The organism is Pseudomonas laurylsulfativorans, assembly GCF_002906155.1.
GTDB classification, from domain to species: Bacteria; Pseudomonadota; Gammaproteobacteria; order Pseudomonadales; family Pseudomonadaceae; genus Aquipseudomonas; species Aquipseudomonas laurylsulfativorans.
Map to the genome: position 1 here is coordinate 1 of NZ_MUJK01000002.1, position 230686 is coordinate 230686.

At 59.5% G+C, this 230686-nt stretch carries 195 protein-coding genes, 3 tRNA genes, 1 rRNA gene, 1 other RNA gene and 6 pseudogenes (1 of these 206 cut by a window edge); 119 read left to right on the plus strand and 87 right to left on the minus strand.

The features are described 5' to 3' along the window. Positions 1-4 precede the first annotated feature (4 nt). The 4 genes from rrf to recD all read left to right on the plus strand — a co-directional run bounded on the left by rrf (position 5) and on the right by recD (position 9519). Positions 5-120 (plus strand): 5S ribosomal RNA (gene rrf / locus B0D71_RS06315). A gap of 155 nt (positions 121-275) precedes the next feature. Next, the gene (gene recC, locus B0D71_RS06320; RefSeq protein ID WP_103394038.1) at positions 276-3725 is read left to right on the plus strand and encodes an exodeoxyribonuclease V subunit gamma; all 3450 of its coding nucleotides are present in this window, start codon (positions 276-278) and stop codon (positions 3723-3725) included. Beyond that, complete coding sequence (gene recB / locus B0D71_RS06325; RefSeq protein WP_103394039.1) at positions 3725-7414, plus strand: exodeoxyribonuclease V subunit beta; 3690 nt, start codon at positions 3725-3727, stop codon at positions 7412-7414. The genes recC and recB overlap by 1 nt, the downstream gene beginning before the upstream one ends. Next, positions 7411-9519 carry an exodeoxyribonuclease V subunit alpha gene (recD, locus tag B0D71_RS06330; protein ID WP_103394040.1) on the plus strand — a complete coding sequence of 703 codons (2109 nt, stop codon included), beginning with the start codon at positions 7411-7413 and terminating at the stop codon, positions 9517-9519. Before recB ends, recD begins: the two co-directional genes overlap by 4 nt. Positions 9520-9523: 4 nt before the next feature. On the opposite strand, the gene B0D71_RS06335 is transcribed toward recD, so the two are convergent. After that, the gene (locus tag B0D71_RS06335; RefSeq protein WP_103394041.1) at positions 9524-10474 is read right to left on the minus strand and encodes a LysR family transcriptional regulator; all 951 of its coding nucleotides are present in this window, start codon (positions 10472-10474) and stop codon (positions 9524-9526) included. Between the two features lie 163 nt (positions 10475-10637). On the opposite strand from B0D71_RS06335, the gene B0D71_RS06340 reads away from it, so the two are divergent. Both B0D71_RS06340 and mmsB read left to right on the plus strand, forming a co-directional pair. After that, positions 10638-12164 (plus strand): CoA-acylating methylmalonate-semialdehyde dehydrogenase, encoded by a 1527-nt coding sequence (locus tag B0D71_RS06340; RefSeq protein ID WP_103394042.1) that lies wholly within the window; start codon positions 10638-10640, stop codon positions 12162-12164. 10 nt (positions 12165-12174) lie between these two features. Further along, the gene (gene mmsB, locus B0D71_RS06345) at positions 12175-13062 is read left to right on the plus strand and encodes a 3-hydroxyisobutyrate dehydrogenase (protein ID WP_103394043.1); all 888 of its coding nucleotides are present in this window, start codon (positions 12175-12177) and stop codon (positions 13060-13062) included. A 240-nt stretch (positions 13063-13302) separates the two neighbouring features. Here the strand turns inward: mmsB and B0D71_RS06350 are convergent, their stop codons facing one another. The 4 genes from B0D71_RS06350 to B0D71_RS06365 all read right to left on the minus strand — a co-directional run bounded on the left by B0D71_RS06350 (position 13303) and on the right by B0D71_RS06365 (position 15680). Beyond that, positions 13303-13647 carry a cupin domain-containing protein gene (locus B0D71_RS06350; protein ID WP_007900627.1) on the minus strand — a complete coding sequence of 115 codons (345 nt, stop codon included), beginning with the start codon at positions 13645-13647 and terminating at the stop codon, positions 13303-13305. A gap of 106 nt (positions 13648-13753) precedes the next feature. Continuing rightward, the gene (locus B0D71_RS06355; protein ID WP_103394044.1) at positions 13754-14125 is read right to left on the minus strand and encodes a MerR family transcriptional regulator; all 372 of its coding nucleotides are present in this window, start codon (positions 14123-14125) and stop codon (positions 13754-13756) included. 49 nt (positions 14126-14174) lie between these two features. After that, positions 14175-14753: an NAD(P)H-dependent oxidoreductase gene (locus B0D71_RS06360; protein WP_103394045.1), complete on the minus strand. Its 579-nt coding sequence runs from the start codon at positions 14751-14753 to the stop codon at positions 14175-14177. A 42-nt stretch (positions 14754-14795) separates the two neighbouring features. Then, entirely contained in the window at positions 14796-15680 is an 885-nt protein-coding gene (locus B0D71_RS06365; protein ID WP_103394046.1) for a LysR substrate-binding domain-containing protein, read from the minus strand. Positions 15681-15897: 217 nt separating this feature from the next. Here B0D71_RS06365 and B0D71_RS06370 point away from each other — a divergent pair, with 217 nt between their 5' ends. Further along, positions 15898-16662, plus strand: coding sequence for a sulfite exporter TauE/SafE family protein (locus tag B0D71_RS06370; protein ID WP_103394047.1), 765 nt, complete (start codon positions 15898-15900; stop codon positions 16660-16662). On the opposite strand, the gene B0D71_RS06375 is transcribed toward B0D71_RS06370, so the two are convergent. Next, on the minus strand, positions 16652-16966 hold the full coding sequence (locus B0D71_RS06375) for a putative quinol monooxygenase (protein ID WP_103394048.1): 315 nt from the start codon (positions 16964-16966) through the stop codon (positions 16652-16654). The two genes, B0D71_RS06370 and B0D71_RS06375, sit on opposite strands and share 11 nt — an antisense overlap. Before the next feature lie 163 nt (positions 16967-17129). Here B0D71_RS06375 and mdaB point away from each other — a divergent pair, with 163 nt between their 5' ends. The 5 genes from mdaB (at position 17130) to B0D71_RS06400 (ending at position 23082) form a co-directional block, all read left to right on the plus strand. Continuing rightward, the gene (mdaB, locus tag B0D71_RS06380; protein ID WP_103394049.1) at positions 17130-17720 is read left to right on the plus strand and encodes an NADPH:quinone oxidoreductase MdaB; all 591 of its coding nucleotides are present in this window, start codon (positions 17130-17132) and stop codon (positions 17718-17720) included. A 228-nt stretch (positions 17721-17948) separates the two neighbouring features. Continuing rightward, positions 17949-18860, plus strand: coding sequence for a LysR family transcriptional regulator (locus B0D71_RS06385; RefSeq protein WP_103394050.1), 912 nt, complete (start codon positions 17949-17951; stop codon positions 18858-18860). 103 nt (positions 18861-18963) lie between these two features. Next, positions 18964-19857: an NAD-dependent epimerase/dehydratase family protein gene (locus B0D71_RS06390; protein WP_103394051.1), complete on the plus strand. Its 894-nt coding sequence runs from the start codon at positions 18964-18966 to the stop codon at positions 19855-19857. A 211-nt stretch (positions 19858-20068) separates the two neighbouring features. Next, a complete protein-coding gene (locus tag B0D71_RS06395; RefSeq protein WP_103394052.1) occupies positions 20069-21514 on the plus strand; it encodes a SulP family inorganic anion transporter in 1446 nt (481 codons plus the stop codon). Positions 21515-21624: 110 nt separating this feature from the next. After that, the gene (locus tag B0D71_RS06400; protein WP_103394053.1) at positions 21625-23082 is read left to right on the plus strand and encodes an N-acyl-D-amino-acid deacylase family protein; all 1458 of its coding nucleotides are present in this window, start codon (positions 21625-21627) and stop codon (positions 23080-23082) included. Between the two features lie 173 nt (positions 23083-23255). On the opposite strand, the gene gliR is transcribed toward B0D71_RS06400, so the two are convergent. Beyond that, positions 23256-24278, minus strand: coding sequence for an AraC family transcriptional regulator GliR (gene gliR / locus B0D71_RS06410; protein ID WP_103394054.1), 1023 nt, complete (start codon positions 24276-24278; stop codon positions 23256-23258). A gap of 209 nt (positions 24279-24487) precedes the next feature. On the opposite strand from gliR, the gene B0D71_RS06415 reads away from it, so the two are divergent. From B0D71_RS06415 to B0D71_RS06440, 6 genes are all read left to right on the plus strand, one after another. After that, positions 24488-26083, plus strand: coding sequence for an FAD-binding oxidoreductase (locus B0D71_RS06415; protein WP_103394055.1), 1596 nt, complete (start codon positions 24488-24490; stop codon positions 26081-26083). A 5-nt stretch (positions 26084-26088) separates the two neighbouring features. After that, a complete protein-coding gene (locus tag B0D71_RS06420; RefSeq protein ID WP_103394056.1) occupies positions 26089-27678 on the plus strand; it encodes a glycerol-3-phosphate dehydrogenase/oxidase in 1590 nt (529 codons plus the stop codon). A 20-nt stretch (positions 27679-27698) separates the two neighbouring features. After that, positions 27699-29267 carry an FGGY-family carbohydrate kinase gene (locus tag B0D71_RS06425; protein ID WP_103394654.1) on the plus strand — a complete coding sequence of 523 codons (1569 nt, stop codon included), beginning with the start codon at positions 27699-27701 and terminating at the stop codon, positions 29265-29267. A 240-nt stretch (positions 29268-29507) separates the two neighbouring features. Next, positions 29508-30797, plus strand: coding sequence for a phospholipase C/P1 nuclease family protein (locus B0D71_RS06430; protein ID WP_103394057.1), 1290 nt, complete (start codon positions 29508-29510; stop codon positions 30795-30797). 60 nt (positions 30798-30857) lie between these two features. Beyond that, positions 30858-32813 (plus strand): DUF1302 domain-containing protein, encoded by a 1956-nt coding sequence (locus tag B0D71_RS06435; RefSeq protein WP_205885985.1) that lies wholly within the window; start codon positions 30858-30860, stop codon positions 32811-32813. A 146-nt stretch (positions 32814-32959) separates the two neighbouring features. Then, the gene (locus B0D71_RS06440; RefSeq protein WP_103394059.1) at positions 32960-34333 is read left to right on the plus strand and encodes a DUF1329 domain-containing protein; all 1374 of its coding nucleotides are present in this window, start codon (positions 32960-32962) and stop codon (positions 34331-34333) included. Positions 34334-34507: 174 nt separating this feature from the next. On the opposite strand, the gene B0D71_RS32305 is transcribed toward B0D71_RS06440, so the two are convergent. Both B0D71_RS32305 and B0D71_RS32310 read right to left on the minus strand, forming a co-directional pair. Beyond that, positions 34508-35371: a methyl-accepting chemotaxis protein gene (locus B0D71_RS32305; RefSeq protein WP_420825131.1), complete on the minus strand. Its 864-nt coding sequence runs from the start codon at positions 35369-35371 to the stop codon at positions 34508-34510. 42 nt (positions 35372-35413) lie between these two features. After that, positions 35414-36427: pseudogene (locus B0D71_RS32310) on the minus strand (methyl-accepting chemotaxis protein); the annotation flags it as partial. A 260-nt stretch (positions 36428-36687) separates the two neighbouring features. On the opposite strand from B0D71_RS32310, the gene pmrG reads away from it, so the two are divergent. Together pmrG and B0D71_RS06455 are read left to right on the plus strand one after the other, a co-directional pair. Further along, positions 36688-37359, plus strand: a complete 672-nt coding sequence (gene pmrG, locus B0D71_RS06450; protein WP_103394655.1) for a lipopolysaccharide core heptose(II)-phosphate phosphatase PmrG — start codon at positions 36688-36690, stop codon at positions 37357-37359. A 31-nt stretch (positions 37360-37390) separates the two neighbouring features. Beyond that, positions 37391-38224, plus strand: a complete 834-nt coding sequence (locus tag B0D71_RS06455) for a phosphatase PAP2 family protein (RefSeq protein ID WP_103394061.1) — start codon at positions 37391-37393, stop codon at positions 38222-38224. A 246-nt stretch (positions 38225-38470) separates the two neighbouring features. Here the strand turns inward: B0D71_RS06455 and B0D71_RS06460 are convergent, their stop codons facing one another. Then, positions 38471-39877, minus strand: coding sequence for a DUF2252 domain-containing protein (locus tag B0D71_RS06460; RefSeq protein ID WP_103394062.1), 1407 nt, complete (start codon positions 39875-39877; stop codon positions 38471-38473). Positions 39878-39951: 74 nt separating this feature from the next. Here B0D71_RS06460 and B0D71_RS32315 point away from each other — a divergent pair. After that, positions 39952-40164 (plus strand): annotated as a pseudogene (locus B0D71_RS32315) (group II intron reverse transcriptase/maturase); the annotation flags it as partial. Between the two features lie 66 nt (positions 40165-40230). Here the strand turns inward: B0D71_RS32315 and B0D71_RS06470 are convergent. The 6 genes from B0D71_RS06470 to B0D71_RS06495 form a co-directional block, all read right to left on the minus strand. Continuing rightward, complete coding sequence (locus B0D71_RS06470; RefSeq protein WP_103394063.1) at positions 40231-41223, minus strand: LacI family DNA-binding transcriptional regulator; 993 nt, start codon at positions 41221-41223, stop codon at positions 40231-40233. Between the two features lie 75 nt (positions 41224-41298). Beyond that, positions 41299-42798, minus strand: a complete 1500-nt coding sequence (locus tag B0D71_RS06475) for a glycoside hydrolase family 32 protein (RefSeq protein ID WP_103394064.1) — start codon at positions 42796-42798, stop codon at positions 41299-41301. Beyond that, a complete protein-coding gene (locus B0D71_RS06480; protein ID WP_103394065.1) occupies positions 42795-43940 on the minus strand; it encodes an ABC transporter ATP-binding protein in 1146 nt (381 codons plus the stop codon). Before B0D71_RS06480 ends, B0D71_RS06475 begins: the two co-directional genes overlap by 4 nt. 27 nt (positions 43941-43967) lie before the next feature. Next, positions 43968-44810 (minus strand): carbohydrate ABC transporter permease, encoded by an 843-nt coding sequence (locus B0D71_RS06485; protein WP_103394066.1) that lies wholly within the window; start codon positions 44808-44810, stop codon positions 43968-43970. Beyond that, positions 44807-45769, minus strand: coding sequence for a carbohydrate ABC transporter permease (locus B0D71_RS06490; RefSeq protein WP_027619324.1), 963 nt, complete (start codon positions 45767-45769; stop codon positions 44807-44809). Before B0D71_RS06490 ends, B0D71_RS06485 begins: the two co-directional genes overlap by 4 nt. Before the next feature lie 20 nt (positions 45770-45789). Beyond that, positions 45790-47064: an ABC transporter substrate-binding protein gene (locus B0D71_RS06495; protein ID WP_103394067.1), complete on the minus strand. Its 1275-nt coding sequence runs from the start codon at positions 47062-47064 to the stop codon at positions 45790-45792. A gap of 167 nt (positions 47065-47231) precedes the next feature. Between B0D71_RS06495 and B0D71_RS06500 the strand changes: the two genes are divergently transcribed. Next, positions 47232-48797 (plus strand): carbohydrate porin, encoded by a 1566-nt coding sequence (locus B0D71_RS06500; RefSeq protein ID WP_103394068.1) that lies wholly within the window; start codon positions 47232-47234, stop codon positions 48795-48797. A gap of 112 nt (positions 48798-48909) precedes the next feature. Continuing rightward, a complete protein-coding gene (locus tag B0D71_RS06505) occupies positions 48910-49818 on the plus strand; it encodes a carbohydrate kinase family protein (RefSeq protein ID WP_103394069.1) in 909 nt (302 codons plus the stop codon). A gap of 49 nt (positions 49819-49867) precedes the next feature. Here B0D71_RS06505 and B0D71_RS06510 read toward each other — a convergent pair. Next, positions 49868-50359: pseudogene (locus B0D71_RS06510) on the minus strand (integrase arm-type DNA-binding domain-containing protein); the annotation flags it as partial. A 423-nt stretch (positions 50360-50782) separates the two neighbouring features. On the opposite strand from B0D71_RS06510, the gene B0D71_RS06515 reads away from it, so the two are divergent. From B0D71_RS06515 to B0D71_RS06535, 5 genes are all read left to right on the plus strand, one after another. After that, positions 50783-51811 (plus strand): helix-turn-helix transcriptional regulator, encoded by a 1029-nt coding sequence (locus B0D71_RS06515; protein ID WP_103394070.1) that lies wholly within the window; start codon positions 50783-50785, stop codon positions 51809-51811. Between the two features lie 169 nt (positions 51812-51980). After that, positions 51981-53441 carry an APC family permease gene (locus B0D71_RS06520; RefSeq protein ID WP_165798703.1) on the plus strand — a complete coding sequence of 487 codons (1461 nt, stop codon included), beginning with the start codon at positions 51981-51983 and terminating at the stop codon, positions 53439-53441. Positions 53442-53457: 16 nt separating this feature from the next. Beyond that, the gene (locus B0D71_RS06525; RefSeq protein ID WP_103394072.1) at positions 53458-54360 is read left to right on the plus strand and encodes a polyprenyl synthetase family protein; all 903 of its coding nucleotides are present in this window, start codon (positions 53458-53460) and stop codon (positions 54358-54360) included. Positions 54361-54525: 165 nt separating this feature from the next. Further along, on the plus strand, positions 54526-55743 hold the full coding sequence (locus B0D71_RS06530) for a M24 family metallopeptidase (RefSeq protein WP_103394073.1): 1218 nt from the start codon (positions 54526-54528) through the stop codon (positions 55741-55743). A 77-nt stretch (positions 55744-55820) separates the two neighbouring features. Further along, a complete protein-coding gene (locus B0D71_RS06535; protein ID WP_103394074.1) occupies positions 55821-56648 on the plus strand; it encodes a nitrilase-related carbon-nitrogen hydrolase in 828 nt (275 codons plus the stop codon). A 303-nt stretch (positions 56649-56951) separates the two neighbouring features. Here B0D71_RS06535 and B0D71_RS06540 read toward each other — a convergent pair whose 3' ends face one another. The 11 genes and pseudogenes from B0D71_RS06540 to B0D71_RS06590 form a co-directional block, all read right to left on the minus strand. Then, positions 56952-57377 carry a GNAT family N-acetyltransferase gene (locus B0D71_RS06540; RefSeq protein WP_103394075.1) on the minus strand — a complete coding sequence of 142 codons (426 nt, stop codon included), beginning with the start codon at positions 57375-57377 and terminating at the stop codon, positions 56952-56954. 450 nt (positions 57378-57827) lie between these two features. Then, positions 57828-57944: pseudogene (locus B0D71_RS31730) on the minus strand (bifunctional methylenetetrahydrofolate dehydrogenase/methenyltetrahydrofolate cyclohydrolase); the annotation flags it as partial. Next, positions 57938-58153, minus strand: a pseudogene (locus tag B0D71_RS31735) (integrase arm-type DNA-binding domain-containing protein); the annotation flags it as partial. The pseudogenes B0D71_RS31735 and B0D71_RS31730, both read right to left, overlap by 7 nt. 187 nt (positions 58154-58340) lie before the next feature. Beyond that, positions 58341-58734: a transfer-messenger RNA gene (gene ssrA / locus B0D71_RS06555) on the minus strand. Between the two features lie 94 nt (positions 58735-58828). After that, the gene (locus B0D71_RS06560; protein ID WP_103394076.1) at positions 58829-59107 is read right to left on the minus strand and encodes a hypothetical protein; all 279 of its coding nucleotides are present in this window, start codon (positions 59105-59107) and stop codon (positions 58829-58831) included. A 252-nt stretch (positions 59108-59359) separates the two neighbouring features. After that, entirely contained in the window at positions 59360-59632 is a 273-nt protein-coding gene (locus B0D71_RS06565; protein WP_103394077.1) for a hypothetical protein, read from the minus strand. Between the two features lie 204 nt (positions 59633-59836). Further along, positions 59837-62647, minus strand: a complete 2811-nt coding sequence (locus B0D71_RS06570; protein ID WP_103394078.1) for an FAD-binding and (Fe-S)-binding domain-containing protein — start codon at positions 62645-62647, stop codon at positions 59837-59839. Continuing rightward, complete coding sequence (locus tag B0D71_RS06575) at positions 62644-63315, minus strand: LutC/YkgG family protein (protein ID WP_103394079.1); 672 nt, start codon at positions 63313-63315, stop codon at positions 62644-62646. The genes B0D71_RS06570 and B0D71_RS06575 overlap by 4 nt, the downstream gene beginning before the upstream one ends. Next, positions 63315-64769, minus strand: a complete 1455-nt coding sequence (locus B0D71_RS06580) for a LutB/LldF family L-lactate oxidation iron-sulfur protein (protein WP_103394080.1) — start codon at positions 64767-64769, stop codon at positions 63315-63317. The genes B0D71_RS06575 and B0D71_RS06580 overlap by 1 nt, the downstream gene beginning before the upstream one ends. Beyond that, positions 64766-65590, minus strand: a complete 825-nt coding sequence (locus B0D71_RS06585; protein ID WP_103394081.1) for a (Fe-S)-binding protein — start codon at positions 65588-65590, stop codon at positions 64766-64768. Before B0D71_RS06585 ends, B0D71_RS06580 begins: the two co-directional genes overlap by 4 nt. A gap of 151 nt (positions 65591-65741) precedes the next feature. Continuing rightward, positions 65742-67436: a lactate permease LctP family transporter gene (locus B0D71_RS06590; protein WP_103394082.1), complete on the minus strand. Its 1695-nt coding sequence runs from the start codon at positions 67434-67436 to the stop codon at positions 65742-65744. 262 nt (positions 67437-67698) lie between these two features. Between B0D71_RS06590 and B0D71_RS06595 the strand changes: the two genes are divergently transcribed. Beyond that, complete coding sequence (locus B0D71_RS06595; RefSeq protein WP_103394083.1) at positions 67699-68466, plus strand: GntR family transcriptional regulator; 768 nt, start codon at positions 67699-67701, stop codon at positions 68464-68466. Positions 68467-68637: 171 nt separating this feature from the next. Here the strand turns inward: B0D71_RS06595 and smpB are convergent, their stop codons facing one another. Continuing rightward, on the minus strand, positions 68638-69120 hold the full coding sequence (gene smpB / locus B0D71_RS06600) for an SsrA-binding protein SmpB (protein ID WP_007988707.1): 483 nt from the start codon (positions 69118-69120) through the stop codon (positions 68638-68640). 118 nt (positions 69121-69238) lie between these two features. Between smpB and B0D71_RS06605 the strand changes: the two genes are divergently transcribed. Genes B0D71_RS06605 through B0D71_RS06615 form a run of 3 tightly spaced genes read left to right on the plus strand, consistent with a single transcriptional unit; the run spans position 69239 to position 71391 of the window. Beyond that, a complete protein-coding gene (locus B0D71_RS06605; protein WP_103394084.1) occupies positions 69239-70642 on the plus strand; it encodes a sodium-dependent transporter in 1404 nt (467 codons plus the stop codon). 7 nt (positions 70643-70649) lie between these two features. Further along, positions 70650-71084, plus strand: coding sequence for a type II toxin-antitoxin system RatA family toxin (locus B0D71_RS06610; protein WP_103394085.1), 435 nt, complete (start codon positions 70650-70652; stop codon positions 71082-71084). Further along, entirely contained in the window at positions 71077-71391 is a 315-nt protein-coding gene (locus B0D71_RS06615) for an RnfH family protein (RefSeq protein WP_103394086.1), read from the plus strand. Before B0D71_RS06610 ends, B0D71_RS06615 begins: the two co-directional genes overlap by 8 nt. A gap of 61 nt (positions 71392-71452) precedes the next feature. Here B0D71_RS06615 and B0D71_RS06620 read toward each other — a convergent pair whose 3' ends face one another. Beyond that, positions 71453-71980 carry an outer membrane protein assembly factor BamE gene (locus B0D71_RS06620; RefSeq protein WP_007973139.1) on the minus strand — a complete coding sequence of 176 codons (528 nt, stop codon included), beginning with the start codon at positions 71978-71980 and terminating at the stop codon, positions 71453-71455. A gap of 97 nt (positions 71981-72077) precedes the next feature. Here B0D71_RS06620 and fur point away from each other — a divergent pair, with 97 nt between their 5' ends. After that, complete coding sequence (fur, locus tag B0D71_RS06625) at positions 72078-72482, plus strand: ferric iron uptake transcriptional regulator (protein ID WP_003197684.1); 405 nt, start codon at positions 72078-72080, stop codon at positions 72480-72482. A gap of 75 nt (positions 72483-72557) precedes the next feature. On the opposite strand, the gene recN is transcribed toward fur, so the two are convergent. Continuing rightward, the gene (recN, locus tag B0D71_RS06630) at positions 72558-74231 is read right to left on the minus strand and encodes a DNA repair protein RecN (RefSeq protein WP_103394087.1); all 1674 of its coding nucleotides are present in this window, start codon (positions 74229-74231) and stop codon (positions 72558-72560) included. Between the two features lie 240 nt (positions 74232-74471). On the opposite strand from recN, the gene grpE reads away from it, so the two are divergent. The 8 genes from grpE to B0D71_RS06670 all read left to right on the plus strand — a co-directional run bounded on the left by grpE (position 74472) and on the right by B0D71_RS06670 (position 84936). Beyond that, on the plus strand, positions 74472-75038 hold the full coding sequence (grpE, locus tag B0D71_RS06635; protein WP_007993584.1) for a nucleotide exchange factor GrpE: 567 nt from the start codon (positions 74472-74474) through the stop codon (positions 75036-75038). 102 nt (positions 75039-75140) lie between these two features. After that, positions 75141-77057 carry a molecular chaperone DnaK gene (dnaK, locus tag B0D71_RS06640; RefSeq protein WP_103394088.1) on the plus strand — a complete coding sequence of 639 codons (1917 nt, stop codon included), beginning with the start codon at positions 75141-75143 and terminating at the stop codon, positions 77055-77057. A 295-nt stretch (positions 77058-77352) separates the two neighbouring features. Further along, entirely contained in the window at positions 77353-78477 is a 1125-nt protein-coding gene (gene dnaJ / locus B0D71_RS06645) for a molecular chaperone DnaJ (protein ID WP_103394089.1), read from the plus strand. Positions 78478-78487: 10 nt separating this feature from the next. Further along, positions 78488-79291 (plus strand): 4-hydroxy-tetrahydrodipicolinate reductase, encoded by an 804-nt coding sequence (gene dapB, locus B0D71_RS06650; RefSeq protein ID WP_057716481.1) that lies wholly within the window; start codon positions 78488-78490, stop codon positions 79289-79291. Between the two features lie 259 nt (positions 79292-79550). Continuing rightward, the gene (carA, locus tag B0D71_RS06655) at positions 79551-80687 is read left to right on the plus strand and encodes a glutamine-hydrolyzing carbamoyl-phosphate synthase small subunit (protein ID WP_007988689.1); all 1137 of its coding nucleotides are present in this window, start codon (positions 79551-79553) and stop codon (positions 80685-80687) included. Positions 80688-80802: 115 nt separating this feature from the next. Continuing rightward, complete coding sequence (gene carB / locus B0D71_RS06660; RefSeq protein WP_103394090.1) at positions 80803-84024, plus strand: carbamoyl-phosphate synthase large subunit; 3222 nt, start codon at positions 80803-80805, stop codon at positions 84022-84024. A gap of 2 nt (positions 84025-84026) precedes the next feature. Beyond that, positions 84027-84503: a transcription elongation factor GreA gene (gene greA / locus B0D71_RS06665; protein ID WP_034148383.1), complete on the plus strand. Its 477-nt coding sequence runs from the start codon at positions 84027-84029 to the stop codon at positions 84501-84503. A 28-nt stretch (positions 84504-84531) separates the two neighbouring features. Next, the gene (locus B0D71_RS06670; protein WP_103394091.1) at positions 84532-84936 is read left to right on the plus strand and encodes an MFS transporter; all 405 of its coding nucleotides are present in this window, start codon (positions 84532-84534) and stop codon (positions 84934-84936) included. A 9-nt stretch (positions 84937-84945) separates the two neighbouring features. On the opposite strand, the gene B0D71_RS06675 is transcribed toward B0D71_RS06670, so the two are convergent. Further along, on the minus strand, positions 84946-85254 hold the full coding sequence (locus tag B0D71_RS06675) for a YhbY family RNA-binding protein (RefSeq protein ID WP_007942889.1): 309 nt from the start codon (positions 85252-85254) through the stop codon (positions 84946-84948). 105 nt (positions 85255-85359) lie between these two features. Here B0D71_RS06675 and rlmE point away from each other — a divergent pair, with 105 nt between their 5' ends. The 16 genes from rlmE to B0D71_RS06755 all read left to right on the plus strand — a co-directional run bounded on the left by rlmE (position 85360) and on the right by B0D71_RS06755 (position 100898). Then, complete coding sequence (gene rlmE / locus B0D71_RS06680) at positions 85360-85992, plus strand: 23S rRNA (uridine(2552)-2'-O)-methyltransferase RlmE (RefSeq protein ID WP_103394092.1); 633 nt, start codon at positions 85360-85362, stop codon at positions 85990-85992. 199 nt (positions 85993-86191) lie between these two features. Further along, positions 86192-88102 (plus strand): ATP-dependent zinc metalloprotease FtsH, encoded by a 1911-nt coding sequence (gene ftsH / locus B0D71_RS06685; protein ID WP_015093436.1) that lies wholly within the window; start codon positions 86192-86194, stop codon positions 88100-88102. An 8-nt stretch (positions 88103-88110) separates the two neighbouring features. Continuing rightward, the gene (gene folP, locus B0D71_RS06690; RefSeq protein ID WP_103394093.1) at positions 88111-88962 is read left to right on the plus strand and encodes a dihydropteroate synthase; all 852 of its coding nucleotides are present in this window, start codon (positions 88111-88113) and stop codon (positions 88960-88962) included. Positions 88963-88978: 16 nt separating this feature from the next. Then, the gene (gene glmM, locus B0D71_RS06695; RefSeq protein ID WP_103394094.1) at positions 88979-90316 is read left to right on the plus strand and encodes a phosphoglucosamine mutase; all 1338 of its coding nucleotides are present in this window, start codon (positions 88979-88981) and stop codon (positions 90314-90316) included. 66 nt (positions 90317-90382) lie between these two features. Next, the gene (tpiA, locus tag B0D71_RS06700) at positions 90383-91138 is read left to right on the plus strand and encodes a triose-phosphate isomerase (RefSeq protein ID WP_103394095.1); all 756 of its coding nucleotides are present in this window, start codon (positions 90383-90385) and stop codon (positions 91136-91138) included. A gap of 4 nt (positions 91139-91142) precedes the next feature. Then, the gene (gene secG / locus B0D71_RS06705) at positions 91143-91526 is read left to right on the plus strand and encodes a preprotein translocase subunit SecG (RefSeq protein ID WP_017336473.1); all 384 of its coding nucleotides are present in this window, start codon (positions 91143-91145) and stop codon (positions 91524-91526) included. Positions 91527-91548: 22 nt separating this feature from the next. Beyond that, a tRNA-Leu gene (locus B0D71_RS06710) sits at positions 91549-91634 on the plus strand. 97 nt (positions 91635-91731) lie between these two features. Then, a tRNA-Met gene (locus tag B0D71_RS06715) sits at positions 91732-91808 on the plus strand. A 138-nt stretch (positions 91809-91946) separates the two neighbouring features. After that, a complete protein-coding gene (rimP, locus tag B0D71_RS06720) occupies positions 91947-92405 on the plus strand; it encodes a ribosome maturation factor RimP (protein ID WP_007973115.1) in 459 nt (152 codons plus the stop codon). 59 nt (positions 92406-92464) lie between these two features. Further along, complete coding sequence (gene nusA / locus B0D71_RS06725) at positions 92465-93946, plus strand: transcription termination factor NusA (protein WP_008057419.1); 1482 nt, start codon at positions 92465-92467, stop codon at positions 93944-93946. A gap of 27 nt (positions 93947-93973) precedes the next feature. Beyond that, complete coding sequence (gene infB, locus B0D71_RS06730; RefSeq protein ID WP_103394096.1) at positions 93974-96502, plus strand: translation initiation factor IF-2; 2529 nt, start codon at positions 93974-93976, stop codon at positions 96500-96502. A 159-nt stretch (positions 96503-96661) separates the two neighbouring features. After that, positions 96662-97063, plus strand: a complete 402-nt coding sequence (gene rbfA, locus B0D71_RS06735; protein WP_103394097.1) for a 30S ribosome-binding factor RbfA — start codon at positions 96662-96664, stop codon at positions 97061-97063. A gap of 3 nt (positions 97064-97066) precedes the next feature. Continuing rightward, on the plus strand, positions 97067-97984 hold the full coding sequence (truB, locus tag B0D71_RS06740) for a tRNA pseudouridine(55) synthase TruB (protein WP_103394098.1): 918 nt from the start codon (positions 97067-97069) through the stop codon (positions 97982-97984). 117 nt (positions 97985-98101) lie between these two features. Continuing rightward, positions 98102-98371, plus strand: a complete 270-nt coding sequence (gene rpsO, locus B0D71_RS06745) for a 30S ribosomal protein S15 (RefSeq protein WP_011332409.1) — start codon at positions 98102-98104, stop codon at positions 98369-98371. Positions 98372-98577: 206 nt separating this feature from the next. After that, a complete protein-coding gene (gene pnp / locus B0D71_RS06750; protein WP_103394099.1) occupies positions 98578-100683 on the plus strand; it encodes a polyribonucleotide nucleotidyltransferase in 2106 nt (701 codons plus the stop codon). Between the two features lie 139 nt (positions 100684-100822). Further along, positions 100823-100898: transfer RNA gene (locus B0D71_RS06755), tRNA-Thr, on the plus strand. Positions 100899-101261: 363 nt separating this feature from the next. On the opposite strand, the gene B0D71_RS06760 is transcribed toward B0D71_RS06755, so the two are convergent. Then, positions 101262-102362, minus strand: coding sequence for an acyltransferase family protein (locus B0D71_RS06760; protein WP_103394100.1), 1101 nt, complete (start codon positions 102360-102362; stop codon positions 101262-101264). Between the two features lie 552 nt (positions 102363-102914). On the opposite strand from B0D71_RS06760, the gene B0D71_RS06765 reads away from it, so the two are divergent. After that, positions 102915-103220: a DUF6388 family protein gene (locus tag B0D71_RS06765; protein WP_103394101.1), complete on the plus strand. Its 306-nt coding sequence runs from the start codon at positions 102915-102917 to the stop codon at positions 103218-103220. A 130-nt stretch (positions 103221-103350) separates the two neighbouring features. Here B0D71_RS06765 and nadC read toward each other — a convergent pair whose 3' ends face one another. Then, entirely contained in the window at positions 103351-104199 is an 849-nt protein-coding gene (gene nadC, locus B0D71_RS06770) for a carboxylating nicotinate-nucleotide diphosphorylase (RefSeq protein WP_103394102.1), read from the minus strand. 209 nt (positions 104200-104408) lie between these two features. On the opposite strand from nadC, the gene ampD reads away from it, so the two are divergent. The 5 genes and pseudogenes from ampD to B0D71_RS06790 all read left to right on the plus strand — a co-directional run bounded on the left by ampD (position 104409) and on the right by B0D71_RS06790 (position 108780). Further along, entirely contained in the window at positions 104409-104969 is a 561-nt protein-coding gene (gene ampD, locus B0D71_RS06775) for a 1,6-anhydro-N-acetylmuramyl-L-alanine amidase AmpD (protein WP_103394103.1), read from the plus strand. Beyond that, positions 104966-105802 carry a regulatory signaling modulator protein AmpE gene (gene ampE, locus B0D71_RS06780; RefSeq protein ID WP_103394104.1) on the plus strand — a complete coding sequence of 279 codons (837 nt, stop codon included), beginning with the start codon at positions 104966-104968 and terminating at the stop codon, positions 105800-105802. The genes ampD and ampE overlap by 4 nt, the downstream gene beginning before the upstream one ends. Before the next feature lie 1280 nt (positions 105803-107082). Continuing rightward, a pseudogene (locus tag B0D71_RS32320) lies at positions 107083-107286 on the plus strand (HAMP domain-containing protein); the annotation flags it as partial. Positions 107287-107439: 153 nt separating this feature from the next. Next, positions 107440-108144 (plus strand): methyl-accepting chemotaxis protein, encoded by a 705-nt coding sequence (locus tag B0D71_RS32325; protein WP_420825132.1) that lies wholly within the window; start codon positions 107440-107442, stop codon positions 108142-108144. 246 nt (positions 108145-108390) lie between these two features. Then, positions 108391-108780: a hypothetical protein gene (locus B0D71_RS06790; RefSeq protein ID WP_103394106.1), complete on the plus strand. Its 390-nt coding sequence runs from the start codon at positions 108391-108393 to the stop codon at positions 108778-108780. Here B0D71_RS06790 and B0D71_RS06795 read toward each other — a convergent pair whose 3' ends face one another. Both B0D71_RS06795 and cra read right to left on the minus strand, forming a co-directional pair. Further along, positions 108781-109557 (minus strand): TatD family hydrolase, encoded by a 777-nt coding sequence (locus B0D71_RS06795; RefSeq protein ID WP_103394107.1) that lies wholly within the window; start codon positions 109555-109557, stop codon positions 108781-108783. It lies immediately after the preceding gene. A 3-nt stretch (positions 109558-109560) separates the two neighbouring features. Beyond that, positions 109561-110556: a catabolite repressor/activator gene (gene cra / locus B0D71_RS06800; RefSeq protein WP_103394108.1), complete on the minus strand. Its 996-nt coding sequence runs from the start codon at positions 110554-110556 to the stop codon at positions 109561-109563. A gap of 290 nt (positions 110557-110846) precedes the next feature. Between cra and ptsP the strand changes: the two genes are divergently transcribed. The 4 genes from ptsP to B0D71_RS06820 all read left to right on the plus strand — a co-directional run bounded on the left by ptsP (position 110847) and on the right by B0D71_RS06820 (position 118118). Continuing rightward, positions 110847-113708 carry a phosphoenolpyruvate--protein phosphotransferase gene (gene ptsP / locus B0D71_RS06805; protein ID WP_103394109.1) on the plus strand — a complete coding sequence of 954 codons (2862 nt, stop codon included), beginning with the start codon at positions 110847-110849 and terminating at the stop codon, positions 113706-113708. Beyond that, positions 113708-114649, plus strand: a complete 942-nt coding sequence (pfkB, locus tag B0D71_RS06810) for a 1-phosphofructokinase (RefSeq protein WP_103394110.1) — start codon at positions 113708-113710, stop codon at positions 114647-114649. Before ptsP ends, pfkB begins: the two co-directional genes overlap by 1 nt. A gap of 11 nt (positions 114650-114660) precedes the next feature. After that, positions 114661-116400 (plus strand): PTS fructose-like transporter subunit IIB, encoded by a 1740-nt coding sequence (locus tag B0D71_RS06815; protein WP_103394111.1) that lies wholly within the window; start codon positions 114661-114663, stop codon positions 116398-116400. A 176-nt stretch (positions 116401-116576) separates the two neighbouring features. Next, positions 116577-118118 (plus strand): alkaline phosphatase D family protein, encoded by a 1542-nt coding sequence (locus B0D71_RS06820; RefSeq protein WP_103394112.1) that lies wholly within the window; start codon positions 116577-116579, stop codon positions 118116-118118. 143 nt (positions 118119-118261) lie between these two features. On the opposite strand, the gene B0D71_RS06825 is transcribed toward B0D71_RS06820, so the two are convergent. Continuing rightward, the gene (locus tag B0D71_RS06825) at positions 118262-120790 is read right to left on the minus strand and encodes a PepSY domain-containing protein (RefSeq protein WP_103394113.1); all 2529 of its coding nucleotides are present in this window, start codon (positions 120788-120790) and stop codon (positions 118262-118264) included. Positions 120791-121046: 256 nt separating this feature from the next. Beyond that, entirely contained in the window at positions 121047-123371 is a 2325-nt protein-coding gene (locus B0D71_RS06835; protein WP_103394114.1) for a TonB-dependent receptor, read from the minus strand. 206 nt (positions 123372-123577) lie between these two features. On the opposite strand from B0D71_RS06835, the gene B0D71_RS06840 reads away from it, so the two are divergent. Beyond that, positions 123578-124258: a Fe2+-dependent dioxygenase gene (locus B0D71_RS06840; protein WP_103394115.1), complete on the plus strand. Its 681-nt coding sequence runs from the start codon at positions 123578-123580 to the stop codon at positions 124256-124258. Further along, on the plus strand, positions 124259-125029 hold the full coding sequence (locus tag B0D71_RS06845; protein ID WP_205885986.1) for a tetratricopeptide repeat protein: 771 nt from the start codon (positions 124259-124261) through the stop codon (positions 125027-125029). 108 nt (positions 125030-125137) lie between these two features. Here the strand turns inward: B0D71_RS06845 and B0D71_RS06850 are convergent, their stop codons facing one another. From B0D71_RS06850 to B0D71_RS06880, 7 genes are all read right to left on the minus strand, one after another. Then, on the minus strand, positions 125138-126151 hold the full coding sequence (locus B0D71_RS06850) for an alpha-xenorhabdolysin family binary toxin subunit B (RefSeq protein ID WP_103394117.1): 1014 nt from the start codon (positions 126149-126151) through the stop codon (positions 125138-125140). A gap of 60 nt (positions 126152-126211) precedes the next feature. After that, complete coding sequence (locus B0D71_RS06855; RefSeq protein ID WP_103394118.1) at positions 126212-127393, minus strand: alpha-xenorhabdolysin family binary toxin subunit A; 1182 nt, start codon at positions 127391-127393, stop codon at positions 126212-126214. Positions 127394-127613: 220 nt separating this feature from the next. Then, positions 127614-128777: a type III PLP-dependent enzyme gene (locus tag B0D71_RS06860; protein ID WP_103394119.1), complete on the minus strand. Its 1164-nt coding sequence runs from the start codon at positions 128775-128777 to the stop codon at positions 127614-127616. A gap of 660 nt (positions 128778-129437) precedes the next feature. Beyond that, the gene (locus B0D71_RS06865; RefSeq protein WP_103394120.1) at positions 129438-130595 is read right to left on the minus strand and encodes an osmoprotectant ABC transporter ATP-binding protein OsmV; all 1158 of its coding nucleotides are present in this window, start codon (positions 130593-130595) and stop codon (positions 129438-129440) included. After that, on the minus strand, positions 130592-131245 hold the full coding sequence (locus B0D71_RS06870; protein WP_103394121.1) for an ABC transporter permease: 654 nt from the start codon (positions 131243-131245) through the stop codon (positions 130592-130594). The genes B0D71_RS06865 and B0D71_RS06870 overlap by 4 nt, the downstream gene beginning before the upstream one ends. Before the next feature lie 12 nt (positions 131246-131257). Continuing rightward, positions 131258-132151, minus strand: coding sequence for a glycine betaine ABC transporter substrate-binding protein (locus B0D71_RS06875; RefSeq protein ID WP_103394122.1), 894 nt, complete (start codon positions 132149-132151; stop codon positions 131258-131260). A gap of 20 nt (positions 132152-132171) precedes the next feature. Next, the gene (locus B0D71_RS06880; RefSeq protein ID WP_103394123.1) at positions 132172-132888 is read right to left on the minus strand and encodes an ABC transporter permease; all 717 of its coding nucleotides are present in this window, start codon (positions 132886-132888) and stop codon (positions 132172-132174) included. Positions 132889-133323: 435 nt separating this feature from the next. Here B0D71_RS06880 and B0D71_RS06890 point away from each other — a divergent pair, with 435 nt between their 5' ends. Beyond that, positions 133324-134907 (plus strand): peptide chain release factor 3, encoded by a 1584-nt coding sequence (locus B0D71_RS06890; protein ID WP_060541686.1) that lies wholly within the window; start codon positions 133324-133326, stop codon positions 134905-134907. A 338-nt stretch (positions 134908-135245) separates the two neighbouring features. After that, on the plus strand, positions 135246-135503 hold the full coding sequence (locus B0D71_RS06895) for a hypothetical protein (protein ID WP_103394125.1): 258 nt from the start codon (positions 135246-135248) through the stop codon (positions 135501-135503). A 171-nt stretch (positions 135504-135674) separates the two neighbouring features. Here the strand turns inward: B0D71_RS06895 and B0D71_RS06900 are convergent, their stop codons facing one another. From B0D71_RS06900 to B0D71_RS06940, 9 genes are all read right to left on the minus strand, one after another. Next, positions 135675-136655 (minus strand): peptide ABC transporter ATP-binding protein, encoded by a 981-nt coding sequence (locus tag B0D71_RS06900; protein ID WP_103394126.1) that lies wholly within the window; start codon positions 136653-136655, stop codon positions 135675-135677. Then, complete coding sequence (locus tag B0D71_RS06905; protein ID WP_103394127.1) at positions 136655-137623, minus strand: ABC transporter ATP-binding protein; 969 nt, start codon at positions 137621-137623, stop codon at positions 136655-136657. Before B0D71_RS06905 ends, B0D71_RS06900 begins: the two co-directional genes overlap by 1 nt. 10 nt (positions 137624-137633) lie before the next feature. Further along, on the minus strand, positions 137634-138545 hold the full coding sequence (locus tag B0D71_RS06910; protein ID WP_103394128.1) for an ABC transporter permease subunit: 912 nt from the start codon (positions 138543-138545) through the stop codon (positions 137634-137636). Positions 138546-138555: 10 nt separating this feature from the next. After that, complete coding sequence (locus B0D71_RS06915; protein ID WP_103394129.1) at positions 138556-139566, minus strand: ABC transporter permease subunit; 1011 nt, start codon at positions 139564-139566, stop codon at positions 138556-138558. A 73-nt stretch (positions 139567-139639) separates the two neighbouring features. After that, positions 139640-141235 carry an ABC transporter substrate-binding protein gene (locus tag B0D71_RS06920; RefSeq protein ID WP_103394130.1) on the minus strand — a complete coding sequence of 532 codons (1596 nt, stop codon included), beginning with the start codon at positions 141233-141235 and terminating at the stop codon, positions 139640-139642. Between the two features lie 78 nt (positions 141236-141313). Then, a complete protein-coding gene (locus B0D71_RS06925) occupies positions 141314-142747 on the minus strand; it encodes an OprD family porin (RefSeq protein WP_103394131.1) in 1434 nt (477 codons plus the stop codon). 174 nt (positions 142748-142921) lie between these two features. Continuing rightward, positions 142922-144523, minus strand: coding sequence for an ABC transporter substrate-binding protein (locus B0D71_RS06930; RefSeq protein ID WP_103394132.1), 1602 nt, complete (start codon positions 144521-144523; stop codon positions 142922-142924). A 303-nt stretch (positions 144524-144826) separates the two neighbouring features. Beyond that, complete coding sequence (locus B0D71_RS06935; RefSeq protein WP_103394133.1) at positions 144827-146452, minus strand: ABC transporter substrate-binding protein; 1626 nt, start codon at positions 146450-146452, stop codon at positions 144827-144829. A 472-nt stretch (positions 146453-146924) separates the two neighbouring features. After that, positions 146925-147641, minus strand: coding sequence for an SIMPL domain-containing protein (locus B0D71_RS06940; protein ID WP_103394134.1), 717 nt, complete (start codon positions 147639-147641; stop codon positions 146925-146927). A gap of 314 nt (positions 147642-147955) precedes the next feature. Here B0D71_RS06940 and B0D71_RS06945 point away from each other — a divergent pair, with 314 nt between their 5' ends. The 9 genes from B0D71_RS06945 to B0D71_RS06985 all read left to right on the plus strand — a co-directional run bounded on the left by B0D71_RS06945 (position 147956) and on the right by B0D71_RS06985 (position 159459). After that, positions 147956-149218 (plus strand): ATP-binding protein, encoded by a 1263-nt coding sequence (locus B0D71_RS06945; RefSeq protein ID WP_103394135.1) that lies wholly within the window; start codon positions 147956-147958, stop codon positions 149216-149218. Further along, a complete protein-coding gene (locus tag B0D71_RS06950; RefSeq protein ID WP_007981466.1) occupies positions 149211-149771 on the plus strand; it encodes a response regulator transcription factor in 561 nt (186 codons plus the stop codon). Before B0D71_RS06945 ends, B0D71_RS06950 begins: the two co-directional genes overlap by 8 nt. A gap of 97 nt (positions 149772-149868) precedes the next feature. Further along, a complete protein-coding gene (locus B0D71_RS06955) occupies positions 149869-151596 on the plus strand; it encodes an ABC transporter ATP-binding protein/permease (RefSeq protein WP_103394136.1) in 1728 nt (575 codons plus the stop codon). Positions 151597-151692: 96 nt separating this feature from the next. Then, positions 151693-152442, plus strand: a complete 750-nt coding sequence (locus B0D71_RS06960) for a FadR/GntR family transcriptional regulator (protein ID WP_178081855.1) — start codon at positions 151693-151695, stop codon at positions 152440-152442. 400 nt (positions 152443-152842) lie between these two features. Then, positions 152843-153754 (plus strand): 5-dehydro-4-deoxyglucarate dehydratase, encoded by a 912-nt coding sequence (kdgD, locus tag B0D71_RS06965; protein WP_007915340.1) that lies wholly within the window; start codon positions 152843-152845, stop codon positions 153752-153754. Between the two features lie 59 nt (positions 153755-153813). Then, positions 153814-155259: an aldehyde dehydrogenase family protein gene (locus B0D71_RS06970; RefSeq protein ID WP_103394137.1), complete on the plus strand. Its 1446-nt coding sequence runs from the start codon at positions 153814-153816 to the stop codon at positions 155257-155259. Positions 155260-155421: 162 nt separating this feature from the next. After that, a complete protein-coding gene (locus tag B0D71_RS06975; RefSeq protein WP_338066717.1) occupies positions 155422-156795 on the plus strand; it encodes an MFS transporter in 1374 nt (457 codons plus the stop codon). Positions 156796-156806: 11 nt separating this feature from the next. After that, positions 156807-158360: a galactarate dehydratase gene (garD, locus tag B0D71_RS06980; protein WP_103394139.1), complete on the plus strand. Its 1554-nt coding sequence runs from the start codon at positions 156807-156809 to the stop codon at positions 158358-158360. 157 nt (positions 158361-158517) lie between these two features. Next, positions 158518-159459 carry an AEC family transporter gene (locus B0D71_RS06985; protein ID WP_103394140.1) on the plus strand — a complete coding sequence of 314 codons (942 nt, stop codon included), beginning with the start codon at positions 158518-158520 and terminating at the stop codon, positions 159457-159459. Positions 159460-159543: 84 nt separating this feature from the next. Here B0D71_RS06985 and B0D71_RS06990 read toward each other — a convergent pair whose 3' ends face one another. From B0D71_RS06990 to gatC, 6 genes are all read right to left on the minus strand, one after another. After that, complete coding sequence (locus B0D71_RS06990; RefSeq protein ID WP_103394141.1) at positions 159544-159924, minus strand: carboxymuconolactone decarboxylase family protein; 381 nt, start codon at positions 159922-159924, stop codon at positions 159544-159546. Next, positions 159921-160982: a calcium/sodium antiporter gene (locus B0D71_RS06995; protein WP_103394142.1), complete on the minus strand. Its 1062-nt coding sequence runs from the start codon at positions 160980-160982 to the stop codon at positions 159921-159923. Before B0D71_RS06995 ends, B0D71_RS06990 begins: the two co-directional genes overlap by 4 nt. A gap of 50 nt (positions 160983-161032) precedes the next feature. Continuing rightward, positions 161033-161407: a septal ring lytic transglycosylase RlpA family protein gene (locus tag B0D71_RS07000; protein ID WP_103394143.1), complete on the minus strand. Its 375-nt coding sequence runs from the start codon at positions 161405-161407 to the stop codon at positions 161033-161035. Positions 161408-161667: 260 nt separating this feature from the next. Next, positions 161668-163113 carry an Asp-tRNA(Asn)/Glu-tRNA(Gln) amidotransferase subunit GatB gene (gatB, locus tag B0D71_RS07005; protein WP_103394144.1) on the minus strand — a complete coding sequence of 482 codons (1446 nt, stop codon included), beginning with the start codon at positions 163111-163113 and terminating at the stop codon, positions 161668-161670. Between the two features lie 10 nt (positions 163114-163123). Beyond that, positions 163124-164575 carry an Asp-tRNA(Asn)/Glu-tRNA(Gln) amidotransferase subunit GatA gene (gatA, locus tag B0D71_RS07010; protein ID WP_103394145.1) on the minus strand — a complete coding sequence of 484 codons (1452 nt, stop codon included), beginning with the start codon at positions 164573-164575 and terminating at the stop codon, positions 163124-163126. Positions 164576-164592: 17 nt separating this feature from the next. After that, a complete protein-coding gene (gatC, locus tag B0D71_RS07015; RefSeq protein ID WP_077045271.1) occupies positions 164593-164880 on the minus strand; it encodes an Asp-tRNA(Asn)/Glu-tRNA(Gln) amidotransferase subunit GatC in 288 nt (95 codons plus the stop codon). Positions 164881-165091: 211 nt separating this feature from the next. Between gatC and mreB the strand changes: the two genes are divergently transcribed. The 8 genes from mreB (at position 165092) to tldD (ending at position 176280) form a co-directional block, all read left to right on the plus strand. Then, the gene (mreB, locus tag B0D71_RS07020; protein WP_002555108.1) at positions 165092-166129 is read left to right on the plus strand and encodes a rod shape-determining protein MreB; all 1038 of its coding nucleotides are present in this window, start codon (positions 165092-165094) and stop codon (positions 166127-166129) included. A gap of 143 nt (positions 166130-166272) precedes the next feature. Then, entirely contained in the window at positions 166273-167382 is a 1110-nt protein-coding gene (gene mreC / locus B0D71_RS07025) for a rod shape-determining protein MreC (RefSeq protein ID WP_103394146.1), read from the plus strand. Further along, positions 167382-167873, plus strand: coding sequence for a rod shape-determining protein MreD (mreD, locus tag B0D71_RS07030; RefSeq protein WP_103394147.1), 492 nt, complete (start codon positions 167382-167384; stop codon positions 167871-167873). The genes mreC and mreD overlap by 1 nt, the downstream gene beginning before the upstream one ends. Positions 167874-167910: 37 nt before the next feature. Then, the gene (locus B0D71_RS07035; RefSeq protein WP_103394148.1) at positions 167911-168507 is read left to right on the plus strand and encodes a Maf family protein; all 597 of its coding nucleotides are present in this window, start codon (positions 167911-167913) and stop codon (positions 168505-168507) included. A gap of 57 nt (positions 168508-168564) precedes the next feature. Then, positions 168565-170022, plus strand: a complete 1458-nt coding sequence (gene rng / locus B0D71_RS07040; RefSeq protein ID WP_103394149.1) for a ribonuclease G — start codon at positions 168565-168567, stop codon at positions 170020-170022. A gap of 75 nt (positions 170023-170097) precedes the next feature. Then, positions 170098-173901, plus strand: a complete 3804-nt coding sequence (locus tag B0D71_RS07045) for a YhdP family protein (RefSeq protein WP_103394150.1) — start codon at positions 170098-170100, stop codon at positions 173899-173901. A gap of 69 nt (positions 173902-173970) precedes the next feature. Then, entirely contained in the window at positions 173971-174825 is an 855-nt protein-coding gene (locus B0D71_RS07050; protein WP_103394151.1) for a carbon-nitrogen hydrolase family protein, read from the plus strand. A 12-nt stretch (positions 174826-174837) separates the two neighbouring features. Further along, the gene (gene tldD, locus B0D71_RS07055; RefSeq protein ID WP_103394152.1) at positions 174838-176280 is read left to right on the plus strand and encodes a metalloprotease TldD; all 1443 of its coding nucleotides are present in this window, start codon (positions 174838-174840) and stop codon (positions 176278-176280) included. Between the two features lie 48 nt (positions 176281-176328). Here tldD and yjgA read toward each other — a convergent pair whose 3' ends face one another. Further along, positions 176329-176853, minus strand: coding sequence for a ribosome biogenesis factor YjgA (gene yjgA / locus B0D71_RS07060; RefSeq protein WP_008046139.1), 525 nt, complete (start codon positions 176851-176853; stop codon positions 176329-176331). Between the two features lie 108 nt (positions 176854-176961). Here yjgA and pmbA point away from each other — a divergent pair, with 108 nt between their 5' ends. The 6 genes from pmbA (at position 176962) to B0D71_RS07090 (ending at position 182272) form a co-directional block, all read left to right on the plus strand. Next, entirely contained in the window at positions 176962-178308 is a 1347-nt protein-coding gene (gene pmbA / locus B0D71_RS07065) for a metalloprotease PmbA (RefSeq protein WP_103394153.1), read from the plus strand. Between the two features lie 204 nt (positions 178309-178512). Next, the gene (locus B0D71_RS07070) at positions 178513-178920 is read left to right on the plus strand and encodes a FagA protein (protein WP_103394154.1); all 408 of its coding nucleotides are present in this window, start codon (positions 178513-178515) and stop codon (positions 178918-178920) included. Beyond that, a complete protein-coding gene (locus B0D71_RS07075) occupies positions 178901-180277 on the plus strand; it encodes a class II fumarate hydratase (protein ID WP_103394155.1) in 1377 nt (458 codons plus the stop codon). Before B0D71_RS07070 ends, B0D71_RS07075 begins: the two co-directional genes overlap by 20 nt. Positions 180278-180304: 27 nt before the next feature. After that, positions 180305-180733, plus strand: a complete 429-nt coding sequence (locus tag B0D71_RS07080) for a hypothetical protein (RefSeq protein ID WP_103394156.1) — start codon at positions 180305-180307, stop codon at positions 180731-180733. A gap of 2 nt (positions 180734-180735) precedes the next feature. Then, positions 180736-181347, plus strand: a complete 612-nt coding sequence (locus tag B0D71_RS07085; protein ID WP_103394157.1) for a superoxide dismutase — start codon at positions 180736-180738, stop codon at positions 181345-181347. Between the two features lie 31 nt (positions 181348-181378). Beyond that, the gene (locus B0D71_RS07090) at positions 181379-182272 is read left to right on the plus strand and encodes a ZIP family metal transporter (RefSeq protein WP_103394158.1); all 894 of its coding nucleotides are present in this window, start codon (positions 181379-181381) and stop codon (positions 182270-182272) included. A 171-nt stretch (positions 182273-182443) separates the two neighbouring features. On the opposite strand, the gene B0D71_RS07095 is transcribed toward B0D71_RS07090, so the two are convergent. From B0D71_RS07095 to B0D71_RS07140, 10 genes are all read right to left on the minus strand, one after another. Further along, positions 182444-182716 carry an HPr family phosphocarrier protein gene (locus B0D71_RS07095; protein WP_007970256.1) on the minus strand — a complete coding sequence of 91 codons (273 nt, stop codon included), beginning with the start codon at positions 182714-182716 and terminating at the stop codon, positions 182444-182446. Positions 182717-182731: 15 nt separating this feature from the next. Next, entirely contained in the window at positions 182732-183589 is an 858-nt protein-coding gene (gene rapZ / locus B0D71_RS07100) for an RNase adapter RapZ (protein ID WP_103394159.1), read from the minus strand. Between the two features lie 2 nt (positions 183590-183591). Beyond that, positions 183592-184056: a PTS IIA-like nitrogen regulatory protein PtsN gene (gene ptsN / locus B0D71_RS07105; RefSeq protein WP_103394160.1), complete on the minus strand. Its 465-nt coding sequence runs from the start codon at positions 184054-184056 to the stop codon at positions 183592-183594. A 12-nt stretch (positions 184057-184068) separates the two neighbouring features. Next, the gene (hpf, locus tag B0D71_RS07110; protein WP_007941242.1) at positions 184069-184377 is read right to left on the minus strand and encodes a ribosome hibernation-promoting factor, HPF/YfiA family; all 309 of its coding nucleotides are present in this window, start codon (positions 184375-184377) and stop codon (positions 184069-184071) included. A 74-nt stretch (positions 184378-184451) separates the two neighbouring features. Further along, complete coding sequence (locus tag B0D71_RS07115) at positions 184452-185945, minus strand: RNA polymerase factor sigma-54 (protein WP_103394161.1); 1494 nt, start codon at positions 185943-185945, stop codon at positions 184452-184454. Between the two features lie 245 nt (positions 185946-186190). Next, positions 186191-186916 carry an LPS export ABC transporter ATP-binding protein gene (gene lptB, locus B0D71_RS07120; RefSeq protein ID WP_103394162.1) on the minus strand — a complete coding sequence of 242 codons (726 nt, stop codon included), beginning with the start codon at positions 186914-186916 and terminating at the stop codon, positions 186191-186193. Then, complete coding sequence (gene lptA, locus B0D71_RS07125; RefSeq protein ID WP_103394163.1) at positions 186916-187464, minus strand: lipopolysaccharide transport periplasmic protein LptA; 549 nt, start codon at positions 187462-187464, stop codon at positions 186916-186918. Before lptA ends, lptB begins: the two co-directional genes overlap by 1 nt. Next, a complete protein-coding gene (gene lptC, locus B0D71_RS07130) occupies positions 187451-188023 on the minus strand; it encodes an LPS export ABC transporter periplasmic protein LptC (RefSeq protein WP_103394164.1) in 573 nt (190 codons plus the stop codon). Before lptC ends, lptA begins: the two co-directional genes overlap by 14 nt. Before the next feature lie 7 nt (positions 188024-188030). Further along, positions 188031-188555 carry a KdsC family phosphatase gene (locus B0D71_RS07135; RefSeq protein ID WP_008018712.1) on the minus strand — a complete coding sequence of 175 codons (525 nt, stop codon included), beginning with the start codon at positions 188553-188555 and terminating at the stop codon, positions 188031-188033. Then, positions 188555-189529, minus strand: a complete 975-nt coding sequence (locus B0D71_RS07140) for a KpsF/GutQ family sugar-phosphate isomerase (RefSeq protein ID WP_103394165.1) — start codon at positions 189527-189529, stop codon at positions 188555-188557. Before B0D71_RS07140 ends, B0D71_RS07135 begins: the two co-directional genes overlap by 1 nt. Positions 189530-189805: 276 nt before the next feature. On the opposite strand from B0D71_RS07140, the gene B0D71_RS07145 reads away from it, so the two are divergent. The 10 genes from B0D71_RS07145 (at position 189806) to hisC (ending at position 197784) form a co-directional block, all read left to right on the plus strand. Continuing rightward, a complete protein-coding gene (locus B0D71_RS07145; RefSeq protein ID WP_103394166.1) occupies positions 189806-190615 on the plus strand; it encodes an ATP-binding cassette domain-containing protein in 810 nt (269 codons plus the stop codon). Continuing rightward, positions 190615-191412 (plus strand): lipid asymmetry maintenance ABC transporter permease subunit MlaE, encoded by a 798-nt coding sequence (gene mlaE / locus B0D71_RS07150; RefSeq protein WP_103394167.1) that lies wholly within the window; start codon positions 190615-190617, stop codon positions 191410-191412. The genes B0D71_RS07145 and mlaE overlap by 1 nt, the downstream gene beginning before the upstream one ends. Continuing rightward, the gene (mlaD, locus tag B0D71_RS07155) at positions 191412-191879 is read left to right on the plus strand and encodes an outer membrane lipid asymmetry maintenance protein MlaD (protein ID WP_103394168.1); all 468 of its coding nucleotides are present in this window, start codon (positions 191412-191414) and stop codon (positions 191877-191879) included. The genes mlaE and mlaD overlap by 1 nt, the downstream gene beginning before the upstream one ends. 11 nt (positions 191880-191890) lie before the next feature. Further along, the gene (locus tag B0D71_RS07160) at positions 191891-192544 is read left to right on the plus strand and encodes an MlaC/ttg2D family ABC transporter substrate-binding protein (protein WP_103394169.1); all 654 of its coding nucleotides are present in this window, start codon (positions 191891-191893) and stop codon (positions 192542-192544) included. Beyond that, positions 192541-192846 carry an STAS domain-containing protein gene (locus B0D71_RS07165; RefSeq protein WP_007970274.1) on the plus strand — a complete coding sequence of 102 codons (306 nt, stop codon included), beginning with the start codon at positions 192541-192543 and terminating at the stop codon, positions 192844-192846. The genes B0D71_RS07160 and B0D71_RS07165 overlap by 4 nt, the downstream gene beginning before the upstream one ends. Positions 192847-192960: 114 nt before the next feature. Next, positions 192961-193212 (plus strand): BolA family protein, encoded by a 252-nt coding sequence (locus B0D71_RS07170; protein ID WP_019691904.1) that lies wholly within the window; start codon positions 192961-192963, stop codon positions 193210-193212. A gap of 22 nt (positions 193213-193234) precedes the next feature. Then, positions 193235-194500, plus strand: a complete 1266-nt coding sequence (gene murA / locus B0D71_RS07175) for a UDP-N-acetylglucosamine 1-carboxyvinyltransferase (RefSeq protein WP_103394170.1) — start codon at positions 193235-193237, stop codon at positions 194498-194500. A 130-nt stretch (positions 194501-194630) separates the two neighbouring features. Continuing rightward, positions 194631-195266 (plus strand): ATP phosphoribosyltransferase, encoded by a 636-nt coding sequence (hisG, locus tag B0D71_RS07180; protein WP_103394171.1) that lies wholly within the window; start codon positions 194631-194633, stop codon positions 195264-195266. Positions 195267-195391: 125 nt separating this feature from the next. Further along, entirely contained in the window at positions 195392-196729 is a 1338-nt protein-coding gene (hisD, locus tag B0D71_RS07185; RefSeq protein WP_103394172.1) for a histidinol dehydrogenase, read from the plus strand. 2 nt (positions 196730-196731) lie between these two features. Beyond that, positions 196732-197784, plus strand: a complete 1053-nt coding sequence (gene hisC, locus B0D71_RS07190; protein WP_103394173.1) for a histidinol-phosphate transaminase — start codon at positions 196732-196734, stop codon at positions 197782-197784. A gap of 115 nt (positions 197785-197899) precedes the next feature. Here the strand turns inward: hisC and algW are convergent, their stop codons facing one another. Further along, on the minus strand, positions 197900-199060 hold the full coding sequence (algW, locus tag B0D71_RS07195; RefSeq protein WP_103394174.1) for a Do family serine endopeptidase AlgW: 1161 nt from the start codon (positions 199058-199060) through the stop codon (positions 197900-197902). 103 nt (positions 199061-199163) lie between these two features. Here algW and B0D71_RS07200 point away from each other — a divergent pair, with 103 nt between their 5' ends. The 3 genes from B0D71_RS07200 (at position 199164) to cysN (ending at position 203008) form a co-directional block, all read left to right on the plus strand. Next, positions 199164-199922 carry a Nif3-like dinuclear metal center hexameric protein gene (locus tag B0D71_RS07200; protein ID WP_103394175.1) on the plus strand — a complete coding sequence of 253 codons (759 nt, stop codon included), beginning with the start codon at positions 199164-199166 and terminating at the stop codon, positions 199920-199922. 260 nt (positions 199923-200182) lie between these two features. Next, positions 200183-201100: a sulfate adenylyltransferase subunit CysD gene (gene cysD / locus B0D71_RS07205; RefSeq protein WP_007970286.1), complete on the plus strand. Its 918-nt coding sequence runs from the start codon at positions 200183-200185 to the stop codon at positions 201098-201100. 9 nt (positions 201101-201109) lie between these two features. Continuing rightward, a complete protein-coding gene (cysN, locus tag B0D71_RS07210) occupies positions 201110-203008 on the plus strand; it encodes a sulfate adenylyltransferase subunit CysN (RefSeq protein WP_103394176.1) in 1899 nt (632 codons plus the stop codon). 111 nt (positions 203009-203119) lie between these two features. Here cysN and B0D71_RS07215 read toward each other — a convergent pair whose 3' ends face one another. From B0D71_RS07215 to B0D71_RS07225, 3 genes are read right to left on the minus strand one after another with little or no spacing between them, the layout of a single operon-like run. Beyond that, the gene (locus tag B0D71_RS07215; protein ID WP_103394177.1) at positions 203120-204022 is read right to left on the minus strand and encodes an acyltransferase; all 903 of its coding nucleotides are present in this window, start codon (positions 204020-204022) and stop codon (positions 203120-203122) included. Further along, positions 204023-206122, minus strand: coding sequence for a phosphate acetyltransferase (pta, locus tag B0D71_RS07220; RefSeq protein ID WP_103394178.1), 2100 nt, complete (start codon positions 206120-206122; stop codon positions 204023-204025). Positions 206123-206182: 60 nt separating this feature from the next. Further along, positions 206183-206509 carry a DUF3565 domain-containing protein gene (locus tag B0D71_RS07225; protein WP_103394179.1) on the minus strand — a complete coding sequence of 109 codons (327 nt, stop codon included), beginning with the start codon at positions 206507-206509 and terminating at the stop codon, positions 206183-206185. On the opposite strand from B0D71_RS07225, the gene B0D71_RS07230 reads away from it, so the two are divergent. The 3 genes from B0D71_RS07230 (at position 206478) to B0D71_RS07240 (ending at position 208890) form a co-directional block, all read left to right on the plus strand. Further along, positions 206478-206963: an FKBP-type peptidyl-prolyl cis-trans isomerase gene (locus B0D71_RS07230; protein ID WP_007942189.1), complete on the plus strand. Its 486-nt coding sequence runs from the start codon at positions 206478-206480 to the stop codon at positions 206961-206963. The two genes, B0D71_RS07225 and B0D71_RS07230, sit on opposite strands and share 32 nt — an antisense overlap. Positions 206964-207085: 122 nt before the next feature. Next, positions 207086-207568 (plus strand): glutathione peroxidase, encoded by a 483-nt coding sequence (locus tag B0D71_RS07235; protein WP_103394180.1) that lies wholly within the window; start codon positions 207086-207088, stop codon positions 207566-207568. A 218-nt stretch (positions 207569-207786) separates the two neighbouring features. Continuing rightward, positions 207787-208890, plus strand: a complete 1104-nt coding sequence (locus tag B0D71_RS07240) for an NADH:flavin oxidoreductase (protein WP_103394181.1) — start codon at positions 207787-207789, stop codon at positions 208888-208890. Positions 208891-208998: 108 nt separating this feature from the next. On the opposite strand, the gene B0D71_RS07245 is transcribed toward B0D71_RS07240, so the two are convergent. Together B0D71_RS07245 and cysZ are read right to left on the minus strand one after the other, a co-directional pair. After that, on the minus strand, positions 208999-210198 hold the full coding sequence (locus B0D71_RS07245; protein WP_103394182.1) for a glycosyltransferase family 4 protein: 1200 nt from the start codon (positions 210196-210198) through the stop codon (positions 208999-209001). Positions 210199-210255: 57 nt separating this feature from the next. Continuing rightward, positions 210256-211008 carry a sulfate transporter CysZ gene (gene cysZ, locus B0D71_RS07250; protein ID WP_103394183.1) on the minus strand — a complete coding sequence of 251 codons (753 nt, stop codon included), beginning with the start codon at positions 211006-211008 and terminating at the stop codon, positions 210256-210258. A gap of 315 nt (positions 211009-211323) precedes the next feature. Here cysZ and trxB point away from each other — a divergent pair, with 315 nt between their 5' ends. Continuing rightward, positions 211324-212280 carry a thioredoxin-disulfide reductase gene (gene trxB / locus B0D71_RS07260; RefSeq protein WP_103394184.1) on the plus strand — a complete coding sequence of 319 codons (957 nt, stop codon included), beginning with the start codon at positions 211324-211326 and terminating at the stop codon, positions 212278-212280. An 83-nt stretch (positions 212281-212363) separates the two neighbouring features. On the opposite strand, the gene B0D71_RS07265 is transcribed toward trxB, so the two are convergent. The 7 genes from B0D71_RS07265 to B0D71_RS07295 form a co-directional block, all read right to left on the minus strand. Continuing rightward, entirely contained in the window at positions 212364-213614 is a 1251-nt protein-coding gene (locus tag B0D71_RS07265) for a 2-aminoadipate transaminase (RefSeq protein WP_103394185.1), read from the minus strand. A gap of 228 nt (positions 213615-213842) precedes the next feature. Beyond that, complete coding sequence (locus B0D71_RS07270; RefSeq protein ID WP_103394186.1) at positions 213843-214181, minus strand: HopJ type III effector protein; 339 nt, start codon at positions 214179-214181, stop codon at positions 213843-213845. After that, the gene (locus tag B0D71_RS07275; RefSeq protein WP_007986756.1) at positions 214174-214470 is read right to left on the minus strand and encodes a DUF1244 domain-containing protein; all 297 of its coding nucleotides are present in this window, start codon (positions 214468-214470) and stop codon (positions 214174-214176) included. Before B0D71_RS07275 ends, B0D71_RS07270 begins: the two co-directional genes overlap by 8 nt. Positions 214471-214566: 96 nt before the next feature. Further along, a complete protein-coding gene (gene folX / locus B0D71_RS07280) occupies positions 214567-214938 on the minus strand; it encodes a dihydroneopterin triphosphate 2'-epimerase (RefSeq protein WP_007970304.1) in 372 nt (123 codons plus the stop codon). A gap of 2 nt (positions 214939-214940) precedes the next feature. Beyond that, positions 214941-215501: a GTP cyclohydrolase I FolE gene (gene folE, locus B0D71_RS07285; protein ID WP_103394187.1), complete on the minus strand. Its 561-nt coding sequence runs from the start codon at positions 215499-215501 to the stop codon at positions 214941-214943. A 20-nt stretch (positions 215502-215521) separates the two neighbouring features. Further along, on the minus strand, positions 215522-216232 hold the full coding sequence (folM, locus tag B0D71_RS07290; RefSeq protein ID WP_103394188.1) for a dihydromonapterin reductase: 711 nt from the start codon (positions 216230-216232) through the stop codon (positions 215522-215524). 170 nt (positions 216233-216402) lie between these two features. Further along, on the minus strand, positions 216403-216972 hold the full coding sequence (locus B0D71_RS07295; RefSeq protein ID WP_103394189.1) for a putative antibiotic biosynthesis monooxygenase: 570 nt from the start codon (positions 216970-216972) through the stop codon (positions 216403-216405). Positions 216973-217185: 213 nt separating this feature from the next. On the opposite strand from B0D71_RS07295, the gene B0D71_RS07300 reads away from it, so the two are divergent. Next, a complete protein-coding gene (locus B0D71_RS07300) occupies positions 217186-218145 on the plus strand; it encodes a MerR family transcriptional regulator (protein WP_103394190.1) in 960 nt (319 codons plus the stop codon). 3 nt (positions 218146-218148) lie between these two features. Here B0D71_RS07300 and B0D71_RS07305 read toward each other — a convergent pair whose 3' ends face one another. Next, complete coding sequence (locus B0D71_RS07305; protein ID WP_103394191.1) at positions 218149-218754, minus strand: hypothetical protein; 606 nt, start codon at positions 218752-218754, stop codon at positions 218149-218151. A gap of 54 nt (positions 218755-218808) precedes the next feature. Continuing rightward, entirely contained in the window at positions 218809-219285 is a 477-nt protein-coding gene (locus B0D71_RS07310; RefSeq protein WP_103394192.1) for a PAS domain-containing protein, read from the minus strand. A 102-nt stretch (positions 219286-219387) separates the two neighbouring features. Here B0D71_RS07310 and B0D71_RS07315 point away from each other — a divergent pair, with 102 nt between their 5' ends. The 4 genes from B0D71_RS07315 to B0D71_RS07330 all read left to right on the plus strand — a co-directional run bounded on the left by B0D71_RS07315 (position 219388) and on the right by B0D71_RS07330 (position 222839). Further along, positions 219388-219843, plus strand: coding sequence for a flavodoxin (locus B0D71_RS07315; RefSeq protein ID WP_103394193.1), 456 nt, complete (start codon positions 219388-219390; stop codon positions 219841-219843). A 226-nt stretch (positions 219844-220069) separates the two neighbouring features. Beyond that, positions 220070-220852: a class II aldolase/adducin family protein gene (locus B0D71_RS07320; protein WP_103394194.1), complete on the plus strand. Its 783-nt coding sequence runs from the start codon at positions 220070-220072 to the stop codon at positions 220850-220852. Next, on the plus strand, positions 220852-221754 hold the full coding sequence (locus B0D71_RS07325) for an alpha/beta fold hydrolase (RefSeq protein ID WP_103394195.1): 903 nt from the start codon (positions 220852-220854) through the stop codon (positions 221752-221754). Before B0D71_RS07320 ends, B0D71_RS07325 begins: the two co-directional genes overlap by 1 nt. A gap of 173 nt (positions 221755-221927) precedes the next feature. Beyond that, complete coding sequence (locus B0D71_RS07330) at positions 221928-222839, plus strand: SDR family oxidoreductase (RefSeq protein WP_103394196.1); 912 nt, start codon at positions 221928-221930, stop codon at positions 222837-222839. A gap of 73 nt (positions 222840-222912) precedes the next feature. Here B0D71_RS07330 and B0D71_RS07335 read toward each other — a convergent pair whose 3' ends face one another. Beyond that, entirely contained in the window at positions 222913-223683 is a 771-nt protein-coding gene (locus tag B0D71_RS07335) for an N-acetylmuramoyl-L-alanine amidase (protein ID WP_103394197.1), read from the minus strand. Between the two features lie 1192 nt (positions 223684-224875). Between B0D71_RS07335 and B0D71_RS07345 the strand changes: the two genes are divergently transcribed. From B0D71_RS07345 to B0D71_RS07355, 3 genes are all read left to right on the plus strand, one after another. Further along, positions 224876-226669, plus strand: a complete 1794-nt coding sequence (locus B0D71_RS07345) for a DUF1302 domain-containing protein (RefSeq protein ID WP_103394199.1) — start codon at positions 224876-224878, stop codon at positions 226667-226669. Between the two features lie 23 nt (positions 226670-226692). Then, the gene (locus B0D71_RS07350) at positions 226693-228060 is read left to right on the plus strand and encodes a DUF1329 domain-containing protein (protein ID WP_103394200.1); all 1368 of its coding nucleotides are present in this window, start codon (positions 226693-226695) and stop codon (positions 228058-228060) included. A 141-nt stretch (positions 228061-228201) separates the two neighbouring features. Next, a protein-coding gene (locus B0D71_RS07355) for a helix-turn-helix transcriptional regulator (RefSeq protein ID WP_103394201.1) crosses the window boundary here: on the plus strand, positions 228202-230686 show its 5' portion. 59 nt of this gene lie beyond the right edge of the window; 2485 of the gene's 2544 nt are visible here — the first part of the coding sequence; the start codon lies at positions 228202-228204; its stop codon lies beyond the right edge, outside the window.

Below are 230686 nucleotides of genomic sequence, written 5' to 3' on the forward strand. Positions count from 1 at the left end.
ATTTCTTGACGACCATAGAGCGTTGGAACCACCTGATCCCATCCCGAACTCAGCAGTGAAACGATGCATCGCCGATGGTAGTGTGGGGTTTCCCCATGTGAGAGTAGGTCATCGTCAAGATTAAATTCCGAAACCCCTATCTGCGTATGCAGGTAGGGGTTTTGTTTTTGGCCGCAAAAAACTCATACAGCAATAGCGGACAGGTCCACGCTGTCACAGTCTCCCGACAATGCTAAGGTTCGCCCCTGGCGTTTGTATTTTCCAAGGAAGCCTTTATGCCGGACGCGACGTACCTCAGTGCTGGTTTTATGGTGGTTCACGGCAACCGCCTGGACGAGTTGCGCAGCCTGGTGGTCAGCTGGATGCGACGCTACCCGCTGGCTCCCCTGGAGAATGAAATTGCGTTGGTGCAAAGCAATGGCATTGCCCAATGGTTGAAGCTGGCACTGGCGGAAGATTCTGAAGAAGACGGCATGGGAGGTTGCGGCATCGCCGCGGCCATTGACGTGCAGTTGCCCGGCAGCTTCATGTGGCAGCTCTATCGTATGGTCCTTGGCCGCGACGAAATTCCGGTCAAGTCCCTGCTGGATAAAGCCCCGCTGACCTGGCGTCTGATGCGCCTGCTGCCGCAATTGATCAACCAACCGTACTTCGAGCCGCTGCAGCGTTTCCTGACCCATGACACCGATCTGCGCAAACGCTATCAATTGGCCGAGCGCCTGGCGGATCTCTTCGACCAATACCAGGTGTACCGAGCTGACTGGCTCGAAGACTGGGCCGAAGGTCGCCATCAAACAAGAAACGCCAGGGGCGAAGCGAAACCCCTGACTCCGGCCAATTGCTGGCAGGCAGAGTTATGGCGCGCACTCTTGCTGGATGTGGGAGAAGAAGGCATGGCGCAAAGCCGTGCCGGTGTCCATCAGCGATTTGTCGAGCGCATCAATAACCTCGAAGCAGCTCCCAAGGGACTGCCCTCACGAGTGATCGTTTTCGGGATTTCTTCGCTGCCTGCCCAAGCCCTGGAAGCACTGGCGGGACTGGCGCGATTCAGCCAGGTCCTGCTGTGCGTACACAACCCGTGTCGTCACCATTGGGCGGACATCGTCGCCGATAAGGACCTATTGCGGCATCAATACAAGCGTCAGGCGCGCAAAAGCGGCATGCCGGTAGTGATCGATCCGCAAACGCTGCACCAGCATGCTCACCCGCTGCTGGCCGCATGGGGCAAGCAGGGGCGGGACTACATCAACCTGCTCGACAGTTATGACGATCCCAACAGCTATCGCTCGGCATTCCGCGACGGTCGCATCGACCTGTTCAGTGACGGTCAGCCGTTGAATGTGCTCAATCAGTTGCAGGATGACATCCTCGAGTTGCGCCCCCTCAACGAGACTCGGGAACGTTGGCCGGCTATCGATTTGCAGAAGGACGAATCGATCCGTTTTCACATTGCCCATAGCGCCCAGCGAGAAGTCGAGATCCTCCACGATCAACTGCTCGCGCGCTTCAGCGCCGACCCGCAATTGCGCCCCCGGGACATCATCGTGATGGTTCCGGACATCGACAGCTACGCCCCGCATATTCGTGCCGTGTTTGGTCAGCTTGATCGCCAGGATCCGCGCTTCATTCCGTTTACCCTGGCTGACCAGGGCCAGCGTGGTCGCGATCCACTGCTGATTGCGGTTGAGCACCTGCTCAAGCTGCCTGACAGCCGATTCCCCGTCAGTGAAATTCTCGATCTGCTGGACGTGCCGGCACTGCGAGCCCGCTTTGGCGTCGAGGAGCGTGACCTGCCGACGCTGCACCGCTGGATCGAAGGTGCCGGTATTCGCTGGGGCATGAATGCCGAACAACGTGCCGGGCTGGGGTTGCCCAATGAACTGGAGCAAAACAGCTGGCGTTTCGGCCTGCGACGGATGTTGCTCGGTTATGCCGTTGGCAGCGCCGATGCTTATGAGGGGATCGAGCCCTACGACGAAATCGGTGGTCTGGACGCTGCGCTCATTGGTCCGCTGGTTGCGTTGCTGGACGCGCTGGAAGTGGCCCATCACGAACTCTCTCGGCCGGCATCGCCGGGGCAATGGGGCCTGCGCTTGCAGGCTTTGGTGCAGTTGTTCTTCCTTGCCGATGACGAACACGATGACTTCTTGCTGGCCCAGCTCGAAGAGCTGCGCGAGACCTGGCTCGAGACCTGTGAATCCGTTGGGTTGCAGGATGAGTTGCCGCTGACCGTTGTCCGTGAAGCCTGGCTTGCAGGTCTGGATCAGGGTCGTTTGTCCCAACGCTTTCTGGCCGGTGCGGTCAACTTCTGCACCTTGATGCCCATGCGCGCTATCCCGTTCAAACTGGTGTGCCTGCTGGGCATGAATGACGGCGATTATCCGCGCGCGCAGCCGCCGCTGGATTTCGATCTTATGGGCAGTGATTACCGTCCAGGTGATCGCTCCCGGCGTGAAGATGACCGCTATCTGCTGCTGGAAGCCTTGTTGTCGGCACGAGACCAGCTCTACATCAGCTGGGTGGGCCGCAGCATCCGCGATAACAGTGAGCGACCGGCGTCGGTGCTGATCGGCCAGTTACGCGACCACTTGGCCAGCGGTTGGCGATTGTCGCAAAGCGACAAGAATCTGCTTGAAGCCATGACCCGGGAGCACCCGTTGCAACCCTTCAGTGCCCGCTACTTTCACGAAGGGGATGAGTCGTTCAGCTACGCCACCGAATGGCAGGTCCTTCATCAGGCGGCAGAGCAACAGGCAAGCGCCGAAGTGCTCGAGGCTCATGTTCAGGACGAACCACTGAGTCTCGGTCAACTGCAGGATTTCCTGCGCAATCCGGTACGGCATTTTTTCAGCCAGCGACTGAAGGTTTTCTTCGAGGCGGCTGAAGTACCGTTGGCCGATGAAGAGCCTTTTGTCCTGGATGCCTTGCAGCGCTACAGCCTCAGCGACCGTTTGCTCGAAGCGGCGCTGGCGGATCCGGGAAACTCCGGACAGGCACTGGAGGATCAGGCGAAACGTTTGCAGAACAGCGGGCTGCTGCCCATGGCCGGATTCGGTGAATGCCTGCAGCGTGAATTGATCGAGCCATTGCCTGATTTGTTGCAGCGTCACCAACAGCTCCTGGCTTTGTGGCCAACACCGCTCAGCAGCGCCCTGCCCGTGAGCCTTGAACTGCAAGGCCTGCACATTGAGGGCTGGCTCAGCGGCCTGCATCAGCGCGCCGATGGTGGATTGCTGTCTATCACTACGATCCCCAACAGCATCGGCTCGATCAAGTCGCGCAAATGGCATCGACTGACACGTCCGTGGCTCACCCATCTGGTGGCTTGTGCCAATGGCATGGCGTTGACCACCGCACTGGTGGCCAGCGACGACAGTCTGTTGCTCGGACCGATGGACGAGTCCACCGCGCAGAAAATTCTTGGCGACCTGTTGATGGCCTGGCAGTCGGGTATGCGCCAGCCTCTGCCGATCGCTGTCAAGACAGCCTTCGCGTGGTTGGGGCAAACCGACCTGGTCAAGGCCGAGGTTGCTGCGCGCAAGGCCTATGAAGGTGATGGGCAGACGACAGACGGAGAGCGTCGCGAAAGCCCGGCACTGGCTCGCCAATTCGCCGATTACGATGCCTTGACCGCCGATGAGACGTTCCCCGATTGGTGTGATGCGCTCTATCGCCCGCTTCTTGAGGCACCCTGGCGATCACTGTCCAGCGAGGAGTCGCGTTGATGAACACGAAGACACCGCTGGCCCTGGCATTCCCGCTGCGCGGCAGCCAGTTGATCGAAGCGAGCGCCGGGACCGGCAAGACCTTCACAATTTCTGCGTTGTACCTGCGTCTGGTACTTGGCAATGGCGGGGAGGACAGTGGCTTCGGACGTGAGCTGTTGCCGCCGCAAATCCTCGTCGTGACCTTCACCGATGCCGCCACCAAAGAGTTGCGCGAACGCATTCGCACACGGCTCGCGGAGGCCGCACGATATTTCCGCGATGAAACACCGGCCCCCGACAGCTTGATTGCCGAGCTGCGCGATCAATACTTGCCCGAGCAATGGCCGGGGTGTGCAAACCGCCTGGATATCGCCGCCCAGTGGATGGACGAGGCGGCTGTGTCGACCATCCACAGTTGGTGCCAGCGCATGTTGCGCGAGCACGCATTCGACAGCGGCAGCCTGTTTACCCAGACCCTGGAAACCGACCACAGCGACTTGCTGGGGGAAGTCCTGCGCGATTACTGGCGGTTGTTCTGTTACCCAATGCAAGGCGACGCCTTGAATTGGGTGCGCAGCAATTGGGGTGGACCGGCAGCCTTGCTGCCGCGAATTCGTGCGCTGTTCGCCAGCGAGCGGGATGTGCTTGAAGGAAAAGAACCCGCTGAGGTGATTTCGCAATGCTTGCAAGAGCGACGGACTGCCCTGATCGAACTCAAGAAGCCCTGGCTGCAGTGGGCGGACGAGTTGCTTGCCATCTGTCACCAGGGCGTTGCCAGCAAGAGTGTCGACGGTCGCAAGATGCAGGCTCGCTATTTCGAGCCTTGGTTCGAAAAGATCAAAGTCTGGGCCGAAGACGAATCCCTTGAGCAACTGGATATCGGCACCGGTTTCACGCGGCTGACCCCGGATGGCATGGCCGAGGCCTGGAAGGGCGAAGCGCCTCGACATCCGGGTCTCGATGCGATGGCCGGCCTCAAGGCCTGTCTCGATGGGTTGCCAACGCCTGATGCGGCCGTACTGCAACATGCTGCCCGCTGGGTCGGGGCACGATTCGAGGAAGAGAAGCGCCGCCGTGCGGAAATGGGCTTCGACGACATGTTGCTGCGCCTTGATGCGGCCTTGCAGTCCGATGGCGGCGAGCGCCTGGCCACCCTGATTCGTGAACAGTTTCCGGTCGCCCTGATCGATGAGTTCCAGGACACCGACCCGGTGCAATACCGGATCTTTGAGAGCATCTACCGGATTGAAGAGAACAGCCCTGATTGCGGCCTGTTCCTGATCGGCGACCCGAAGCAAGCGATCTACGCTTTTCGCGGCGCTGACATCCATACCTACCTGCGCGCCCGTCAGGCCACCACCGGCCGGCTGCACACCCTGGGCACCAACTTCCGTTCAAGCCACGGCATGGTCAACGCAGTGAACCATGTGTTCGAGCGTGCCGAAGCGCGGGAGTCCGGACGTGGCGCATTCCTCTTTCGGGAGAAAGATGGCGACAACCCGGTTCCGTTCACGCCGGTTGCCTCACAAGGCCGTAAAGAAGTCTTGCGCATCAATGATCAGACCGTCCCGGCCTTGAACATCTGGCATTTGCCGGCCGAACAACCGTTGTCCGGCGCGGTGTACCGGCAACAACTCGCGGCTGCCTGTGCCAGTGAAATCACCGCGTTGCTCAATGGCGGGCAGCAGGGGCAAGCGGGGTTCACCCAGGACGGCAAAGACTTCAGAGGTCTGCTACCGGCGGACATCGCCATCCTGGTGCGCGACGGCAAGGAAGCGCAGGCTGTTCGCGCGCAATTGGCCGCCCGTGGCGTGCGCAGTGTTTACCTGTCGGACAAGGACTCAGTGTTCGCCGCGCAGGAGGCTCATGACGTACTGACCTGGCTCAAGGCCTGCGCCGAGCCGGATGTCGAGCGCCCGCTGCGGGCCGCGTTGGCCAGCATTACGTTGAACCTTTCGTTGATTGAGCTGGAACGGCTGAATCAGGACGAATTGGCCTGGGAATCCCGGGTCATGCAGTTCCGTGGCTATCGCGAAGTCTGGCGCAAGCAGGGCGTACTGCCGATGCTGCGGCGCTTGCTGCACGACTTCCGTCTGCCCCAGGCACTGATCGCCCGCAATGACGGCGAGCGCGTTTTGACCAACCTTCTGCACCTTTTTGAACTACTGCAACAAGCCGCTGCGGAACTCGATGGTGAGCAAGCCCTGATCCGGCACTTGTCCGAGCATCTGGCGTTGTCCGGCCAGGCCGGCGAAGAGCAGATCCTGCGCCTGGAAAGTGATGAGCAATTGGTCAAGGTCGTGACCATTCACAAGTCCAAAGGTCTTGAATACCCATTGGTGTTCCTGCCGTTCATTTGTTCCGCGAAACCGGTGGATGGCAGTCGCCTGCCGTTGCACTACCACGATGAATCAGGCCATGCCCAGGTCACGTTGAAGCCGATGGCAGAGTTGATTGCCCTGGCCGACGATGAGCGTCTGGCCGAGGATCTGCGCTTGCTCTATGTCGCCCTGACTCGGGCGCAACACGCCTGCTGGCTGGGGGTGGCCGATCTCAAACGCGGCAACAACAATGGCTCGGTGCTGCATCTATCGGCATTGGGTTATCTGCTGGGCGGTGGGGCTCCATTGGGCGATTCATCGGCACTGCAGCTTTGGTTGCGGGACCTGCAACAGGACTGCCCGGCACTGGCGTATGCGCAGATGCCTGAAGCGACAACAGAGCATTACCAACCACCGCAAAACGATGCGGCGCTACTGGTTCCGCTGATCCCGAAACGCAAGGCCAGCGAAAACTGGTGGATCGCGTCCTACAGCGCGTTGCGTATTGGCGACACCCTGAGTGTCGGCACGGACGAGGCACCGGAGAGCCCACAGGCGCAAAAACTGTTCGATGACGAACGCCTCGACCCGCAGGCGCCCAGAGAAGTGGTTGCCAGTGGCGGTGATATCCATCGTTTCCCGCGCGGCCCCAACCCCGGCACTTTCCTACATGGTTTGCTCGAATGGGCGGGAGACGAGGCCTTCATTGCGACACCGCAAGTTGTGACGGACGCGATTGCCCGTCGTTGCAATCGCCGGGGCTGGGAGGGCTGGATTACTACCTTGAGTGACTGGCTGCAGCATCTGCTCACGTTGCCGTTGCATTTGGGCGCCGGTCAGGCTCCGGTGATATTCGGCCAGTTGACGCAGTACCAGATCGAGATGGAGTTCTGGTTCGCCAGCCACAAGGTCGATGTGCTCAAGCTCGATGCGCTGGTGTGCCAATACACGCATAACGGCGTGGCCCGGGTGGCCGCGGAACCCGTGTTGCTCAACGGCATGTTCAAGGGCTTCATCGACCTGACGTTCGAACATGATGGCCGCTATTACGTTGCCGACTACAAATCCAACTGGCTCGGCGCCGATGATGCGGCCTATACCGCGCAGGCCATGGAACAGTCGATTCTCGACAACCGGTATGACCTGCAATACGTGTTGTACCTGTTGGCCCTGCACCGCCAGCTCAAGGTGCGGCTCGCCGATTACGACTACGACCGGCATGTCGGCGGTGCGGTGTACCTGTTTTTGCGGGGGACACGCTCGGCCAGCCAGGGTGTGTTTTTCGCCAGGCCGCCAAGAGAGCTGATCGAACGTCTGGACAGGTTGTTCCAGGGCAAGCCAGAACCGAAGGCCGAACCCGCCTGGGAGCAGGGAGTACTGTTATGAGTCGCACATTCGCCGATTTGTTGCCCACATCGCTGGCAGCCGAAAGCCTGGCCGATCTGGCACCGCTGAGTCGTGCAGACGACTTGCTCTTGTTGCTTACGCGTTGGGTCGAGCGCGGCTGGTTGCGCGCGCTGGATAAAGCCTTTGTCGCGTTCCTGCATGAGCTGGCTCCGGAGGATGATCCGCTGGTGTTGCTGGCAGCCGCGCTGACCAGCCACCAGTTGGGCCACGGGCATGTCTGCCTTGATCTGTTCGAGACCCTGAAAGAACCGGACTTCGCCCTGTCATTGCCACCCGAAGGTGACGTGCAAGGCGGTGCAATGCTGTTGCCGTCGCAATTACTCGGATCGCTGGAAGGTGCTCATTGGTGCAAGGTACTGGCCGCCAGCAACCTGGTCGCACTGGCCGCTGACAGTCGTGACAACGTACGCGACCGGCCTTTGGTGTTATCGGGAAAACGCCTTTACCTGCGCCGCTATTGGGCCTACGAGCGACGGATCGACCTTTCGTTGCGCGAGCGTCTGACGGAGCAAGAGTCCACACCGAACGACTTGCTCGAGCGCCTCACCGGTTTGTTTGGTCCTGCCCGCCCCGGTGAAGTGATCGACTGGCAGAAGCTCGCCTGTGCCCTGGCGACCCGCAGTGCCTTCAGCATCGTGACGGGGGGGCCGGGAACCGGCAAGACCACCACCGTCGTGCGCTTGCTGGCGTTGCTCCAGGCGCCGGCGGTCGAGGCCGGCATGCCCCTGCGCATTCGCCTCGCCGCGCCTACCGGCAAGGCCGCGGCGCGCCTGACAGAATCCATCAGCCAGCAAGTCCTGACCTTGAAGGTCGCGCAAGACGTTCGGGAAAAGATCCCGTCCGACGTCACCACCGTTCACCGTCTGCTCGGTAGCCGGCCCGGGACTCGCCATTTCCGGCACAACATGGGCAATCGCCTGCCGCTGGATGTGTTGGTGGTGGACGAAGCCTCGATGATCGACCTGGAAATGATGGCCAACCTGCTCGACGCTTTGCCAGCCCATGCGCGCCTCGTGCTGTTGGGTGACAAGGATCAATTGGCTTCGGTCGAAGCCGGTGCGGTGCTGGGGGATCTGTGTCGCGACGCGGAGGCTGGCTGGTACAGCCCGCAGACACGCCAGTGGCTGGAAGTCGTCAGTGGCGAAAACCTGCAGGCCAGCGGATTGCAGGAGGACACGCAGGGTACTCATCCACTGGCCCAACAGGTCGTGATGCTGCGCCATTCCCGGCGATTCGGTGAAGGCAGTGGTATTGGTCAACTGGCTCGTTGGGTCAACCAGCAGCAACCCGAAGAAGCCCGCAAGTTGTTGTCTGCGCGCAGCCATGACGATGTGTATTGCTTGTCCCTCAAGGGAGAGCAGGACCGGGCTCTGGAGCGCTTGCTTCTCGACGGCCATGGTGAGGGCCCGCAAGGTTATCGACATTACCTGAGCGTGCTGCGCAATCAGCGACCGCCACTGGGCAGCCCGCTGGACGATTCGCGCTGGACTGATTGGGCTCGAGAAGTGTTGCAGGCTTTCGACGCGTTCCAGTTGTTATGTGCCGTGCGCAAGGGGCCGTGGGGGGTGGAGGGCTTGAACCAGCGAGTGACGGACGCCTTGCTAAGGGCGCGACTGATCGACAGCGACCAACAGTGGTACGAAGGTCGCCCTGTCTTGATGACCCGCAACGATTACGGGCTGGGTTTGATGAACGGCGATATCGGTATTGCCCTCAAGCTTCCGGAGCAGGAAGGGCTTGAGACTGGAAAGCAGGTTCTGCGTGTGGCGTTCCCACGAAATGATGGCCAGGGTGGTGTGCGATTTGTCCTGCCAAGCCGCCTGAATGATGTCGAAACCGTGTACGCCATGACCGTGCATAAATCCCAGGGCTCGGAGTTTGCGCATACCGCGTTGATTCTTCCTGACGCGTTGAATCCGGTACTGACCAAGGAGCTGATCTACACCGGCATTACCCGGGCCAAGGACTGGTTCACCTTGATCGAGTCGCGTGCGGGCGTGTTTGAAGAGGCGGTGAAACGCCGGGTCAAACGCTTGAGCGGGCTGATGCTGGAGCTAAAGGAAGGCAGCGAGCCGACAGGCTGAAAGGTTAGTCAGCGGCAAACAACATCTCCCGACTTTCCCCCATCAACAGACCCTGATTCTGCTCGGTCACCTGGCGGATGTAATCCCACAACAGGGTGATCCGCTTGAGCTTGCGCAGGTCTTCGCGGCAGTACATCCAGAACTGTCGGGTGATGTTGATTTCCTGCGGCAGCACCGGCAGAAGGCGCGGGTCCTGAGTGGCGAGGAAGCACGGCAGGATCGCCAGTGAGCGTCCTTGCTGCGCGGCCACGAACTGGGCGATCACGCTGGTGCTGCGCAGATTGGCGCTGGCGCCGGGCAGTACGTTGGCCAGGTACAACAGCTCCGAGCTGAACGCCAGGTCGTCGACGTAACTGATAAACGAATGATTTGCCAAATCTGCCGGGCGGCGGATCGGCGGGTGGTTGTCCAGGTATTCCTGGGTCGCGTACAGCTGCAATCGGTAGTCGCACAGTTTGCAGCAGACGTACGGGCCATGCTCCGGGCGTTCCAGGGCGATGACGATGTCGGCTTCGCGTTTGGACAGGCTGATGAAGTGCGGCAGCGGCAGGATGTCCACCGAGATCGCCGGGTAGGTGTCGACGAAGTGGCTCAGTTGCGGCGTGATGAAAAAGCTGCCGAAGCCTTCGGTGCAGCCCATGCGCACATGACCGGACAACGCTACGCCGGAGCCGGAAACCTGCTCGCACGCCATGTGCAAGGTACTTTCAATCGACTCGGCATACCCCATCAACCGCTGGCCTTCGGCAGTCAGGACAAAGCCGTTGGTCCGGGACTTCTCGAACAACAATGTGCCCAACGCCGTTTCCAGGGAGCTGATGCGCCGCGACACCGTGGTGTAGTCCACCGCCAGGCGCTTGGCCGCGGTGCTGGCTTTGCGGGTGCGGGCGACTTCAAGGAAAAACTTGAGGTCATCCCAGTTCAACGAGCCAAGGGAGGTGATATTTTTTTGCATGTTGGACCGGTTTTTATGTGCGTTCTTATCAGAAGTTTGCACATCTATACTCCAAAAACAGTCCGACAACCAATTCGCGACGCACAGCTCATCTCAGGGCGACTATTTCGCCCCGGCTCCCAAGATAGCTCCCAATAAAAAAAGCAAAGATCTGGAGACCCACATGAACGTATCGCTTACGCCAAACGAAACCACCGTGCAGAAGGTCAAGCTGTTGATCGACGGCCAGTGGGTCGAGTCCAAGTCCACCGAGTGGCACGACATCATCAACCCGGCGACCCAGCAAGTGCTGGCCAAAGTGCCGTTTGCCACCGCCGAAGAAGTCGACGCCGCCATCAGTGCCGCGCATCGTGCCTTCCAGACCTGGAAACTGACACCCATCGGTGCGCGCATGCGCATCATGCTCAAGCTGCAGGCGCTGATTCGCGAACACTCCAAGCGCATCGCCGTGGTCCTGAGCGCCGAGCAGGGCAAGACCATTGCCGACGCTGAGGGCGACATTTTCCGTGGCCTGGAAGTGGTCGAGCACGCTTGCTCCATCGGCAGCCTGCAAATGGGCGAGTTCGCTGAAAACGTTGCCGGTGGTGTCGACACCTACACCCTGCGCCAGCCGATCGGTGTGTGCGCGGGCATTACCCCGTTCAACTTCCCGGCGATGATTCCGCTGTGGATGTTCCCGATGGCCATCGCCTGCGGCAACACCTTCGTGCTCAAACCGTCCGAACAGGATCCGATGTCGACCATGTTGCTGGTGGAATTGGCGATTGAGGCCGGCATTCCTGCTGGCGTGCTCAACGTCGTGCACGGCGGCAAGGACGTGGTGGACGGGCTCTGCACCCACAAAGATATCAAGGCGGTTTCCTTCGTCGGCTCGACCGCCGTCGGTACCCACGTTTATGACCTGGCCGGTAAACACGGCAAGCGTGTGCAATCGATGATGGGCGCGAAGAACCACGCCGTGGTGCTGCCGGACGCCAATCGCGAACAAGCGCTGAATGCGCTGGTGGGCGCCGGTTTCGGTGCCGCCGGTCAACGCTGCATGGCCACCTCGGTGGTGGTGCTGGTGGGCGCGGCCAAGCAATGGCTGCCGGATCTGAAAGCGCTGGCGCAGAAGCTCACCGTGAATGCTGGTAGCGAGCCGGGTACCGATGTCGGCCCGGTGATCTCGAAAAAAGCCAAGGCGCGGATTCTCGATCTGATCGAAAGCGGCATCAAGGAGGGCGCCAAGCTGGAACTGGACGGTCGCGAAATCACGGTTCCCGGTTACGAGAAGGGCAACTTTGTCGGCCCGACCCTGTTCTCCGGCGTGACCACCGACATGCAGATCTACACCCAGGAAATCTTCGGTCCGGTGCTGGTGGTGCTGGAAGTCGCCACCCTCGACGAGGCCATCGCCCTGGTCAACGCCAACCCGTTCGGCAACGGTACTGGCCTGTTCACCCAGAGCGGCGCGGCGGCGCGCAAATTCCAGAACGAAATCGATGTCGGCCAGGTCGGTATCAACATCCCGATTCCGGTGCCGGTCCCATTCTTCAGCTTCACCGGTTCGCGCGGCTCCAAGCTCGGCGACCTTGGCCCGTACGGCAAGCAAGTGGTGCAGTTCTACACTCAGACCAAGACCGTCACCAGCCGCTGGTTCGATGACGACAGCGTCAACGACGGTGTGAACACCACCATCAACCTGCGATAAGGAGCCGGACATGAAAATCGCTTTTATCGGTCTGGGCAACATGGGCGCGCCAATGGCGCGCAACCTGATCAAGGCCGGCCATGCGCTGCGCCTGGTTGACCTGAACAAAACCGTGCTGGCGGAGCTGGAGCAATTGGGCGGCAGCATCAGCGCATCGGCCCGAGAAGCGGCAGAGGGCGCCGAGATGGTCATCACCATGCTGCCTGCCGCTGTGCATGTGCGCAGTGTGTGGCTGGGTGAAGACGGCGTGCTCGCCGGTATCGGTCAAGGTGTACCGGCCGTGGATTGCAGCACCATCGATCCGCAGACCGCGCGGGACGTGGCCGCCGCCGCTGCCAAACAGGGCGTGACCATGGCCGATGCGCCGGTCTCTGGTGGCACCGGCGGTGCCGCCGCCGGGACGCTGACCTTCATGGTCGGTGCCACGCCTGAACTATTCGCCACTTTGCAACCGGTACTGGCGCAGATGGGCCGCAACATCGTCCATTGTGGTGAGGTCGGCACCGGGCAAATCGCTAAAATCTGCAACAACCTGCTGTTGGGGATTTCCATGGTCGGCGTCAGCGAAGCCATGGCGCTGGGCGATGCCCTGGGCATCGACACCAAGGTGCTGGCGGGGATCATCAACAGCTCCACCGGGCGTTGCTGGAGTTCGGAGATGTACAACCCTTGGCCGGGCATCGTTGAAACAGCGCCGGCGTCGCGTGGTTACACCGGCGGCTTCGGTGCCGAACTGATGCTCAAGGATCTGGGGCTGGCCACTGAAGCGGCGCGTCAGGCACACCAGCCGGTGGTACTCGGCGCAGTAGCCCAGCAGTTGTATCAGGCGATGAGTTTGCGCGGGGAGGGTGGGCAGGACTTCTCGGCGATCATCAATGGCTATCGCAAGCCGCAATAACGGTTGGTGGCAAGCGGGCTTTTGTGGCGAGGGAGCTTGCTCCCGCTGGTTCGCGAAGCGGACCCAAGTCCGCTCAGTGCGGTGTTTCAGGTGAATCGCGGTTGCTGATGATACGACTGCTTCGCAGCCGAACGGGGGCAAGCCCCCTCGCCACACAAGCTCGCTCCCACAGGGTACGGCGTTTACCTATAGCATTTTTGACCGGGAGATCACGTCGGGTGATCCCCCGGTTTTTTTGCATCAGGCAAACACGAAATACTTGCGCACGGTTTCCACCACTTCCCAGGTGCCTTTCATCCCGGGCTCGATGACGAAAATGTCGCCGGCGCGCAGGTGGATCGGCGCCATGCCTTCCGGGGTGATGATGCAGTAGCCTTCCTGGAAATGGCAGTATTCCCATTTCACGTATTCCACGTACCACTTGCCTGGCGTGCAGATCCAGGTGCCCATGATCTTGCTGCCGTCTTCGCTGGTGTAGGCGTTGAGGTTGACGGTATGCGGATCGCCTTCGAGTTTTTCCCATTTGCAGGCGTCGAGCACAGGCAGCGGGTGGGTGTCGCGAAGAACGGTAATCGGTGCGGTCATGATGACTCCGGGCAGTGGGCTCAAGAACTGAAGTCGCACCCTATAGCGCCTGACCGTGGGACAGTTGTCTGTGCTCGACACTGAGCTGTCCAGAAACGCACTGCTCTCAAAGACTGCTCAGTGGGCAGTCGAGCCTGGATTGTTCGAGGCTGTTTTCGAACTCGACCAATTGCGAGTGTTGTTGCGACAGCGCCGCGATCCGTTCGCCGATTTCCTGTTTTTTGCTGGCGATGACCTGATGTGCCCGCTCCCATGGCAACTGCGGGCCCTGATGTCCGGCGAAGGCGGACTGCAATTCCTTGAGTCTGAAACCCAGCTGCTGTGCACATTTGATGAAAATCAGCAGGTCGACGCTGTGCTGGTCATAGATGCGGTACTTGCCCTGACGTCGAGCGGCAGGCAGCAGGCCAATCGACTCATAGTGACGGATGCTTTTGACGGTTGTTCCGGAACGTTGCGCGGCTTGACCGATGTACATGGGAAGGTCCTTTTCTCCGAGGATAAAGATCAGCGCATTATCGACCGGCTCAAGCGCTGGCGATAGCTTCAGCTTGGCGTAACCAAGCCGCATGCCGGTCTGCGCTGGCGCCGAGAATTGGCCCGAAAGTGAGGGTTCGGGTCGGCTTGATGCCACAGAATTCCAGCGTGGTTTTGCGGACCTGATGCAAACCGGGCATGCGGTAGATCCATCGGTAGTACCAGGGCGGTGTGTCCATGGTCACCAGCAGGTGGGCGGTTCGGCCGCGCAGAAGTTTGTCGGGGAAGGCTTTGCCCTGGCGATACTTGAAGGCAAAACCGGGCAAGAACACCCGGTCGAAAAAGCCCTTGAGCAAGGCCGGAATTCCACCCCACCAGATCGGATAAACCAGCGTCAGCTGTTCGGCCCACAGGATATCGGCCTGGGCGTTACGCAAGTCGGTCTCGAGCGGCTGGACCTGCTGATAGCCTTCACGCAGCACCGGGTCAAAATCCAGGCTGCCGAGAAACAACTGCCGTACCTCATGCCCGGCGCGCACTGCCGACAGTGTGTAACGCTCGGCAAGGGCGGCGCAGAAGCTGTTGCTGGACGGATGCCCGAGGATCACCAGTATTCGTTTGCCCATCATCGCTGTCCTTGAAGATCAAACCTCAAGGATAAAGTCTGCCCCTCAGGGGAGAGTCAAGGCGTGTAGCAGGGCCTTGGCATAGCCGGGTAGTGCGGCGAAGTCCCGTGCGCAGAGCAACAGTTTGCGCTGACCCCAGGGTTCTTGCAGGGCGAGGCGTTTGAAGGACAGTGCACCTGACCCGCGTTCGACTGCGGCCAGCGGTACGATTGCCAATCCCGCCCCTCGGGCGACCATGCGCATCACGCCATCGAAACCGTCGGCGCGGATGCGAATTTGCATGCGCAGGCCGGCGTGCAGCGCCTGTTCCTCCAGGTACACCGCCAAGGCGCTGTTGGCATTCAGGCCGACATAGTCGTGATGCAGCGTGTCGGTGAAGCTCACTGAGGCCGCCTGTGCCAGGGGATGTTCGCGGGGCATGATCAGCACCAACGGATCATCGCGGAACGGCCGGGTCTGCAAGTCATCGGTGTCCACCGCGTCGGAAACGATGCCGAGGTCCGCCGCGCCTTGGCGCAAGGCGTGGGTGATGCGGGTGCTGGGCAGTTCCTGCAGGTCGATGTCGAGGTTGGGCTGGCTGCGCAGGAAGTCTGCGAGCAACTCCGGCAGGTACTCGGTGATCGCCGTGGTATTGCACAGCAGCCGCACCTGGCCTTTGACGCCCTTGGCGTATTCGGCCAGTTCCTGTTGCAGGCGTTCGGCCTGTTGCAGCAGTACTCGGGCGTGACGGGCCAGGGCATTGCCGGCCGGCGTCGGGCTGACCCCACGACGATTGCGCTGAAGAAACTCGACGCCCAGCGACGCCTCCATGGCGCGAATTCGCGCGCTGGCCGCCGCGAGTGACAAATGACTGCGTGCGGCGCCAGCGGTGATGTTGCCGGTGTCGAGGATGTTCAGGTACAGGCGCAGGTCGGTCAGGTCGAAGTGCATTGCAGCAACCTCTGGATGTGTGTTGTCTGGGAGGCCGCCATCGCGAGCAAGCTCGCTCCCACAGTGGTTATGTGTCGTTCACAAGTCCTCTGAGGGAGCGAGCCTGCTCGCGAAGGGGCCAGTCGCTGCAACGAAATACCATGCCTCTGTCAAAGCAAGAGGCAGCCTCAGTATATGGCAGATTTTCAATCAACCCTCGCGGGCTCACCATAGCCCCATGAATACACTCTCGGCGTTCTATCAAAATCTCGGCCTGGCCCTATCATTGCTGGTGATCGGCACCTTTGTGCTGGCCGGCATGATCAAGGGCGTGATCGGTCTCGGCCTGCCAACGGTCGCGATGGGCCTGCTTGGTCTGGCTATGGCACCGACGCAGGCTGCGGCGCTGCTGATCATTCCGGCGACGCTCACCAACGTCTGGCAACTGGCATTCGGCGGGCATTTGCCCGGGCTGGTCAAACGACTGTGGCCAATGCTGTTGGCGATTTTTCTTGGCACCGGGGCGGGCACGTTGTGGATCGGCATGAGCGGTGGTCATTGGGTGGTGCGGGGGTTGGGGGCGGCATTGTTGCTGTATTCGCTCAGCGGTTTGTTCTTGCCGACTTTGCACGTGGGGCGGCGCAGCGAACGCTGGCTCGCGCCACTGTGCGGCATGCTGACCGGTGTCATCACTTCGGCCACCGGCGTGTTCGTGATTCCGGCGGTGCCGTACCTGCAAGCGCTGGGTTTGAGCAAGGACGAACTGGTGCAGGCGCTGGGCCTGTCGTTCACCGTTTCGACCCTGGCCCTGGCCGGTGGCTTGCTATGGGGCGGCGCTCTCGGTGGGGGCGAGTTGAGCGCGTCGCTGCTGGCGCTGATCCCGGCCATGCTCGGCATGTGGCTGGGGCAATCGCTGCGCCAGCGGATCAGCGCCCTGTGGTTCAAGCGTGTGTTTTTCGTTGGCCTGGGTTTGCTCGGCGGCCACCTGTTGATCAGCGGCTAGCGGACGACGGGCTGATCATGTCGATGGCGCGGATCTCGAAGTCCCGCTCCAGGTATTCATCGCGCTGCTCGAGGAACTGCTTCATGTGCGGCAGGTTCGAGTGCACGTCGAGGTGGGCCTGGGATTGCCAGATCTCGTAAAAAGTGAACAGGGTCGGGTCCTGTTTGTCGCGCAACATGTGGTACTCGATGCAGCCGGGTTCGGCTCGGCTCGCTTCCACGTAGCCGCTGAAAAATGCTTCGAAGGCGTCGGATTTTTCCGGACGGGTCTTGGCGTGCAGGATGAAACCCTGGATTTCACTCATCAACATCTCTCCTAAAGTCAGAGTTGGCGCCAGTCTAAGGCAACAATCGCCTGTTGATTCGTGCTTGTAGGTCAAATGAATTTTGCCAAATCGAGGCTTATTCCGCGCGAGCCCGATCGGTACTCTGCCGCCATTGAATTCCCGACCCTTCCCGAGATCTCCCATGAAAAAAGTCCTGTTGCTCAATGGCGGCAAACAATTTGCGCACTCCGACGGCCGCTACAACACCACCCTGCATGAAGCCGCGTTGAGCGTGCTGGATCGTGGTGGCATGGATGTCAAAACCACCTTCATCGACGAGGGCTACGATGTTGCCGAAGAAGTGGCCAAGTTCCTCTGGGCCGACGTGATCATCTACCAGATGCCCGGTTGGTGGATGGGCGCGCCGTGGACCGTGAAGAAGTACATCGACGAAGTCTTCACCGAAGGCCATGGCAGCCTCTATGCCAGCGACGGTCGCACTCGCTCCGACGCCTCGCAGAAGTACGGCAGCGGCGGCCTGATTCACGGCAAACATTACATGCTGTCGCTGACCTGGAACGCCCCGCAGCAAGCCTTCGACGACCCCGCCGATTTCTTCGAAGCCAAAGGCGTGGACGCGGTGTACTTCCCGTTCCACAAAGCCAACGAGTTCCTTGGCATGAACGGTCTGCCGACGTTCCTCTGCGTGGACGTGATGAAGCGCCCGAACATCGAAGGCGACGTGGCGCGTTATGAGCAGCATTTGAGTGAGGTGTTTGGCCTCAAGGCTTGACTGTCAGCTACTATCGAAAGCCTGAGTCTGTGTGCGGGCTTTTGTGGCGAGGGGGCTTGCCCCCGTTCGGCGGCGAAGCCGTCGTAAAATCGATATACGCGGTTTATCTGAACCTGCGTGGGTACCGGTTATGGGTCCGCTTCGCGAACCAACGGGGGCAAGCCCCCTCGCCACAATGGTTTCTCTGGGTTCAGAAGAACGGCGCAGCACTATCGATAAGGGACACACGTGAAAGCCAGATCCGATGAATTGCAGGTTTTCGTCTGCGTGATTGAATGCGGGTCGATTTCTGCGGCGGCCGAGCAGGTCGGGCAAACGCCTTCGGCGGTCAGCCGTACGCTGTCGCGGTTGGAGGCCAAGCTCGACACCACCTTGATCAATCGCACCACACGGCGCATGGACCTGACCGAAGAGGGCAAGTATTTCTTCGAGCACGCCAAGCGGATTCTCGATCAGATGGACGAACTCGAAGAGCGCCTGTCATCACGTCAGCAAACGCCGTCCGGGCGTTTGCGTATCAACGCGGCATCGCCTTTCATGCTGCACGCCATCGTGCCCTACATCGATGAGTTCCGCAGGCTTTACCCCGACATCCAGCTCGAACTCAACAGCAATGACCTGATCATCGACCTGCTGGAGCAGAGCACCGACATTGCCATCCGCATCGGCACCCTGACCGACTCGACGCTGCATGCCCGCTCCCTGGGTTGCAGCCCGCTGCACATCGTCGCCAGCCCGGCGTACCTGGAAAAACACGGCACACCGCAAGCCGTGGCTGACCTGGCCGACCATACGCTGCTGGGGTTCACCCAGAACGAAGGCCTCAACCAATGGCCGCTGCGTTATGTGCATGGCGATCGCTGGCCGATCCAGGCGTCGATCAGTGCCTCCAGCGGCGAGACCATCCGCCATCTCGCACTGGAGGGACAGGGCATCGCCAGCCTGTCGCACTTCATGACCATCGAAGACATTCGTGCCGGACGCTTGAAAGTGTTGCTGGGCGAATTCAACAGTGGCTATCGCCAGCCGATCAACGCGGTGTACTACCGCAATTCGCAGCTGGCCCTGCGGATTCAATGCTTCCTGGACTTTATCCAGGGCAAGTTGGCAGGTTATGCGAGCGCAGATTTCAAAGGCTGATTCGTGACTCCTGCGCAAAAGTGAATTGGGTCAAAGGGCATTTTTCGGCAGTGATCGCTCCTTGATACTCCTTGCATCGCTAATCCACGCAGGGAGTTTCTCCATGAACGTATTCGTTACCGGCGCTGCCGGTTTTATCGGCGGTTCCATCGCCACGGGCCTTGTCCAGGCCGGCCACAACGTCACCGGCCTGGTACGCAGCGCCGAACAAGCAGATGAACTGCGTGCACTGGGAATCACTCCGGTGATCGGCACTCTCGATGACTCCGCCCTGTTGGCCGATCAGGCGCTGGCTGCGGACGCTGTGATCAACGCGGCCAGCAGCGATCATCATGGTGCGGTGGAGGCCTTGCTCGATGCCTTGCGCGGTTCTGGCAAAGTGTTCCTGCACACCAGCGGTTCAAGCATCGTCGGCGATGCCTCGGGCGGCAAATCCAGTGATGTCATCTACTTCGAAGACAACCTGCCGGAACCGACCGTCGACAAGGCCGCGCGCGTGGCCATCGACAACCTGATCCTGGCGGCGGCCATGGATGGGGTGAATTCGGCGGTGATCTGCAACACCTTGATCTATGGCCACAGTCTGGGTGTCCATCGCGACAGTGTGCAGCTGCCGCGCCTGCTCAAACAGGCGCGCAAAAGCGGTGTGGTGCGCCATGTCGGCACGGGCCGGAACATCTGGTCCAACGTGCACATCGAGGACGTGGTTGCTCTGTACCTGCTGGCGCTGACTGAGAACGTACCTGGCACCTTCTACTTCGTTGAAAGCGGTGAAGCGTCGTTCATCGACATGACCACCGCCATGGCCCATGCGCTGAACCTGGGCGAACCGCAAGACTGGCCGCTCAAGGACGCCGAAGACGAGTGGGGCTATGAAATGGCCAACTATGGCCTGGGCTCCAACAGCCGGGTTCGCGGCAAGCACGCACGGGAGTTGCTGGGCTGGGTGCCGAAGCGCACGTCGGTGGTTGAGTGGATTCGCGACGAGATGGTGTGAGTTCGCTTTAGACCGCGTTGCGACTTTCGCGAGCAGGCTCGCTCCCACAGGGGAATTGCGTCGTACACAGATTTTGTGACCGGTGTAGATCAAATGTGGGAGCGAGCCTGCTCGCGAAGCTTTTTCAGCGACCCATTAACTGGCCGGTCGGCCCCCGATTCCGTAACATCCGCACACTCTTTTCTCGTCTCTCCCTGTGTGCGGTCCCCCCATGAAAGCAAAACGTCTACGCGCCGATGTCCTGGCCGGACTTACCACTTCCTTCGCCCTGCTGCCCGAGTGCATCGCGTTCGCGCTGGTGGCCCATCTCAATCCGCTGATGGGGCTCTACGGCGCATTCATCATCTGCACTCTCACCGCGCTGTTCGGCGGGCGGCCGGGCATGGTCTCCGGCGCGGCCGGCTCGATGGCCGTGGTGATCGTTGCGCTGGTGGTGCAACACGGCGTGCAGTACTTGCTGGCCACGGTGTTGCTGGGCGGGCTGATCATGATGGCGTTTGGGCTGCTCAAGCTCGGCAAACTGGTGCGCATGGTGCCGCACCCGGTGATGCTCGGCTTCGTCAACGGCCTGGCGATCATCATTGCCCTGGCGCAAATGGAGCACTTCAAGAACGGTGAGGCCTGGTTGAGCGGTACGCCGCTGTACATGATGCTTGGCCTGGTCGCAGTGACCATGGCCATTGTCTACGTACTGCCGCGTCTGACCCGCACAGTGCCGCCAGCGCTGGTGGCGATCCTCGGCGTGGGCCTGGCGGTGTATCTACTCGGCCTGCCGACCCGCACCCTGGGCGACATGGCGCACATTGCCGGTGGTTTGCCGACCCTGGCGCTGCCGGACATTCCTTGGAATCTGGAGACCCTGCGCATCATCGCGCCCTACGCGATCCTGATGGCGCTGGTCGGGTTGCTGGAAACCCTGTTGACGCTGAACCTCACCGACGAAATCACCGAGAGCCGTGGTTACCCGGATCGCGAGTGCGTGGCGCTGGGGGCGGCGAATGTGGTGTCCGGTGCGTTCGGCGGCATGGGCGGTTGCGCCATGATCGGCCAGACCGTGATCAACCTCAGTTCTGGCGGTCGTGGGCGTTTGTCCGGGGTGGTGGCCGGGGTGTCGATCCTGCTGTTCATCCTGTTTCTGTCGCCGCTGATCGAGCGCATTCCGCTGGCGGCGCTGGTCGGGGTGATGTTCGTGGTGTCGCAACAGACCTTCGCCTGGGCCTCGTTGCGGGTGCTGAACAAGGTGCCGTTGAACGACGTGCTGGTGATCATCGCGGTAACGGTGATTACCGTGTTCACCGACCTGGCCACCGCGGTGCTCTGCGGGATCATCATTGCGGCGCTGAACTTTGCCTGGCAGCAGGCCCGGCAGCTATACGCCGACAGTCATCTGGAGAACGACGGCAGCAAGCTGTACCGGGTGCATGGCACGCTGTTTTTTGCCTCGACCACACCCTTTCTCAATCAGTTCGATCCGGCCAATGACCCGGCGCAAGTGACCCTGGATTGCCAGCACCTGAGTTTTGTCGACTACTCGGCCATCGCCGCGCTGGGCACCTTGCGCGAGCGTTACGCCAAGGCCGGCAAGCACCTGCGGGTGCTGCATTTGTCCGAACGCTGCAAGAAATTGCTCAAGCGCGCGCGGATGCAGCACGACTGAAATCAAACAGGCAGGTGCGATGTAAATCCGCCTGCCTGGTCTGCGGCGGATCAAACTTGCCCTCGACGAATACCGCGGCGGCGACGACAACTTGCCGCTGGGAGACTGACATGCAGTACGACACGCTGATTCGCAACGCCCTGATCATCGACGGCAGCAACAGCCCCGGTTACCCCGCCGACGTGGCCATTCTCAATGGGCGCATCGAGCGCATCGGCGACTTGCGCGATGCCCGCGCCAGCGAAGAAATCGACGCGCAGGGCCACGTGCTGGCGCCGGGTTTCATCGACGTGCACACCCATGACGACACCGTGGTGATTCGTCAGCCGCAGATGCTGCCCAAGCTCAGCCAGGGCGTGACGACGGTGATTGTCGGCAACTGTGGGATCAGTGCTTCACCGGTGAGTTTGCGTGGCGATCCTCCGGACCCGATGAACCTGCTCGGTACGGCAGCGGCGTTTGTGTATCCAACCTTCCGCGACTACCGCGCAGCGGTCGAAGCAGCGAATACCACGTTGAACGTTGCCGCGCTGGTCGGTCATACGGCGCTGCGCAGCAATCATCTGGACGACTTGTTCCGCACTGCCAGCGCCGACGAAATCGCCGCGATGCGCGAGCAACTGCGCGAGAGCCTAGAGGCCGGTGCGCTGGGTCTGTCCACGGGCCTTGCCTATGCCAGCGCGTTCTCGGCGTCGACCGATGAAGTGATGCAACTGACCGAGGAGTTGACCGCGTTCGGGGCGGTCTACACCACTCACTTGCGCAGCGAGTTCGAACCGGTGCTGGAGGCCATGGACGAAGCCTTCCAGATTGGCCGCCATGCACAAAGCCCGGTGATCATTTCCCACCTCAAATGTGCCGGCGCCGGTAACTGGGGGCGTAGTCCGCAACTGCTGGCATCGCTTGAGAAAGCCGCGCAAACCCACCCGGTTGGCTGCGACTGTTATCCCTACGCCGCGAGCTCATCGACCCTGGACCTCAAGCAGGTGACCGATGCCCATCGCATCACCATCACCTGGTCGACCCCACATCCGGAAATGGGTGGCCGCGACCTGATGGACATCGCCGCCGAATGGAATCTGCCATTGCTGGATGCTGCTCGCCAACTGCAACCAGCCGGTGCGGTGTACTACGGAATGGATGAGGCGGATGTGCGCAGAATCCTCGCGCATCCGCTGTCGATGGTCGGCTCCGACGGCTTGCCGGAAGACCCGTTCCCACACCCACGCCTGTGGGGCGCATTTCCGCGGGTGCTCGGACATTTCAGCCGTGATGTAGGACTCTTCCCGCTGCACACCGCCGTACACAAAATGACCGGCTTGTCGGCGGCACGCTTTGGTTTGAAGGCGCGCGGTGAAATCCGCGAAGGTCATTGGGCCGACCTTGTGCTGTTCGATCCGGCGACTGTCCGCGATGTCGCCGATTTCAACGATCCGCAACGGGCAGCCCAAGGCATCGAGGGCGTATGGGTCAACGGCGTGTTGAGCTACCGCGATGGCCAGGCCAATGGGCGCAGGGAAGGGCGGTTCCTGGCTAGGGAAGGGAATTTGCGTACGGGGTTTCAGTGAGTTTCTAATGCTGCTCAATCATGTAGGAGCGAGCCTGCTCGCGATGGTTGTTAACGAAGACGCGTGCCGTCTGGATAAACGCGGCGCTCTTTTGTCCATCGTCGGAACGCCGCCCGGAGCAAGCTCCCACAGGTCTTTCAGTGTCTGGGAGCAACTCGATCAGCCCTGAACCTTCAGCCTTCGCTCCGGTGGGTTTGGCGAAACTCGCCAGGCGGCATCCCGCGCCGGCTTTTGAACGTGCGGTGAAACGAGCGGGGTTCGGTGAAACCCAGGTACTGGGCAATGTCCTGGATCGGCAGGGTGCTGTTGAGCAGGTAATGCTCGGCCAGTTCCTGGCGCAGGTCATCGAGGATCTGCTGGTACGACGTACCGGCCTGGTGCAACTGGCGTTGCAGCGTGCGCACTGACACGGCGAGTTGCTCGGCCACCTGCTCCTTGCGTGGCAGGCCTTCCTTGAGCAACTGGCGCAGGATGCTTTTGACCCGCTGCTGCAGCGATGCATCCTCCAGTGTGGCCATCAACCCCAGGGCATGTTCTTCCAGTGTGCGCAGCAATTGTGCATCGGCCTGGCGCAAAGGCAACTGCAAATACGGCAACGGGACAATCAGCGCCGAATAAGGCTGGTCGAACAGCACCGGACAGTCGAAGAACTGCTCGTACTGTGCCAGCGTCGTGTCGGCCGGACAGGCATGCTCCAGCCAGACAGCGGCCGGCGACAGTTGCGTGTCGGCGATCCAGCGCGCGTATTGCAGCCAGGAACCGAGCACGTTTTCCACCAGGTGCCGGCGAATTCGCGGGCGTTGATGGCGGCATGTCCAGATCAGGTGCACGTTGCTGCCTTGCACCTCGGCGCGGCTGACGCCCATGTCTCCCACCAGCTTCTCGAACGGCATGATGCGGCTCATGGCGTCGCCCAGTGTCGCGCAGTTCATGGTGATGTAGCCCAGCACGCTCCAGGAGTTGGGCAACACAAAACGCGCGGCGTTGAGACCGAACAACGCATCGCCCGAGTGTTCGCAGAAATATTCGAGCAGCCGTTCATGGGCTTCACCGGGCAACCGCAGGCTGTTGTCACTCAATTGCTGTGCCTGCAACCCGGCAGCCGCCAACGCAGGCTCGATGGCCATGCCCAGTTGTTCGGCGTGACGCAGGTATTTGAGCAGCGGCGGAACTGAAGTGAAGCCGAGCGATTGCATGATCGTTTCCTTTGATCAAGGCCCGCGTGCGCGGATGAATGCCCTGAAAGGTAATTTGAAACCACGGCTAAAGTAAATGGCTGACGCCTGCGCGACGTTTGACTCAATTGGCTACTCGAACTGGCCGGATGCGACCGTGACACTTTCCGGCGGCTGACTAGTATGGGGGCCTGAAATATCACTGATCAGAACCGCAAAAGGACACACGCATGCGACGCTGGAACGGCTGGGGAGATGCAACCACGGTGGTCGAACTGCCGGCCCAGGGCGCGAGCTTTCTCGCGCAGCGGGTGGGTGACGGTCGAGCGCTGCCCGATGCGACGCTTGAGACGGCATTGGCCCGCGTGCCCGTATCGCGGTTGCAGCCACATCCCTTGTACAGCGTGGATGCCCATGATCGTTTGCTGCATGCCCGGGGGCAGAGCCTGCCGGACTGGCTGGCGTTGCGTGAAGGCGCGCTGGGCAATTATCCCGATGCCGTGGCCTTTCCCGAGAGCGCTGGACAGATTCGCCAGTTGCTGGCGCTCGCCGGTGAACAGGACCTGTGCCTGATTCCTTATGGCGGCGGCACCTCGGTGGCCGGTCACATCAACCCGCCGAGTTCCGCGCGGCCGGTGGTGACGGTTTCCCTGGCCCGCATGAATCGCTTGCTGGAGCTCGACGAAGAGAGCCTGCTGGCCACCTTCGGCCCCGGCGCCAGTGGGCCGCAAGTGGAAAGTCAGTTGCGCGCCCGTGGTTACACCCTGGGGCATTTCCCGCAGTCGTGGGAGCTGTCGACCCTGGGTGGTTGGGTCGCCAGTCGTTCCAGTGGCCAGCAGTCATTGCGTTATGGGCGGATCGAGCAACTGTTTGCCGGCGGGACACTGGAAACATTTGCCGGGCCGTTGGAAATTCCGAGCTTCCCGGCCTCGGCTGCCGGGCCTGATCTGCGCGAGGTGGTATTGGGCTGCGAAGGCCGTTTCGGGATCATCTCCGAGGTAAAGGTACGGGTCAGCGCACTGCCCGCCGATGAACGTTTCTACGGCGTTTTTCTGCCCGATTGGCCGCAGGCGCTACGCGCCATCCGCCAGTTGGCCCAGGCGCGCGTGCCGCTGTCGATGTTGCGCTTGTCCAACGCGGTGGAAACCGAAACCCAACTGGCGCTGGCCGGTCATCCGCAGCAGATCGCCTGGCTGGAGAAGTACCTGGCCATGCGCGGTGCCGGCGAGGGCAAATGCCTGCTGACGTTCGGCGTGACTGGCAATCGTCGGCAAAATGCGCTGTCCCTGCGTCAGGCCCGGCAGCACCTCAAGGCGTTCGGCGGGGTGTTTACCGGCACCTTGCTCGGCAAGAAGTGGGCGCAGAACCGTTTTCGATTTCCCTACCTGCGCGAAAACCTGTGGAACGCCGGTTACGTGGTCGACACCCTGGAAACGGCCACTGACTGGAGCAACGTCGATAACCTCCTGACGCTTGTCGAAAACAGCCTGCGTGATGCCTTGGCTGCCGAAGGCGAGCGCGTGCATGTCTTCACCCACCTGTCCCATGTCTACGGCGAAGGGTCGAGCATCTACACCACCTATGTGTTTCGCCCGGCGGCGGACTACCCCGCCACCCTGGCGCGCTGGCAGGCACTCAAGCAGGCGGCCAGCCAGACCATCGTCGACAACCACGGCACCATCAGTCACCAGCATGGCGTGGGCAAGGACCACGCGCCGTACCTGCGGCGGGAGAAGGGCGCGCTGGCGGTGGACACCCTGCAGGCACTGAGTCGGCATTTTGATCCGGCCGGGCGACTGAACCCTGGCACGCTGTTGCAGGCGTGACGGCCATGAGCCTGGACTGGAACGCTGCGTGGCGACAGCAGGTGCTGCCGACGCTGGCGAATGAAACCTGGGACCTGATCGTCATCGGCGGCGGCATCAGCGGCGCCGGCATCCTGCGCGAAGCCGCGCGCCGAGGCTGGCGTTGCCTGCTGCTGGAGCAGCGCGATTTCGCCTGGGGCACCTCCAGCCGCTCCTCGAAAATGGTCCATGGTGGCTTGCGATACATCGCCAAGGGCCAGTGGCGCCTGACCCGCGATTCGGTCCGCGAACGCCAGCGCCTGCTCGATGAAGCGCCGGGGCTGGTGGAGCCGATGAGTTTCATGATGCCGCACTACCGTGGCGGTTTTCCCGGACCACGGGTGCTGGGTGGTTTGCTGTCCATCTATGACGCCTTGGCCGGGCGACGCGGCCATCGCTTCCATGACGCGCAACAACTGCATTATCTGGCGCCCGGGGTGAAGGAAGATGACCTGCTGGGTGGCACCAGTTTTGTCGATGCGCTGACCGATGATGCGCGTCTGGTGATGCGCGTATTGGGCGAGGCCCGGGCCGACGGCGCCGTGGTGCTCAACGGCGTGCGCGTGCAGCAATTGCTGCGAGAAGAGGGGCGCGTTTGCGGGGTTCAGGTCGAAGACTGCGAGGGCGTCGGTTTACTGACATTGCGTTGCGGTGTGTTGGCCGTGGCCACCGGCGCGTGGGCCGAGCGTTTGCGCCTGCCCGATGCTCCTCGCCAGTTGCGCCCGTTGCGTGGCAGTCATTTGCTGTTGCCGGGCTGGCGCCTGCCCGTGGCGCAAGCCTTTACCTTCCTGCACGAGCGTGACCGTCGACCGGTGTTCGTGTTCCCTTGGGAGGGGGCCACGGTGGTCGGTACCACGGACCTCGATCATCATGGCGATCTGGACCAGAGCGCGAGCATCAGCTTTGATGAACTCGACTATCTGCTGGCTGCCTGCAGCCAACAGTTCCCCCAGGCCGAGGTGGTCGCTGCCGATGTGCTGTCGACCTGGTCGGGTGTGCGTCCGGTGGTGGGCAGCGCTGCGGGGGATCTCAAACCGTCGAATGAAACCCGTGAGCATGTGCTGTGGCAGGAGCCTGGTTGCGTGACCCTGGCCGGCGGCAAGCTGACCACCTTTCGCCCGCAGGCGATCGAAGTGCTCAAGGCCTGCGCGACCATGCTCGAGCGGCCCTTCGTTGATGACGCCGCGCCGGTGTTCGCCGTCGTGCCGCCGCTGGCGATACAGGGGCTCAGCGCCAACCGTTGGCGACGCCTGGCCGGGCGGCATGGCAGTGACCTGCCGAGGCTGGCGAAGCTGCTCGTCGAGCTGGGCCATGACACCGTCGGCGGCACTGACACCTTATGGGCGGAGCTGGCCGTTGCCTGCGATACGGAAATGGTCCTGCACCTGGATGACCTGCTGCTGCGCCGAACCCGCCTGGGCCTGCTGCTGCCGCGAGGCGCTGAAGATTATTGGCCAGCGATCCGCCGACTCTGCCAGCCACGGCTGGGCTGGGACGATGAGCGGTGGCAGCACGAACAGCAGCGCTACCTGGAGTTGTGGCAACGCCATCATGGTTTGCCGGATGCCGCGCAATGATGCCCATTGAAGAGAGCTCCATGGATAACCACCCGAACAAGCGTTACCTGTTGGCCATCGACAATGGCACCCAGAGCGTGCGCGCGCTGCTCTTCGACCTGCAGGGCAATCTGCTGGGCAAAGGCAAGGTTGAGTTGCAGGCCTATTACTCGACTCAACCGGGCTGGGCCGAACAGGACCCGGAGTATTACTGGGCAAAACTGGGTGAGGCCTGCCAGCAGTTGTGGCAGCAGACCGGCATCGATCGTTCACAGATTGCCGGTGTATCCCTGACCACCCAGCGCGGCACCGTGATCAACGTCGATGCCCAGGGCAAGCCGCTGCGCCCGGCGATCCTGTGGCTCGATCAACGCCAGGCCGAAGTCGAAGGCGGTATCAAGGGACCGTGGGGCTGGCTGTTCAAACTGGTCGGCGCGCAAGCCACGGTGGATTACTTTCGCGCCCAGGCCGAGGCCAACTGGATCGCCCGCCATCAGCCTGAAGTCTGGGCGGCGACCGACAAATTCTTGCTGCTCTCGGGGTTTCTCACCCATCGCCTGTGCGGGCGCTTTGTCGATTCCGTAGGCTGTTGCGTCGGTTACCTGCCGTTCGACTTCAAGCGCTTGCGCTGGGCCGCTCCTGCCGATTGGAAATGGCAAGCGCTGGCGGTGCGTCCCGAGCAACTGCCGAGCCTGCACAAGCCCGGTGAAATCCTCGGCCACATCAGCGCCGAGGCCAGCCGCCATACCGGCATTCCCGAGGGGCTGCCGCTGATCGCCGCGGGTGCCGACAAGGCCTGCGAAGTCGTGGGTTCCGGCGTTGTCGACGCAGGCACCGTGTGCCTTTCCTACGGCACCACGGCGACGATCACCAGCACCCGGTCGCGCTACCTGGAAATCGTCCCGTTGATTCCGCCATACCCGTCTGCGGTGCCGGATCAATTCAACTGCGAGGTGATGATTTATCGCGGCTACTGGATGGTCAGCTGGTTCAAGAACGAGTTCGGCCTGCGGGAAATGCAGCAGGCCAAAGCCCAGGGCGTGGAGCCCGAGCAACTCTTCGATGCACTGGTCGATGCGGTGCCGCCGGGTTCGATGGGGTTGATGCTGCAACCCTACTGGTCGCCCGGCATCCGCGAGCCGGGTGTGGAAGCCAAGGGCGCGATGATCGGTTTCGGCGACGTGCATACTCGCGCGCACATTTACCGGGCGATCCTCGAAGGCCTGGCGTATGCCTTGCGTCAGGGCATGGAGAAGATCGAGAAGCGTTCGAAGGTCTCCGTCACGCGCTTGCGTGTCGCCGGTGGCGGCTCCCAGAGTGATGCCGCGATGCAACTCACGGCGAACATTTTCGGCCTGCCGGCCGAGCGTCCGCATGTCTACGAAGCGTCCGGCCTGGGCGCGGCCATTTGCTGCGCGGTGGGGCTGGGGCTGCACGCGGACTTCCCCACGGCCATGGCCGCCATGACGCGGGTCGGCGCAGTATTCTTGCCGCAACCCGAAGCGCAGCAGATCTACGAGCGACTGTACACAGAGGTCTACCTGCGCATGTATCGACAGCTCAAGCCGTTGTACCAGAGCATCCGCAAAATTACCGGTTACCCCGCTTAGGAGAACACCGAAGAACCCCTGTAGGAGCGAGCTTGCTCGCGATGACGGCTGCACATTCGACATCTGTGCTGGCTGATCCACCGCTATCGCGAGCAAGCTCGCTCCTACAGGGGGCGGTGGTGTTTTCTGCTACTTGCATGTGGCGCTATCGGAGAGCTTTTCTGGTGAGATCGGACAGTGTCAGGGCCAGGGTCGGTTGTTAGGCTCAACCCCCACGGCACATCCAATAAGAACCAGGCAATGAAGCTGACATTCCTCCTGTTGCTGCTTTGTGCAACGACCCCGACAGCCTGGGGCTGGTCCAACCATACGGTGGGCAGCTACCTGGCGTTGCAGGACCTGCCGGCCTTGCGCGACGCACCGCAGGTCAAGGTCGAACCGCTGGAACAGTTTCTCTCGCAACAATACGAGGCCGTGAGCGCGTTGCTCGACGAGCAGGAGCGCTTCGCCCGCAAACACTTCCCCCAGTACCCGCCACGCCCCGACAACCTGCGATTGCCAGCCGTGCCGGGGGACAATCTGCGCCACGACTTTCTCACCGCACTGCGGATCAACCCGCAGATTCATCTGGCGATGGTCATCCAGCCGATGCCGGGCAAGGATCTGCCCGAGCGTGAACACCTAAACGCCGAGCAGGTCATGGTCGAGCAGACCCTCTCGCCATGGAATCGCCAGCGCTTCATCCGCGTGACCGACAACGAAAAAGTCGCCCCCCTGGCCGTGTTGGCCAGCGCCGCCGACGAACCGGATTACGGCCACGACATCAACCTGTTCAGCGACAACCCCGGTGCAGTCGGTGCGCTGTACGGCTTCGGCCCGCAGCCCTTCGGTGACGCGCGGTTCCAGTACAGCTCCCAGGCGCCATTCCATATGGGCTTCTTCCATGAGAGCCCGGTGGTGTACGCCGCTGCCGGATTTCTCGAACGCAGTTGGCCCGACTGGCGCGCCTATCAATACATGGGGTTGGCGCGACTGGCCTTTGCCACCGGCCATCCTTACTGGGGCTATCGCTTTCTCGGCTGGGGCCTGCACCACATTCAGGACCTGACCCAGCCTTATCACGCCAAGCCATTGCCCGGCGTCGATCTCGCCAATCTTCTTCTGCTGGAAGGCAAGGCACTGGCCGGTTTCGCTGCCGACAAGCAGGCGTCCATCGAACGGGTCGCCACCCGGCACATGGAAGTGGAGAAGTATCAGTCGACCTGGCTGCGTCGTTTGCTGCGCGCCGGTCAGGCCCATCCGATGCTCGACGCTTATGCCGATTCTGCCCAAGACGCCCGTTACCCGTCGTACTCGGTGGACTACTTGCGCGAAGTGGTGAGTGCCGAGTCCGTCGACGAGTCCGCAGCGTTCGACCAAGCCATCGGCCAGTGGCTGGACGCAGCACCGATCACCAGCGATTTCAGCAGCGGTAACCAGCTGCAGCGCGAAAATTTCGACCATCCGGCACTCAATCAACAGCTGTTCAAACTGCTGGGACATTTCGGCGCGCACAGCCGGATTTACGCCCGTGCGGGATTGGCGCCATAGCCATTGCGGCCAATTTGACCGAACACAAAAACAATAAAACCAGGGAAGGAGGAACAGATCATGAATAGTCGAATTCGCCTGTGTGGCGCAGCGCTACCCGGCGTCGGCCTGGCAGGACTGCTGCAACTGTGCGCGGTCGACGGCGTGCAGGCCGAGGAGTTCAGCGTGCTGGACAAGCAGATCACCGGTTCATTCGACAGTACTTTGTCTTATGGCCGCTTGTGGCGGGTCCAGGGCCGGGACAGGAACAACGACGACGTCAACACCAACGACGGCAATCGCAACTTCGACACCGGGCTGGTTTCCGAGGTGTACAAGATCACCTCGGAGCTTGAGGCCAACTATCAGAACTACGGGATGTTCGTGCGCGGCACTGCGTTCTATGACACCCAGCTGATGGACAAGCGCAACGATTACTACAGCAACAACAACCCATCGCAACCCAGTCAGAGTTACCCGCAGGACGACCATTTCACCAGCCAGACCCGCGATATCGCCGGCAGCCGGGTGGAGTTGCTCGACGCCTATCTCTATGGCAACTGGGACGTGGCGCAGATGCCGCTGACGGCACGCATAGGGCGCCAGGTGTTCAACTGGGGCGAGGGGATTTTCTACCGTGGCGGGATCAACACCACCAACCCGGTGGATGCGGCCAAGTACCGTCTGCCCGGCGCCGAAGTCAAGGAAGTGCTGGTACCGGTGGAAGCGCTCAGCTTCAACATCGGCCTGACCGACACCCTGACCATGGAAAGCTTTTACCAGACCAACTGGAAGGAAACCCGCATCGACCCGGTCGGCACTTTCTACTCGCAGACGGACCTGTTCGCCGACGGCGGCAACACCGCCTACAACAACTTCAGCGGTACCGCGCTGGACACCCCGGTGCCTGGCTTCGGCAACGTGATCGACCTGTACAGCGCGCTGGGCAACAACCCGCTGCTCAACCAGGCCCTGAGCACCACCGGCCTGTACGCCAACGGGGTTACCCCGGCCTTTGGCAATACCGTCAAAGTGGCCACGGTCGGCAAGGATTACAACGCGCGCAACGACGGTCAGTTCGGTTTCGCTTTTCGCTACATCGCAGAGGAACTCAACAGCACCGAGTTCGGCTTGTACATGGTCAACTACCACGCCAAGGAACCGACCATTTCCGCCGATCTGGGCGGGTACAAGGGCATCGACATGAACGCCCTGACCAACCTGCTGGCCGGTGTCGCCGGCAGTCAGGCGGGGCAACTGGCCAACGGCCTGGCGACCATGGATGTGCTGGGCAATATTCAGGCGCATCGGCGCTATGCCGAAGACATCCGCATGTACGGCTTCAGTTTCAACACCACCCTGGGCCAGGCGTCGGTGTTCGGTGAAGTGGCTTATCGGCCGAACCTGCCCATCGGGGTCGCCGCCACCAACGACCTGATCGGCGACCTGGCCAACGGCGCCGCCGCAGCGGCAGCTGGCCAGACCATCAACATTGGCGGGCAGCAGGTCACGCTCGACAGCCAGATCAATAACGCCGAGCGAGTGGAAGCGTTCAACACCTCCATGGGCACCATTTACAACTTTGGCCCGAGCCTGTCTTTCGATTCGATGTTCGGCGTGTTCGAACTGGCGTCCGAGCACCTGCGCGGCAGCAGCCTGCAATACACCGCTTATGACGGCAGTAACCGTTACTACGCGGGCACCGGTAACTTTTCCTATGTGTCCGGTGGCGAGCGCGGCGACCAGGTCAACCGCAACTCCTACAGCTACACCGCGATGCTCAACGGCACCTGGAACGACGTGTATGCCGGGGTCAACGTCTCGCCTTATGTCGTCTACAAGGATGACTTCGAGGGCAACAGCTATCAGGCGGGCAACATCATCGAGGGCCGCAAGGCCTACACCCTGGGGATCAAGGCCAATTACCAGAACAAGCTGGAGGCCGAGCTGCAATACACCGAGTTCTTTGGTGGTGGGCAGGACAACGGCCTGCGTGATCGCGACAACGTTGGTTTCAACCTCAAGTATTTCTTGTGACAGCTCTTCCCCTTGTAGGAGCGGGCTTGCCCGCGATGACGGCAGCACATTCGACATCAATGTTGGCTGACCCACCGCTATCGCTGGCAAGCCAGCTCCTACAAGTGCCGGGCGCAGTGCATCTGCCTTTATTTCGGAGAACGATCATGTTTCACACTTCACGACTGACCAAGACCACGCTGGCGCTGCTCCTGAGTCTGGCCGCCGGCAGCGCGCTGGCCGCGGTCGCGCCCCAGCAAGCCGAGCAATTGAAAACCACGCTGACGCCGCTGGGGGCCGAACGTGCCGGCAACGCGGCCGGGACCATTCCGGCCTGGACGGGCGGCATCACCCAGGCGCCGGCGGGCTACAAGCCGGGTCAGCATCACCTGGACCCGTATGCGGCGGACAAACCGCTGTTCACCATCACCAAGGCCAACCTTGAACAGTACAAGGCCCACCTCAGCCCGGGTCAGATCGCACTGTTCAACAGCTACCCCGACACCTTCCAGATGCCGATCTATCCTTCTCGCCGCTCGGGTTCGGCGCCGCAATGGCTGTATGACAACACCCTGAAAAACGCGACCTCGGCCAAGCTGCTCGATGGTGGGACCGGGTTTGCCGATGCCTATGGCGGTGTGCCGTTCCCGGTGCCCAAGGACGGGGTCGAGGTGCTGTGGAACCACATCACCCGTTATCGCGGCATCTATGTGGTCCGACGTGCCTCTGAAGCTCCGGTGCAACGCAACGGCAGCTTCGCGCTTGTGACCTCGCAGCAGGAGGGGCTCTTCAACTATTACCGCCCGGGCGGACAGTTTGCCGACCTGAAAAACATCCTGTTTTACTACCTGGCCTTCGTGAAGAGTCCGGCTCGGCTGGCTGGCGGTGCGGCGTTGGTTCACGAGACCCTGGACCAGCTCAAGGACCCGCGTCAGGCCTGGGTCTACGACGCGGGCCAACGTCGTGTGCGGCGGGCGCCGAACCTCGCGTATGACACCCCGATCGCCTCCTCCGACGGCCTGCGCACGGCGGACGATACCGACCTGTTCAACGGCTCGCCGGACCGCTACGACTGGAAGCTCAAGGGCAAGCAAGAGGTCTACATTCCCTATAACAATTACAAAGTCGGCAGCCCTGAGGTGAAGTACGAGCAGTTGCTCACACCGGGCCACCTCAACCCGCAATTCACCCGCTATGAGCTGCATCGGGTCTGGGTGGTCGAAGGCACGCTCAAGCCGGGCGCGCGGCATATCTATTCCAAGCGCGTGCTGTTTCTGGACGAGGACAGCTGGGGCGCCGCCTTGGTGGATCAATACGACGGGCGAGGGGAGTTGTGGCGGGTGTCGATGGCCTACCTGAAAAACTTCTACGACCTGCCCACCACCTGGAGCGCGCTGGACGTATTCCATGACTTGCAGGCGCGTCGTTACTACGTGCAGAACCTGGATAACGAAGAGCAAGGCACCGTGGACTTCGCCCAACCGGTGCCGGAAGACGCGTACTTCATGCCGTCGGCGTTGCGCCAGCGGGGTACGCGGTGAGGGCGTAAGCCTTGGAAAGTTGCAGTCAGTCAGACCTCAATCGCAGAAAACCGGTCCTGTAGGAGCGAGCTCGCTCGCGAAGAACTGGCCAGCGCCGCGGTCATTCAGAATGCACGCGTTATCGTTGACCACCATCGCGAGCAAGCTCGCTCCTACAGGACGAGCCTGAATTCATCAGATTCGGAAGTGGCTCACCATCTGCTGCAATTGCCCACCCAACCGCGCCAGCTCAACGCTCGACTGGGCGGTTTCATTGCTCGCCGCAGCCGTCTGCTCCGACACATCGCGCACGTTGATGATGCTGCGGCTGATCTCTTCGGCCACGGCGCTTTGCTGTTCGGCCGCGGCAGCGATCTGCTGGTTCATCGACTGGATGTTGGACACCGTGCGGGTAATGCTCTCCAGTGACTCGCCGGCCTTGCGGGTCAGGGCCACGCTGCTGTCGGTGAGGGCGCGGCTGTTGTTCATCACGGCGGATACTTGTTGCGTGCCGTTCTGCAGGCCAGCCACCAGGCCTTCGATTTCCTCGGTGGATTTCTGCGTGCGCTGGGCCAGGCCGCGGACCTCGTCGGCCACTACCGCAAAACCACGACCGGCTTCACCGGCGCGGGCTGCTTCGATGGCGGCGTTGAGCGCCAGCAGGTTGGTCTGCTCGGCCACGGCCTTGATCACGTCCATGACGCTGCCGATCTTGTCGCTTTCCCGTTGCAACACGCTCATGGCCTCGGTTGAACGCACCACCTCGCTGGCCAGACGCTCGATCTGGGCGATGGCTTCGTTGACCACTTTGTCACCTTCACGGGCTTCGCCGTCCGCCGCTGCAGCGGCTTGCGAGGCTTCTTCGGCGTTGCGTGCGACTTCCTGCACGGTGGCGGTCATCTCGTGCATGGCAGTGGCGACCTGATCGGTCTCGACTTTCTGGCTGTTGACCCCGGCGCTGGTCTGCTCGGTCACGGCCGACAGCTCTTCGGCGGCGCTGGCGATCTGTGTCACGCCGTCGCGGATGCCGCTGATCAAGTCGCGCAGGGTCACGCCCATGCGCGCGATGCCTTGTTGCAACACACCGAGTTCGTCGCGACGGGTGACCCGTACGTTCTGCGACAGGTCGCCGCTGGCGATGCGATCGACCACCGCCAGGGTTTCGCGCAATGGGCGGGTGATCTGGCCAGTGATGACCACGGCGGCAATGATGCCCACCAGCAATGCCAGCAATGTGCTGATCAGTTGCAAGGTGCGCGCCTGGGCGCTTTCGGTGTCACGGCGATCAAGCTGGATCTGATACAGCTGATCGCTCTGGGACACGATGGCGGCGCCCTGGTCGGTCATTTCCTTGCGCGCCTGCACCGCGTCATTGCTGGCGGCCTTGTAGGCCTGCAAAGCGCTGCGATAGTTGCCCAGCGCGTTTTCCAGCTGACGCAGGGCGTCTTGCTGGGAGTCGGCGAATTGCGTGTTCAGTGGTTTCAGGCTGGCGATGGCGGCGTCCAGTTGGCCGACGGCTTTTTGCTCGGTCTCGGTATTGGTGCTGGCGGTGTAGCCGCGCACGTCGTAACGGGCCAGCAGGAATGCTTCCTTGGCCGCCGTGATGGCCTGGAACTGTTCGAAACGCTGGTCGCTCAACGGCATTTGCTGCACGTGGGTATTGATGTCATTGATCAGCGTGTTGGCGGTTTCGGCGTTGGCACTCATGGCGTCGCGGGCGCTGTTGCCCGCGCGATAAGCGTTGCGCATCTTGCCCAGGGACGTCTTGTAGGCGTCGACGACGGCGCCTTGTTCCCGGAGCAGCTTGAGGTTTTCCGGGCTATTGAACTTCGCCAGCAGGGCCTGTTGCTGGGCCGAGAAGGCATCGAGGGTGGTCTGCACGCTCTGCGCGGCGGTTTCGTCGCCGTTGGTCAGCATGTATTGCAGGCGAACTACGCGCAGCTTGGTCAGGCCGGCGTTGAGTTGGGTGATGTCGCTCATCCAGTTGCTGCGGTCGATCAACCCGCCCAGGCTGGTCCAGCCGGTCAGGGCGAGGACGCAGGTCAGTGCCAGGACCAGGCCGAATCCCAGACCCAGTTTCAGGTTCACGCTGATGTTGCCGAGCCAGCTATTCATCAAATTCCTCCAGGAACGTAGTACTTCTTTGTCGTCGGTTGGCTGGAAGATTGTTTTTTTTGGGGGCCGCCAAGCTGTGTAAGCAGGATGTATCGGCAGCAATCCCGGGAGCTGAAAGGATTTTTCAGAAGGGATTCTGTAACAGGATTTTTACAGTGCTTTTAAGCTTTTTTTCACATGGGTTTCACCCGCCACCGACGCACGCTTCTTTAACCTCCCGGGATCTAATGAAGTGGTGCATGCCGGCGAGGCGGCTTGATGTGGAATTAAGACTGAGTCTTTTCGGGATAAAGCGCTCGATCGATCTGAATCGCTTCGCCCGCTATCGCAACGCTGCGGTGGTGTTGGCATCGACGCTGCTGGTGATCCCGCTGACCGTATTCCTGCTGCGTCCCGCCACCGTTCCGGACCTGGCTCATGGCAATGTGAGCGGTGCGCAGGCGTTGATGACCGGGTGGGCCAAGGGCGATTTGATCGTGCTGGTGCGCCACGTCGAACGTTGCGATCACTCTTCGGCTCCCTGCCTGATCGGTAACGATGGCATTACCGAGCGCTCGCGCAGTGTTGCCACAAATGTCGGGGCGCATTTCCAGAACCTGGGCCTGGACAAGACCGATATCTACAACAGCCCGATCCTGCGTACGGCGCAGACGGCCAGCTTCATGTTCAACAAGGTCGGCACGGGCGAAGACTGGTTGATCAGTTGCAAGGGCACCATGCTGCGCGATGCGTTGGCGCACAAGGTGGCCGGGCGTAACCTGATTCTGGTGACCCACAGCGAATGCATGGCGCAACTGGAAAAAGAACTCGATTTGACGGCTTCGACCCTGGGTTACGGCGCTTCTTTGTTTATCTCCGCCGAAACACCGCACACTCCCCGCATGCTTGGCTTTATCGAAGCATCGGATTGGCCCACGGTGAAGCCCCATTGAATTCCACCCTCCCTTTGAATCAGGACTCAGCATGCTGACCGCTTCCCGCTACCGCTTTTATGCGGTGAACTTTGGTATTCCGCTGGCCTGCGCAGTCGCGGTTTTCCTGATGTTCGACATGACCAAAATCGACATCGCCTTCAATAACTATTTTTTTGATCCGGTGACGCAGACGTTCCCGTTGGACCAGGTCCATCTGTTCGAAAAAATCACCCACAAATGGGCGCGGATCATCCCGAACTGGACCGGTGAAATTGCGATTATCGGTGCCTTGCTGTCGTTTCTCTGGCCGCGTCTGAAGGCTGAAAAACACTCGAAAATCATCGCGTTCCTGGAAAAAATCAAAGTCGCACCGGTGCTGCGCTTTGCTACCCGGCACCGTCGCGATTTTCTCTACGTGGTGTTCGCGTTTTCCATCAGCACCGGGGTGATTCACTACCTTAAGGGCCACACCAGCGTGTATTGCCCGATCGAGACGACCCTGTACGGCGGCAAAATGGAGCACGTCGAGTGGTACGAGAATTTCAAACTGCTCAAGACCGCCGGTGATGGTCGCTGCTGGCCGGGCGGTCATGCGTCGGGTGGTTTCACCATGCTGGCGTTGTACTTCGTGGCTCGCCGTTATCGCTGGCGCTATTCCAAAGCGATCATGTACGGCTCGCTGACCCTCGGTTTCATCTACGGCACAACGCGGGTGCTGCAAGGCTGGCACTACATGTCCCACACCTTCTGGGCCGGGATCTTTGTGTGGCTGGCGTGTTTGCTGACGGCGCTGGCGTTCTACGGGCGAGCAAGGCTGGAACAGCCAGTGCTCTCCAAAGCGCAACAACCGATGCCAGTGGCTCAGACTCAACCTGTGAATTGAGTTGGCGTTGAACTGCAAAACCCGCACCCCGAAAGGGTTACGGGTTTTTTGTTGCCCGGGGAAAGACGCCCCACCTTCAACGATGCAGGCCGTCAGGCAGATTCGCAGGCAAAAAAAAGCCCGCGGGAGGGCGGGCAAACCGTAGTTTCTTGAATGAGCGAGCCAAATGTACAGGCTGGCGCGAGGTGGTGGGGTGAAGAAAAATTCATTTCTATCAGAGCCCCCGTACCAGAGCCTGCGACACAGCTACGGCAAATGATCAGCGGCAAAGTCGGCTTCCGAGCGCGCACGTAAACGGCCCTTGCGACAGGCCTGCTGGAAGCGCTCGAAATCGCGTTCGTTCTGCTCGGTATAGCCCTGGGCGTATTTATAAAGCGCATCGGCCAATGCCTCGCTCTTGCCGATGTAGCCACTGATCACCGCCGCGAGCCCCGAGGACTTGGCATGGGCGCGAGCCAGGGCCCGGCCACAGAGCCGGCCATAGGCCGCGAAGGCATCGCCATCGAAGGTTTCGAGTTCGGCGGAGATTTTCATATCGCGCAATTGCCGCACATAAAAGTGCCGCCCACTGGGACCGGTGGTCCAGCCAAGGAACAGGTCGCTGGCCGATTGCATCAACCGCTGACCGTCGACCACCCGCTGCCCTTCATGGCGCACCCGCGACTTGGCCTTCACGTAGCCGGCGAGCACCGAGCGCCGTGCTTCCTTGAATTGCAGGAACAACGGGAACTCCTGATCGTCGGTCAGCAGTGCTACCAGGCAACGGGTGCCGACACTGCCGACGCCCACCACTTTGAACGCCATGTCCTGAACGTGAAAACGTGACACCAGATCACGGCGGTCCGCTTGCAGGGTGCTTTGGTAATCGCGCATGAAAGTGTCGTAGAGCGGGCGCCAGTCCGAGAGGCGCAACCAGTCATCATCGGCGTCCAGCAGCGTGGTGTTTTTGTGCAGGTGGAAAATTTCCGGCAGGTCATCGCGAATGATCAGACGACCATGGGCGTCGCGTTCGCTGATTTTTGGCAGCAGTTCGGCATGGGTACGCCGTTCGGCTTTGGCGATGGCGCGTTCCACATGCTCCAGGGTGCTTTTGTTGGCCTGCGCCAGGAGGTCGTCATAGCTGATGGATTCGTACCAGGTTTCCAGCGAGCTCTGTTCGGCACATTCGAGCATGGTTTCCTGATAGGCGCCCACGACTTGATGGCAAACCGTTTCTTCAACCGTTTCCCCATGACGCAGATCGCGAGCCGCCACCAGAAAACTCGCCACCAGACGCTTCAAGTCCCACTCCCATGGTCCGGGATGGGCTTCGTCGAAGTCGTTGACGCTGAACAGCAGGTTGCGTTCAGGCGTTGCGAAACCGCCGAAATTCATCAGGTGACAATCGCCGCAAATCGGTGAAACCAGCCCCATGTTCGAGGTGCCCGCCAGGTCGTGGGCCTGCAGCAGCGCATTGCCGCGATAGAAGGTGAACGGCGACACCAGCATGCGCCCGTAGCGCAGTTCCACCAGCGATTTGACGCGGCCTTCACTCGACGCCTTGATCAGCGGTATCGGGTCGCGGTCGACATTTCCCAGGGACACTTGAGCACTGCGCGGGCACTTCTTGCGCGCATCCTTGCCTTGTTTCAGACGGTTGCTGAGGGTGGTCATAGGGGCCTATTCGACAGGTGGTGTAGGGCGATTGCGAATTGAGTGTAGAAGGGCTTTGCGGGTTTATCCGCAACCACCGCCAAGATGTACGCGCCGTCGAAATTCACACGCGCAAAGGCAGAATTGAGCAGGAGGGGATTTCCAAAGTGGTGATCGCCTGATTCAAGGGCATTGCTGCAACAGCTCACGCCGGTTTTCCACCATCGGACTACAGCTTCGGTTTTCGTCCGGGAAGAAAAGCTTACCTAGCCATCGAAGTTGCCCGCGTCCTGGTGGCGGCGCAACACCCCTAGTGCGCGACAAGCTGGCAAATCAAAAGCAAGCGGGCGTGCTATCACCGAACTATCTCATTCTTATAGTGATGACCTGACCACCAATGGACAATCAACTGGCTGGCTTCCCGATACCTCAAGGGTCTCGATCAGGTGCCGGGCAGCCTGACGACCGATCTCATAATATGGCAGTTGCACCGTGGTCAGTGGCGGGATGAACAGCTCGGCGATACCGATCATGTTGTCGTATCCCAGCACGGCGACATCGTCGGGAATTTTCAGGCCACGGCCGAACAACAGCTGATAGGCACAAAAGGCAATGCGGTCGTTGCCGCAGATCAGAATGTCGAATTGCGGGCGACCGTCGATGATGTGCCGGTCGAGGATGGCTGCGGTTTCACCATAGGCGTCATGATCGGAAAGGTCGTATTGCAGGAGTGCGTCAGGCGCCAGGTCGAATGCCTCACAGGCACGCTGCAGGCCTTTTTGTCGCAGGCCCCAGGCCAGGCTTTGCTTGGGCAGATTGATACACAGCGGGCGCCGATAGCCCTGGCTCAACGCATGATGTACGGCTCGGTACTGCCCTGTTTCGTCGTCCGGCACATAACTTACCAGGTGACGGTCATCGGCCAGGCAATTGGCGAGTACCAGGGGTTTGCTCTTCAAGCGCTCGGGAATGCACACCTGGCGAAACCCCATGGCGCTGAAGATCAACCCGTCGGGACGGTGCGACAACATCAGGTCGATGTTCTGGTCGGTGGGCGGGTTGCTCAACAGGTTGAGGATAAAGACGTTCCAGCCGGCTTGCTGTGCGGTCTGTTCGATGGACAGCAGCAGCTCGACCGCGAACGGTGTGGTCGCAGTGTCCAGCGCGAACACACCAATGGTTCGCGACTGCAGATTGTCGCCGCGCATTCTGCGTGCCGACAAACTCGGCACGAATTGCAGTTCATCAATCGCTTGGCGCACCCGCTGCAGGGTTTCGGGGCTCAATTTTTCCGGATTATTGAGCGCTCGAGAAACGGTCATCAGAGACACGCCGGCCAGCTGTGCAACGTCTTTCACTGAAGTCATGCGAGGCGAAACCTGTCAGGTTGACGCAGAATCATGCCACATGCCCCGCGCTTCTCGCGACCCGAATGACGCGCCTCACAACCAGCCCGAGGCAAGAGGCCATGCCTTGGGAATGGAGACGCGCCCGCCACTTCCACTGGCAAGCAGCTTCACGCCCAGACTGTCTGCCCGCGGATAAAGGCGACTGCTGAGGGTGAAGTGCCCGTTTTCGTCGAACACCTCGATGGACGAGCGATCGAGGAACACATGCAGCTCCAGGCGCTCCTGTGCAGGGTCTATCGCCACGCTGCGCTGACCGCTGACTTGCGCACCCGAGCGGCTGCGGTCAAGCACCAGTCGATGCAGGGCCGCATCGTAGTAGAGCAGGGTCTCCTCCTGGCCGTCCTCACTGCAACGCAAGGCGATTCCCAAGTGCCCGGTGCAGTCGAGCAGATCCAGATGCACATGGATTTCGAGCATGTCGCCATTCACTTCCGGCACCCAGCGGGTTCCCGATTCATCCCACCACGGCGTACCCGGCAATGGCGCTTTGCGCAGAGCGGTGAGTTCCCGTGCCGGATACATGTAAAGGCGATCGGCGCACAGTTCCAGTTCGCGCGGCAAACCGAGCATGCCACACCAGTGATGGGCCTGGCTCGGCATCGGGCTTTCCCACATGTCGAGCCACGCCCACACCAGGCGCCGACCGTCGGCGGCGATTAGGGTTTGCGCGGCATAGAAATCATGGCCGTTATCCAGCTCGATAAAAGGTCCGCCCGTGAAGTGCCATTCGCTGTCGAGTCGGCCCACTCGATAACCGGTCTGGTACTTGTTGAGCCGGTCGAAACCTTCGGGTTGCATGCCCTGGGGGGAGTACAGCAGCACATCGCGTCCGTTCAGTCGGAACAGATCCGGGCACTCCCACATATAGCCATCACCCTCGCTGCCGCTGGACACATAGTCGAGGAACTCCCAGGTATGCAGATCCGTGGAACGGTACAGCGGGAGCAACGGCACATCGCCCAGGCGGGCGCCGGCAATCAGGTACCAGCCGTCATTCTCCTGCCATACCTTGGGGTCACGAAAATGCATGATAGCGTCTTGCGGCGCGCTCTCGATAACGACGCCATGCTTGACGAACCGGATGCCGTCGCTGCTGGTGGCCAGGCACTGGACTTGACGGATGAAACGCTCGTCACCGACTTCCCCCAGCCAGGTATGCCCGGTGTAGATCAGCGCCAGGGTATCGCCACAGACCACCGCGCTACCGGAAAAACAGCCGTCACGGTCGAAGTCATCGCCGGGTGCCAATGCAATGGGCAGATGCTGCCAATGGACCAGATCGGCACTCTTTGCATGCCCCCAATACATCGGGCCCCATTTTGCTTCGAACGGGTAATGCTGATAGAAAACGTGATATTCGCCGCGAAAGTACACGACCCCGTTAGGGTCGTTCATCCAGCCCACTGGAGGGGCAATGTGATAACCGGGTCGATAATCGTGGATGACGCGAGACAGGCCGTCACGCAGCGCATGCTGCGCAAGCTCAAGGGCACCAGACATGGGAACGCTCATGGGATTCAAGGACTCAGTCATAGGACGCCTGCTCGTACCGAGCGCAGAGGGGCGCCATCTGATGGGGTTTCAATCGTCTGTGGGTGGCGCTTCAAGGCCGTGCCGTCGGCGTCGAACAGGTGCAGATGGGCGATCTCCAGTTGCAGCTCGACCCGGTCGCCGACTTGCCATCCGGCGCTGACCTCGCAACGACAAACCAGCGGTTCGTCCTGCGCTGTCATGAGGTGCACATAGGTTTCGCTGCCCAGGTATTCAACCCCGGTCACGGCGATGCCGCTGCTGCCCGTGGCCGCTTTGAGTGACATGTGCTCCGGGCGAATCCCCAGGCTCAGCGGCGTGCCCGGCGCCAGATTCGAGCTGTCGAAGGGCAGGGACGTGGTGCCCCATATACCGGTATCGACCTGGCTGTTTTCACCGGGTGCCTGCAGGAGCGCGGGCAGGAAATTCATCGTGGGCGAACCCAGGAAGCCTGCGACAAAGCGGCTGGCCGGGCGCTCATAGAGTTCGCGCGGTGAGCCGACCTGTTCGACGCGACCACCATTGAGCACGACAATTTTGTCGGCCAGGGTCATCGCTTCAACCTGATCGTGGGTGACATAGATCATGGTCGAGCCCAGACGATCATGCAGCCGGGCGATTTCGTTGCGCATTTGTACGCGCAAGGATGCATCCAGGTTGGAGAGCGGCTCATCGAACAACAAAATGTCCGGTTCCCGCGCCATGGCCCTGCCCATGGCCACACGCTGACGTTGTCCTCCAGACAGCTCCCTTGGCTTGCGTTGCAGCAGTTTGTCCAATTGCAGGATTTGCGCAGTTTTCAGCACGCGTTCGCGCAGGCTGCTCTTTTCCGTCTTGGCCAGTTTGAGACCAAAACTGATGTTGTCGTAGACGCTCATGTGCGGGTACAGCGCATAAGACTGAAACACCATGCCGACGCCACGTTCGCGTGGCTCCAGGTCGTTGACCCGCCGCCCGTCGATCAGCAGGTCGCCGCCGCAGATCGAATCCAGTCCGGCGATCAGTCGCAGCAGGGTCGACTTTCCGCAGCCCGAAGGACCGACGAACACCACGAATTCACCCGCTGCGATTTCGAGGCTGACGTCGCGCAGAATCCGCGCGCCGCCCAATTGTTTGTTCACGTTGTCTAGCTTCAATTTGATCACGATGCTGTTCCTTGTCTTTGTTGGGCATCAACCCTTTAACGCGCCGGCAGTGAGACCGGAAACGATTCGGCGCTGGAAGATCAACACCAGAATCACCAGTGGGACGGTGACCAGCACCGAGGCGGCCATCAACAACCCCCAAGGCAACTCGTGGGGGCTGCCGCCGGAAATCAGGGCAATGGCGACCGGCACTGTGCGTTGCGTGTCGGTGAGGGTGAAGGTCAGGGCAAACAGGAACTCGTTCCAGGCGGCGATGAACGCCAATAAGCCAGTGGTGACCAGTGCGGGCCAGAGCAGCGGCAACAGCACCCGGGTCAACGTGACCCAGGGGGACGCGCCATCCATGATTGCCGCTTCCTCCAGTTCATGGGGCAGTTGTCCCATGAACGTAGTCAGCACCCAGACGGTGAAGGGCAGGGTGAAAATCGTGTAGCTCAGGATCAATGCCCAGGACGTGTTGTACAGGCCCAGCGCGCGAATCACCTCGAACAGCCCCGACAGCACCGCAACCTGGGGAAACATCGACACGCCCAGGACCATCATCAAGACCACGCCGCGGCCACGGAACTTCACCCGGCCCAAGGCATAGGCGGCGGTCAGGCTGAGGAATAGCGCCAGCATCACCACGCACAGAGCAACCATCAGCGAGTTACCGATTGCCTGCAGGAACGAGGCTTGATGGAGCACTGCCGCGTAATTGGAGAAGTCGGGGTTTTTGATCCAGTAGCTCACCTCGAACAAGGCGCTGGACGGCTTCAGCGACGTCACGATGGCGTAGTAGAAAGGGAAGACCGCATACAGCAGCAATACCCCGATCAGGCACCAGAACCCGAGGCGCAACAGTGCTTTTTTCAGTAGACGCGGGCTCATGAGCGCACCTCCAATTGACGACGTCCGAGGTAGAGGTAAAGCAGGGCGATGACCGCAACCACCAGGAACAGCAGCGTCGAGGCCGCGCTGCCGTAGCCGACGTCCTGAAACTCCACCAGATGCTGGCGGGCGTAGACCGACATACTCATGGTGCTCGATGAGTTCGAGGTCAGCACATAGATAACGTCGAATACCCGCAGCGAGTCGAGGATGCGGAAGATCGCCGCCACCAGCAGGGCGGGCATCAGCAGGGGAAGCGTGACACGCCAGAACACCCTCAGCGGGTGAATGCCATCGACCCTGGCGGCCTCGTAGCAATCGCTCGGTAACATCTGCAAGGCCGCCAGCATCAGCAGCGTGACAAAGGGCACGGTCTTCCAGACATCGACGATAATCACCGCCCACATCGACAGATCCGCATCGGCCGTCCAGGCCAGGGGCGCATCAATCAGGCCGAGGCTGAGCATCATGTGATTGATGATGCCGAATTGGTCGTTGAGCATCCATGACCAGATCTTCGCCGAGACAATGGTCGGAATCGCCCAGGGAATCAGAATCAACGCACGCACCAGAGAGCGTCCGGTGAACTTGACGTTGAGCAGCAACGCCACCAGCAATCCCAGGACGATTTCCAGGCCCACCGACACCACGGTGAAATGCAAGGTGTTGCGCACCGCGTTCCACCATTGAGGATCAACCAGGATGCCTGACCAGGAGGAACCGTTGTGGAACAGGTAATTGCTCAAGCCGACGAAGGATCCGCCATCGGTGTCCGCCAGGTTGGCGTCGGTCAGGCTGAACCAGAATGTGCGCAGTAGCGGCCAGGCTGCCACCAGGGCCAGACACAGCAGCATGGGTGTCAGGAACAACCAGGCAGCGCGCACTCGGCGACGTTGTACGGGCGTTTCCCGGGTGAGCAGGAGCTCGTCACCGGGGGCATGGGTAGCGGAGACAGACATGGTGGTTTCCTTCCTTTGACTTACCAGTTCCGGCGTTTGATGCGCGTGAGTTCGCTTTCCAGGTCGGCCAGTGCCTGATCAACAGGCAGCTCGCCCGCCAGCACGCCATGCACTCGATCGAAGAACGCATTGGAAACCCGTGGATAGCGATCGGCAGTGACTGAGGCGGGGCGCATGACTCCAGCGTTGAGAATGCTGTGCAGTTGGCTGTAGTAAGGCATTGCCGCGAGCAATTCGGGGTCCTGGTAGAGCGACTCGACAACCGGGTTATAGGCGCCTATCAGGGCACGACGTTTTTGCTCTTGGGCACTGCTCAGGTAGCTCACCAGCTCGGCAGCAAGTTTTGGCTGGGCGCTGTAACGCGATACCGCCAGGCCCCAGCCACCGAGGGTCGATGCATGGCTGCCAGCGTCGCCGCCGCGGGGCAGGGGAGCGACGCCGACCTTGTCTTTTACGGCGCTGTCCTGGCTTTGCACCAAGGCCCAGACATACGGCCAGTTACGCATGAACAGCGCATTTCCCGACTGGAATACGCCACGGCCTTCTTCCTCGGTGTAATTGAGCACGCCCCGTGGGGAGATGTCGCCGACCCAGCTTTTCGCCAGGGTCAACGCCGTTCTCGAAGCCTGACTGTTGACCACGATATCGCCTCGTGAATTGACCAGCCCGCCTTCGGGTTGGCTGCTGATCCACTCCAGCGCATTGCAGGTCAGGCCTTCGTAGGCGCGCCCTTGAAAGATGTAACCCCACGCATTGGGGTTCCCGGCCGTGCGCTCGGCCTGTTGAATACTCCTGGCGGTAGCGGTCATTTCCTCCCACGTCTGGGGTACCGGCAGGTTGTACTTCTCGAGCAGGTCCTTGCGGTAATACAGCAGACCCGAGTCGGTAAACCAAGGCATCGTCACCAGCCGTCCGTTCACCGTGGCGTTATCCACCTGGGCCTGGAAATAGCCTTGGGTTGCGTTGGCTGGAAGCACCTCGCGCAGATCCATCAGGTGTTTGGCCAGCATCCCCGGCCAGACCATATCGATTTGAATGATGTCGATGTCGGCGGACTGCGCACTGAGGATCTGCTGGTAGAACGACAACCTCTCGGTCGCCGAATTAGGCGTGGAAACCACCTCGACATGGTGACCGGTCTGTTTTGACCATGCCTCGACAGCCTCCTTGCACAGTTGCAACTCCGCACCCACCGCACCGCAGGAGATCGTCAGATCGGCTGCGTTCGAGAGGGATGGAAGCCCGGCACAGAGGGTGAGCAGTGCTGCTGGAAAGAGAGATTTGAGCAGTTTCATAAAGGCCCCTTTATTTTTGTTTTTATAAAAGTTAACGTTAACATCGCCAAATGTAGCAGCGTATTTGCGATGAGGCATCCTTTTTTTGTGGTTTTTGACAAATCGTCATTCGCGAAAAAAGGCCAGTCGCGGCAGCAACAACAATAAAAACAACACAGGAAATCCACATGCAGAAAGCATCAAGCTGGCTACTCGCAGGTGTGCTTGGCACCTCGGCGGCAACCTCCCAGGCCGCGACGCTGGAGCAACGCATGGCCGCGTTTGAAGCCCGTGCCAGCGCAGCGGAACAACGCGCTGCCGCCGCCGAGCAGCAAACCCAGGCACTTGCCAGAGAATTGCAACAGATCAAGCTTGCCACTCCCGCCTTGCAGCCCGCAGCGTCGACGGCTGCAGCCAGTTCGGCGCCGGCCCTGGACACCCGAGTGGCAAAACTCGAAGCCCGTCAGCAAAGCCTGGAAAAACAGGGCAGCAGCGGACATCTCACCGACGGCTTCAGCTTCAAGGGCTATGCCCGTTCCGGATTGCTGGTCAACGATGGGCTCGGTGGTGGTCGTGGCGGTCCTTACACAACCCCTGCCGGTTCGGTCGGTGGTGCCGTCGGGCGACTCGGCAACGAAGACGACACGTACATGCGCATAGACCTGTCGAAAGAGACCTATGCGCAAAACGGCACCCGTGCCAAATTCACCGTGTCCATCGCCGACGGCGTGGAGAGTTCCAACGACTGGACGGCCGACGAGAGCAACCTCAACGTGCGTCAGGTGTTCACCGAACTCGATCATCTCGCCGCCTTCAAGGGCAACTCCGTGTTCGAGAACTCCACCTTGTGGGCAGGCAAACGATTCGACCGGGATAACTTCGATATCCACTGGCTGGACTCGGACGTCGTCTTCCTGGCCGGCACCGGCGGTGGCATCTACGATGTGCAGATGAACCAGGACTGGCGTTCGAATTACTCTCTGGTCGGGCGTAACTACGGCGATTTCAGTGAGGGCGGTGTCGATGCCGATGTGGAAAGCTACATCCTGACCTCCAACCAGTTTTTCGACAGGGGTCAGTGGCAGTGGATGTTCAATGCCATTGGTGCAAAGAAAAACGACATTTCCATCCGCAGCAATGAAGCGGGTCTATCGCCTGCGGATTCCGGTTTGCAGAGCATGCTGGCCAATCACCAGAAAGATTTTTTCGGCCGGCAAGGCTTCTTCAAGACGGCGCTGCTCTATGGGCAAGGCCTGGGGGCAGAGGTCAAGAACATCGGCTCGGATGGCGAACTGATCGACGACGCCCGCGCTCTGCGACTGGCGGTTTACGGCGAGACACCAATCGCGCCGGGCTGGCGCATCGGCCCCAGCCTGTTGGCCGAGCAAAGCAAGGACCGGTACGTCAAGGGTGACGATTATCGCTGGATGACCCTGAACGTACGGTTGGCCAATGAAATCAACCGCAACTTCGAGATGGCCTACGAAGTGAGTTGGCAAACCATGGACCTCGACCCCAAGGGCTACCTGCAACGTAATGCGGTCGACGGTGACTTCTGGAAATTCACCATCGCCCCGACATTCAAACCGGATGTTGGCGACCTGCTCACACGTCCCGAACTGCGCGTGTTCGCAAGCCTCATGGACTGGTCTTCGGACCTGGACAGATACAGCACCTCTGACTCCTTCGGCAGGTCGGACTTCAGTGCTGGAGGCGTGTGGCAGTACGGCATACAGATGGAAACCTGGTTTTAATATTTGAACGCGTCCGGCCAACACCAAGGCGCCAAGGCGTATTGAGTCAGTGATTGCCGGCCGAAGCTGATTAGCCAGCAGTTACCTACGACAAAGTATTGAGGAAGTGACGATGGAATTGCCTCGCGCAGTAGTGTTTGGCGAAGCTCTGACCGACCTTGTCCAAGGCACTCCTGGACAGTGGAAGGGCTACCCGGGTGGTGCTCCCTGGAACGTTGCACGAGCGCTCAGTCGCTTGGGTGTTGGCTGCGCTTTTGCTGGGTCGGTGAGCATGGATTCACTGGGTGACGAGATAATTTCGCAGTCGGAAGCGGCAGCGTTGGATATGAGGTTTATCCAGCGGGTAGACCGAGCTCCTTTGGTCGCCATCGTTCCATCAAGCCGTCCTCCCAAATACTTTTTTGCTGGAGATGCCGATCTGTTTTTTGATCCGGATCTGATGCCCGAAGGATGGATCAATCAAGCAGAGCTGTGTCATTTCAGCTGCATCAGTTTGGCTCGACAGCCACTCGCAGACAGGCTGGTTAACATTGCTCAGCAGGCAAAAGAAGCTGGTAAACGGATTAGCTATGACCCGAACTGGCGCAATTTAATGGATAGCCATTATCGGGAGCATACCTTCCCTACGATGACCACCCTTGCTGACATGATTAAGCTTTCCGACGAAGACCTCCGGCACATTTATCCAGGGCTGACCGAACACCAGGCGATGGATGAGCTTCGCGCTCTCAACCCTCAGGCACAGATCTTGTTTACCCGAGGGGAGCACGGGATGATTCTCCACACCCCGGACAGCCAACTCGAGCAGCCGGCCATTGCCGTGAAAGTGGAAGACACGGTTGGAGCAGGAGACGCTTGTATGGCGGGTTGGTTGGCGGCGGAGTTGCTGGGGATCTCGGACTTGAGCGCGCGCCTGCGATTTTCAGCGGCTTGCGCATCCATATCTTGCCGCTATCCCGGAGCTCATGCTCCAGCGCTAACTGATGTGGAAGGTTTGCTGCAGCTGCTCACACGTACCTGACCATGGTTGTCGGCACTGAGGAGTTGTCTAAGTAAAAAAACGCAGCGCCGACCCCTGCCCTGACCATAAGCGTTGCTTTCGAAAGCGACGCTGTTTTCAGGTCCGGAAATACATGCAGCGTGAGCGACCGCCAAATGTCCTCGGCGTGCGCCGGGGTGACGGAGTCCTTCTTCAGCTCAAACCAAGCGGTAGCGACGTTCTCGAATGTATTTTCTGTCTCCGCTCGTTTGGCTTCGTTCTGAATGTTGCGTTGCTCCTTGGGACCTATGCCTTGTGCAAGTAGCTCACGTGCCTCAACGACTTTCTTACGAGCGTTTGTCAATGAGAGCTCTGGATAAGTGTCCAGTCCCATGTTGATACGATTCTTGGTTATCGGATCGCGGTAGTTCAAGTTCCACAGCATTGAGCCGTTGCTCCTGACCCGGAGCGGGAGGCCGTCACCATCGCTGAGGACGTAATCTTTGTCTTACGCCTTGACTGCCTTGAGCTGGCGGTCGGAAAGGCGGAGGGCTGGAGCAGGCGTGAGAGCTACCTCTGACACCGCTTTGGTATTCCAAAAAATAGTGATGGATTTATGCTTTGTCCAGGTTGAAGTTCTTAAAGCTTACTCGCCTAAGTAATCACGGTCCTATATCTGTTCTGAGTTACTTAAGTGCTAAACTTTTCAATCGCTGCGCTGTATTGCTTCTTGATAAAAAGTCAATGGTGTCATATTGCACTATTGCAGATTCCGTTCTGTCAATTAACGTGGCTTGGTAATTTCCGATGTGTGCGTGGTCGATTGTCGTTAGCTGAGGCCTTACTTCATCGCCGCAGTGGATACTGTATTGCCCGATAATTTTTCCAAAAATACCATCGATGTATCGTGCTGGAATCGTCAGTTATGTGCATCGCTTGGTGGGGATGCTGCACTGTGAAGGGGCTATGCTTGAAGCGATAAGGCATTTGCAGAATCGGGGATCCCATGAATGAAGTCTTCCGTGATCACAAGCGTGTGGCAGCAGCAATAGCGGCGGTTGTCGATGCTGTGGGGCACCAAGGCTTTTATGCCATCGTGCTGGAGACGCTGGGACAATATATTGACTGTGAGCGTTGGCTGGCTATCAAGTACAGCAGGTTTTCTGCTCCCGAGTTCATTGTCAACACGTCTTTGAGCCACGAGGCGGTTGAGCAATACATGAGTCACCTCTACAGGATCGACCCTCTGCTTCGGTTAGTGACTGAAGATCGTGTGCCCTCTGTGGTCACGTTTTCACTCATGCAAAACGAGGATGATTCCAATGTTTATTACGATGAAATATTCAAGTCGGGGCAGATTCTGGACGAGCTGACGCTGATGCTGCCTGTCATCGGTGGGGGTTACCTGGGGTTCTGTTTCGATCGCGAGTACACCCTGTTCAATGAGGATGAAATCGCCTTTTTCACCGCCCTTTACCCGATCATCGTCGCTGCGCATGCCGCACACATGCGAACGGAGTCTCTGGAGGGTCTCGGCGCCCTGTTCGGGAATGGAAAGGTCGGCGTTCTCACCTTAGGCGGTGATAACAGGATCATCTACCAAAACCCCGCCTGGCACGCCTTGGCCGGTCATGCCTTCGGAAACGAAACGTTGGAATTCATATTGAGTCAGCCTGAACTGATCGCAGTCCATGTTGAGGGCTTGATTGCCCACTGGGAATATTCCAGGAATGTATCCGCTTCTGCCACGAGTGTCAGAGCAGTATTTCTCGAGCAGAAAAGCGAAGGGTATATACAAACGGATGTAAAAGAGTTCTTCGAACAATTTTATGATACTTATCACCTCAGCCCGCGCGAGCGACAACTGGTCGAAAAAACCTTGCGCGGGTATTCGATGCCCGTGATCGCAGAAAAACTGGATCTTAGTCTGGGAACGGTCAGAAATTATAAACAGCGGTTGTACGCCAAACTCGACATCACCAGTGAACGGGAAATATTTTCTTTGTTCATGATGCACATGTTCGGGCAGTCATAACAGTGGCTAGTGCAGATTAGCACTATTGGTACAGTCGGTGACGAGCGCTAACATCGCCTTCAAGGCTCGGCACGCATCCCCGCAACAACGGTCATTCAGCGGCCGGCCTACAACGATAACAATATGAACTTGAAGACTCGCGGATTACGCGAGCGGCGGGAGTATGCTCATGAACAGCACATCGGTTGGCAAGGACACTTGTCAGGAAAAGGGTCATCACCTCCAGCGTGAACTTAACTTTTCCTCCACATTCTCCCTGGCCTTTGCCTTCATATCACCCATTGTGGCGCTTTACTCCATCTTCGGAATTGGCATTTTAACGGTCGGTCCTGCCTTCTGGTGGGGGTTGGTGGTGGCCATGGCAGGGCAACTGTTAGTGGCGTTGGTCTTCGCCATGCTGGTATCGAGATTTCCGTATGAGGGCAGTATTTATCAGTGGTCCAAGTACCTGCTCGGCAGTCGCTTTGGCTGGTTTGCAGGCTGGACTTACATCTGCACGCTGCCGATCACCATTGCAACGGTAGCCCTTGGTGGCGCGGGATTCGTGGCGCAGCTATTGGGCATAGATGCGACCGACAAGATGATCAGTGTGCCGATTGCCCTGTTTCTCATCGCATTCGCCACGTGGGGTAACACCCAAGGCCGAAAGATTTTCTCGACCATCGTCTGGCTGTGCATTGGTGCCGAAGTGATCGGCTCGGTCGGCATCGGCGTGCTGTTGCTGGTGGAATTCAAAGTCAACACGCTGTCCATCCTGATGCCCGACGCTCAGGTCTTTGCCTGGCCGGAACCCGGTATCTCCGGCTTTTTCTCTTCGAAAGTAGCGCTCGCCATTGCTTACTGCGGTTGGGCATTCGTGGGTTTTGAAAGCGCCGGTGCCGTCGCTGAAGAAGTCAAAGATCCTGAAAGGGCGGTGCCCAAGGCGATGCTGTTCTGCCTGCTGTCAGTTGGCGCGGTGGTGGCATTCTCAGCGTTTTCACTGATTTTGGCATTGCCCACCTTGGAGTTTCCTGCGGGAAGCGACCCTGTCACGGTGACGCTGATCACTCATTTAGGGCAGATCGCTTACAAGGGCATGCTGGTGCTGTTCATCATCGGATTTCTAGCGTGCATGCTGGGCATTCAGGCTTCGGTATCGCGGGTCATTTGGGCGTTCGCTCGGGACAGAACCATTCCCTGCTCGGATTTCCTTCGACAGTTGAGTGGGGACGACAAATTGCCAACGCGCGCTTTTCTGTTAACGGGCGGGTTATCGGCACTATTGTTCATGTTGTCTTTTACCAATATTTATCCGCTGTTACTGGCGTTCAGTATTGCCGGATTCTATCTCGCCTTCGCATTCCCGCTGGTGGGTGCGTGTGTAAGCGTATTGAAAGGCGACTGGCGAGAGGGGCCGTTCTCTCTGGGTATCTTGAGTATTCCCACCATCTTCGCGGCAACCGGTTGGACTCTATTTGAAGCGGTCAATATTTCGTGGCCTCGTTATCCAGAACTGTCGTGGTACGAAAACTGGGCGGTGCCGATCATGATTGTTTTCCTGGCGCTGGCGGGTTGGGTTATTTATTCGAAATGGGCATCACCTTCTTATATGCACTCCACGTTAAGCGCTGCCGTCGCAGATAACGAATAAGTCTGGCGAACCGGTGATGCGAATACATAAAACCGTGGGCAGCGAAAGAAATCTGATACTTCGCGCCCGACTGGACAATGGATTACGGAAACTACTGACACACTCCAGCCCTTCACTGGAGAAACTGTATGACGCCATGACTTACGGCGTATTTGAACCGGGTAAATGCTTGCGGCCATTGCTCGCTTACAGTGCGTGTGAAGCCATGGGAGGGCAGTTTGACGCAGCCGACGGTGTCGCTTGCGCGGTGGAGCTGATGCACGCCTATTCCTTGATACACGACGATCTTCCGGCACTGGACGACGCGCTGGTTCGTCGAGGGAAGCCGGCGTTGCATGTGGCCTACGGCGAGAGCGCGGCCTTGATCGCGGGGGATGCCTTGCAGGCACTGGCGTTCGAATCGTTGGCGCAACCATCAGCGGTGAGTGCCGGGATTCGCCTGCAAATGTTGGCAGTCATGGCCAGGGCGGCTGGCCCCGCCGGTCTTGCAGGCGGCCAGTTTCTCGACATGGCGCTGGCCGGTACCCGACCGACTCTGGAGCAAGTCGCCGAAATGCAGCGTTTGAAAACCGGCGCATTGATCGAGGCCAGCGTCGTGATGGGCGCAATGGCGGGTGGAGCAACCGTGGAAACGAATCGCTTCGTGGCCTTGAGAAAATACGCCGAACAGATCGGCAGAGCCTTTCAAGTGCGCGACGACATTCTGGATGTCGTCGGAGATCGGGTTGCCCTGGGGAAAGCGGTTCACGCGGACCAGCACGCTGACAAGTCCACCGCTGTTTCTTCATTGGGATTGGAAGGGGCGCGGCATTACGCCAGGCAACTTCTACTGGGGGCGTTAACGGCACTGGATGCATTTGGCCCGGAAGCCGATGCACTTCGACAACTTGCACATGTTGTCGTGGAACGCGACCTCTAGCGATACGAACTTTCGTTCCTTTGTTAATTTACCAACGATAGCAATAGTGCAGATTTGCAGTATTTGAATTCTCCTGTCATGGGTTGAATATGACGGCTACGGCGCTCGAACGCTGATCAGTATTCGGCGCACTTATGTATAAAAACAAAGACTGAGGTAATCGTGATGACCATCGAAAGAATGAATTACCCTGACGGTTATTTTCCAGTGGATGAATATGAGGGTCGCTGGAAAAAAGTGGAAGATGAAATGCGCCGGCAGGGTTATGAACTGGCCATTGTCTGGGGCAAGACAGCTGGCCATTATGAGCGAGCCATGGAAACACTTTGGCTGACCAACTTCTGGTCGGAACACTCTGGCCAGGAACCGGATTCTCCAATCTGGAACGCACGAGGTTTCTGCTGTGTGATATTGGAGCCTGGAAAGAAACCTGAACTGCATGCCGACGTGGCGACAGTGCGTCGTCGTATGGTGCGCTGCGGCGATTATTTCTTCAGTGACGACCCGATCAGCAGCGTCGCCAAGGCTCTGAACGCGCGCAAGCCGCATCGCAGCGTCGTGTTCGTCGGGTCCGACAATCTGCCGATGAAGTACGCCAGGCAGCTCGCGGAACAGACGCCCGGTATCCAGTTCGAGTATGACGATAACCTGATCCGCCGTTGCCGGCGGATCAAGAGCCCGCGAGAGCTGGACATGTTTCGCGAAGCGGGGCAGATGGTCTCCAGCGCCTTGTACCGCGTGTGCGACAGCCTTTACGCGGGCAAGACGGCGGCCGAGGCGGCGGCAGAGGGCGCTTATGAACTTACACGGCGTGGGGGAGGCTGGCTGCGGATCCCGGTGAATTTCGGCAACGACGAGGACAGTCAGTTCTTCGAGCGTGATCCCATGTACGGGTATTCCATGGGCGCGCCGAGCAAGGGCGATATGGTCCGGACCTGGATCTATGGGCCGACCCATCAGGGGTACTGGCTCGACCCGGGACGCTCGCTGGTCTGCGGCGGCAAGCCGACCCCGGAGCAGCGCTCTCTGCTGATCGACTCCTACGCCATCACGGAGGCGGTGATGAACTCCGTGAAACACTGCGCCCGGGTGCTCGACGTGGTGGGCGAGGCCGAGCGTGTGCAGGCACGGGTGGCCGAAGAAGAGGACCTGGCCGCCAAGCAATGGCCGTACTTTGGCCACGGCAACGGCTCCATGTGGGAACACCCGATCATCAACCGGGATTCGGTCACGGCAGACGATATTTTCGAAGAAGGGATGGTCGCCTCCGGGGAGTCCTTCATGACGCGCAAAGGTGTCGGCAGCGTGGGGTGGGAGCAGAACTTCATCGTCACCCGGACCGGAATCGAGTTGCTGACGACGACCCCGGTTTTCTGGTTCTGATCAATAGTCGCACTGTGTGAAATTTCAGGGCGCCGCTCCCAACGACCCAGGTGCGGTGCCTTTTTTATGGAGGCTCCATGAACATTTTGCTGGCGCAACTGCCCATTGCGGACGCACAGGTTGAGATCAACCTTAGCAACATGCTGTCAATGATCCGCAACGCCCCGCTCGATACGGATCTGATCGTGTTTCCAGAGACGACGCTTTCAGGTTTTCCAACCAGGGAAGAGATTGGCACCACTGGGCTGATGACTCGTAGCAAGCCTATCCGACTCATTCAGGAGGCAGCACGCAAAAGCAATACCGCCATCGCTTTCGGTTTTTGCGAGCAGGCTGACGGGCGGGCGTATAACACCGCTCTGCTGGTCGATGGATCAGGGCGCATTGCCCTCAAATACCGCAAGACTCATCTCTGGCCCGATACGGACTGGGGCGTTTTCGAGGCCGGCTCGCAGTACGCGGTGTGTGAAATCGCCTCGTTACGCGTGGGCATGCTCATTTGCTACGACATCGAGTTTCCGGAGACTGCCCGCGCGCTGGCCTTGTTGGACGCCGACCTCATCCTGGTGCTGGACGGCAACATGGACCCCTACGGCCCCGTGCACCGTCGCGCCGTGATCACCCGCGCCACGGAAAACCAATGTTTTGCCGTTCTGGTGAACAGGATTGGTGAAGGCAGGGGCCTGTCGTTTCCTGGCGAGAGTATCGCCGTTGATCCGTTTGGAAACGTGTTGGTCGAATCCACCGACGGACATCCTGTCGGCGTCACGCTGGATCGCAGGAGGATTGAAGAAAGTCGAAAGAGTTATCGCTATTTACGCGACCGACGTGCCGCTCCACTGGGCGTCGAACGGACCTCTAGCGAAGACGGCGTTGCCAACACAGTCAGCGTTATTCCGGGGTGATCATTCAATTGCCCAATGGATCGTGCGAACGTATAAAACCTGCAGTAGATGGGCGAGCGTTTTTGGGGATGCAGCACGCGGTAGACCTTCGGGTCTGCCAGTTTCCCGATCCCGGTTCGCCAACCTGCGTACAGCGAAGGAAAAATGGGCACTAGGAAGGCGCCTTTTTTTGGGGTGATTGGGCGTTTTTGAGCTGTTGATGTTGCCCGGATTTTGCCCGCTCTCGACCAATAGCAGCGTTGGCTCAAATTAGCCGATTGTGGTTTGCCATGAAGCAGCTAATCGGGCAAAGATTAAACGTTGTCAGCGCAAAAGCTTCTGAAAGTAGAGCCGGGTATGTCCCGGTGGATAGTCTGCCAGGCGTCCGAATTCGCTATAGCCCAGTTTTAGATAAAAGCCTGGTGCCTGAAAGCTGAAGGTCTCCAGCCAGATGCCAGTGCAGTTCTTTTTCCTGGCTATATCTTCGGCCATGCGCATTAGCCGTTCTCCGATACCTTGGCCACGCATCGACTCGGGAACGCTGACAAGATCAATAAGCAGCCATTGATAGGAGACCTTGCCGTACAGCCCCCCTATCACTTCGTTATTGTCAGGGTCGCGTAGCAACAGGGCAAATGTCTCATGGGCGTCGTCCCCACCATTGGACAAATTATGGGCCAGTAGTGGACTCAAAATTCCTAGACGCTCTGCTTCAGTCGCATTTTCCGAAATCTGGATTTCCACAGACATGGCGCTCTCCCTGAGCTACGAGTAAATGGGTCAATAAGGTAGCCCATTTCTGTCACCCCATGGTGAATCTGTACATGCATCAATCGTGTGTTTTTGATGGGCTGGACGGCTGCTTTTGGCCGATTGTGTTGAAAAAGTCGGCTTCAGTTTCCACGGCAGAAAAGTACGCGTCTGAGATAGAAATCTGTGTTTTGCGCAGTAGGTTCAGAGCTCAGATCTGACTTGTCAGCGCGCAAAATAGGCGCTTTCACCGCTCAATGCATGGGTCGTCAGGCCGGGTCGATTTTTTCAACACAATCGGCCGATAACAGCCTCTTGTGCCAGAGATACAAGGACTTCTTTTTAGATGGATGGTTAGTCTGGAGAACAGCAGTGATTAGCAAAGCTCGACCTGACAGGCACGGCTGGAGGTCCGCTATCTGTCAGATCAAGTCTGAGCGTTCCGCACTATCAGTAGCGAGCCGCAGTATTGCTTTCAATCGCCTCTGCCGCAGCCAGCGTATTTCTCATCAAACACGCTACCGTCATAGGACCGACACCTCCTGGAACTGGAGTCATGGCCGCTGCGATGTCCTTGGCAGTTCGGGATAGGTCCCGAAGCCGATGTTGATGCGTTTCTTGGTCACCGGTTCGCGGTAGTTGAAATTCCACAGCAGCGAGCCGTTACTGCGTACGCGAAGCTGTAAACCGTCACCGTCCGTGAGGACATAATCCTTGGACGCGGGTTTGACTCCCTTGAGCTGTCGATCGGAGAGGCGGAGGATTTGAGCAGGCATGAGATTGTCCTCAAGCACTGATTCGGTATTCCAAAGATTAGCACCGGATGCGCTGGAATACTGTCTGGAATACCCGAGCGGCTGGAACTCAAAAACTCTCAAAAGACCGCAAAAGCGCTGGAAGCCGCGTATTTTCTGGGCCGCAGGCACAAAAAAAGACGTCCGTGGACGTCTTTGATTGATCATTTGGTGGAGCCGGGGGGATTTGAACCCCCGTCCGCCAGTACTCCGCTGTCGGTACTACATGCGTAGCCGTGTCTATTAAGTTAACCCTCAGCGACCCGACGGGCAGGGTGCTTTGGGCGAGTTGTGTAAGTTTTAGCCGCTTCGTCCACAACGTACTGCACGGCGATTCTGTTCTATATGACAATCACTTTGGGTTTACAGACATCCCCTGATGATTGCTGGACCCGAAGGTACCAGAAGGGAAGGGCTAAGGCTGCTTACGCAGCGAGAGCGTATTCCCCGTAGGTTTCGTCATTGGCAACTATAGAAAGTTGCAACAGTGGATTTACGAGTTCTGTTACCAACTCGGCATGCACCTAAAGTTTCGCAACCGGCGTCGAATCCAAAACGGCCCCGAGCCTGGTGCTCTGTGAATCAATTGAGCAACAGGCCTGCACAGTGTACGTCAACGCGACCCAGAAGGCCAACCCGAAGGTTGGCCACCACAGATCATGGGTTTGCTTCGTTGCTCTGTCTGTCAGCGAGTGCCAATGCCTGGGTGGCCTCGGTGACGCATTTTTTGTCGTCGCCGGAGGCTTGTGAGGCTTCGGCGCTGGACATCAGTCTTTTGATTTCCATTGAGGTGTTTGCGGAGGTCGCCGGCAGCGCATTCACTTTGCCTTTGAGCTCTTGCAACTTGCTCGTACACAGGTTGTTGTCCGCAGCAAATACAGGAGAGGCCAACATTGCCGCAGAAATGAATAGGCCAGCGAGTGTGGTGCGTTTCATGGATGTCTCCTTGAGCTGATGGGGCATGTTTCAAAGACTCCGATTCAACGCAAGAATTCGGTTTTTTCAGAAAATGTGTCGAGCTTTTCCAGCGATGCGGGTGGTTACTCATTTCCAGACCCCCAGATGCAACAAAACCCGCAACGGGCGGGTTTTGGTTTGCTTCGAATTGGACGCAGCCGGGTTCTGAATTCCCGGCTGCGGAGCCAACAAGACCCAGAAGGCCAACCCTAAGGTTGGCCCTGAGCTGAGTTACTTCCCGCCTTTTTTCGAGTCAGTGACGGCCTTGATGATGTCGTTGGTCTCGGCGATGCAATCCTCAGTACCTTCCTTGGTGCCTTTTGCCTGGTCGGCTTTGGCTTGTTCGACGGAGGCCTTTACCTGGTCAGTCATTTCCGGAGGAATCTGTGCCTTGCCGTTTTCGATGGTTTTCAGGTTGACCGCGCAAAGGTCTTCTGCAGCAAACGAAGTGGAAGCCATCATGGATGCAGCAACGAACAGACCTACCAGCACAGAACGATTCATGTGTATCTCCTTGGACTGAGGGGCCAGGCTTTGCTGGCCGTCAAATCGGGCTACCGAGTGTTGGGAAGTCCCGCATTGACGGGACTTGATCAGTGGACTGCGGTGGCACGTCAGGGTTCTGTTTTTTTGCTGTAGAGCTGTCGATTCCGAAAAGTAGCGATGTCAAGGAAGGCACATCTATGCACCTTCCTGTAGATCCTGCTATCAGGGCACCCTAGCCTGGGTAACGCGGTCCACCAGATAGACTAGTCCGTGGTAGTCAATGCCGCCATGTTGCGTCAGACCGATCTCACAGGTGCGGCTGGTGGAAATGCCTTCGCTGCATTGTTGCACCGCGTCCTTGAGCGTGCGCAGCGAATGGGCATTCAACTGCGGCGTGGTGAAGCCCTTGTCGCCAGCGAAGCCGCAGCAGTGAATGCCTTCAGGAATGACCACGTTTTTGCTGCATCTGCGCGCCAGATCGATCAGTGCCTGACTTTCGCCGAGGTGCTGAGTGCTGCAAGTGACGTGCACTGCAATCGGCGCTTCCTGCGGTGTGAAGTCGAGGCGATCCATCAAGTGCGTGCGAATGAAGCGCACCGGGTCGTACAGGTCCAGGCGGGTTTCGTCCAGGTCCTGGACCAGGCGCAAGGTGCACGGGCTGGTGTCGCAATAGATCGGATCAAGCCCGCCTCGACTGGCGTGCAGTAATGCGCCAATCAACTCTTGGCGTTTGTGTTCGGCTTGCTCGGCGTAGCCTTTGGACGCGAACGGCTGGCCGCAACACAGGTTGTCGAGGTTGTCCGGGAAAATCACCTGGTAGCCGGCCTTTTCCAGCAGGCCTCGGGTCTTGTCGTGCAGGGACATTTGTTCCTTGTCGCCTGCCGCGGGCCCCATGGCTCGTGATACGCACGCGGCCAGGTACACCACCCGCGGGCGCTCATCGTTGATCGCCGGGCTGAAGCGAATCGGCCGTTCAGGCTGGGGCATGGCGTTGGTCCACTGCGGGACTTGCCCTTTGGACAGTTTGCTCACGGTTGCGGAAAGCTTTGCCAGTCGCGGTGCTCCCAACAGCATCCGGGCACCGTTAGCCACATGCAGGGTGAACCGCGCGCCTTGCAGGGCCGTGGCGAAATTTCCTTCAAGCCAATTGGCGGTTTTCGTATGCGTTGCCTTCCGGCTGCGCAGTTTTTTCACCAGCTCGCCGGTATTGATGCCTACAGGGCAACGTTGCGCGCACAAGCCGGTGGCGGCGCAGGTGTCGATGCCCTGGTATTCGTATGCGGCTTCGAGTTCGGTGGTGTCGATGCCGGCGCGTTTTCTCGCCTGAATGTCCCGCCAGATCACGATGCGTTGGCGTGGGCTCAGGGTCAGGCCTTTCGACGGGCAGACCGGTTCGCAGAAGCCGCATTCGATGCACTTGTCCACAATCTCGTCGGCGGCCGGCAAGGGCTTGAGGTGCTTGAGGTGGATCTGTGGATCTTCGCTGAGCACCACATCCGGATTGAGGATGCCGTTGGGGTCCAGCAAACGCTTGAGTTGCCACATCAACTGGTAGGCGTCGCTGCCCCATTCCAGCTCGACGAACGGCGCCATGTTGCGCCCGGTGCCGTGTTCGGCTTTCAGTGAACCACCGAACTCCACTGCCACCAGTTGCGCCACGTCATCCATGAACGCCTGATAACGTGCGACTTCTTGCGCGTTGTTGAAGCCTTGGGTGAAGACGAAGTGCAGATTGCCTTCCAGCGCGTGTCCGAAAAGGATCGCTTCGTCGTAGTGATGTTTGTCGAACAGCTCGATCAGGCGGTTGACGCCGATGGCCAGTTGTTCGACCGGGAAAGTGACGTCTTCGATGATCACCGTGGTGCCGGTCTTGCGCACGGCGCCGACGGCCGGGAAGGTGTCCTTACGGATGGCCCAGAGACGGGCGTTTTCCTGCGGGTCTTCGGTGAAGTCGACCTGCTTTTCCACCGGGAACGTCTTCAATGACGCCATGATCTGCGCCAGTTGTTCATGCAGCAAGCTAGACGAAGCGGCGCGGGACTCGATCAGCAAGGCGCAGGCATTGTTCGACAGATGCTGTACGAAAGGTGGCATGCCGGGCTTGTCCTGCACTGAACGCAGACTGCGCCGGTCCAGCAGTTCCACGGCCGACACCGGTTGGCTTTTCAGTACGGTGACCGCGTTGCAGCAGGTCTCGACATCCGGGAACACAATCAGGGCCGAGGCTTTGTTCGGGTGGTCGATCACCGTATCGTAGGTCACCGCACTGATGAACCCGAGCGTGCCCTCGGAGCCCACCAGCAAGTGGCTCAAGATATCCACAGGCTCGTCGAAATCGACCAGCGCATTGAGCGACAGGCCGGTAGTATTTTTCAGACGGTATTTGTGGCGGATTCTCGCAGCCAGTTCGGTGTTGGCGCGGGTCTCGCGGCCCAGTGTCGCCAAGCGCTCCAGCAGGCCGGCGTGGCTTTGGCGAAACGCCGCGACACTGATGGCATCTTCAGTGTCGAGACGACTGCCATCGGCCAGCACCAGACGAATGCCGGCCAGGGTGTGATAGGTGTTTTGCGCGGTGCCGCAGCACATGCCGCTGGCATTGTTGGCGACGATTCCACCGATTTTGCAGGCGTTGATCGACGCCGGGTCCGGGCCGATCTTACGTCCGAACGGTGCCAGCCAGGCGTTGGCCTGGGCACCGATCACGCCCGGTTGCAGGCGAATCTGTGTGCCTTGCCCGCGAATCTCGCGCGCATTCCAGTTATCCCCAAGCACGATCAGAACCGAGTCGCTGATGGCCTGGCCAGAGAGACTGGTGCCAGCGGCACGGAAAGTCACCGGGACTTGGTCGCGCTGCGCCAATTTCAGTAGCGCCACCACTTCGTCTTCGGACTCGACGCGGATCACCAGTTGCGGAATCAACCGATAGAAACTGGCATCAGTGCCGAAGGCCAGGGTCGACAGCGGGTCGTCGAACCGTCGCTCTTGTGGAATCAGTTGCTGTGCATCACGCAGGAAAGCGGCCGGTAGACTCATTGGTCCTCCAGGATCAGCACCACCAGGTCTTTCGGACCGTGGGCGCCGTACGCCAGGACTTGTTCGATGTCGGCGGTCTTCGACGGGCCGGACACCAGCAACGCGTTGGTCGGCATGCCTTGGGCCCACTCGAACTCCTGTTGCACCTGATAGAAGTTGTCGCGGATTTCACTGGCCTTGAGCAGGGCGAAATGCACCGGTGGCGCCAGGCTCATCAAGCGTGGCTCTTCTCGCGTCGGCCACATGATCAAACTGCCGGTCGCAGCGATGGCGCCGAGGGTGCCGGTGAGGCTGGCCGGAGTGTCATTGAACAGTTCGGCTTTCCATTCTTCGACCGGGCGGTCGTAGGCCTTGAGCACCGGCAGATCGGGATAATTCGCCCAATGCTGTGTGATGCGTTGACCGTGGGGCGTTGTCGGTGCGATCAGAAGGCTCGGCAACTGGCGCTCCCGCAGCAATTGCGCCAGCAGCGCCGGCCATTCTTCGCCGGACGTCAAATGGATTTCCGTGTGCACCGCTTCCATCAGTTTGCGCAGTTGTGGGATGCGTTGTTCAGGTGCGTAGGTGTAAGGCTGGGTCACCAGATCGACATCAAAGTTGTCAGCCACTGGTGTGGTGCCAGTCAGACTTTTGCGTAGTTTGGCGAGGATATTTTGCTTGGCGCTCATTAACGATCTCCCTGTTTGGCCAAGTGCTCGCGGGCCATGTCATGCAGTGAGCGGGCGGCGGGTTTCGGTGCACTGTGGTTTTGCGTCCACGGGCCGACATTACTCGGCGTGAGGGCGCGCAAACGGGTGGCGAAGAAACCGAACAGGCGATACAGCGTCGGCGAACTGTTGAGCTTCGCCCAAGCGTTCCAGATGAATCGCTCCTTGCGCGAATACTTGCTGCCCTGGCCGCGCATCACTTGATGAGGGCTGTCCGGTGCCTTGACGTTTTCTTCGCGCAGGCGCCGCAGCAACGCAGGGATAGGAATTTTCACCGGGCAGACTTCCCCGCAGGCACCGCACAGCGACGAGGCGCTCGGGTGATCCGGGACTTTCGCCAGGCCCACCATGTGTGGGGTGACGATTTTTCCGATAGGTCCGGGGTAAACCTCCCCATAGGCATGGCCGCCGATTCGGGTATACACCGGGCAATGATTCATACAGGCGCCGCAGCGGATGCAGTTCAGGGTCTGGCGCAATTCGCTGTCGGCAAAGGCCTGGCTGCGGCCGTTGTCGAGCAGTACGAGATGCACTTCCTGCGGACCGTCGAGCTCATGCTCCTTGCGCGGGCCGGAGATCATGTTGACGTACGTGGTGATCGGGATGCCCAAGGCCGAGCGGGTCAGCAACGACAACAGCGGCACTACATCGCGCAGGTTTTCCACGACTTTTTCTATACCGGTGACGGCGATGTGTACGGGCGGCACGGTGGTGGTCATGCGGCCGTTGCCTTCGTTTTCCACCAGCAGCAGGGTACCGGTTTCGGCCACGGCGAAGTTGACACCGGAGACGCCGATGTCCGCTTCGAAGAATTTCTGCCGCAAGACCTTGCGACCGATTTGAATGAGTTGGTCAACGTCCTTGGTGTATTCCACCCCAAGTTTGTCGTGGAACAAGGACGCGACCTGACCGGCATTCTTGTGGATTGCCGGCATGATTATGTGTGAAGGCTTCTCGTGGTCGAGCTGGACGATGTACTCGCCCATGTCCGATTCCAGGCATTCAATGCCCCGATCAGCGAGGAAGTGGTTCATCTCCATTTCTTCGCTGACCATCGATTTGCCCTTGATCACTTGCCGCCCCTCGTGAGCGCGGATGATCGAGAGGACGATGCCATTGGCTTCGTCCACCGTTTCCGCCCAGTGCACTGTCACACCGTTGCGGGTCAGGTTCTGTTCAAGTTGTTCGAGCAGCTCGGGCAACTTGGATAACGCACGGGCGCGGACGGCATTGCCCAGCGCGCGCAAATGTTCTCTTTCATGGGCATCGCTGAACGCCGCTGCCCGCTTGCTCATCAGTGAATCCATCGCCTTGCGAAAGTTGCCTCGCAATTGCGCGTCGCCCAGCGCGTTGTGGGCGCGGGTGCGGAAATCTTCTTCTACGGCGACCGTAGGAATAATCGCGGAAGTGCTCATCTGGCGCCTCCGGTACGCTGCCAGAGGAAGCTGGCCAGATGCTGACCGCGCAACGCTTCCTGCTGTTTTTCCAGCGAGCCGTTGATGTTCATCAAACAGCCGCAGTCGGCACTCAATACCTTGTGTGCGCCGGACTCCTTCAACGCCCGGGTCTTGTCAGCCACCATCGCGCCGGAAATGTCTGGCATACGGACGCTGAATGTCCCGCCAAAGCCACAGCATTCACTTTCATGATCGTGATTGACCCGCTCCACATTGCTCAACTGCGACAACAGCTCGCGGCCGTGCAGGTGGGTGTTCATTTCGCGGCGTGCCGAACACGAAGTGTGCAGCGCCACTTTCACCGGCTCGCCGCTGTCCTTGAGCTGCACCTTGCAGACAAACAACAGGAACTCAGCCAGTTCGTAGGTTCTGGCTGCCAGCGCCTGAACCTGCTTCAGCGTCTGCGGTTCGTCCTTGAACAAGTCGGCATAGTGCTCGCGCAACATCCCGGCACAAGAGCCCGACGGCACCACCACCGGATAATCCCCGGCAAACAACGCCAGTTGCGAGCGCGCCACGGTCCGTGCCTGTTCGGTGTAACCCGAGGTGTAGGCCGGTTGTCCACAGCAGCTTTGCCCTTGCGGGTATTCGACACGAATGCCTTCGCGCTCCAGCAGGTGGATCGCGTCCATCCCGGCTTCGGGGTAGAACAAATCGACCACGCAGGTCCCGAACAGGTAGACCCGAGTTGGTTTCTCGCTGGGGTATTGCCGAGGCTCGGGCAGTGGTGGGGCGACACGGGTCGCATTCGGCACAGCGTTGTAAAAAAGCTCGCTCATCAGGCGTGTCTCCGGGTGGTCCCGGTTATTCGTCTGTTGAGGCTGCTGAATATAGAGCCGGAAGCTTTCAGCAGCCTTACAGACCGGGGTGTGAATTGCGGACGACGGGGGCGTGGCCCGGCGTCGTTTTTTACCGTTTAGCTTGTAGTCCTTAGTGCACCAGCATGCCGGTGAACCAGTAGGCCTGGGCCAGGGTGATCAGGCCGACGATCGTTGCAAAGAATAGGCTGTGCTTGAGGGTGAAGCGGAACAGATCCGATTCCTTGCCCACCAGACCGGTCGCGGCGCAGGCCACGGCGATCGACTGTGGCGAGATCATCTTGCCGGTCACGCCGCCGCTGGTGTTCGCCGCCACCAGCAAGGTGTCGCTGACTCCGATCTGGTGTGCGGTAGTCGCTTGCAGCGAACTGAACAGGGCGTTGGACGAAGTATCGGAACCGGTGAGGAACACGCCCAGCCAGCCGAGGAACGGCGAGAAGAATGGGAAGGCTGCACCAGTACCTGCCAATACCAGAGCCATGGTCGAAGACATGCCCGAGTAGTTGGTCACGAAGGCAAACGCCAGCACCATACCGATGGACAGGATCGGCCAGCGCAGTTCGTAGAAGGTCTCTTTAAAAGTGGTCAGACCAGTTTTGATATTGATCTTCAGCACCAGCATCGAGATCAGCGCCGAGAAGAAAATCGCTGTGCCGGTGGCGGAAATCGGGTCCAGTTTGAACACTGCCGGAAGGGCGGTTGGTGCGGCCACGATTGGCGCGACCTTGATCACCATTTGATCAAGATGCGGGATCGCAAAGTTGAACACGAAGCTGTACATCGAACCGCCGGCGGCGAACATCGCCTTGAACGGTTTCAGCGTCCAGATGGTGACCAGTACAGTCAGGATCAGGAACGGCGACCAGGCCTTGAAGATTTCCCCAAGGCTGTAGGGCGAAGCCACGGTGGTGCGCTTCTGGCCGAAACCACCGACGCTGGCGCTCACCACGGAGGCCGAAACAGCGCCGACGATGTGTTGTCCGGCAGCGCGTTTCGGTTGCCAGACTTTCAGGAACAGGGTCAGGGAAATCAGACTGGCCAGTGCCGAGGTGATGTCCGGCAGTTCCGGGCCGATGAAGTTCGAGGTGAAGTACTGGGTCACGGCAAAGCTCAAGCCGGCCACCAGTGCTGCCGGCCAGGTTTCCCGCACGCCGCGCAGGCCGTCCATCATGAACACCAGCCAGAACGGCACGAACAGCGACAGCAGCGGCAGCTGGCGACCGGTCATGGCGCCGATCTTGAAGGCGTCGATGCCGGTGACTTGGCCAGCAACGATGATCGGAATGCCCAGGGCGCCGAAGGCCACCGGCGCGGTGTTGGCGATCAGGCACAAGCCGGCGGCGTACAGCGGATTGAAGCCAAGACCTACCAGCAGGGCAGCGGTAATCGCTACGGGTGCGCCGAAACCGGCTGCACCTTCGAGGAAGGCACCGAAGCAGAAGCCGATCAGCAGGACCTGCAGGCGCTGGTCATCAGTGATCGACAGGACCGAACTGCGGATGACTTCAAACTGGCCACTCTTGACCGTCAGTTTGTAGAGGAACACCGCTGCCACGATGATCCAGGCAATCGGCCACAGGCCATAAGCGAAGCCATATCCGGCGGCGGCGAACGCCATATCGACCGGCATGTTGAAAGCGAAGATCGCCACCAGAATCGACAAAGCCAGGGTGATGCTGCCGGCCACATGTCCTTTGAGGCGGAACACGGCCAGGGCGAGGAAGAAAAATACGATGGGGATAACGGCTGCGAGTGCGGACAGGCCGAGGCTGCCGAGCGGGGTATAGAGCTGTTGCCAGGTTTGCATATGGGGTGGCCCCTAATTGTTGTTGGTCAGGCACTGATCAGCGTTCTTGGATAATTGGTAAGACCAATTTACAATCGCTGTTGGCTAGGGTAAAAGCCTTGTAGGCGGTGTGTCAATTTGCCGCCCTAAAACTTTTGTCGAATGCAAAGTGTGTAGGGGCGTTTGCCTGGTATGACCAAATGCGCTGTGGCAGGTGCTGGCGCGGCGCCAATAGGCCAGAATAGAGCCCCGGCGAGCCGTCGGGTCGTGGAGAAATCGAGTTATGGGGTTTGATCAGATTCGTCAGCGCCGTTTGTCTGACGATATTGTCGAGCAGCTTGAGGGCATGATCCTCGAGGGCACGCTGAAGGCGGGTGAGCGCTTGCCGGCCGAACGTGCGTTGGCCGAACAATTCGGCGTGTCACGCCCTTCGTTGCGCGAAGCCATCCAGAAGCTGACCGCCAAGGGCCTGCTGGTCAGTCGCCAGGGCGGCGGCAACTATGTGGTGGAATCGCTGGGCACGACCTTCAGTGATCCCTTGTTGCAGTTGCTGGAAAGCAATCCCGAGGCGCAGCGCGATCTGCTGGAGTTCCGCCATACGCTGGAGGCGTCTTGCGCCTACTACGCGGCGCTGCGTGCCACTGATGTGGATCGCGAGCGGCTGACCGCGGCATTCAACGAATTACAGGACTGTTATTCACGTCACGAAGAGGTGAGTCGTGCCGAAGAAGGGGCGGCAGACGCAAGATTTCACCTGGCGATCGCCGAGGCCAGCCACAACGCCGTGTTGTTGCACACCATTCGCGGGCTGTTCGACCTGCTCAAGCGTAACGTGGTGACGAACATAGGTGGCATGTACAAGCAGCGCACTGAAACCCGCGACATGCTGATCACGCAGCATCGGGAGTTGTATCAGGCGATTATCGAAGGACGGGCGGAGCTGGCGCGGGAAGTTTCCAGTCGACACATTCTGTATGTGCAGGAGGTGCTGGAAGAAGTGCGTCAGGAAGTGCAGCGCATGGCCCGGGCGGAGCGGCGCAAGGGGATGTGAGGTGGTAGCTTGATTGTGGTGAGGGAGTTTGCTGTGGTGAGGGGGCCTGCTCCCGTTCGGCTGCGCAGCAGTCGTCAGCAGAAATAGTGACGGACGCCGTCAAGCGAGGGGCGCTTCGCACCCCACCGGGAGCAAGCTCCCTCGCCACAAAGTCGCGTCAGGACAGAAGAATTACTCTTCCTTGCCCTTGTTGCGTACCGCGCGCTGCAACTCGCGACCGGCGTCGCGTTCGCGCTCGGTATCGCGCTTGTCGTATTCCTTCTTGCCCTTGCCCAGTGCGATCTCGCACTTGACCATGTGCTTGCTCCAGTACCAGGACAGGCACACGCAGGCGTAACCCTTTTGCTGCACGGCAGCGGACAGCTTTTCCAGCTCGCGCCGGTTGAGCAGCAGCTTGCGGGTGCGGACTGGGTCAGCGATGACGTGGGTGCTGGCGGTCGTCAGGGGCGTAATGTGGCTGCCAAGCAGCCAGGCTTCGCCATCCTTGAGCAGCACGTAACTGTCAACCAGTTGCAGCTTGCTTGCCCGCAGACTTTTTACTTCCCAGCCGGCCAGGACCAGACCAGCCTCGAACCGATGTTCGATGAAGTAATCGTGTCGCGCCTTTTTATTTTGCGCGATGGTCCCTGTTGGGTGTTTCTTCTGTTTAGCCATAGGGGCGGCATTATAGGGAGTTACAGCAGAGTCGGCTATGGGGTTGCTACGTGCTTGAGCAGGTTGATTGAATCCCGGACAATGCGGCCTCTTTTTTGAACGCTTGGGCGTGATAACGATGTCGACAGACAAGGTTTCTGTCCACGGCAGTTGGGCTAGCCGCTGGGTCTTCATACTCGCCGCGACCGGTTCGGCCGTGGGACTGGGTAGTATCTGGAAATTCCCGTACATGGTCGGCGTCTATGGCGGCGGCGCCTTCGTGCTGATGTTCCTGGCCTGCATCGCGCTGATCGGCGTGCCGGTCATGCTGGCCGAAACCCTGATCGGCCGGCGTGCCCGGCAGAGTCCGGCTAATGCCTTGAAGGTGCTGGCGGTCGAGGCGGGGCACTCGGCCAAATGGTCCTGGGGCGCGTTTGCCGGGATGATTACGGCGTTGCTGATCCTGTCTTTCTATAGTGTGGTTGGCGGCTGGTCGCTGGATTACATCATCGACATGGGGCGTGGCGACTTCCAGGGGGTAACGGCGGATCAGGTGGGGGCTTACTTCGGCAACGTGATCGCCGATCCGTGGCGCCTGACACTTTGGCACACGATTTTCATGCTGTTGTCAGCCGTGGTGATCGCCAAGGGCGTGGTTGCCGGGCTTGAACGCAGTTTGCGAATCATGATGCCGTTGTTGTTCGTGATGATCCTCGTATTGCTGGGCTACAGCATGACCACCGGGCATTTCATGGAAGGCGTGCATTTCATGTTCGACTTCCACCCGGAAAAGGTCATGGACGGCTTGTTGCCGGCAATGGGGCACGCGTTCTTTTCCCTGAGCGTGGGCGTTGGCTCGATCATGATCTACGGCGCCTACATGCCGAAGGACTCGTCGATTTCAGGGACGGTCGTTGGCGTGGCGCTGCTCGACACCTTCGTATCCCTGGTGGCCGGTCTGGCATTATTTCCGATTGTTTTTGCTGCGGGCCTGAATCCGAGCGAAGGGCCGGGGCTGATGTTCGTCAGCCTGCCGTTTGCCTTTGGCAACGTGGCATTCGGCCAATTGATGGGCGTGGTGTTCTTCGTGCTGGTGGCGGTGGCGGCCTGGAGTTCGGCGATCTCCCTGCTTGAGCCGATGGTGGCTTACCTGGTCGAGCGCACTAAGGTGAGCCGTGCGTGGGTTACCTTCTGGTTGGCTTTCAGTTGCTGGTTTGTTGGCCTGGGTACGGTGTTTTCCTTCAATATCTGGAAGGAGGCCAAGTTCTTCGTGAACGAAGGCGGGATGTTCCACCTCTACCAATGGGGAGCAGCCGGTGGTCTCGACTTCTTTGGCGTGATCGATTTCTTCACCTCACGACTCATGTTGCCGCTTGGCGGTTTGTGTTTCGTGGTGTTTGCGGGCTGGGTCATGGGGCGTGAAGCGGTGCGCGACGAGCTGTCGATCCGCAACCCTGCGCTGTTTGGCCTGTCCTTGTTCTTGATGCGCTATGTGGCGCCCATCGGCATTCTCGTAGTGTTTGCCGCCCAGCTGTGGAAGTGACGCTGACATGACGACACACATTTCACGTTCGGCCTTGCTGCCGTACCCGGCACAAGCGCTGTATGACCTGGTCAACGACGTGGCGCGCTATCCGGAGTTTCTGCCGTGGTGCTCGTCTGCCGAAGTCCTGGAGAGCTCCCCTGAGCATATGCGGGCGAGCGTTGGAGTGGCGAAGGGTGGGCTCAGTCAGCACTTCGTGACGCGCAACACCCTGGTGCCCGGTCAATCGATCGAGATGAACCTTGAGGAAGGCCCGTTCAATCAATTGCACGGTGTGTGGGTGTTCAAGCCCTTGGGTGAAAAGGCCTGCAAGATCAGCCTGGATCTGTCGTTCGATTATGCCGGGCCGCTGGTTCGCGCCACTTTGGGGCCGCTATTCAACCAGGCGGCCAATACCCTGGTGGATGCGTTCTGCCAGCGTGCCAAGCAGATACATGGTTGAGGTCATGATTGAAGTCGAGGTGGTCTATGCGGCTGTAGACCGTCAAGTACTGCTGACGGTGGCGGTGCCTGCCGGGACGACGGTACGGGCGGCCTTGCTCAGGTCAGCCGTGGCGGAGGAGTTTCCGGAGCTGGATCTGGCTAGTTGCCCTGTGGGGATTTTCGGCAAAGTTATAGCCGATCCAGAGCGTCGGCCTGTCGAGGTAGGGGATCGTATCGAGATTTATCGACCCCTGTTGGCCGATCCAAAAGAGGTGCGCCGACTGCGCGCGGCAAAAGCTGCCGAGGCCAAAGCGCGGAGTCAGTGAGTGGCTTGAACGCCAGACAATAAAAAGCCCGGACATGCCGGGCTTTTTATTGCGTCTCAAATTATTGCGGCGAGGTGTCCAGCGGTTGTGGCGTCGGGACCGGAACGGTTTCTACACCGTCGACGTCCTTCTGGATCTGATCCAGCAACGAGCCTGGCTTGACCGGCTTTTCCGGTTTTGGCTTCTCGACGTTTTCTGCCGGGGCGGCCACTGTCGTACCGCTGTCCTTGCCAAGAATGGCTTCGTCACGGCTTACGCCTGGCATGAAATCACCAGAGAGGCTGACAAGTTGATCATTTGGGTTGAAGATAACGCTAATGCGTTCCTGTTGGCGTTCACCGCCACCTGGTTGCAGGCTGTACAGATAATCCCAGCGATCGGCATGGAACGTGTCAGTCAGCAGAGGGTTGCCCATGATAAACCGTACTTGCTTACGGGTCATTCCCGGGCGTAACTGGTCTATCATGTCCTGCGTGACGACATTGCCCTGCTGGATGTCGATTTTGTAAACCCCGGGGAATGAACAACCGGCGAGTGCGAGCAGTCCCACAAAGGTGAAACTGGTTAGCAAGAGCTTGGTGTTTTGCATCGGTGGGCGACTTCCACTATCTTGGCTGGGACAACGTAAACGCCGATCATACCCGCATTAAGAGAAGCTGCGAAGCAGCATCGCGAGAAAGCTGACCATGGTTGAAAATAGCGAACTACGCAAAGCCGGCCTCAAAGTGACCCTGCCACGGGTCAAAATTCTACAAATGCTCGATTCCGCCGAGCAACGCCACATGAGTGCCGAGGATGTCTACAAGGCCCTTATGGAGGCTGGTGAGGACGTCGGTCTGGCCACGGTTTACCGTGTTCTGACCCAGTTCGAGGCAGCTGGCCTTGTGGTGCGGCACAACTTCGACGGAGGCCATGCGGTCTTCGAACTGGACGACGGAAAGCATCACGACCATATGGTCAACGTCGAAACCAGCGAAGTGATCGAATTCTTCGACGAAGAAATCGAGCGGCTTCAGAAAGCAATCGTCGACAAGTATGGCTTCGAGATGGTTGATCACAATTTGGTGCTGTACGTGCGCAAGAAAAAGTAAGCATGTCGCGCGAACATCGGTTCGCGAAACGAGCGAAGGCGACCCCAGGGTCGCCTTCGTGCTTTCTGCCTTTATTCAAGCTTTTGCGGCAACCACCATTTTTTTCGCGTGAGCCAGGGACTCCTTGGTGAGATCGATGCCCCCCAGCATTCGCGCGACTTCTTCGACGCGGTCGTTTTTGCTCAGTTTGGAAACGGCCGTGCGGGTGGCATCTTCGCCGCGCACTTTATGCACAAATAGATGTTGATGGCCTTGCGCTGCCACTTGTGGCAAGTGGGTCACGGTCAGCACCTGCCCGCGCTCACCGAGCCTGCGCAGCAACTGGCCGACAATTTCTGCAGTCGGGCCGCCGATGCCGACGTCGACTTCGTCGAACACCAGAGTCGGTACGCGGGAGGTTTGTGCGGTGATTACCTGAATCGCCAGGCTGATCCGTGATAGTTCGCCGCCGGACGCGACTTTCGCCAGGGCCTTCAGCGGTTGACCAGGGTTGGCGCTGACCAGCAGTTCTACCTGTTCCAGGCCATTTGGCAGCAGTTCGTTGCTGCTGTTCGGGCGCAGTTCAATGGTGAAGTGACCGCCGGGCATGCCCAGGCGCTGGATTTCCTGTTCCACGGCGCTGGCCAGGCTGTTCGACGCTTGATGCCTTAGATCGCTCAGTTCCCGGGCCTTTTCCTGATAGTGCCTGGCATAGGACGACAGCTCATCGCTCAGGCGCTCGATGGATTCGTCGTTGGCGTTCAGGGTTTCGATTTCATCCAGCAGCTTCTGTTGCATCTCGGCAACTTCGGTCGGCTGGATGCGGTGCTTGCGGGCCATCGTATAGATCGCATCGAGCCGCTCTTCGAGGTATTGAAGGCGCGCCGGATCGGCGTCGAAGTTGTCGAGGAAGCGGTTCAACTCGCCCACGGCTTCTTCAACCTGGATCTGCGCACTGGTCAACAGGCTGCTGGCCTCGCCGAGAGCACCGATCGAATTATTCACACTGGACAAGCGGTTGAGGCTTGCAGTGAGTGCATTCAGCACGTTGCCGGAATCACTTTCGCTGCACTGTTCTACGACCTGCCGGCAGATGCCCAGCAGGGTTTCTGCGTTGGTCAGGTTCTTGTGCTCTTGCTCAAGCTGCTCCAGCTCGTTATCGCCGAGGCCAAGATTTTCCAGCTCCTCGAGTTGGTAGCTGAGCAACTGATGACGGGCGCGTTGCTCATCGCCAGAGTTGGAGAGTCGTTCCAGTTCCTGGCGGGTCTGGCGCCAGCGTTGGGCGGCCAGTTGAACCTGGCGGGCAAGGTCCGTCGCACCGGCATACTCGTCGAGCAGGCGCCGGTGGGTATCGGTCTTGAGCAGGGATTGGTGTTCGTGCTGGCTGTGAATGTCGATCAGTAGTTCGCCCAGTGCCTTGAGGTCGCCAAGGGGGCAGGGCGTGCCGTTGATGTAGCCCCTCGAGCGTCCTTCCGATGTGATCACTCGGCGCAGAATGCACGGACCGTCGTTTTCGAGGTCGCGTTCGGCCAGCCAGGTGCTGGCTTCCGGAATATCGGCCAGATCAAAGGTGGCCAGGATGTCGGCCTTGTCGGCGCCGGGGCGGACCACGCCGCTGTCGGCGCGATCGCCCAGGGTCAGGCCCAGCGCGTCGAGCATGATCGACTTGCCCGCGCCGGTTTCCCCGGTGATCACGCTCATCCCGCGATCGAGTTCGAGATCGAGATGTTCAACGATGGCGTAGTTGTGTACGGACAGGTGCACCAGCATGTGGGCCGCTCCCAGGTGTTAGGTCTGGTTATTTATACAGTGTTTTGTTTCTGGCTGACAATGCCCCTCGTTAGCTCGATTCGCTCGGTCCGACGAAACCCTTATCGCGACCGGGAATGACAATGCAGTTGTTTTTTGTAGGGTTAATCGTCGGTCCCCCTTGAAGCCGGATTTTGCGGCCCCATATAGCTGGGCAGAAGCGCGAGTTGAGATCGCGGACGATATTGAAAGGAGAAATCTATGGCTGACGAACAGACAGTGGATACGCAAAACCCAGACGCCAACCAGGCGCCCGAGGCTTCGGGTGAAGACCTGGCGGCTCGTGTACAAGTGCTCGAAGAGCAACTGGCAGGCGCTCAGGATCAGGCTTTGCGTGTAGCCGCCGATCTGCAGAACGTCCGCCGTCGCGCCGAGCAGGATGTAGAGAAGGCTCACAAGTTCGCGCTGGAAAAGTTCGCCAGCGACCTGCTGCCGATCGTCGACAGCCTGGAACGCGGCCTGGAACTGTCCAGCCCGGACGACGAAAGCATTCGTCCGATGCGCGAAGGCATCGAGCTGACCCTGAAAATGTTCCACGACACTCTCAAGCGCTATCAGCTTGAAGCGATCGATCCGCATGGCGAACCGTTCAACGCCGTTCACCATCAGGCAATGGCCATGCAGGAAAGCGCCGACGTCGAGCCTAACAGCGTTCTGAAGGTGTTCCAGAAGGGCTATCAGCTCAATGGTCGCCTGCTGCGCCCTGCGATGGTCGTGGTCAGCAAGGCCCCTGCGCCGGTTTCGCCTTCGATTGACGAGCAGGCTTGAAATCCGCCGCAAGGCCCCCATTTATAAGTCAAGCGTTTAAGTGCTACCGCAGTTAGCCACCACTGCTGCGGCAACCAAATCCAAAGTTTCGGGAGAGTGAACATGGGCAAAATTATCGGTATCGACCTGGGGACTACCAACTCCTGCGTCTCCGTGCTGGAAAACGGCAAGGCAAAAGTTATTGAAAACGCTGAGGGCGCGCGTACCACGCCGTCGATCATCGCTTACGCCAACGATGGCGAAATTCTGGTTGGCCAGTCGGCCAAGCGTCAGGCAGTGACCAATCCGCATAACACCCTGTATGCGGTGAAGCGTCTGATCGGTCGTCGTTTCGACGAAGAAGTTGTGCAGAAAGACATTCAGATGGTCCCTTACAAGATCGTCAAGGCTGACAATAGCGACGCCTGGGTTGAAGTGAACGGCCAGAAAATGGCACCGCCACAAATCTCGGCTGAAATCCTGAAGAAAATGAAGAAGACCGCCGAAGACTACCTCGGCGAGACCGTGACTGAAGCGGTGATCACCGTTCCGGCCTACTTCAACGACAGCCAGCGCCAGGCGACCAAGGACGCCGGCCGCATCGCCGGTCTGGACGTGAAGCGTATCATCAACGAACCGACCGCAGCCGCTCTGGCCTACGGTATGGACAAGGCCAAGGGCGATCACACCGTGATCGTTTACGACCTGGGTGGCGGTACTTTCGACGTTTCCGTGATCGAGATCGCTGAAGTCGATGGCGAGCACCAGTTCGAAGTACTGGCCACCAACGGTGACACGTTCCTGGGCGGTGAAGACTTTGACATTCGTCTGATCGACTACCTCGTCGACGAATTCAAGAAAGAAAGCGGCATGAACCTCAAGGGTGATCCGCTGGCCATGCAGCGCCTGAAAGAAGCCGCTGAAAAAGCCAAGATCGAACTGTCCTCGAGCCAGTCGACCGACGTGAACCTGCCGTACATCACTGCAGACGCCACCGGTCCAAAGCACCTGAACGTGAAGATCTCCCGCGCCAAGCTCGAAGCGCTGGTGGAAGACCTGGTTCAGCGCACCATCGAACCTTGCCGCATCGCGATGAAAGATGCCGGTATCGACGTTGGCGCGATCAACGATGTGATCCTGGTGGGCGGTCAGACCCGTATGCCACTGGTTCAGAAGCTGGTGACCGAGTTCTTCGGTAAAGAAGCTCGTAAAGACGTCAACCCGGACGAAGCGGTTGCCATGGGTGCTGCTATCCAGGGCGCGGTACTGGCCGGTGACGTGAAAGACGTTCTGCTGCTCGACGTCAGCCCGCTGACCTTGGGTATCGAAACCATGGGTGGCGTGATGACTGCGCTGATCGAGAAAAACACCACGATTCCTACCAAGAAATCGCAAGTGTTCTCGACTGCCGACGACAACCAGGGTGCCGTGACCATTCACGTGCTGCAAGGTGAGCGTAAGCAAGCTGCACAGAACAAATCCCTGGGCAAGTTCGACCTGGCCGACATTCCACCAGCTCCACGTGGCGTGCCGCAGATCGAAGTGACCTTCGACATCGACGCCAACGGCATCCTGCACGTAGGTGCGAAGGACAAAGCTACCGGCAAGACTCAGTCGATCGTGATCAAGGCCAACTCCGGTCTGTCCGACGAAGAAATCGAGCGCATGGTGCGTGATGCCGAGGCGAACGCCGAGGAAGACCGCAAGTTCGAAGAGCTGGCCGCTGCCCGTAACCAGGGCGATGCTCTGGTTCACTCGACGCGCAAAATGGTTGCCGATGCTGGCGATAAAGTGACTGCCGAAGAGAAGACTGCAATCGAAGCTGCCGTAGTTGCCCTGGAAGCCGCTGTCAAAGGCGACGATAAGGCTGCTATCGACGCCAAGGTTGAAGAGCTGTCGAAAGTCTCCGCTCCAGTGGCGCAGAAGATGTACGCCGAACAGGCTCAGCCTGCTGAAGGCGCTGCACCGCAGGGCGAATCGGCTGAAAAGGCTGACGACGTTGTCGATGCCGAGTTCGAAGAAGTCAAAGACCACAAGTAAGTTGTTGGTCGGCCGGTTGACTGCCTTTAGGCGGTGACTGGTAGGATGTCGCCGCGCGGGAGCTTGCTCCCGCGTTGGCGTATCTGGAATACGCGAATTTTTACAGCATGCGACAGCGCTCGCATGGTGGTGGTATGGCCGGGAATGCTCCTGCTTTTCGCGCCGCAAGTACCGCAAGAATCAAAGACCAGGATCGTTGAATTGACGTGAGTTGGGTCCGGGCCTGTATTGGGGCTCAACGAGTTCGGCAAACTCAGGAGGGTTTTGTCGGACGTCCTCAAGAGTGCAAAGACTTATGGCAAAGCGTGACTATTACGAAGTGTTGGGTGTTGAGCGTGGCTCAAGCGAAGCGGACCTGAAGAAGGCCTACCGTCGCCTGGCGATGAAGCACCACCCGGACCGTAATCCCGATGACAAGGCGTCGGAAGAGATGTTCAAGGAGGCCAACGAGGCCTACGAAGTGCTGTCCGATTCCAGCAAGCGCGCGGCATACGACCAGTACGGTCATGCCGGTGTCGACCCGAGCATGGGTGGTGGCGGCGCCGGTTTCGGCGGTCAGAACTTCTCCGACATCTTTGGCGATGTCTTCAGTGATTTCTTCGGTGGCGGTCGCGGCGGTTCCCGTGGCGGCGCTCAGCGCGGCAGCGATTTGCGCTACACCCTGGAACTGGACCTGGAAGAAGCGGTACGCGGCACGACCGTGAATATCCGCGTTCCGACGCTGGTCAACTGCAAGCCTTGCGACGGCTCCGGTGCCAAGAAAGGTTCTTCGCCGGTAACCTGCCCGACTTGCGGCGGTATCGGTCAGGTGCGCATGCAGCAAGGCTTCTTCTCGGTGCAGCAGACCTGCCCGCGCTGCCATGGCCAGGGAAAGATCATTTCCGATCCGTGCGATTCCTGCCACGGCGAAGGTCGTGTCGAAGAGTACAAGACCCTGTCGGTGAAAGTGCCGGCCGGTGTCGATACCGGTGACCGCATTCGTCTGTCCGGCGAAGGCGAGGCGGGTGCTCAGGGTGGCCCGACTGGCGACCTGTACGTGGTGATCAACGTGCGCGAGCACGCGATTTTCCAGCGCGATGGCAAGCATCTGTTCTGCGAAGTGCCGATCAGCTTCGTCGATGCAGCGCTGGGTGGCGAGCTGGAGATTCCGACCCTTGATGGCCGGGTCAAGCTGAGGATCCCTGAGGGGACCCAGACCGGCAAGCAGTTCCGCGTTCGTGGCAAAGGTGTTGCGCCGGTGCGTGGTGGTGGTGCAGGTGATCTGATGTGCCGTGTGGCGGTCGAGACTCCGGTCAATCTGAGCCGGCGCCAGCGCGAAATGCTTGAGGAGTTCCGTAGCTCCCTGGCGGACGACAACAGCCATTCGCCGAAAACCACCGGTTGGTTCGAAGGCGTGAAGCGCTTCTTCGGCGATTTGTAAGGAGGCAGGCATGCGACGTATTGCAGTGATGGGCGCCGCCGGGCGCATGGGCAAGACCCTGATTGAGGCAGTGCAGCAAACCCCGGGCGCCGGTCTGACGGCGGCGGTGGATCGTCCCGACAGCACGCTGGTCGGCGCGGATGCCGGTGAGCTGGCGGCGCTGGGTCGTATCGGCGTGCCTCTGTCTGGTGATCTGGATCGGGTGGTCGACGAGTTCGACGTGCTGATCGATTTCACGCACCCGACGGTGACCCTGAAGAACCTGGCTTTCTGCCGTAAACATGGCAAGGCCATGATCATCGGTACAACTGGTTTCAGCGTTGAAGAAAAACAGCTTCTGGCGGAAGCGGGCAAGGACATTCCGATTGTTTTCGCGGCCAACTTCAGTGTCGGCGTCAATCTGTGCCTGAAGTTGCTCGACACCGCGGCTCGCGTATTGGGCGACGATGTCGATATTGAGATCACCGAGGCTCACCATCGGCATAAAGTCGATGCGCCGTCCGGCACTGCCGTGCGCATGGGTGAGGTGATTGCCGATGCGCTGGGTCGCGATCTGAAGAAGGTAGCGGTGTATGGTCGTGAGGGTCAGACCGGCGCTCGTGATCGTGAAACCATCGGTTTCGCCACAGTGCGTGCTGGCGACATCGTTGGTGATCACACCGTGCTGTTCGCCGCCGACGGCGAGCGTGTCGAGATCACTCACAAGGCGTCCAGCCGCATGACCTTCGCCAAGGGTGCGGTGCGTGCTGCGTTGTGGCTGGATGGGCGCGAGCCTGGCCTTTACGACATGCAAGACGTGCTCGATCTGCGTTAAGATGCATCCGAAATCGGGCTCACGCACAGCGTTTGGGCCCGGTTTTGTTCCGCCAAGCGACGTCCTGTCGCATTCTCCAGCCTTTAAGGCTCATTGGCGGTAGACCAAAAAGCCCTTTTTCTGTAAGCTACAGCTTTAGTGTGTCCACTAAAAGCGCGCAGAATAATTCAGTGAAGAAGCGGGGTGACGTGTCCATACGTCACTCCGCTTTTTTACAACCTGCGATCGCCCTTTCAGGCTTTATTTACGGGAGGTCTTCTTGACTAAGCCAGCCATACTCGCCCTTGCTGATGGCAGCATTTTTCGCGGCGAAGCCATTGGAGCCGACGGTCAGACCGTTGGTGAGGTGGTGTTCAACACCGCAATGACCGGCTATCAGGAAATCCTTACCGATCCTTCCTACGCCCAACAGATCGTTACTCTGACTTACCCGCACATCGGCAACACCGGCACCACGCCGGAAGACGCTGAGTCCAACCGCGTCTGGTCTGCCGGCCTGGTCATTCGTGACCTGCCACTGGTTGCGAGCAACTGGCGTAACACGATGTCCCTGTCCGACTACCTGAAGGCCAACAACGTTGTGGCCATCGCCGGTATCGACACCCGTCGCCTGACGCGCATCCTGCGTGAAAAAGGTGCGCAGAACGGCTGCATCATGGCCGGTGACAACATTTCCGAAGAGGCTGCCATCGCCGCCGCCCAGGGTTTCCCAGGTCTCAAGGGCATGGACCTGGCAAAAGTCGTCAGCACCAAGGAAAGCTACGAGTGGCGCTCGACTGTCTGGGATCTGAAAACCGACAGCCACGCGACCATCGAAGCCTCCGAACTGCCGTACCACGTCGTGGCCTACGACTACGGCGTCAAGGTCAACATCCTGCGCATGTTGGTCGAGCGCGGTTGCCGCGTGACCGTGGTGCCGGCGCAAACGCCTGCAGCCGACGTACTGGCACTGAAGCCAGATGGCGTGTTCCTGTCCAACGGCCCTGGTGATCCGGAGCCTTGCGACTACGCGATCCAGGCGATCAAGGACGTTCTGGAAACCGAGATCCCGGTCTTCGGCATCTGCCTCGGTCACCAGCTGCTGGCCCTGGCCTCCGGCGCCAAGACCCTGAAAATGGGCCACGGCCACCACGGTGCCAACCACCCCGTCCAGGACCTGGACAGCGGTGTGGTGATGATCACCAGCCAGAACCACGGTTTTGCCGTAGACGAAGCGACCCTGCCAGCCAACGTCCGCGCGATTCACAAATCGCTGTTCGACGGAACCCTGCAAGGTATCGAGCGTACCGACAAGAGCGCCTTCAGCTTCCAGGGTCACCCGGAAGCCAGCCCTGGCCCGAACGACGTAGCGCCATTGTTCGATCGCTTCATCAACGAGATGGCCAAGCGACGCTGATCGCTCGCCTTGATGTAGCAAAGCTTGAGGGTGGTCCCGACACCGGCGGCCCCCTCAAGTCAGAGATTGAACAAGACGGCTTGCCGACTGACCTGCGGATTTGAGTGACAAACCCATGCCAAAACGTACAGACATTAAAAGCATCCTTATTCTCGGCGCTGGCCCGATCGTAATCGGCCAGGCCTGCGAATTCGACTACTCCGGCGCCCAGGCCTGTAAGGCCCTGCGCGAAGAGGGTTACCGCGTCATCCTGGTGAACTCCAACCCGGCCACCATTATGACCGACCCGGCCATGGCCGACGCCACCTACATCGAACCGATCAAGTGGCAGACCGTTGCCAAGATCATCGAGAAAGAGCGTCCGGACGCGCTGTTGCCAACCATGGGTGGCCAGACCGCTCTGAACTGCGCACTGGATCTGGAGCGCGAAGGCGTTCTGGAGAAGTTCGGCGTAGAAATGATCGGTGCCAACGCTGACACCATCGATAAGGCTGAAGACCGTTCGCGTTTCGACAAGGCCATGAAGTCCATCGGCCTGGCGTGCCCGCGTTCCGGTATCGCCCACAGCATGGAAGAGGCCAATGCGGTCCTCGAGAAGCTTGGCTTCCCGTGCATCATCCGTCCGTCCTTCACCATGGGCGGCACCGGTGGCGGTATCGCTTACAATCGTGAAGAGTTCGAAGAAATCTGCGCCCGTGGTCTGGACCTGTCGCCGACCAAGGAGCTGCTGATCGACGAATCGCTGATCGGCTGGAAAGAGTACGAAATGGAGGTTGTCCGCGATAAGAAGGACAACTGCATCATCGTCTGCTCCATCGAAAACTTCGACCCGATGGGCGTGCACACCGGTGACTCGATCACCGTGGCTCCTGCACAGACCCTGACCGACAAGGAATACCAGATCCTGCGTAACGCCTCCCTGGCGGTACTGCGCGAGATCGGCGTGGAAACCGGCGGCTCCAACGTTCAGTTCGGTATCTGCCCGAACACCGGCCGCATGGTCGTGATCGAGATGAACCCGCGTGTATCGCGTTCCTCGGCACTGGCTTCGAAAGCCACCGGCTTCCCGATCGCCAAGGTCGCGGCCAAGCTGGCTGTGGGCTACACCCTTGACGAGCTGTCGAACGACATCACTGGCGGCAAGACCCCGGCGTCCTTCGAACCGTCCATCGACTACGTCGTGACCAAGCTGCCACGCTTCGCCTTCGAGAAGTTCTCCAAGGCTGACGCGCGCCTGACCACGCAAATGAAGTCGGTGGGTGAAGTCATGGCCATCGGCCGTACCTTCCAGGAATCCCTGCAGAAAGCCCTGCGTGGTCTGGAAGTAGGCGTTTGCGGTCTGGACGAAAAGGTTGACCTGAGCAACCCGGAAAGCATGAGCGTGCTCAAGCGCGAGCTGACTGTGCCGGGCGCTGAGCGCATCTGGTACGTGGCCGACGCAATGCGCGCCGGCATGAGTGTTGAAGACATCTTCGGCATGACCATGATCGATCCTTGGTTCTTGGTACAGATGGAAGATCTGATCAAGGACGAAGAGAAGGTCAAGACCCTGGGTCTGACCAGCATCGACCGCGACCTGATGTTCCGCCTCAAGCGCAAGGGCTTCTCCGACATGCGCCTGGCCAAGCTGCTGGGTGTGACCGAGAAGAGCCTGCGTGCTCACCGTCACAAGCTGGACATCTTCCCGGTCTACAAGCGCGTCGACACCTGCGCTGCCGAGTTCGCCACCGATACGGCTTACCTCTACTCGACATACGAGGAAGAGTGCGAAGCGGCGCCATCGGGTCGCGACAAGATCATGATCCTGGGTGGCGGTCCTAACCGTATCGGCCAGGGCATCGAATTCGACTACTGCTGCGTACACGCGGCACTGGCCCTGCGCGATGACGGGTACGAGACCATCATGGTCAACTGCAATCCGGAAACCGTTTCCACCGACTACGACACCTCCGATCGCCTGTACTTCGAGCCAGTGACCCTGGAAGACGTGCTGGAAATCGTGCGCGTCGAGAAGCCAAAAGGCGTGATCGTCCAGTACGGCGGCCAGACCCCGCTGAAACTGGCGCGTGCCCTGGAAGCCGCCGGCGTGCCGATCATCGGCACCAGCCCTGATGCAATCGACCGTGCCGAAGACCGTGAGCGCTTCCAACAGATGGTCCAGCGCCTGAACCTGCGTCAGCCGCCAAACGCCACCGTGCGCAGCGAAGACGAAGCGATTCGTGCCGCCGCCAAGATCGGTTACCCGCTCGTGGTGCGCCCGTCCTACGTACTGGGCGGTCGTGCGATGGAAATCGTTTACGAAGAAGAAGAACTCAAGCGCTACCTGCGTGAAGCGGTTCAGGTGTCCAACGACAGCCCGGTTCTGCTGGACCACTTCCTCAACTGCGCCATTGAGATGGACGTGGATGCGGTCTGCGACGGTAAGGACGTCGTGATCGGCGCGATCATGCAGCACATCGAGCAGGCCGGTGTTCACTCCGGTGACTCCGCGTGCTCGCTGCCGCCATACTCGCTGCCTGCGCACATCCAGGACGAGATGCGCGAACAGGTCAAGAAAATGGCCCTGGAGCTGGGCGTGATCGGCCTGATGAACGTACAGTTGGCGCTGCAAGGCGACGACATCTACGTCATCGAAGTCAATCCGCGCGCTTCCCGTACTGTGCCGTTCGTGTCCAAGTGCATCGGTGTTTCCCTGGCAATGATCGCGGCTCGCGTCATGGCCGGTAAGACTTTGAAGGAAATCGGCTTCACCAAGGAAATCATCCCGAACTTCTACAGCGTGAAAGAGGCGGTGTTCCCGTTCGCCAAATTCCCTGGCGTTGACCCGATCCTCGGCCCAGAGATGAAGTCCACCGGTGAAGTGATGGGCGTGGGCGATACCTTCGGTGAAGCGTTCGCCAAGGCCCAGATGGGTGCCAGTGAAGTACTGCCAACCGGCGGTACTGCGTTCATCAGCGTGCGTGACGATGACAAGCCGCTGGTTGCGGGTGTGGCCCGTGATCTGATCAACTTGGGCTTCGAAGTGGTTGCCACTGCCGGTACTGCCAAGCTGATAGAGGCTGCAGGCCTGAAAGTGCGCCGTGTGAACAAGGTGACCGAGGGTCGTCCGCACGTGGTCGACATGATCAAGAATGACGAAGTCACTCTGATCATCAACACCACCGAAGGTCGTCAGTCGATCGCTGATTCTTACTCTATTCGTCGTAATGCCCTGCAGCACAAGATTTACTGCACCACTACCATTGCTGCTGGCGAAGCTATCTGCGAAGCGCTGAAGTTCGGTCCCGAGAAGACCGTACGCCGCTTGCAGGATCTACACGCAGGATTGAAGGCATGAGCATAACGAAGTACCCAATGACCGTTCAGGGCGCTCGCGCCCTGGAAGAAGAGCACACTCACCTGACCAAGGTCGTTCGTCCGAAGCTTAGCCAGGACATCGGTACGGCCCGCGAGTTGGGTGATTTGAAGGAAAACGCCGAATACCACGCTGCCCGTGAGCAGCAGGGTATGGTCGAGGCGCGGATTCGTGATATCGAAGGCCGGATTCAGAATCAGGTCATCATTGATGTCACGACCATTCCTCATACCGGCAAAGTGATTTTCGGCACCACTGTCGAGATTGCCAATGTCGAGACGGATGAGCGCGTTACTTACCACATCGTGGGTGAGGATGAGGCTGACTTCAAACTCGGCAAGATTTCGGTCGGCTCTCCACTGGCCCGCGCCTTGATTGCCAAGGAAGAGGGTGATGTGGTTGCCGTGAAAACGCCTGGTGGCGTTATCGAGTACGAGATTGTCGAAGTTCGCCACATCTGAAGACCGGCGCCCGCTTCGTGCGGGCGCCATGGTTTGGCAGCTGACTCAGATGTTGTGGGTCGGCGGCTTGTGGCTGTTGCAAATTGGTCTGTTGCCGGTGCTGGGGCGAATTGGCCTGGCGCCGCTACTGATCGACGAAATCGCAGGCACACTCAACACGTTGATGGTGGGATTCGCCATGGCGTGTGTGATTTTTCAGGCTTTGGTGCTGGTTAAGGCCGAGGGCCTTGTCAGTCTATGGCGAGATATTCGCGGACAACTGCTGTTGATGGCGCTGTATGCGTGCGTGATGTACTTCGCGGTGCGTTTCGGCTGGCCGGATGCGGTGCGTTGGCAGGCGTTCAGCTATCTTGTTCTGGGCTTTTCCGGGCTGGTGCTGGTGTTGCAACCGGTGCCGGGATGGAGTGGCCGGGTGCGCGAAGCACACCCTTGACCCTTGTCATCACTTGAAGCGATGGACGTTCGACAGCTGCTTGTTGACGCTGAAGTTCTTGCGGTAGATCAGTGCCATCTTGCCGATGACCTGAACCAGATCCGCTTTGCCGACCTTGCAGAGCTCTGCAATGGACGCCAGGCGCGATTCGCGATCGAGGATGTTGAGCTTGATCTTGATCAGCTCGTGATCCGCCAAAGCGCGTTCGAGTTCGGCTAACACACCTTCAGTCAAACCATTGTCTGCCACAATCAATACTGGTTTCAGATGGTGGCCAATGGACTTGTACTGTTTCTTCTGCTCTTGAGTGAGCGGCATAATCTGACCCCTGCGTCTGATCTTGTAAAAAGCGGCGGCCAGTTTACCCGAGCGAGTCCGGGACCGCCCAGTTAATCACGACCCGTTTTATTTTCGAGGTATCCCGTGGCCCGTTCCAAGACAAGCCTTAAGTGGCTGCAAGAGCATTTCAACGACCCATTCGTCAAAATGGCACAAAAAGACGGGTACCGTTCCCGCGCCAGCTACAAACTGCTGGAGATCCAGGAAAAGGATCGCCTGATCCGTCCGGGCATGAGCGTAATCGACCTTGGTGCGGCCCCCGGTGGGTGGTCCCAGGTGACCAGTCGTCTGATTGGCGGGCAGGGTACGCTGATCGCTTCTGACATTCTGGAAATGGACAGCATCCCCGACGTGACCTTCATTCAGGGCGACTTTACCGAGGATGCCGTGCTGGCTCAGATTCTCGATGCCGTCGGAAATAAGGAAGTAGACCTTGTGATTTCCGACATGGCCCCCAATATGAGTGGATTACCGGCCGTGGACATGCCGCGAGCGATGTTCCTGTGCGAACTGGCACTGGATCTGTCGACGCGGGTGCTCAAGCCCGGTGGTGATTTTTTGATCAAGATTTTCCAGGGCGAAGGCTTCGACGAATTTCACAAAAGCGTTCGCCAGCAGTTCGACAAGGTGCAGATGCGCAAGCCGACCTCGTCGCGCGACCGTTCTCGCGAGCAGTACCTGCTGGGCCGCGGTTTCCGCGGGCGCAGTGAGGATTGAGTGAATTTTCGATCGGGGTGATAGGATTTTTGTATTACGCCTTGTCAGAATTAGCGAATATTGTGTAGGAAGTGTTTCACAAAGGGTTACAGACGGCGCCTGCCAAGTTGTAGGTAATGTAGTAAGTTAGGCCGGTGAATATCATGCGAAGCGCGCGCCAGTAGCGGAGCTTGCTTCAGAGGGTAGTTAATTGAACGATATGGCAAAGAATCTGATCCTGTGGTTGATCATCGCGGCTGTCCTGGTGACGGTGATGAACAACTTCTCCAGCCCTAACGAGCCGCAGACCCTCAACTATTCCGACTTCATCCAGCAGGTCAAGGATGGCAAGGTCGAGCGCGTGGCGGTTGATGGCTACGTGATTACCGGCAAACGCAACGATGGCGACAGCTTCAAGACCATTCGGCCGGCGATCCAGGACAACGGCCTGATCGGCGACCTGGTGGATAACCACGTCGTGGTCGAAGGCAAGCAGCCTGAGCAGCAAAGCATCTGGACCCAACTCCTGGTCGCCAGCTTCCCGATCCTGGTGATCATTGCCGTGTTCATGTTCTTCATGCGGCAGATGCAGGGCGGTGCCGGTGGCAAGGGCGGGCCGATGAGCTTCGGCAAGAGCAAGGCGCGCCTGCTCTCCGAGGATCAGGTGAAAACTACCCTGGCTGACGTTGCAGGTTGCGACGAGGCCAAGGAAGAAGTGGGTGAGCTGGTCGAGTTCCTGCGCGATCCGGGCAAATTCCAGCGCCTGGGTGGCCGCATTCCTCGCGGCGTGCTGATGGTTGGTCCTCCGGGTACCGGTAAAACCTTGCTGGCCAAGGCCATCGCGGGCGAAGCCAAAGTACCGTTCTTCACCATTTCCGGTTCCGACTTCGTCGAAATGTTCGTCGGTGTGGGTGCCAGCCGTGTTCGCGACATGTTCGAGCAGGCCAAGAAACACGCTCCATGCATCATCTTCATCGACGAAATCGATGCGGTCGGTCGCCATCGTGGCGCTGGCATGGGTGGTGGTCACGACGAGCGCGAGCAGACTCTCAACCAGTTGCTGGTCGAGATGGATGGCTTCGAAATGAATGACGGCATCATCGTGATTGCCGCGACCAACCGTCCTGACGTACTGGACCCTGCGCTGCTGCGTCCGGGCCGATTCGACCGCCAGGTTGTTGTGGGGCTGCCGGACATCCGTGGTCGCGAACAGATTCTCAAGGTTCACATGCGCAAAGTGCCGATGGGTGACGACGTTGCTCCGGCCGTGATCGCTCGTGGTACTCCAGGCTTCTCCGGTGCCGACCTGGCTAACCTGGTGAACGAGGCCTCGCTGTTCGCTGCCCGTGCCGGCAAGCGCATCGTCGAGATGAAAGAGTTCGAACTGGCGAAAGACAAGATCATGATGGGCGCCGAGCGCAAATCCATGGTCATGTCCGAGAAAGAAAAGCAGAACACGGCTTACCACGAAGCGGGCCACGCCATCGTGGGGCGTGTCGTGCCTGAGCATGATCCGGTGTACAAGGTGTCGATCATCCCGCGCGGTCGTGCGCTGGGTGTGACCATGTTCCTGCCGGAAGAAGATCGTTACAGCCTGTCCAAGCGTGCATTGATCAGCCAGATCTGCTCGCTGTACGGCGGTCGTATCGCTGAAGAAATGACCTTGGGCTTCGATGGCGTGACCACCGGTGCTTCCAACGACATCATGCGCGCCAGCCAGATTGCGCGGAACATGGTGACCAAGTGGGGGCTTTCGGAAAAGCTCGGTCCGCTGATGTACGCCGAAGAAGAAGGCGAAGTGTTCCTCGGTCGCGGCGGTGGCGGTCAGAGTGCGAGCTTCTCCGGTGAGACAGCCAAGCTGATCGACTCCGAAGTGCGCAGCATCATCGATCAGTGCTATGGCACGGCGAAGCAGATTCTCACGGACAACCGTGACAAGCTCGACGCGATGGCTGATGCCTTGATGAAGTACGAAACGATTGATGCCGAGCAGATCGACGACATCATGGCGGGGCGTACGCCGCGCGAGCCGCGCGACTGGTCGGGTGGCACAGGTACCTCCGGCACCCCTCCGGTGGTGCAGGACGAGCGTCCGGAAACACCGATCGGCGGTCCTGCTGCTGACGTATAAGGTTTGAAATGACTTCTGTTCAGTCCTCGACCCGGTTGCCTTGCGGCAACCGGGTTCTTGATTTCGCCCAGACGCATGTCATGGGTATTCTCAATGTCACTCCTGACTCTTTCTCCGATGGTGGCCAATACAGCCAGCTCGACGCGGCCATGCGCCACGCCGAAGCCATGGTGGCGGCCGGCGCGACGCTGATCGATGTCGGTGGCGAGTCCACCCGGCCTGGTGCCAGGGCGGTTTCGCCCCTGGAGGAGTTGGAGCGCGTGGCGCCCATCGTCGAGCGCATTGCTCGCGAGCTGGACGTCATCATCTCGGTCGACACGTCAACGCCGGCGGTTATGCGTGAAACCGCGCGCCTGGGTGCCGGGTTGATCAATGACGTACGTTCTTTGCGTCGCGATGGCGCCCTGGATGCTGCGGCGGCTACTGGCCTGCCGGTTTGCCTGATGCATATGCTGGGGGAGCCCGGCGATATGCAGGACGATCCGCAGTACCAGGACGTTACAAGGGAGGTCGGTGAGTTTCTTGCCGAGCGCCTGCATCAATGTTCATTGGCGGGAATTGCGGCTGAGCGGATCATTCTTGATCCAGGCTTTGGTTTCGCTAAAACCTTGCAGCACAATCTAAGCTTGTTCAAACATATGGAAGCCCTGCATGCCTTGGGGCGGCCCCTGTTGGTCGGGGTTTCGCGAAAGAGCATGATTGGTCAGGCATTGAATCGTCCGGTGGGAGACCGGCTGTATGGTGGTTTGGCGCTCGCGGCGCTGGCTTCGGCGAAAGGTGCGCGTATATTGCGCGTCCATGATGTAGCCGAAACAGTGGATGTGGTGCGGATGATCGCCGCAGTGGAATCAGCCGAATAAGAATGATGGAGCACTTATGAGCAAAAAATATTTTGGCACCGATGGTATTCGTGGGCGTGTCGGTGAATACCCGATTACACCTGATTTCATGCTCAAGCTCGGCTGGGCTGCAGGCATGGCGTTCCGCAAGATGGGCGCCTGCAAGGTATTGGTAGGCAAGGACACCCGGATCTCCGGCTATATGTTCGAGTCTGCACTTGAGGCGGGGCTGACCTCGGCGGGTGCTGATGTAATGCTCCTGGGCCCGATGCCGACACCGGCGATTGCCTATCTGACGCGTACCTTTCATGCCGAAGCGGGCATTGTTATCAGCGCCTCGCACAATCCGCATGATGACAATGGCATCAAGTTTTTCTCCGGCAAGGGCACCAAGCTTCCTGATGAAGTCGAGTTGATGATCGAAGAGTTGCTCGACACTCCGATGACTGTGGTTGAGTCGAGCAAGATCGGCAAGGTGTCGCGAATCAACGATGCGTCGGGGCGCTATATCGAATTCTGCAAGAGCAGCGTGCCAACCGGCACCAGCTTCTCGGGTCTGAAAATCGTGATCGACTGCGCTCACGGTGCGACTTACAAAGTGGCGCCGAGCGTGTTCCGCGAGTTGGGTGCTGAAGTCGTCGTGCTGTCGGCTCAGCCCAATGGGCTGAACATCAACGACAATTGCGGTTCGACCCATATGGGGCCGCTGCAGGCTGCTGTCGTGGCCGAGCATGCCGATCTGGGTATTGCCTTCGATGGTGACGGTGACCGCGTCCAGATGGTCGATCACACGGGTGCAGTGGTGGATGGCGACGAATTGCTGTTCATCATTGCCCGTGATCTGCATGAGCGCGACAAGCTGCAGGGCGGCGTGGTCGGAACCCTGATGAGCAACCTGGGGCTGGAACTGGCCCTGGCTGATCTGGGTGTTCCATTCGTGCGTGCCAATGTCGGTGATCGCTATGTCATTGCCGAGCTGTTGGAGCGCAACTGGATCGTGGGTGGTGAAAACTCCGGGCACATCGTGTGTTTCAGTCACACCACCACGGGTGATGCAATCATTGCGGCACTGCAGGTGCTGATAGCGCTGCGCACGCGTGATGAAAGTCTGGCGCAATCCCGACAGTCGCTGCGAAAGTGCCCTCAGGTGCTGATCAACGTGCGTTTCGGTGGCGGCGCAAGCCCTCTCGAACATCCGTCGGTCAAGGAAGCCAGCGAGCGTGTGACCAAGGCCATGGCAGGTCGGGGACGTGTGCTGTTGCGCAAGTCTGGAACCGAGCCGCTGGTGCGTGTCATGGTCGAAGGCGAAGACGAAACCCTGGTTCGCGGCTATGCCGAAGAGCTGGCAAAGCTGGTTGCTGAAGTTTCTGCCTGAATTCGGCTTGCCAGCCTTGATTGTGTTGGGTAACATCTGCGCCCACTTTGACCGACGAGGTACAGCATGCGTCGCCCTATGGTAGCTGGTAACTGGAAGATGCACGGTACCCGCGCCAGCGTCGCTGAGCTGATCAATGGCCTTCGTGACTTGGCCTTGCCGAGCGGTGTTGATGTCGCGGTATTCCCGCCTTTCCTGCATATCAATCAAGTGATTGATGACCTGGAAGGAAAGTCGATTTCGGTCGGCGCTCAGAATTCTGCGGTGGAATCCGGACAAGGTGCGTTGACCGGTGAGATAGCGCCGAGTCAGTTGGTGGATTCAGGTTGTTCCCTGGTACTTGTCGGGCACTCCGAGCGCCGCCAGATTATGGGTGAGCAGGACGCAGTGCTGATTCGCAAGTTCGCAGCGGCACAGGCATGTGGCTTGGTTCCGGTGTTGTGCATTGGGGAGACCCTTGAGCAGCGTGAGGCCGGAAAGACTCTTGAGGTTGTCTCGCGTCAGCTGGGCAGTATCATTGAGGAGCTGGGTGTCGGTGCCTTTGCCAAGGCAGTCATAGCTTACGAGCCGGTCTGGGCCATTGGCACCGGACTGACTGCAACGCCGCAACAGGCGCAGGATGTGCATGCAGCCATCCGCGCTCAGTTGGCGGCAGAGAATTCTGAGGTCGCACAAGGTGTGCGGCTTCTATACGGCGGCAGCGTGAAGGCGGCCAATGCGGTCGAACTGTTCGGCATGCCGGATATCGATGGGGGCCTCATTGGTGGGGCTTCCCTGAATGCAGATGAGTTCGGTGCGATTTGTCGCGCCGCGGGAAACTGAAAAAATGCTGGAAACAGTCGTAGTCGTTTTTCATCTGCTGGGTGCATTGGGCGTAGTAGCTCTGGTTTTGCTGCAGCAGGGTAAAGGTGCGGACGCTGGCGCGTCTTTCGGAGCAGGTGCTTCAAATACTGTGTTCGGAAGCCAAGGTTCCTCTACCTTTCTTAGTAAGTTTACTGCTATACTTGCCGCAGGTTTTTTCATAACCAGCTTGGGGTTAGGTTACTTTGCTAAAGAGAAGGCTCACCAGCTGACTCAAGTAGGTCTCCCAAATCCAGCGGTACTGGAAGTTCCAAAGCAACAACCGGCTTCTGATGATGTCCCGGTGCTTCAAGAGCAAAAGTCGGCTACTCCAGCGACTGACGTACCTCCAGCTCAAGAGCAGAAGTAAGAAGGGTTTCAAACGTAGTATTGCCGAGGTGGTGGAATTGGTAGACACGCAACCTTGAGGTGGTTGTGCCCATAGGGTGTAGGGGTTCGAGTCCCCTTCTCGGTACCAATTAGTCAGGAGAGCCCGCTGTTGCGGGCTTTCTTGCAGGTGGAAGGTTACATTGACCCTGTAGGGGATCGGTCGTATACTTCCGCCCCAGCTTTGTCGCGGGGTGGAGCAGTCTGGTAGCTCGTCGGGCTCATAACCCGAAGGTCGTCGGTTCAAATCCGGCCCCCGCAACCAGTTTAAGGAGCCCCTTTTAAGGGGCTTTTTGTTAGCTGGACACTTTCAACGCCGCTGTTCGACGGCGTTTCAAGGATGGGCGTTTCGCCCATTTTTTTATTTTGCATAGCATGCACATACATGCACTAGGGGGTTCAGGTGTCGAGCAAGCTAGAAGAGTTGCAGGCCTTGCTGGCCCCGGTGGTCGTGGCCCTAGGCTATGAATGCTGGGGTATCGAGTTTTCGGCTCAGGGTCGTCACTCGATGTTGCGCGTTTATATCGATAAAGAAGGCGGCGTGCTGGTGGACGATTGTGCCATCGTCAGCCGTCAGATAAGCGGTGTGCTGGATGTTGAAGATCCAATCTCCGTTGAATACACCCTTGAAGTTTCCTCGCCTGGCATGGAACGCCCTCTGTTCACTCTTGAGCAGTTTGCAAAATTTGCCGGTGAACAAGTGAAGATCAAGCTGCGCTCGCCTTTTGAAGGACGACGCAACTTTCAGGGCCTTCTGCGCGGCGTAGAAGAGCAGGATGTCGTGGTGCAGGTAGAAGACCATGAGTTCCTGTTGCCGATCGATATGATCGACAAGGCCAACATTATTCCCAGTTTTGACTGAGGCGTGCCAGATACTGCGGATCCCGCGGATCCAATGGCTTGCGAAAGGCGAGGCGTACGATGAGCAAAGAAGTACTGCTGGTTGTTGAGTCGGTATCCAACGAAAAGGGTGTACCGGCAAACGTTATTTTTGAAGCGCTGGAGCTGGCCCTGGCCACTGCGACCAAAAAGCGTTTCGAAGACGAAGTTGATCTGCGTGTGGAAATCAATCGCCACACGGGTGCATACGAGACATTCCGTCGCTGGACGGTCGTCGAGGAAGCAGACCTGGACGATCCGGCCATCGAAACCTGGCCGAGCAAGGTTGCTGAAACGCATCCTGGCGCCAAGGTCGGTGACGTCGTCGAAGAGAAAATCGAGTCCATCGAGTTCGGCCGCATCGCTGCACAGACTGCCAAGCAAGTCATCGTGCAGAAAGTTCGCGAAGCCGAGCGCGCTCAGGTTGTTGACGCTTATCGCGAGCGCCTGGGTGAAATCATCTCCGGCACCGTGAAAAAAGTCACTCGCGACAACGTGATCGTTGATCTGGGCAACAACGCAGAAGCGTTGCTGGCCCGTGAAGACATCATTTCTCGCGAAACTTTCCGGGTTGGCGTGCGTCTGCGTGCGCTGCTCAAGGAAATCCGCACCGAGAACCGCGGCCCGCAGCTGATCCTGTCGCGTACCGCGCCGGAAATGCTAATCGAGTTGTTCCGCATCGAAGTGCCGGAAATTGCCGAAGGCCTGATCGAAGTGATGGCTGCGTCCCGTGATCCGGGATCCCGCGCCAAGATCGCCGTCCGCTCCAAGGACAAACGCATCGACCCGCAAGGCGCTTGCATCGGTATGCGCGGTTCGCGCGTACAGGCAGTGTCGGGTGAGTTGGGCGGTGAGCGTGTTGACATCGTTCTGTGGGACGACAACCCGGCTCAGTTCGTGATCAACGCCATGTCCCCGGCCGAGGTTGCGGCAATTATCGTTGACGAAGATGCCCACGCAATGGACATCGCCGTTGGCGCAGACAATCTGGCTCAGGCCATCGGTCGCGGTGGTCAGAACGTGCGTCTGGCGAGCCAGCTGACTGGCTGGACCCTGAACGTGATGACCGAATCGGACATCCAGGCTAAGCAGCAAGCAGAAACCGGCGACATCCTGCGCAACTTCATCGACGAGCTGGAAGTCGACGAAGATCTGGCGCAGGTGCTGGTAGATGAAGGCTTCACCAGCCTGGAAGAGATTGCCTACGTACCGTTGGAAGAAATGCTCAACATCGACGGCTTTGACGAAGATACCGTCAACGAGCTTCGTGCTCGTGCCAAGGATCGTTTGTTGACCAAAGCCATCGCTACTGAGGAAAAGCTGGCAGACGCCCATCCGGCCGAAGACCTGCTCTCGCTTGAGGGTATGGACAAGGATTTGGCGATGGAACTGGCGGTGCGCGGCGTAATTACCCGCGAAGACCTGGCCGAGCAGTCTATTGACGACCTGCTCGACATCGACGGCATTGACGATGATCGTGCCGGCAAGTTGATCATGGCCGCCCGAGCCCACTGGTTCGAGTAATTAGGCGCGGCCTGAGGAGAGAAGTGCATGACGCAAGTCACGGTGAAACAACTGGCCGATGAGGTCAAAACACCGGTAGAGCGCCTGTTGCAGCAGATGCGTGAGGCAGGTCTGCCGCACACCGCCGCCGAAGAAAGTGTGACTGACAGTGAGAAGCAATCGTTGCTGACTCACTTGAAAAGCAGCCACAAGGCGAAAGTGGAAGAACCACGCAAGATTACGCTGCAGCGTAAAACCACCAGCACCCTTCGGGTTGCTGGCAGCAAAAGCATCAGCGTTGAAGTACGCAAGAAGAAAGTCTTCGTACAGCGCAGCCCGGAAGAAATCGAAGCCGAGCGCAAGCGTGAGCTGGATGAACGTCGCGCAGTAGAAAATGCTGCACGTCAGAAGGCTGAAGAAGAAGCCAAGCGTCGCGCCGAAGAAGAAGCGCGTCGCCAGCCTGCTGCTGCGCCGACCGCTCCGGCCGAACCCGTTGCAGCGCCTGCTGTGGTAGCCGAACCTGTGCGTGAAAGCGCACCGGTTGTGGCAGCTGCTCCGGCTCCTGCGGCCGACGCTCGCAAGCGTGACGAACAGCGTCGTCCGGACAAACCACGTGCCGACGACAACAATCGTCGCGGTGGCGGCGGCGATGGCGAGCGCAAAAACGCTCCGCATCGTGCGTCGGTCAAGGAAAAGGCGCCAGCGCCACGCGTTGCCCCACGTACTACCGACGAAGAAAGCGATGGCTTCCGTCGTGGTGGTCGCGGCAAGGCCAAGCTGAAGAAGCGCAACGCCCACGGTTTCCAGAGCCCAACCGGCCCTGTCGTGCGCGAAGTGAAGATCGGCGAAACCATCACTGTTGGCGACCTCGCTCAACAGATGTCGGTCAAGGCTGCTGAAATCATCAAGTTCATGTTCAAACTGGGTACTCCAGCGACCATCAACCAGGTACTGGACCAGGAAACTGCCCAACTGGTTGCCGAGGAGCTGGGCCACAAAGTGACCCTGGTCAGCGACACCGCCCTGGAAGATTCCCTGGCCGAGTCCCTGAAGTTTGAAGGCGAGGCAGTTTCCCGTGCACCAGTCGTAACCGTAATGGGCCATGTTGACCACGGTAAGACTTCCCTGCTCGACTACATCCGTCGTGCCAAGGTTGCCGCAGGCGAAGCCGGCGGCATCACCCAGCACATCGGTGCGTACCACGTTGAAACCGACCGCGGCATGGTGACGTTCCTCGACACCCCTGGTCACGCCGCGTTTACCGCGATGCGTGCCCGTGGTGCCAAGGCGACCGACATCGTGATCCTGGTGGTTGCGGCGGACGACGGCGTAATGCCGCAGACCATCGAAGCTGTTCAGCATGCCAAGGCTGCGGGTGTTCCGCTGGTTGTCGCTGTGAACAAAATCGACAAGCCGGGTGCCGACCTCGATCGCATCCGTAGCGAACTGTCGGTACACGGCGTGACGTCGGAAGAGTGGGGTGGTGACACTCCATTCGTACCGGTTTCGGCGAAAATGGGTACCGGTGTCGACGAACTGCTCGAAGCCGTATTGCTGCAAGCCGAAGTTCTGGAACTGACTGCAACGCCTTCGGCTCCTGGCCGTGGCGTGGTGGTTGAATCCCGCCTGGACAAGGGCCGCGGCCCGGTGGCTACCGTTCTGGTCCAAGACGGTACCCTGCGTCAGGGCGACATGGTCCTGGTCGGTTCGAACTATGGCCGTGTTCGTGCCATGCTCGACGAGAACGGCAAGCCAATCAAGGAAGCCGGTCCGGCCATCCCTGTCGAGATCCTCGGCCTGGACGGTACTCCGGACGCTGGCGACGAGATGAGCGTGGTTGCCGACGAGAAGAAAGCCCGTGAAGTGGCGCTGTTCCGTCAAGGCAAGTTCCGCGAAGTCAAACTCGCTCGTGCTCACGCCGGCAAGCTGGAAAACATCTTCGAAAGCATGGGTCAGGAAGAGAAGAAGACGCTCAACATCGTCCTCAAATCCGACGTCCGTGGATCGCTGGAAGCGTTGAACGGTGCCTTGAACGGCCTGGGTAACGACGAAGTGCAAGTGCGCGTGGTCGGTGGCGGCGTCGGTGGTATCACCGAATCCGATGCCAACTTGGCTCTGGCCTCCAACGCAGTACTGTTCGGCTTCAACGTGCGTGCCGATGCCGGCGCGCGCAAGATCGTCGAGCAGGAAGGTCTGGATATGCGTTACTACAACGTGATCTACGACATCATCGAAGACGTCAAGAAAGCCCTGACCGGTATGCTCGGCAGCGACGTTCGCGAGAACATCCTGGGCATCGCCGAAGTGCGTGACGTGTTCCGTTCGCCGAAGTTTGGCGCGATCGCCGGTTGCATGGTTATCGAAGGTGTTGTTCACCGTAACCGTCCAATCCGTGTACTGCGTGAAGACATCGTTATCTTCGAAGGCGAGCTGGAATCCCTGCGTCGCTTCAAGGATGACGCTTCCGAAGTGCGTGCCGGCATGGAATGCGGTATCGGCGTGAAGAGCTACAACGACGTCAAGGTCGGTGACAAAATCGAAGTCTTCGAGAAGGTGCAGGTTGCTCGCAGCCTCTAACTCGCGCACTTCAGGAGCCGTGACGGGTAGCTGCATGCGAGTGCGCAGCTCGTCACCAGGACTCTAAACGCAACGCCCGGTCTGGCTTTTGTCAGGCCGGGCGTTTGCCGCTTTCAGACCTTACGGGTTTCACCGTGGGGCAGTTACAGGTAACAAGACATGGCAAAAGAATATAGCCGTACCCAACGTATCGGCGATCAGATGCAGCGCGAGCTGGCACAGCTGATCCGTCGCGAAGTAAAAGACCCGCGCGTCGGCCTGGTCACCATTACCGCAGTGGAAGTCAGCCGTGACGTCGGTCACGCCAAGATCTTCATCACCGTGATGGGGCAGGACAGCGCCGAGGAAATCGCACAAAGCATCAAGGTGCTCAACTCCGCCGCCGGTTTCCTGCGCATGCAGTTGGCTCGCGAGATGAAGCTGCGTAGCGTTCCACAGCTGCACTTCCACTACGACGAAAGCGTCGTGCGTGGTGCGCATCTGTCGGCATTGATCGAGCGCGCAGTGGCTGAAGACAATCAGCATCCGGTTGTGGCAGAAGCCGAAGACACCAAGGAGTAATCGGTGGCTCAGGTCAAACGTATCCGTCGTAACGTCAGCGGCATTATCCTTCTCGACAAGCCGCTGGGGTTCACCTCCAACGCGGCCTTGCAGAAGGTTCGCTGGTTGCTGAACGCCGAAAAGGCAGGTCATACCGGCAGTCTCGATCCCTTGGCCTCCGGCGTGTTGCCGCTGTGCTTCGGCGAGGCCACCAAGTTCTCGCAATACCTGCTCGATTCCGACAAGGGTTATGAAACCCTGGCGCAATTGGGCAAGACCACCACCACGGCGGATGCCGAAGGTGAAGTTTTGCAGGAACGTCCGGTGACCGTTGGTCGCACCGATATCGAAGCTGTGCTGCCGAAATTTCGTGGGCAAATCAGTCAGATACCGCCGATGTACTCGGCGCTCAAGCGCGATGGCCAGCCGCTATACAAGCTGGCTCGTGCAGGCGAAGTAGTGGAGCGCGAACCGCGTTCTGTTACTATTACGCGCTTGGAATTGCTGGCCTTCGAAGGTGATACTGCGCGGCTGGCGGTGGATTGCACTAAAGGCACCTATATCCGCACCCTGGTGGAGGATATTGGTGAGCAACTCGGTTGTGGCGCTTACGTTGCAGAACTGCGACGTACCCAGGCCGGGCCATTCACCCTGGCGCAGACAGTTACCCTCGAAGAGCTGGAAGCGGTACATGCCGAAGGCGGCAACGAAGCGGTCGATCGCTTCCTCATGCCATCGGACAGCGGCCTGCTGGATTGGCCACTGTTGCAGTTCTCCGAAGCGAGTGCGTTCTACTGGCTAAATGGTCAGCCGGTACGTGCCCCGGATGCTCCGAAGTTCGGCATGGTACGGGTACAGGATCACAATGGTCGCTTCATCGGAATCGGTGAAGTGAGCGAAGACGGGCGTATCGCGCCGCGTCGACTGATTCGGTCAGAATGACCGGACGAGGGTGGCTGTTAACAGGCACGGTCACTACTCATTTTTAGATACAGGGATTTGTCCCTGGCCTGTTGAAACTGTTTTTCTGAAACAGTTTCCTGATAAAAGGATTGCCTCATGGCTCTCGACGTTCAAGAAAAAGCTCAAATCGTAGCTGACTACCAGCAAGCTGTTGGTGACACTGGTTCGCCAGAAGTGCAAGTTGCACTGCTGACCGCCAACATCAACAAGCTGCAAGGTCACTTCAAGGCCAACGGTAAAGATCACCACTCCCGTCGTGGTCTGATCCGCATGGTTAACCAGCGTCGTAAGCTGCTGGACTACCTGAAAGGCAAGGACGTGAGCCGTTACAGCGCTCTGATCGCTCGCCTGGGTCTGCGTCGCTAATAAGCGATTGCGCTAGAGGTTGGTTGTCTGTCGTGCATCAGCGGGTTTCCCGCTGGCGCATGGCAGGCTCCCAGCCTCAAGTTTTATCTGGATACCTGCTTTGCCTGAGTAACACCTGGACAATCCAGTCGGGCCGATTCCCGGCGTTGCCCAAGAATTTCGCAAGAAACCAGTTCCCCCAAGAGCCACAAAGAAGGTAGGACACCGTGAACCCGGTAATCAAAAAATTCCAGTTCGGTCAGTCGACCGTTACCCTCGAGACTGGCCGTATTGCCCGTCAGGCCTCCGGCGCAGTATTGGTCACCGTTGACGACGACGTCAGCGTATTGGTGACCGTAGTCGGTGCCAAGCAAGCCGATCCAGGCAAGGGCTTCTTCCCTCTGTCTGTTCACTACCAGGAAAAGACTTACGCTGCCGGTAAGATCCCTGGCGGTTTCTTCAAGCGTGAAGGCCGTCCTTCCGAGAAAGAAACCCTGACTTCCCGACTGATCGACCGTCCGATCCGTCCGCTGTTCCCTGAAGGCTTCATGAACGAAGTGCAGGTAGTCTGCACCGTCGTTTCGACCAGCAAGAAGACCGATCCGGACATCGCTGCGATGATCGGTACCTCGGCTGCCCTGGCCATCTCCGGTATTCCTTTCGATGGCCCGATCGGCGCTGCCCGCGTTGCCTTCCACGAAAGCACCGGCTACCTGCTGAACCCGACTTACGAGCAACAGGCTGCTTCGAGCCTGGACATGGTCGTGGCCGGTACTTCGGACGCTGTGCTGATGGTTGAATCGGAAGCCAAAGAGCTGACCGAAGACCAGATGCTGGGCGCGGTACTGTTTGCTCACGACGAGTTCCAGGTTGTGATCAACGCTGTTAAAGAACTGGCCGCTGAAGCTGCCAAGCCAACCTGGACCTGGGCTCCACAGCCTGAAGCCACCGAACTGCTGGGCGCTATCCGTGCCGAGTTCGGCGAAGCGATCTCCCAGGCCTACACCATCACCGTCAAGGCCGACCGTTACGCTCGCCTGGGCGAGTTGAAGGATCAGGTCGTGGCCAAGCTGTCTGGTGAAGAAGGCCAGCCTTCTTCCAGCGAAGTCAAAGCGGCTTTCGGCGAAATCGAATACCGCACCGTTCGCGAAAACATCGTTAACGGCAAGCCACGTATCGACGGTCGCGACACTCGCACCGTACGTCCGCTGAACATCGAAGTCGGTGTTCTGCCAAAAACCCACGGTTCGGCTCTGTTCACCCGTGGCGAAACCCAGGCTCTGGTCGTTGCAACTCTGGGCACAGCCCGTGACGCGCAGCTGCTCGACACCCTGGAAGGCGAGAAAAAAGACCCGTTCATGCTGCACTACAACTTCCCTCCGTTCTCGGTAGGTGAGTGTGGTCGCATGGGTGGCGCCGGTCGTCGCGAAATTGGTCACGGCCGTCTGGCCCGTCGTTCGGTATCGGCCATGCTGCCAGCCGCTGACGTGTTCCCGTACACCATCCGCGTGGTTTCGGAAATCACCGAATCCAACGGTTCGAGCTCGATGGCTTCCGTTTGCGGTGCTTCCCTGGCCCTGATGGACGCTGGTGTGCCGATGAAGGCACCGGTTGCCGGTATTGCCATGGGTCTGGTTAAAGAAGGCGAGAAATTCGCCGTCCTCACCGACATCCTGGGTGACGAAGACCACCTGGGCGACATGGACTTCAAGGTAGCCGGCACCGCCAAAGGCGTCACCGCGCTGCAGATGGACATCAAGATCAAGGGCATCACCGAAGAGATCATGGAAATCGCTCTGGGCCAAGCCCTGGAAGCGCGCCTGAACATCCTCGGCCAGATGAACCAGATCATTGGCCAGTCGCGTACCGAACTGTCGGCCAACGCCCCGACCATGATCGCGATGAAAATCGACACCGACAAAATCCGTGATGTCATCGGTAAAGGCGGCGCGACCATTCGTGCGATCTGTGAAGAAACCAAGGCTTCGATCGACATCGAAGACGACGGTTCGATCAAGATCTTCGGCGAAACCAAGGAAGCGGCAGAAGCTGCTCGTCAGCGCGTTCTGGGCATTACCGCTGAAGCTGAAATCGGCAAGATCTATGTTGGTAAGGTTGAGCGCATCGTCGACTTCGGCGCATTCGTCAACATCCTGCCAGGCAAGGACGGTCTGGTTCACATCTCCATGCTGAGCGATGCTCGCGTCGAGAAAGTGACCGATATCCTGAAAGAAGGCCAGGAAGTGGAAGTACTGGTACTGGACGTGGACAACCGCGGCCGTATCAAGCTGTCCATCAAAGACGTGGCAGCAGCCAAGGCTTCGGGCGTTTAATTACGCCTCACGCCTGACCGCTTCAGCGTTGTAAAAAATGCCCCGCCGTGAAAACGGTGGGGCATTTTTTTGTCTGCGCAGCATCGAGACATTGCGCGAAGTTGCCGGACCTCAAAAGCGATGCTAGGTTTAGCCCACCGCCCGTGTAGCTCAGCCGGTAGAGCAGCGCACTCGTAACGCGAAGGTCGCAGGTTCGATTCCTGTCTCGGGCACCACATTCAATTTCACCGGATTTCGGTGAGTCCCGCGAAGCCGCCAAGAGCCACAAGCCTTGGCGGTTTTTTATTGCGTTTTCTTTCGCGCTCTTTCGCAGCGTGCCGCGCATTGTCAGTACATCATTCAGCACTGCTTAATTCGAGTGACTTGGTGCCGGTCTGCGCAACGAAGGCAAACGCCTTCTGCCAGTCTATGACGAAGCGTCTGCCATTGCGGACTTTGTTGGCCAAAGGCGTGCTGACCGACGAAAACACCGAAATCATCTGGGCAGGATTGACATGATTGATTGCTGAGTAGCACTGTCACCTTCTGACCGCGTCGTATAAATAAAGAAGGCCCGCTAATTAGGCGGGCCTTCTTTATTACGCCAGAGCTTTGTGCTCTTTCTGTTGTTCCGGCTCTGTTACCGGCATCGCGTAATTATCAGTGAAGTTTTTCTGTGGACGCTCGCGGTGACCACCTTCGGCCACCATCCGGATAACTTTCCGCGCCGGCTCTTCAATGCAGTGATACAGGAACATGGAGAAGGCCAGGATGATAGGAATCTCATATTTCAGATCCATCATGCCAAACAGCTTGCGCTCAACAAACAGCACCATGATGTGGCACATGTACAAACTGAAGCTGATTTTTCCCAGATAGACCGATACAGGGTTGGAGTAACCCCAAATCGGCCCAGCCCGGAACAGGCTCGCAATCATCACGATTACTAGGAACGGGAAGGCCAGATCGAAGTAATACTGAATGCTGGTCATCCAGAACATCAGCAAGATCAGCGGGGCAATCGCCATTGCAGTGATTCGCCAGAGTCTGGAGTCCGGCAGATCGTGGCACACCTGGTAGGCGCAGTACCCAGCAACAAAGTAGGTGATGCACTTGATGGTCCAGATGCCATTGGCCAGCATATTCGGCTGCAGGTAGGGCGCGTACAGCGCTAGGCCAATCAGCAGTAGAGCGAAAGGAATCTTTCCCCACTTCCGCGTCAAATAGGCGATGAAAGGAAAGGTCAGGTATGCGGCCCACTCGCAGCTGATCGACCACGAAGGTTGATTGAACGTCAGGTCGGACGTTACTCCCCACGAATGAAAAAGGAACAGGTTCGCGTAAAACGTTAATGCAGTGTCAACAGGCGACCATTCATACAGCCTGTGCATTGGCAGGATGAATGCCGTGAGAACCAGCATAAAGAGGTGCACCGGGTAGATGCGTGCAAGCCTGGCCACCCAAAACTTGATAGCCTCTTTGGGTCGCAGGGTGTTTTCAAAATCTTTTCCGTGGACATAGGCTAGGATGAAACCAGACAAAATGAAGAACACGTCGACCCCAAGGCCTCGGGTCTTGAACAGAAAAGCGAAGTGCCCGTAGGCGTTGGCGAGGTCGCCGTACCGAATGTGTAAAAGCAGAACCGACAGGGCTGCGAAACCACGCAAACCTGTTAGGTTTTGGATGTGAGCGGCGCGCATAAGCACTCCATTGCTGGTGTTGTTGGCAGGACAGGCTTAGTTTTTGTGTATCGAAGTTGTCGCAATTACATCACACCGAGGATCCAATTCAAACGATTGACCGACGTTCAGCATCACTAGAAAAGTACATTGGTTAGTACGTCAATTCAGGTTGCTGAGCATTGCGCCCAGCAACCATTAAGGTAAACCGCTCTGATGCGGTTCCTGTCTCGGGCACCATCTCCCCCTCGGTTATTTCACCTTTCTGCTCAGGTCTTCGACGGTACGCTTGAGGTTCTCGAGTTCGCGGTTCTGATCGCTCTTTGAATTTATGTTCCCGCCGCCATCAACACGTCGTGCGCACAACTTTTTGTGGGGAGATGCAAAGAGTCGTGTAAATCGTCCGACAAACATCCTATATTCGGAGCCTGCATGAGCTTCGCCCAGCAGTTTTCAGATGATCCCGAATGGTTCTGAAGGCCAGACAGACCGGGCTACAGGCGGTTTTTCTGCGTCAGAGAGATCCTTGATGATCCAGATCCATCTTCCATTCCCCAGATCAGCGAGAACAACATGACCGTAAAAGAATTGAGCCAAGAAGCCAGACACGAAGAAGCCCTCAAGAAATACGTGCTGGACGCGCCCGAATTGATGGACGAGATCAAGGACTTGAGTCCGGATGATCAGAAAGACCAGATTCAGTGGGCGTTCGAGGATGAAGCCGAAGCCCAGGGCCTGCAGCCATGGGAACTGAGCCTCAAGTACACGAGTGCTCCAGAAGAGTACGAGGCCAAGCGCCTGGAGCTGCACCGGGAGGCCGCCGAGGTGCTGGGTGTCGAGTGGGAAGAGTACTGCGAGATGAACAATCTGGTGGTTTGACACTCATGTAGGAGCGAGCTTGCTCGCGATGGACTAAACAACGCCACGTGCATCCAGGAAACACGCGTCATCGTTAACGACCATCGCGAGCAAGCTCGCTCCTACAGTTTGGCAACTCACATACGTGTGATCAGAGACTCAGGCGCATCGACAGATCGACCGCCTTCACATCCTTGGTCATCGCACCGATCGAAATGTAATCCACCCCGGTCTGTGCAATCGGCAGCAACGTGCTTTCGTTGATCCCGCCGCTGGCCTCCAGTTTGGCCTTGCCGGCATTCAGGCGTACGGCTTCGCGCATGTCGTCCAGGCTCAGTTCGTCGAGCATGATGATGTCGGCACCGGCCGCCAGCGCTTCCTTGAGTTCATCCAGGCTTTCCACTTCAATCTCGACCGGCTTGCCCGGGGCGATCTTGTGCGCGGCGGCAATGGCCTGTGCGATGCCGCCGCTGGCGGCGATGTGGTTTTCCTTGATCAGGAAGGCGTCATACAGACCGATGCGGTGATTATGACAACCGCCGCAGGTCACGGCGTACTTTTGCGCCAGGCGCAGCCCCGGCAGTGTTTTGCGGGTATCGAGCAGTTTGACCTGAGTCTCGGCCACGAAGTCCGCCAGGTATTGCGCGCGGGTCGCCACGCCGGAGAGCATTTGCAGGAAGTTCAGGGCGCTGCGTTCGCCGGTCAGTAGTGAGCGCGCAGGGCCTTCGAGGTGGAACAACACCTGATTGGGTGTCACCCGTTCACCGTCGGCAACCTGCCAGTGCACCGCCACCCGAGGGTCCAGTTGCCGAAACACGGCATCTACCCAGGCGGTGCCGCTGATAACGGCGGCGTCGCGGGTAATGATGGTGGCTTTGGCCAGACGTTCGGCCGGGATCAACTGCGCAGTGATGTCGCCGCTGCCGATGTCTTCACGCAACGCGCGGCGCACGTTGGCTTCGATTTCGGCGGTCAGATCGGCGAGACGTAGATTCGGCATAACGGACTCCACAAACAAAGTGCCTCGATTATAGGGCCATGGCACGGGCCAACCCAAGGCATCAGCGCGTTACGTTGGCACTGGTGCCTGTATTCGGTCGGATTGGCGGTGATCGGCAACCTCAAGCGCCTCAAACGCGGCAAGTGATCGCGCCCCGGGGGATTATCGCGGCATACTGTGCCAACACAGTCGACGTTGAAGGAGTCGGTATGCAGTTGGACCCCGCGAGCGGTTGGATTCAGGGAGCGCATGTCTGCCCCTCACCCAACTTCAATGCGCGCCCCACAGGCGAAATTTCCCTGCTGGTGATCCACAACATCAGCCTGCCTCCGGCGCAGTTTGCCACCGGCAAGGTGCAGGAGTTTTTCCAGAATCGTCTGGATGTCACTGAACATCCCTATTTTGAAGGGATCGCGGATTTGCGAGTGTCCGCGCACTTTCTGATCGAGCGCGACGGTACCGTCACCCAGTTTGTTTCATGCCTTGAGCGTGCGTGGCATGCGGGTGTTTCGAGCTTCGAGGGGCGGGAAACCTGTAACGATTTTTCCGTGGGCATCGAACTCGAAGGAACGGATGATCTGCCGTTCACCGACGCGCAATACAGCGCGTTGACGGCCTTGACCCGCCAGTTGCAGCGGGCGTTCACGGCGATCACTACAGAGCGCATCTGCGGGCACAGCGACATTGCACCCGGGCGCAAAACCGATCCGGGGCCTGCGTTTGACTGGGCACGCTATCGTGCCGCTCTGGCACAAGAGGAAGGGCAATGAGTTTTCTGGTGTTGCTGTTGGCGGTGTGGATAGAGAAGTTCTCGGCCCTGCGCCATCGAGTTCAGCGGGACGGTAGCTGGATACACGAGCTGAACAAGCTCGAGGCCAGCCCGCGACTTTCCGGCCGTCCATGGCTGGTGTTGTTGCTATTGATTTTGTTGCCGGTAGCGTTGCTGGGTCTGCTGCTGGTCGTCATCGAGCCGGTGGCCTATGGGTTGCTGGCGTTGCCGATCCATTTGCTGGTTGTGATTTACAGCCTGGGGCGCGGTGATCTGCTGGGCGATCTCGGGCCGTTCCGCGATGCCTGGCGTCGGGAGGACCTGCAGGCAGCGTCCCATGTCGCCAAGCGCGATCTGGATATCTGCGCAGACAGTGGCGAGCAGTTGCTGGAACAGGTCGAAGGGCATTTGCTGTGGGAGGCCTACCACAGCTTTTTCGCGGTGATTTTCTGGTATTTCCTGCTGGGGCCGGTCGCGGCGCTGAGTTATCGCTTGCTGGCGCTGGCCGAAGAGCACGGGAAAAATCCTGCGGTGGTTGAGCGCGCCGGGCAACTGCGTCACGCCTTCGACTGGGTGCCGGTGCGCCTGCTGGCGGCGAGTCTGGCGTTGGTCGGCAATTTTGTCGCGGTCAGCCGGGTCATGCTGCATGAACTGCTGAACTGGAACATCAGCGCCGCGCAATTGATCGTGAAAGTCGGGCTGGTAGCCGGTGAAATTCCGGCACCGGTGGCCGGCGCGGAAGGTATCAACAACCTGGACCGCATCTGGGAGCTGCTGCTGCGTGCCGCGGTGCTCTGGTATGCCGGGTTTGCGTTGTGGACGGTCCTGCATTAGACCTGTAGGGAGCCATTGTGGCGAGGGGGCTTGCCCCCGTTGGGTGGCGAAGCCGCCCCGGGCGATTAATCAGTTAGAACAGGGGCTCCCGATTTACGACTGCTGTGCAGTCGAACGGGGCGGTGCCGCGATCAGACTAGCCCCTCGCCACAATGTTTCATTTCGCCTGCGCGGATGAAGCCTCTCGTTAACCTTAAGTTACAAAACCTCCTGCCGATTTAAGTTATACAGAGATAGCGCCGAATAGTGGCTATCTGCTGTCTGTCTGCGCCTGCCAATAAAAAAAATAAGAAATTGAAGGGAGACATCCAGTGAAGAGCTTGCTCTATCCCGCTGTCGCACTGATGAACCGTCTGAGTTTCGGCATGAAGTTCAGCTTGATCAGCGTACTGTTCCTGGTGCCGATGCTGGTGACCAACTTCTATCTGGTGCGTGACTCCTACCGCGAATTCCAGGGCACGCGCATCGAACTGCAAAGTCTCGACCTGTTGGGCAGCAGCCTGACGTTACGGCGCGATCTGGAAACCCTGAACAACCTGGTGCAGATCAATGTCAGCCTCGGCCAATCCGGCAAGGCCGGCAATGTCGAGTCGAAAATCAGCACTCTTGAGCAGAGTATTCTGGCTCGCCTGCAAGGGCTGGCGGCGATGACCAGCGACCCGGAGCAGGTCGCGGTGTTTGATGGCAAACGCGATGAAATGATCGCCGCGTTCAAGGCCCAGCAAACGGAAAGCTCCCTGCAAAGCAAAAGCGCCCTGATCGGCAAGCTGGTGGGCAGCGCGCAGATTTTCAGCCAGCTCATCACCAGCCAGTCCGGCCTCAGTCGCGACAACCAGAGCGACATGCGCCAGTTGAGCGAACTCGTCACCCTCGTCACGCCACGGGTCACCCAGATCCTGGGCGAAGGACGGGCGATGGGGTCCTATTCGTTGGGGCAGGGATTCATCAACTCGGCTTCGAGTACCCGATTCGATGAGTTGCTGGCGCAGATTGAAAAGCTCCAGGCTGAGTATGGCCTGAAGTTGCAGGATGCCCTGGGTTCCAGCAAGGCCGCGCGCGACACCCTGGCTGTGCAGGCCGACAGCAGCCGGGCATCGTTGAAGAAAGCGAGTGAGCTGTTCGAAGAACAAGTGGTCATGGCTGACACGCTCGATGCGCCTTGGCAGGGCTTTTATGATCAAGTCAGCGCCCTGATGGACCAGACTTACCAGCTCAACGAAGCGACCCTGAAGTACCTGGGCCCGCAGTTGCAGCAACGCCTGGACCAGAACCGCACGCACATGGTCCTGCAGGCCGTGGCGTTGTCTGTGGTGTTTGTGTTGATCTTCTATCTCTACGGCGCTTTCTATGCCTCGACCCGCACCACGCTCAAGCGCCTGGGAGCGGTGATGGACAAGGTGGCGGCCGGCGATATGACCGTGACCTTCAGCGCCCACAGCCGTGACGAGCTGGGGGAACTGGGCGAGGTGTTCAACGGCACGGTGAAGAAAATCCATGACCTGATCGAGCGTGTGGGGCAGACCGTGAGTGAAGTCGAGCGTCAGGCCGGGCAAGTGGAAAGCGTTTCCGCGCAAAGCAACCAGGCCGTCGCCGGGCAGCGCACGCAGATCGAACAAGTGGCCACGGCCATGAACCAGATGTCCGCCACTTCCCAGGAAGTGGCGCGCAGTGCCGCGGCGGCCGTGAGCAGCGCTCACAGCGTCAACGACGAAACCATCAGCGGTCGTGGTCTGGTGGAGTCGCAGCAAGGCAGCATTGCCGCGCTGGCCAGCGAAATCGATCAGTCGGTGCTGGTGATCAATCAACTGGCCAGCGACAGCCAGTCCATCAGCCGCGTGCTCGAAGTGATCAAGAGCATTGCCGAGCAGACCAACCTGCTGGCGCTCAATGCTGCCATCGAGGCAGCACGGGCCGGTGAGCAGGGCCGTGGTTTCGCCGTGGTAGCCGATGAAGTCCGGACCCTGGCCAAACGCACCCAGCAATCGACCGAAGAAATCGAGCAGATGATCGCCAGGCTTCATGGCGGTGTTGGCGCAGCGGTCAAGGCCATGGGCACCAGCCATGAAATGGCCAATGGCACGGTGGGGCAGTCGGAGAAGGTCCAGCGGGCACTGGAAAACATTCTGGGAGCGGTCGGCATGATCGTCGACCAGAACCAGCAGATTGCTGCCGCGGTGGAGCAGCAAACTGCCGTGGCCCACGACATCGACCAGAACATCGTCGAGATCAACCGCGCCGGCGAGCGTACTGCTGAAGGTGCGCATCAGACCGAAGACGCCAGTCGGGCATTGTCGGCTCAGGTCGTGGAGTTGAAACAGTTGATCAGTGCATTTCGGGTCTGAGACTGGCCGGGATGTAAATGTGGGAGCGAGCCTGCTCGCGAAAGCGGTCTGTCAGTCACATTGACGTTGGATGTGCCGCCGTTTTCGCGGGCCAACCTGCTCCCACAGATTTGCTGTACTGTCGGAAAGCTTCGTAATACTTTTTCCTTTTCCGGATAGGAGTCCTCCTGATTCTCGCCGTGCTCTGGATTTTGGATTTCAACCAAGGAAGATTTACGCGGCTTACCGCATGGAGGAAACCCGGTTATGTCTGTTGCAACAATTGGAGTCCAGGGGCGCTGTGCGCATTGTCAGCACACATTGCGGCTTCAACCCTGGCAACTCAATGCCATTGCGATCAATGAAGCGTTTACCTGTACTCACTGCCAGAAACACGTTCAGTTGCGTTGCCCGGAACAGATCAGGCGCTTCAAGTCGCTCGACTCTTTTGCACTGTTGCGTGCCAGCCTGCGGGTGATGGTCTGTACCGCCTTGCTGGTGGCGTTGGTGATGGAGTGGGTGGGAATGCTCAATGTCATCGAGCAACTGAATGCTTCGCTGATCGCCGTGTTCGTTTATTTCGCAGTGGTCCGTTATTTCCGCCAGCGCCAGCATTTGACGCTGATCCTGGAAGCCGCCAAGGCTCACACCGACTGATTACCAGCCGAACACTTCGCAGCTGTTGGCGGTGCTGGCAGCTGCCAGTCGTTCCGGGCTGATCGCCATCCATTGCGCCAGTGCCGCGCAGATCGCCGGCAAGTGTGCCGGGCTGTTGCGCTGGCCGGGAAACATGGCAGGGGCCATGTCCGGCGAGTCGGTTTCCAGCACCACCGAATCCAGCGGCAACTGCGCCAGCACACGGTGCATGCGCAATGCCTGCGGCCAGGTCGGAGCACCACCAAGGCCGAGCTTGAAGCCGAGCTTGATGTATTCGCTGGCCTCTTCCTTGCTGCCGGCAAAGGCGTGGATGATGCCGGCCCGTTTCAGGCGAAACCGTTTGAGCGTGGCGATCACTGCCGCATGGCTTCGCCGCACATGGATCAATGCCGGAAGATTGAAATCCGCTGCCAATTGCAATTGCGCATCGAACAACGCCTGCTGGCGGTCGCGGTCGAGGGTTTCGATGAAGTAATCCAGGCCGATTTCGCCCACCGCACACAGTTGCCGATGGCCGGCCAGACGGGTCAGCCAGTCACCGAGTTCGCTCAGGTGTTGCGGGCGATGATCGTCCAGATACACCGGGTGCAGCCCGAACGCGGCGTGCAGGTCAGGGTCACTCTGCACCAGCTCCCAGACCCGCTGCCAATTGGCCTGGTAAACCCCCAGCACCACGATCCGCCGCACCCCCAGGGCACGGCTGTCGGCCAGCAGCGCCTGGCGGTCGGCGTCGAAGTCCGGAAAATCCAGATGGGTATGGGTGTCGATCAGCTCCACGGCTCAGTCCTGAAGAATACGTTGCTTGAACGTCCGCGGGATGGCTTGTACGCCGGGCCGGTAATCCGACTGCTCGATGGCCGCCAGAGCGAGCGCGAGGGCCTTGTCGGCGATTAACTGGTGTTGCTGGGCCATGGCGTTGACCGGCAGCGGCAGGAAGTCCAGCAATTGGGTGTCACCGAATGTGCCGAGGCGCAGCGGGCGGTTTTTCAGCGGGAAGTCGTGCAGTGCATCGAACACGCCCTGAAGCAGCACATAGGACGTGGTCACCAGCGCATCGGGCAAATGCCCCAGGCGTTGCAGCAATTCCTCCATCAATTGTTTGCCGCATTCGCGGCTGAAGGATTCGCCTTCTTCGATCAGCACCTCACCGTTGAATCCGGCGAGGGCCTCTTTGAAGCCCGCGCAACGTTCCCGGCTGATGCTCAGCTCGGGGCGGGCGCCGATCAGGGCGATCTGCCTGGGCAGCGGCTCCAGCAGGCTGCGGGTCAGTTGCAGGCTGGCCTCGCGGTCGTCGCTGATCACCGAGCAGAAGTGCTCGGGTTCCATGACCCGGTCGATGGCGATGATCGGAATGCCCTTGGCCTGCAATTGACGATAGCTGTCGTCGCCGGCCGGCAGGCAGCTGGCAACGATCAGCGCGTCGCAGCGCCGGGCGCGGAACAGTTGCAGCAATTGCCGTTCGCTGTCCGGTGCATCGTCGGAGCTGGCGATCAGCAACTGATAACCCCGGGCTCGCGCACCTTGCTCCAGCAATTTGGCGATTCGCGCGTAACTGGGGTTTTCCAGATCCGGCAGAATGAACCCCAACGTGCGCGTGTGTCGGCTGCGCAAACCGGCGGCCTGTGGGTTAGGCGTGAAGCCATGTTGTTCGACGACCGCGCGCACGCGTTCGACAGTGGCGCTGCTGATGCGCTGTTGTTCGGCCTTGCCATTGATGACATAGCTGGCGGTGGTGACGGACACACCGGCCAACTGGGCGATATCACTGAGTTTCAACCCGCTGTTTCCTTGTTTTTTCGAGATTGCCTCGACATTTTCATCAATCCTAACCGATTAAGGCAGGCGACCATTGTCGCAACGCATCCGACAAGTTGGACTTCAAGGATGGGCCAATATCGAGTAACGTGCCAATTGATCTAGATTAAACGTTTCAGCAGGCGTATTTTCTACGTTTTAGGTGACTTTGGCCGGTTCTGCCGTGAAACCGCCAAAAGCGACGACCAAGCGCCTAAGCTGACTCATTCAAAACAATACCTGGTGCCCCAAGGCGCCAAAAAGGAGAAAGCATGCTCGAGCTCACAGTAGAGCAGATATCCATGGGCCAGTCGGCTGTGGATAAGTCCGCAGCGCTGCAATTGCTGGCCCGGCATCTGGTCGCCGACGGCCTGGTTGCCGAGGGTTATCTCGCCGGTTTGCAGGCGCGGGAAGCCCAGGGCTCGACCTTTCTCGGTCAAGGTATTGCCATCCCCCACGGTACGCCCGAAACCCGTGAGCTGGTGTTCACCACCGGCGTGCGCCTGATGCAGTTCCCCGATGGCGTGGACTGGGGCGACGGTCATGTCGTTTACCTGGCAATCGGCATCGCCGCCAAATCCGATGAGCACCTGCGCCTGTTGCAATTGCTCACCCGCGCCCTCGGCGAGACTGATCTGGGGCAGGCCCTGCGCCGCGCCGGTTCCGCCGAAGCCTTGCTGAAGTTGCTGCAAGGTGCGCCGCAGGAGTTGGCGCTGGATGCGCAGATGATCGGCCTCGGTGTAGCGGCCGAAGATTTCGAAGAGCTGGTCTGGCGCGGCGCACGTCTGTTGCGCCAGGCCGACTGCGTGAGCAACGGGTTCTCCGCGGTGTTGCAGCAGGTTGAAGCGCTGCCGTTGGGCGATGGCCTGTGGTGGCTGCACAGCGAGCAAACCGTCAAGCGCCCGGGCCTGGCCTTTGTCACCCCGGACAAACCGCTGCGCTACCTTGGCCAGCCACTCAATGGGCTGTTCTGCCTGGCCAGCCTCGGTGAGGCTCATCAAGCCTTGCTCGAACGCCTGTGTGCGTTGTTGATCGAAGGGCGCGGTCATGAATTGGGACGTGCCACCAGCAGCCGCAAAGTCCTCGAAGTGCTCGGTGGTGAAGTGCCTGCCGATTGGCCCAGCGCGCGAATTGCATTGGCCAACGCCCACGGTCTGCATGCGCGTCCGGCGAAAATCCTCGCCCAACTGGCAAAGAGTTTTGACGGCGATATCCGCGTGCGCATCGTCGATGGTCACGACAGCGCGGTGTCGGTAAAGAGCTTGAGCAAGTTGCTCAGCCTCGGCGCCCGTCGGGGGCAGGTCCTGGAGATCATCGCCGAACCGGGCATCGCGGCTGATGCGTTGCCGGCCTTGTTGGCCGCCATCGAAGAAGGGCTCGGAGAAGAAGTCGAACCGCTGCCTCCCGTCAGCCAGGCACGCGAAGTCGTTGTCGAGATGGCCGAAGTGGTCCTCGCCCCGGTGTCGGGCAGCGTGGTTCAGGCGATTGCCGCCGCTCCGGGGATTGCCATCGGTCCGGCGCATATTCAAGTGCTGCAAACCATCGAATACCCGTTGCGCGGCGAGTCCGCCGGTATTGAGCGTGAGCGTCTTCAGCAAGCCCTGGCGCAAGTACGCCGTGACATCCAGGGTCTGATTGAGCGCAGCAAAAGCAAAGCCATCCGCGAAATTTTCATCACCCACCAAGAGATGCTCGACGATCCGGAGTTGACCGATGAAGTCGATACGCGCCTCAAGCAGGGCGAAAGCGCCGAGGCGGCGTGGATGGCCGTGATTGAAGCGGCGGCCCGGCAGCAGGAAGCGTTGCAGGATGCCTTGCTCGCCGAACGCGCAGCCGACTTGCGCGACATCGGCCGTCGGGTGTTGATGCAACTCAGCGGCATCGAAACCCCGAGCGAACCGGATCAGCCGTACATCCTGGTGATGGACGAGGTCGGCCCGTCCGACGTCGCGCGCCTCGATCCGGCTCGCGTGGCGGGGATTCTCACTGCCCGTGGTGGCGCTACGGCGCACAGTGCGATTGTTGCCCGAGCCCTGGGCATCCCGGCACTGGTCGGCGCCGGCCCCGGCGTATTGCTGCTGGCGCCGGGTACGCCGTTGCTGCTCGATGGCCAGCGTGGGCGCCTGCATGTGGACGCTGACGCGGCGACCTTGCAGCGCGCCACCGCCGAACGCGATACCCGCGAGCAACGCTTGAAGGCGGCTGCCGAGCAACGTCATCAACCGGCACTGACCACCGATGGTCACGCCGTCGAAGTGTTCGCCAATCTCGGTGAAAGCGCTGGCGTAGCGGGCGCGGTGGAACAGGGCGCCGAAGGTGTTGGCCTGTTGCGCACCGAACTGATTTTCATGGCCCACCCGCAAGCGCCCGACGAGGCAACCCAGGAGGCCGAGTACCGCCGCGTCCTCGACGGTCTGGGCGGGCGGCCGCTGGTGGTGCGTACCCTGGATGTCGGGGGCGACAAACCATTGCCGTACTGGCCGATCGCGAAGGAAGAAAACCCCTTCCTCGGCGTGCGTGGTATCCGCCTGACCTTGCAGCGTCCGCAGATCATGGAAGCGCAATTGCGCGCCTTGCTGCGGGCCGCCGACAACCGGCCGCTGCGGATCATGTTCCCGATGGTGGGCAGCGTGGACGAGTGGCGCCAGGCCCGTGACATGACTGAACGCCTGCGTCAGGAAATCCCGGTCGCCGACCTGCAACTGGGGATCATGATCGAAGTACCGTCGGCGGCATTGCTGGCGCCGGTGCTGGCCAAGGAAGTCGACTTTTTCAGCGTCGGTACCAACGACCTGACCCAATACACCCTCGCCATCGACCGTGGCCATCCGACGCTGTCGGCCCAGGCAGATGGCTTGCACCCGGCGGTGCTGCAACTGATCGATATCACCGTGCGCGCGGCCCACGCCCACGGCAAATGGGTTGGTGTGTGCGGCGAGCTGGCGGCCGATCCGCTGGCGGTGCCGGTGCTGGTGGGCCTCGGGGTGGACGAACTCAGCGTCGGCGCGCGCAGTATTGCCGAGGTCAAGGCGCGAATTCGCGAACTGGGCTTCACTCAAACTCAAACCCTTGCCCAACAGGCCCTGGCCGTGGGCAGTGCCAATGAAGTGCGTGCATTAGTGGAGGCCCTGTAATGGCCCGGATTCTCACCCTGACCCTGAACCCGGCGCTGGACCTGACCGTCCAGTTGCCACGCCTTGAGGCCGGTCAGGTCAACCGCAGCGATGTCATGCACACCCACGCCGCCGGCAAAGGCGTGAACGTGGCGCAAGTGCTGGCGGACCTCGGGCATCAGTTGACCGTCAGTGGCTTTCTTGGCGAAGACAATCTGCAAGCGTTCGAAACGTTGTTCGCCCGGCGCGGTTTTGTCGATGCCTTCATTCGCGTTCCGGGCGAGACCCGCAGCAATATCAAGCTGGCTGAAAGCGACGGCCGCATCACCGACATCAACGGGCCAGGACCACAGGTCAGCGAAGCGGCGCAGCAGGCCTTGATGGATCGACTGGAGCAGATTGCCCCAGGGCACGATGCGGTGGTGGTCGCCGGAAGTTTGCCGTTGGGCGTTAGCGCGAAGTGGTTGCAGACGTTGATTTTGCGCTTGAAGAAACTGGGGCTGAACGTCGCCCTCGACACCAGCGGCGATGCGTTGCGCGAGGCGCTCAAGGCCAGTCCATGGCTGATCAAACCCAACACTGAAGAGCTGGCCGAAGTGCTGGACTGCGAGGTTGTGTCGGTCCGTGCCCAGGCCAAGGCGGCGGAGCGATTGCACGCCCAGGGCATCGAGCATGTGGTGATCTCCCACGGGGCAGAAGGCGTGAACTGGTTCAGCGTCGGCTCGGCGCTGCACGCCACGCCACCCAGGGTCAGCGTCGCCAGCACGGTGGGGGCGGGTGATTCGTTGTTGGCGGGGATGATCCACGGTTTGCTCAGTGCCGATACGCCGGAGCAAACCTTGCGCACGGCCACGGCGATTGCCGCGATGGCGGTGACCCAGATCGGTTTCGGCATTGGCGATGCAGCGCAACTGGCGCAGCTCGAACAGGGTGTACGCGTGCGTCCCCTGACAGAACAATAAGAGGGTTTGTCATGAAGTTAGCCATCGTTACGGCCTGCCCGAACGGCATGGTCACCAGTGTGCTGTGTGCCCGGCTGCTCGATGCCGCGGCCCAGCGTCAGGGCTGGAGCACCAGTGTCGAAGTCAGCGATGCCGCGCATTCCGAAAAGCAACTGTCGGCGGCCACCCTCGAAGCGGCCGAGTGGGTACTGCTGGTGACCAGCGCTCCGGTGGAGATGTCGCGGTTTGTCGGCAAGCGGGTTTTCCAGAGTACCCCGGCCCAGGCCTTGCAGGACGTGGAAGCCGTGCTGCGGCGCGGTGCGCAAGAGGCTCAGGTCTATGCCGCTGCCGAAGCCGTCGTAGAGCCTGTGACGGTTGTGCCAAACACACCGCGACTGGTGGCCATCACCGCGTGCCCGACGGGCGTAGCGCACACGTTCATGGCCGCCGAAGCCTTGCAGCAAGCGGCCAAGCGCCTTGGCTATGACTTGCAGGTGGAAACCCAGGGCTCGGTCGGCGCGCGTAACCCATTGAGCGCAGCGGCGATTGCCGAGGCCGATGTGGTGCTGCTGGCGGCCGATATCGAAGTCGCCACCGAGCGTTTCGCCGGCAAGAAAATCTATCGTTGTGGCACCGGCATTGCCCTCAAGCAAGCCGAAGCGACCTTGAAAAAGGCCTTGGCCGAAGGCCGGCAGGAAAGCGCATCGAGCGCTTCTCAAGCTACGGTCAAACAGGAGAAGACGGGTGTCTATAAGCACCTGCTGACCGGCGTGTCGTTCATGTTGCCGATGGTGGTGGCTGGCGGCTTGATGATCGCCTTGTCGTTCGTGTTCGGCATCACTGCCTTCAAGGAAGAGGGCACGCTGGCGGCGGCGTTGATGCAGATCGGCGGCGACACCGCGTTCAAGTTGATGGTGCCGCTGCTGGCAGGCTACATCGCCTATTCCATCGCCGACCGTCCGGGCCTTGCGCCGGGGATGATCGGCGGTCTGCTGGCGAGTACCTTGGGCGCCGGTTTCATCGGCGGGATCATCGCCGGTTTTCTTGCCGGTTATGCGGCCAGGGCGATCAACCGTTATGCGCGACTGCCACAAAGCCTCGAGGCGCTGAAACCGATCCTGATCATCCCGTTGCTGGCGAGCCTGTTCACTGGCCTGGTGATGATCTACGTCGTCGGCAAACCGGTGGCCGGGATGCTCGCCGGGCTCACGCATTTCCTCGACAGCATGGGTACCACCAACGCGATTCTGCTGGGTGTGTTGCTGGGCGGCATGATGTGCGTCGACCTTGGTGGGCCGATCAACAAGGCCGCCTATGCGTTCTCGGTTGGGCTGTTGGCGTCGCAGAGTTACGCGCCAATGGCCGCGACCATGGCCGCGGGCATGGTGCCGCCGATCGGCCTGGGCATCGCCACGTTCATTGCCCGACGCAAGTTTGCGCAAACTGAGCGCGAAGCCGGCAAGGCAGCGCTGGTGCTGGGGCTGTGCTTCATCTCCGAAGGGGCGATTCCGTTTGCGGCCAAAGATCCGCTGCGGGTGATTCCGGCGAGCATCGCCGGTGGTGCGCTGACCGGTGCGCTGTCGATGTATTTCGGCTGCAAGCTGATGGCGCCCCACGGTGGGTTGTTCGTGCTGGCGATCCCGAATGCGATCAACCATGCGTTGCTTTATCTGTTGGCGATTGTGGCGGGGAGCCTGTTGACGGCGGTGGTGTATGCGCTGGCCAAACGGCCGGAGGTGGTGGAGTTGGCGGTAGACCCCGTCACCGCCTGACACCGATTCCTGTAGGAGCGAGCTCGCTCGCGATGGTCGCGAACGATAACGCGTCAAACCAGATGCCCAGCGGCGCCTATTGGTTTCTCGCGAGCGGGCTCGCTCCTACAAGGTGGGGATGTCATGCCGGCTTCATCCAGCCATGCTTAAGTTTTTCCTTCTTCAGGGAGAACACCATGAGCGATTTCAACCTCGGTCGACGTCGGGTCGTTCAAGCGCTCGGTGTCGGATTGCTGCTGCCGGGGCTGACGCCGGCGGTGATCGCTTCGGTCAAGGATCGGCCGCAACTCACCGATGGCGTGCAGTCCGGCGACCTGCTGGGCGACCGCGCAATCATCTGGAGCCGCTGCGATCGTCCCGCCCGGATGGTGGTGGAGTGGGACACCCGAAGCCTGTTTCGCAATCCTCGGCGATTCGTCTCGCCACTGGCCGATGTGCGCACCGATTTCACCGCCCGGGTCGAGCTCACCGGACTGCCAGCCGACCAGGCGATTTTCTATCGTGTGCAGTTTGAAGACGCCCAGAGCGGCGTTGCCAGTGAGCCCTGGTTCGGTCACTTGCGCAGCGTGCCGCAGACCCGGCGCAACATCCGTTTTGTCTGGAGCGGCGACACGGCCGGCCAGGGCTTCGGCATCAATCCGGACATCGGTGGCATGCGCATCTACGAGGCGATGCGTCGACGTCTGCCGGACTTTTTTATCCACAGCGGCGACACCATTTACGCTGACAACCCGATCCCGGCGCAGCTCAATACGGAAGACGGGCGGGTGTGGCGCAACCTCACCACCGAGGCCAAGAGCAAAGTCGCCGAGACTCTCGATGAGTACCGCGGTAATTATCGCTACAACCTGATGGACGAAAACATCCGTCGCTTCAACGCCGAGGTCCCGCAGATCTGGCAGTGGGACGACCACGAAGTGATGAACAACTGGTCACCGGGCAAACAACTGGATGCGCGCTACCAGGGCCAAGATATCCATAGCCTGGTGGACCGCGCACGCCAGGCATGGCTCGAATACGCGCCGATGCGCTTGCAGAGCGCCGATGGCGGCGGGCGGATCTATCGCAAGCTCGGCTACGGGCCGCTGCTCGATGTGTTCGTGTTGGACATGCGCAGTTATCGCGGGGCCAATGACGACAATCTGGGGGAGGCCAGGCCGTTTCTTGGTCGTGAGCAACTGGACTGGCTCAAGCGCGAAATGAGGGCCTCGAACGCGCAATGGAAAGTGATCGCCGCCGACATGTCCATCGGCCTGGGTGCGCCTGACGGTGAAGTCAGTCCCGGTGTCACGCGGTGGGAAGCGGTGGCCAACGGTGACCCGGGCCCGGCCCTGGGGCGCGAACTGGAAATCGCCGAATTGCTCGGTTTTCTGCGGGCCCGGCAGGTGCGCAATTTTCTGTTTCTGACCGCGGATGTGCATTACTGCGCGGCCCATCATTACCACCCGGACCGGGCGGCGTTTCAGGACTTTGAACCGTTCTGGGAGTTCATTGCCGGGCCGTTGAATGCGGGCAGTTTCGGGCCTGATTCACTGGATAGAACCTTTGGCCCTGAAGTGGTATTCGAGAAGGCATCCCCTACACAGAACGCCTCGCCGTTTGCCGGATTTCAGTTTTTCGGCGAGGTGAACATCGATGGGCAGAGCGGGGAATTGAGCGTGGTGTTGCGGGATCTGGACGGGGTGTCTGTGTTTGAGCAGAAGTTGCAGCCGGTTTGATTGACACCGGATACCTGTAGGCGCGAGCTTGCTCCGGGCGGCGATCCGACGATGAACCCGAGAATAACGCGCTCAATCTGTATGAACGCGTCATCGTTAACGACCATCGCGAGCAAGCCCGCTCCCACAGGGGACTCAGTGAATCAGTACACGTCTCGGCGGTAGCGGCCCTGTTCGATCAAGCGCTCCACTTCGGCGCTGCCCAGTACTTCATTGAGTACCTGATCCACGCCCGAAGCCATGCCCTGAAGGCTGCCGCAGATGTAGATCACCGCACCGTCCGCCAGCCATTTTTCAAGCTCGTCCGCCGACTCACGCAGGCGATCCTGTACGTAAATCTTTTCGGCCTGGTCTCGGGAAAACGCCAGGTCGAGGCGCGCCAGATCACCGTTGATCAGCCAATCTTCCAGCTCCTTTCGGCACAGATAGTCGTGCTCGCGATTGCGCTCGCCAAACAGCAGCCAGTGACGTTGCTGACCATCGGCAATTCGGGCCTTGAGCAAGCTGCGCAACCCGGCCAGCCCCGTGCCATTGCCCAGCAGGATCATCGGCACCGGTTGGGCCGGCAGATGGAAACCACTGTTGCGCCGCACACGCAGGCTGATGGAACTGCCCACCGGCGCGTGTTCGGTCAACCAGCCGGAACCGACGCCGAGGTTGCCATCGGCATGCACTTCCTGGCGCACGATCAATTCCAGCACACCGTCGTCTGGAATCGAAGCAATCGAGTATTCGCGCATGGCCAGCGGCACGAGGGCCTCTGCCAGTGCCTGCGCGTGCAGGCCGACCAGATGGGCGCGGTTCTCCGGCAACTGGCGGCTGGCCAGGGCCTGTTCGAGGGTTTCCTCCAGGCCGTTGAGCTGCACCTTGGTCTCTCCGTGAATGCCCAGACCGTCGAGGAAATGCTCGATGGCCCACGGGCAATTGCGCGGCAACACTTCTACCAGATCGCCGGCCAGCCAGCTGCTGGTGGTCGGGGCGCTGAGGCCCAGCAAGTACACCGGCGAACCGCTGCTGTCCGGGTTGAGCCGTTCACGACGGACCAGGGTCCAGTTGTCGTAGCTGGGCGCTTGCCAGGTGTCGACGGGGGCGTGGCCGGTCAGCAGGCCCAGTTGCTGTTGCCAGTGACGCAGAGCGTAAGGATCGCCGCTATCGACTTCCACCGGGGCGAACAAGGTCTTGCCGCCGTGCTCGCCGAGCCAGGTGTGCAGGCGTTTGGCAAATCCGCAGAAGTGTTGATACTGCCGGTCGCCGAGGCCGAGGACCGCGTAGTTCAGACGTTCAAGACTTGGCGTGCGACCCAGTACCTTGCGTTCGAAACTCCTGGCGCTGTCGGGTGCTTCGCCGTCACCGAAGGTACTGACGACGAACAGTGCGTTGTTCGAGTCCTGCAAATCCTGCTCGCTGACGTCCGCCAGCGGCTGCACCTTCACCGGCAAGCCCGCGGCCTGCAATTGCCCGGCGGTCTGCCAGGCCAGTTGCTCGGCAAAGCCGCTCTGGCTGGCGAAACCGATCAGCCAGGCCGGAGCGTCGTTGCCGGGTTGCACGAGCTCTTTGCGCGCGTTTTTGATCTGGCGTTTTTTGCGGCGACGGTCCAGGTACAGCAACCAGCCGGTGACGAAGAACAGCGGCATGCTCAGCGAGGTGATGGTCAGGATGATGCGCCCGACGATGCCAAAGTAGCTGCCGACGTGCAGCGCATAAATGCTGGACAGCAGTTGCGCCTTGAGGCTCTTGTCACTGTAGCGATCAACCCGTTTGACCACGCCGGTGGCTGGGTCGAGGGTGATCTGGTTCAGGGCGCGGTCGTGTGGCGAAGTTTTCAGCAGGAAGTAAACGGTCGCTGGCTGGCCGGCCACTGGCGGCATGCGCACGTTATAGGAACTGAGTTGCGGGCCGGCCGCGCTGTAGATGCTGCTCCACATTGCCGCGTAATCGGCTGTCGGTGCCGGACCTTGCGGTGCAGGGCCACGTCCACCGCGAACGCGTTCATTCTGCGGTGAGTCGGAGAGCAACCGGGTCAGGCCTTTGTTGTACCACTCGTAGGACCAGGACAACCCGGTCAGCGCTGCCAGGAGGTAAAACACCAGGCACCAGGTGCCAGCCACCGAGTGCAGGTCCCAGTTGAAACTGCGACCCTTTTTCTTCCAGTCCAGGGTCAGCCAGGCACGCCAGCTTCTCCACTGGCGAGGCCAACGCAGGTACAGCCCGGAAAGACAGAAGAACACCAGAATCAGTGTGCAGGCGCCGGTGATCTGCCGACCCGTATCGCCCATGGCGAGGAAACGGTGCAGTTGCAGCATCAGCCCGAAGAAGTCCTGGCCGGTGGCATCACCGAGGAACTCGGCCGTGTACGGATCGAAGTAGCGCATCTCGCCTCGGCGCTCACCTGGCGGCGGGGTGAACCACACTTTGGCGGCGTTGCCGCTGTCGGTTTCCACGGTGAGCATCGAGACTTTTTTGCCCGACGCGGCTTCGATGTGCTCCACCAGTTCGGCGGGTGGCAGCACACCGGCGACCTGTTTTTCGACCTGCAACACAGAGGGGTTGAGTGTGCTCAGGATTTCATCCTGAAACGACACCATCGCCCCGGTGATGCCCATCAGGGCCAGGACCAGCCCGGCGCTGATGCCGAAAAACCAGTGCAACTGGAACAGGGTTTTCTTCAACACGTCGCTCGCCTTGTTGGTTCAAATGTATTCATCACGGCGCGCATTATGCCGTGGGGTTGTCGAGAAGCATTTTTTTACGCACAAAGGCCCCGTTCACGGTATGAACGGGGCCTGAGCCAACACCGACCTCTGTAGGAGCGAGCTTGCTCGCGATGAACTCAAGAACGACGTGGGGTTTCAGGCTAACCGCGTCATCGTTGAAGACCATCGCGAGCGAGCTCGCTCCTAAAGAAGAGGTTGCGTAGTCAAATTTCCATCAGAAGTGGAAGTTGGTGCTCAGCAATGCGGTACGACCAGCCGCCTGGTTGGCGAAGTGGGTCGAGAACGCTTTGTCGTAGTAGGTTTCGTCGGTCAGGTTCTGCACGTTCAGTTGCAGGTCGACGTTTTTGCTCAGCTTGTAGGCTGCCATCGCGTCGTAACGAACGTAGGAATCAACCATGGTGGTGTTGGCTACGTTGCCGAACACGTCATCGACATAGAACGCACCGCCGCCGATGGTCAGCTTCGGCGTGACCTGATAGGTCGTCCACAGGCTGGCGCTGTTTTTCGGGGTGTTAGGCAGTTCGTTGCCATCGTTGGCTTTGTTTGCCGGCATGTCGCCGCCATCGACTTGCTCGCTGTCCATGTAGGCGTAACCGGCGAACACTTGCCATTTGTCGGTGAGCTTGCCGCTGGCCGACAGCTCGACACCTTGAACGCGGGTTTTACCGGCGTTTTCGTAGGTGGTGGTGTTGGTCTGCACACGAGCGTTTTCTTTCTCGGTGCGGAAGATGTCGGCGGTCAGGGACAGACGATCATTCAACAGGTCCCACTTGGTACCGATTTCGTAGTTCTTGGTGGTTTCCGGCTCCATGTCGCTTTTGAGCAGGTTGCCGTTGCGATCCGGCGTGCCGCCCAACGGGTTGCCTTCCGAACCTTCGCCAAGCGTGTTGCCCGGCGGCGTGGCAGACGTCGCGTAGGAGGCATAGATGCTGCCGTTTTCCGCTGGTTTGTACACCACACCGAACTGACCGGTGACGAACTCGCTGGTGTCATCGCCCTTGGACGTGGTCACGCTGGAACCGTTGAAAGTCTTGTATTCGGTGTCGAAGTGGTCGTAGCGCAGGCCCATGTTCACCAGCCATTGCTCGGACAACGTCAGGGTGTCGAACACATACAGTGCGTAGGTGTTGGCCTTGGTGTCGGTGCCGGCATAGTTGCGCGAGATGGCGCCGTTCCACGGATCATTCGGGGTCGGGTTGGACAGCGAGGTGCAGTTGTAGCCGCTTGGCGCGCCGATCAGTGCCGGCGAGCAGTTTGTGCTCGCCCCAGCTGTTCCCGGAGTGGTGTCCGTGTTGACGTTGTACGAGGACTTTTCAGCTTCCTCGTGGGTGTATTCAACGCCGGTGGAGAAGCTGTTCTTGAACCCGGCGATGTAGACATCACCAAACAGGTCGGTCTGGTTGGTGGTGGTCTCGGTGTTGCTCACGCGGGTGTTCGCGCGGCGCCAGACGCTGCCGTTGTTGACGTTGCCTTTACTGTCGTCCGGCTGGGTCAGGATGTAATCCTGCATGCTGGTGCCGTGGCGCAGGGTGTTCTTGATGGTCAGTGCGTCGCTCAGGTCGTGCTCGATGGCGAAGGTTGCCGTGTCGGTGCGACCCTTGCGGAAGTCACGGTCGGTCAGACCATAGAAATTGCTGCTGTCGCCGCCGTCATTGGGCTTGTCCGGGTTGGCCTTGGTACGGGCAGCCGAACCTGCAGCCGGGATGGAGTAGGGAATGCCCGAATCCGGCGTGTCGTTGCTTTCGAGGTGGTAGTAGTCGAGGTTGACGCGAGTGTCTGTACCCAGGCCGAAGGCCAGGGACGGTGCGACACCCCAGCGGTCGTAGTCGACGCTGTCACGCCCGGCGACGTTGCTCTCGTGGCTCATCAGGTTCAGACGGCCAGCGGCGGTGTCGGTGAACTGGTAGTTGCCGTCGAAGGTGTAGCGCTGGGTCTGGTCGGAGCCCCAGGTGAAACCACCGTCGAGTGAGTCGCCCAGGTGAGCTTTCTTGCTGACCAGGTTGATGCTGCCGCCGGCGGCGCCACGGCCGCCGATCGCGGAGTTCGGGCCTTTGCTGACTTCGATCGACTCAACGGCGAAGATCTCGCGGCTCTGGGAGCCGGTATCGCGCACGCCGTCCAGATAGGTGTCGCCCTGGGCGTCGAAACCGCGGATGAACGGACGGTCGCCTTGTGGGTTACCGCCTTCACCGGCACCGAAGGTGATGCCTGGAACGGTGCGCAGCGCGTCCTGCAGGTTGAGCGAGCCGGTGTCTTTCAAGACTTGTTGCGGAACAACGGTCACCGAGCGCGGCGTGTCGATCAGCGGCGCGGTGTACTTGGGCGAGGAGGCTTTCTCGACGTTGTAGGTTGTCTCGTCCTGGGCTTGGCCTGTGATGGCGGTGGCGCCCAGCGAAATCACATTGTCCGGTGCTTTTTCGTCGGTTTTTTCCGCCGCGAAAACCATGTGGCCCGCAGAGCCGGCAGTAATCGCCATGCCGATGGCGGATGCGAGCAGACGTGGTGAACTGACCGGTACTTGTGGTTGTTGACGTGGCATTTGAATTCCCCTCCCCAAGGATTTGAGGCGGCGGAATATAGGGTAAATAGGTATTCGTAACAATTGCGAAATATTACTATTCGCGCTGAATTTACATTCTTTACAATTTAACCTTACGGTTTTTGCTGACTCATTCGTCTGATGTGTTTTACACGGGCAATAAGAATCAATACCATTGGCGCCACTTTGTTTTCAGGTGTCTTGCCATGCTGCTGCACATTCCCTGCCTGTTCGGAAAAGACGAGGTGCAGCGCATTCGCGAGGCTCTGGAGCAAGCCGATTGGGCCGATGGCAAGATCACCGCAGGCTACCAGTCGGCCAAGGCCAAGCACAATTTACAGCTGCCTGAAGGGCATCCGCTGGCCAAGGAGATCGGCGCGGCAATGCTGGAGCGGCTGTGGAAAAATCCACTGTTCATGTCGGCTGCGCTACCGCACAAGGTCTTTCCTCCCTTGGTGAACTGTTACACCGCCGGTGGCAGTTTCGACTTTCACATCGACAACGCGGTGCGTCAGCCCAAGGGCAGCATCGAACGGGTACGCACGGATTTGTCTGCCACGCTGTTCTTCAGCGAGCCCGAGGATTACGACGGCGGCGAGTTGGAAATCCAGGACACCTTCGGCACTCAGCGGGTGAAGTTGCCTGCCGGCGACATGGTGCTGTACCCCGGCACCAGCCTGCACAAGGTCAATGCGGTAACGCGCGGAACGCGACTGGCCTCGTTTTTCTGGACTCAAAGCCTGGTGCGCGAAGACAGCCAGCGCGCCCTGTTGTTCGAGATGGACGGAGCCATCCAGCAACTGACCCGCGATGTGCCCGATCATCCATCGCTGATCCGCCTGACTGGCACTTATCACAACCTGTTGCGTCGCTGGGTCGAGGTGTAAGTGGCGGATTTTCGTTTACGCCGCGAGGAGATGCTCGACGGCGAGCGCCTGCTCGCCATGCTCGACGAAAGCCCGGCCCGTGCGGCCCAGGCCATCCTGATCGCCGCACGTGAGGGTGAAGTCGAGGCCCAGGCCTTGCTCGGGCAGATCCTGCTCGACGGCCAGGGTATCGCGCAGGACCAGCCGCTGGCGTTGCGCTGGTTCGGTATCGCCGCCCGCCAGGGGCACCTGATGGCGCGCAATATGCTCGGCCGTTGTCATGAGCATGGTTGGGGCTGTGTTGCCGATGCCTCGATTGCGGCGCGGCATTATCGAGCCGCGGCGCAGGACGGGCTGGATTGGTCGATGTACAACTTCGCCAATCTGTTGGCCACCGGGCGCGGTGTAGGCGAGGATCAGACACTGGCGCTGAACTGGTACCGGCGTGCGGCGGACCTCGGCCATGCGAAGTCGATGAACCTGTTGGGGCGCTATCTCGAGGAAGGCCGATTCTGCCGGGCCGACCCGGATGCCGCTTTCGAGTGGTATCGACGTTCTGCAGAGGGCGGAGATTTTCGCGGGCAATTCAGCTATGCGGCTGTTCTGGCGCAGGATGGGAAAGTCGACGAGGCCTTGGTATGGCTTGATCGGGCGCTGGAGGCAGGCAACGTGAATTTCTTGAGAGTTAGCGGCCAAGCGCTACTGCACGCTCCACACCCGGATCTGCGGGCATTGGCTCCGCGCTTTCAGCAGCGTGCCGTGCAATTGCAAAATCAGGCGCAAGTGGCCTAGGTACAGGACTTCAAGGATCTGTAGCTGTCATCAAGGCGAGCGAAATGGCGTTGTGCGCGCCTTCGCTCGCGCTGATCAGGGTGCTAATCCAAACGGAGCGGGCCCGCTTTAGCTTCGCCATTCCTGGCGAAGGTTATTCAAATGTTTGATGAAAATGTTCGACTGTTCGATGAACCGTTTAACAACCGAGCTGAAATCGTCGGCAACGTCATGTTCATTAATCTCCAGGAATTTGTCGATGGCATCGGCGAGGGTGCTTATCTCATTCGTGTAAGCCCCTCTCGGGGTTTGCACGGACTGGAATTCCACTAACTGATTTTTTTGGTCTTGCAAGAGTTTTATATCTTGATTGATGCGGGCCAGGTTTCGACGGCGGTCATCAAGTCGCGCCTGGAGCTGGCGCCTGGCTTCAATCAGGTTGTCATATTTAATTCTGTCGCTGATTAAGTTGAGGATCTTGCCTGCGGCGGCAATGCCAGCCTTGACAAGATCAACTTGAGGGGCGGACAGGTTAAGCCCTGCAAGTTTTTCGGCCGTGAGAAATAACTCATTGATGAGCGAGAAAGTGTCTGTCGCTTCAATGAGTTTAATGGCGTTGTTCAGGTCTGATTCGTCTTTTGCCAGTTTCTCAATGTCGCGTTCCTCTTCTGCTACATACGGGCTGATGTTGCTGATGGATACTTCCAGTTCCTTGATGCGGTATTGGTTGTCGCTGAGGGTCACTGCTTTCAAATTCGCCAAATTGTTGTTCAGCGTTGTCGCAAGTTTCGACACTTCGGATGTGCCGCTTTCAATCGATGATTTGATCTCTTCGTAAAAATTGTCTATGGCCTCCTGTTGCTCGGGGGAGGAGGGTTCGAACTTCAGATTTTCAATGATGGTGTGGAAGCGTTGAACTTCGCTAATGGGTAAGGCGGTGGGTAGCAGAGTCAGGGTGCTAAGTGCTTGCTTGTCGGTGGCGTTTACTTCCTCTGATAATGATGCTAATTGCTCCCAAAGTACCGGTAGGTAAACAGTACTCAATGTGCGGATTTTATAATGGAGTTCATCCCTGTTTTGCTTGATTTTCTTCATGTCGGGAGAGGGGTATTGGAATGACAAGTCGAGAGTGTGTACGGTCATTATTTTTTTGCCTTTAAAGAAGTAAACTTCGGGTTTGGCCTTGGTGTGCAAGCCAGGATGTCAGGAGGCGCTTGTGGCATTGTTGAAGGCAGTCAATAAATCGCCCGCCTGCTGTTTTATCGTTAGCCAGTTTTCCGTCATCGTGGTTAGCCTGGAGACAAAAGACACCAGGTACATGGCATTGGTAACGCCATCGAGTTTTTTGCAGGAAGCATCGACATAGGTCTGTATCAACTCCCAGAGACTTTCAAGGTTCGATGAGCTGCCCGCCGCATCTTCAATCCTGATTTGCAGTTCCTGGAGACTGGTTTCGAATGCTCGCAACGATGCAAGGACCGCACTGCTGGCTGCAATTTTTGCCTGGACTTCACGTCTCTCCGCTATCAGCGCTTCCAGTTCATCTCGAGCTTGCCGGGCCTTGGTTCCATAAATGGAAGATGTGACGATAAAACCAACGATGCCACCGAACAGTCCCCACCATTTGCTCTGGGAGTACTGCTCGATTTCTGCGTATTTTTCGTCAATTCGCTGGTTGAGGATATCCAAGCGCTCATTGAAGGCTTTTATCTCTTCGTCGAAGTTGTGGCTGTTGCAAAGGGCTATTTTCAAACCGAGTGCGGGCTTCAGCGAATTGGTGATTTCATGCTTGAACAGGGTTATTTGAGATTTTGTAGTTTGCGTGCTTTTGCTGTGCTCGGTGATGACGGTTTTAAGTTCTTCAATCAATTCCATCAGAGCCGGGATTTTTTGTTTCTCATCTCCGGTTAATTGTATCTCTGGCAGGTTGTCGATTTCCTCGGGTGTCAGGCCACCGATTTTTCCAACGCCGCTGATGTAGCTGGGCAGTCTGGTCAAGTAGTTGATGATGGATTGACTGCTGGAAGTAAAATTGTCGGCAAATACATGAAGGTCTGAACCAACGGCCTTCATGCTGGACTCCAATGGCGACCAACTGCTCGCGTGGTTCCTCATGTTTTGATAGAGGATTTGCATATCCGCTGAATAAAGTCCGGAAATATTCAGCTGGTCGTATTTGTATAGTTGTTCTATTTCGTTGATGTCGGTCGGCAAGGCCAGTCCGGCATTGACGTATCGTTTGATTTTTTTAATGTCGTCGTTTGTGACCAGTAGTCCCGGTCCACGTTCGACACCACGGAGAGTTCCGGAAACGGCTCCCATGAAATCAGTCGTCAGAGAGTTGATCTCTTCAGCGGTTTTAATTTCGTCTTGGATGGCTAACATGAAAATCCCTTTTTATGCATTAGCGATGTTTTAGTTGTGCCTCTATAGCCATTGAAAAGTAGTGTTATTTGTTCTTGAAGTTAAGTAGATAAGGTTTTCAGTATGTGTGTGGTGGGAAGCATGGCGGCGCTGTGCTTTATTTTTAATAATGCCGGCCAATAAGTTAAGTCAAAAAAAAGGCCTGTGATTACTCACAGGCCTTTTTTATAACGGGAGGGATTTAAACGTAGAACGACTTCAGTGGCGGGAAACCATTGAACTCTACAGCGCTGTAGCTGGTGGTGTACGCACCAGTCGACAGCCAGTACAGGCGATCGCCAATTGCCAGGTTCAGTGGCAGGCCGTATTTGTAGTTTTCGTACATGATGTCGGCGCTGTCGCAGGTTGGGCCAGCGATGACCACTTCTTCCATCTCGCCCTTCTTCTCGGTCCAGATCGGGAACTTGATGGCTTCGTCCATGGTTTCGATCAGGCCGGAGAACTTGCCCACATCCGTGTACACCCAACGCTCGACCGCGGTACGGGATTTACGCGCGACCAGCACCACTTCGCTGACCAGGATACCGGCGTTGGCGATCAGCGAGCGGCCCGGTTCCAGGATGATTTCCGGCAGGTCGTCACCGAAGTCTTCCTTGAGGAAGCGGATGATTTCTTCAGCGTAGGTTTCCAGGCTGTTGGTGCGGGTGATGTAGTTGGCCGGGAAGCCGCCGCCCATGTTGATCAGCTTCAGGTGAATGCCGTCTTCTTCCTTCAGGCGTTCGAAGATCACTTTGACCTTGGCGATCGCCGCGTCCCAGACGCTGATGTCGCGCTGCTGCGAACCCACGTGGAACGAGATGCCGTAAGGCACCAGGCCCAGATCGCGAGCGAGAATCAGCAGGTCCATGGCCATGTCGGTCTGGCAGCCGAATTTGCGCGACAAAGGCCAGTCGGCGGTGGTCGAGCCTTCGGTCAGGATACGTACGTAGACTTTCGAACCCGGAGCGGCCTTGGCGATGTTGCGCAGGTCGGCTTCGGAGTCTGTGGCGAACAGGCGCACGCCCTTCTCGAAGAAGTAGCGGATGTCCTTGGATTTCTTGATGGTGTTGCCGTAGCTGATGTGGTCGGCGCTGACGCCGCGATCCAGCACTTTGTCCAGCTCATAGATAGAGGCGATGTCGAAGCTCGAACCTTTCTCTTTGAGCAGGTCGATGATTTCCACGGCCGGGTTGGCCTTGACCGCGTAGTAGACCTTGGCGAATTCGAAACCGGCGCGCAGGTCGTCATAGGCCTGGGCGATCATCGCGGTGTCGATCACCACGAATGGGGTTTCTTGCTTGTCGGCGAACGCCTTCATTTTCTGAAAGGTGTCGCGCGCGAAATAGTCTTCGACCTGGATCGACATACTTGGGAGCTCCTAATGGCAAACGAGTAAAAACAATGGGTGCAAATGAACGTCCTCCGTATCCCCACTTTGGTTCGCCTACTTCCCAAGGCATGTCGCCGAAAGCAAAAAGGCCATGGGAAGTGCAGCTTTCCCTTGGCCTTGCTGTCTCGTCGTCAGTACTTGAGCCGGATGGATCGTTTCCAGCATGGACGTTCGGCGCGAACTTTAGGGCGTGAGGGGCTTGAGATCAACAAAAAATGTCGCGTTTTTGCACTCTTCTGACGCGCGTTACGAGCATCACTCTTTGTAACCGACACAGATGACAGTCGGATGTTCCCGAGTATTTATGAAGTGTTAAAAATACATGCACGTTCGACGCTTTTGTGCGCCAAGTCGCTAGAAAGTACGATGGCGTCAACATCGGCGACGTTGGCTGCGAAAAGCTGGGCTGAGAGGGAATTTGATTATTTAAGAGCGTGTTTGTGGATGGCTTTTGCAGGCTCTAGTGTTGATATTTTTTTCCGGCTTACAAATCACTCAAAAATCGCACAGAACCTGTGGGAGCGAGCTTGCTCGCGATGGCATTTTCACAGCCAACATCGTAGTTGACTGACATTGCGCCATCGCGAGCAAGCTCGCTCCTACAGGTTTTGCATTCTTACCGGGCGATATGAGTTGTCAGGCGATCACCGCCTCGGCAGGTGAGACGATATTGGTCTTCATTCCACGCGAACGACCTGAACTCAAATAAGCCGCAATCGACTCCTGTGTCACCTCACCCAAAAACACTCGCTCGGCATCCAGCACCGGCAACCACGCGCGATTGAACTCGTACATGCGCGACAGCAGGATGCGCAAATGCTCGTCGTACGCCGCCGTGGCGTTGAACTCGCGTTGGTACTGCGCGCAGGTGCCGGTCTGACGGTGCAGGTCGCGACGTCTTACATAACCCAGGGCTGTGTTCTCGGCGCAGGTAACCACCACGTACCGTCGGTCATGCTCATCCATCAACTCCAGCGCTTCGGCCACCGGGGTTTGCGGGCTTACGGAAGGCGCGTTGTCCGCCGCGTCTTCGGCTTTCACCAGCAACAGGCGCTTGAGCGTGCTGTCCTGGCCGACGAAGTTGCTTACAAACTCATCCGCCGGATGCGCGAGTAACGTGTCCGGGTGATCGATCTGCAACAGCTTGCCGGCGCGGAAGATCGCGATCTTGTCGCCGAGCTTGATCGCCTCGTCGATGTCATGGCTGACCATGATCACGGTCTTGTTCAGCGCCCGCTGCATCTCGAAGAACTCGTTCTGGATCATCTCGCGGTTGATCGGGTCGACCGCGCCGAACGGTTCGTCCATCAACAACAGTGGTGCATCTGCCGCCAGTGCGCGAATCACGCCGATCCGCTGCTGCTGGCCACCGGACAACTCCCGTGGATAGCGATGCAAATACTGCTTGGGTTCGAGCTTGATCATGCTCATCAACTCGCGGGCGCGGTCGTGGCATTTCTGCTTGTCCCAGCCGAGCAGTTTCGGCACGACCACGATGTTCTCTTCGATGGTCATGTTCGGGAACAGGCCGATCTGCTGGATCACGTAACCGATGTTGCGGCGCAGCGTCACTTCGTCGAGGCCAGTGGTGTCTTCGCCATTGATCAGGATCTTGCCCGAAGTGGGTTTGATCAGGCGGTTGATCATTTTCAGCGTGGTGCTTTTGCCACAACCCGATGGCCCGAGGAACACACAGATTTCGCCTTCGTTGACGGTCAGGCTCACCGAGTCCACGGCTTTCACATCTTTGCCGTTGCTTTGGAAGGTCTTGCTGAGGTTTTGAAGTTCGATCATTTGAGCAGTCCTTTTGGAGTCAGCGAGCGTTGCAACACTTGCAGGATCAGGTCGGCGATGATTGCCAGCACACTGACCAGCACGGCACCGACGATCAGCATCGACATGTCGCTGCGGCTGATGGAAGCGAGGATGAGTACACCGAGGCCACCGGCGCCGATGGTGGCGGCGATGGTCATGACGCCGATGTTCATGACCACGGCGGTGCGTACACCGGCGAGGATCACCGGCACGGCGATGGGCAGTTCGACCATGCGCAGGCGCTGGCCGAAGGTCATGCCGATGCCGCGGGCGGCTTCGCGGATGCCCGGTTCGACGCTGGTCAGGGCCAGGTAGGTGTTACGCATGATCGGCAGCAGCGAATAGAGAAACACCGCCGTGATCGCCGGCATCGGCCCCAGGCCTTGGCCAAAGGTCGAGTACACCGGCAACAGCAAACCGAACAGCGCAATCGACGGGATGGTCAGCAACACTGTGGCGCTGGCTTGCAAGGGACCGGCGAGGCTCGGGAAGCGCGTCATCAGAATGCCCAGCGGCACGCCGACCAGAATCGCCAGGCTGACGGCGATGCCGACCAGGGTGATGTGTTGCCAGGTCAGGTGCAGCACTTGCGCCCAATCGAGATGGGAAAAGGCGTTGAGAAAATCCATGTCGTTTCCTCCTCAGTTCAAGGGATGCTGGCGCAGGAAATCGGCGGCAACGGATGAAGGGCTTTGATGATCGACATCGACCCGGGCGTTGAGCTGGCGCATGGTTTCGTCGTCGAACAGGTCGGCCAGTGGCTTGAGCTGGGCCGCCAGTTGCGGATGCGCATCGAGGTAGGCCTGGCGCACGACCGGCGCGGCGGTGTAGTCGGGGAAGTAGTGCTTGTCGTCTTCCAGTAACTTGAGCTTGAACGCGCTCAAGCGTCCGTCGGTGGTATAGACCAGACCGGCAAAAACCTGGCCGTTGCGCAGGGCGGTGTAGACGAGGCCGGCGTCCATCTGCCGGATGTTTTTGCGGGTCAGGTCCATGCCGTAGAGTTCGACCATGCCGGCCAGGCCGTCGGAGCGGTTGGCAAACTCGGTGTCCAGCGCCACCAGCGGATTGTCTTTGGCCTCGGCGCGCAATGTGCGATCGAGGTCGCTGATGGTGTGGACCTGCGGGTACTCGGCGGCGATGTTCGCCGGTAGCGCCAGGGCATAAGTGTTGCTGAACTTCGATGGTGAGAGCCAGGTCAGGCCTTTCTTCGCGTCCAGTTCGGTGACCCGCGCCAGTGACTGCTGACTGTCGAGTTTTTCCGTGACGTGGTTGTAGGAAACCAGAGACACGCCGGTGTACTCCCAGACCATGTCCAGTTGTCCGCTTTCCTGGGCACTGCGGGCCAGGTTACTGCCCAATCCACCGGTGACTTGGGCGTCATAGCCCTTGGATCGCAGGTACTGGGCGGTGATTTCCGCCAGCAGGGTCTGCTCGGTAAACACCCGAGCGCCGATACGGATCAACGGTTTTTCCGCGGCCTGGGCAAACCCTGCGCACAGCAGGATGCAGCCTAATAAAAAGCGTGTTGTTTTCATGAGAATTCCTTTGCCGGGGCTTAAGACGGGCGCAAGCCGCGTTCGAGCCAGAGGCGACTGCCAAGTGTGACCACGCCGTCCAGCAACAAGGCCAGCAACGCGGTGCACGCGGCACCGAGCAGTAACTGCGGCTGATTGTTCAGGGCAATGCCGGGAAATATCAGGCTGCCAAGACTGTTGGCGCCAATCAGGAACGCCAGCGGTGCGGTCCCGACATTGATTGCCAACGCCACGCGCACGCCACCGATGATGATCGGCACGGCGTTCGGCAGTTCGACTTTCCACAGCACCTGGCGCGGGGTCATGCCGATGCCGACGGCGGCTTCCTTGAGCGAACCCTGGACATTTTTCAGGCCCTCATAGGTGTTACGCACGATGGGCAGCAGCGAGGCGAGAAACAAGGCGAAGATGGCCGGGCCACTGCCGATGCCGAGGATACCCAGAGCGATGGCCAGGACGGCGAGAGGGGGGACGGTGTTGCCGATGTTGAAGAATTGCATGAAGCGTTCAGCGCGACCGACCATGGACGGGCGGCTGAGGAAGATACCGGCGGGGATGCCCACGACAAGGGCGGCCAGCATGGAAGCGAGGACGAGAATCAGATGAGCTTGCAGGTAAAACAACAAATCGTCGCGGTAGTGTTCGATCGTGTTGATGCCGATCCAGTTGATCAGCAGGGCCAGAAGGGCGAATACCAGCGCGCCTCCTATCAGCCCTTTGCCATAGTGGATAGCCACAGGCGGACTCCTTTTTTCAGTCGGCGAACACTTCTTCGCGTGGCAACGCCATTCCTGGCTGCCGAAAAAGTGATCGCGATAAGCAGCTCATGCCGAGCGCGTTTCACTGTCGGAGCGAGCTTGCTCGCGGTGAACGTCCAGATAACGCGTACTTTCAGGTACCCAACGTTATCGTTGACGTCCATCGCGAGCAGGCTCGCTCCTACAGGGGAGGCGCACGGCTCGAGCCATGAGCACAGCCTCGTCAGGCCGAATTGCAGGTGTTTCAGGCCCCCGACGAGTGGTCGTAACGGGGGAGTGGACGTCTCCGTGCTTTAAAAGGTTCCCATCTGAAGAAGCATTTGGCCACCCCTAATGTGCTCAACGGTTCGGTTCTTCGATCAACTTGGGCTATAATCTGCGCCCTTTTTTGAATCACCTGCCAGGCGATTTCCCATGACCAAACAGGCCGCCGAAGTCGCGAAACGCCGCACTTTCGCCATTATTTCCCACCCCGATGCCGGTAAGACCACCATCACCGAGAAGCTCTTGCTGATGGGCAAGGCGATTGCGGTAGCCGGTACGGTGAAATCTCGTAAATCCGACCGCCATGCCACCTCCGACTGGATGGAAATGGAAAAGCAGCGGGGTATTTCCATTACCACGTCGGTCATGCAGTTCCCGTATCGCGAGCACATGATCAACCTGCTCGACACCCCGGGCCACGAAGACTTCTCCGAAGATACCTACCGCACCCTGACGGCGGTGGACTCGGCGTTGATGGTTCTCGACGGCGGTAAAGGTGTAGAGCCTCGGACCATCGCCCTGATGGACGTCTGCCGTCTGCGTGACACGCCGATCGTCAGCTTCATCAACAAACTCGACCGTGACATCCGCGACCCGATCGAACTGCTCGACGAAATCGAAGCCGTCCTCAAGATCAAGGCTGCGCCGATCACCTGGCCGATTGGTTGCTACCGCGACTTCAAAGGCGTGTATCACCTCGCCGATGACTACATCATCGTGTACACCGCCGGTCACGGCCACGAGCGCACTGAAACCAAGATCATCGAGAAGCTCGATTCCGATGAGGCCCGTGCGCACCTGGGTGACGAGTACGAGCGTTTCATCGAGCAGCTGGAACTGGTGCAGGGCGCCTGCCACGAGTTCAATCAGCAGGAATTCCTCGACGGTCAGTTGACCCCGGTATTCTTCGGTACGGCCCTGGGCAACTTCGGTGTCGACCACGTCCTCGACGCGGTCGTTGATTGGGCTCCGCGCCCACTGGCACGTGTGGCCAACGAGCGTACCGTGGAACCGGTGGAAGAGAAGTTTTCGGGCTTCATCTTCAAGATCCAGGCGAACATGGACCCGAAACACCGCGACCGCATCGCCTTTATGCGTATCTGCTCCGGCAAGTACGAAAAAGGCATGAAGATGCGCCACGTGCGCACCGGCAAGGACGTGCGGATCGGCGATGCGCTGACGTTCTTCTCCTCCGAGCGTGAGCAACTGGAAGAGGCGTTTGCCGGCGACATTATCGGCCTGCACAACCACGGCACCATCCAGATCGGCGACACCTTCAGCGAAGGCGAAGTCCTGGGCTTCACCGGCATCCCGCACTTCGCCCCGGAGCTGTTCCGCCGGGTACGCCTGAAAGATCCGCTGAAATCCAAGCAACTGCGTCAGGGCCTGCAACAACTGGCCGAAGAAGGCGCGACCCAGGTGTTCTTCCCGGAGCGCAGCAACGACATCATCCTCGGCGCCGTCGGTGTGCTGCAGTTCGATGTGGTCGCCAGCCGTTTGAAAGAGGAATACAAGGTCGAATGCTCCTATGAGCCGATCACCGTTTATTCCGCGCGCTGGATCGAATGCAGCGACAAGAAGAAGCTTGAGGAATTCTCCAACAAGGCTGTGGAAAACCTGGCACTGGACGGCGGCGGTCACCTGACCTACCTCGCGCCTACGCGGGTCAACCTGGCACTGATGGAAGAGCGCTGGCCGGACGTGAAATTCCGTGCGACTCGCGAGCATCACTAAGCGCTGAGTTGAAACACCAGAAACCCCGTTGCGAAAGCAGCGGGGTTTTTTCTTGCCTGTTGCAATGCCCGCTGTAGGAGCGAGCTTGCTCGCGATAGCGGCTAACGATGACGCGCCCTTTCTGGATAAACGCAGCGCGGCCGAGATCATCGCGAGCAGGCTCGCTCCTACAGGGGCTTCGGTGCTAGTGGAATTTTGAATAACCCCTATTCCAAAGCAGTCTCCTGATCCACTGCATTTTCCCTCGCTCAGTAGCGTCCAATCTGGAGAACCCGGCTGATCGGAACTAGATTTGACTCAGCGCCAGACAGGCACTCTACGAAAGGAAGGAATCGGCTATGAACAGGTTGTTTCGCGTTTTACTGCTGTTGAAGGTGTTGGTGATGCTATCGCTCGGGACGTCGACAGCGTGGGCCGAGTGTATCGATCACGGGGAGCAGGCTGCGAGCGGGCAAGCGGGATACGCGGGGTTGATGCTCGCCAAATCCGAATCGGAACCGGGAGATCAGGGACAGGGTGGGGCTGACAACGACGATGACTCGACCACCGACGAGCCGGACTCAGATGATGCCGATGAAGGCGACAGCCAGACGTAAATCACAGGAAAAAGAGAACCCCTTGTTGCTCGACTGATGCGCAGTCAAGGAACAAGAGGTTCTATTAATTCAGTACTTGTAGGAGCGAGCCTGCTCGCGATGCATTCTTTCATTCAATACAAATGTTGAATGACAGTCCGCCATCGCGAGCAGGCTCGCTCCTACGGTTTTTTACGCTGCGCCGTCGAGGAATTGCTCGGCGTAGTGGCAAGCCACCTGGCGGCTGTCGAGCAGGCGCAGGGCCGGCTCTTCAGTGCTGCAACGCTCGGTGGCGTACGGGCAACGCTTGTGGAACGCGCAGCCGGGTGGCGGGTTCAGCGGGTTGGGCAACTCGCCGACGATCTTGATTTTCGGTTTGTTCGGGTCTGGGTGAATCGTCGGCGTGGCCGACAACAGTGCCTGGGTGTAAGGGTGCAGCGGGCGTTCGTAGATGTCGTTCTTCGGACCCATTTCCACTGGGCGACCGAGGTACATCACCATCACGTCATCGGCAACGTGTTGCACCACCGCCAGGTTGTGGGAGATGAACACGTAGGCGGTGTTGAACTCCTGTTGCAGATCCATGAACAGGTTCAGCACCTGTGCCTGGATCGACACGTCCAGCGCCGAGGTCGGCTCATCCGCGACCAGCACTTTAGGCTGGAGCATCATCGCTCGGGCCAGGGCAATCCGCTGGCGCTGACCGCCGGAGAACATGTGTGGATAACGCTGGTAGTGCTCGGGACGCAACCCCACCTGCTTCATCATCGCCTGGACTTTCTCGCGACGTTCAGAGGCGCTCAGGTTGGTGTTGATCAGCAGCGGCTCAGCCAACTGGTCGCCGACTTTTTGCCGTGGGTTCAACGAGGCATAAGGGCTCTGGAACACCATCTGCACGTCTTTGCGCAATTGCTTGCGCTGGGCCTTGTCGGCGCCGGCGACTTCCTGGCCGGCAATTTTCAAGGAGCCGGAGGACGGTTCTTCGATCAGCGTCAGGGCCCGGGCCAGGGTGGATTTGCCGCAGCCCGATTCACCGACGACGGCGAGGGTCTTGCCGGCTTCCAGTTCGAACGACACACCGTTAAGAGCGCGCACGGTGGCGTGACCCTTGAACATGCCACGGGACACCTCGTAGTGACGGGTCAGGTCGCGGGCGGTAAGAACGACGGCCATTACGCCACCTCCTGGTTCAGCGGGTAGAAGCAGCGAGCGAGGCTGTTGCTTTTCGGGTCAAGGGTCGGACGTTGTTGGCGGCAGTTGTCTTTCACATACGGGCAGCGCGGCGACAGCAGGCAACCCTGCGGACGGTCATAGCGACCGGGCACGATACCCGGCAGAGTCGACAGGCGCGCGGCGCCTTGGCTGTGTTCCGGAATCGCCTTGAGCAATGCTTCGCTGTATGGGTGCGCGGGAATGTCGAACAACTGTGGCACCTGACCGACTTCGACCGCTTGCCCTGCGTACATCACGCACACGCGCTGGGCGGTTTCGGCCACGACGGCGAGGTCGTGGGTAATCAGCACCAGGCCCATGTTCTGCTCTTTCTGCAACGCCAGCAGCAGGTCCATGATCTGCGCCTGGATCGTTACGTCCAGCGCCGTGGTCGGCTCGTCGGCGATCAGCAGTTTCGGTTCGCCGGCAATTGCCATGGCAATCGCGACACGCTGGCTCATACCGCCGGACAGTTGATGCGGGTAGGCGTCCATACGGCTGGCGGCACCCGGGATTTCAACTTTTTCCAGCAATTCGATGGCGCGCTTGCGCGCTGCCTTGCTGGACAACTTCAGGTGCAGGCGCAGCACTTCTTCGATCTGGAAACCGACGGTGTAGCTCGGGTTCAGCGCGGTCATCGGGTCCTGGAAGACCATCGACAGGTCCTTACCGACGATCTGCCGACGCTGGCGATTGCTCAACTTAAGCATGTCCTTGCCGTCGAAGCTGAGCGAGTCCGCGGTAACGATGCCTGGATGCTCGATCAGCCCCATCAGCGCCATCATGGTCACGGACTTGCCGGAACCCGACTCGCCAACGATGGCGAGCACTTCGCCCTTGTCCACCTTCAGGTCGAGGCCGTCGACCACTGGCGTGGCGTTCTTGTCGCCGAAACGAACGTTGAGATTCTTGATTTCTAACAGTGACATGGGAATCTCCTCAGGCGGCGTTCTTGAGTTTCGGGTCCAGCGCGTCGCGCAGGCCGTCACCCATCAAGTTGATTGCCAGCACGCTGAGCAAAATGGTCAAACCAGGCAGGCTCACCACCCACCAGGCGCGTTCGATGTAGTCGCGGGCCGAAGCCAGCATGGTGCCCCACTCAGGGGTTGGCGGTTGTACGCCAAGTCCGAGGAAGCCCAGTGCGGCGGCATCGAGGATCGCCGAAGAGAAGCTCAGGGTGGCCTGAACGATCAGCGGCGCCATGCAGTTTGGCAGCACGGTAACGAACATCAGGCGTGGCAGGCCGGCACCGGCCAGGCGCGCGGCGGTTACGTAGTCGCGGTTCAGCTCGCCCATCACCGCGGCGCGGGTCAGACGAACATACGACGGCAACGAAACCACGGCGATGGCAATGATGGTGTTGATCAGGCCAGGGCCGAGGATGGCGACAATCGCCACGGCCAGCAGCAGCGACGGCAAGGCCAGCATGATGTCCATCAGGCGCATGATGGTCGGGCCGAGAATCCGCGGGTAGAACCCGGCGAACAGGCCCAGGAGAATCCCCGGGATCAGCGACATCACCACCGACGACAAACCGATCAGCAACGACAGGCGCGAACCATTGATCAGACGCGACAGCAGGTCGCGGCCCAGTTCGTCGGTGCCGAGCAGGAACTGCATCTGTCCACCTTCCAGCCAGGCCGGTGGGGTCAGCAGGAAATCGCGGTACTGCTCGCTCGGGTCGTGAGGGGCGACCCATGGGGCGAAGATGGCGCAGAAAATCACCAGCAGCATGAACATCAGGCCGGCGACGGCGCCTTTGTTCTTGGCGAACGCTTGCCAGAATTCTTTGTACGGAGACGGGTACAGCAGGCTTTGATCGACTGCTACCGATGGAATTGGAGTGGTCATGGTCATGATCTCAGCGCTGATGACGGATGCGTGGGTTGGCAAAGCCGTAGAGGATGTCCACTACGAAGTTGACCAGAATCACCAGGCAGGCGATTAACAGGATGCCGTTTTGCACGACGGGATAGTCTCGGGCGCCAATGGCTTCGATCAGCCATTTGCCGATGCCGGGCCACGAGAAGATGGTTTCGGTCAGGACCGCACCGGCCAGCAGGGTGCCGACTTGCAGGCCGACCACCGTCAGCACCGGAATCAGCGCGTTACGCAGACCGTGCACGAACACCACACGCGACGGCGACAGGCCCTTGGCCTTGGCGGTGCGAATGTAGTCTTCACGCAGTACTTCGAGCATCGAGGAACGGGTCATCCGTGCGATCACCGCCAGCGGGATGGTACCCAGCACGATGGCCGGCAGGATCAGGTGATGCAGGGCATCGAAGAACGCACTGACGTCATCGGCCAGCAGCGTATCGATCAGCATGAAACCGGTGCGCGGCTCGATGTCGTAGAGCAGGTCGATCCGCCCGGACACCGGGGTCCAGCCCAGGCTCACCGAGAAGAACATGATCAGGATCAGGCCCCACCAGAAGATCGGCATCGAGTATCCCGCCAAGGAGATGCCCATCACCCCATGGTCGAACAGGGACCCTCGCTTGAGTGCCGCGATCACCCCGGCCAGAAGGCCCAGGATGCCGGCGAACAACAGAGCGGCCATGGACAGTTCCAGGGTCGCGGGGAACAGGGAAGTGAATTCGGTCCAGACGCTTTCACGGGTTCGCAGGGATTCACCGAGATCGCCGTGGGCCAGTTTGCCGATGTAATCCAGGTACTGGGCATACAGGGGTTTGTTCAGACCTAGGCGTTCCATTGCCTGAGCGTGCATTTCCGGGTCGACTCTGCGTTCGCCCATCATGACTTCCACGGGGTCGCCAGGGATCATGCGAATCAACGCGAATGTCAGCAAGGTGATGCCGAAAAACGTGGGGATCAGTAACCCCAGTCGGCGGGCAATAAAACTAAACATCGTAAGGTGTACCTCATCAGCCGGTTAGGCGTGCCCGGCATCCCTGTGTCAGGAATACCGGGAGTTTTCTTATCTACTTCACCTGGGTGGTGGCGAAGTTATTCGTGGTGAGGGGGCTAATGTGATAGCCCTCTACGTTGTTGCGCATTGCGGTAAACATTCTAGTGTGTGCCATGCTGATCCATGGCTGGTCCTGGTTAAAAATAACCTGGGCCTGCTCGTAGAGCGCTGCACGCTCGGCCGGATCGGTTTTTTCCCGAGCCTGGTCGATCAGCGCCTGGAACTTGTCATTGCACCAGCGGGCGTAGTTTTCTCCGTTCTTGGCCGCTTCACAACTGAGCATAGGCGTCAGGAAGTTATCCGGGTCGCCGTTATCGCCCGCCCATCCGGCGGAAACCATGTCGTGCTCGCCGTTTTTGGCGCGTTTGAGCATTTCGCCCCATTCCATCACGCGGATGTCGATCTTGATCCCGACCTTGGCCAGGTCGGCTTGCATCATCTGCGCGCCGAGCATCGGGTTCGGGTTAGTCGGACCGCCACCGTTGCGGGTGAACAGGGTGAAGGTGGTGCCTTCCGGTACGCCGGCTTCCTTGAGCAGGGCGCGAGCCTTGTCCAGATCATGGGCCGGGTTCTTCAGGTCGTGGTTGTAGCCAAGCAGGGTGTCCGGGTACGGGTTGACCGCAGCGGTTGCATTGCCCTTGCCGAACAACGCATTGACGTACGCCTCTTTGTCGAAGGCGATGTCGATGGCTTTGCGCACCCGCACATCACTCATGTACTTGTGCGTGGTGTTCATGGCGACGTAGGAAACGGTCATCGCGTTCAGTTCGTCGACCTTCAGGTTCGGGTCTTTCTTGATGGTCGGGATGTCATCCGGCTTCGGATACAGCGCGACCTGGCACTCGTTGGCCTTGAGCTTTTGCAGGCGCACGTTGTTGTCGGTGGCGATGGCCAGGATCAGTGCGTCGGCCGGTGGCTTGCCACGGAAGTAATCCGGGTTGGCCTTGAAGCGAACCTGGGCGTCCTTGTTGTAACGCTGGAAGACGAACGGGCCGGTGCCGACTGGCTTGTTGTTCAGGTCGCCGGCCTTGTTGGCCTTGAGCAACTGATCGGCGTACTCGGCGGAGTAGATCGAGGAGAAGGCCATGGCAATGTCGGCCAGGAACGGCGCTTCGCGACGGGTCAGGGTGAACTTGACCGTGTTGTCGTCGACTTTCTCTACGCTTTTGAGCAGTTCCTTGAAGCCCATGCTTTCAAAGTACGGGAAACCCACGCTCGACAGTTTGTGCCATGGATGATTCGGGTCCAGCTGGCGCTGGAAGCTCCAGACCACGTCATCGGCATTCATGTCGCGGGTTGGCTTGAAGTATTCGGTGGTGTGGAACTTGACGCCTTTACGCAGATGGAAGGTGTAGCTCAGGCCGTCTTCGCTGATGTCCCAGGAGTCGGCCAGTGCCGGAATCACCTCGGTAGTACCCGGTTTGAAGTCCGCCAGGCGATTGAAGATGGTTTCGGCCACCGCATCGGCTGTGACTGCAGTCGTGTACTGGACCATGTCGAAGCCTTCGGGGCTGGCTTCGGTGCAAACCACCAGGGGCTTGGCCGAGACACCGACAGCGACACTGAGCAAAGCAGCCGCGATGGCCGCACGTAGGGGAAGCATTTTCATCAAGAACCCTCTGCAATCAGTTAAAGGACAAAAGCCGAACGGCCGATTCATCGCGGAACCAGCCGTTCGGCAGCGGCATTACAGGATGTTGAACGGAACCGTGGTCACGAGACGGAACTCGTTGATGCTGCCGTCAGCCTGGTTTTCGCTGGCACGGTGAGCCGTGTAGGTGCCGCGGATCGTGGTGGCCTTGAGCGGGCCGCTCTGCACGGCGTAGGTCGCGCCGATGCCGTATTCATAGTGGTGTTCGCCATCCTGGGACTGGATGCCGTCATAACCCTTGCCAACCACGCCGCCGTTGCCGGTGTAGTGAGTGCCGTCGATGCCCCAGCCGCGCGCCTGGTAGATGTTGAACTTCAGGCCTGGCACGCCGTATTCGGCCATGTTCAGACCGTAGGCAACCTGGAACGATTTTTCGTTCGGGCCGTTGAAGTCCGACAGCAGGGAGTTGGCCAGGTAGATGCCGTTGGTTTCGTGCAGGTAGTCGAAGTACTCGTTGCCGTTCACTTCCTGGTACGAGAAGGTCAGGGTGTGGGCCTGGTGGGTCAGGCCGAACGACAGGGAATAGGTGTCGTTGTCGATGTCGCCGATCAGGGCCTTACCGGTTTCCTGGGTTTTGTAGTAGTTCAGGCCGGTGGTCAGGCTCAGTACCTGGCTGTCGCCCAGAACGTGGGAAGCGCCGAAGTAGTACTGGTTCCAGATGTCTTCAGCCTGGGTCGCCCAGAGGCTGGTGGTCAGGCTGGCAAATGGGGTGTAGGTCAGGCCGCCAGTGTAGACGTGGTCGGTCTCGACGATGCCGTTGGCGTATTCGGTGCGAAATTTACGCTGGCTTTCTTCGGTACGCGGTGAGTTGCGATCGAAGGTGGCCAGGTCGAAGGCCAGGTTGTTCAGCTCTTCGCTGTGGATGGCCACACCTTCGAAGCTCGAAGGCAGTGCACGGTTACCGATCACGTCGACCATCGGGCTGCTGAAGTTCATGCGGCCGGCGGTCAGGGTGGTGTTGGAGACACGGGCCTTGACGTTGGCCAGGCCCAGTTTGCTCCACTGGCCTTGAGCATCGCCGCCTTCTTTGGTCAGGGTACGGTTGTTGCCCGCGCCAGGACGAGTGCCCGGTGCGCCACCGTTGTTGGATGCCAGGTCCTTGCGGTCCTGATCCAGCGCGATGGCGTTGTAGGCCGCCACCTCGGTGCTGAAACCTACGGTGCCTTCGGTGAAGCCCGAGTTGTACTTGAGGATGGTGCCCTGGACCCAGTTGATCCGGCGATCGGTCGGGGTCGAAACGCCGTCTTTCTTGTAGGCGAACTTGGCGCCGCGTTGCAGTTGTTCGTTGGCGTACCAGTTACGCGTAGTGCCGGTGATCGACTGGCCTTCGACAAAGCCGGTGGCTTCGCTCTGGGCGTTTTTCTCGTTCACGGTAACCGGGGTGAAAGCCTGGCTTTGGGTTTCTGCGTAAGCCGTGGCGGTTACGCTGCTGATGGCCAAGGCCAATAACGCGGTGCTGCTCAGTTTCATGGGTAAAGCTCCTTACTTTCTTTTTTTTATGCCGGTCTTTTTGGGTGATCCGGCTATTGGTTTAGAACTCATTCACGGCAACGCAAACGTTTGCTGTTAGCCCAATAGGCAAAAGACGGCAAAGCGTCTGCGTGAGGGCGGAAAATCCGCCCCCCGGCATTTCTGGCTAATCGGTTATTTTTCTATGCTGACACCCGAGAAAACATTGCGGCCGAACGGGCTCACCTTGAACCCTTCGATTTTGGCGCTCAGCGGCTGGTTGACCGTTGAGTGGGCGACTGGCGTGATCGGCACTTGCTGCTTGAGCAACTGCTGCGCCTGTTTGTAGAGCAGGGTGCGCTGGTCTCGGTCGGTGACGATCTTGGCCTGCTTGATCAGCTTGTCGTAAGCCGGATCACACCACATCGAGTAGTTGTTACCGCCAATGGCGTCGCAGCTGTAGAGCGTGCCCAGCCAGTTGTCCGGATCACCGTTGTCACCGGTCCAGCCGATCAGGCTGATGTCGTGCTCGCCATTCTTGGTGCGCTTGATGTACTCGCCCCACTCATAGCTGACGATCTTGACCTTGAGGCCGATCTTCGCCCAGTCAGCCTGGAGCATCTCGGCCATCAACTTGGCATTGGGGTTGTACGGACGCTGGACCGGCATGGCCCAGAGGGTGATTTCAGTGCCTTCCTTGACGCCGGCGGCCTTGAGCAATTCCCTGGCCTTTTCCGGGTTGTAGGCGGCGTCCTTGATCGTGTCGTCGTAGGACCATTGGGTCGGCGGCATGGCGTTGACCGCCAGTTGCCCCGCGCCCTGGTAAACGGCATTGAGAATGCCCTGCTTGTTCACCGCCATGTCCAGCGCCTGACGCACTTCGAGCTGGTCGAAGGGTTTGTGGCGTACGTTGTAGGCGATGTAGCCGAGGTTGAAGCCAGGCTTCTCGATCAGTTGCAGGGCCGGGTCGTTTTTCAGCGCGGGCACATCGGCAGGGCGCGGGTGCAGGGTGATCTGGCACTCGCCGGCCTTGAGTTTCTGCACCCGCACCGAGGCGTCGGTGTTGATGGCGAAAATCAGGTTGTCGAGCTTGACCCGGCTCGGGTCCCAGTAATGCTTGTTACCGGTGTAACGGATGTTCGAGTCTTTCTGATAGCTCTTGAACACGAACGGCCCGGTGCCGATCGGCTTCTGGTTGATGTCGCTTGGTTTGCCTTCGGTCAGCAGCTTGTCGGCGTACTCGGCCGAAAGGATGGCGGCGAAGCTCATGGCGATGTTCTGGATGAACGCGGCGTCCACGCTGTTGAGCGTAAAGACCACGGTCAACGGCTCGGTCTTTTCGACCTTGGCGATGTTCTTGTTAAGGCTCATGCCGTTGAAGTACGGAAACTCTGTCGGATAAGCCTTACGGAAAGGTTGTTGCGGATCGAGCATGCGATTGAACGTGAACAGCACGTCATCGGCGTTGAAATCGCGGGTCGGCGTGAAGTACTTGGTGGTGTGAAACTTCACCCCTTCGCGCAGGTGAAACGTGTATTTGAGGCCGTCCTCGGAAATTTCCCAGCTCGTGGCCAGGCCCGGTACGACGTTGGTCGCGCCTTTCTCGAATTCTGCCAACCGGTTGTACAGCGGTTCGGCGGCGTCGTTGTCGGTCGCAGTGGTGTACTGCGCCGTGTCGAAACCGGCGGGGCTGCCTTCGGAGCAGAACACCAGGCTGTTGTTGGCGGCCTGGCTGATGGAAGTGGCGGCCAACAGGCCGGTGCCCAGCAATGCGGATAAAACCAAGGTATGGCGCATAACGCTCCCTTTTCTCTCAAAGTGTTGTCAATGAGCCGTCGTCCCGTCCGCGGACATAGAGGCATCACTGATTTCAAGCCATGCACGCAGCAGTAACCGATGACCCACGCATGCACTGGTCGGATCCCGACGGTATGAGCCACGGGTCCGGCAGTAAATGCGTAAAGTCCTAATGACTCGTAGGAAATGGCAACGCGTCCTTACCCGATGCTGTAGTCAGCTGCGGATTTGGATGTAGGCAAATTCCTGCTTGCTCGGTAGATAAAGCAACGGCGACGTCAGAAACGTCGCCGTTGCAAAACCTTATTTGCTGACGCTGACGCCGTAGAAGGAGTTCAAGCCAAATGGGCTGATCTTGAAGTCCTGCACGTTGGCGCGCATGGGTTGGAACACCGTCGAGTGAGCGATAGGTGTCATAGGCACAGCATCCTTGAGGACGTGTTGCGCTTGTTTGTAGAGCTCGGTGCGCTTGCCTTGGTCTGAAGTGCGCTTGGCCTGCTTGACGATGTCGTCAAACTTCTTGTCGCACCATTTGGAGAAGTTGTTGCCTTCCAGCGAGTCGCAGCCGAACAGTACGTTCAGCCAGTTGTCCGGATCACCGTTGTCGCCGCTCCAGCCAATCAGCATCGCGCCGTTCTCGCCGCCCTTGGAGCGCTTGATGTACTCGCCCCACTCGTAGCTCTGGATCTTGACCTTGAGGCCGATCTTGGCCCAGTCGGACTGCAGCATTTCTGCCATCAGTTTGGCGTTCGGGTTGTACGGACGCTGAACCGGCATCGCCCACAGGACGATCTCGGTACCTTCCTTGACGCCGGCTTCCTTGAGCAGCTCCTTGGCTTTCTCGGGATCGTACTTGGCGTCCTTGATGGTGGTGTCGTAGGACCACTGGGTCGGCGGCATGGCGTTGACCGCCAGTTGGCCGGCGCCCTGATACACGGAGTCGATGATCTGCTGCTTGTTGACGGCCATGTCCATTGCCTGGCGCACTTTCAACTGCGACATCGGGTTTGGCTTGTCGTCGCCCTTGATCTTGTCCATCACGTTGTAGGCGATATAGCCCAGGTTGAACCCAGCCTGCTCAGGCATCTTCAAGGACTTGTCTTCCTTGAGCGCCTTCAGGTCGGCCGGACGAGGGAACAGGGTGACCTGGCACTCGTTCTTCTTCAGCTTCTGGATACGTACCGACGGGTCGGTGGTGATGGCGAAGATCAGGTTGTCGATCTTCACGTCGTCAGGCTTCCAGTAGTCCTTGTTCCCGGTGTAGCGGATGTTGGAGTCTTTCTGGTAGCTCTTGAACACGAACGGGCCAGTGCCGACCGGCTTCTGGTTGATGTCGGCGGCCTTGCCTTCCTTGAGCAACTGGGCAGCGTACTCGGCGGACTGGATCGAGGCGAAGCTCATGGCCATGTTCTGGATGAACGCGGCATCAACATCTTTGAGGGTGAACTTGACGGTCTTGTCGTCGACTTTATCGATCTTGGTGATGTTGGTGTCCATCCCCATGTCGGTGAAGTACGGGAATTCGGTCGGGTACGCTTTGCGGAACGGGTCATCCTTGTTAATCATGCGATTAAAGGTGAACAGCACGTCGTCGGCGTTGAACTCACGAGTCGGCTTGAAGTACGGGGTGGTGTGGAACTTGACGCCTTCGCGCAGGTGGAAGGTATAGGTCAGGCCGTCATCGGAGACGTCCCAACTGGTCGCCAGGCCAGGAATCACGGCGGTGCCGCCGCGCTCGAACTGGGTGAGGCGGTTGAACATGGTTTCTGCTGAGGCGTCGAAGTCGGTTCCGGTGGTGTATTGACCTGGATCGAAACCGGCCGGGCTCCCTTCGGAGCAGAACACCAGGTTAGTCGCTGCTTGGGCGAACGGTGCGCTGGCTAGCAAGGTTGCGCCAACTAAAAACGGAATGACCGCGTGTTTAAGCATGGTGGCCTCATGATTTGTTGTCATTTTTGGAATTAGAGGACGACCTCGTGAGTCGTGCCTGCGGATACTTATGCAGGGGCCATACCCAATGCAAGATCCAGAGTGACTACAAGCCTTAAACGGTGGCACGAACGTACCTTAATGTCGCATCTGTATAAATCCTGACGCATTTGACCGTTTGCGCGACATTTTTACGGTGCAAGCGACGCACTTTTACGGTGCGTCATGAGTACTGGGTGCTCCCGATCAGGGCGGGGTGTTACTTATTTATACCCCCGTTGTGTGGGCTGGGTATGGTGTGAATAAGAGTGGTTATTGCTGCACCGATAGTGGCCAATTGAACTCAGTTGCACCCGGTGCAACTGCCGGTTTTTCTCGGTGGACTATCCAGTTATAGCTCATGCCGGAACACTGCCCAAAAAAAACGGCGATCATGTGAATGATCGCCGTTTTTTGTTCAGAGCCTATCGACTCAAGGCATCAGCACTTCAATCGAACCATCGGCGGTCATGCTGACCTGGCTGGTGCCGGCTTCAACATCCGGCGTCACCGGCGCGGCGTCCATGGCGGCGGCTTTCATCATCATGGGTGCGCGCAGGTAAGGCTGCGGATAACCGTTGCTGTTGAGGTTCAGGTTGACGATTTTGTAGCTCTTGCCGCCGAGGGCGTCGGTGGCCAACTGGGCGCGGGCCTTGAAGGCGGTCACTGCGTCCTTGAGCAGGGCGTCTTCGCTGGCCTTGCGGGTCGGGGTGGCGATGGCGAAGTCCATGCCGCCCATTTTCAGGTCGGTGAGCAGTTCACCGGTCAGCTTCGACAATGCGGCGAAGTCCGAGCTTTCAAGGCGCAATTCGGCGCGCTCGCGCCAGCCGGTGATTTTCTGGCCCTTGGTGTCGTAGATCGGATAGCTGTTGCGACTGCCTTGGCGCAGGGTGATGTCCTTGACTTGCTTGGCCTGGGCCAGCGCCTTGTTCATGGTGGTGCTGACGTCGGCGGCGAGTTTGGCCGGGTCGCTGTTCTGTTCTTCTGTGTAAAGAGTCACGATCATCAGGTCGCGGGCCACTTCCTGACTGACTTCGGCGCGCAGGGAAATCTGGTTGTAATGAAGCTCGTCGGCGGCCAGCGCCGGGAGGCTGGCGACGGTGCCAAGGCCCAGGGCGAGGAGAGCGGCGCTGCGGCGGAATGTGTGCATGAAGGCTCCTTGAAAGGTGCGCAGAGGTATGATCCGGTCCTGCGTGAAACCATCAGACTCTAGCTTTTATGTTCCGGTTCGCACAGTTACAACTTCTATACAGATGCATGGCTGCCGCTCGCTGTTTGTAGGAGCTGGCTTGCCAGCGATGGAGTCGCGGGCGCCGCGTTTATCCTGAATGCGCGCGTTATCGTTAACGTCCATCGCTGGCAAGCCAGCTCCTACATGTGGCCGTTTGCCGCACTTTTGCCTGTCAGCCCCTGTGCTTGGTTATACTCCCAGCGATCCGCCTGGAGCGCTCATCAGGAGAGCTCATGCTCGCCCCCGTTCAAATCACTTCCGCCACTCGCCAGAACCTCTGGCGGCTGACGTTCATCCGCACCTTGGTGTTGGCCGCCCAGGCCGGTTCCGTGGGCCTGGCCTACTGGTTCGAATTGTTGCCGCTGCCCTGGTTTCAACTGGCCGCGACGCTCGCATGTTCAATGCTGTTGTGCGTGTTTACGGCGATTCGCCTGCGCACCTCGTGGCCGGTGACAGAGCTCGAGTACGCTGTGCAACTGGCCTGCGACCTGTTTATCCACAGCGCATTGCTGTATTTCTCCGGTGGCTCGACCAACCCCTTCGTCTCCTATTACCTGGTGCCGCTGACCATTGCCGCCGTGACGTTGCCATGGCGTTATTCGGTGATCCTGTCGGGTATCGCGCTGACGATGTACACGCTATTGCTGGCGCAGTTCTACCCACTGCAAACCTTCCCCATCGCTCGGGAAAACCTGCAGGTGTACGGGATGTGGTTGAGCTTTGCCCTCGCCGCCGCAGTGATCACCTTCTTCGCCGCGCGCATGGCCGAAGAGCTGCGCCGCCAGGAAGAATTGCGCGCCATTCGCCGCGAAGAGGGTCTGCGCGATCAGCAACTGCTGGCCGTCGCCACCCAGGCCGCCGGTGCGGCCCATGAGCTGGGAACGCCGCTGGCGACCATGAGTGTGCTGCTCAAGGAAATGCGTCAGGATCACCATGACCCGATGTTGCAGGACGACCTGAGCGTGCTGCAGGATCAGGTCAAGCTGTGCAAAGAGACCTTGCAGCAACTGGTGCGCGCCGCCGAGGCCAATCGCCGGTTGGCGGTGGAGATGCAGGACGTCACCGATTGGCTCGATGAAGCCCTCAATCGCTGGCACCTGATGCGCCCGGAAGCCAGTTATCGCTTCCAGCGCCTCGGCCAGGGCCCGGTCCCTCGCATGGCGCCGCCGCCTGACCTGACCCAGGCGCTGCTGAATCTGCTGAACAACGCCGCCGACGCCTGCCCCGAAGGGCTGCAAGTGACGCTGGACTGGGATTGGGAAAACCTCACCATCAGCATTCGTGACCACGGCGCCGGTGTGCCGCTGGCCATCGCCGAGCAAATCGGCAAACCGTTTTTTACCACCAAGGGCAAAGGCTTCGGCCTGGGCCTGTTTTTGAGCAAGGCCAGCGTGACACGCGCCGGCGGCTCAGTGAAACTCTACAGTCATGAGGAAGGTGGCACGCTCACCGAGCTGCGCCTGCCCCGTGTCGCCCGAGGAGACGAACATGAGTGAAGAGATCCAAGTCGAAGGCGAAGAACTGCCGCATTTGTTGCTGGTCGATGACGACGCCACATTCACCCGCGTCATGGCCCGCGCCATGGCCCGCCGGGGTTTTCGCGTCAGCACCGCCAGTTCCGCCGAGGAAGGCCTGGAACTGGCCAAGGCCGATCTGCCGGACTACGCCGCCCTGGACCTGAAGATGGACGGCGATTCGGGCCTGGTGCTGTTGCCCAAGTTGCTGGAAATGGACCCGGAAATGCGCGTGGTGATCCTCACCGGTTATTCGAGCATTGCCACTGCCGTCGAGGCGATCAAACGCGGTGCCTGCAATTACCTGTGCAAACCGGCGGATGCGGACGACGTACTGGCGGCGCTGCTGTCCGAACACGCCGACCTCGACAGTCTGGTGCCGGAAAACCCCATGTCCGTGGACCGCCTGCAGTGGGAACACATCCAGCGCGTGCTGACCGAGCACGAAGGCAACATCTCTGCCACGGCCCGCGCCTTGGGCATGCACCGCCGCACCCTGCAGCGCAAACTGCAGAAGCGCCCCGTTCGCCGCTGAACCTGCGCTGAACGAATGCGGGCCGCTTCTCGCGACAAACCGGACCGATCATCTATGATCGGTTCGTGTGTGCACTTTTCTCTATCGAGCCTTATCCATGAATCAGAACGCTGAGTATTCCGCGGTCAACGACGCCGTGCGCGGGCAGTTTTTTCGCAAAGTGTGGGCGATGATCACGCCTTACTGGCGCAGTGAGGAGAAGGCCAAGGCCTGGACGCTGCTGATCGCGGTGATTGCGTTGTCGCTGATCAGCGTGGGGATCTCGGTGTGGTTCAACACCTGGTACAAGGACTTCTACAACGCCCTGCAAAAGAAGGACGAAGCTGCGTTCTGGCAACTGATCCTGTACTTCTGCGCGATTGCGGCGGTGGCGATTGTCGGCGCGGTGTACCGGCTCTATCTGACCCAGATGCTGACGATCCGCTGGCGGGCATGGCTGACTGAAAAGCACTTTGCGCGCTGGCTCGCCGACAAGAATTACTACCAGCTGGAGCAGGGCGGCTACACCGACAACCCGGACCAGCGTATTTCCGAAGACCTCAACAACTTCACCTCCAACACTCTTGAGCTGGGTATCGGGTTGCTGCGCAACATCGTCAGCCTGGTGTCGTTCTCGATCATTCTGTGGGGGGTGTCCGGCAGTATTGAAGTGTTCGGCATCACCATTCCTGGCTACATGTTCTGGTGCGTACTGGTTTACGCGGTGGTTGGCAGCTGGTTGACGCATTTGATCGGTCGTCGCCTGATCGGTCTGAACAACCAACAACAACGCTTCGAAGCCGACTTGCGTTTCTCCATGGTGCGAATTCGCGAGAATGCCGAAAGCATCGCGTTGTACAACGGCGAACCGAACGAAAACCGCCGCTTGAGCAATCGCTTCGGAATGGTCTGGCATAACTTCTGGGACATCATGAAGGTGTCCAAGCGGCTGACGTTCTTCACCGCCGGTTACAGCCAGGCCGCCATCATCTTCCCGTTCATCGTTGCCTCGCCGCGCTATCTTGCCGGCAAGATCGAGCTCGGCGAACTGATGCAAATCAGCTCGGCGTTCGGCAACGTGCAGGAAAGCTTTAGCTGGTTTATCAGCGCGTACCAGAGCCTCGCCTCCTGGCGCGCCACCTGCGATCGTCTGCTGAGCTTCCACCAGGCCATGACTGACAACGAAGAGCGTGCGCCGGCCATCGACGTACAAAACTCGGGCTCCGCGCTGAAGGTGCACAACCTCGGCCTCGACCTGGCTGAAGGTCGTCACCTGCTGACCAACGCCGACATGACCGTGGAGGAGGGCGAGCGTGTGATGCTCAGCGGTCGTTCCGGCAGCGGAAAGTCGACCCTGCTGCGGGCGATGGGGCATCTGTGGCCGGCCGGCCACGGCAGTATTCGCCTGCCAGCGGCGCGCTACCTGTTCCTGCCGCAAAAACCGTACTTGCCGATTGGCACCCTGCGTGATGTCCTCAGTTATCCACAGCCCGGCGATACCTATCCGAATGAACGCTACGTGCAGGTGCTGGAAACCTGTCGCCTGCCGCACCTGATTGCCCGTCTCGACGAGGCCAACCACTGGCAGCGTATGTTGTCGCCGGGTGAGCAGCAGCGCCTGGCCTTTGCCCGTGCACTGCTTTATGCACCGCAATGGTTGTACATGGACGAAGCGACCTCGGCGATGGACGAGGAGGATGAAGCGTCGCTGTATCAGGCACTGATCGATGAATTGCCGGGGTTGAGCATTGTCAGCATCGGCCATCGCAGCAGCCTCAAGCGTTTCCACCCACGGCACATCCGTATCGAAAATGGCCATCTGGTGGACCAGGCCGTGACCGCATAACCACCCCGGTTCCTACAAGGGGGATGGGTGATCGTACAACCGCGTTGCGCTATGATGCGCTTTCAGTAGCCGAACTTTTCGAGACAGATGTTCACCATGGAAAACCTCAACGACACACCACGCCTCCCTCGCAAGCGCCGCAGCCTCGCTCAGGAACTGGTGACGGTGCTGTCCGAGCAGATCCGCGACGGTCATCTCAAGCGTGGCGACAAGTTGCCTACCGAGTCGGCCATCATGGATGCCCATGGCGTCAGCCGCACGGTGGTGCGCGAGGCGATTTCCCGTTTGCAGGCGGCAGGGCAGGTGGAAACCCGCCACGGTATCGGCACCTTCGTGCTCGACACGCCGAGCCCGAGCGGTTTCCGTATCGACCCGGCGACTGTGGTGACCTTGCGTGATGTGCTGGCGATCCTGGAACTGCGCATCAGTCTTGAAGTGGAGTCTGCCGGGCTGGCGGCGCAACGCCGCAGCCCGGAGCAACTGGCTAACATGCGCGCCGCCCTCGATGCGTTGAATGAAAGCGCCGCTCACGCCAGTGACGCCGTGGCGTCGGACTTCGCTTTCCACCTCGAAATCGCGCTGTCCACCGGCAACCGCTATTTCACCGACATCATGACCCACCTGGGCACCAGTATCATTCCGCGCACCCGGCTGAACTCCGCGCGCCTGGCCCATGACGACCAGCAGCACTACATGGGTCGCCTGAGCCGCGAGCACGAGGAAATCTACGACGCCATTGCCCGTCAGGACTCCGATGCGGCCCGTGCGGCAATGCGCCTGCACCTGACCAACAGTCGTGAGCGGTTGCGACATGCCCATGAAGAGGCTGAGGCGCAGCGCGGGTAAGTAATCTGTCCGTGTCATCCATCGTCTGAACTACCGCTATCGCGAGCAGGCTCGCTCCCACAGTGTCTTGTGTCGATCACAAAATTGAGATCATGCACCAGCCCCCTGTGGGAGCGAGCCTGCTTGCGATAGGGCTATAAGCCATAAAACAAAACCCGTATTTATCCAGATCTTCCGACAACGTATCTCTCAAACGAGCGTTTATCACGGCGCTCGCAGCTCTCCTCTCTCGCTGAACCCCTCTAAAACTCTGGGCCTTAGCCTTTTTTGTCGAACAATTTTCACCCCTCGGCGATGAAATGCAGTTGACGGTTGTATTTTAAGTTGTACGATGACCTACAACTTCGGCGCAGGCTGAACGGTTTTCTCACACAATGTCGCTATCCAGGGTGTTCGAATAATGAATCCACAAGAACTGAAGTCCATCCTCTCTGCCGGTCTGCTGTCTTTCCCGGTCACCGATTTCAATGCTCAGGGCGACTTCAATCGCGCGGGCTATATCAAGCGTCTCGAATGGCTGGCCCCATACGGCGCCTCGGCTTTGTTCGCCGCGGGCGGCACCGGTGAGTTCTTCTCTCTGGCGGCCAGCGAATATTCGGAAATCATCAAGACTGCCGTCGACACTTGCGCTACCAGCGTGCCAATCCTGGCGGGCGTGGGTGGTTCGACCCGTCAAGCCATCGAGTACGCACAGGAAGCCGAGCGTCTGGGCGCCAAAGGCCTGTTGCTGCTGCCGCACTACCTGACCGAAGCCAGCCAGGATGGCGTTGCCGCCCACGTTGAAGCCGTGTGCAAATCGGTCAACATCGGCGTGGTGGTCTACAACCGTAACGTCTGCCGTCTGAACGCGCCGCTGCTGGAGCGTCTGGCCGAGCGCTGCCCGAACCTGATCGGTTACAAGGACGGTCTGGGTGATATCGAGTTGATGGTGTCGATCCGTCGCCGCCTCGGTGATCGCTTCAGCTACCTGGGTGGCTTGCCGACCGCCGAAGTCTACGCCGCGGCCTACAAGGCCCTGGGCGTGCCGGTCTACTCCTCGGCGGTGTTCAACTTCATCCCGAAAACCGCGATGGACTTCTACCATGCGATCGCTCGTGAAGATCACGCCACTGTCGGCAAGATCATCGACGACTTCTTCCTGCCGTACCTGGACATCCGTAACCGCAAGGCCGGTTACGCCGTGAGCATCGTCAAGGCCGGGGCAAAAATTGCCGGCTACGACGCAGGTCCCGTGCGTGCACCGCTGACCGATCTGACCGGCGAAGAGTACGAAATGCTTGCCGCGCTGATCGACAAGCAGGGCGCGCAGTAACACTCGATAAACCAGGGCCGCCGGGCAATCGGCGGCTTTTTGCGTGAGGAGATCTTAAAGTGGCAGATGCAAAGCGTTTCGATAACTACATCAATGGCGAATGGGTTGCCGGTGGCGATTACTCGGCCAACATCAACCCGTCCGAGCTGAGCGACACCATCGGCGACTACGCCAAGGCTGATCTGGCTCAGGTCAACGCCGCTATCGACGCCGCCCGTGCTGCGTTCCCGGCCTGGTCGGTGTCGGGCATTCAGGCCCGTCATGATTCCCTGGACAAAGTCGGCACTGAAATCCTTGCCCGTCGCGAAGAGCTCGGCACCCTGCTGGCCCGGGAAGAGGGCAAGACCCTGCCTGAAGCCATCGGTGAAGTGACCCGCGCCGGTAACATCTTCAAGTTTTTTGCCGGTGAATGCCTGCGCCTGTCCGGCGACTATCTGCCGTCGGTGCGTCCTGGCGTCAACGTTGAAGTCACTCGCGAAGCCCTGGGCGTGGTCGGTCTGATTACCCCGTGGAACTTCCCGATTGCCATTCCTGCCTGGAAAATCGCCCCGGCCCTGGCCTACGGCAACTGCGTCGTGCTGAAACCTGCGGACCTGGTTCCGGGGTGCGCCTGGGCCCTGGCCGAAATCATCTCCCGCGCGGGCTTCCCGGCCGGCGTGTTCAACCTGGTGATGGGTAGCGGTCGTGTGGTTGGCGATGCGCTGGTCCACAGCCCGAAAGTCGACGGCATCAGCTTCACCGGTTCCGTGGGTGTCGGTCGCCAGATCGCCGTGAGCTGCGTGTCGCGTCAGGCCAAAGTCCAGCTGGAAATGGGCGGCAAGAACCCGCAGATCATTCTCGACGACGCCGACCTCAAGCAAGCGGTCGAGCTGTCGGTACAGAGTGCGTTCTACTCCACCGGCCAGCGTTGCACCGCTTCCAGTCGCTTTATCGTCACCGCGGGTATCCACGACCAGTTCGTCGAAGCCATGGCCGAGCGCATGAAGTCGATCAAGGTCGGCCATGCATTGAAGGCTGGCACCGATATCGGTCCTGTGGTCTCCCAAGCGCAACTTGAACAGGACATGAAGTACATCGACATCGGCCAGTCCGAAGGTGCACGTCTGGTCAGCGGCGGTGGTCTGGTGACCTGCGACACCGAAGGCTACTTCCTCGCGCCAACCCTGTTTGCCGACAGCGAAGCCTCGATGCGCATCAGCCAGGAAGAGATCTTCGGCCCGGTGGCCAACATCGTCCGCGTGGCCGATTACGAAGCTGCGTTGGCCATGGCCAACGACACCGAGTTCGGTCTGTCGGCGGGCATCGCTACCACGTCGTTGAAATACGCCAACCACTTCAAGCGCCACTCCCAGGCCGGGATGGTAATGGTCAACCTGCCGACCGCCGGTGTGGATTACCACGTTCCGTTCGGTGGGCGTAAAGGTTCATCCTATGGATCACGTGAGCAAGGTCGCTATGCGCAAGAGTTCTACACGGTCGTGAAAACCAGCTACATCGGCTCGTAAACGCAGTACCCCTGTAGGCGCGAGCTTGCTCGCGATGGTCTCGAGGTCGTGGCGGCACACCTGATGCCCCGCGTCATCGTTGACCACCATCGCGAGCAGGCTCGCTCCCACAGGGGAGCAACTACAGATTCACCCGCGCATAAAAATAATCAGTGGGAGTACATCTACATGCAATCATCCAAGCCGACTCACGTCCGCTATTTGATCCTGCTCATGCTGTTTCTGGTGACCACGATCAATTACGCCGACCGCGCTACCATCGCAATCGCCGGTTCCAGCCTGCAGAAAGACCTGGGCATTGATGCCGTTACCCTCGGCTACATCTTCTCCGCATTCGGTTGGGCCTACGTGGCCGGGCAAATCCCCGGTGGCTGGCTGCTTGACCGCTTTGGTTCGAAAAAAATCTACGCACTGAGCATTTTCACCTGGTCGCTGTTTACCGTACTGCAGGGCTATGTCGGCGAGTTCGGCATGTCCACCGCCGTCGTTGCGCTGTTCATGCTGCGCTTCCTGGTGGGGCTGGCCGAAGCGCCGTCCTTCCCCGGCAACGCGCGTATCGTAGCGGCCTGGTTCCCGACCGCTGAACGTGGCACTGCCTCGGCGATCTTCAACTCGGCGCAATACTTCGCCACTGTGCTGTTCGCACCGCTGATGGGCTGGATCGTCTACAGCTTCGGCTGGCAGCACGTGTTCGTCGTCATGGGCGTGATCGGCATCATCTTCTCGGGCATCTGGCTGAAAGTGATCTACAGCCCGCGCCAACACCCGATGATCAATGACGCCGAGTTCAAGCACATCGCCGACAACGGCGGCATGGTCGACATGGACCAGGACAAGGGCAAAGGCAAGAAGACCGACGGTCCGAAGTGGGACTATATCCGTCAACTGCTGACCAACCGCATGATGCTCGGCGTGTACCTGGGCCAATACTGCATTAACGGTATCACCTACTTCTTCCTGACCTGGTTCCCGGTGTACCTGGTGCAAGAGCGCGGCATGACCATCCTCAAGGCCGGTTTCATTGCTTCGTTGCCGGCGATCTGCGGTTTTATCGGTGGTGTGCTCGGCGGGGTGATTTCCGATTACCTGCTGCGCAAAGGCCATTCCCTGACCTTCGCCCGCAAGGCACCGATCATTGCCGGCCTGCTGGTTTCCAGCAGTATCGTGGCCTGCAACTACGTGGACGTTGAATGGATGGTCGTCGGCTTCATGGCCCTGGCGTTCTTCGGCAAAGGCGTGGGCGCATTGGGCTGGGCCGTGGTGTCCGACACCTCGCCGAAGCAAATCGCCGGCCTGAGCGGTGGCTTGTTCAACACCTTCGGTAACCTCGCGTCCATCACCACCCCGATCGTCATCGGCTACATCATCAGCTCCACCGGTTCGTTCAAGTGGGCACTGGTGTTTGTCGGTTGCAACGCTTTGGTCGCGGTGTTCAGCTATCTGGTCATCGTCGGCCCGATCAAGCGTGTGGTGCTCAAAGAGCCACCAGCGAACGGTTCTGAAGCCCCTGGCAAATTGTCTCAAGCGCATTCCTGAGGAGCGGCGTCATGCAGTTGATTGAACATTCCGACTCGCCGCGCTACATCCGCTTGCACGAGCGGGATAACGTGGTGATTGTGGTCAACGATCAGGGCGTGCCGGCCGGTACCGCATTTTCGGACGGCCTGGTCACCCTGGATTTCGTGCCACAGAGCCACAAGGTCACCCTGGAAGACATTCCTGAAGGTGGCCAGGTGATTCGTTACGGCCAGACCATTGGCTACGCCTTGCAGCCGATTCCCCGCGGCAGTTGGGTCAAGGAAGATCAACTGCGCATGCCGACCGCGCCACCGCTGGACAGCTTGCCGCTGTCCACCGACGTGCCGGCCGCGCAAGCACCGCTGGAAGGCTTCACCTTCGAGGGTTATCGCAACGCCGACGGCACCGTCGGTACGCGCAACATTCTCGGCATCACCACCACCGTGCAATGCGTGACTGGCGTACTCGATCATGCGGTCAAGCGCATCAAGGCCGAGTTGCTGCCCAAGTACCCGCACGTCGATGACGTGGTGGCGCTGACCCACAGCTACGGCTGCGGCGTGGCCATCACGGCCACCGACGCGTACATCCCGATTCGCACTGTGCGCAACCTGGCGCGCAACCCGAACCTGGGCGGCGAAGCGCTGGTGATCAGCCTGGGCTGCGAGAAATTGCAGGCCGGGCAGGTGATGCACGACAACGACAGCTCGGTGGATCTCAGCGAGCCGTGGTTGTACCGCTTGCAGGATTCCAGTCACGGCTTCACCGAAATGATCGAGCAGATCATGGAACTGGCTGAAATCCGTTTGAAGAAGCTCGATCAACGCCGTCGGGAAACCGTGCCGGCGTCCGAACTGATTCTCGGCATGCAGTGCGGCGGCAGTGATGCGTTCTCCGGCATCACCGCCAACCCGGCGCTCGGTTACGCCTCGGACCTGCTGTTGCGGGCCGGTGCGACGGTGATGTTCTCCGAAGTCACCGAAGTGCGCGATGCCATTTATCTGCTGACCTCCCGCGCGGAAAACCAGGAAGTCGCCCAGGAACTGGTGCGGGAAATGGATTGGTATGACCGCTACCTGGCCAAGGGCGAGGCGGATCGCAGTGCCAATACCACACCGGGCAACAAGAAGGGCGGGCTGTCGAACATTGTCGAGAAGTCCCTGGGTTCGATCGTCAAGTCCGGCAGCAGCGCGATCAATGGCGTGCTTGGCCCAGGCGAGCGTTTCAAGCGCAAAGGCCTGATCTTCTGTGCGACCCCGGCCAGCGACTTTGTCTGCGGGACGCTGCAACTGGCGGCGGGGATGAACCTGCATGTGTTCACCACCGGTCGCGGAACGCCTTACGGCTTGGCCATGGCGCCGGTCGTGAAGGTTTCGACCCGGACCGAACTGGCGCAACGCTGGCCGGACCTGATCGATATCGACGCTGGGCGCATTGCCACCGGGCGAGCATCGATCGAGGAACTGGGCTGGGAGCTGTTTCACTACTACCTGGACGTGGCCAGCGGCAAGAAACAGACGTGGGCCGAGCAGCACAAACTGCATAACGACATCACCTTGTTCAACCCGGCGCCGATCACCTGATACCGCGTTATCGTTCATCGCGGGCAAGCCAGCTCCTACAAGGATTGCGCTGAACCTGTAGGAGCTGGCTTGCCAGCGATAGCGATCCAGCAGGCGCCGAAGTCTTCAGTGGCTTATCATTAGGCACCTAACGACGCCCACCAAGGTTACCCCCGGCATGCTGGCTATTTTCCTCGAAACCCTGAATATCACCGCGCCGGTATTCGCCATGCTGTTTCTCGGGGTGCTGCTCAAACGCATCGACTGGATCAACGACAACTTCATCCACACGGCGTCGGCACTGGTGTTCAACGTCACCATGCCGGCGTTGCTGTTTCTGGGCATCCTGCATGCCGACCTGCACGCGGCGTTGCAACCGGCGTTGCTGATCTACTTCTCCCTCGCGACGCTGGTGTGTTTTGCCATCGCCTGGGGCTGGGCGATCTGGAAGTGCCCGCGGGAAGATCGAGGGATCTACACCCAGGGCGCTTTTCGTGGCAACAACGGGGTCATCGGCCTGGCGCTGGCGGCAAGCATGTACGGCGACTACGGGATTTCCCTCGGGGCGATTCTCGCGGCGCTGGTGATCCTGTTTTACAACACCCTCTCGACCATCGTGCTGGCGGTGTACAGCCCAGTGATCAAGTCCGATCCTTGGAGCATCTGCAAAAGCGTGTTCAGCAATCCGTTGATCATCAGCGTAATTGCGGCTGCACCGTTCGCCTATTTCAAGATCGGCTTGCCCGGCTGGCTTGAAACCTCCGGGCAGTACCTGGCGCAAACCACCTTGCCACTGGCGCTGATCTGCATCGGCGGCACGCTGTCCCTGGCTGCACTGCGTAAAAGCGGCAACATGGCACTGAGTTCAAGCCTGGTGAAGATGATCGGCCTGCCGGTGCTGGCGACGCTGGGGGCATGGCTGTGGGGTTTTCGCGGGGCGGAACTGGGGATTCTGTTTCTGTACTTCGGCAGCCCGACCGCGGCCGCCAGTTTCGTCATGGCCCGGGCGGCCGATGGCAATCATGAACTGGCAGCGGCGATTATCGTGATCACCACGCTGATGGCGGCGATCACCACCAACATCGGGATCTTCTTTTTGCAGTGGGGTGGGTGGATCTGACCTCTGGAGTTTCGGTGTTCCTGAGGGCCTCATCGCGAGCTTGCTCGCGATGGCGCCAGATCAGGCAACCTGAATTTCAATGACTCACTCAGGCTTCTGGTAACTGTCGATCACTTCCTGCGCCGCCCGAAACGCATCGATCGCCGCCGGCACACCGGCATACACCGCGCAATGCAGCAGCGCCTCGCGAATCTCATCCACAGTGCAACCGTTGTTCAGCGCACCGCGCACATGGCCTTTCAATTCCTGCGGGCACTTGAGTGCGGTCAGCGCAGCGAGTGTGATCAGGCTACGGGTCTTCAGCGGCAGACCTTCGCGATTCCACACGCCGCCCCAGGCGTGTTCATTGACGAAGTCCTGCAGCGGCTGAGTGAACTCGGTGGCGTTGCCCAGTGCGCGGTCGACGAAGGCGTCGCCCATCACTTGACGACGAATTTCAACGCCGGCTTTTTTATTCTCGGTCATGGGACTTCCCTTTTATGGTGTTGGCGGCGCCAGGCGCGCAGCGACGTGAACAGCAAAAACGCCACCAGCGCCGGCAGGACGAAAAACAGCATCAAGTGTTCCAGCTTGCCGGCCAGTGGCATGCCGGTGGTGAACGACACCACGTGCAGCCCATACGCCAGGTACAAGCCCAGAAACAGCAGGCCTTCGGCGCGGGTTACCCGGTAGCCGGAGTAGAACACTGGCAAGCACAGCGCCGCGACGCCGAGCATCACTGGGAGGTCGAAATCCAGAGCGTTGGGCGACACCGACAGTGGCGACGGCGCCACCAGCGCGGTAAAGCCGAGCACGCCCAATAGGTTGAACAGGTTGCTGCCAATCACGTTGCCCACGGCAATTTCGCGCTCGCCGCGCATTGCGGCGATCAACGAAGTGGCGAGCTCTGGCAGTGAGGTGCTGACGGCGACGATGGTCAGGCCGATGATCCGCTCCGACAGCCCAAGATCGGTGGCGACCGCAACGGCGGCACCCAGCAGCAAGTGCCCGGCGTACACCAGCATCGCCAGCCCGACAATGATCATCAGCAGGCTGCTCAGCCATGGCGCTTGCGCATGATGGTCATGACTCGATACCGGCCGTCCCGAATGCCGTGACTGGCGCAGCAGCAACCCCAGGTAAATCGCCAGTGCCGTCAGCAACATCACGCCGTCGGCACGGGTCAACTCTTCATTCCAGGCGAGTACGAACACCAACAGGCTCGCGCCGATCATCAACGGAATATCCAGTCGCACCAGTTGCCGGGAAACCCGCAGCGGAATGATCAGCGCGGAAAACCCGAGGGTGACGAGGATGTTGAAAATGCTGCTGCCGATCACGCTGCCGACGGCGATGTCGGCGTTGTGTGCCAGGGTCGCTTGCAAGCTGACCGCCATCTGCGGCGCGCTGCTGCCGAGGGCGACGATGGTCAGGCCGATGATCAGCGGTCGTATGTGCAGCCGCGCGGCAATGCGTACGGCGGCGCGCACCATCAGTTCGGCGCCGACAATCAGCAGGAGCAATCCGCTGAGCAATTCGATCACGCTGATCAGGGGTAAATCGGCTAATCCGAAAATGGTCGGGGCTCCATCGGTCAGTCGTCGAGGGCTTGTACGCGAACCCGCGCGGTGCCGCTGCGCAGCATGCCCAGGCGTTCGGCGGCTTCCTGGGAGAGGTCGATCAGGCGGCCACGGGTGTGCGGCCCGCGATCATTGATGCGTACCACGCAGGATTTGTCGTTATTCAGGTTGGTCACCTTCACCCGCGTACCGAAGGGTAGCTGGCGATGGGCGGCGGTCATGGAATTTTTGTCGAAACGCTCGCCACTGGCGGTGCGTTTGCCTTGGTGTTTGGCGCCGTAGTACGAAGCTACGCCGGTTTTGTCGTAGCCGTGCGGATCGACGGTGTCGGTGCTGGCGCAACCAGCCAGGAGCGAAAGGAGGGCGCAGGCGCCGAGCAGACGTTTCATTCGAAGGTTTCCCGAAACAAATGTGGGGGAGAGCTAATGTGGCGAGGGGGCTTGCTGTGGCGAGGGGGCTTGCCCCCGTTGGACTGCGTAGCAGTCCCAAAACCTGAATCCTCGGTTAATCGAATGGACCCTGATTTCTGACAATGGGGCCGCTGCGCGACCCAACGGGGGCAAGCCCCCTCGCCACAGAAGCCCCTCAACCACAAAAAGCCCGCTCCCACAGGGAATGGAGCCAGATTTTAGAACTGGCTCCATTCTCATCAGCCTTCGAGCTTGCTTTTCAGCAGTTCGTTCACTTGTTGCGGGTTGGCCTTGCCTTTGGAAGCTTTCATGGCCTGGCCGACGAAGAAACCGAACATCTTGCCGCGCTTGGCTTCGTCTGCCGCGCGGTATTGTTCGACCTGCTCGGCGTTGGCCGCGAGCATTTCGTCCAGCACCGCCGAGATGGCGCCGGTGTCGGTCACTTGCTTGAGGCCGCGCTTGTCGATGATCTCGTCTGCGCTGCCTTCGCCATTGGCCATCGCTTCAAACACGACCTTGGCGATCTTGCCGGAGATGGTGTTGTCCTTGATGCGCAATAGCATGCCGCCCAAAAGCTCGGCGGAAACCGGCGAGTCTTCGATGTCCAGGCCTTGCTTGTTGAGCAGGCTGCCCAACTCGACCATCACCCAGTTGGCCGCCAGTTTGGCGTCACCGCCGATGCTCGCGACTTTCTCGAAGTAATCGGCTTGCTCGCGGCTGGTCGCCAGCACGCTGGCGTCGTAGACCGACAGACCGAACTGTTCCTGGAAACGCTCGCGTTTCTGCGGCGGCAATTCTGGCAGTGTGGCGCGCACGTCATCGAGGAACGAGTTCTCGATCACGACCGGCAGCAGGTCCGGATCGGGGAAGTATCGGTAGTCGTTGGCTTCCTCTTTGCTGCGCATCGGACGGGTTTCGTCCTTGTTCGGATCGTACAGGCGGGTCTGCTGGATCACTTTGCCGCCGTCTTCGATCAACTCGATCTGACGCTGGATTTCGCTGTTGATCGCCTTCTCGATAAAGCGGAACGAGTTGACGTTCTTGATCTCGCAGCGGGTGCCGAACTCGACCTGGCCTTTGGGACGGATCGACACGTTGCAGTCGCAACGCAGAGAGCCTTCGGCCATGTTGCCGTCGCAGATGCCCAGGTAGCGCACCAGCGCATGGATCGCCTTGACGTAAGCCACGGCTTCCTTGGCGCTACGCATGTCCGGCTCGGAGACGATTTCCAGCAACGGCGTGCCGGCACGGTTCAGGTCGATGCCGCTGGCGCCGCTGAATTCTTCGTGCAGGCTTTTACCGGCGTCTTCTTCCAGATGCGCGCGGGTGATGCCGACACGTTTGACCGTGCCGTCTTCAAGGGCGATGTCCAGGTGGCCCTTGCCGACGATCGGCAACTCCATCTGGCTGATCTGGTAGCCCTTGGGCAGGTCCGGGTAGAAATAGTTTTTACGGGCGAACACGTTGTGCTGGCCGATCTCGGCGTCAATCGCCAGACCGAACATCACCGCCATGCGCACCGCTTCCTGGTTCAGCACCGGCAGCACGCCGGGCATGCCCAGGTCGATCAGGCTGGCCTGGGTGTTCGGCTCGGAACCGAAGGTGGTGGAACTACCGGAAAAGATTTTCGACCGGGTGGTGAGCTGGGTGTGAATCTCCAGCCCGATCACGACTTCCCATTGCATGTGTGTCTCCTCAGAAGCCGGTTGGGGTGCGGGTGTGCCAGTCAGTGTTCAACTGGTACTGGTGCGCAACGTTGAGCAAGCGGCCTTCCTGGAAATACGGGGCGAGCAGTTGCACGCCGACCGGCAGACCATCGACAAAACCGGCGGGCATCGACAGGCCTGGCAGGCCCGCGAGGTTGGCGGTGATGGTGTAGACGTCTTCCAGGTACGCGGCAACCGGGTCGCTGTTCTTGGCGCCGAGCTTCCAGGCCGGGTTCGGCGTGGTTGGGCCGAGGATGATGTCGACCTCATTAAAGGCAGCCATGAAGTCGTTCTTGATCAAGCGACGGATCTTCTGCGCCTTGAGGTAGTAGGCGTCGTAGTAACCGGCGGACAGTGCATAGGCACCGACCATGATCCGGCGCTGTACTTCCGGCCCGAAGCCTTCGCCACGGGAGCGCTTGTACAGGTCGATCAGGTTGACCGGATTTTCGCAGCGGTAGCCGAAACGCACGCCGTCGAAACGCGACAGGTTGGAGGACGCTTCCGCCGGGGCGATCACGTAGTACGCAGGAATCGCGTGCTGCATGTTCGGCAGGCTGATTTCCTTGATCACGGCGCCGAGCTTTTCCAACTCCTTGACGCTGTTGTGGATCAACTCGGCGATGCGCGGATCGAGACCGGCGCTGAAATACTCTTTTGGCACGCCGATGCGCAGGCCTTGCAGCGAGCCGTTGAGGCTGGCGCTGTAGTCCGGCACGGGTTCATCGATGCTGGTGGAGTCGTTCGGATCGAAGCCGGCCATACCTTGCAACAATATTGCGCAGTCTTCGGCAGTGCGAGCCAATGGGCCGCCCTGATCGAGGCTGGAGGCGTAAGCGATCATGCCCCAGCGCGAAACGCGACCGTACGTCGGTTTCAGACCGGTGAGGTTGGTCAACGCAGCGGGCTGACGAATGGAGCCGCCAGTATCGGTGCCGGTAGCGGCCGGCAGCAGACGAGCGGCAACTGCCGCAGCGGAGCCACCGGACGAACCGCCCGGAACGTATTCCAGGTTCCACGGGTTTTTCACCGCGCCGTAGTAGCTCGACTCGTTGGCCGAGCCCATGGCGAATTCGTCCATGTTGGTCTTGCCCAGGGTCACGGCGCCGGCAGCGGCCAGCTTGGCGACGACAGTGGCGTCGTACGGTGCCTTGAAGTTGTCGAGCATCTTCGAGCCGCAGCTGGTGCGAATGCCCTGGGTGCAGAAAAGGTCTTTGTGGGCGATCGGCGCGCCGAGCAGGGCGCCGCTCTCACCATTGGCCCGGCGGGCGTCAGCGGCTTTCGCCTGCGTGAGCGCCAGGTCTTCGGTGAGGCTGATGAAACTGTTGAGCTGCGGATCGAGCTGGGCGATGCGCGCCAGCAGGACTTTGGTCAGCTCTTCGGAGGAAAACTTCTTGTCGGCGAGTCCGCGGGCGATCTCGGCCAGAGTCAATTGATGCATTGCAGGCTCTTTCCCTATTAGTCGATGACTTTCGGAACCAGGTACAGGCCGTTTTCGACCGCTGGTGCGATGGACTGGTAGGCCTCGCGATTATTGGTCTCGGTCACGACGTCTGCGCGCAGGCGCTGGCTGGCTTCCAACGGGTGGGCCAGCGGCTCGATACCGTCGGTATTGACCGCCTGCATTTCGTCGACCAGCCCGAGAATGCTGTTGAGGGCTGAAGTGATGTGTGGAAGATCGGCTTCATTGAGGCCAAGACAGGCCAGATGAGCGATTTTTTCCACGTCGGAGCGTTCTAGCGCCATTGGGATTCTCCAGTGGAAAACAAAACGGACCGCGTCCGTGTGTTAGATTGTCGGAACACTACCGCACTTCTACGGTCATAAGGCCGCGATTGTGGGGCTTGGTGCACAGAAAAGCGGCCAATTTAACATATTGGCGCCTTGCCCAAAATCCCTGTCGTTGTTAGAGTTTGCCGCACTTTTTTACCCACGCGTTGCCTAGGGTCCCTTTCCCATGTTCAAGAAACTGCGTGGCATGTTTTCCAGCGATCTTTCCATTGACCTGGGCACTGCCAACACCCTTATTTACGTGCGCGAGCGCGGTATCGTCCTGAATGAGCCCTCCGTTGTGGCCATTCGGACACACGGTAACCAGAAAAGTGTCGTTGCTGTCGGCACCGAAGCCAAGCGCATGCTCGGCCGTACACCGGGCAACATTGCTGCCATTCGTCCGATGAAGGATGGCGTGATTGCCGACTTCAGCGTGTGCGAAAAAATGTTGCAGTACTTCATCAACAAAGTTCACGAAAACAGCTTCCTGCAGCCTAGCCCTCGCGTGTTGATCTGCGTTCCATGCAAATCCACCCAGGTTGAGCGTCGCGCCATCCGCGAATCGGCCCTCGGTGCCGGTGCCCGTGAAGTATTCCTGATCGAAGAGCCAATGGCTGCTGCGATCGGTGCCGGCCTGCCGGTTGAAGAAGCTCGCGGTTCGATGGTCGTTGATATCGGTGGCGGTACCACCGAAATCGCACTGATCTCCCTGAATGGCGTGGTTTACGCCGAATCCGTTCGTGTTGGTGGCGACCGCTTCGACGAAGCGATCATTACCTACGTGCGTCGCAACTACGGCAGCCTGATCGGTGAATCCACCGCCGAGCGCATCAAGCAGGAAATCGGCACTGCCTACCCGGGCGGTGAAGTTCGCGAAGTAGACGTTCGCGGCCGTAACCTGGCCGAAGGCGTTCCACGCGCATTCACGCTGAACTCCAACGAAGTGCTGGAAGCCCTGCAAGAGTCCCTGGCAACCATCGTTCAGGCCGTGAAAAGCGCCCTGGAGCAATCGCCTCCGGAATTGGCTTCCGACATCGCCGAGCGTGGCCTGGTACTGACCGGTGGTGGCGCCCTGCTGCGTGACCTGGACAAATTGCTGGCCCAGGAAACCGGTCTGCCGGTGATCGTTGCCGAAGACCCGCTGACCTGTGTTGCTCGCGGCGGTGGCCGTGCATTGGAAATGATGGATAAACACACCATGGACCTGCTTTCCAGCGAATAAGTCGCCGGATTGCCTCTATGCTGTTGAGCGCGCAGGCGGCACTTTGCAGTGCTGCCTGTTCGCGTTTATCTTCTGTCAGTCTGCATCCAGGCCGGATTGCTGCCGTATGAATAAACAGAACATTTGCCTGGGAGGAGCGGCTTATTAAACCGCTTTTCACCAAGGGCCCTTCATTGGGCGTGCGCCTGTTGGTGCTGGTCGTGCTATCGGTCGCGCTGATGGTGGTCGATGCCCGTTTCAGTCTGCTCAAGCCTGCACGCAGCCAAATGTCGCTGGTGCTGATGGACGCCTACTGGATCACCGATCTGCCTGGACGACTGTGGGAAGGCGTTGCCAGCCAGTTTGGCAGCCGGACCGAGCTCGTCGCCGAAAACGAAAAACTCAAAAGCGAAAACCTGCTGTTGCAAGGGCGCATGCAGAAGCTTGCCTCCCTGACCGAGCAGAACGTTCGGCTGCGCGAGTTGCTCAACTCTTCGGCCCTGGTCAATGAAAAGGTCGAAGTGGCCGAGTTGATCGGCATGGACCCCAACCCCTTCACCCATCGCATCATTATCAACAAAGGCGAGCGAGACGGCGTGGTCCTCGGCCAGCCGGTGCTCGATGCCCGTGGTCTGATGGGGCAGGTGGTGGAGCTGATGCCTTATACCTCCCGCGTTCTGCTGCTGACTGACTCCACTCATAGCATTCCCGTGCAGGTAAACCGTAACGGTCTGCGGGCGATTGCCAGCGGTACCGGCAACCCGGAGCGCCTGGAGTTGCGTCACGTGGCTGACACCGCCGACATCAAGGAAGGCGACTTGCTCGTCAGCTCCGGTCTCGGTCAGCGCTTTCCGGCGGGTTACCCGGTAGCGACGGTCAAGGAAGTGATCCACGATTCCGGCCAGCCGTTTGCCATCGTCCGCGCGGTACCGACCGCCGCATTGAACCGCAGCCGTTACCTGCTACTGGTATTCAGCGACACCCGCACTCCGGAAGAGCGCGCCAACGACGCTGCCCAGGCCCAGGAAAGCCTGGATGCACAGGGCGGTGGGCCAATCATTCCGGCGACGGTGCCGAAACTGGTCACCCCGGCAGCGGCGGCTGTGCCGGCCGCTGCACCCGCGGCGCCTGCCACGGCGACCCCAGCAACCCCAGCAACCGCTGCGCCGGCAAAACCGGCGGCCGCTAAACCGCCGGCCACCAAGCCCGTTGCTGCGAAGCCTGCCGCCAAGCCGCCGGCCTCTGCGCCGGCCACTCCAATGGGAAGAGAATAATGGCCGGTGTAAAAGCATCCCGAAACGGCTGGATAGTCTGGCTGACGTTCGCCGTCGGACTGCTGTTGAGCGTTTCGCCTTTGCCGCAATTCATGGAAATCCTGCGCCCACTGTGGCTGGCCTTGTTGCTGGCATTCTGGGCGTTGAACCTGCCGCAGACCGTCGGGATGGTGACGGCGTTTTGCCTGGGGCTGGCTGAAGATGTGCTCTACGGTACCTTGCTGGGTCAGAACGCCTTGATCCTGACTCTCATAACCTACCTGGTACTGGCGCTGCAGCAACGTCTGCGGATGTTCCCGATGTGGCAGCAGAGCCTGGTGATCCTGGTGATCTTCGGTCTCGCCCAGCTTGTACAACTATGGCTCAGCGCCTTGACCGGCAATCGCCAGCCAACGCTGGCGCTGGTACTGCCGGCACTGGTCAGCGCATTGCTCTGGCCCTGGATCAGTTTCGGTTTGCGCGGACTGCGTCGACGCTACAAAATCAATTAATTCGCTCAGGCATTAGAGTAGACAGGGAGAGGTCTTGATGAAACGGTTGTACCTCGCCTCTGGCTCACCACGTCGGCGTGAATTACTCACGCAGATCGGCGTTCCATTCTGCGCCGTCAGTGCGGATATCGATGAAACCCCTGTAGTCCAAGAATCCCCATCGGCCTATGTCGAGCGTTTGGCGCGCGGCAAGGCCGAGGCCGGGCGCGGCGTTGTCGTGTCCGACGAACCGTTCTGCGTGCTTGGCGCCGATACCGCCGTGGTGCTTGAAGGAAAAATTCTCGGCAAACCGGTTGATCAAGCGGATGCCTGCGCCATGCTGATGATGTTGTCAGGGTGTGAGCATGAAGTCCTGACCGCGATTGCCGTGCTCGATGGCGAACGGTGCGAGTCCCGGGTGGTCACCAGTCGCGTGCGTTTTCGTGCTATCAGTCGTGACGAAGCCGCCGCCTACTGGGTCAGCGGTGAACCAAGGGACAAGGCGGGCGGTTATGGCATTCAAGGACTGGGTGCGGTGTTTGTCGCCGGGCTCAGTGGAAGTTATTCGGCGGTGGTCGGACTACCGCTGTGCGAAACCGCGGAACTGCTCGGCCATTTCGGCATACCCTGTTGGCAACCCCGGAACGCGCTTTAAGCGTCGTCCTGAACAGATGCGGCCATTATCGTGAACATGCCTGAACGAGACCCTGCCATGAGTGAAGAGATTCTGATCAACATCACGCCGATGGAGTCGCGCGTGGCGGTGGTCGAAAACGGTGTCCTGCAAGAGGTCCACGTCGAGCGTACGCAAAAGCGCGGGATCGTCGGCAACATCTATAAAGGCAAAATCGTGCGGGTCTTGCCGGGGATGCAAGCGGCATTCGTCGATATCGGCCTGGATCGTGCCGCTTTCATTCATGCGTCGGAAATTTCCCTGCGCGAAGGGCCGGCGGTGGAGAGCATCAGTGCTTTGGTGCACGAAGGCCAGAGCCTTGTGGTGCAAGTCACCAAGGACCCGATCGGCTCCAAGGGCGCGCGCCTGACCACTCAATTGTCGATCCCTTCGCGTTACCTGGTGTACATGCCACGTACGGCCCATGTCGGCATTTCCCTGAAAATCGAAGACGAAGCCGAGCGCGAGCGCCTCAAGCAAGTGGTCACTGATTGCGTGGCCAAGGAAGGGATCAAGGAGGCCGGCGGTTTCATTCTGCGTACGGCAGCCGAAGGTGCGGGCGCCGATGAAATACTCATGGACATCCGCTACCTGCGCAGGCTCTGGGATCAGATCAGCGCCCAGATCATAACCATCAGCGCGCCCAGCGTGATCTATGAAGACCTCGGCCTGGCGCTGCGTACCCTGCGTGACCTGGTGAGCCCGAAAATCGAGAAGATCCGCATCGACTCCCGGGAAACCTTCCAGAAAACCACACAGTTCGTCGCCGAATTGATGCCCGAGATTGCCGACCGTCTGGAACATTACCCGGGCGAGCGACCGATTTTCGACCTGTATGGCGTCGAAGACGAAATCCAGAAGGCTCTTGAGCGCAAGGTCCCGCTCAAGTCCGGGGGTTATCTGGTGGTCGACCCGGCGGAAGCCATGAGCACCATCGACGTGAACACCGGGGCGTTCGTCGGCCATCGCAACCTCGAAGAAACCATCTTCAAGACCAACCTCGAAGCCGCTACGGCCATTGCCCGGCAATTGCGCCTGCGCAATCTCGGCGGGATCATCATCATCGACTTCATCGACATGGAAGATGAAGAACACCAGCGCCAGGTATTGCGCACGCTGGAGAAACAGCTCGAGCGCGATCACGCCAAGACCAACATCATCGGCATTACCGAGCTGGGCCTGGTGCAGATGACCCGCAAGCGCACCCGCGAAAGCCTCGAGCAAGTATTGTGCGAGCCGTGCAACGCCTGCCAGGGACGCGGCAAGCTCAAGACGCCAGAGACCGTTTGCTACGAAATCTTCCGTGAAATCCTGCGTGAGGCTCGCGCCTATCAGGCGGAAGGCTATCGTGTATTGGCAAACCAGAAAGTTGTCGACCGCCTGCTCGACGAAGAGTCGGGCAACGTCGCCGAGCTGGAAGGGTTTATCGGGCGCACCATTCGCTTCCAGGTCGAAACCATGTATTCCCAGGAACAATACGACGTGGTGCTGCTCTGAAGCGTTTCGCTTTGATTGTTCGAGAATGGCTGGCCTCAGCTTTTTGCAAAACATTTGCCATGGGAGCCACCTGACATGGACCGTCTGACACGCATTTTGGCCGCACTGACCCGCTGGGGTCTGGGCCTGTGCGCGTTAGTTTTGGTGTTGATGGCGCTCTACGTCAGCCTTGGCCGGGAGCTGACGCCGTTGGTCGCCGAGTACCGTGCCGACATCGAATCCAAAGCCAGCGATGCCTTGGGCATGCGGTTGCAGATCGGCGAGCTCGAAGGCAACTGGCGTGGATTCGCCCCCATATTGATGGCTCGCGACGTGACGGTCGGCGAGGGCGCCAATGCCTTGCACCTGGATCAGGTGCGCGCGGTGCCGGACCTTTGGGCCAGTCTGCTGGCCCGTCAGGTACGCATCGCTCATCTGGAACTCAGCGGCCTGAAGATCAGCGTCAAGGAGGGTGACGACGGTCAATGGGCGCTGGAAGGTTTGCCGGTGCAACAGGATCAACCGACCGATCCGGAACAGTTGCTCAATCGCATGCAGATGATCCAGCAACTGTCGGTGCTCGACAGCCAGGTGACTTTGCAGCCATTCGCACATTCGCCGCTGACCCTGACCTACGTTGGCCTGAATCTGAAAACCGGTACGTCGCGGCAGCGACTCGACGCCCGCCTGACCCTGCCTGACGGGCAACCAGTGGCCATGAGCCTGCGCACCCGTATTCGTGCCAGTGAATGGAAGGACGGTGAAGCCGAGGTCTACCTGAGCCTGCCGCAAAGCGACTGGTCGAAGTGGTTGCCCGAGCGAGTGACCCAAGAGTGGACTTTTTCCGAGATCAAGGCCGGTGGCGAACTGTGGGTGACCTGGGGCAAAGGCACCTTGCAAAGCGCGGCAGTGCGCCTGAACGCGCCACAACTCAAGGGCGCGTACGCCGAGCGCAAGCAGATCCAGATCAACAATCTGGCGCTCAACGGTTACTTCCAGCGCAGTGCCGAAGGCGCGTCAGTGATTCTGGATTCCCTGGCGATGAACCTCGGCGAGACCCGCTGGGAAACGCATTTGCAGCTCACGCAAAGCGCGGCCACTGATAAATCCTTAGAACTCTGGCACCTGCAAGCCGACCGGGTTGATCTCACTCCGCTGACCCCGCTGCTCAACGCGCTGGCGCCATTGCCAGAAGGTTTTGCCACGGTCGTCGAGCGGCTCAAAGTCACGGGGGGGCTGCGTAACGTGCTGGTCGACTTCCGTCCCAATGCCACCGACGACAGCAAGTTCGGCTTTGCCGCCAACCTCGACCAGGTAGGCTTCGATGCCTATCACGGTGCCCCCGCGGCGCGAAATGTCAGCGGCAGCATCAGCGGTGACCTGGGGCACGGCGAACTGCGCATGGACAGCAAGGATTTCATGCTGCACCTGGACCCGATCTTCGCCAAGCCGTGGCAGTACATTCAGGCCAATGCGCGGCTGACCTGGAGGCTCGATAAAGAGAGTTTCACCTTGGTCGCGCCTTACCTGAAAGTGCTGGGCGAGGAAGGTAAGATTGCCGGCGACTTCCTGATTCGCCTGCATTTCGATCACACCCAGGAAGACTACATGGACCTGCGGGTCGGCCTGGTGGACGGCGACGGTCGTTACACGGCCAAGTACTTGCCGGCGGTCCTCAGTCCGGCGCTGGACGAATGGCTGCGCACCGCGATTCTCAAGGGCGCGGTGGATCAAGGCTTCTTCCAGTATCAAGGGTCGCTCAACCACGGTGCCGCGGACGTCGATCGCAGCATCAGCCTGTACTTCAAGGTTCACGATGCCGAACTGGCCTTCCAGCCGGGCTGGCCCCATGTCAGCAAGGTCAGCGGCGATGTGTTTGTCGAAGACAGCGGCGTGCGGGTTCTGGCCAGCAAGGGCCAATTGCTCGACACCCAGGTCAACGATGTTTACGTCAACATTCCTCATGTGCCGGCCGGGCAGACCGTTCATTTGTTCCTCGATGGTGGATTTGCCGGCGGTTTGGGCGATGGCCTGAAAATCCTCCAGCAAGCGCCGATCGGCACCGGGCCGACCTTCGCCGGTTGGGAAGGCGAGGGAGATCTGCAAGGCAAGTTGAAGCTGGATATCCCCCTGGCAAAGGGCGAAGAGCCGAAGATCCTCGTCGATTTCAAGACCGCCAAGGCACGCTTGAAACTGGCCGAACCCGTGCTGGAACTGACTCAGCTCAAGGGTGACTTCCGTTTCGACAGCGGCAAAGGCCTGAGCGGGCAGAACATCAGCGCACGGGCGTTCGACAAACCGGTCACCGCACAGATTTTTGCCGATGGCAGCCCGGGTAAACTCAATACCCGGGTGACCGCGTCGGGCCAGGTCGAGGTCAAGAAGCTGACGGACTGGCTGCAGGTGACCCAGCCTCTGCCGGTGAGCGGCGTGATCCCTTATCAACTGCAGCTGACCCTGAATGGCGCCGACAGCCAGTTGCTGGTCAATTCCAGCCTCAAGGGCGTGGCCGTCGATTTGCCTGCACCGTTCGGCATGACCACCGATACCGGGCGCGACACGATGTTTCGCATGACCTTGCAGGGCGACGAGCGGCGCTATTGGGTCAACTACGGGGACCTGGCGAGTTTTACGTTCGCAGCCCCGGCCAGCAATTTCGCCGACGGTCGCGGGGAGTTGGTCCTCGGTGGCGGCGAGGCCGTGTTGCCTGGCACCAAAGGCCTGCGGATACGGGGCGTGCTATCGGAGCTGGACGTTGGCCCATGGAGGGATCTGGTGGATAAATACGCCGGACAGGACCCCGGCGGCAGCGCCAAGCAATTGCTCAGCGGCGCGGATTTCAAGGTGGGCAAGCTCAGCGGTATCGGCACTACGCTCGATCAGGCTTCGATCCAGGTGACGCGCAAGCCTTCCGCCTGGGCGCTGCAACTCGACAGCCAGCAGATTAAGGGCGGTGCAAACCTTCCCGATTCGAAGGCCACGCCAATCACGATCAATCTGCAAACGGTGCGTCTGCCCGCACCAGACCCGGCCGTGCAGGCCGATGAAAACTCGCCGGATCCGCTGGCGTCGGTGGACCCGACGAAGATTCCCGCGATGGATATCACCATCAATCAGTTGTTCCAGGGGCAGGATCTGGTGGGGGGCTGGTCGCTGAAGATTCGTCCGACGGCCAAAGGCATCGTGTTCAACTCGCTGGACCTGGGCCTCAAAGGCATGTTGTTGGTGGGTAGCGGTGGCTGGGAAGGCGTGCCCGGCGCCAGCAACAGTTGGTACAAGGGGCGCATCAGCGGCAAGAACCTGGCGGATGTGCTCAAGGGCTGGGGGTTTGCGCCGAGCGTCACCAGCCAGGACTTTTATATGGATGTCGATGGCAGCTGGCCGGGCTCGCCGGCCTGGGTGGCGACCAAGCGTTTCTCCGGCACGCTCGATGCGACGCTCAATCAGGGCCAGTTCGTCGAGGTCGAAGGCAGTGCCCAGGCACTGCGAGTGTTTGGTTTGCTCAACTTCAACTCCATTGGCCGGCGCCTGCGCCTGGATTTCTCCGACCTGTTCGGCAAAGGCCTGAGTTATGACCGGGTCAAGGGGTTGCTCGTCGGGACGAATGGCGTGTATGTCACCCGAGAGCCGATCCGGCTGACGGGGCCGTCGAGCACTATCGAACTCGACGGCACCCTCAACATGGTGGCCGATCAGATCGATGCGAAACTGATGGTGACCTTGCCGGTGACCAACAACTTGCCGATTGCCGCACTGATCGTCGGTGCACCGGCGGTCGGCGGGGCGCTGTTCCTGATCGACAAGCTTATCGGTGACCGGGTCGCCCGTTTTGCCAGTGTGAAGTACACCGTCAAGGGGCCGTGGAAAGAACCGAAAATCACCTTCGACAAGGCTTTTTGAGGTCCTATTGAAAAGGCACTCGGCAAGCCTATGGAGTAGCATGGCCGCATACGATTCCAGGAGTGCGCCATGTCTGTAGCGGTGATTCAAATGGTCAGCCAGAGCGATGTGCTGGCCAATCTGGCCCAGGCCCGTCGGTTGCTCGAACAGGCGGCCACCGGTGGCGCGAAACTGGCGGTTTTGCCGGAAAACTTCGCTGCCATGGGGCGACGCGACGTTGCTGACATCGGGCGCGCCGAAGCACTGGGCGAAGGCCCGATCCTGCCCTGGTTGAAACAGACCGCACGCGACCTCAGGTTATGGATTGTGGCCGGCACATTGCCGTTGCCGCCGGTGGATCAGCCGACGGCCAAGGCGCATGCCTGCTCGTTGCTGGTCGATGACCAGGGCGAAACGGTGGCGCGCTACGACAAGCTGCACCTGTTCGACGTCGACGTGGCGGACAATCGTGGCCGTTATCGTGAATCCGATGACTATGCTTATGGCAGCGGGGTGGTCGTAGCGGACACACCGGTCGGCCGGGTCGGGCTGACAGTCTGCTATGACCTGCGCTTTCCCGAGCTGTACAGCGAACTGCGCGCTGCCGGCGCGGAACTGATTACCGCCCCTTCGGCCTTCACGGCGGTGACCGGCGCGGCGCACTGGGATGTGCTGATTCGTGCGCGGGCCATCGAGACCCAGTGTTACGTGCTCGCGGCTGCCCAGGGCGGGACGCATCCGGGGCCACGGGAAACCTTTGGCCATGCCGCCATCGTCGACCCCTGGGGGCGTGTGCTGGCGCAACAGGATCAAGGCGAGGCCGTGCTGCTGGCCGAACGCGACAGCAGCGAACAGGCGTCCATCCGGGCGCGGATGCCGGTGTCCAGTCACCGGCGCTTTTTCTCGCAGGGCGCTCAGCGACCTGCATCAGAACGACGAATTTAAGGCGTAAAGCATATGAGCGAGTTGTTGTCCTCAGTCAGTGAACACCTGCTGGCGCCCGGTGGCGTCACGATCGAGAGCCTGCAAGGCGTGCTCGGCGATCTGGCCGGGCCGGGCATCGATGCGGCCGACCTGTATTTCCAGGGGCAGATCTCCGAGTCCTGGGCGCTGGAAGACGGCATCGTCAAGGAAGGCAGCTTCAACCTTGACCAAGGTGTGGGCGTGCGCGCGCAATCAGGCGAAAAAACCGGTTTTGCCTACAGCAATGCCATCACCCTTGAAGCCTTGGGCGCGGCGGCGCGTGCCGCCCGTTCGATTTCCCGGGCCGGGCAACACGGCACCGTGCAGGCGTTCACCAGCCAGGATGTTGCGCAGTTGTATGCACCGGACAATCCGCTGGAAGTGCTGACCCGTGCCGAGAAAGTCGATTTGCTCAAGCGAGTCGACGCCGCGACCCGCGCCCTCGACCCACGCATCCAGCAAGTCACCGTGAGCATGGCCGGTGTCTGGGAGCGGATTCTGGTGGCTTCCACCGACGGCGGTCTGGCGGCGGATGTGCGGCCGCTGGTGCGGTTCAACGTCAGCGTGATCGTCGAGCAGAACGGTCGCCGCGAACGCGGCGGTCATGGTGGTGGCGGGCGGACCGATTACCGTTATTTCCTCGGCGAAGACCGCGCAATGGGCTATGCCCGTGAAGCGTTGCGTCAGGCGCTGGTCAACCTCGAAGCCATTCCGGCACCGGCCGGTACTTTGCCGGTGGTACTCGGTTCCGGTTGGTCGGGGGTGCTGCTGCACGAAGCCGTCGGTCATGGTCTGGAGGGCGACTTCAACCGCAAGGGCAGTTCGGCCTACAGCGGTCGCATGGGCGAGAGGGTTGCGTCGAAGTTGTGCACCATTGTCGATGACGGCACCCTGGCCGGTCGTCGCGGCTCATTGAGCGTCGATGACGAAGGCACGCCGACCGAGTGCACCACGCTGATCGAAAACGGCGTGCTCAAGGGCTACATGCAGGACAAGCTCAACGCCCGCCTGATGGGCGTGGCGCGCACTGGTAACGGTCGTCGCGAATCCTACGCGCACCTGCCGATGCCGCGCATGACCAACACCTACATGCTCGCCGGCGAAAGCGATCCGGCGGAAATCATCGCCTCGGTAAAACGCGGCATCTACTGCGCCAACCTGGGTGGCGGTCAGGTGGACATCACCAGTGGCAAGTTCGTGTTCTCCACCAGCGAGGCCTACCTGATCGAGGACGGCAAGATCACTGCGCCGGTCAAAGGTGCAACGCTGATCGGCAATGGGCCGGAAGCCATGAGCAAAGTGTCGATGGTCGGTAACGACCTGTCGCTGGACAGTGGCGTGGGCACATGTGGCAAGGATGGGCAGTCGGTGCCGGTGGGTGTCGGCCAGCCAACGCTGAAGATTGATGCGATCACCGTGGGTGGCACGGGTTCGTAAGAAGTGAGGCTGCGGGTGAGCTGCGAGGCAGCTCACCCGATTCGAGAATTAACGCAGACCGCGTTGAGTCTCGTCCAGCTCACGGATGTACTTGAAGATTTTACGGCTGGAAGCAGGAGGCTTGTTTTGCGCAAGCTCATGCTGGGCCTGACGGATCAGGGAACGCAATTGCTGGCGGTCCGCGTCCGGGTAGTCGACGACGAACTTTTCCAGAACGGCATCGTCGCCGGCGATCAGACGATCGCGCCAGCGCTCCAGGTTATGGAAGCGTTCGTTGTATTGACGGGTGGAGGCATCGAGTTGATCGAGCAGAACCAGAATGGCGGCAGTGTCCTGATCGCGCATCAGTTTGCCGATGAACTGAAGGTGCCGTTTACGCGCGATGTTCGCGGTGTGCTTGGGCGCATCGGCCAGAGCCCGACGCATTCCGTCGGTCAAGGGCAGTTTTGCCAGCAAGTCAGGCTTGAGTGTTGTAAGGCGCTCGCCCAGGTCAACCAGAGCATGCAGCTCGCGTTTGACCTGGGATTTGCTTTTTTCTCCCGTATCGAGGGAGTCGTCGTAAGAATCAACCATGGTGGCAGTCCGCTAAGAAACGCCGCCATGATAACCAGTCGGGGGCCGCTTGTCCGGCCCGGTCGCTCGATGACCGTCACCGAAAGCAGAATTTGAGTGGAGAACAGCATGAGTGCAGTTGAAAGCGTCGGCCCACAAGCGTTGCCGGCACTGCAGGAACAAGTCGAGCAGATCATCGCTGAAGCCAGTCGCCAAGGGGCCAGTGCCTGTGAAGTGGCGGTGTCACTGGAGCAGGGCTTGTCGACTTCGGTGCGCCAGCGTGAAGTCGAAACTGTTGAATTCAACCGCGATCAGGGTTTTGGCATCACCTTGTACGTCGGCCAGCGCAAAGGCTCGGCCAGCACCTCGGCCAGTGGTCCGGAGGCGATTCGCGAAACGGTTGCCGCTGCACTGGCCATCGCCAAGCACACTTCGGAAGACGAAGCCTCGGGCCTGGCGGATGCCGCGCTGATGGCCAGGGACCTACAGGAGTTCGATCTTTTCCACGAATGGGACATCACCCCGGAACAGGCCATCGAAAAAGCCTTGATCTGTGAAGCGGCGGCCTTCGATGCTGACGCTCGGATCAAAAACGCCGACGGCACGACCCTCAGCACTCACCAAGGCTGCCGTGTTTATGGCAATAGCCACGGGTTTATCGGTGGTTACGCATCGACCCGGCACAGCTTGAGCTGCGTGATGATCGCCGAAGCGGACGGCCAGATGCAGCGTGATTACTGGTACGACGTGAATCGGCAGGGCAATCTGCTGGCCGATCCGGTCAGCATCGGCCAGCGTGCCGCGCAACGGGCGGCGAGCCGTCTGGGCGCGCGTCCGGTACCGACCTGCGAGGTGCCGGTATTGTTTTCCGCAGAGTTGGCGGGTGGCCTGTTCGGCAGTTTCCTGTCGGCGATTTCCGGTGGCAGCCTGTATCGCAAGTCTTCGTTCCTTGAGGGTACTCTCGGTCAGAAGCTGTTTCCGGAGTGGCTGACCATCGACGAGCGTCCGCATCTGATGCGAGCCATGGGCAGCGCAGCGTTCGATGGTGATGGTTTGGCAACTTATGCCAAACCGTTCGTCGAAAAAGGCGAACTGGTCTCGTACATCCTTGGCACTTACTCCGGCCGCAAGCTCGGCATGCCGAGCACCGCCAACGCCGGCGGCGTGCACAACCTGTTCGTCACCCATGGCGATGAGGATCAGGCGGCCTTGCTGCGGCGCATGGGACGCGGGCTGTTGGTCACCGAGTTGATGGGGCAGGGACTGAACATGGTCACCGGCGATTACTCCCGAGGCGCGGCGGGTTACTGGGTCGAGAACGGCGAAATCCAGTTCGCGGTGCAGGAAGTGACTATCGCCGGCAACATGCGCGACATGTTCAAGCAGATCGTTGCCGTGGGTAACGATCTGGAGTTGCGCAGCAACATTCGCACCGGTTCGGTGCTGATCGAACGGATGACGGTGGCGGGCAGCTAAGCCTCGGCCGCTTCACCAAAAGGCGCGCCACCCATTGGGTGACGCGCCTTTTTTATTGGGTCTACACGATCCCTGTAGGAGCCCGGCTCGCCGGCGATGGCGATTCCAAAGCCGCCATCGCCGGCAAGCCGGGCTCCTACATAGCTTGTTTTGTTTCTCATTATCATTTAATAATAAATCTCATTACCGAATGAGCCCCGGATCATGAGTTCTGCCTTGCACGAGCATCCTTACCTCGAAAGCTGGCGCTGGATGAGTCGCCAGATCCGTTGCGCGATGAATCCCGACGAGCCTCGCCTGATCGACCACTACCTGGCCGAAGGCCGGTATTTGGCAGCTTGCACGGCAACCTCTCCCTGGACCGTCGCCGAAACATCCTTCCGTCTACTGCTCGATACCGCCGCCGATGTCGCGCTGCCGTGGCACTGGCGCACCCACTGCCTCGACCAGGCGTGGCGCCCACTGCGCGAACTCGAACGCCTCTCGTTGTGCAAATGCCGCCTTAGGCGCTGGCAGAGTTACACCTGGCAGCTCGCGACCTGCGAGTTGCAGCCCTCGATTCCATTAATTGAACTGGTGCAAGGATTTACAGATGACCAAGACACGTATTGAGCGCGACAGCATGGGCGAGCTTCAGGTCCCGGAAGAAGCCCTCTACGGCGCACAGACGCAACGTGCGGTGGATAACTTCCCGATCAGCGGCAAACCGATGCCGGTTCAGTTCATTCGCGCGTTGATCCTCGCCAAGGCGGCAGCGGCACGCGCCAACGTCGAGCTCAAGCAGATCAGCGAAGCCCAGGGCAAAGCCATCGTCGACGCGGCCCAGGGCCTGCTGGAAGGCGATTTCATGCAGCATTTCCCGGTGGATGTCTTCCAGACCGGTTCCGGCACCAGCTCCAACATGAACGCCAACGAAGTGATCGCCACGCTGGCCAGTCGCTTGCTCGGCGAGGTGGTGAACCCCAACGATCACGTCAACTGCGGGCAGAGCAGCAACGACATCATCCCGACCACCATCCACGTCAGTGCGGCGCTGGCGTTGCATGAGCAATTGCTGCCGGCGCTGGCGCATCTGGTGCAGGTCATCGAGCGCAAGGCCGAACAGGTTCATCACCACGTCAAGACCGGGCGCACTCACCTGATGGACGCCATGCCGGTGCGCATGAGCCAGGTGCTCAATGGTTGGGCGCAGCAGCTCAAGGCCAACATCGGCCATCTGCAGGACTTGCAGCCAAGCCTGCAATCCCTGGCCCAGGGTGGCACGGCGGTGGGCACGGGTGTCAACGCCCACCCCGAGTTCGCGGCGCGTTTCAGCCAGCAGCTAAGCAAATTGACCCAGGTTGAGTTCCAGCCGGGCAAGGACCTGTTCGCGCTGATCGGTTCCCAGGACACCGCTGTCGCGGTTTCCGGGCAACTGAAAGCCACCGCCGTATCGCTGATGAAAATTGCCAACGACCTGCGCTGGATGAACTCCGGCCCGTTGGCCGGCCTTGGCGAAATCGAACTGGAAGCCCTGCAACCGGGCTCCTCGATCATGCCGGGTAAGGTTAACCCGGTCATTCCCGAGGCGACCGCGATGGTCGCGGCTCAGGTCATTGGCAACGATAGCGTGATCACCATCGCCGGTCAGTCGGGCAACTTTGAGCTGAACGTGATGCTGCCGATCATCGCCCAGAACCTGCTGAGCAGTATCGAGTTGCTGGCCAACTCCAGCCGCCTGCTGGGGGACAAGGCCATTGCCAGCTTCAAGGTCAACGAAAGCCGGATCAAGGAAGCGTTGTCACGCAACCCGATTCTGGTTACCGCGCTCAACCCGATCATCGGTTACCAGAAGGCTGCCGAGATTGCCAAGAAGGCTTATCAACAAGGCCGACCGGTGATTGACGTCGCGCTGGAGCACACCGATCTTTCGCGCGGCCAGCTGGAAGAATTGCTCAACCCGGAAAAACTCACCGCGGGCGGCGTGTAAGCCCCGCTACCGCTTTGGAGGCGCACCATGGAGCACTGGAAACGCACGATCGAAAGAGCCAATCGCTTTTTCATGCTGGGTGAACTGGTTGATGCCCGCGAGGCGTACCTGCAGGCATTGGCCCTGGCCCAGGTGCTGTACGAGCGCTGGGTGGATGCCGACGAAGCGGTGGCGGCCTGCGTGATTTCCCATCACAACCTGGCGGACCTGCACTTGCGTTTGAACCAGCCGGAGGAGAGCGCCGAATACCTGTGCGCTGTCCATCAACGGCTGTTGCAGACCATGCAGGACCCACGACTGCCACGGGCCTTGCGTGAAGCCGCGTTGCGCCAGAGCAGCAAGACTTACGTCGAGTTGCTGAATTTCATCAGTGAACACGGCGAATATCCGCGTACCCATCGACTGCTGCACATCGATGTCGCTTCGCCTGCGCCTCATCATCATGGAGTCCATTGAACATGGCTTTTACCTTGCCTGCCTTGCCGTACGCCTACGACGCCCTGGAGCCGCACATCGATGCGCAGACCATGGAGATCCACTACACCAAGCATCACCAGACCTACATCAACAACCTCAACGCGGCCGTCGAGGGCACCGAGTATGCCGAGTGGCCGGTGGAGAAGCTGGTTTCCGTCGTTCAGCAACTGCCGGAAAAGCTGCGCGCGGCGGTGATCAACCAAGGGGGCGGCCACGCCAACCATTCATTGTTCTGGGAAGTCATGGCGCCCGGTGGCGGTGGCAATCCCGAAGGGGGGCTGGCCAAGGCTATCGATGAACAATTGGGTGGTCTCGACAGCTTCAAGGAGACGTTCACCAAGGCCGCACTGACCCGCTTCGGCAGTGGCTGGGCCTGGCTGAGCGTGACCCCGCAAAAGACCCTGGTGGTGGAAAGCAGCGGTAACCAGGACAGCCCGTTAATGAACGGCAATACACCGATTCTGGGTCTCGACGTCTGGGAGCACGCCTATTACCTGCGCTATCAGAACCGTCGTCCGGAATACATCAGCGCGTTCTACAACGTGATCAATTGGCCGGAAGTCGCTGCGCGCTATCAGGCCGCGCTGGTTTAAGTCCCCGATAAAAACAATCCAAGGCTTGGCTATGGGCACTGAAACACTGGCGATCGGAAGTGGGCGGATGTTTCGTTACGCGTTTGGATCGCTGTTATTACTGGCGGGAATGAGCCTATTGGTTGCCCATGGGCTGGCATGGCTCGACCTTGAGCCGAAGTTACTGCGTGCATTGCAGGGCGGTGCGCTCTGCGCTCTGGGTACCGCGCTGGGAGCGGTGCCGGTGTTGGTGATTCGGCGGATGCCGCAGATGCTCAGCGACACTTTGCTTGGCTTTGGCGCCGGCGTCATGCTCGCAGCAACGGCATTTTCGTTGATCGTTCCAGGCATCTCTGCCGCCGAAGGGCTTGGCTTGTCACCCTGGGCATCCAGTGGGCTGATCAGCTTCGGCATTATGCTCGGCGCGTTCGGGTTGTTCCTTGTGGATCGGAAGGTCTCTGGTGCCAGCCCGGAAATGTTGGTTGGCACCCTGGAGCGACCGGTCATTCCTCCGCGCATCTGGTTGTTTGTGTTTGCGATCATTGCCCACAACATTCCCGAAGGTATGGCGGTCGGTGTTTCCGCCGGTGGCGGCATGCCTGATGCCGACAGCCTGGCGATGGGCATTGCCTTGCAGGATGTGCCGGAAGGACTGGTGATCGCGTTGGTGCTGGCCGGGGCAGGGATGTCCCGGGGCAAGGCGTTCCTGATCGGTGCCGCATCAGGGGTGGTCGAACCGGTGTTCGCGCTGTTGTGCGCCTGGCTGGTGAGTCTGGCTGAGCTGCTGCTGCCTTTGGGCCTGGCGCTGGCGGCGGGGGCGATGTTGCTGGTGGTAACCCACGAAGTCATACCGGAGTCGCGCCGCAATGGTCACGACAAACTTGCCAGCCTTGGGCTGCTGATGGGGTTTTGTTTGATGATGGTGATGGATACGGCGCTGGCTTGATTTGTGGCGAGGGGGCTTGTCGGAACGCCGCATCGCCCCGTTCGGCTGCGCAGCAGTGGTAAAAATCAGCAAGCGCGGTGTATCTGGTGCATTGCGATGACAGGGTATGGGGCCGCTTCGCGACCCAACGGGGGCAAGCCCCCTCGCCACAAAAGCGCCCCCGTCGGAGTGTTACTCGCCTTCGTCAAAGAAGTTGTTGATCAACGCCACCAGCGCATCCAGCGCTTCCTGTTCCTGCTCGCCTTCTGTACTCAAGTGGATCGTGGTGCCTTTGCCGGCGGCCAGCATCATCATCGCCATGATGCTTTTGCCATCGACCATTGATTCCGGCGTGCGACCGGCGCGGATCTGGCACGGGAACTGACCTGCCACCCCAACGAATTTTGCAGAAGCGCGGGCATGCAGGCCCAGCTTGTTGATGATTTCGATTTCCAGAGCAGGCATCGCGGTGTGAATCCTTTAGCTGAGGTCGCGGTGGCGAACCTGGACGTTCTTCAGTGATTTTTGCAGCACCTGCCCCAGACGCTCGGTCAGATAGACGGAGCGGTGATGTCCGCCAGTGCATCCAATGGCAATGGTGACGTATGCGCGGTTGCTGGCGGCAAAACGAGGCAGCCACTTTAGCAGGTATGTGGAAATGTCCTGGAACATCTCTTCGACATCCGGCTGTGCCGCCAGATATTCGGCAACCGGTTGGTCGAGCCCGGACTGCTCGCGCAATTCCGGTTTCCAGTAAGGGTTGGGCAGGCAACGCACATCGAACACCAGGTCGGCGTCCACCGGCATGCCGCGCTTGAATCCGAAGGACTCCACCAGGAATGCAGTGCCGGGTTCCGGCTGATTCAACAGGCGCAGCTTGATGGCGTCGCGCAGTTGGTACAGGTTCAGGCTGGTGGTGTTGATCTTGAGATCGGCGAGGTCGGCAATCGGCCCGAGCAGGACGCTCTCGACGCTGATGGCTTCGGCCAGCGAACGGTTGGCGTTGCTCAGGGGGTGCCGTCGGCGGGTTTCCGAGAAGCGCTTGAGCAGGGTTTCTTCGTCGGCATCCAAGTACAGGACATCGCACTGGATGTGGCGGCTGCGGACTTCCTCGAGCAGGTCGGGGAATCTTGACAGGTGACTGGGCAGGTTGCGGGCGTCAATGGAAACGGCGACCAGCGGCTGCATTAGTTCGGTATGAATCAACGCTCGTTCGGCCAGTTCCGGGAGCAGACCGGCAGGCAGGTTGTCGATGCAGTAGTAGCCGTTGTCCTCAAGAACATTGAGGGCGGTACTTTTACCTGAGCCGGAACGGCCACTGACGATGATCAAGCGCATGATTACTGACCGTTTTGCTCGTCCAGGACAACCTGATACAGGGCTTCATTACTTGCAGCACTACGCAGTTTTTCGCGAACTTCCTTGCGGTCGAGCATGCTGGCGATCTGTCGCAGCAGCTCAAGGTGCGCATCGGTGGCGGCTTCCGGGACCAGCAGTACGAACAGCAGGTCAACCGGTGCGCCGTCGATGGCGTCGAAATCGATAGGGGCGTCCAGGTGCATCAATGCACTGATGGGCGCAACACAGCCCTTGAGGCGGCAATGTGGAATAGCGATGCCGTTGCCAAAACCGGTGGAGCCGAGTTTTTCACGAGCAATCAGCGCCTCGAAGACATCTTGCATCTCCAGAGCCGGCACTTCGCGGGCGATCAGGTTGGCAATTTGTTCGAGGGCTTTCTTTTTACTGCCACCCGGCACGTTCACCAGGGAACGGCCGGGGGTCAGGATACTTTCAAGTCGGATCATGGGTTGGGAGTGTTAACGACCGGTTGCGCCCTGGAGGAGGCTCTGGGTCTTTTCCTTATGCTTTTTGAGTTGTTTATCCAGCTTGTCGGTGAGTGCGTCGATCGCGGCGTACATATCAGTATGTTCCGCGTTAGCGACCACTTCATTCCCGGGAATATGCAGCGTGGCTTCGATTTTCTGCTTCAGCTTTTCGACGGTCATCGTGACCTGTACGTTGGTGATCTTGTCGAAATGTCGCTCCAATCGTTCGAGTTTTTCGCCGATGTAGGTGCGAAGAGGTTCGGTCACTTCCAGTTGGTGTCCACTGATGTTGACTTGCATACAGCTTCTCCTTCGTTGCCAGTGCTTAAAGCGGTAGATCAAATGATCTACCACTGGAACGCTGTGGCGTGGCCCTACATCAACCGCTTACGTTCGCTCGAAGGCGCGATCCCCAGAGATTCGCGGTACTTGGCGACGGTGCGGCGAGCCACCTGAATGCCTTGTGCCTCCAGTAAACCAGCGATCTTGCTGTCACTCAACGGCTTTTTCTGATTTTCCGCGGCAACCAGTTTTTTGATGATCGCGCGGATCGCCGTGGACGAGCATTCGCCGCCTTCGGAGGTGCTTACGTGACTGGAGAAAAAGTATTTCAGTTCATAAATACCCCGGGGGGTGTGCATGAACTTCTGGGTGGTTACCCGTGAAATCGTCGACTCATGCATGCCGACCGCTTCGGCGATGTCATGCAGGACCAGCGGCTTCATGGCTTCGTCGCCATATTCGAGGAACCCGCGCTGATGCTCTACGATCTGGGTGGCAACCTTCATCAGGGTTTCGTTGCGGCTTTGCAGGCTCTTGATGAACCAGCGGGCCTCTTGCAACTGATTACGCATGAAGGTGTTGTCGGCGCTGGTATCGGCACGGCGCACGAATCCGGCGTACTGGGCGTTGACCCGCAGCCGTGGCACCGACTCCTGATTCAGCTCAACCAGCCAGCGCTCGTTGTCCTTGCGCACGATAACGTCAGGAACGACGTACTCGGCTTCGGTGGACTCGATCTGCGAGCCCGGGCGCGGGTTGAGGCTCTGGACCAGCTCTATGACCTGACGCAGCTCATCTTCCTTGAGCTTCATGCGGCGCATCAACTGGCTGTAGTCGCGGCTGCCAAGCAGGTCGATGTAATCGGTGACCAGGCGCTTGGCCTCGGCCAACCAGGGGGTCTTGGCGGGCAACTGGCGCAGTTGCAGCAGCAGGCATTCGCCCAGGTTGCGGGCGCCTATGCCGGCGGGCTCGAATTGCTGGATGCGGTGCAGGACGGCTTCGATCTCGTCCAGTTCGATGTCCAGTTCCGGGTCGAAGGCTTCGAGGATTTCCTCGAGGGTTTCGTCCAGATAGCCCTGATTGTTGATGCAGTCGATCAGGGTCACAGCGATCAGGCGATCGGTGTCGGACATCGGCGCCAGGTTCAGTTGCCACAGCAAGTGGCTTTGCAGGCTTTCACCGGCCGAGGTCCGGGTGGTGAAGTCCCACTCGTCATCGTCATTGCTGGGCAGGCTGCTGGCGCTGGTCTGGTAAACGTCTTCCCACGCGGTGTCGACGGGGAGTTCGTTGGGGATGCGCTCGTTCCAGTCACCCTCATCGAGGTTGTCGACCGTCGGGGCGCTTTCCTGGTAGGAGGGTTCCTGGATGTCGGTGTTGGACTTTTGTTCGACGTTGTCGGCCATGGGGTCGGAATTGTCGAAGTCGTCGCCTTCTTCCTGGCGTTCGAGCATCGGATTGGACTCCAGGGCCTCCTGGATTTCCTGTTGCAGGTCCAGGGTCGACAATTGGAGCAGGCGGATGGCCTGTTGCAGCTGCGGTGTCATCGTCAGCTGCTGGCCCATTCTCAAGACTAGCGATGGTTTCATGGCAGGGGCTTAACACCTTATTCGCCGGCGCACATGCGCCATCCACTACAGGGCGCCGGGGCGCCAAACTTAAGCAAATTATATGCCTGAAACTGAAGGATTTGCCTAGACCGCTGTAACAATAAAAAACTATTAAATTGTGTTGCTGTATTGCCCTTGTCGAGGGTTGAACCCGCTTGTTCACAAGAAACGCTGGTGTATCGCGGTTCAAGTGCCCAGGCAGCTGCCTGGGCACGACTCAGCGCTTACAGGCGGAACTCATGGCCCAGATACACTTCCTTGACCAGTTGGTTGGCCAGGATGGTCTCGGCATCACCTTCGGCAATCAGTTGACCGTCATTGACGATATAGGCGGTTTCACAGATATCCAGGGTTTCACGAACGTTGTGGTCCGTGATCAGCACGCCAATGCCTTTGGCCTTGAGGTGGTGAATGATCTGCTTGATGTCCCCGACCGAAATCGGGTCCACGCCGGCGAAGGGTTCGTCGAGGAGAATGAATTTCGGGTTGGTGGCCAGGGCGCGGGCGATTTCCACGCGACGGCGCTCACCGCCGGACAGGCTCATGCCGAGGTTGTCGCGGATGTGGCTGATGTGGAACTCCTGCAGCAGGCTTTCCAGTTCCTTGCGCCGACCGGCCTTGTCGAGTTCCTTGCGGGTCTCGAGGATGGCCATGATGTTGTCGGCCACCGACAGTTTGCGGAAGATCGATGCTTCTTGCGGCAGGTAGCCGATGCCAGCCTTTGCGCGGCCGTGCATTGGTTGGTGGCTGACGTCCAGGTCATCGATCAGGACTCGGCCCTGGTCGGCCTGCACCAGACCGACGATCATGTAGAAACAGGTTGTCTTGCCTGCGCCGTTCGGGCCAAGCAGGCCGACGATCTGGCCGCTGTCGATGGACAGGCTGACATCACGCACGACCTGGCGGCTCTTGTAGCTCTTGGCCAGATGCTGAGCTTTCAGAGTTGCCATTACTGGGCCTTTTTCTCGTCGGTTTTCTTCTTGGGCTGGATCACCATGTCGATACGCGGACGCGACTCGGTCACCTTGCTGCCTGTGGCGCGCCCGGCGCTGGCCAGCTTCTTGACTGTGTCGTAGACAATTTTCTCGCCTTGGGTGACGTTGTTGTCCTTGTCGACAACTTTTGCCTTGTCAATCAGCACGACCCGGTTTTGTGTAGCGTGATACTGGATTGTCACGCCCCAGCCCTGAACGGGTTTGGAATCGCCAGCGGTTTGCAGTTGCTCGAAGTACGCCAGATTGCCCACCGAGGTCACTACGTCGATGTCGCCGGTCGGAGTGCGGGTGATGGTGACGGTGTTGCCGGTCACCTTCATCGAACCTTGGGTGATGATCACGTCACCCTTGTAGGTGGCAATACCTTGCTTGTCGTCCAGTTGGGCATCGTCGGCCTGAATGCGGATAGGCTGCTGTTGATCTTCCGGCAGAGCCCAGGCGCTCACGCTTCCCAGTGCTGCGCCCAGACTGAGCAAAATCGGGAGGGTTTTAACGAGCCTCATACTGTCCTCTTACGTTCGATAGCAGGTGTATCCTGCTTTCTTTCAAATACGCTTTCATTCCCTTGCCAGTCGATACACCGCCAGCGCCGTCGATTCTAACGTCTTGCTCGGTCTGCGCATATTGCTGCTGCGGAAACACGGTCATGCGGGTGCTGGTGATCAGGGTCTTGCGGTTTTTCTCGTCGAAGCGCGTGATGCGCACGTCATCGATCAGCTCGACCTGCGTGCCGTCAGGGTTGACCTCGCCACGCAAGCTCTGGACGTGCCACGGGTATTCAGTGCCGCGGAACACGTTCAGGTCGGGGTTGGTCAGCAATGTCACTTCGGTCGCTTTCAGATGCTCGACCTTGTCGGACACCAGATCATATTGCAGCTTGCCGTCCGGCAGGTACTGCACGCTGTGGGCGTTGATGGCGTAATAGTCGATCATATTTTCATCGACCGGCGTTACCGGCTTGTCGAGAAAGCGTTCCGGGCTGATGTTCCAGTAGCCAACCGCAGCGAATATAGCTGCGATGCAACTGAACATCAGGGTGTTGCGAAACTTTTTGCTCAGCATAGTGGGCTCACAGGTACGCCGCATTGGCCGCATCGAGGCGGTCCTGGGCACGCAGGATCAATTCGCAGAATTCGCGAGCGGCGCCTTCGCCGCCGCGGGCGAGGGTGATGCCGTGGGCGTGTTCGCGTACAAAACTGGCGGCATTGGCCACCGCCATGCCCAGACCGACGCGACGAATCACCGGCAGGTCCGGCAGGTCGTCACCGAGGTAGGCCACCTGTTCATAGCTTAGGTTGAGTTGGGCCAACAGTTCGTCCAGCACCACCAGTTTGTCTTCACGCCCCTGATACAGATGAGGGATACCGAGGTTTTTTGCCCGCCGCTCGACCACCGGGGTCTTGCGGCCACTGATGATGGCTGTCTGCACGCCGGCGGCCATCAGCATCTTGATGCCCTGGCCGTCGAGGGTGTTGAACGTCTTGAATTCGCTGCCGTCTTCGAGGAAGTACAGGCGGCCATCGGTCAGCACGCCATCGACATCGAACACCGCCAGCTTGATCTGTTTGCCGCGTTGCAGCAGGTCCGCACTCATTACATTACTCCTGCACGCAGCAAGTCGTGCATGTTCAGGGCGCCGACCGGGCGGTCTTCGCTGTCGACCACGACCAATGCGTTGATTTTATGGTCTTCCATGATTTTCAGCGCTTCGGCGGCGAGCATTTCGGCGCGAGCGGTCTTGCCATGGGCTGTCATGACCTGGTCGATGACTGCGCTGTGGATATCGATGCTACGGTCCAGCGTGCGACGCAAATCACCGTCGGTGAAGATTCCGGCCAGTTTGCCGTCGGCTTCCAGAACAACGGTCATGCCCAGGCCCTTGCGGGTCATTTCCATCAGGGCGTCCTTGAGCAGGGTGCCGCGCTGGACCTGCGGCAGTTCCTGGCCTGCGTGCATGACATTTTCCACTTTCAGCAGCAGGCGTCGGCCCAGGGCGCCGCCCGGATGGGAAAAGGCGAAATCTTCGGCGGTAAAACCACGTGCTTCCAGCAGCGCGACTGCCAGGGCGTCACCCATGACCAGCGCGGCGGTGGTCGACGAGGTGGGGGCCAGGTTCAGCGGACAGGCTTCGTGTTCGACGTGAACATTCAGGTTGACCTCGGCGGCCTTGGACAGCGGCGAGTCAGGGTTGCCGGTCATGCTGATCAACTGAATGCCCAGGCGCTTGATCAGCGGCAGCAGGGTCACGATTTCATTGGTGGAGCCGGAATTTGAAAGCGCCAGAATGATGTCGTCGCGGGTAATCATGCCCATGTCACCGTGGCTGGCTTCAGCCGGGTGCACAAAAAAGGCCGTGGTGCCGGTGCTGGCCAGGGTCGCGGCGATCTTGTTGCCGATGTGCCCCGATTTGCCCATGCCGACCACGACCACGCGGCCTTTGCTGGCCAGAATCATCTCGCAAGCGCGTACGAAATCTGCGTCGATATGGGGTAGCAGGCCTTGCACGGCTTCTACTTCGAGGCGGATGGTACGTTGTGCTGATTGAATCAGGTCGCTGGATTGGCTCATGTCAGAAATCGTATAGCCTGATGAAAAGGCGGCGATTATAGCGGTTATGATCGAATCCCTCACGCAAGTTCGTCGCGCGTTGTCATTCCCTGTTACCGGAAACCTTCTAAATCGGGCTTTTAACCTGTCATGCAGTTAAACATGACCCGGCTTTGGCCTTGGGCGCGCAGCCTTTGCAGTGATATAGTTCGCCGCCAGTTCGGCCTGCCCGGGAGGTATGTGCTTTCGTCAGAAAGCCAGGCGTCCGAGTGAGAGGCTGCATCGCAAGGAGTTTAGATGAGTGCCGATAACGCCTACGCGGTCGAGCTGAAGGGACTGTCCTTCAAGCGCGGTGCGCGCAGCATTTTCAATAATGTCGATATCCGTATCCCGCGCGGCAAGGTCACCGGCATCATGGGGCCTTCCGGGTGTGGCAAGACCACGCTTTTGCGTCTGATGGGCGCCCAGTTGCGGCCCACGGGGGGCGAAGTCTGGGTCAATGGCCAGAACCTGCCAAAGCTGTCGCGCAGTGACCTGTTCGATGCGCGTAAGCATATGGGCGTGCTGTTTCAGAGTGGCGCACTGTTTACCGACCTCGATGTCTTCGAAAACGTCGCTTTTCCGCTGCGGGTCCACACGCAACTGCCGGAAGAAATGATCCGCGACATTGTCCTGCTCAAACTGCAGGCTGTGGGCTTGCGTGGCGCCATCGAACTGATGCCTGACGAGCTTTCCGGCGGCATGAAGCGTCGTGTTGCGCTGGCCCGGGCGATTGCGCTCGATCCACAGATCCTCATGTACGACGAGCCCTTTGTCGGCCAGGATCCCATCGCAATGGGCGTTCTGGTGCGCCTGATCCGTTTGCTCAACGATGCGCTGGGCATTACCAGCATCGTGGTATCCCATGACCTGGCCGAGACCGCGAGCATTGCCGATTACATTTATGTAGTAGGCGATGGTCAGGTGCTGGGGCAGGGCACGCCGGACGAGCTGATGAATTCGGATGAACCACGCATTCGTCAGTTCATGACTGGCGAGCCCGACGGCCCGGTCCCGTACCACTTTCCAGCGACGGATTACCGCGCAGATCTTCTGGGGAAGCGCTGATGCGCAGAATTTCATTGATAGAACGCGTGCGCCGCTTCGGTCAGGCCGGCATCGATGTGCTGGCGGTGTTCGGGCGTTCGAGCCTGTTCCTGTTCCATGCCTTGCTCGGCCGGGGCGGTATCGGTGGCGGCTTCGGGCTGCTGGTCAAGCAACTGCATTCGGTGGGCGTGATGTCCCTGGTGATCATCGTGGTCTCCGGGGTGTTCATCGGCATGGTGCTGGCGCTGCAGGGCTTCAATATTCTTTCCAGCTATGGTTCGGAGCAGGCTGTCGGGCAGATGGTTGCACTGACGCTGCTGCGTGAACTGGGGCCGGTAGTGACCGCGTTGCTGTTTGCCGGGCGCGCCGGTTCGGCGTTGACCGCCGAAATCGGCAACATGAAGTCCACCGAGCAGCTGTCCAGCCTGGAAATGATCGGGGTCGACCCGCTCAAGTACATCATCGCGCCGCGCTTGTGGGCCGGTTTCATTTCCCTGCCGGTGCTGGCGATGATTTTCAGCGTGGTGGGCATCTGGGGCGGCTCGTGGGTAGCTGTCGACTGGCTGGGGGTCTATGAAGGTTCCTACTGGTCGAATATGCAGAACAGCGTGACGTTCTCCGAGGATGTGCTCAACGGCATCATCAAAAGTATCGTCTTTGCCTTTGTCGTGACCTGGATCGCCGTATTCCAAGGCTATGACTGTGAACCCACTTCCGAGGGGATCAGTCGTGCCACTACCAAGACCGTTGTATATGCCTCGTTGGCAGTGCTCGGCCTGGACTTTATTCTGACCGCCTTGATGTTTGGAGATTTCTGATGCAAAACCGCACCCTGGAAATCGGTGTCGGCCTTTTCTTGCTGGCTGGCATCCTGGCTTTGCTCTTGTTGGCGTTGCGGGTCAGTGGCCTGTCCCCGAGCCCGAGCACCGACACCTATAAACTTTACGCCTACTTCGACAATATCGCCGGTTTGACGGTCAGAGCAAAGGTGACCATGGCCGGTGTGACCATCGGCAAGGTCACGGCCATCGATCTGGATCGCGACAGTTTCACCGGTCGGGTGACCATGCAGCTGGAAAAACGCATCGATAATCTGCCGGCGGACTCTACTGCATCTATCCTGACCGCTGGCCTGTTGGGCGAGAAGTACATCGGTATCAGCGTGGGCGGGGAAGATGCCCTGCTCAAGGATGGTGGAACCATCCATGACACGCAGTCATCTCTGGTGCTCGAAGACCTGATCGGTAAATTCCTGCTCAATACCGTTAGCAAAGAAGCTAAATGAGGAACTGTTAAATGATCTCTACCTTGCGACGTGGCCTTTTGGTACTGCTCGCGGCGTTGCCGCTGGTAGCCAACGCCGTGGCGGCGCCTTCGGCGCACGATCTGGTACAGGACACCACTAATCGGATGTTGGCCGACCTGGCGGCCAATAAAGAAAAGTACAAGCAGGATCCGCAAGACTTTTATGCGGCGCTGAACACCATCGTCGGGCCGGTTGTGGATGCCGAGGGTATTTCCAAGAGCATCATGACGGTCAAATACTCGAAGAAAGCAACCCCGGCACAGATGAAGACCTTCGAAGAAAATTTCAAGAAGGGTCTGTTCCAGTTCTATGGCAATGCCTTGCTGGAGTACAACAACCAGGGCATCACCGTTGATCCGGCCAAAGACGAGTCGGGCGACCGTACCAGCGTTGGCATGACCGTCAAGGGCCGCAGCGGCTCGATCTATCCGGTGTCCTACACACTGGAAAAGATCAACGGCGAGTGGAAACTGCGTAACGTCATCATCAACGGCATCAACATCGGCAAGCTGTTCCGCGATCAGTTCGCCGATGCGATGCAGCGCAATGGCAACGACCTGGACAAGACCATCAATGGTTGGGCCGGGGAAGTCGCCAAGGCCAAGGAAGCCACCGACAAGAAACCAGGGCAGTCAGCCCAATGAGTGAGTCGGCAGTCCAGATGGACGAAGCAGGCGAGTTGCGACTCAGCGGCGTGCTGGATTACCGCACCGGTCCTGGCCTGCGTGAGCAGGGCAAAGCGCTGATCAAGGCCAGCAAGGCCGCGGCGCTGGTGGTCGATTGCTCGGCGGTGACCAAGTCCAGCAGTGTCGGTTTGTCGTTGCTGCTGTGTTTCATCCGCGATGCGCAGGCGGCCGGCAAGGCGCTGAGCATCCGTGGGATGCCGGAAGACATGCGTGAAATTGCTCAGGTCAGCGAGCTGACCGAGCTATTGGCGCATCCCTGACACGCATCAATAAAGAGGCCCCCCGTCCGAGTCCTGCTTGGCGGGGTTCGCAGGCGCGGGGCTTTTTTGTATGATGTCCGACCCGCGCGCACTGGGCGCCGATTGAGGTTGAGCATGCAGGCCAACGAAGTTAAGAGCTTTCTTGAAGGAAAGCTGTCCGAGACGCTTTTATCAGTGCAGGTAGAAGTCGAGGGCGAAGGCTGCAATTTCCAGCTGAACGTGATTAGCGATGAACTGGCGGCGTTGAGCCCGGTGAAGCGTCAGCAGCAGATCTATGCCCATTTGAACCCATGGATCACCGATGGCAGCATCCATGCGGTTACTATGAAATTTTTCAGCAGCGCGGCCTGGGCCGAGCGCACCTGAGCCCAAGGGCGTCGAGATTCTTATGGATAAATTGATTATTACTGGCGGTGCTCGTCTTGACGGCGAGATCCGCATCTCCGGGGCAAAGAACTCTGCCCTGCCGATCCTGGCGGCCACGCTGCTGTGCGACGGTCCGGTAACCGTTGCCAACCTGCCGCACCTGCACGACATCACCACCATGATCGAACTGTTCGGTCGTATGGGGATCGAGCCGGTGATCGACGAGAAACTGGCCGTCGAAATCGATCCGCGCACCATCAAGACCCTGATCGCTCCGTACGAACTGGTTAAAACCATGCGTGCATCGATCCTGGTACTGGGCCCGATGGTTGCCCGTTTCGGCGAAGCCGAAGTCGCACTGCCTGGCGGTTGCGCCATCGGCTCGCGTCCGGTTGACCTGCACATCCGCGGCCTGGAAGCCATGGGCGCGATCATCGACGTCGAAGGCGGCTACATCAAGGCCAAGGCCCCTGAAGGCGGCCTGCGCGGTGCGCACTTCTTCTTCGATACCGTCAGCGTGACCGGTACCGAAAACATCATGATGGCCGCAGCATTGGCCAAGGGCCGCAGTGTCCTGGCTAACGCCGCTCGCGAACCTGAAGTGGTCGACCTGGCGAACTTCCTGAACGCCATGGGCGCCAAGGTTTCTGGCGCCGGTACCGATACCATCACCATCGATGGCGTCGAGCGTCTGCACACCACCACTTATAAAGTGATGCCCGACCGTATCGAAACCGGCACCTACCTGGTGGCGGCGGCGGTGACTGGTGGTCGTGTGAAGGTCAAGGATACCGATCCGACCATCCTCGAAGCCGTTCTGGAAAAGCTCCGGGAGTCCGGTGCCGAAATCACCACCGGCGAAGACTGGATCGAGCTCAACATGCATGGCAAGCGGCCGAAAGCCGTTAACGTGCGGACCGCTCCATACCCGGCGTTCCCGACCGACATGCAGGCGCAGTTCATCTCCCTCAACGCCATTGCCGAAGGCACTGGCGCAGTGATCGAGACCATCTTCGAAAACCGCTTCATGCACGTCTACGAGCTGCACCGCATGGGCGCCAAGATCCAGGTCGAAGGCAACACCGCGATCGTCACCGGTACCGAAAAACTCAAGGGCGCGCCAGTGATGGCAACCGACTTGCGCGCTTCGGCCAGCCTGGTGATCTCGGCCCTGATCGCCGATGGCGACACGCTGATCGACCGCATCTACCACATAGATCGTGGCTACGAGTGCATTGAAGAAAAACTGCAGATGCTGGGCGCCAAGATCCGTCGCGTTCCGGGTTAGTAGTTGCAGAGGGGGCGCAAGGATGTGCCCCGCTGGTTTTGTTTTAAGTCGAGCCGGTTTCCGGCTCGATGCGTGTCCGGCGCCGATTGCGACCGGGCATAAGATTCCTGATTAAGGGCTGACGTTTCCCATGCTGACTATCGCACTGTCCAAGGGCCGCATCCTTGACGACACCTTGCCGCTTCTGGCTGAAGCGGGCATCGTGCCGACCGAGAATCCGGACAAGAGCCGCAAGCTGATCATTCCCACGACTCAGGACGATGTCCGTCTGCTGATCGTGCGTGCCACCGATGTGCCGACTTATGTCGAGCATGGTGCTGCCGACCTCGGCGTCGCCGGTAAGGATGTGCTGATGGAGTACGGCGGCCAGGGCTTGTACGAGCCGCTGGACCTGCAAATTGCCCAGTGCAAGCTGATGACCGCCGGTAAAGTCGGCGCCGTCGAGCCCAAGGGTCGTCTGCGTATCGCCACCAAGTTCGTCAACGTTGCCAAGCGCTACTACGCCGAACAGGGCCGTCAGGTCGACATCATCAAGCTCTACGGTTCGATGGAGCTGGCGCCGCTGATCGGCCTGGCGGACAAGATCATCGACGTGGTCGACACCGGTAACACGCTGCGGGCCAACGGCCTGGAGCCACAGGATTTCATCGCGTCCATCAGCTCCCGTCTGATCGTCAACAAGGCCTCGATGAAAATGCAGCACGCCCGTATCCAGGCGTTGATCGACACCCTGCGCAAGGCAGTGGAGTCTCGACACCGCGGCTGATTCACCTGCGCGACCGCAAGGCGCGCCGTCTATCCGCCTCATAGCCAGAATTCTCAGGTGTCCAAGCGGATCGAATGTTAGCTTCGGGCGCCTGAGTTTTTTGCCATTCCTATGAGGCTCTCGCTATGACCGCACTGACTGCAATTCGCCGACTCAACGCTGCTGACCCGGATTTCGCGCATCATCTGGATCATCTGCTGAGCTGGGAAAGTGTGTCTGACGACTCGGTCAATCAGCGGGTGCTGGACATCATCAAGGCGGTGCGCGAACGCGGTGACGCGGCGCTGGTGGACTTCACCCGTCAGTTCGACGGCCTGGAAGTGAAGTCCATGGCCGATCTGATCCTGCCGCGCGAGCGTCTGGAGTTGGCACTGACCCGCATCTCCGTGGCCCAGCGCGAAGCACTGGAAGTGGCCGCAGCCCGCGTGCGCAGCTACCACGAGAAGCAGAAGCAGGACTCCTGGAGCTACACCGAAGCCGACGGCACCGTACTGGGCCAAAAAGTCACGCCGCTGGACCGTGCCGGTCTGTACGTGCCAGGCGGCAAGGCGTCGTATCCGTCGTCGGTGCTGATGAACGCGATTCCGGCCAAGGTCGCGGGTGTCACCGAAGTGGTCATGGTTGTTCCGACTCCGCGCGGTGAAATCAACGAGCTGGTGTTGGCCGCTGCCTGCATCGCCGGTGTCGACCGCGTATTCACCATCGGTGGCGCCCAGGCCGTTGCCGCATTGGCTTACGGCACCGAAAGCGTGCCGAAGGTCGACAAAGTGGTGGGTCCGGGCAACATCTATGTCGCCACCGCCAAGCGCCACGTATTTGGCCAGGTCGGTATCGACATGATCGCCGGCCCTTCGGAAATCCTCGTGGTATGCGACGGCCAGACTGATCCGGACTGGATCGCCATGGACCTGTTCTCCCAGGCCGAACACGATGAAGACGCCCAGGCCATTCTGGTCAGCCCGGATGCCGAGTTCCTCGACAAGGTCGCGGCCAGCATCGCCAAGCTGATGCCGACCATGGAGCGTGCCGCGATCATCGAAACCTCGATCAATGGCCGAGGTGCCTTGATCAAGGTTCGCGACATGGAACAGGCCATCGAAGTGGCCAACCGCATCGCGCCGGAGCACCTGGAGTTGTCGGTTGCCGATCCGCAAGCCTGGCTGCCGCAGATCCGCCACGCCGGCGCAATCTTCATGGGCCGTCACACGTCCGAAGCCCTGGGTGATTACTGCGCAGGCCCGAACCATGTATTGCCAACCTCCGGCACTGCGCGTTTCTCCTCGCCGCTGGGTGTGTACGACTTCCAGAAACGCTCGTCGATCATCTTCTGTTCCGAGCAGGGCGCTTCCGAGTTGGGCAAAACCGCTTCCGTGCTGGCCCGTGGCGAGTCGCTGACCGCGCACGCGCGTAGCGCCGAATACCGCATCGTCGACGAAGACTTTCCACAAGGGCAGGGGAACTGAGCATGAGTAAATTCTGGAGCCCGTTCGTCAAGAACCTGGTGCCTTACGTCCCGGGCGAGCAGCCGAAGCTGGCGAAGCTGGTAAAGCTCAACACCAATGAAAACCCCTACGGTCCATCGCCCAAGGCCTTGGCCGCGATGCAAACCGAACTGAACGACAACCTGCGCCTGTACCCGGACCCGAACAGCGATCTGCTGAAGAACGCGGTCGCCAGGTACTACGGTGTGCAAAGCAATCAAGTGTTCCTTGGCAACGGCTCCGATGAAGTGCTGGCGCACATCTTCCACGGTTTGCTGCAGCACGATCAGCCGCTGTTGTTCCCGGACATCAGCTACAGCTTCTATCCGGTTTACTGCGGGTTGTACGGCATCAAGTTCGACGCGGTGCCGCTGGACGAGCAATTCCAGATCAACCCGGCGGACTACGCCAGGCCGAACGGCGGGATCATTTTCCCGAACCCGAACGCCCCGACCGGGTGCCTGCTGGCGCTGGAAGCAGTGGAGCAGATTCTCAAGGCCAGCCCGGACTCGGTGGTCGTGGTGGACGAGGCTTACATCGATTTCGGCGGAGAAACCGCGATTGCGCTGGTTGATCGTTATCCGAACCTGCTGGTGACCCAGACCCTCTCCAAGTCCCGCTCCCTGGCGGGACTGCGGGTTGGCCTGGCGGTCGGGCATCCGGACCTGATCGAGGCGCTGGAGCGGATCAAGAACAGCTTTAACTCCTACCCGCTGGACCGTATGGCGAATGTCGGCGCTGCCGCTGCATTCGAGGATCGTGAATATTTCGACAAGACCTGCCGGTTGGTGATCGAGAATCGCGAGAAGGTCGTTTCGCAGTTGGAAGCGAAGGGCTTCGAGGTTTTGCCGTCAGCGGCGAACTTCATCTTTGCCCGTCACCCCCGGCACGATGCGGCGGGGCTTGCGGCGAAGTTGCGTGAGCAAGGTGTGATCGTTCGGCACTTCAAGCAGGAGCGGATTGCCCAGTTCCTGCGGATCTCCATCGGCACGCCAGAGCAGAATCAGGCGCTGATCGACGGCCTGGGCGGCCTCTAATCACCCTCAAAAACTGTAGGAGCGAGCTTGCTCGCGATGGTGTGTCAGTTGACATCAATGTATCTGACACTCCATCGCGAGCAGGCTCGCTCCTGCAAGGGGTTGTATTGGCCGCTTACTCTTCTTCTTTCTCTTTGACCGGTGCCGGTGGCGGACGCAAGCCGATTTCCGCGGTCAGCTTGAGCTCCTTGCCGTTGCGCATCACCTGGATCGCGACCTTGTCGGTCGGCTTGATCCGCGCCACCTGATTCATCGAGCGTCGGCCATCTCCCGCCGGTTCGCCATCGATGGCAAGAATCACATCACCCAGTTGCAGGCCGGCTTTCTGTGCCGGACCATCGCGGAAAATCCCCGCCACGACAATGCCTGGGCGCCCGGACAAGCCGAACGATTCGGCCAATTCCTGAGTCAGCGGCTGCACTTCGATACCCAGCCAGCCACGAATCACCTGGCCGTGCTCGATGATCGACTTCATCACTTCCATCGCCAGCTTCACCGGAATCGCGAAACCGATACCCTGGGAGCCGCCGGACTTGGAGAAGATCGCCGTGTTGATGCCGGTCAGGTTGCCAATGGCATCCACCAGCGCACCGCCGGAGTTGCCGGGGTTGATTGCGGCGTCGGTCTGGATGAAGTCTTCGTAGTTGTTCAGGCCCAGTTGATTGCGCCCGGTGGCGCTGATGATGCCCATGGTCACGGTCTGGCCGACGCCGAACGGGTTGCCGATGGCCAGCGCGACATCGCCGATGCGAATGTTGTCGGAGCGCCCCACAGTGATTGACGGCAGGTTTTTCAGGTCGATTTTCAGAACAGCGAGGTCAGTCTCCGGGTCGCTGCCGATCACCCGCGCCAGGGTTTCCCGGCCGTCCTTGAGCGCCACCACGATTTGGTCGGCGCCGCTGGTCACATGGTTGTTGGTCAGGATGTAGCCTTCCGGGCTCATGATCACGCCGGAGCCGAGGCTCGATTCCATGCGTTTTTGCTTGGGTGAGTTATCGCCGAAGAAGCGACGAAACTGTGGATCTTCGAACAACGGATGGTTGGGTTTGTTGATGACTTTGGTGGTGTAGAGGTTCACCACCGACGGCGCGGCGGTGGTCACTGCGTCGGCATAGGACACCGGACCCTGCTGCATGCTGGTGGTTTGCGGCGCTTGTTGCAGGTTGACGTCGAGGCTCGGGAGACCGACCCACTGCGGGTAACGCTGGATTATCAAAAGAGCGACAAGCACGCCGGCCAACAGCGGCCAGCCGGAAAAACGCAGCGCCTTGAGCATTAAGCAGTTCCTGAGAGAGTTGCAGGCGGTATGAGACCGCTCATAATGACGCGCATTATACGAGGCCGCACGCGCCTCTGAACGGGATATTTAGGAGTCTTTTATGGCCGTCGCCCTGAGCACCCTCGTCGAAGAAGCCGACCGTTACCTCAACAGCGCCAAAATCGCCGACTACTGCCCCAACGGCCTGCAGGTCGAAGGCCGTCCGCAAGTGATGCGCATTGTCAGTGGCGTCACCGCCAGCCAGGCTTTGCTCGACGCCGCCGTGGAGGCCAATGCCGACCTGGTGCTGGTGCATCATGGTTACTTCTGGAAGGGCGAGAACCCTTGTATCACCGGCATGAAACAGCGTCGCTTGAAGACCTTGCTCAAGCACGATATCAGCCTGTTGTCCTATCACCTGCCGCTGGATCTGCACCCGGATGTCGGCAATAACGTGCAGCTCGCACGGCAGCTCGACATCACCGTCGAAGGCCCGCTGGACCCGGATAACCTGAAAGTTGTCGGCCTGGTCGGCTCGCTGAATGAGCCGATGATGCCCCGGGATTTCGCCCGTCGCGTCCAGGAAGTCATGGGCCGTGAGCCGCTGCTGATCGAAGGCAGTGCCATGATCCGCCGCGTCGGCTGGTGCACCGGCGGTGGCCAGGGTTACATCGATCAGGCCATTCTGGCCGGCGTCGATCTGTATCTCAGCGGCGAGGCTTCCGAGCAAACCTTCCACAGTGCCCGGGAAAACGACATCAGTTTCATCGCCGCCGGTCACCATGCCACCGAGCGCTACGGCGTTCAGGCGCTGGGGGATTACCTGGCGCGGCGCTTTGCGCTGGAGCACATCTTCATTGATTGCCCGAATCCGATTTGACGAAACGCCATCCCTGTAGGAGCGAGTTCGCTCGCGATGAACCTGAGAACACCGCGGGGTGTCAGGCTACCAGCGTTATCGTTGACGACCATCGCGAGCATGCTCGCTCCTACAGGTGAACGCGTTTCGCCCAAACGCGGGGGCATATTCATATGCTCTTTCGATCTAGTTGGCGTCCTGATTAGAAGAGGTCGCTGTGCTAGGATCCCCGCTCGAACACGGCCCGCTGGCCGTTCATAAGAAAGCTTTCGTGAGTAGCCATGGTCGACAAACTGACGCATCTGAAACAGCTGGAGGCGGAAAGCATCCACATCATCCGCGAGGTGGCCGCCGAGTTCGACAACCCGGTGATGCTGTACTCCATCGGTAAAGACTCCGCCGTGATGCTGCATCTGGCACGCAAGGCGTTCTTCCCGGGCAAGCTGCCGTTTCCGGTGATGCATGTCGACACTCGCTGGAAATTCCAGGAGATGTACGCCTTCCGCGACAAGATGGTCGCCGAGCTGGGCCTCGACCTGATCACCCACGTCAACCCGGACGGCGTGGCGCAGAACATCAACCCGTTCACCCACGGCAGTGCCAAGCACACCGACATCATGAAGACCGAGGGCCTGAAGCAGGCACTCGACAAGCATGGTTTCGACGCAGCATTCGGCGGCGCCCGTCGCGATGAAGAGAAGTCCCGAGCTAAAGAGCGCGTGTACTCGTTCCGCGACAGCAAGCACCGCTGGGATCCGAAAAACCAGCGCCCCGAACTGTGGAACGTCTACAACGGCAAGGTCAACAAGGGCGAGTCGATCCGCGTCTTCCCGCTGTCGAACTGGACCGAGCTGGACATCTGGCAGTACATCTACCTGGAAGGTATCCCGATCGTCCCGCTGTACTTCGCCGCCGAGCGTGAAGTCATCGAGAAGAACGGCACGCTGATCATGATCGACGACGAGCGCATCCTCGAACACCTGAGCGATGAAGACAAAGCCCGCATCGTCAAAAAGAAAGTGCGTTTCCGTACCCTTGGTTGCTACCCGTTGACGGGCGCGGTGGAGTCCGAGGCCGAAAGCCTCACGGACATCATTCAGGAAATGCTCCTGACGCGAACTTCCGAGCGCCAGGGCCGTGTCATCGACCACGATGGCGCAGGCTCGATGGAAGACAAAAAACGTCAAGGTTATTTCTAAGGGGCTGTCATGTCGCATCAATCTGATTTGATCAGCGAGGACATCCTCGCCTACCTGGGCCAGCACGAACGTAAAGAGCTGCTGCGCTTTCTGACCTGCGGTAACGTCGACGACGGCAAGAGCACCCTGATCGGGCGCCTGCTGCACGACTCCAAGATGATCTACGAAGATCACCTGGAAGCAATCACCCGCGACTCGAAAAAAGTCGGCACCACCGGCGAAGACATCGACCTGGCGTTGCTGGTCGACGGCCTGCAGGCCGAGCGTGAGCAAGGCATCACCATCGATGTCGCGTACCGCTATTTCTCCACCGCCAAGCGCAAATTCATCATTGCCGACACCCCCGGCCATGAGCAGTACACCCGCAACATGGCCACCGGTGCTTCCACCTGTGACCTGGCGATCATCCTGGTCGACGCCCGCTACGGCGTGCAGACCCAGACCCGTCGCCACAGCTTCATCGCCTCGTTGCTGGGCATCAAACACATCGTTGTGGCCATCAACAAGATGGACCTCAAGGACTTCGACCAGGGCGTGTTCGAGTCGATCAAGGCCGACTACCTGCAGTTCGCCGAAGGCTTGAAGATGAAGCCCACCAGCATGCACTTCGTGCCGATGTCCGCTCTGAAGGGCGACAACGTGGTGAACAAGTCCGAGCGTTCGCCGTGGTACACCGGCCAGTCGCTGATGGAAATCCTCGAGACCGTGGAAGTGGCGGGCGATCGCAACTTCACCGACCTGCGTTTCCCGGTGCAGTACGTTAACCGTCCGAACCTGAACTTCCGTGGCTTCGCCGGTACGCTGGCCAGCGGCATCGTCAAGAAAGGCGACGAAGTCGTGGTGCTGCCGTCGGGCAAGAGCAGCCGCGTGAAGTCCATCGTCACCTTCGAAGGTGAACTGGAGCATGCAGGTCCTGGTCAGGCAGTGACGCTGACCATGGAAGATGAAATCGACATCTCCCGTGGCGACCTGTTGGTTCACGCCGACAACGTACCGCCGGTGACCGACAGCTTCGAAGCGATGCTGGTGTGGATGGCTGAAGAGCCAATGCTGCCGGGCAAGAAATACGACATCAAGCGCGCCACCAGTTACGTGCCGGGCTCCATCGCCAGCATCGTCAACAAGGTCGACGTGAACACCCTCGAAGAAGGTCCGGCCAGCGCATTGCAGCTGAACGAAATCGGCAAGGTCAAGATCGCGCTCGACGCGCCGATTGCCCTCGACGGTTACGACAGCAACCGCACCACCGGCGCCTTCATCATCATCGACCGCTTGACCAACGGCACCGTTGGCGCGGGCATGATCGTCGCGCAGCCTTTGGCCCATGGCACCAGTACGCACCACGGCAAACTGGCCCACGTCGCCACCGAAGAGCGCGCACAGCGCTTCGGCCAGCAACCGGCCACCGTGTTGTTCAGCGGCTTGTCGGGCGCGGGCAAAAGCACCCTGGCGTATGCGGTTGAACGCAAGTTGTTCGACCTGGGTCGTGCGGTGTTCGTACTCGATGGCCAGAACCTGCGTCACGACCTGAACAAAGGTCTGCCACAGGATCGCGCCGGGCGTACCGAGAACTGGCGTCGTGCCGCGCACGTTGCGCGCCAGTTCAACGAAGCCGGTCTGCTGACCCTGGCGGCGTTCGTTGCGCCGAGTGCCGAAGGTCGTGAACAGGCTCGTGAGCTGATCGGCAAAGAGCGTCTGCTGACGGTCTACGTCCAGGCTTCGCCAACGGTCTGCGCCGAGCGTGATCCGCAAGGCCTGTACGCGGCGGCCGGGGATAACATCCCGGGCGAGTCCTTCCCGTACGACGTGCCGCTGGATGCCGATCTGGTGATCGACACCCAGTCCGTGTCGCTGGAAGAAGGCGTCAAGCAAGTGCTGGCTCTGCTGCGTGAGCGTGGTGCGATCTAAGCCTTAGCCAGAAAAAAGAAACCCGCAGGCAAGTGATTGTCTGCGGGTTTTTTGTTGCCTCGAGATTGCTATCGCTGGCTTGCCAGCGATGAGGCCATAACAGACACCGGATTACTTTGCTGGATATTCCCGGTGCATCTGCCCCAGCAACGCATCCTTGTCCTGCCACATCTGATTGATCCAACCCTGAAACTGCAATCGATACTCACCATCCTGGTCGTAGTTCTTGCCAATGAACTGCGGCGGTATCTTCAACTCTTCGAAGTGCACCACCACGTCCGCAACGTTGCCGCACAGCAAATCCCAAAAACCGGGACGCCCGGCCGGGTAATGGATGGTCACGTTGACGATGGACTCCAGTTGCTCACCCATCGCATCCAGCACAAAGGCAATGCCGCCGGCCTTGGGCTTGAGCAGGTACTTGAAGGGTGACTGCTGTTGCTTGTGCTTGCCCTCGGTGAAGCGCGTGCCTTCGACGAAGTTGAAAATGCCCACCGGGTTGTCGCGGAATTTCGCACAGGTCTTGCGCGTGGTTTCCAGGTCCTTGCCTTTCTTTTCCGGATGCTTCTCCAGATAGGCCTTGGAGTAGCGCTTCATGAACGGAAAGCCCAGCGCCCACCAGGCCAGACCGATCACCGGAACCCAGATCAGCTCCTGCTTGAGAAAGAACTTCAACGGCTGAATGCGCCGGTTGAGCACGTATTGTAACACCAGGATGTCGACCCAGCTCTGGTGGTTGCTGGTGATCAGGTACGAATGCTGATAGTCCAGACCCTGCAGGCCGCTGATGTGCCAGCGGGTGCGACGGACCAGGTTCATCCAGCCTTTGTTGAGGCTGATCCAGGCTTCGTGGGTATGGCTCATCAGCCAGCCGGAGAGGCGCTGGGTGAAGGCGAACGGCAATACCTTGACGAGTGCCACACAGAACAGGAACGAGCAGAGCAGTATTGTGTTCAGTGCCAACAGCAGCGCGGCGATCAAGCCGCGCAACGGGGCAGGTAGAAAATCCAGCATTTACACATCCATTGGTCGGTTGGCGGCTTGAATCGCGGTCAGGGCGATGGTGTAGACGATGTCATCGACTTGCGCGCCGCGCGGCAAATCGTTCACGGGTTTGCGCAGGCCTTGCAGCATCGGCCCGAGGCTGACGCAGTCGGCGCTGCGCTGCACGGCCTTGTGGGTGGTGTTGCCGGTGTTGAGGTCGGGGAACACGTACACCGTGGCGCGACCGGCCACCAGGCTGTTCGGCGCCAATTGCCGGGCCACGCTTTCGTTGGCGGCGGCGTCGTACTGCAACGGGCCGTCGATCAGCAGCGAGTGCTGTTGTTCGTGGGCGAGCAGGGTCGCCTCGCGGACTTTTTCGACCTCTTCGCCGCTGGCCGATTCGCCGCTGGAGTAGCTGATCATCGCCACCCGTGGGGTGATGCCGAATGCGGCGGCGGAGTCGGCGCTTTGCAGGGCAATCTCAGCCAGTTCGCTGGCGCTTGGGTGCGGGTTCATCACGCAGTCGCCGTAGACCAGCACCTCTTCCGGAAACAGCATGAAGAACACCGATGACACCAGGGTGCAGCCAGGCGCTGTCTTGATCAGTTGCAGGGCTGGGCGGATGGTGTTGGCGGTGGTGTTGATCACGCCCGAGACGAGACCGTCGACTTCATCCAGCGCCAGCATCATGGTGCCGATTACCACGGTGTCTTCCAGTTGTTGCTCGGCCATCGGTGCGTTGAGGCTTTTGCTTTTGCGCAGCGCGACCATTGGCTCGACGTAGCGCTCGCGGATCAAGTCCGGGTCGATGATTTCCAGGCCTGGCGGCAGCTCGATGCCTTGGGCGCGGGCGACGGCCTGCACGTCCTCGGGCTTGGCCAGCAACACACAGCGAGCGATGCCACGGGCCTGGCAGATCGCGGCGGCCTGCACGGTCAGCGGTTCGCTGCCTTCGGGCAACACGATGCGCTTGTTGGCTGCCTGGGCGCGCTGGATCAATTGATAGCGGAACACCGCTGGCGACAGACGCATCTCCCGTGGCGTGCCGCAGCGCTGATGCAACCAGTTGGCATCGAGGTGTCCGGCGATGAAATCGGTGATGATTTCAGCGCGCTCGCGGTCGTCGATGGGGATTTCCTTGTTCAGGCCATTGAGCAGGTTGGCGGTGTCATAAGAGCCGGTACTCACCGACAGCACTGGCAACCCGGCCTGCAAGGCGCCGCGGCACAGGTCCATGATGCGTGGGTCGGGCAGGGTGTCGCTGGTCAGCAGCAGGCCGGCCAGGGGCACGCCATTCAGGGCAGCGAGGCTCACGGCGAGGATAATGTCGTCGCGGTCGCCGGGAGTCACCACCAGTACGCCGGGCTTGAGCAGCTCCACGGTATTGCGCATGGTGCGGGCGCAAATGATGATTTTGGTCATGCGCCGGGTTTCGTAATCACCGGCGTTGAGCACTTGCGCGCCCATCAGGTCGGCGACGTCGCGGGTGCGCGGGGCGTTCAGTTCCGGCTGGAACGGAATGCAGCCGAGCAGGCGGAAATCGCCGCTGCGCAGCAACGGCGAATGCTCCTTCAGGCGCGTGGCGAAGGCCTCCATGCTTTCCTCGGTCTTGACCTTGTTGAGGATCACGCCGAGGACCTTCGGGTCTTTCGGGCCACCGAACAATTGCGCCTGCAACTCGACGCGACCGGAGAGTTCGGTAAGCACTTCGTTTTCCGGTGCCGAGACCAGGATCACCTCGGCGTCGAGACTCTTGGCCAGGTGCAGGTTGACCCGCGCGGCGTAACTGGCGCTGCGGGTCGGCACCATGCCTTCGACGATCAGCACGTCCTTGCCGATGGCAGCCTGCTGATACAGGGTGATGATTTCTTCGAGCAACTCATCGAGCTGGCCGTCGCCGAGCATGCGCTCGACATGGGCCAGCCCCAGTGGCTGAGGCGGTTTCAGGCCGTGGGTACGCGCCACCAGTTCGGTGGAACGTTCCGGGCCCGTGTCGCCCGGGTGCGGCTGGGCAATCGGTTTGAAAAAGCCGACCTTGAGCCCGGCGCGCTCAAGGGTACGCACCAGCCCGAGGCTGATGGAGGTCAGACCCACACCAAAATCGGTGGGCGCGATAAAAAAAGTTTGCATGCGGATTCTCTAGAGGTGCATTGCAAAGGTGACGATCTATTACTGGTCGCCTACCGAAATTCAGTCGCCAAGGTTATCGCTAACCGTGCCTTGTGCGCACCAACCACAGGCAAAGGGTTGGCCTATTTTTTCCTGGCGCTGCGCAGGGTCCATGACCCAGGCGCGCGATTGCCAGGGTGGCTGGTGCCGCAGGTGTTGGGTGTGGCCGCAGGAAAGCTCGGCCACCCAGTGGCCGTCCTCGTCCTGATGAAAGCCTGTGACCGTCGAATCCCGTCTGTCCGGGTTGTGTTCGCTTTCGGACGATTGCTTCGCTAAACTTGGCCTTTCAATCTTCTTATGCAAAAGGTCTCGCCCCATGCTGATCGCCGCCAATAAGGCTGTCTCCATCGACTATACCCTGACCAACGACGCTGGTGAGGTCATCGACAGCTCCGCCGGCGGCGCGCCGCTGGTCTACCTGCAAGGCGCAGGCAACATCATCCCGGGCCTGGAAAAGGCTCTGGAAGGCAAGGCTGTCGGCGACGAGCTGACCGTAGCCGTTGAACCGGAAGATGCTTACGGCGAGTACGCTGCCGAACTGGTCAGCACCCTGAGCCGCAGCATGTTCGAAGGTGTCGACGAACTGGAAGTGGGCATGCAGTTCCACGCTTCCGCTCCGGACGGCCAGATGCAGATCGTGACCATCCGTGATCTGGACGGTGACGACGTGACCGTTGACGGCAACCACCCGTTGGCTGGTCAGCGCCTGAATTTCCAGGTCAAGATCGTTGCCATCCGTGATGCCAGCCAGGAAGAAATCGCTCATGGCCACGTCCATGGCGAAGGTGGCCATCACCACTGATTTCTGCGCTAAGCTCAGATAACTGGAGAGGCGCCCCGAGGGCGCCTTTTTAGTCTGCGGCTGTCCCTGACGACACCGCCAAGTGGCTGTTTCGAGAAGAACACGGGAATCTGGAGTACGTCATGAGTGCTTTTCACGACCTTAAATTGACAGCCCTGGATGGACAGGAGCTACCTCTGGCGCCTTTCAAAGGCCAAGTCGTACTGGTGGTCAACGTCGCCTCCAAATGCGGCTTGACCCCACAATACGCGGCGCTGGAAAACCTCTACCAGCAATACAAGGGCAAAGGCTTCAGTGTACTGGGCCTGCCGTGCAACCAGTTTGCCGGGCAGGAACCGGGGACCGAACAAGAGATCAAGGATTTCTGCAGCCTCAACTATGGCGTGACCTTTCCGTTGTCCAGCAAGCTGGAAGTCAACGGGCATGAGCGTCATCAGTTGTACCGCTTGCTGGCGGGCGAAGGCGCGGAGTTTCCCGGCGATATCACCTGGAACTTCGAAAAGTTCCTGTTGGGCAAGGATGGCCGTGTACTGGCCCGGTTCTCGCCACGCACGGCGCCGGATGATCCAACCATCGTTCACGCAATCGAAAAAGCGCTGAGCTGATATCTCCCCCCTGTAGGAGCGAGCTTGCTCGCGATGGTCGTCAACGATAACGCTGCAAGCCTGATACGGCGCGGCGTTCTCCAGTCCATCGCGAGCGAGCTCGCTCCTACAATATTTCGAATCTTTTGATCCTTAATCACTGCAATCAATAGTGCTGTTCAAAGCGGTGTTCACTCCATATTATCGCCGTCATAAAGTTATTTCCCGTGGAGCGTCCCATGCCCGTAAAAGCCCTGTTCAAACCGTTCCACCTCGGCACCCTTGAACTGCCGACCCGCGTCGTCATGGCGCCGATGACCCGCTCCTTTTCCCCGGGCGGCGTTCCAAATTCCAAAGTGATTGAGTACTACCGTCGCCGCGCCGCAGCGGGCGTTGGCCTGATCATCACCGAAGGCACCACCGTCGGTCACAAGGCTTCCAACGGCTACCCGAGCGTTCCGCATTTCTACGGTGAAGCGGCCTTGGCCGGCTGGAAGAAAGTCGTCGACGCCGTTCACGCCGAAGGCGGCAAGATCGTTCCGCAGCTGTGGCACGTGGGCAGCGTGCGCCGTATCGGCACCGAGCCGGACGCCAGCGTGCCGGGGTATGGCCCGTCGGAGAAAATCAAGGAAGGTCAGGTCGTGGTGCACGGTATGACCAAACAGGATATCCAGGACGTGATCGCCGCGTTCGCCCAGGCCGCCAAGGATGCCCAGAGCATCGGCATGGACGGCGTGGAAATCCACGGTGCCCACGGTTACCTGATCGACCAGTTCTTCTGGGAAGGCAGCAACCAGCGTACCGATGAATACGGCGGCAGCCTGGCCAACCGTTCGCGCTTCGCCATTGAATTGATTCAGGCCGTACGTGCCGCGGTCGGCGAAGGTTTCCCGATCATCTTCCGTTTCTCCCAGTGGAAGCAGCAGGACTACACCGCACGCCTGGTGCAAACCCCGCAAGCCTTGGGCGAGTTCCTCAAGCCGTTGGCCGACGCAGGCGTGGATATTTTCCACTGCTCGACCCGCCGCTTCTGGGAGCCGGAGTTCGACGCTTCCGAGTTGAACCTGGCAGGCTGGACCCGCCAACTCACCGGCAAGCCGACCATCACCGTGGGCAGTGTCGGTCTGGATGGCGAGTTCCTGCAGTTCATGGTCAACACCGACAAGGTCGCACAACCGGCCAGCCTGGAAAAACTGCTGGAGCGCCTGAACAACGACGAGTTCGACCTGGTGGCGGTTGGTCGTGCCTTGCTGGTGGACCCGGACTGGGCGCAGAAAGTGCGTGATGGCCGTGAAGAGGACATTCTGCCGTTCAGCCGTGAGGCGTTGATGACGCTGGTTTAAGCGGCGTCCGGACTGACGCTATCGCTGGCAAGCCAGCTCCTACAGGGACCGCACAAATCCTGTAGGAGCCGGCTTGCTGGCGATCGCAATCTCAAAAACACCAAGGATTCAGGGGACGGTCGGCGCATTCGGCACCACCATCTCCCCGGCACACGCTCCGCGCAACTGTCCCTCGAATTGCTCGATGATCGTCGCCCAACCCTGGCGACTGGCATGCTGGCGCGCATTGAGCCGCACATTGCGCAAGGCCTCCCTGTCCTCCAGCAGCCATGCCGCTGCATCGCAGAACGCGTCTTCATCTCCCGGCATCGCCAGCACACCGTTGTAGCCATGACGTATATGCTGGGCGGCCGCCGCCTGATCGTAGGCGACCACGCCGAGTCCCGAGGCGAGTGCTTCAAGCACCACATTGCCAAAGGTTTCGGTCAGGCTCGGAAACAGAAACACATCGCCTGATGCGTAGTGACACGCCAGGGCTTCACCCCGTTGGGTGCCGCAGAAAATCGCCTCGGGCATTTCCTTTTCCAGTTCCTGGCGCTGCGGACCATCGCCGACCACGATCAGTTTCAGCGTGCGCTGGGGATAACTTGCCTTGAGGATATTGAAGGTGCGCTTGAGCAGGCCGAGGTTTTTTTCCGGAGCCAGGCGTCCGACATGGATGACGGCGATGTCTTCCTCGGCCAGTCCCCATTGCTCGCGCAAGGCATTCAAGCGTTTGGCCGGGTGAAACAGTTCGCTGTCGACGCCTCGGGACAGCAATGCCAACCGTTCGAAATGCCGCCGCTCCAACTCCATGCGCTGGCTTACGCTGGGCACCAGGGTCATGGTCGAGCGGTTGTGGAACCAGCGCAGGTAGTGGGTCAGCAGGCGCGTGAGCAAACCAAGCCCGTACTGGTTGGAGTACTGCTGGAAGTTGGTGTGGAAACCACTGACCACGGAAATCCCCAGCCGCCGTGCCGCACGCAAGGCGGACAGTCCCAGCGGCCCTTCGGTGGCGATATAGAGCACGTCCGGGCGATGACGCGTCCAGCGTCGTAGCAGCTTGTGCATCGAGGATTGACCCCATTGCAGGCCGGGATAGCCCGGTAGCGGCCAGCCGCGGCACAGCAGCAATTCATCGTCACTGCCCAACTGCTGGTCGCAGCCCTGACGCGGTCGCACCAGTTCCACCTGATGTCCGCGCGCGCGCAATCCGTCGCACAAGCGACCCAGGGTATTGGCCACGCCGTTGATTTCCGGTGGGAAGGTTTCGGTGATCAGGGTGATATGCAGAGCTGTCGTCATGACCCCAGTGTCGACTGGGGCCATGTCGTCAGTGTGACGTTGGGATGATGGATTTGTGACCGAGGTGTCGGTGGCGATGGCTCAGCGCTGGGTCACCAGGTTTTCCGCGCCACGTTCACGCACCCAGAACAGTGTCGCGCCAGCCACGGCCGCTGGCATCATCAGGATGTTGACCACCGGGATCAACAGCACCAGATACACGCTACCGCCAAAACTCATGCTCTGCCAGCGCTTCTGCCGCAGCCAGGCGAGCATCTCGTTCCAGCCCAGCTTGTGGTTGTCCGCCGGGTAGTCGATGTACTGGATTGCCATCATCCACACCCCGAACAACAGCCACAGTGGTGCGGCGATGATGTTCACCACCGGGATGAATGAGAGGATGAACAACCCGATCGCCCGGGGCAGAAAGTAACCGAGCTTGCGCATTTCCCGGGCAAGGGTGCGCGGGATCATTGCAATCAGTTCACCCCAGCTAAAGGCTGGAAAATCATCGGTGCCGCGCACCACCACTTCGACTTTTTCCGCGAGGAAACCGTTGAATGGCGCGGCAATGACGTTGGCGAGCATGGTGAAGGTGAAGAACACCATCAGCACGACGAGCACCACGAACAGTGGCCAGAGGATGTAGCTGAGAAAACTCAGCCAGTCGGGCAGGGACGGCATCAGCGTGTCGACCCACAGGCTGAATTGATGGCCGGCCAGGTAGATCAATCCGACGAACAGCACCAGGTTGATCGCCAGCGGCAGCAACACAAACAAACGCAGGCTGGGGCTCAGCACCAACTTGAGACCTTCGCGCAGGTATTGCGGGCCGGACAGAACAGGGGCAGGCATAAGGGGCTCCGGGCAGAGGGAAAACGCGCCGACCTTACCGGCTTTGCGTCAGGTGCGAAAGCGCGGCAGTGGTATCGACATTCACTGTAACAAAGACGTCGATATCGTCGGTCAGATGGCATAGAGACCACCTATGAGCTGGATTGTTAATCCGTATTTCCTTAATCTTCGCCCCCTCGATACGCTGCACCCAATCTTTTTACAGGACGGTCGGGTTCAAGCCTTCCCCAAGTGCTTTCAACCGTTCTTTTTTATTCCAGCCGGCAATCCGGCGTTCCGCGCCTGGTGTTCCGGGCCGGTCAACAGGAGCAGGTCATGTCTGAAGTCCGTCATTCGCGAGTGATTATTCTCGGTTCCGGCCCTGCCGGTTACAGTGCCGCGGTCTATGCCGCCCGTGCCAACCTCAAGCCACTGCTGATCACCGGCATGCAGGCCGGCGGTCAACTGACCACCACCACCGAAGTCGACAACTGGCCGGGCGATGTCCACGGCCTGACCGGCCCGGCGCTGATGGAGCGGATGCGCGAGCACGCCGAGCGCTTTGAAACCGAGATCGTTTTCGATCACATCAATGCCGTCGACTTCGCCGCCAAGCCATACACCCTGACCGGCGACAGCGCGACCTACACCTGCGACGCCCTGATCATCGCCACCGGCGCAAGCGCTCGTTACCTGGGCCTGCCGTCGGAAGAAACCTTCATGGGCAAAGGCGTTTCGGCCTGCGCGACCTGCGACGGTTTCTTCTATCGCAACAAGCCGGTTGCCGTGGTCGGCGGCGGCAATACCGCTGTCGAAGAAGCCCTGTACCTGGCCAACATCGCCAGCACCGTCACCCTGATTCACCGTCGCGAAACGTTCCGCGCCGAGAAGATCCTGATCGACAAGCTCAATGCACGCGTGGCCGAAGGCAAAATCATCCTGAAGCTGAACGCAACCCTGGACGAAGTGCTGGGCGACAACATGGGCGTAACCGGTGCCCGCCTGAAGAACAACGACGGCAGCTTCGACGAAGTGAAAGTCGACGGCGTGTTCATCGCCATCGGCCACACTCCGAACACTTCGCTGTTCGAAGGCCAGTTGACCCTCAAGGACGGCTACCTGGTCGTGCAGGGCGGCCGTGACGGCAACGCCACCGCCACCAACCTCGAAGGCATCTTCGCCGCCGGTGACGTGGCTGACCACGTGTACCGTCAGGCCATCACCTCGGCCGGCGCCGGCTGCATGGCGGCACTGGATGCCGAGCGTTACCTCGACAATCTGCAGAACGCTTGATTCTGCTGTTGTTGAAATAAGAAAACCGGCTTTGGCCGGTTTTTTCATGGGCAACATAAAACAGACCTGTAGGAGCCGGGTTTTCAGGTCAGTTTTGCAAGGCAGGCTTCAATAATGTCCAGGCCTTCCTCCAGTACTGACGCCTCGGTGGTCAGCGGCGCCAGCAGCCGGATGATGTGCCGCGACTTGCCGCTGGGCATCAACAGCAAACCTGCCTCCCGCGCCAGGGCCAGCAGTTGCGTCAACTGCGCGGCTGCGGGTGCGCCGTCGGCGTTGAGCAGCTCAATGCCGCGCATCGCGCCAATACCGGTCAGGCGACCGAGGTAGGGAGAGAGGTTGCGTTCACGCCAGGATTGGTAACGACTGACAATCGCCTCTTCCTGCTGCGTGCCCCACGCTTGCAGGTTGGAGTCGGTCATTTCGTCCAGCGTCGCCAATGCCGCTGCGCAAGCGATGGGGTTGCCGGAATAGGTGCCGCCCAGTCCGCCCTTGGGCAAGTTGTCGAGCAGCGACTTGCGCCCCACCACCGCCCCGAGCGGCACGCCGCCGGCAATGCTTTTGCCGAGCAGGATCAGGTCCGGTTCTATGCCCAGCCGCGAGAACGCGAAGCGCTGGCCGGTACGGCCGAAACCGGACTGGATTTCATCGGCGATCAGCACAATGCCCTTTTCGTCGCAAAACCTGCGCAGCGCCTGGGCGAACTCCACGTCCATGGCCAGGAAACCCGCTTCGCCCTGCACCGGTTCGACGATGAAGCAAGCCACGTCCTCGACGTCGATTTCAACGCTGAACAACCGCTCCATGGCCTTCAATGCTTCAGCGCAGGTCACGCCGTTGTCGGCGCTGGGGAAGGGCAAGTGATACACCGGCCCCGGCAGCACGCCGACTTTTTGTTTGTAGGGGGCGACTTTGCCGTTGAGGTTTAGCGTGGCCAAGGTGCGGCCGTGGAAGGCACCATCAAAGGCGATCACAGCAGTGCGTCCGGTCGCGCCACGGACGATCTTCAGCGCATTCTCAGCCGCTTCGGCGCCGCTGTTGGTGAGCATGCCGCTGACCGGATAGTCGACCGGGATGAACGCACTGAGGCGGTCCATCAAGGCGAGGTAGGGTGTATGGGGCGCGGCGTTGAATGCGTAATGGGTCAGCCGTGTGGCTTGTTCGCGAATGGCTTCGACGATACGCGGGTGGCAATGGCCGAGGTTCAGCACGCCTATGCCGCCGACAAAGTCGATATAGCGTTTGCCATCGGTGTCCCACACCTCGGCATTCTTGCCGTGGCTGAGGGTGACAGGGTGAACGATATTGATCGACTGACTGATGGTTTCGCTGCGCATGGATAACCGACTCGGAAGAAGGAGGACTTCTTTTTATCTAAGCCGTGAGCGGTGGTACGCGGCAAACGAAATAAAGTGGCGGGGTCAATCTTAAAAGTCTGGATGTGCTGTGGAACACTTGTAGGAGCGAGCTTGCTCGCGATGGAGGTGAACGATAACGCGTAAAACCAGATACCCACCTGTGTTCTCGGGTTTTTCGCGAGCGAGCTCGCTCCTACAGTACAGCGGTTAGCGGCGCGTCAGCGGCTGTTGCGCGAACTTCACACCGGCCAGGCCATGGGCAATCAACGCGCGGATATTGCCGTGATCGCTGCCTTCAGGCGTCGCCAGCACCGAGCGGTAATGCTCGCCGAACGCCAGCAGGGCTTCTTCATCGCTCAAGCCTTCGAGCAACGCCAGACCCAGGGTCTTGCACGAGCCTTCGTTCTGCCCGGCCGCGTTTTCCACACCACCATTGTTGAAAGCCTGAGGCTGGTAGTCGTAACCGGCGGCGATGAACGCCAGGGTATCGGCGAAGGCGTGTTCGCCGCTGTTGAGGCTGGTGCGCAGGGTGTTCAAATCACTCATTGGGTTTTCCTTTGGCGAACGCCGCCTGTTGTTCGGCGTTGGCTTCTTGCTGATATTGGGCTTTCCACTCGGCGTACGGCATGCCGTAAACCACTTCGCGGGCTTCGTCGAGGCTGACCTCGATCTGGCGTTCGTCAGCCGCCGCCTTGTACCACTTGGACAGGCAGTTGCGGCAAAAACCCGAGAGGTTCATCAGGTCGATGTTCTGCACATCCTTGCGGCTGTCCAGGTGGGCCACCAGCCGGCGAAAGGCGGCGGCTTCGAGTTCCAGGCGTTGTTGATCGGTCATGGCGGTCTCTGCGAGACAGCTTCGAGCGGCACGCTTGAAGCTGCAAGTTGGATGGCGGTGGCTACAAGTTTACAGCTTGGCGCTTGTGGCTTGAAGCTAGCGGCTCGCGGCAAGCGTAATCGACACCGACTCGGCGAATCGCAGCGCGTGGGGTTTGTCGACCTCGACCTCGGCGTAGAGCACCGATGCATTGGCCATCACCAGGTCGAGAATTTCCTGGGTCAGGCGTTCGAGCAGCGCAAAGCGGTTGCCTTCCACATGGGCGATGATCGCCTTGGTAATGGTCCGGTAGTTCAACGCGTGATCGATGTCGTTGTCCCGGACCGCTTCCTGGGCTGCATACAGAATGGTCAGGTTGATCAACACATCCTGCTTGTTGAGGATTTCATCTTCATTGATGCCAATGAAGGTACGCAGACACAGGTCTTTGACCCGGATGCGTGCCATGCCTGGTTGAAGTTGTGGCATTGCTACTTGCTCCGTCCAATCAATTGCAGGAACTCCTGGCGGGTGTTGCTCGACTCGCGGAAGGCGCCGAGCATCACCGAGGTGTTCATGGTCGAATTCTGTTTTTCGACGCCGCGCATCATCATGCACATGTGCTGCGCTTCGATGACCACTGCGACGCCGGCCGCGCCGGTCACCTGTTGCACGGCGTCGGCGATTTGCCGGGTGAGGTTTTCCTGGATTTGCAGGCGTCGGGCGAACATGTCCACCAGCCGCGCAATCTTCGACAGGCCCAGCACCTTGCCGGTTGGAATGTAAGCCACATGCGCCTTGCCGATGAAGGGCAGGATGTGGTGTTCGCAAAGCGAGTACAACTCGATGTTGTCGACGATCACCATTTCATCGTTGTCGGAGGCGAACAGCGCGCCATTGACGATGTCTTCGACACTCTGCTCGTAACCATGGCAAAGGTACTGCATGGCTTTGGCCGCGCGCATCGGCGTATCGAGCAAACCTTCGCGGTCGGGGTTTTCGCCGAGGCCGATGAGGATTTCTCGATAATTCTGGGGCAGGGATAACGTCATGGAAAATCCTCGCGGGACACTTATTTGATGTGCCTTCCGCCGTTGACGGTCAGGGTGGTGCCGGTGACATACGGGTTGTCGAGCAGATAGCGCAGGCTCTGGTAGATCACTTCGCTGCCGGGCTCGATGCCCAGCGCGGACTTGGCCAGCGCCTTGGCGCGGTAGGTCGCGTCGTCTTCAGGGTTGAACAGTAGCAGGGCTGGCGCGATCCCGTTGACCTTGATGGCCGGCGCGTACCTGGCGGCGAAGGACAGGGTCAGGCTGTCGAGCCCGGCTTTGCTGGCGCAATAGCCGATGTGCTTGCTGCTGCCCTTGCGGGTCACGTCATCGCTGATGTGCACGATGTCGGCGGGGCTTGAGCGTTGCAACAGGTCGGCGCAATGCAGGTTGATCAGGTAGGGCGCCAGCATGTGCACGCTGAACATGCGGGTGAATGCGGCGGCGTCGGTGTCCGGTGTTTCGGCCAGCCATTCGGAGGCGTTGTGGACAATCGCCCGCAAACAGTCGGTGTGGGTTTTCAGTTCGCTGATGAAAGCCAGGATCCCGGCCTCGCTGGCGAAGTCCGCGAACACCGCGGTGGCTCCCTGGTCGCGCAGGGCTTGAACGCCGGGACGCTCGCTGCGGTAACTGAAAATCACGCGATGGCCATCTTCCAGCAATCGCCGGGCACAGTGCAGACCGACACGCTGTCCGGCGCCGGTAATGAGGACTGGGGGGGCGGAAGAGGTCATGAAGGGCTCGCGTCGCGGTGAGAGCAAAACTATACCAGCGACGGGAGCGCTCTATCTATTGCGAAGGACACAACTGTGGGAGCGAGCTTGCTCGCGATTGCGGACTGTCAGACGACACATAGGTTGACTGACACGCCCTCATCGCGAGCAGGCTCGCTCCACAGGAGGGATCAAGGATTCTGAGTGGAGGGTTCGCCACGCAATGGGCGTACGGGCGTGCTGTTCAGCCAGTTGGCCAGCAGGCGGGTCGACAGTGGAATGAAGAAGTACACCATCAACGGTGTCAGGCACAGGGTGCTGATGAACACACGGGGCAGTAGCGCCATTTCGCTCAGCAGTGGTCCCAGCACAAAGTTGAACAGCAAGGAAACCGGAAAGAACGCCAACCAGATCGCCACGGCCTGTTTCCAGCGCGGCGGGCGTTGACCGACGGCACCGAACCAACCCTCGATGCCGCTGACCCGGTGTTCCGTCGGGTGGGCGAACAGCTCGCTGCCGCGTCCGAGCCAGGCGCTACGCGAAGCGGAATGTTCCCAGGCATGCAGGGTCCGCTCGTCGGCGAAGCGGAAGATAATCTGGAATTCGTCGTCACCGGGCGGCGGTGCAAGTACGCCGGAGCCGAGGTAGCCAGGGAAGTCGGTGGCCAGTTGTTCGCCTTCGCGCAGCCAGGTCATTAGATCCTGAAAGCGACCATTGGCAACACGACGCGCGACCATCAGCGTGACGGGAGGGGTAGACATTGTGTATCTCCGTAAGGCATTTACGTCGCTCCGGATAGGAACTCCGCCAGGCGCAGCGCCGGGGTGGTGGGCTGCGACTCGAAACAAGCAAGGATTATTCCTGATTCTGCCGGTTTCGTCTTTTAGCGTTTTTCTTCGATTATGAACTTGAACCACGATGGGGCAGCGGCGTTAGAATGAGGCTTCATCTGCACATGGACGTACAACCCCTAGATGCCTGTCCTTACTGACGTTGCTTCAGTTGTTCCGCAGGCTGCCTCCCCAGAACAGGACCAGCTCTTTCCGATTCGCGAGGTGGCGCGCCTGACGGGCGTCAACCCGGTCACGCTGCGCGCATGGGAACGACGCTATGGCCTGATTGTTCCAACGCGCACCGAAAGTGGGCATCGCCTGTATTCGATGACCGATATCGAGCGTGTTCGCAGCATTCTCGGCTGGATCCACCGCGGTGTGGCGGTCAGCAAGATCGGCAAGTTGCTGGCCAGGGCGGCCCCCCTTCAAACGCTGTCCCACATCATTCCCTACGACCTCGTGCTGGCCGATTACGCGCAGTGGCAACAGCAGGTTCGCGTTGCCGTCAGTGCGTTTGACGAGGTTCAGTTGGAGCAAGTGTACGGGCAGATTTTTTCCAGCTATTCCCTGCCGGTGGTGTTCCAGGAAATTCTGGTGCCGGTGTGGAGGCAATTTCTGCAACGCCAGGATCAATTCGGCGGGACCAGCGAATGGATCTTCCTTGATGGATTTCTGCGTTCGCGGGTGTTGCAACGCCTGCTGTTGATGCGCGATACCCGGCCACGGCGAGTGGTCATCAGTGCCTTGGTCGGTCATTGCCGGGAACTTGAATTACTGATCGCCGCCCTGTTCATGAGCTCCCCGCAAATGGGGGTTCGTGTGCTGCCCATTGGTCAGCCGTTCGATGAGTTGACCCTGGTCTGTGAACGAATCAAGCCGCAGGCGCTGGTTTTGTTTTCCAACCATGTGCCCGCGGCCGAGTTGCCCCGGCGATTGAATCGCCTGGCCATGAGTCTCAATTGTCAGTTGTTGCTGGCGGGCGATGCTGCCGACCTGGCACAGGAGAGCCTGGCTGGGTCATCGATCGGTTGCCTGGGCAATGAAGGGGATGTCATGAGCCAGCGTCTGAAGCAGTTCCTGGCGGGTAGTCTGGATACTTGAAGTTCAGAGATGCAGCGTTGGATGAGTCAATCGATGCTGTTGCAGGATGAACTGGCGCAGACGCTCGGTTTCGTCCGTATCGCTCTGGCTCAGTTGATAGGCGTAGAAGCCGTGTTCGTTTTCTTTCTCAAACGTGCCGCGCAAGGCAATCCGCTCATAGCCTGACGGGCTGAACCACAAGGCGAAATGCTTGGGCGGCTTGGTCTTGTTGCGAACCTCCAGCAAAACCCCTTTGCACGACACTTCGTGTACCCACAAGGTGCCGGGTTGACCCTGGGCGTTTTCCAGCGCTACCGGTTCGTCCAGTACCAGGCGCCAAGGCCGGACCATCGGCCCGTCCTCATAGATACTTGGCACGCCGAGACGCAAATGCAGCGCATGGAACTCGTCTTCCACCAAATGCAGAGGGAAGGTCATCTGCTGGTTTTCGAAGGTGGCTTGAATGGTGACCTGCTCATGGGCAGCCAGGCGGGTAAGCAGGTCACGGATTTGCGATCCACCGTTGACGAGCAGGCTCGACGTCGCATCCCGCACATTGAGTTGCGGGTTGTGTTGCATGGTCTGGATAAAATCCAGCTCATCCTGGGTCAGGAGTGCGTCGCGCTGCATGGCCAACTCGAAGGATATAGTTACAAAGTCATTGGTGATTGTAGTTACTGACCATTAATTCAGAGTTTTGTTTTTACCGTTCGTCGCCTTGAGCGCGGCAAGCTCGGCCTGGAGTTCAGCCAACTGCCCTTCAAGGTGAACCACGCGCTGTTGCGCCTTGACCTGCACGGTGACGTCTTTCTGCACACCGACAAAGTAGGTTTGCCCGTCCGCCGGATTTTTCACCGTTGAAAGGGACAGCTCATTCCAGAAGGGCGTGCCGTCCTTTCGGTAATTGCGCAGTATTTCCCGGCAGGATCCTTCACTGTTCAAGGCATCTCGAATCAACGGCAGGGCTTCCTGGTCGCGGTCCCCCGACTGCAGGAAGCGGCAATCCTGATAGAGAATTTCTTCGCTGGAGTACCCCGTCAGGCGTTCGAACGCGGGGTTGACGTAAATGAGGATTTTGTCCTGATCGCCTTCCTTTTCGGCAATCACGATACCTTCGTTGGAAGCGTTGATCACCATCTGCAGCAGTTGTGCGTTAATCATCGGAGTATCCTTTCCTGATTGATTGTCGATTGCATTCTAAAAGAACAATCACGACCGTGCTGTTAATATCCGGGTTTTTTACTCGGATTCAGGATCAGATTGATGAAAGTCGCCATCATTTCCGGCTCGGTGTACGGCACGGCCGAAGAAGTTGCCCGCCACGCCGCCAGCCTGTTGAAAGCCGCCGGTTTCGAAACCTGGCACAACCCCCGTGCGACCCTCGCCGATATCCGGGCGTTTGGCCCCGAAGCCTTTCTTGCGGTGACCTCGACCACCGGCATGGGCGAGTTGCCGGACAACCTGCAACCGCTGTACTCGACCATTCGTGACCAATTGCCAGCGGCCTGGCGCGGTTTGCCAGGTGCCGTGATCGGATTGGGCGATGCGAGTTATGGCGATACTTTTTGTGGCGGCGGCGAGCAGATGCGCGAATTGTTCGGTGAGCTGGGCATTCGCGAAGTACTGCCAATGCTGCGCCTGGATGCCAGCGAAAGCGTGACCCCCGAGACGGACGCCGAGCCTTGGCTGGCGGAGCTGATCAGCGCTCTGCACGAGTGACAGGCAACCCGGCATCAATGCCAGCCAGGGTTCTGACAGTGCAGCGAAACCTGCCTGTCAGAGCCTCGCTGGCGCCAGTCATTTGACATGGATCCAGGGCCGCAGGGCGTCTGACTCGCTGGGTCATCAAGCTGGCTGCCAATGCAACTACACGAACCCCAAGGGCTGACTAGACTCGGTAAACATAAGAAACACTCCATAATAAAAACACCGAGGCTTTCTTGCCGTGACCGTCGCTCCCGTCCAATCGCCCCACAGCGTCAAAGACCAGGTCAGTGCTGCCGAGTGGCAGACCCGCGTTGACCTGGCGGCCTGTTATCGCCTGGTCGCTCAACATGGTTGGGATGACCTGATCTTTACCCATATCTCCGCCAAGGTGCCTGGCACCGAAGATTTCCTGATCAACCCGTTCGGGCTGATGTTTCACGAAATTACCGCGTCGAGCCTGGTCAAGGTGGATCAGGCCGGTAAAAAACTAATGGACAGTCCTTACGAGATCAATCCAGCGGGTTACACCATCCATAGCGCCGTGCATGAAGTCCGTCACGATGTGGTCTGCGTACTCCACACCCACACGGCTTCGGGGGTTGCGGTATCGGCACAGAAGCAGGGCGTTTTACCGATCAGCCAACAGTCGTTGTTCGTGCTTTCCAGCCTGGCCTACCACGCCTACGAAGGCGTGGCGCTCAATCATGAAGAGAAAGTGCGGCTACAGGCCGACCTTGGTGAAAACAATTTCCTGATGTTGCATAACCACGGTCTGCTGACCTGCGCCAGCACCATCGCCGATACGTTCCTGATGATGTTCACCTTTCAGCGTGCCTGTGACATTCAGGTCATGGCGCAGAACGGTGCCGCTGAACTGATCGCCATCGAACCGCAGATTCTGGCCGGCGCCAAGGCCATGATCGCGGGTGTCACCAGAAGTGCTCAAGGAATGGGTGGAGCGCTGGCCTGGCCGGCGCTGCTGCGCAAACTCGATAAACTGGACCCGGGTTATAAACTCTAATGGCACTCGCCGAGATCCCCCTGTGTGTCTGGCGCAAACGCAGCCAGACATTCGTGTTCCATGGCCACAGCATCCGTTACTGGACAGCGGGGCAGGGTGAACCGCTGCTGCTCATTCATGGCTTTCCGTCCGCCAGTTGGGACTGGCATTACCTGTGGCAGCCCTTGACCCAGCGATTTCGTGTGATCGCGTGCGACATGCTGGGCTTTGGCGACTCGGCCAAACCGGCGAATCACGACTACAGCCTGCAGCAGCAAGCGGATCTGCAGCTGGCACTGCTTGAACACCTGAATGTCGAACAGCCGGTGCACCTGTTCGCCCACGACTACGGCGACAGCGTGGCCCAGGAACTGCTGGCCCGGCACTACGAATCGCGGGTAGAGCTGGCCAGCTGCGTGTTTCTCAATGGCGGGCTGTTTCCGGAAACCCATCGCCCGGTATTGATGCAAAAACTCCTGCTCAGCCCATTGGGCTGGATGATTGGCCGCGCCTTCAGCCGTGATGGCCTGGTGAGAAGTTTTCGGCAGATTTTCGGTCCGCATACGCGTCCCAGTGAAAGCCAGATGGATGATTTCTGGAGCCTGGTCGAAAGTCATCACGGGCCACGGATCTTGCACAAATTGATTGCCTACGTCCCGGAGCGACGCGTCTGGCGCAACCGCTGGGTGAGCGCGATGCAGCGCGGTGAAGTGCCGCTGCGGGTTATCGATGGCGGGGTCGATCCGGTCTCCGGCGTGCACATGGTCGAGCGTTACCGGGAACTGATCCCGGAGGCGGACACGGTGGTGTTGCCCGATATTGGCCACTACCCGCAGATCGAGGCGCCCTGTGAGGTGCTCAAGCACTACCTGTCGTTTCGCGATCAACTGCTCTTCCCGCCACGCAAGGTGGCGTATTCCTGACGCACCGCGTAAACCTTCTGGGCTTTTGTGGCGAGGGGGGGGCGTGTCCATTTCTACATCAATCATCCCCCAGCCTTATCGCGCACCATTCAGCCTCCCCCGTGTTCATTGTGACCCGCTGCGCCGTGCCTGAAACTCGGACTTATTGTCCCTTGGCCTGCTGGAGTCCCCCCATGAATGAGTCTGTGCGCTTCGAAGATAAAGTCGTGATCATCACGGGTGCCGGTGGCGGCCTGGGACGGGCGCATGCACTGCTGTTCGCCAAACAGGGCGCCAAGGTGCTGGTCAACGATCTTGGCGGCTCGGCCCAGGGCGAAGGCGCCAACGCTTCGGCCGCCGACCGTGTGGTAGCGGACATTCGCGAGGCCGGCGGCATCGCCGAGGCCAACCACGACTCGGTCACGGACGGTGACAAACTGGTCCAGCACGCCCTGGACGTCTTCGGTCGCGTCGATGTGGTGGTCAATAACGCCGGGATCCTGCGTGACAAGACCTTCCACAAAATGGATGACGCCGACTGGGACCTGGTTTACCGCGTCCACGTCGAAGGTGCCTACAAAATCACCCGCGCCGCCTGGCCGCACATGCGCGAGCAGAACTACGGCCGGGTGATTTTCACTGCGTCGACCTCGGGCATCTATGGCAACTTCGGCCAGTCCAACTACGGCATGGCCAAGCTCGGTCTGTATGGCCTGACCCGCACTTTGGCCATCGAAGGCCGCAAGAACAACATCCTGGTCAATGCCATCGCCCCCACCGGCGGCACGCGCATGACCGAAGGCCTGATCCCGCCGCAAGTCTTCGAACAACTCAAGCCGGAACTGGTCAGCCCGCTGGTGGTGTATCTGGCCAGCGAGAACTGCCAGGAAACCTCCGGCCTGTTTGAAGTCGGTGGTGGCTGGATGGGCAAGGTCCGCTGGGAACGCAGCCTCGGCATCGGCTTCGATCCTCGGGCCGGTTTCTCCCCGGAAGACGTGGCGGCTCATTGGCAGCAGATTTGCGACTTTGAAGGCGCGGCGCATCCGAGGGACAACATCGAAGCGCTGAAGGAAATGATGAACAATTTGCAGAAGTATTCGCTCTGACAGCACCGGCAAGGTCACATTGACTGACCTTGCCGGTTGTTGCATCTGTCGGCTGCAAGCCGTTTGGTCGCGATCAGCCGGGAACGTATTTGACTACCAGCGCTTTCAGATTGGCGGCTGTTTGTGCGTCCATTTTTCCATCGAAGTTTTCCGCGCGAAAATGCATCTGGAAGGCCCGCACCAACTGTTGAAAACCGCCTTCCGATGACGCCCCCGAAACATCGTATCCATAGGATTTGAACAGCCCCAGCAATTCGCTTCGGGCTGGAACACCCGATGCGTTGTATTGGCACAGATACTCGTCCCGAGTCGTTTCATCGAACCAGGCGCCGACGCCTTTCAAATACAGCGCCTGCCAGGGAAACATCGGCCCCGGGTCACTTTTTCGGCCGATAGAAACATCGGAGTGGCCCAGAACCTGGGTCGGCGTGATATCCGGGTAGCGCTTGAGGATGTTCTGCGCCAGTTGTTCGATCGCTGCAATCTGCTCGGGGTGATATGGCGGGAAGGTGAATTCGCCTTTGTTGTCGGTCGCCAGGTTGACGATTTCAATGCCGATGGACGTGTCATTCAAATTGCTGCGATTGCCCCACTGGCTGACGCCGGCGTGCCACGCGCGATGGGTTTCATCCACGAGGTTGAAAACTTCCTGCCCGGTATAGCCGGCTTTCAGGTAGCTGGGGTCGGTGATATCTGGAACCAGATAGTGCGCACTGACATTCGGGCCGGTCAGGGCACTGACAGAACTTGAGAAGTTGGCGGCCGTGTAGTGAAGAACCAGAAAGCGTACTCGACTGTTGAAACTTCTGGTTGAGCGATACTGGTTGTAGTTGATGGGCTTCATGATTGCACTCGCAATAAGTAAGTTTGAAGTCGGATGAAGTTGAAATCGTTCAGCGACTTGCGGTTCAACTTAAGGGGTGGAGTGCTGTGGGTGTTTACCTATGCTTGTAGTCGTTTTCTGAAAGAAGTGTAGGCATGTAAAGTTTTGCCTGGATGGTCAGGGTTGCCGACTAACAGAAGTGACTCATCAACAACCATCACCGATAAAAAGGTTCTTCACGCATTCCCGGGAAACTTTAGGAGCCGGCTTGCCGGCGATGGACTCAAGTGCACCGCGTTTATCCAGTCCACACGCGTTATCGTTAACAACCATCGCTGGCAAGCCAGCTCCTACAAGGGACCGCGTCTTGGTCGAAATGATGTGAACGCCAAACTGTAGGAGCCGGCTTGCCGGCGATGGACTCAAGTGCGCCGCGTTTATCCAGTTCATGCGCGTTATCGTTAACGACCATCGCTGGCAAGCCAGCTCCTACAAGAGGCCGCGTCCGAGTCGAAATAATGTGAGCTCCAAACTGTAGGAGCCGGCTTGCCGGCGATGGACTCAAGTGCGCCGCGTTTATCCAGTTCATGCGCGTTATCGTTAACGACCATCGCTGGCAAGCCAGCTCCTACAAGAGGCCGCGTCCGAGTCGAAATAATGTGAGTTCCAAACTGTAGGAGCCGGCTTGCCGGCGATGGACTCAAGTGCACCGCGCTTATCCAGTTCATGCGCGTTATCGTTAACGACCATCGCCGGCAAGCCAGCTCCTACAAGAGGCCGCGTCCGAGTCGACAATGAGGGGGCCTCCAAACCAGTGAAAGCCCCATAAAAAAGGCCGCTGCAAACGCAGCGGCCAAAGTAAGACGTTGGATCAGGAGCTACAAATCAACGTCAGTGAACACGGGGCGATGAACCGAATCCTCAATTCATCTGAAATCTTTCAATCACGGCGCAAGCCGGTACATCGTGTCTGCTGTGTTTATCGTAGCAGCCAGATAAGAATAAGCCCTTAGTGTCGTAGGAAAAATACCAAATCCCGACATGCACTGTTGCAGCCCGGGCAACAGTCAGGCGTCGGGCGTTCGCCGACAGGATAATGCTCCTGTGCCAGTCATCCTTTAGAGGTACACCACGAATACCTCCTTGGTGCGCTTATCGACCCTTGGTGCCCGGCAGTAGGGTGAGGCCTTCTGTCACTCACCGGGGAAGACGCATGACAAAAACAACAATGCGCGCCATCTTCACACCGCAGGCGCTGGCGGCTGCGGTCGCATTAGGCTGTTGTGCCCAGGCACAGGCCATTTCGTTCAATATCGGAGAAATCGAGGGGACGTTTGACTCCTCGCTCTCAGTCGGCGCGAGCTGGGGCATGCGTGATGCGGATAACGCCCTGGTGGGCATCGTCAACGGCGGTTCCGGCCAGTCTTCAACTGGCGACGACGGGCGATTGAATTTCAAGAAGGGCGAAACCTTCTCGAAGATCTTCAAGGGGATTCACGACCTCGAACTGAAGTACGGCGACACTGGTGCGTTTGTGCGTGGCAAATACTGGTACGACTTTGAACTGAAGGATGAAAGCCGCCCATTCAAGGACATCAGCGATCACAATCGCAAAGAAGGCGCCAAGTCTTCCGGCGGACAAATCCTCGACGCTTTCGTCTACCACAACTACTCCCTCGCCGATTTACCGGGCACGGTTCGCGCCGGCAAACAGGTGGTCAGTTGGGGCGAGAGCACCTTCATCGGCAACTCGATCAACAGCATCAACCCGGTCGACGTGTCTGCGTTCCGTCGTCCCGGAGCCGAGATCAAGGAAGGTCTGATCCCGGTAAACATGTTGTTTGCCTCCCAAGGGCTGACGGACAAGCTGACGGTCGAAGGCTTCTATCAACTGGAATGGGATCAGACGGTCGTCGATAACTGCGGCACCTTCTTTGGGGTCGATGTGGTGGCGGACGGCTGCAACAAGGGTTACACCGTCGCCAACCCGGCCATTGCACCCTTGCAGCCGATTGCTGCTGCCTTTGGCCAGGGCTTCGAAGTCAGCAAGGAAGGCGTGATTGTTCCCCGTGGTGGCGACCGCGATGCCCGGGATTCCGGGCAGTGGGGCACGGCGTTGCGCTGGCTGGGGGACGACACCGAATACGGCCTGTATTTTATGAACTACCACAGCCGCAGCCCGAACGTCGGAACCACCACCGCCGGCCCCGGTACGCTGGCAAGCATCCCGGGGATCGTCACCGCCGCCAACCGTATTGCCCCCGGCAGCGGTTCGGGCCTGGCCCAAAGTGTGATGCTCGGTCGCGGCCAGTATTACCTCGAATATCCGGAGGACATCCGCCTCTACGGCGCGAGCTTCTCTACTACCTTATCCACCGGCACCGCGTGGAGCGGTGAAATCAGCTATCGCCCCAACGCACCGGTGCAGGTCAACACCAATGACCTGACCCTGGCGTTGCTCAACCCGATCGCTGGCGGCGCCGCATCGCCCATCACCACCTCGCCCGGGGCCGACAACAAAGGCTATCGCCGCAAAGAGGTGACGCAGGTCCAGAGCACCCTGACGCACTTTATCGATCAGGTCGCGGGTGCGGATCGCCTGACCCTGGTGGGCGAGGCGGCGGTGGTTCGGGTCGGTGGCCTGGAAGCACGGACCAAACTGCGCTACGGCCGCGACTCGGTGTATGGCCAATATGGTTTCGGCGGAGATACCGATGGTTTCGTGACCTCGACATCATGGGGTTATCGCGCCCGGGCCATCCTCGACTACAACAACCTCATCGCCGGGATCAACGTCAGACCCAACCTCTCATGGTCCCACGACGTCTCTGGCTATGGCCCCAACGGTCTGTTCAACGAAGGTGCCAAGGCCGTCAGCCTCGGTGTCGATGCGGACTATCGCAACACCTACACCGCGAGCCTCAGTTACACCGACTTTTTCGGCGGGGACTACAACGTCCTCACCGACCGTGACTTCGTGGCGTTGAGCTTTGGCGTGAACTTCTGATCTGGCTGAAAAGGATGATTTCGATGCGCAAGATGATTCTGCAATTGGGCGCGCTGACCCTCGGGTTGTTGGCCGCCAACGTGATGGCCGCTGTCTCACCGGAAGAAGCCAGCAAGCTCGGCACCAGCCTGACCCCGCTCGGTGCGGAGAAGGCCGGCAATGCTGATGGCTCGATTCCGGCCTGGACCGGCGGTATCCCGAAAAACGCTGGCGCGGTGGACGGCAAAGGTTTCCTGGCCGATCCGTTCGCCAACGAAAAGCCGTTGTTCGTGATCACCGCAGCGACCGTCGACAAGTACAAGGACAAACTCTCCGACGGCCAGATCGCGATGTTCAAGCGCTATCCCGAGACTTACAAAATTCCTGTCTACCCGAGCCACCGAACGGTGGCGTTACCGGCAGAGATTTATGAGGCGGCCAAACGCAGCGCACTGAACGTAACACCGATCAACGACGGTAACGGTCTGGCCAACTTCACCGGCAATCGCTACTACGCGTTCCCGATTCCGAAGAATGGTGTGGAAGTGATCTGGAACCACATCACTCGCTACCACGGCGGCAATCTGCGCCGCACCATCACCCAGGCGACGCCGCAGTCCAATGGCGACTTCACGGTGGTCCGCTTCAAGGACGAGGTCGCCGTGCCGTCGTTGCTCGGTGACCTGAAACCGGGCAGCGATGATAACGTCCTCAGCTACTTCAAGCAGGAAGTGACCGCGCCGGCGCGGCTGGCGGGTAATGTGTTGCTGGTTCACGAAACCCTCGACCAGGTCAAGGAACCGCGCAAGGCCTGGATCTACAACGCCGGCCAGCGTCGGGTACGGCGTGCGCCACAGGTGGCTTATGACGGTGTCGGCACCTCATCCGACGGCCTGCGCACCACTGACAACTTCGACATGTTTTCCGGTGCGCCGGACCGCTACGACTGGAAACTGGTCGGCAAGAAGGAAATGTACATCCCCTACAACAGCTACAAGCTCGACTCGCCAGATCTCAAGTACACCGATGTGATCAAGGCCGGGCACATCAATCAGGACCTGACTCGCTATGAGTTGCACCGGGTCTGGGAGGTCGTTGCCACGGTCAAGCCAAACGAGCGGCACGTGTACGCCAAGCGCCACATGTACATCGATGAAGACAGCTGGCAAGTGGCGCTGGCCGACCACTACGACGGACGCGGACAGCTCTGGCGCGTCGCCGAAGGGCATGCCCAGTTCTACTACGATCACCAAGTGCCGGCCTACACCGTCGAAGCGCTGTATGACCTGATTGCCGGTCGCTACATCGCCCTGGGAATGAAAAACGAAGAGAAACGCAGCTTCGAATTCAACATCAATGCAATAGCGGGGGACTACACACCAGCGGCCTTGCGTAGCACGGGGGTCAGGTAAGTTTCCTACGTGTTCTTACACAAAAAGGTGACCTCGCGGTCACCTTTTTTATAGGGGTTGATCAGTCTGTTGAATACTTCTTCAACAAGCGCTCGGGAGGGGTCTAGGGTGGCGCCAGAATTATAAAAAAGGCACACCACTATGACCGCCATGACGCACCGTCTGGACCGCCCTGGCTTCCTGCCCCGACTGTCGTCCCATCATCTGTCCCGCGAGCGGCTGATTGAACCCATGCTCGTCTCGACGGCGCGGGTGAAGTTGCTTTGCGCGCCGGCGGGTAGTGGCAAGAGCGCGTTGCTCACCGAATGCCTGCAGCGGGCACCGGAGCGCTATCGGGTCTGTTGGCTGCCGTTGTCGGGGGAGTCATTGAGTACCGGCGACTTTGTATTGCGCCTGACGCAAGCGTTGGGCCTGCCCTCGGCGGATGAGCCCAGTCTGCTGGCGCATCTGGCCCGATTACAGGCGTCGACCTGGCTGTTTCTCGATGATTACTGCCGGGCACCCAACCCGGAACTCGACCGGCTGCTCGATCGCCTGTTGGCCGTCGCCAGCCCGTCGCTGACCTGGTGGTTGAGTTCGCGTCGACGACCACCCTGCAACTGGCCGCGGCTGCTGCTCAATGATGAGTTGTACGAGTGCGAAAGCCGGGCGCTGGCGTTTACCGAGGTCGAGGTCGGGCAGTTGCTCGGTCATGTCGAGCCGACCCTGGCGGCACAAACCGCCAGGCAGGTTATTGAACGCAGCGGTGGCTGGTGCGCTGGCGTGCGGATCGCGTTACTCAATGGTTGTCCGTGGTCGGGTGAGCAGGGGCGTTCGGCGACGCTGCTCGATTATCTGCAGCACGAGTTGTTCAACACCTTGCCACCGGAATTGGTTGAGGTCTGGCAAGTGTTGGTTCATCTGCCGCGCTTCAACGCCAGCTTGTGCGAGCATCTTTTCGGTACGGGTGAAGGCGCGCAGTGGCTGCACGCGTTGCAGGAAATGGGCTGCTTTATTGAACCCTGGGAAGACTCCAGCGAGTGGTTGCGTATCTTCGAGCCGCTGGCCCGGGTGATGCGTGATGAGCCCACCCCGGCCGGGCGATCCTGGCATCGCCGCGCGTGCCAGTGGTTCAGTGCTGAAGAAGACTGGCAGGGCGCCTTTGAGCAGGCGCTGTTGGCCGAGGAACACGAGGTCGCGGTCAGCCTGTTGCAGCACTTCAGCTTTGAACATCTGTTCAAGCGTCAGAACGTCAGCTGGTTACTCAAGCTGCATGAGCACTTGGGTGAACAATTGACGCTGGGCACGCCGCAACGGGTCGGGTTGATCACCGCAGCGTTGCTGTTTGCCGGGCGCTTCGAGCAGGCGGCTGCGTGCATTGGGCAACTGTCGCGGTTTACCCCGCAACCGACGGCATCCTTGCAACGGCAGCTACTGGCGCGTTGGCAGGCGCAACAAGGTTGGTTGCTGCATCTGCAGGGGCGTATGCCGGCCGCCCGGGAGCACTTCGTCGAGGCACTGGAGGCGCTGGCAGCGGATGCCTGGCCTACACGGTTGCTGTGTCTGTCCGGGTTGACCCAGCAAGCGCTACTCAACGCCGACCTTGATGCTGCCCAGGCCTTCAATCGTGACGCACTGTGCCTGGCGCGGTCACAAGGCTCGTTGCTGTTTGAGGGCTTGCTCGAACTCGATCATGCGCAATTGCTTGAGCAACGCGGCGCGCCCCGGCGAGCGGCGCATTTGCTGGCCGACATCCATGAAATGCTCGAACGGCAGGCTGATCGCCCGACGCCACTGCTGGGGCGAATCGCCCTGCGACGTGGACGGTTGGCCTTGTGCCAGGGCCAGGATGAATTGGCCGGTGAATGTTTTCGGGCTGGCCTTGATGACTGCCTGCACAGTCAGGACAAGCACGTGCTGTACGGGTTTCTCGGACAGGCGCAAATGGCGGCCAATCGGCGCGACTACGCCGATGCGTTCGATCGCCTGCGCGAGGCCGAGCGGTTGATGCAGCAACGGCAGATCCCCGAGACCCTTTATCGCGGCGTGCTGCTGCAAATCAGCAGCCATTTCTGGTTGCAACAAGGGCGCCCTGAGTTGGCCCGGGAGGCTCTGATCCGTGTCTTGCGTCATTACCGCGGGGCACACGCGCGCCAGGCACCGCCGGCCACGCTGCAACTGATCGCGCGTATCGAATACCAGTTGGTACTGGCCGAGACTCGACTGCAACTGGCGCAACGTCCATTGGATCGGCTCAAGGCGTTACTCGAGCACGCCCAACAACACGCCATGCTGGCGCTGGAAACGGAGTTGCACATGGCAATGTGCGAAGTGGCAGATCTGACAGGCGAGCCGGCCGTGGCTCAAGCAGCACTGGAGGCGGGGCTGGCGCTGGTGAGCCGGTGCCATGGACAGCAGGCGTTGCGTGACTTGGAGTTGCGTCAGCCAGATTTGATCTGCCGTTTACGGGGGGAGGAGTCGGCGACCGCGATGACTATGGATGCCGGCCTGCTGAGTTGTCGGGAATTGGAGGTGCTCGGCCTGATTGCCCTGGGTAATTCCAATCAGCAAATTGCCGAGCAGTTGTTCATTTCATTGCATACGGTGAAAACCCACGCGCGCAGAATCCACAGCAAATTAGGGGTTG

Coding starts and splice junctions, on each gene's coding strand:
- B0D71_RS06955 (WP_103394136.1), top strand. CDS start 149,869: ATGAATCAGAACGCTGAGTATTCCGCGGTCAACGACGCCGTGCGCGGG.
- B0D71_RS07235 (WP_103394180.1), top strand. CDS start 207,086: ATGAGTGCTTTTCACGACCTTAAATTGACAGCCCTGGATGGACAGGAG.
- B0D71_RS06425 (WP_103394654.1), top strand. CDS start 27,699: ATGGATAACCACCCGAACAAGCGTTACCTGTTGGCCATCGACAATGGC.
- B0D71_RS06930 (WP_103394132.1), bottom strand. CDS start 144,523: ATGCGCCATACCTTGGTTTTATCCGCATTGCTGGGCACCGGCCTGTTG.
- mdaB (WP_103394049.1), top strand. CDS start 17,130: ATGAAAAAAGTCCTGTTGCTCAATGGCGGCAAACAATTTGCGCACTCC.
- B0D71_RS06415 (WP_103394055.1), top strand. CDS start 24,488: ATGCGACGCTGGAACGGCTGGGGAGATGCAACCACGGTGGTCGAACTG.
- B0D71_RS06435 (WP_205885985.1), top strand. CDS start 30,858: ATGAATAGTCGAATTCGCCTGTGTGGCGCAGCGCTACCCGGCGTCGGC.
- B0D71_RS06670 (WP_103394091.1), top strand. CDS start 84,532: ATGGTTTGGCAGCTGACTCAGATGTTGTGGGTCGGCGGCTTGTGGCTG.
- folM (WP_103394188.1), bottom strand. CDS start 216,232: ATGACCTCTTCCGCCCCCCCAGTCCTCATTACCGGCGCCGGACAGCGT.
- B0D71_RS06540 (WP_103394075.1), bottom strand. CDS start 57,377: ATGTCTGTGGAAATCCAGATTTCGGAAAATGCGACTGAAGCAGAGCGT.
- B0D71_RS07200 (WP_103394175.1), top strand. CDS start 199,164: ATGGCCGTCGCCCTGAGCACCCTCGTCGAAGAAGCCGACCGTTACCTC.
- B0D71_RS07315 (WP_103394193.1), top strand. CDS start 219,388: ATGAAAGTCGCCATCATTTCCGGCTCGGTGTACGGCACGGCCGAAGAA.
- hisD (WP_103394172.1), top strand. CDS start 195,392: ATGACCGCACTGACTGCAATTCGCCGACTCAACGCTGCTGACCCGGAT.
- B0D71_RS06370 (WP_103394047.1), top strand. CDS start 15,898: ATGAATACACTCTCGGCGTTCTATCAAAATCTCGGCCTGGCCCTATCA.
- cysZ (WP_103394183.1), bottom strand. CDS start 211,008: ATGCCTGCCCCTGTTCTGTCCGGCCCGCAATACCTGCGCGAAGGTCTC.
- carB (WP_103394090.1), top strand. CDS start 80,803: ATGCCAAAACGTACAGACATTAAAAGCATCCTTATTCTCGGCGCTGGC.
- B0D71_RS06990 (WP_103394141.1), bottom strand. CDS start 159,924: ATGACCGAGAATAAAAAAGCCGGCGTTGAAATTCGTCGTCAAGTGATG.
- fur (WP_003197684.1), top strand. CDS start 72,078: ATGGTTGAAAATAGCGAACTACGCAAAGCCGGCCTCAAAGTGACCCTG.
- B0D71_RS07225 (WP_103394179.1), bottom strand. CDS start 206,509: ATGGAGACAGCCTTATTGGCGGCGATCAGCATGGGGCGAGACCTTTTG.
- B0D71_RS06840 (WP_103394115.1), top strand. CDS start 123,578: ATGCTGCTGCACATTCCCTGCCTGTTCGGAAAAGACGAGGTGCAGCGC.
- B0D71_RS06835 (WP_103394114.1), bottom strand. CDS start 123,371: ATGCCACGTCAACAACCACAAGTACCGGTCAGTTCACCACGTCTGCTC.
- hisG (WP_103394171.1), top strand. CDS start 194,631: ATGCTGACTATCGCACTGTCCAAGGGCCGCATCCTTGACGACACCTTG.
- dapB (WP_057716481.1), top strand. CDS start 78,488: ATGCGACGTATTGCAGTGATGGGCGCCGCCGGGCGCATGGGCAAGACC.
- ptsP (WP_103394109.1), top strand. CDS start 110,847: ATGCTCGAGCTCACAGTAGAGCAGATATCCATGGGCCAGTCGGCTGTG.
- B0D71_RS07300 (WP_103394190.1), top strand. CDS start 217,186: ATGCCTGTCCTTACTGACGTTGCTTCAGTTGTTCCGCAGGCTGCCTCC.
- B0D71_RS07345 (WP_103394199.1), top strand. CDS start 224,876: ATGACAAAAACAACAATGCGCGCCATCTTCACACCGCAGGCGCTGGCG.
- B0D71_RS06905 (WP_103394127.1), bottom strand. CDS start 137,623: ATGTCACTGTTAGAAATCAAGAATCTCAACGTTCGTTTCGGCGACAAG.
- B0D71_RS07135 (WP_008018712.1), bottom strand. CDS start 188,555: ATGAGTGCGGACCTGCTGCAACGCGGCAAACAGATCAAGCTGGCGGTG.
- tldD (WP_103394152.1), top strand. CDS start 174,838: ATGAGCGAGTTGTTGTCCTCAGTCAGTGAACACCTGCTGGCGCCCGGT.
- B0D71_RS07350 (WP_103394200.1), top strand. CDS start 226,693: ATGCGCAAGATGATTCTGCAATTGGGCGCGCTGACCCTCGGGTTGTTG.
- B0D71_RS07265 (WP_103394185.1), bottom strand. CDS start 213,614: ATGCGCAGCGAAACCATCAGTCAGTCGATCAATATCGTTCACCCTGTC.
- B0D71_RS06920 (WP_103394130.1), bottom strand. CDS start 141,235: ATGAAAATGCTTCCCCTACGTGCGGCCATCGCGGCTGCTTTGCTCAGT.
- B0D71_RS06615 (WP_103394086.1), top strand. CDS start 71,077: ATGGTTGAGGTCATGATTGAAGTCGAGGTGGTCTATGCGGCTGTAGAC.
- B0D71_RS06500 (WP_103394068.1), top strand. CDS start 47,232: ATGCAGAAAGCATCAAGCTGGCTACTCGCAGGTGTGCTTGGCACCTCG.
- yjgA (WP_008046139.1), bottom strand. CDS start 176,853: ATGGTTGATTCTTACGACGACTCCCTCGATACGGGAGAAAAAAGCAAA.
- B0D71_RS07295 (WP_103394189.1), bottom strand. CDS start 216,972: ATGTCTACCCCTCCCGTCACGCTGATGGTCGCGCGTCGTGTTGCCAAT.
- B0D71_RS06945 (WP_103394135.1), top strand. CDS start 147,956: ATGCTCGCCCCCGTTCAAATCACTTCCGCCACTCGCCAGAACCTCTGG.
- mmsB (WP_103394043.1), top strand. CDS start 12,175: ATGAAAATCGCTTTTATCGGTCTGGGCAACATGGGCGCGCCAATGGCG.
- B0D71_RS07275 (WP_007986756.1), bottom strand. CDS start 214,470: ATGACCGATCAACAACGCCTGGAACTCGAAGCCGCCGCCTTTCGCCGG.
- B0D71_RS06620 (WP_007973139.1), bottom strand. CDS start 71,980: ATGCAAAACACCAAGCTCTTGCTAACCAGTTTCACCTTTGTGGGACTG.
- B0D71_RS06580 (WP_103394080.1), bottom strand. CDS start 64,769: ATGAGCACTTCCGCGATTATTCCTACGGTCGCCGTAGAAGAAGATTTC.
- dnaK (WP_103394088.1), top strand. CDS start 75,141: ATGGGCAAAATTATCGGTATCGACCTGGGGACTACCAACTCCTGCGTC.
- B0D71_RS07070 (WP_103394154.1), top strand. CDS start 178,513: ATGAGTTCTGCCTTGCACGAGCATCCTTACCTCGAAAGCTGGCGCTGG.
- B0D71_RS06850 (WP_103394117.1), bottom strand. CDS start 126,151: ATGACCGTACACACTCTCGACTTGTCATTCCAATACCCCTCTCCCGAC.
- B0D71_RS06675 (WP_007942889.1), bottom strand. CDS start 85,254: ATGCCGCTCACTCAAGAGCAGAAGAAACAGTACAAGTCCATTGGCCAC.
- B0D71_RS06365 (WP_103394046.1), bottom strand. CDS start 15,680: ATGCACTTCGACCTGACCGACCTGCGCCTGTACCTGAACATCCTCGAC.
- mreD (WP_103394147.1), top strand. CDS start 167,382: ATGGCCGGTGTAAAAGCATCCCGAAACGGCTGGATAGTCTGGCTGACG.
- dnaJ (WP_103394089.1), top strand. CDS start 77,353: ATGGCAAAGCGTGACTATTACGAAGTGTTGGGTGTTGAGCGTGGCTCA.
- pmbA (WP_103394153.1), top strand. CDS start 176,962: ATGAGTGCAGTTGAAAGCGTCGGCCCACAAGCGTTGCCGGCACTGCAG.
- B0D71_RS07035 (WP_103394148.1), top strand. CDS start 167,911: ATGAAACGGTTGTACCTCGCCTCTGGCTCACCACGTCGGCGTGAATTA.
- lptC (WP_103394164.1), bottom strand. CDS start 188,023: ATGCTGAGCAAAAAGTTTCGCAACACCCTGATGTTCAGTTGCATCGCA.
- B0D71_RS06560 (WP_103394076.1), bottom strand. CDS start 59,107: ATGAAACGCACCACACTCGCTGGCCTATTCATTTCTGCGGCAATGTTG.
- recD (WP_103394040.1), top strand. CDS start 7,411: ATGAGTCGCACATTCGCCGATTTGTTGCCCACATCGCTGGCAGCCGAA.
- glmM (WP_103394094.1), top strand. CDS start 88,979: ATGAGCAAAAAATATTTTGGCACCGATGGTATTCGTGGGCGTGTCGGT.
- B0D71_RS06900 (WP_103394126.1), bottom strand. CDS start 136,655: ATGGCCGTCGTTCTTACCGCCCGCGACCTGACCCGTCACTACGAGGTG.
- B0D71_RS06375 (WP_103394048.1), bottom strand. CDS start 16,966: ATGAGTGAAATCCAGGGTTTCATCCTGCACGCCAAGACCCGTCCGGAA.
- B0D71_RS06490 (WP_027619324.1), bottom strand. CDS start 45,769: ATGTCTGTCTCCGCTACCCATGCCCCCGGTGACGAGCTCCTGCTCACC.
- B0D71_RS07140 (WP_103394165.1), bottom strand. CDS start 189,529: ATGAGCCAATCCAGCGACCTGATTCAATCAGCACAACGTACCATCCGC.
- B0D71_RS07045 (WP_103394150.1), top strand. CDS start 170,098: ATGGACCGTCTGACACGCATTTTGGCCGCACTGACCCGCTGGGGTCTG.
- B0D71_RS07095 (WP_007970256.1), bottom strand. CDS start 182,716: ATGCCTGCTCTGGAAATCGAAATCATCAACAAGCTGGGCCTGCATGCC.
- algW (WP_103394174.1), bottom strand. CDS start 199,060: ATGCTCAAGGCGCTGCGTTTTTCCGGCTGGCCGCTGTTGGCCGGCGTG.
- B0D71_RS06570 (WP_103394078.1), bottom strand. CDS start 62,647: ATGAGTCTACCGGCCGCTTTCCTGCGTGATGCACAGCAACTGATTCCA.
- B0D71_RS06350 (WP_007900627.1), bottom strand. CDS start 13,647: ATGACCGCACCGATTACCGTTCTTCGCGACACCCACCCGCTGCCTGTG.
- B0D71_RS06960 (WP_178081855.1), top strand. CDS start 151,693: ATGGAAAACCTCAACGACACACCACGCCTCCCTCGCAAGCGCCGCAGC.
- mlaD (WP_103394168.1), top strand. CDS start 191,412: ATGCAAAACCGCACCCTGGAAATCGGTGTCGGCCTTTTCTTGCTGGCT.
- B0D71_RS07160 (WP_103394169.1), top strand. CDS start 191,891: ATGATCTCTACCTTGCGACGTGGCCTTTTGGTACTGCTCGCGGCGTTG.
- B0D71_RS06525 (WP_103394072.1), top strand. CDS start 53,458: ATGCGAATACATAAAACCGTGGGCAGCGAAAGAAATCTGATACTTCGC.
- B0D71_RS07115 (WP_103394161.1), bottom strand. CDS start 185,945: ATGAAACCATCGCTAGTCTTGAGAATGGGCCAGCAGCTGACGATGACA.
- B0D71_RS07080 (WP_103394156.1), top strand. CDS start 180,305: ATGGAGCACTGGAAACGCACGATCGAAAGAGCCAATCGCTTTTTCATG.
- B0D71_RS07330 (WP_103394196.1), top strand. CDS start 221,928: ATGAATGAGTCTGTGCGCTTCGAAGATAAAGTCGTGATCATCACGGGT.
- B0D71_RS07085 (WP_103394157.1), top strand. CDS start 180,736: ATGGCTTTTACCTTGCCTGCCTTGCCGTACGCCTACGACGCCCTGGAG.
- B0D71_RS06475 (WP_103394064.1), bottom strand. CDS start 42,798: ATGACTGAGTCCTTGAATCCCATGAGCGTTCCCATGTCTGGTGCCCTT.
- B0D71_RS07230 (WP_007942189.1), top strand. CDS start 206,478: ATGCTGATCGCCGCCAATAAGGCTGTCTCCATCGACTATACCCTGACC.
- B0D71_RS07145 (WP_103394166.1), top strand. CDS start 189,806: ATGAGTGCCGATAACGCCTACGCGGTCGAGCTGAAGGGACTGTCCTTC.
- B0D71_RS06925 (WP_103394131.1), bottom strand. CDS start 142,747: ATGAAACTGAGCAGCACCGCGTTATTGGCCTTGGCCATCAGCAGCGTA.
- tpiA (WP_103394095.1), top strand. CDS start 90,383: ATGCGTCGCCCTATGGTAGCTGGTAACTGGAAGATGCACGGTACCCGC.
- rapZ (WP_103394159.1), bottom strand. CDS start 183,589: ATGCGCTTGATCATCGTCAGTGGCCGTTCCGGCTCAGGTAAAAGTACC.
- B0D71_RS06765 (WP_103394101.1), top strand. CDS start 102,915: ATGACCGTAAAAGAATTGAGCCAAGAAGCCAGACACGAAGAAGCCCTC.
- B0D71_RS07245 (WP_103394182.1), bottom strand. CDS start 210,198: ATGGCCCCAGTCGACACTGGGGTCATGACGACAGCTCTGCATATCACC.
- B0D71_RS07240 (WP_103394181.1), top strand. CDS start 207,787: ATGCCCGTAAAAGCCCTGTTCAAACCGTTCCACCTCGGCACCCTTGAA.
- B0D71_RS32325 (WP_420825132.1), top strand. CDS start 107,440: ATGTCCGCCACTTCCCAGGAAGTGGCGCGCAGTGCCGCGGCGGCCGTG.
- B0D71_RS32305 (WP_420825131.1), bottom strand. CDS start 35,371: ATGGGCGTGACCCTGCGCGACTTGATCAGCGGCATCCGCGACGGCGTG.
- B0D71_RS07215 (WP_103394177.1), bottom strand. CDS start 204,022: ATGCTGGATTTTCTACCTGCCCCGTTGCGCGGCTTGATCGCCGCGCTG.
- mreB (WP_002555108.1), top strand. CDS start 165,092: ATGTTCAAGAAACTGCGTGGCATGTTTTCCAGCGATCTTTCCATTGAC.
- B0D71_RS06575 (WP_103394079.1), bottom strand. CDS start 63,315: ATGAGCGCCAAGCAAAATATCCTCGCCAAACTACGCAAAAGTCTGACT.
- B0D71_RS06910 (WP_103394128.1), bottom strand. CDS start 138,545: ATGACCACTCCAATTCCATCGGTAGCAGTCGATCAAAGCCTGCTGTAC.
- hpf (WP_007941242.1), bottom strand. CDS start 184,377: ATGCAAGTCAACATCAGTGGACACCAACTGGAAGTGACCGAACCTCTT.
- gatA (WP_103394145.1), bottom strand. CDS start 164,575: ATGCATCAATTGACTCTGGCCGAGATCGCCCGCGGACTCGCCGACAAG.
- ampD (WP_103394103.1), top strand. CDS start 104,409: ATGCAGTTGGACCCCGCGAGCGGTTGGATTCAGGGAGCGCATGTCTGC.
- recC (WP_103394038.1), top strand. CDS start 276: ATGCCGGACGCGACGTACCTCAGTGCTGGTTTTATGGTGGTTCACGGC.
- B0D71_RS06470 (WP_103394063.1), bottom strand. CDS start 41,223: ATGACTTCAGTGAAAGACGTTGCACAGCTGGCCGGCGTGTCTCTGATG.
- B0D71_RS07335 (WP_103394197.1), bottom strand. CDS start 223,683: ATGAAGCCCATCAACTACAACCAGTATCGCTCAACCAGAAGTTTCAAC.
- B0D71_RS06355 (WP_103394044.1), bottom strand. CDS start 14,125: ATGTACATCGGTCAAGCCGCGCAACGTTCCGGAACAACCGTCAAAAGC.
- garD (WP_103394139.1), top strand. CDS start 156,807: ATGCAGTTGATTGAACATTCCGACTCGCCGCGCTACATCCGCTTGCAC.
- rng (WP_103394149.1), top strand. CDS start 168,565: ATGAGTGAAGAGATTCTGATCAACATCACGCCGATGGAGTCGCGCGTG.
- B0D71_RS06535 (WP_103394074.1), top strand. CDS start 55,821: ATGAACATTTTGCTGGCGCAACTGCCCATTGCGGACGCACAGGTTGAG.
- smpB (WP_007988707.1), bottom strand. CDS start 69,120: ATGGCTAAACAGAAGAAACACCCAACAGGGACCATCGCGCAAAATAAA.
- pfkB (WP_103394110.1), top strand. CDS start 113,708: ATGGCCCGGATTCTCACCCTGACCCTGAACCCGGCGCTGGACCTGACC.
- B0D71_RS07270 (WP_103394186.1), bottom strand. CDS start 214,181: ATGAGTGATTTGAACACCCTGCGCACCAGCCTCAACAGCGGCGAACAC.
- B0D71_RS06595 (WP_103394083.1), top strand. CDS start 67,699: ATGGGGTTTGATCAGATTCGTCAGCGCCGTTTGTCTGACGATATTGTC.
- cysD (WP_007970286.1), top strand. CDS start 200,183: ATGGTCGACAAACTGACGCATCTGAAACAGCTGGAGGCGGAAAGCATC.
- ampE (WP_103394104.1), top strand. CDS start 104,966: ATGAGTTTTCTGGTGTTGCTGTTGGCGGTGTGGATAGAGAAGTTCTCG.
- B0D71_RS06875 (WP_103394122.1), bottom strand. CDS start 132,151: ATGAAAACAACACGCTTTTTATTAGGCTGCATCCTGCTGTGCGCAGGG.
- lptB (WP_103394162.1), bottom strand. CDS start 186,916: ATGGCAACTCTGAAAGCTCAGCATCTGGCCAAGAGCTACAAGAGCCGC.
- B0D71_RS07050 (WP_103394151.1), top strand. CDS start 173,971: ATGTCTGTAGCGGTGATTCAAATGGTCAGCCAGAGCGATGTGCTGGCC.
- recN (WP_103394087.1), bottom strand. CDS start 74,231: ATGCTGGTGCACCTGTCCGTACACAACTACGCCATCGTTGAACATCTC.
- B0D71_RS06950 (WP_007981466.1), top strand. CDS start 149,211: ATGAGTGAAGAGATCCAAGTCGAAGGCGAAGAACTGCCGCATTTGTTG.
- cysN (WP_103394176.1), top strand. CDS start 201,110: ATGTCGCATCAATCTGATTTGATCAGCGAGGACATCCTCGCCTACCTG.
- gatC (WP_077045271.1), bottom strand. CDS start 164,880: ATGGCGCTAGAACGCTCCGACGTGGAAAAAATCGCTCATCTGGCCTGT.
- B0D71_RS06890 (WP_060541686.1), top strand. CDS start 133,324: ATGACCAAACAGGCCGCCGAAGTCGCGAAACGCCGCACTTTCGCCATT.
- ftsH (WP_015093436.1), top strand. CDS start 86,192: ATGGCAAAGAATCTGATCCTGTGGTTGATCATCGCGGCTGTCCTGGTG.
- B0D71_RS06790 (WP_103394106.1), top strand. CDS start 108,391: ATGTCTGTTGCAACAATTGGAGTCCAGGGGCGCTGTGCGCATTGTCAG.
- B0D71_RS06395 (WP_103394052.1), top strand. CDS start 20,069: ATGAAAGCAAAACGTCTACGCGCCGATGTCCTGGCCGGACTTACCACT.
- grpE (WP_007993584.1), top strand. CDS start 74,472: ATGGCTGACGAACAGACAGTGGATACGCAAAACCCAGACGCCAACCAG.
- recB (WP_103394039.1), top strand. CDS start 3,725: ATGAACACGAAGACACCGCTGGCCCTGGCATTCCCGCTGCGCGGCAGC.
- B0D71_RS06985 (WP_103394140.1), top strand. CDS start 158,518: ATGCTGGCTATTTTCCTCGAAACCCTGAATATCACCGCGCCGGTATTC.
- B0D71_RS06455 (WP_103394061.1), top strand. CDS start 37,391: ATGCTGACCGCTTCCCGCTACCGCTTTTATGCGGTGAACTTTGGTATT.
- B0D71_RS07165 (WP_007970274.1), top strand. CDS start 192,541: ATGAGTGAGTCGGCAGTCCAGATGGACGAAGCAGGCGAGTTGCGACTC.
- B0D71_RS06860 (WP_103394119.1), bottom strand. CDS start 128,777: ATGTCGATCCAGGTCGAAGACTATTTCGCGCGCGACACCTTTCAGAAA.
- hisC (WP_103394173.1), top strand. CDS start 196,732: ATGAGTAAATTCTGGAGCCCGTTCGTCAAGAACCTGGTGCCTTACGTC.
- B0D71_RS06530 (WP_103394073.1), top strand. CDS start 54,526: ATGACCATCGAAAGAATGAATTACCCTGACGGTTATTTTCCAGTGGAT.
- B0D71_RS07325 (WP_103394195.1), top strand. CDS start 220,852: ATGGCACTCGCCGAGATCCCCCTGTGTGTCTGGCGCAAACGCAGCCAG.
- secG (WP_017336473.1), top strand. CDS start 91,143: ATGCTGGAAACAGTCGTAGTCGTTTTTCATCTGCTGGGTGCATTGGGC.
- B0D71_RS06340 (WP_103394042.1), top strand. CDS start 10,638: ATGAACGTATCGCTTACGCCAAACGAAACCACCGTGCAGAAGGTCAAG.
- B0D71_RS06935 (WP_103394133.1), bottom strand. CDS start 146,452: ATGCTTAAACACGCGGTCATTCCGTTTTTAGTTGGCGCAACCTTGCTA.
- B0D71_RS06865 (WP_103394120.1), bottom strand. CDS start 130,595: ATGATCGAACTTCAAAACCTCAGCAAGACCTTCCAAAGCAACGGCAAA.
- rbfA (WP_103394097.1), top strand. CDS start 96,662: ATGGCAAAAGAATATAGCCGTACCCAACGTATCGGCGATCAGATGCAG.
- B0D71_RS06495 (WP_103394067.1), bottom strand. CDS start 47,064: ATGAAACTGCTCAAATCTCTCTTTCCAGCAGCACTGCTCACCCTCTGT.
- B0D71_RS06520 (WP_165798703.1), top strand. CDS start 51,981: ATGAACAGCACATCGGTTGGCAAGGACACTTGTCAGGAAAAGGGTCAT.
- lptA (WP_103394163.1), bottom strand. CDS start 187,464: ATGAGGCTCGTTAAAACCCTCCCGATTTTGCTCAGTCTGGGCGCAGCA.
- B0D71_RS06485 (WP_103394066.1), bottom strand. CDS start 44,810: ATGAGCCCGCGTCTACTGAAAAAAGCACTGTTGCGCCTCGGGTTCTGG.
- B0D71_RS06815 (WP_103394111.1), top strand. CDS start 114,661: ATGAAGTTAGCCATCGTTACGGCCTGCCCGAACGGCATGGTCACCAGT.
- B0D71_RS06915 (WP_103394129.1), bottom strand. CDS start 139,566: ATGTTTAGTTTTATTGCCCGCCGACTGGGGTTACTGATCCCCACGTTT.
- trxB (WP_103394184.1), top strand. CDS start 211,324: ATGTCTGAAGTCCGTCATTCGCGAGTGATTATTCTCGGTTCCGGCCCT.
- B0D71_RS06585 (WP_103394081.1), bottom strand. CDS start 65,590: ATGAGCGAGCTTTTTTACAACGCTGTGCCGAATGCGACCCGTGTCGCC.
- B0D71_RS06400 (WP_103394053.1), top strand. CDS start 21,625: ATGCAGTACGACACGCTGATTCGCAACGCCCTGATCATCGACGGCAGC.
- B0D71_RS06895 (WP_103394125.1), top strand. CDS start 135,246: ATGAACAGGTTGTTTCGCGTTTTACTGCTGTTGAAGGTGTTGGTGATG.
- B0D71_RS06505 (WP_103394069.1), top strand. CDS start 48,910: ATGGAATTGCCTCGCGCAGTAGTGTTTGGCGAAGCTCTGACCGACCTT.
- folP (WP_103394093.1), top strand. CDS start 88,111: ATGACTTCTGTTCAGTCCTCGACCCGGTTGCCTTGCGGCAACCGGGTT.
- murA (WP_103394170.1), top strand. CDS start 193,235: ATGGATAAATTGATTATTACTGGCGGTGCTCGTCTTGACGGCGAGATC.
- B0D71_RS07090 (WP_103394158.1), top strand. CDS start 181,379: ATGGGCACTGAAACACTGGCGATCGGAAGTGGGCGGATGTTTCGTTAC.
- nusA (WP_008057419.1), top strand. CDS start 92,465: ATGAGCAAAGAAGTACTGCTGGTTGTTGAGTCGGTATCCAACGAAAAG.
- B0D71_RS06760 (WP_103394100.1), bottom strand. CDS start 102,362: ATGCGCGCCGCTCACATCCAAAACCTAACAGGTTTGCGTGGTTTCGCA.
- B0D71_RS06820 (WP_103394112.1), top strand. CDS start 116,577: ATGAGCGATTTCAACCTCGGTCGACGTCGGGTCGTTCAAGCGCTCGGT.
- B0D71_RS07000 (WP_103394143.1), bottom strand. CDS start 161,407: ATGAAACGTCTGCTCGGCGCCTGCGCCCTCCTTTCGCTCCTGGCTGGT.
- B0D71_RS06430 (WP_103394057.1), top strand. CDS start 29,508: ATGAAGCTGACATTCCTCCTGTTGCTGCTTTGTGCAACGACCCCGACA.
- infB (WP_103394096.1), top strand. CDS start 93,974: ATGACGCAAGTCACGGTGAAACAACTGGCCGATGAGGTCAAAACACCG.
- B0D71_RS07075 (WP_103394155.1), top strand. CDS start 178,901: ATGACCAAGACACGTATTGAGCGCGACAGCATGGGCGAGCTTCAGGTC.
- B0D71_RS06440 (WP_103394059.1), top strand. CDS start 32,960: ATGTTTCACACTTCACGACTGACCAAGACCACGCTGGCGCTGCTCCTG.
- B0D71_RS07310 (WP_103394192.1), bottom strand. CDS start 219,285: ATGATTAACGCACAACTGCTGCAGATGGTGATCAACGCTTCCAACGAA.
- B0D71_RS06565 (WP_103394077.1), bottom strand. CDS start 59,632: ATGAATCGTTCTGTGCTGGTAGGTCTGTTCGTTGCTGCATCCATGATG.
- folE (WP_103394187.1), bottom strand. CDS start 215,501: ATGACGTTATCCCTGCCCCAGAATTATCGAGAAATCCTCATCGGCCTC.
- B0D71_RS06940 (WP_103394134.1), bottom strand. CDS start 147,641: ATGCACACATTCCGCCGCAGCGCCGCTCTCCTCGCCCTGGGCCTTGGC.
- pta (WP_103394178.1), bottom strand. CDS start 206,122: ATGCAAACTTTTTTTATCGCGCCCACCGATTTTGGTGTGGGTCTGACC.
- B0D71_RS06420 (WP_103394056.1), top strand. CDS start 26,089: ATGAGCCTGGACTGGAACGCTGCGTGGCGACAGCAGGTGCTGCCGACG.
- gatB (WP_103394144.1), bottom strand. CDS start 163,113: ATGCAATGGGAAGTCGTGATCGGGCTGGAGATTCACACCCAGCTCACC.
- B0D71_RS06515 (WP_103394070.1), top strand. CDS start 50,783: ATGAATGAAGTCTTCCGTGATCACAAGCGTGTGGCAGCAGCAATAGCG.
- B0D71_RS06855 (WP_103394118.1), bottom strand. CDS start 127,393: ATGTTAGCCATCCAAGACGAAATTAAAACCGCTGAAGAGATCAACTCT.
- B0D71_RS06605 (WP_103394084.1), top strand. CDS start 69,239: ATGTCGACAGACAAGGTTTCTGTCCACGGCAGTTGGGCTAGCCGCTGG.
- B0D71_RS06360 (WP_103394045.1), bottom strand. CDS start 14,753: ATGATGGGCAAACGAATACTGGTGATCCTCGGGCATCCGTCCAGCAAC.
- B0D71_RS07170 (WP_019691904.1), top strand. CDS start 192,961: ATGCAGGCCAACGAAGTTAAGAGCTTTCTTGAAGGAAAGCTGTCCGAG.
- B0D71_RS06870 (WP_103394121.1), bottom strand. CDS start 131,245: ATGGATTTTCTCAACGCCTTTTCCCATCTCGATTGGGCGCAAGTGCTG.
- B0D71_RS06590 (WP_103394082.1), bottom strand. CDS start 67,436: ATGCAAACCTGGCAACAGCTCTATACCCCGCTCGGCAGCCTCGGCCTG.
- gliR (WP_103394054.1), bottom strand. CDS start 24,278: ATGCAATCGCTCGGCTTCACTTCAGTTCCGCCGCTGCTCAAATACCTG.
- B0D71_RS07305 (WP_103394191.1), bottom strand. CDS start 218,754: ATGCAGCGCGACGCACTCCTGACCCAGGATGAGCTGGATTTTATCCAG.
- ptsN (WP_103394160.1), bottom strand. CDS start 184,056: ATGATCCGACTTGAAAGTATCCTGACCCCCGGCCGTTCCCTGGTGAAC.
- B0D71_RS06390 (WP_103394051.1), top strand. CDS start 18,964: ATGAACGTATTCGTTACCGGCGCTGCCGGTTTTATCGGCGGTTCCATC.
- nadC (WP_103394102.1), bottom strand. CDS start 104,199: ATGCCGAATCTACGTCTCGCCGATCTGACCGCCGAAATCGAAGCCAAC.
- rpsO (WP_011332409.1), top strand. CDS start 98,102: ATGGCTCTCGACGTTCAAGAAAAAGCTCAAATCGTAGCTGACTACCAG.
- B0D71_RS06610 (WP_103394085.1), top strand. CDS start 70,650: ATGACGACACACATTTCACGTTCGGCCTTGCTGCCGTACCCGGCACAA.
- mlaE (WP_103394167.1), top strand. CDS start 190,615: ATGCGCAGAATTTCATTGATAGAACGCGTGCGCCGCTTCGGTCAGGCC.
- kdgD (WP_007915340.1), top strand. CDS start 152,843: ATGAATCCACAAGAACTGAAGTCCATCCTCTCTGCCGGTCTGCTGTCT.
- folX (WP_007970304.1), bottom strand. CDS start 214,938: ATGCCACAACTTCAACCAGGCATGGCACGCATCCGGGTCAAAGACCTG.
- B0D71_RS06460 (WP_103394062.1), bottom strand. CDS start 39,877: ATGACCACCCTCAGCAACCGTCTGAAACAAGGCAAGGATGCGCGCAAG.
- B0D71_RS06335 (WP_103394041.1), bottom strand. CDS start 10,474: ATGCAAAAAAATATCACCTCCCTTGGCTCGTTGAACTGGGATGACCTC.